224 protein-coding genes, 2 tRNA genes, 1 pseudogene and 1 riboswitch (1 of these 228 only partly in view) are annotated in these 230,686 nt (G+C 41.9%); of the genes and pseudogenes, 145 read left to right on the top strand and 82 right to left on the bottom strand.

Annotation, left to right across the window (positions count from 1 at the left end):
- A protein-coding gene (locus tag FFF34_010785; GenBank protein ID TSD67844.1) for an SDR family oxidoreductase crosses the window boundary here: on the bottom strand, positions 1 to 188 show its 5' end (the start). The gene continues 529 nt to the left of window position 1, outside the view; 188 of the gene's 717 nt are visible here — the first part of the coding sequence; the start codon lies at positions 186 to 188; the stop codon falls past the left edge of the window.
- Positions 189 to 238: 50 nt separating this feature from the next.
- Here FFF34_010785 and FFF34_010780 point away from each other — a divergent pair, with 50 nt between their 5' ends.
- The 5 genes from FFF34_010780 (at position 239) to odhB (ending at position 7,472) form a co-directional block, all read left to right on the top strand.
- A complete protein-coding gene (locus FFF34_010780) occupies positions 239 to 367 on the top strand; it encodes a DUF2256 domain-containing protein (protein TSD67843.1) in 129 nt (42 codons plus the stop codon).
- A gap of 47 nt (positions 368 to 414) precedes the next feature.
- Positions 415 to 1,713 (top strand): DASH family cryptochrome, encoded by a 1,299-nt coding sequence (locus tag FFF34_010775; protein TSD67842.1) that lies wholly within the window; start codon positions 415 to 417, stop codon positions 1,711 to 1,713.
- A gap of 201 nt (positions 1,714 to 1,914) precedes the next feature.
- Positions 1,915 to 2,871, top strand: a complete 957-nt coding sequence (locus tag FFF34_010770) for a hypothetical protein (protein TSD67841.1) — start codon at positions 1,915 to 1,917, stop codon at positions 2,869 to 2,871.
- Positions 2,872 to 2,962: 91 nt separating this feature from the next.
- The gene (locus tag FFF34_010765; protein TSD67840.1) at positions 2,963 to 5,770 is read left to right on the top strand and encodes a 2-oxoglutarate dehydrogenase E1 component; all 2,808 of its coding nucleotides are present in this window, start codon (positions 2,963 to 2,965) and stop codon (positions 5,768 to 5,770) included.
- 106 nt (positions 5,771 to 5,876) lie between these two features.
- A complete protein-coding gene (odhB, locus tag FFF34_010760) occupies positions 5,877 to 7,472 on the top strand; it encodes a 2-oxoglutarate dehydrogenase complex dihydrolipoyllysine-residue succinyltransferase (protein ID TSD67839.1) in 1,596 nt (531 codons plus the stop codon).
- Positions 7,473 to 7,521: 49 nt separating this feature from the next.
- Here odhB and FFF34_010755 read toward each other — a convergent pair whose 3' ends face one another.
- A complete protein-coding gene (locus tag FFF34_010755; protein TSD68016.1) occupies positions 7,522 to 7,977 on the bottom strand; it encodes a DinB family protein in 456 nt (151 codons plus the stop codon).
- A gap of 45 nt (positions 7,978 to 8,022) precedes the next feature.
- Here FFF34_010755 and FFF34_010750 point away from each other — a divergent pair, with 45 nt between their 5' ends.
- The 6 genes from FFF34_010750 (at position 8,023) to FFF34_010725 (ending at position 15,075) form a co-directional block, all read left to right on the top strand.
- Positions 8,023 to 9,783 (top strand): glycosyltransferase family 39 protein, encoded by a 1,761-nt coding sequence (locus tag FFF34_010750; protein ID TSD67838.1) that lies wholly within the window; start codon positions 8,023 to 8,025, stop codon positions 9,781 to 9,783.
- A 3-nt stretch (positions 9,784 to 9,786) separates the two neighbouring features.
- Positions 9,787 to 10,809: a hypothetical protein gene (locus FFF34_010745; protein ID TSD67837.1), complete on the top strand. Its 1,023-nt coding sequence runs from the start codon at positions 9,787 to 9,789 to the stop codon at positions 10,807 to 10,809.
- Positions 10,810 to 10,949: 140 nt separating this feature from the next.
- Positions 10,950 to 11,663: a DUF2490 domain-containing protein gene (locus tag FFF34_010740; protein ID TSD67836.1), complete on the top strand. Its 714-nt coding sequence runs from the start codon at positions 10,950 to 10,952 to the stop codon at positions 11,661 to 11,663.
- 48 nt (positions 11,664 to 11,711) lie between these two features.
- Positions 11,712 to 12,632 (top strand): DUF58 domain-containing protein, encoded by a 921-nt coding sequence (locus FFF34_010735; GenBank protein TSD67835.1) that lies wholly within the window; start codon positions 11,712 to 11,714, stop codon positions 12,630 to 12,632.
- A gap of 173 nt (positions 12,633 to 12,805) precedes the next feature.
- Complete coding sequence (locus tag FFF34_010730) at positions 12,806 to 14,275, top strand: glycosidase (GenBank protein ID TSD67834.1); 1,470 nt, start codon at positions 12,806 to 12,808, stop codon at positions 14,273 to 14,275.
- A gap of 377 nt (positions 14,276 to 14,652) precedes the next feature.
- On the top strand, positions 14,653 to 15,075 hold the full coding sequence (locus FFF34_010725; GenBank protein TSD67833.1) for a hypothetical protein: 423 nt from the start codon (positions 14,653 to 14,655) through the stop codon (positions 15,073 to 15,075).
- On the opposite strand, the gene FFF34_010720 is transcribed toward FFF34_010725, so the two are convergent.
- From FFF34_010720 to FFF34_010675, 10 genes are all read right to left on the bottom strand, one after another.
- A complete protein-coding gene (locus FFF34_010720) occupies positions 15,068 to 16,075 on the bottom strand; it encodes a glycosyltransferase family 4 protein (GenBank protein ID TSD67832.1) in 1,008 nt (335 codons plus the stop codon). The genes FFF34_010725 and FFF34_010720 overlap by 8 nt on opposite strands.
- Positions 16,075 to 18,351, bottom strand: coding sequence for a glycosyltransferase (locus FFF34_010715; protein TSD67831.1), 2,277 nt, complete (start codon positions 18,349 to 18,351; stop codon positions 16,075 to 16,077). The genes FFF34_010720 and FFF34_010715 overlap by 1 nt, the downstream gene beginning before the upstream one ends.
- 221 nt (positions 18,352 to 18,572) lie before the next feature.
- A complete protein-coding gene (locus FFF34_010710; GenBank protein ID TSD67830.1) occupies positions 18,573 to 19,766 on the bottom strand; it encodes an aspartate aminotransferase family protein in 1,194 nt (397 codons plus the stop codon).
- 137 nt (positions 19,767 to 19,903) lie between these two features.
- Positions 19,904 to 20,401 (bottom strand): hypothetical protein, encoded by a 498-nt coding sequence (locus tag FFF34_010705; protein TSD67829.1) that lies wholly within the window; start codon positions 20,399 to 20,401, stop codon positions 19,904 to 19,906.
- A gap of 2 nt (positions 20,402 to 20,403) precedes the next feature.
- On the bottom strand, positions 20,404 to 21,222 hold the full coding sequence (locus FFF34_010700) for a hypothetical protein (protein TSD67828.1): 819 nt from the start codon (positions 21,220 to 21,222) through the stop codon (positions 20,404 to 20,406).
- A gap of 51 nt (positions 21,223 to 21,273) precedes the next feature.
- Positions 21,274 to 21,828 (bottom strand): sigma-70 family RNA polymerase sigma factor, encoded by a 555-nt coding sequence (locus FFF34_010695; GenBank protein ID TSD67827.1) that lies wholly within the window; start codon positions 21,826 to 21,828, stop codon positions 21,274 to 21,276.
- Positions 21,829 to 21,897: 69 nt separating this feature from the next.
- Entirely contained in the window at positions 21,898 to 22,359 is a 462-nt protein-coding gene (locus FFF34_010690) for a thioredoxin-dependent thiol peroxidase (GenBank protein ID TSD67826.1), read from the bottom strand.
- Between the two features lie 8 nt (positions 22,360 to 22,367).
- Complete coding sequence (locus tag FFF34_010685) at positions 22,368 to 24,125, bottom strand: M23 family metallopeptidase (protein ID TSD67825.1); 1,758 nt, start codon at positions 24,123 to 24,125, stop codon at positions 22,368 to 22,370.
- A gap of 64 nt (positions 24,126 to 24,189) precedes the next feature.
- Positions 24,190 to 24,801: a fumarylacetoacetate hydrolase family protein gene (locus FFF34_010680; protein TSD67824.1), complete on the bottom strand. Its 612-nt coding sequence runs from the start codon at positions 24,799 to 24,801 to the stop codon at positions 24,190 to 24,192.
- Positions 24,802 to 24,884: 83 nt separating this feature from the next.
- Entirely contained in the window at positions 24,885 to 25,394 is a 510-nt protein-coding gene (locus FFF34_010675; GenBank protein TSD67823.1) for a T9SS type A sorting domain-containing protein, read from the bottom strand.
- A gap of 190 nt (positions 25,395 to 25,584) precedes the next feature.
- Between FFF34_010675 and FFF34_010670 the strand changes: the two genes are divergently transcribed.
- Complete coding sequence (locus FFF34_010670) at positions 25,585 to 27,552, top strand: KUP/HAK/KT family potassium transporter (protein TSD67822.1); 1,968 nt, start codon at positions 25,585 to 25,587, stop codon at positions 27,550 to 27,552.
- 73 nt (positions 27,553 to 27,625) lie between these two features.
- Here FFF34_010670 and FFF34_010665 read toward each other — a convergent pair whose 3' ends face one another.
- Positions 27,626 to 29,335 carry an amino acid permease gene (locus FFF34_010665; GenBank protein ID TSD67821.1) on the bottom strand — a complete coding sequence of 570 codons (1,710 nt, stop codon included), beginning with the start codon at positions 29,333 to 29,335 and terminating at the stop codon, positions 27,626 to 27,628.
- Between the two features lie 85 nt (positions 29,336 to 29,420).
- Here FFF34_010665 and FFF34_010660 point away from each other — a divergent pair, with 85 nt between their 5' ends.
- Entirely contained in the window at positions 29,421 to 30,077 is a 657-nt protein-coding gene (locus FFF34_010660) for a phosphatase PAP2 family protein (protein ID TSD67820.1), read from the top strand.
- 1 nt (position 30,078) lies between these two features.
- On the opposite strand, the gene FFF34_010655 is transcribed toward FFF34_010660, so the two are convergent.
- The 7 genes from FFF34_010655 to FFF34_010625 all read right to left on the bottom strand — a co-directional run bounded on the left by FFF34_010655 (position 30,079) and on the right by FFF34_010625 (position 36,552).
- Positions 30,079 to 30,726 carry a hypothetical protein gene (locus FFF34_010655; protein ID TSD67819.1) on the bottom strand — a complete coding sequence of 216 codons (648 nt, stop codon included), beginning with the start codon at positions 30,724 to 30,726 and terminating at the stop codon, positions 30,079 to 30,081.
- A gap of 68 nt (positions 30,727 to 30,794) precedes the next feature.
- Positions 30,795 to 31,283 (bottom strand): hypothetical protein, encoded by a 489-nt coding sequence (locus FFF34_010650; GenBank protein TSD67818.1) that lies wholly within the window; start codon positions 31,281 to 31,283, stop codon positions 30,795 to 30,797.
- 174 nt (positions 31,284 to 31,457) lie between these two features.
- The gene (locus FFF34_010645) at positions 31,458 to 33,158 is read right to left on the bottom strand and encodes a M3 family oligoendopeptidase (GenBank protein TSD67817.1); all 1,701 of its coding nucleotides are present in this window, start codon (positions 33,156 to 33,158) and stop codon (positions 31,458 to 31,460) included.
- Positions 33,159 to 33,268: 110 nt separating this feature from the next.
- Positions 33,269 to 34,201: an NAD-dependent epimerase/dehydratase family protein gene (locus FFF34_010640; GenBank protein TSD67816.1), complete on the bottom strand. Its 933-nt coding sequence runs from the start codon at positions 34,199 to 34,201 to the stop codon at positions 33,269 to 33,271.
- A gap of 171 nt (positions 34,202 to 34,372) precedes the next feature.
- Positions 34,373 to 34,978, bottom strand: a complete 606-nt coding sequence (locus tag FFF34_010635; protein TSD67815.1) for a Crp/Fnr family transcriptional regulator — start codon at positions 34,976 to 34,978, stop codon at positions 34,373 to 34,375.
- The gene (locus tag FFF34_010630; GenBank protein TSD67814.1) at positions 34,966 to 35,820 is read right to left on the bottom strand and encodes a 4-hydroxybenzoate octaprenyltransferase; all 855 of its coding nucleotides are present in this window, start codon (positions 35,818 to 35,820) and stop codon (positions 34,966 to 34,968) included. Before FFF34_010630 ends, FFF34_010635 begins: the two co-directional genes overlap by 13 nt.
- Positions 35,821 to 35,922: 102 nt before the next feature.
- Positions 35,923 to 36,552, bottom strand: a complete 630-nt coding sequence (locus FFF34_010625; protein ID TSD67813.1) for a YihA family ribosome biogenesis GTP-binding protein — start codon at positions 36,550 to 36,552, stop codon at positions 35,923 to 35,925.
- Positions 36,553 to 36,737: 185 nt separating this feature from the next.
- Here FFF34_010625 and FFF34_010620 point away from each other — a divergent pair, with 185 nt between their 5' ends.
- Positions 36,738 to 37,226: a glyoxalase gene (locus FFF34_010620; protein TSD67812.1), complete on the top strand. Its 489-nt coding sequence runs from the start codon at positions 36,738 to 36,740 to the stop codon at positions 37,224 to 37,226.
- A gap of 2 nt (positions 37,227 to 37,228) precedes the next feature.
- On the opposite strand, the gene FFF34_010615 is transcribed toward FFF34_010620, so the two are convergent.
- Entirely contained in the window at positions 37,229 to 38,137 is a 909-nt protein-coding gene (locus tag FFF34_010615; GenBank protein ID TSD67811.1) for a serine hydrolase, read from the bottom strand.
- A gap of 39 nt (positions 38,138 to 38,176) precedes the next feature.
- On the opposite strand from FFF34_010615, the gene FFF34_010610 reads away from it, so the two are divergent.
- The 5 genes from FFF34_010610 to FFF34_010590 are packed head-to-tail and all read left to right on the top strand — an operon-like array spanning position 38,177 to position 42,708.
- Positions 38,177 to 38,416, top strand: a complete 240-nt coding sequence (locus tag FFF34_010610) for a DUF433 domain-containing protein (protein ID TSD67810.1) — start codon at positions 38,177 to 38,179, stop codon at positions 38,414 to 38,416.
- Complete coding sequence (locus FFF34_010605) at positions 38,400 to 38,726, top strand: hypothetical protein (GenBank protein ID TSD67809.1); 327 nt, start codon at positions 38,400 to 38,402, stop codon at positions 38,724 to 38,726. The genes FFF34_010610 and FFF34_010605 overlap by 17 nt, the downstream gene beginning before the upstream one ends.
- Before the next feature lie 34 nt (positions 38,727 to 38,760).
- Entirely contained in the window at positions 38,761 to 39,816 is a 1,056-nt protein-coding gene (lpxK, locus tag FFF34_010600; GenBank protein ID TSD67808.1) for a tetraacyldisaccharide 4'-kinase, read from the top strand.
- Positions 39,788 to 40,603, top strand: coding sequence for a purine-nucleoside phosphorylase (locus FFF34_010595; protein TSD67807.1), 816 nt, complete (start codon positions 39,788 to 39,790; stop codon positions 40,601 to 40,603). The genes lpxK and FFF34_010595 overlap by 29 nt, the downstream gene beginning before the upstream one ends.
- Positions 40,603 to 42,708 carry a hypothetical protein gene (locus FFF34_010590; GenBank protein ID TSD67806.1) on the top strand — a complete coding sequence of 702 codons (2,106 nt, stop codon included), beginning with the start codon at positions 40,603 to 40,605 and terminating at the stop codon, positions 42,706 to 42,708. The genes FFF34_010595 and FFF34_010590 overlap by 1 nt, the downstream gene beginning before the upstream one ends.
- A gap of 110 nt (positions 42,709 to 42,818) precedes the next feature.
- Here FFF34_010590 and FFF34_010585 read toward each other — a convergent pair whose 3' ends face one another.
- Positions 42,819 to 44,063, bottom strand: a complete 1,245-nt coding sequence (locus FFF34_010585; protein ID TSD68015.1) for an asparagine synthetase B — start codon at positions 44,061 to 44,063, stop codon at positions 42,819 to 42,821.
- A gap of 495 nt (positions 44,064 to 44,558) precedes the next feature.
- Here FFF34_010585 and FFF34_010580 point away from each other — a divergent pair, with 495 nt between their 5' ends.
- Both FFF34_010580 and FFF34_010575 read left to right on the top strand, forming a co-directional pair.
- Positions 44,559 to 44,996 (top strand): peptidylprolyl isomerase, encoded by a 438-nt coding sequence (locus FFF34_010580; GenBank protein TSD67805.1) that lies wholly within the window; start codon positions 44,559 to 44,561, stop codon positions 44,994 to 44,996.
- A gap of 72 nt (positions 44,997 to 45,068) precedes the next feature.
- Entirely contained in the window at positions 45,069 to 45,581 is a 513-nt protein-coding gene (locus FFF34_010575; protein ID TSD67804.1) for a hypothetical protein, read from the top strand.
- 51 nt (positions 45,582 to 45,632) lie between these two features.
- On the opposite strand, the gene FFF34_010570 is transcribed toward FFF34_010575, so the two are convergent.
- The 3 genes from FFF34_010570 to rlmH all read right to left on the bottom strand — a co-directional run bounded on the left by FFF34_010570 (position 45,633) and on the right by rlmH (position 47,549).
- Positions 45,633 to 46,046, bottom strand: coding sequence for a Dabb family protein (locus FFF34_010570; protein ID TSD67803.1), 414 nt, complete (start codon positions 46,044 to 46,046; stop codon positions 45,633 to 45,635).
- Positions 46,047 to 46,067: 21 nt separating this feature from the next.
- Entirely contained in the window at positions 46,068 to 46,976 is a 909-nt protein-coding gene (locus FFF34_010565) for a cation transporter (protein TSD67802.1), read from the bottom strand.
- A gap of 99 nt (positions 46,977 to 47,075) precedes the next feature.
- Complete coding sequence (gene rlmH / locus FFF34_010560; protein ID TSD67801.1) at positions 47,076 to 47,549, bottom strand: 23S rRNA (pseudouridine(1915)-N(3))-methyltransferase RlmH; 474 nt, start codon at positions 47,547 to 47,549, stop codon at positions 47,076 to 47,078.
- A 59-nt stretch (positions 47,550 to 47,608) separates the two neighbouring features.
- Here rlmH and FFF34_010555 point away from each other — a divergent pair, with 59 nt between their 5' ends.
- The gene (locus tag FFF34_010555; GenBank protein ID TSD67800.1) at positions 47,609 to 49,414 is read left to right on the top strand and encodes a DNA mismatch repair protein MutS; all 1,806 of its coding nucleotides are present in this window, start codon (positions 47,609 to 47,611) and stop codon (positions 49,412 to 49,414) included.
- Positions 49,415 to 49,702: 288 nt separating this feature from the next.
- On the opposite strand, the gene FFF34_010550 is transcribed toward FFF34_010555, so the two are convergent.
- Positions 49,703 to 52,195 carry a TonB-dependent receptor gene (locus tag FFF34_010550; protein TSD67799.1) on the bottom strand — a complete coding sequence of 831 codons (2,493 nt, stop codon included), beginning with the start codon at positions 52,193 to 52,195 and terminating at the stop codon, positions 49,703 to 49,705.
- Positions 52,196 to 52,496: 301 nt separating this feature from the next.
- Positions 52,497 to 55,328 (bottom strand): leucine--tRNA ligase, encoded by a 2,832-nt coding sequence (locus FFF34_010545; GenBank protein TSD67798.1) that lies wholly within the window; start codon positions 55,326 to 55,328, stop codon positions 52,497 to 52,499.
- 146 nt (positions 55,329 to 55,474) lie between these two features.
- Here FFF34_010545 and FFF34_010540 point away from each other — a divergent pair, with 146 nt between their 5' ends.
- The 3 genes from FFF34_010540 to FFF34_010530 all read left to right on the top strand — a co-directional run bounded on the left by FFF34_010540 (position 55,475) and on the right by FFF34_010530 (position 56,447).
- Complete coding sequence (locus FFF34_010540) at positions 55,475 to 55,858, top strand: DUF1634 domain-containing protein (protein TSD67797.1); 384 nt, start codon at positions 55,475 to 55,477, stop codon at positions 55,856 to 55,858.
- A 24-nt stretch (positions 55,859 to 55,882) separates the two neighbouring features.
- A complete protein-coding gene (locus tag FFF34_010535) occupies positions 55,883 to 56,116 on the top strand; it encodes a KTSC domain-containing protein (GenBank protein TSD67796.1) in 234 nt (77 codons plus the stop codon).
- Between the two features lie 127 nt (positions 56,117 to 56,243).
- On the top strand, positions 56,244 to 56,447 hold the full coding sequence (locus FFF34_010530; protein TSD67795.1) for a hypothetical protein: 204 nt from the start codon (positions 56,244 to 56,246) through the stop codon (positions 56,445 to 56,447).
- Between the two features lie 48 nt (positions 56,448 to 56,495).
- On the opposite strand, the gene FFF34_010525 is transcribed toward FFF34_010530, so the two are convergent.
- Positions 56,496 to 58,937 carry a TonB-dependent receptor gene (locus FFF34_010525; protein ID TSD67794.1) on the bottom strand — a complete coding sequence of 814 codons (2,442 nt, stop codon included), beginning with the start codon at positions 58,935 to 58,937 and terminating at the stop codon, positions 56,496 to 56,498.
- Between the two features lie 200 nt (positions 58,938 to 59,137).
- Here FFF34_010525 and FFF34_010520 point away from each other — a divergent pair, with 200 nt between their 5' ends.
- Entirely contained in the window at positions 59,138 to 60,424 is a 1,287-nt protein-coding gene (locus tag FFF34_010520) for an alpha/beta fold hydrolase (GenBank protein TSD67793.1), read from the top strand.
- 177 nt (positions 60,425 to 60,601) lie between these two features.
- On the opposite strand, the gene FFF34_010515 is transcribed toward FFF34_010520, so the two are convergent.
- Entirely contained in the window at positions 60,602 to 61,078 is a 477-nt protein-coding gene (locus FFF34_010515) for a DinB family protein (GenBank protein TSD68014.1), read from the bottom strand.
- Positions 61,079 to 61,170: 92 nt separating this feature from the next.
- Here FFF34_010515 and FFF34_010510 point away from each other — a divergent pair, with 92 nt between their 5' ends.
- On the top strand, positions 61,171 to 62,946 hold the full coding sequence (locus FFF34_010510; GenBank protein TSD68013.1) for a DUF885 domain-containing protein: 1,776 nt from the start codon (positions 61,171 to 61,173) through the stop codon (positions 62,944 to 62,946).
- Positions 62,947 to 63,038: 92 nt separating this feature from the next.
- Here the strand turns inward: FFF34_010510 and FFF34_010505 are convergent, their stop codons facing one another.
- The 5 genes from FFF34_010505 to FFF34_010485 form a co-directional block, all read right to left on the bottom strand.
- On the bottom strand, positions 63,039 to 63,335 hold the full coding sequence (locus FFF34_010505; GenBank protein ID TSD67792.1) for a septum formation initiator family protein: 297 nt from the start codon (positions 63,333 to 63,335) through the stop codon (positions 63,039 to 63,041).
- 183 nt (positions 63,336 to 63,518) lie between these two features.
- On the bottom strand, positions 63,519 to 64,862 hold the full coding sequence (locus FFF34_010500) for a DEAD/DEAH box helicase (protein TSD67791.1): 1,344 nt from the start codon (positions 64,860 to 64,862) through the stop codon (positions 63,519 to 63,521).
- A 244-nt stretch (positions 64,863 to 65,106) separates the two neighbouring features.
- Positions 65,107 to 65,619 (bottom strand): signal peptidase II, encoded by a 513-nt coding sequence (gene lspA, locus FFF34_010495; GenBank protein ID TSD67790.1) that lies wholly within the window; start codon positions 65,617 to 65,619, stop codon positions 65,107 to 65,109.
- 141 nt (positions 65,620 to 65,760) lie between these two features.
- Positions 65,761 to 67,059, bottom strand: coding sequence for a phosphopyruvate hydratase (locus FFF34_010490; GenBank protein TSD67789.1), 1,299 nt, complete (start codon positions 67,057 to 67,059; stop codon positions 65,761 to 65,763).
- A gap of 184 nt (positions 67,060 to 67,243) precedes the next feature.
- On the bottom strand, positions 67,244 to 67,981 hold the full coding sequence (locus tag FFF34_010485) for a DUF2490 domain-containing protein (GenBank protein ID TSD67788.1): 738 nt from the start codon (positions 67,979 to 67,981) through the stop codon (positions 67,244 to 67,246).
- A 165-nt stretch (positions 67,982 to 68,146) separates the two neighbouring features.
- On the opposite strand from FFF34_010485, the gene FFF34_010480 reads away from it, so the two are divergent.
- A complete protein-coding gene (locus FFF34_010480) occupies positions 68,147 to 68,887 on the top strand; it encodes a hypothetical protein (protein ID TSD67787.1) in 741 nt (246 codons plus the stop codon).
- Positions 68,888 to 69,221: 334 nt separating this feature from the next.
- Here FFF34_010480 and FFF34_010475 read toward each other — a convergent pair whose 3' ends face one another.
- The 4 genes from FFF34_010475 to FFF34_010460 all read right to left on the bottom strand — a co-directional run bounded on the left by FFF34_010475 (position 69,222) and on the right by FFF34_010460 (position 72,437).
- Entirely contained in the window at positions 69,222 to 69,797 is a 576-nt protein-coding gene (locus FFF34_010475; GenBank protein ID TSD67786.1) for a hypothetical protein, read from the bottom strand.
- A 310-nt stretch (positions 69,798 to 70,107) separates the two neighbouring features.
- Positions 70,108 to 71,226, bottom strand: a complete 1,119-nt coding sequence (locus FFF34_010470) for an ABC transporter permease (GenBank protein TSD67785.1) — start codon at positions 71,224 to 71,226, stop codon at positions 70,108 to 70,110.
- A 73-nt stretch (positions 71,227 to 71,299) separates the two neighbouring features.
- The gene (locus tag FFF34_010465; protein TSD67784.1) at positions 71,300 to 72,064 is read right to left on the bottom strand and encodes an ABC transporter ATP-binding protein; all 765 of its coding nucleotides are present in this window, start codon (positions 72,062 to 72,064) and stop codon (positions 71,300 to 71,302) included.
- 160 nt (positions 72,065 to 72,224) lie between these two features.
- Complete coding sequence (locus tag FFF34_010460) at positions 72,225 to 72,437, bottom strand: DUF2945 domain-containing protein (protein TSD67783.1); 213 nt, start codon at positions 72,435 to 72,437, stop codon at positions 72,225 to 72,227.
- Between the two features lie 312 nt (positions 72,438 to 72,749).
- Here FFF34_010460 and FFF34_010455 point away from each other — a divergent pair, with 312 nt between their 5' ends.
- The gene (locus FFF34_010455; GenBank protein ID TSD67782.1) at positions 72,750 to 73,286 is read left to right on the top strand and encodes a hypothetical protein; all 537 of its coding nucleotides are present in this window, start codon (positions 72,750 to 72,752) and stop codon (positions 73,284 to 73,286) included.
- A gap of 310 nt (positions 73,287 to 73,596) precedes the next feature.
- On the opposite strand, the gene carA is transcribed toward FFF34_010455, so the two are convergent.
- A complete protein-coding gene (gene carA / locus FFF34_010450) occupies positions 73,597 to 74,697 on the bottom strand; it encodes a glutamine-hydrolyzing carbamoyl-phosphate synthase small subunit (protein ID TSD67781.1) in 1,101 nt (366 codons plus the stop codon).
- A 281-nt stretch (positions 74,698 to 74,978) separates the two neighbouring features.
- Here carA and panB point away from each other — a divergent pair, with 281 nt between their 5' ends.
- On the top strand, positions 74,979 to 75,794 hold the full coding sequence (panB, locus tag FFF34_010445) for a 3-methyl-2-oxobutanoate hydroxymethyltransferase (protein ID TSD67780.1): 816 nt from the start codon (positions 74,979 to 74,981) through the stop codon (positions 75,792 to 75,794).
- A gap of 92 nt (positions 75,795 to 75,886) precedes the next feature.
- Positions 75,887 to 76,585, top strand: a complete 699-nt coding sequence (locus FFF34_010440) for an RluA family pseudouridine synthase (GenBank protein ID TSD68012.1) — start codon at positions 75,887 to 75,889, stop codon at positions 76,583 to 76,585.
- 9 nt (positions 76,586 to 76,594) lie between these two features.
- Here FFF34_010440 and FFF34_010435 read toward each other — a convergent pair whose 3' ends face one another.
- Positions 76,595 to 77,581: a 3-dehydro-L-gulonate 2-dehydrogenase gene (locus FFF34_010435; protein ID TSD67779.1), complete on the bottom strand. Its 987-nt coding sequence runs from the start codon at positions 77,579 to 77,581 to the stop codon at positions 76,595 to 76,597.
- Between the two features lie 132 nt (positions 77,582 to 77,713).
- On the opposite strand from FFF34_010435, the gene FFF34_010430 reads away from it, so the two are divergent.
- The 3 genes from FFF34_010430 (at position 77,714) to FFF34_010420 (ending at position 79,284) form a co-directional block, all read left to right on the top strand.
- On the top strand, positions 77,714 to 78,223 hold the full coding sequence (locus FFF34_010430; GenBank protein TSD67778.1) for a hypothetical protein: 510 nt from the start codon (positions 77,714 to 77,716) through the stop codon (positions 78,221 to 78,223).
- A gap of 45 nt (positions 78,224 to 78,268) precedes the next feature.
- On the top strand, positions 78,269 to 78,847 hold the full coding sequence (gene purN, locus FFF34_010425; GenBank protein TSD67777.1) for a phosphoribosylglycinamide formyltransferase: 579 nt from the start codon (positions 78,269 to 78,271) through the stop codon (positions 78,845 to 78,847).
- A 68-nt stretch (positions 78,848 to 78,915) separates the two neighbouring features.
- Positions 78,916 to 79,284 carry a four helix bundle protein gene (locus tag FFF34_010420; GenBank protein ID TSD67776.1) on the top strand — a complete coding sequence of 123 codons (369 nt, stop codon included), beginning with the start codon at positions 78,916 to 78,918 and terminating at the stop codon, positions 79,282 to 79,284.
- Positions 79,285 to 79,358: 74 nt separating this feature from the next.
- Here FFF34_010420 and FFF34_010415 read toward each other — a convergent pair whose 3' ends face one another.
- Positions 79,359 to 79,766 carry a hypothetical protein gene (locus tag FFF34_010415; protein ID TSD67775.1) on the bottom strand — a complete coding sequence of 136 codons (408 nt, stop codon included), beginning with the start codon at positions 79,764 to 79,766 and terminating at the stop codon, positions 79,359 to 79,361.
- A 133-nt stretch (positions 79,767 to 79,899) separates the two neighbouring features.
- Here FFF34_010415 and purH point away from each other — a divergent pair, with 133 nt between their 5' ends.
- The 6 genes from purH (at position 79,900) to rodA (ending at position 87,305) form a co-directional block, all read left to right on the top strand.
- On the top strand, positions 79,900 to 81,426 hold the full coding sequence (purH, locus tag FFF34_010410; GenBank protein ID TSD67774.1) for a bifunctional phosphoribosylaminoimidazolecarboxamide formyltransferase/IMP cyclohydrolase: 1,527 nt from the start codon (positions 79,900 to 79,902) through the stop codon (positions 81,424 to 81,426).
- Between the two features lie 172 nt (positions 81,427 to 81,598).
- Positions 81,599 to 82,621: a rod shape-determining protein gene (locus tag FFF34_010405; protein ID TSD67773.1), complete on the top strand. Its 1,023-nt coding sequence runs from the start codon at positions 81,599 to 81,601 to the stop codon at positions 82,619 to 82,621.
- Between the two features lie 93 nt (positions 82,622 to 82,714).
- Positions 82,715 to 83,548, top strand: coding sequence for a rod shape-determining protein MreC (gene mreC / locus FFF34_010400; GenBank protein ID TSD67772.1), 834 nt, complete (start codon positions 82,715 to 82,717; stop codon positions 83,546 to 83,548).
- Positions 83,541 to 84,059: a rod shape-determining protein MreD gene (locus FFF34_010395; GenBank protein ID TSD67771.1), complete on the top strand. Its 519-nt coding sequence runs from the start codon at positions 83,541 to 83,543 to the stop codon at positions 84,057 to 84,059. The genes mreC and FFF34_010395 overlap by 8 nt, the downstream gene beginning before the upstream one ends.
- Entirely contained in the window at positions 84,056 to 86,044 is a 1,989-nt protein-coding gene (mrdA, locus tag FFF34_010390; GenBank protein ID TSD67770.1) for a penicillin-binding protein 2, read from the top strand. Before FFF34_010395 ends, mrdA begins: the two co-directional genes overlap by 4 nt.
- Positions 86,037 to 87,305, top strand: coding sequence for a rod shape-determining protein RodA (rodA, locus tag FFF34_010385; protein TSD67769.1), 1,269 nt, complete (start codon positions 86,037 to 86,039; stop codon positions 87,303 to 87,305). The genes mrdA and rodA overlap by 8 nt, the downstream gene beginning before the upstream one ends.
- Here the strand turns inward: rodA and FFF34_010380 are convergent.
- Positions 87,296 to 88,366 carry a hypothetical protein gene (locus FFF34_010380; GenBank protein ID TSD67768.1) on the bottom strand — a complete coding sequence of 357 codons (1,071 nt, stop codon included), beginning with the start codon at positions 88,364 to 88,366 and terminating at the stop codon, positions 87,296 to 87,298. The two genes, rodA and FFF34_010380, sit on opposite strands and share 10 nt — an antisense overlap.
- A gap of 77 nt (positions 88,367 to 88,443) precedes the next feature.
- Between FFF34_010380 and FFF34_010375 the strand changes: the two genes are divergently transcribed.
- On the top strand, positions 88,444 to 89,016 hold the full coding sequence (locus FFF34_010375) for a thymidine kinase (protein ID TSD67767.1): 573 nt from the start codon (positions 88,444 to 88,446) through the stop codon (positions 89,014 to 89,016).
- Positions 89,017 to 89,174: 158 nt separating this feature from the next.
- Positions 89,175 to 89,546: a response regulator gene (locus tag FFF34_010370; protein TSD67766.1), complete on the top strand. Its 372-nt coding sequence runs from the start codon at positions 89,175 to 89,177 to the stop codon at positions 89,544 to 89,546.
- A 64-nt stretch (positions 89,547 to 89,610) separates the two neighbouring features.
- Here the strand turns inward: FFF34_010370 and FFF34_010365 are convergent, their stop codons facing one another.
- Both FFF34_010365 and FFF34_010360 read right to left on the bottom strand, forming a co-directional pair.
- Entirely contained in the window at positions 89,611 to 91,794 is a 2,184-nt protein-coding gene (locus FFF34_010365; GenBank protein TSD67765.1) for a TonB-dependent receptor, read from the bottom strand.
- Between the two features lie 98 nt (positions 91,795 to 91,892).
- Positions 91,893 to 92,441, bottom strand: a complete 549-nt coding sequence (locus FFF34_010360; protein ID TSD67764.1) for a hypothetical protein — start codon at positions 92,439 to 92,441, stop codon at positions 91,893 to 91,895.
- Between the two features lie 151 nt (positions 92,442 to 92,592).
- On the opposite strand from FFF34_010360, the gene FFF34_010355 reads away from it, so the two are divergent.
- On the top strand, positions 92,593 to 93,687 hold the full coding sequence (locus FFF34_010355; protein ID TSD67763.1) for a flippase-like domain-containing protein: 1,095 nt from the start codon (positions 92,593 to 92,595) through the stop codon (positions 93,685 to 93,687).
- On the opposite strand, the gene FFF34_010350 is transcribed toward FFF34_010355, so the two are convergent.
- The 4 genes from FFF34_010350 to FFF34_010335 form a co-directional block, all read right to left on the bottom strand.
- Positions 93,684 to 96,047, bottom strand: coding sequence for a response regulator (locus tag FFF34_010350; GenBank protein TSD67762.1), 2,364 nt, complete (start codon positions 96,045 to 96,047; stop codon positions 93,684 to 93,686). The genes FFF34_010355 and FFF34_010350 overlap by 4 nt on opposite strands.
- Before the next feature lie 312 nt (positions 96,048 to 96,359).
- Positions 96,360 to 96,923: a GNAT family N-acetyltransferase gene (locus FFF34_010345; GenBank protein ID TSD67761.1), complete on the bottom strand. Its 564-nt coding sequence runs from the start codon at positions 96,921 to 96,923 to the stop codon at positions 96,360 to 96,362.
- A gap of 17 nt (positions 96,924 to 96,940) precedes the next feature.
- Entirely contained in the window at positions 96,941 to 97,720 is a 780-nt protein-coding gene (locus tag FFF34_010340; protein TSD67760.1) for a toxin, read from the bottom strand.
- Positions 97,720 to 97,932, bottom strand: a complete 213-nt coding sequence (locus FFF34_010335; GenBank protein TSD67759.1) for a hypothetical protein — start codon at positions 97,930 to 97,932, stop codon at positions 97,720 to 97,722. The genes FFF34_010340 and FFF34_010335 overlap by 1 nt, the downstream gene beginning before the upstream one ends.
- Positions 97,933 to 98,071: 139 nt before the next feature.
- Here FFF34_010335 and FFF34_010330 point away from each other — a divergent pair, with 139 nt between their 5' ends.
- From FFF34_010330 to FFF34_010295, 8 genes are all read left to right on the top strand, one after another.
- Positions 98,072 to 99,490, top strand: a complete 1,419-nt coding sequence (locus FFF34_010330) for a glycoside hydrolase family 125 protein (GenBank protein TSD67758.1) — start codon at positions 98,072 to 98,074, stop codon at positions 99,488 to 99,490.
- Positions 99,491 to 99,612: 122 nt separating this feature from the next.
- Complete coding sequence (locus tag FFF34_010325) at positions 99,613 to 100,182, top strand: Crp/Fnr family transcriptional regulator (GenBank protein ID TSD67757.1); 570 nt, start codon at positions 99,613 to 99,615, stop codon at positions 100,180 to 100,182.
- A 77-nt stretch (positions 100,183 to 100,259) separates the two neighbouring features.
- Entirely contained in the window at positions 100,260 to 100,613 is a 354-nt protein-coding gene (locus FFF34_010320) for a hypothetical protein (GenBank protein TSD67756.1), read from the top strand.
- A 7-nt stretch (positions 100,614 to 100,620) separates the two neighbouring features.
- Positions 100,621 to 100,995 carry a hypothetical protein gene (locus tag FFF34_010315; protein TSD67755.1) on the top strand — a complete coding sequence of 125 codons (375 nt, stop codon included), beginning with the start codon at positions 100,621 to 100,623 and terminating at the stop codon, positions 100,993 to 100,995.
- A gap of 272 nt (positions 100,996 to 101,267) precedes the next feature.
- Complete coding sequence (locus FFF34_010310) at positions 101,268 to 102,185, top strand: hypothetical protein (GenBank protein TSD67754.1); 918 nt, start codon at positions 101,268 to 101,270, stop codon at positions 102,183 to 102,185.
- A gap of 28 nt (positions 102,186 to 102,213) precedes the next feature.
- Entirely contained in the window at positions 102,214 to 102,912 is a 699-nt protein-coding gene (locus FFF34_010305) for a hypothetical protein (GenBank protein ID TSD67753.1), read from the top strand.
- 23 nt (positions 102,913 to 102,935) lie between these two features.
- Entirely contained in the window at positions 102,936 to 103,907 is a 972-nt protein-coding gene (locus tag FFF34_010300) for a DUF11 domain-containing protein (protein TSD67752.1), read from the top strand.
- Between the two features lie 103 nt (positions 103,908 to 104,010).
- Complete coding sequence (locus FFF34_010295; protein ID TSD68011.1) at positions 104,011 to 104,952, top strand: type IX secretion system membrane protein PorP/SprF; 942 nt, start codon at positions 104,011 to 104,013, stop codon at positions 104,950 to 104,952.
- Between the two features lie 89 nt (positions 104,953 to 105,041).
- Here FFF34_010295 and FFF34_010290 read toward each other — a convergent pair whose 3' ends face one another.
- Positions 105,042 to 106,283, bottom strand: a complete 1,242-nt coding sequence (locus FFF34_010290; GenBank protein TSD67751.1) for a cystathionine gamma-synthase family protein — start codon at positions 106,281 to 106,283, stop codon at positions 105,042 to 105,044.
- Positions 106,284 to 106,389: 106 nt separating this feature from the next.
- On the opposite strand from FFF34_010290, the gene FFF34_010285 reads away from it, so the two are divergent.
- Positions 106,390 to 107,040, top strand: coding sequence for an NlpC/P60 family protein (locus tag FFF34_010285; GenBank protein ID TSD67750.1), 651 nt, complete (start codon positions 106,390 to 106,392; stop codon positions 107,038 to 107,040).
- A 304-nt stretch (positions 107,041 to 107,344) separates the two neighbouring features.
- Here the strand turns inward: FFF34_010285 and FFF34_010280 are convergent, their stop codons facing one another.
- Positions 107,345 to 107,893 (bottom strand): DUF1543 domain-containing protein, encoded by a 549-nt coding sequence (locus FFF34_010280; protein ID TSD68010.1) that lies wholly within the window; start codon positions 107,891 to 107,893, stop codon positions 107,345 to 107,347.
- 13 nt (positions 107,894 to 107,906) lie between these two features.
- Positions 107,907 to 109,646, bottom strand: a complete 1,740-nt coding sequence (locus tag FFF34_010275) for a hypothetical protein (protein ID TSD67749.1) — start codon at positions 109,644 to 109,646, stop codon at positions 107,907 to 107,909.
- 156 nt (positions 109,647 to 109,802) lie between these two features.
- Between FFF34_010275 and FFF34_010270 the strand changes: the two genes are divergently transcribed.
- Both FFF34_010270 and FFF34_010265 read left to right on the top strand, forming a co-directional pair.
- Positions 109,803 to 110,660 (top strand): helix-turn-helix domain-containing protein, encoded by an 858-nt coding sequence (locus FFF34_010270; protein ID TSD67748.1) that lies wholly within the window; start codon positions 109,803 to 109,805, stop codon positions 110,658 to 110,660.
- A 53-nt stretch (positions 110,661 to 110,713) separates the two neighbouring features.
- Complete coding sequence (locus FFF34_010265) at positions 110,714 to 111,256, top strand: hypothetical protein (GenBank protein TSD67747.1); 543 nt, start codon at positions 110,714 to 110,716, stop codon at positions 111,254 to 111,256.
- A 139-nt stretch (positions 111,257 to 111,395) separates the two neighbouring features.
- Here FFF34_010265 and FFF34_010260 read toward each other — a convergent pair whose 3' ends face one another.
- From FFF34_010260 to FFF34_010250, 3 genes are all read right to left on the bottom strand, one after another.
- Complete coding sequence (locus FFF34_010260; GenBank protein TSD67746.1) at positions 111,396 to 112,997, bottom strand: hypothetical protein; 1,602 nt, start codon at positions 112,995 to 112,997, stop codon at positions 111,396 to 111,398.
- A 182-nt stretch (positions 112,998 to 113,179) separates the two neighbouring features.
- On the bottom strand, positions 113,180 to 113,557 hold the full coding sequence (locus tag FFF34_010255) for a hypothetical protein (protein ID TSD67745.1): 378 nt from the start codon (positions 113,555 to 113,557) through the stop codon (positions 113,180 to 113,182).
- Positions 113,558 to 113,964: 407 nt separating this feature from the next.
- Positions 113,965 to 114,393 (bottom strand): BLUF domain-containing protein, encoded by a 429-nt coding sequence (locus tag FFF34_010250; GenBank protein ID TSD67744.1) that lies wholly within the window; start codon positions 114,391 to 114,393, stop codon positions 113,965 to 113,967.
- 183 nt (positions 114,394 to 114,576) lie between these two features.
- Between FFF34_010250 and FFF34_010245 the strand changes: the two genes are divergently transcribed.
- The 3 genes from FFF34_010245 (at position 114,577) to FFF34_010235 (ending at position 117,813) form a co-directional block, all read left to right on the top strand.
- Complete coding sequence (locus FFF34_010245; protein TSD67743.1) at positions 114,577 to 115,545, top strand: hypothetical protein; 969 nt, start codon at positions 114,577 to 114,579, stop codon at positions 115,543 to 115,545.
- 26 nt (positions 115,546 to 115,571) lie between these two features.
- The gene (locus tag FFF34_010240) at positions 115,572 to 117,152 is read left to right on the top strand and encodes a DNRLRE domain-containing protein (GenBank protein ID TSD67742.1); all 1,581 of its coding nucleotides are present in this window, start codon (positions 115,572 to 115,574) and stop codon (positions 117,150 to 117,152) included.
- A gap of 319 nt (positions 117,153 to 117,471) precedes the next feature.
- A complete protein-coding gene (locus FFF34_010235; protein ID TSD67741.1) occupies positions 117,472 to 117,813 on the top strand; it encodes a helix-turn-helix transcriptional regulator in 342 nt (113 codons plus the stop codon).
- Positions 117,814 to 117,830: 17 nt separating this feature from the next.
- On the opposite strand, the gene FFF34_010230 is transcribed toward FFF34_010235, so the two are convergent.
- Together FFF34_010230 and FFF34_010225 are read right to left on the bottom strand one after the other, a co-directional pair.
- The gene (locus FFF34_010230; protein TSD67740.1) at positions 117,831 to 118,583 is read right to left on the bottom strand and encodes a hypothetical protein; all 753 of its coding nucleotides are present in this window, start codon (positions 118,581 to 118,583) and stop codon (positions 117,831 to 117,833) included.
- A gap of 156 nt (positions 118,584 to 118,739) precedes the next feature.
- On the bottom strand, positions 118,740 to 119,093 hold the full coding sequence (locus tag FFF34_010225) for a helix-turn-helix transcriptional regulator (protein TSD67739.1): 354 nt from the start codon (positions 119,091 to 119,093) through the stop codon (positions 118,740 to 118,742).
- Positions 119,094 to 119,441: 348 nt separating this feature from the next.
- Between FFF34_010225 and FFF34_010220 the strand changes: the two genes are divergently transcribed.
- Both FFF34_010220 and FFF34_010215 read left to right on the top strand, forming a co-directional pair.
- The gene (locus FFF34_010220; GenBank protein ID TSD67738.1) at positions 119,442 to 119,882 is read left to right on the top strand and encodes a hypothetical protein; all 441 of its coding nucleotides are present in this window, start codon (positions 119,442 to 119,444) and stop codon (positions 119,880 to 119,882) included.
- A 420-nt stretch (positions 119,883 to 120,302) separates the two neighbouring features.
- Entirely contained in the window at positions 120,303 to 120,440 is a 138-nt protein-coding gene (locus tag FFF34_010215) for a hypothetical protein (GenBank protein TSD67737.1), read from the top strand.
- Between the two features lie 153 nt (positions 120,441 to 120,593).
- On the opposite strand, the gene FFF34_010210 is transcribed toward FFF34_010215, so the two are convergent.
- Together FFF34_010210 and FFF34_010205 are read right to left on the bottom strand one after the other, a co-directional pair.
- Complete coding sequence (locus tag FFF34_010210; GenBank protein ID TSD67736.1) at positions 120,594 to 120,938, bottom strand: helix-turn-helix domain-containing protein; 345 nt, start codon at positions 120,936 to 120,938, stop codon at positions 120,594 to 120,596.
- Between the two features lie 40 nt (positions 120,939 to 120,978).
- Positions 120,979 to 121,485 (bottom strand): UpxY family transcription antiterminator, encoded by a 507-nt coding sequence (locus FFF34_010205; protein TSD67735.1) that lies wholly within the window; start codon positions 121,483 to 121,485, stop codon positions 120,979 to 120,981.
- Between the two features lie 448 nt (positions 121,486 to 121,933).
- Here FFF34_010205 and FFF34_010200 point away from each other — a divergent pair, with 448 nt between their 5' ends.
- The 17 genes from FFF34_010200 (at position 121,934) to FFF34_010120 (ending at position 146,240) form a co-directional block, all read left to right on the top strand.
- The gene (locus FFF34_010200) at positions 121,934 to 124,750 is read left to right on the top strand and encodes a hypothetical protein (protein ID TSD67734.1); all 2,817 of its coding nucleotides are present in this window, start codon (positions 121,934 to 121,936) and stop codon (positions 124,748 to 124,750) included.
- 40 nt (positions 124,751 to 124,790) lie between these two features.
- Positions 124,791 to 128,606 (top strand): T9SS type A sorting domain-containing protein, encoded by a 3,816-nt coding sequence (locus FFF34_010195; protein TSD67733.1) that lies wholly within the window; start codon positions 124,791 to 124,793, stop codon positions 128,604 to 128,606.
- 297 nt (positions 128,607 to 128,903) lie between these two features.
- Positions 128,904 to 129,707 (top strand): hypothetical protein, encoded by an 804-nt coding sequence (locus FFF34_010190; protein TSD67732.1) that lies wholly within the window; start codon positions 128,904 to 128,906, stop codon positions 129,705 to 129,707.
- A gap of 38 nt (positions 129,708 to 129,745) precedes the next feature.
- On the top strand, positions 129,746 to 132,040 hold the full coding sequence (locus tag FFF34_010185; protein TSD67731.1) for a polysaccharide biosynthesis tyrosine autokinase: 2,295 nt from the start codon (positions 129,746 to 129,748) through the stop codon (positions 132,038 to 132,040).
- Between the two features lie 12 nt (positions 132,041 to 132,052).
- Entirely contained in the window at positions 132,053 to 133,372 is a 1,320-nt protein-coding gene (locus tag FFF34_010180) for a hypothetical protein (GenBank protein TSD67730.1), read from the top strand.
- Positions 133,372 to 134,352 (top strand): hypothetical protein, encoded by a 981-nt coding sequence (locus tag FFF34_010175; protein TSD67729.1) that lies wholly within the window; start codon positions 133,372 to 133,374, stop codon positions 134,350 to 134,352. Before FFF34_010180 ends, FFF34_010175 begins: the two co-directional genes overlap by 1 nt.
- 89 nt (positions 134,353 to 134,441) lie before the next feature.
- On the top strand, positions 134,442 to 135,611 hold the full coding sequence (locus FFF34_010170; GenBank protein TSD67728.1) for a glycosyltransferase family 4 protein: 1,170 nt from the start codon (positions 134,442 to 134,444) through the stop codon (positions 135,609 to 135,611).
- Positions 135,608 to 136,843 (top strand): glycosyltransferase, encoded by a 1,236-nt coding sequence (locus tag FFF34_010165; protein TSD67727.1) that lies wholly within the window; start codon positions 135,608 to 135,610, stop codon positions 136,841 to 136,843. The genes FFF34_010170 and FFF34_010165 overlap by 4 nt, the downstream gene beginning before the upstream one ends.
- A 25-nt stretch (positions 136,844 to 136,868) precedes the next feature.
- On the top strand, positions 136,869 to 138,326 hold the full coding sequence (locus tag FFF34_010160; protein TSD67726.1) for a lipopolysaccharide biosynthesis protein: 1,458 nt from the start codon (positions 136,869 to 136,871) through the stop codon (positions 138,324 to 138,326).
- 15 nt (positions 138,327 to 138,341) lie between these two features.
- On the top strand, positions 138,342 to 139,250 hold the full coding sequence (locus tag FFF34_010155) for a glycosyltransferase family 2 protein (protein TSD67725.1): 909 nt from the start codon (positions 138,342 to 138,344) through the stop codon (positions 139,248 to 139,250).
- 14 nt (positions 139,251 to 139,264) lie between these two features.
- Positions 139,265 to 140,158, top strand: a complete 894-nt coding sequence (locus FFF34_010150) for a glycosyltransferase (protein TSD67724.1) — start codon at positions 139,265 to 139,267, stop codon at positions 140,156 to 140,158.
- A gap of 25 nt (positions 140,159 to 140,183) precedes the next feature.
- The gene (locus FFF34_010145) at positions 140,184 to 141,515 is read left to right on the top strand and encodes a UDP-glucose/GDP-mannose dehydrogenase family protein (GenBank protein ID TSD67723.1); all 1,332 of its coding nucleotides are present in this window, start codon (positions 140,184 to 140,186) and stop codon (positions 141,513 to 141,515) included.
- A 51-nt stretch (positions 141,516 to 141,566) separates the two neighbouring features.
- Positions 141,567 to 142,934, top strand: a complete 1,368-nt coding sequence (locus tag FFF34_010140) for an exopolysaccharide biosynthesis polyprenyl glycosylphosphotransferase (GenBank protein ID TSD67722.1) — start codon at positions 141,567 to 141,569, stop codon at positions 142,932 to 142,934.
- Between the two features lie 45 nt (positions 142,935 to 142,979).
- Positions 142,980 to 143,981, top strand: a complete 1,002-nt coding sequence (rfaE1, locus tag FFF34_010135) for a D-glycero-beta-D-manno-heptose-7-phosphate kinase (protein TSD67721.1) — start codon at positions 142,980 to 142,982, stop codon at positions 143,979 to 143,981.
- Between the two features lie 11 nt (positions 143,982 to 143,992).
- Positions 143,993 to 144,553, top strand: a complete 561-nt coding sequence (locus FFF34_010130; protein TSD67720.1) for a D-sedoheptulose 7-phosphate isomerase — start codon at positions 143,993 to 143,995, stop codon at positions 144,551 to 144,553.
- A 5-nt stretch (positions 144,554 to 144,558) separates the two neighbouring features.
- On the top strand, positions 144,559 to 145,062 hold the full coding sequence (rfaE2, locus tag FFF34_010125; protein ID TSD67719.1) for a D-glycero-beta-D-manno-heptose 1-phosphate adenylyltransferase: 504 nt from the start codon (positions 144,559 to 144,561) through the stop codon (positions 145,060 to 145,062).
- Between the two features lie 35 nt (positions 145,063 to 145,097).
- Positions 145,098 to 146,240, top strand: a complete 1,143-nt coding sequence (locus tag FFF34_010120; GenBank protein ID TSD67718.1) for a glycosyltransferase family 9 protein — start codon at positions 145,098 to 145,100, stop codon at positions 146,238 to 146,240.
- A gap of 93 nt (positions 146,241 to 146,333) precedes the next feature.
- On the opposite strand, the gene FFF34_010115 is transcribed toward FFF34_010120, so the two are convergent.
- Both FFF34_010115 and FFF34_010110 read right to left on the bottom strand, forming a co-directional pair.
- Entirely contained in the window at positions 146,334 to 146,597 is a 264-nt protein-coding gene (locus tag FFF34_010115) for a hypothetical protein (GenBank protein TSD67717.1), read from the bottom strand.
- A gap of 32 nt (positions 146,598 to 146,629) precedes the next feature.
- Positions 146,630 to 146,914, bottom strand: a complete 285-nt coding sequence (locus FFF34_010110) for a hypothetical protein (GenBank protein TSD67716.1) — start codon at positions 146,912 to 146,914, stop codon at positions 146,630 to 146,632.
- A 231-nt stretch (positions 146,915 to 147,145) separates the two neighbouring features.
- Here FFF34_010110 and FFF34_010105 point away from each other — a divergent pair, with 231 nt between their 5' ends.
- A complete protein-coding gene (locus FFF34_010105; protein TSD67715.1) occupies positions 147,146 to 147,325 on the top strand; it encodes a hypothetical protein in 180 nt (59 codons plus the stop codon).
- A 558-nt stretch (positions 147,326 to 147,883) separates the two neighbouring features.
- The gene (locus tag FFF34_010100; GenBank protein TSD67714.1) at positions 147,884 to 148,966 is read left to right on the top strand and encodes a hypothetical protein; all 1,083 of its coding nucleotides are present in this window, start codon (positions 147,884 to 147,886) and stop codon (positions 148,964 to 148,966) included.
- Between the two features lie 74 nt (positions 148,967 to 149,040).
- Here FFF34_010100 and FFF34_010095 read toward each other — a convergent pair whose 3' ends face one another.
- A complete protein-coding gene (locus FFF34_010095; GenBank protein TSD67713.1) occupies positions 149,041 to 150,111 on the bottom strand; it encodes a hypothetical protein in 1,071 nt (356 codons plus the stop codon).
- Positions 150,112 to 150,389: 278 nt separating this feature from the next.
- Here FFF34_010095 and FFF34_010090 point away from each other — a divergent pair, with 278 nt between their 5' ends.
- Both FFF34_010090 and FFF34_010085 read left to right on the top strand, forming a co-directional pair.
- Entirely contained in the window at positions 150,390 to 150,995 is a 606-nt protein-coding gene (locus tag FFF34_010090) for a hypothetical protein (protein TSD67712.1), read from the top strand.
- Between the two features lie 11 nt (positions 150,996 to 151,006).
- Positions 151,007 to 151,486: an adenylate/guanylate cyclase domain-containing protein gene (locus tag FFF34_010085; protein ID TSD67711.1), complete on the top strand. Its 480-nt coding sequence runs from the start codon at positions 151,007 to 151,009 to the stop codon at positions 151,484 to 151,486.
- Between the two features lie 153 nt (positions 151,487 to 151,639).
- Here FFF34_010085 and FFF34_010080 read toward each other — a convergent pair whose 3' ends face one another.
- The gene (locus tag FFF34_010080; protein TSD67710.1) at positions 151,640 to 152,236 is read right to left on the bottom strand and encodes a Crp/Fnr family transcriptional regulator; all 597 of its coding nucleotides are present in this window, start codon (positions 152,234 to 152,236) and stop codon (positions 151,640 to 151,642) included.
- Between the two features lie 327 nt (positions 152,237 to 152,563).
- Here FFF34_010080 and FFF34_010075 point away from each other — a divergent pair, with 327 nt between their 5' ends.
- Positions 152,564 to 153,025, top strand: coding sequence for a hypothetical protein (locus FFF34_010075; protein ID TSD68009.1), 462 nt, complete (start codon positions 152,564 to 152,566; stop codon positions 153,023 to 153,025).
- Positions 153,026 to 153,121: 96 nt separating this feature from the next.
- Here the strand turns inward: FFF34_010075 and FFF34_010070 are convergent.
- Positions 153,122 to 153,197 (bottom strand) — tRNA-Phe (locus FFF34_010070).
- Between the two features lie 221 nt (positions 153,198 to 153,418).
- Between FFF34_010070 and FFF34_010065 the strand changes: the two genes are divergently transcribed.
- Genes FFF34_010065 through FFF34_010055 form a run of 3 tightly spaced genes read left to right on the top strand, consistent with a single transcriptional unit; the run spans position 153,419 to position 155,995 of the window.
- Positions 153,419 to 154,717 (top strand): 4Fe-4S dicluster domain-containing protein, encoded by a 1,299-nt coding sequence (locus tag FFF34_010065; GenBank protein ID TSD67709.1) that lies wholly within the window; start codon positions 153,419 to 153,421, stop codon positions 154,715 to 154,717.
- Positions 154,718 to 154,761: 44 nt separating this feature from the next.
- Positions 154,762 to 155,190, top strand: a complete 429-nt coding sequence (locus FFF34_010060; protein ID TSD67708.1) for a DUF2750 domain-containing protein — start codon at positions 154,762 to 154,764, stop codon at positions 155,188 to 155,190.
- Positions 155,191 to 155,206: 16 nt separating this feature from the next.
- A complete protein-coding gene (locus FFF34_010055) occupies positions 155,207 to 155,995 on the top strand; it encodes a (Fe-S)-binding protein (protein ID TSD67707.1) in 789 nt (262 codons plus the stop codon).
- On the opposite strand, the gene FFF34_010050 is transcribed toward FFF34_010055, so the two are convergent.
- Positions 155,990 to 156,451 (bottom strand): hypothetical protein, encoded by a 462-nt coding sequence (locus tag FFF34_010050; protein ID TSD67706.1) that lies wholly within the window; start codon positions 156,449 to 156,451, stop codon positions 155,990 to 155,992. The two genes, FFF34_010055 and FFF34_010050, sit on opposite strands and share 6 nt — an antisense overlap.
- 70 nt (positions 156,452 to 156,521) lie before the next feature.
- Between FFF34_010050 and FFF34_010045 the strand changes: the two genes are divergently transcribed.
- Genes FFF34_010045 through FFF34_010035 form a run of 3 tightly spaced genes read left to right on the top strand, consistent with a single transcriptional unit; the run spans position 156,522 to position 157,557 of the window.
- Positions 156,522 to 157,007 (top strand): ABC transporter ATPase, encoded by a 486-nt coding sequence (locus FFF34_010045; protein TSD67705.1) that lies wholly within the window; start codon positions 156,522 to 156,524, stop codon positions 157,005 to 157,007.
- A 20-nt stretch (positions 157,008 to 157,027) separates the two neighbouring features.
- Positions 157,028 to 157,219, top strand: coding sequence for a hypothetical protein (locus FFF34_010040; protein ID TSD67704.1), 192 nt, complete (start codon positions 157,028 to 157,030; stop codon positions 157,217 to 157,219).
- The gene (locus FFF34_010035) at positions 157,219 to 157,557 is read left to right on the top strand and encodes a hypothetical protein (protein ID TSD67703.1); all 339 of its coding nucleotides are present in this window, start codon (positions 157,219 to 157,221) and stop codon (positions 157,555 to 157,557) included. The genes FFF34_010040 and FFF34_010035 overlap by 1 nt, the downstream gene beginning before the upstream one ends.
- 37 nt (positions 157,558 to 157,594) lie before the next feature.
- On the opposite strand, the gene FFF34_010030 is transcribed toward FFF34_010035, so the two are convergent.
- Positions 157,595 to 158,047 (bottom strand): hypothetical protein, encoded by a 453-nt coding sequence (locus FFF34_010030; protein ID TSD67702.1) that lies wholly within the window; start codon positions 158,045 to 158,047, stop codon positions 157,595 to 157,597.
- Positions 158,048 to 158,072: 25 nt separating this feature from the next.
- Positions 158,073 to 158,615: a hypothetical protein gene (locus tag FFF34_010025; protein TSD67701.1), complete on the bottom strand. Its 543-nt coding sequence runs from the start codon at positions 158,613 to 158,615 to the stop codon at positions 158,073 to 158,075.
- Between the two features lie 65 nt (positions 158,616 to 158,680).
- Here FFF34_010025 and FFF34_010020 point away from each other — a divergent pair, with 65 nt between their 5' ends.
- Positions 158,681 to 159,301 (top strand): hypothetical protein, encoded by a 621-nt coding sequence (locus FFF34_010020; GenBank protein ID TSD67700.1) that lies wholly within the window; start codon positions 158,681 to 158,683, stop codon positions 159,299 to 159,301.
- 288 nt (positions 159,302 to 159,589) lie between these two features.
- Here FFF34_010020 and mtgA read toward each other — a convergent pair whose 3' ends face one another.
- The 4 genes from mtgA to FFF34_010000 form a co-directional block, all read right to left on the bottom strand.
- Positions 159,590 to 160,336, bottom strand: coding sequence for a monofunctional biosynthetic peptidoglycan transglycosylase (gene mtgA / locus FFF34_010015; protein TSD67699.1), 747 nt, complete (start codon positions 160,334 to 160,336; stop codon positions 159,590 to 159,592).
- Positions 160,337 to 160,420: 84 nt separating this feature from the next.
- Positions 160,421 to 160,864, bottom strand: a complete 444-nt coding sequence (locus FFF34_010010) for a 50S ribosomal protein L9 (GenBank protein ID TSD67698.1) — start codon at positions 160,862 to 160,864, stop codon at positions 160,421 to 160,423.
- Between the two features lie 16 nt (positions 160,865 to 160,880).
- Positions 160,881 to 161,144, bottom strand: coding sequence for a 30S ribosomal protein S18 (gene rpsR / locus FFF34_010005; GenBank protein ID TSD67697.1), 264 nt, complete (start codon positions 161,142 to 161,144; stop codon positions 160,881 to 160,883).
- Positions 161,144 to 161,509, bottom strand: coding sequence for a 30S ribosomal protein S6 (locus FFF34_010000; protein TSD67696.1), 366 nt, complete (start codon positions 161,507 to 161,509; stop codon positions 161,144 to 161,146). Before FFF34_010000 ends, rpsR begins: the two co-directional genes overlap by 1 nt.
- 132 nt (positions 161,510 to 161,641) lie before the next feature.
- Here FFF34_010000 and FFF34_009995 point away from each other — a divergent pair, with 132 nt between their 5' ends.
- The 3 genes from FFF34_009995 to FFF34_009985 all read left to right on the top strand — a co-directional run bounded on the left by FFF34_009995 (position 161,642) and on the right by FFF34_009985 (position 164,425).
- The gene (locus FFF34_009995; GenBank protein ID TSD67695.1) at positions 161,642 to 162,250 is read left to right on the top strand and encodes a hypothetical protein; all 609 of its coding nucleotides are present in this window, start codon (positions 161,642 to 161,644) and stop codon (positions 162,248 to 162,250) included.
- A gap of 102 nt (positions 162,251 to 162,352) precedes the next feature.
- Positions 162,353 to 162,532 (top strand): hypothetical protein, encoded by a 180-nt coding sequence (locus FFF34_009990; protein ID TSD67694.1) that lies wholly within the window; start codon positions 162,353 to 162,355, stop codon positions 162,530 to 162,532.
- Between the two features lie 78 nt (positions 162,533 to 162,610).
- Positions 162,611 to 164,425, top strand: coding sequence for a DNA polymerase III subunit gamma/tau (locus FFF34_009985; GenBank protein TSD67693.1), 1,815 nt, complete (start codon positions 162,611 to 162,613; stop codon positions 164,423 to 164,425).
- Between the two features lie 290 nt (positions 164,426 to 164,715).
- Here FFF34_009985 and FFF34_009980 read toward each other — a convergent pair whose 3' ends face one another.
- The gene (locus FFF34_009980; GenBank protein ID TSD67692.1) at positions 164,716 to 165,123 is read right to left on the bottom strand and encodes a hypothetical protein; all 408 of its coding nucleotides are present in this window, start codon (positions 165,121 to 165,123) and stop codon (positions 164,716 to 164,718) included.
- 70 nt (positions 165,124 to 165,193) lie between these two features.
- A complete protein-coding gene (locus tag FFF34_009975) occupies positions 165,194 to 165,901 on the bottom strand; it encodes a hypothetical protein (protein TSD67691.1) in 708 nt (235 codons plus the stop codon).
- A gap of 221 nt (positions 165,902 to 166,122) precedes the next feature.
- Here FFF34_009975 and FFF34_009970 point away from each other — a divergent pair, with 221 nt between their 5' ends.
- The gene (locus tag FFF34_009970; protein TSD67690.1) at positions 166,123 to 167,352 is read left to right on the top strand and encodes an NADP-dependent isocitrate dehydrogenase; all 1,230 of its coding nucleotides are present in this window, start codon (positions 166,123 to 166,125) and stop codon (positions 167,350 to 167,352) included.
- 62 nt (positions 167,353 to 167,414) lie between these two features.
- Here the strand turns inward: FFF34_009970 and FFF34_009965 are convergent, their stop codons facing one another.
- Both FFF34_009965 and FFF34_009960 read right to left on the bottom strand, forming a co-directional pair.
- Positions 167,415 to 167,945: a DUF3267 domain-containing protein gene (locus FFF34_009965; GenBank protein TSD67689.1), complete on the bottom strand. Its 531-nt coding sequence runs from the start codon at positions 167,943 to 167,945 to the stop codon at positions 167,415 to 167,417.
- A gap of 15 nt (positions 167,946 to 167,960) precedes the next feature.
- Positions 167,961 to 168,989, bottom strand: a complete 1,029-nt coding sequence (locus FFF34_009960; protein ID TSD67688.1) for a hypothetical protein — start codon at positions 168,987 to 168,989, stop codon at positions 167,961 to 167,963.
- A gap of 110 nt (positions 168,990 to 169,099) precedes the next feature.
- Between FFF34_009960 and FFF34_009955 the strand changes: the two genes are divergently transcribed.
- Positions 169,100 to 169,795: a hypothetical protein gene (locus FFF34_009955; GenBank protein ID TSD67687.1), complete on the top strand. Its 696-nt coding sequence runs from the start codon at positions 169,100 to 169,102 to the stop codon at positions 169,793 to 169,795.
- Positions 169,796 to 169,814: 19 nt separating this feature from the next.
- Positions 169,815 to 170,795: a mannose-6-phosphate isomerase gene (locus FFF34_009950; GenBank protein ID TSD67686.1), complete on the top strand. Its 981-nt coding sequence runs from the start codon at positions 169,815 to 169,817 to the stop codon at positions 170,793 to 170,795.
- A gap of 8 nt (positions 170,796 to 170,803) precedes the next feature.
- On the opposite strand, the gene FFF34_009945 is transcribed toward FFF34_009950, so the two are convergent.
- Both FFF34_009945 and FFF34_009940 read right to left on the bottom strand, forming a co-directional pair.
- Entirely contained in the window at positions 170,804 to 171,235 is a 432-nt protein-coding gene (locus FFF34_009945; GenBank protein ID TSD68008.1) for a response regulator, read from the bottom strand.
- A gap of 21 nt (positions 171,236 to 171,256) precedes the next feature.
- Positions 171,257 to 172,735 carry a hypothetical protein gene (locus FFF34_009940; protein TSD67685.1) on the bottom strand — a complete coding sequence of 493 codons (1,479 nt, stop codon included), beginning with the start codon at positions 172,733 to 172,735 and terminating at the stop codon, positions 171,257 to 171,259.
- A gap of 402 nt (positions 172,736 to 173,137) precedes the next feature.
- On the opposite strand from FFF34_009940, the gene FFF34_009935 reads away from it, so the two are divergent.
- The 5 genes from FFF34_009935 to FFF34_009915 all read left to right on the top strand — a co-directional run bounded on the left by FFF34_009935 (position 173,138) and on the right by FFF34_009915 (position 177,497).
- Entirely contained in the window at positions 173,138 to 173,572 is a 435-nt protein-coding gene (locus FFF34_009935; GenBank protein ID TSD67684.1) for a winged helix-turn-helix transcriptional regulator, read from the top strand.
- 15 nt (positions 173,573 to 173,587) lie between these two features.
- Positions 173,588 to 174,892: a serine hydrolase gene (locus FFF34_009930; GenBank protein ID TSD67683.1), complete on the top strand. Its 1,305-nt coding sequence runs from the start codon at positions 173,588 to 173,590 to the stop codon at positions 174,890 to 174,892.
- A gap of 177 nt (positions 174,893 to 175,069) precedes the next feature.
- Positions 175,070 to 176,140, top strand: a complete 1,071-nt coding sequence (locus FFF34_009925; protein ID TSD67682.1) for a cellulase family glycosylhydrolase — start codon at positions 175,070 to 175,072, stop codon at positions 176,138 to 176,140.
- A gap of 237 nt (positions 176,141 to 176,377) precedes the next feature.
- Positions 176,378 to 176,496, top strand: a riboswitch (SAM riboswitch).
- Between the two features lie 153 nt (positions 176,497 to 176,649).
- The gene (locus tag FFF34_009920) at positions 176,650 to 177,285 is read left to right on the top strand and encodes a peroxiredoxin (protein TSD67681.1); all 636 of its coding nucleotides are present in this window, start codon (positions 176,650 to 176,652) and stop codon (positions 177,283 to 177,285) included.
- A gap of 138 nt (positions 177,286 to 177,423) precedes the next feature.
- A tRNA-Cys gene (locus tag FFF34_009915) sits at positions 177,424 to 177,497 on the top strand.
- Positions 177,498 to 177,566: 69 nt separating this feature from the next.
- On the opposite strand, the gene FFF34_009910 is transcribed toward FFF34_009915, so the two are convergent.
- Positions 177,567 to 179,333, bottom strand: a complete 1,767-nt coding sequence (locus tag FFF34_009910; protein TSD67680.1) for a trehalose synthase — start codon at positions 179,331 to 179,333, stop codon at positions 177,567 to 177,569.
- A gap of 178 nt (positions 179,334 to 179,511) precedes the next feature.
- Between FFF34_009910 and FFF34_009905 the strand changes: the two genes are divergently transcribed.
- The 6 genes from FFF34_009905 to FFF34_009880 all read left to right on the top strand — a co-directional run bounded on the left by FFF34_009905 (position 179,512) and on the right by FFF34_009880 (position 190,558).
- The gene (locus tag FFF34_009905) at positions 179,512 to 182,076 is read left to right on the top strand and encodes a tetratricopeptide repeat protein (protein ID TSD67679.1); all 2,565 of its coding nucleotides are present in this window, start codon (positions 179,512 to 179,514) and stop codon (positions 182,074 to 182,076) included.
- A gap of 342 nt (positions 182,077 to 182,418) precedes the next feature.
- Positions 182,419 to 184,893: a hypothetical protein gene (locus tag FFF34_009900; GenBank protein TSD67678.1), complete on the top strand. Its 2,475-nt coding sequence runs from the start codon at positions 182,419 to 182,421 to the stop codon at positions 184,891 to 184,893.
- Between the two features lie 213 nt (positions 184,894 to 185,106).
- On the top strand, positions 185,107 to 185,724 hold the full coding sequence (locus tag FFF34_009895; protein TSD67677.1) for a TetR/AcrR family transcriptional regulator: 618 nt from the start codon (positions 185,107 to 185,109) through the stop codon (positions 185,722 to 185,724).
- 75 nt (positions 185,725 to 185,799) lie between these two features.
- Complete coding sequence (locus FFF34_009890) at positions 185,800 to 186,594, top strand: SDR family oxidoreductase (protein ID TSD67676.1); 795 nt, start codon at positions 185,800 to 185,802, stop codon at positions 186,592 to 186,594.
- Positions 186,591 to 187,352 (top strand): hypothetical protein, encoded by a 762-nt coding sequence (locus tag FFF34_009885; protein TSD67675.1) that lies wholly within the window; start codon positions 186,591 to 186,593, stop codon positions 187,350 to 187,352. Before FFF34_009890 ends, FFF34_009885 begins: the two co-directional genes overlap by 4 nt.
- A gap of 242 nt (positions 187,353 to 187,594) precedes the next feature.
- Complete coding sequence (locus FFF34_009880) at positions 187,595 to 190,558, top strand: PAS domain S-box protein (protein TSD67674.1); 2,964 nt, start codon at positions 187,595 to 187,597, stop codon at positions 190,556 to 190,558.
- A 171-nt stretch (positions 190,559 to 190,729) separates the two neighbouring features.
- Here FFF34_009880 and FFF34_009875 read toward each other — a convergent pair whose 3' ends face one another.
- A complete protein-coding gene (locus tag FFF34_009875; GenBank protein TSD67673.1) occupies positions 190,730 to 192,610 on the bottom strand; it encodes a chloride channel protein in 1,881 nt (626 codons plus the stop codon).
- 67 nt (positions 192,611 to 192,677) lie between these two features.
- On the opposite strand from FFF34_009875, the gene FFF34_009870 reads away from it, so the two are divergent.
- From FFF34_009870 to FFF34_009860, 3 genes are read left to right on the top strand one after another with little or no spacing between them, the layout of a single operon-like run.
- A complete protein-coding gene (locus tag FFF34_009870; protein ID TSD67672.1) occupies positions 192,678 to 192,920 on the top strand; it encodes a hypothetical protein in 243 nt (80 codons plus the stop codon).
- Positions 192,921 to 192,942: 22 nt separating this feature from the next.
- The gene (locus tag FFF34_009865; GenBank protein ID TSD67671.1) at positions 192,943 to 193,398 is read left to right on the top strand and encodes a DoxX family protein; all 456 of its coding nucleotides are present in this window, start codon (positions 192,943 to 192,945) and stop codon (positions 193,396 to 193,398) included.
- A 36-nt stretch (positions 193,399 to 193,434) separates the two neighbouring features.
- The gene (locus tag FFF34_009860) at positions 193,435 to 194,130 is read left to right on the top strand and encodes a Crp/Fnr family transcriptional regulator (protein ID TSD67670.1); all 696 of its coding nucleotides are present in this window, start codon (positions 193,435 to 193,437) and stop codon (positions 194,128 to 194,130) included.
- A gap of 330 nt (positions 194,131 to 194,460) precedes the next feature.
- On the opposite strand, the gene FFF34_009855 is transcribed toward FFF34_009860, so the two are convergent.
- Positions 194,461 to 195,294, bottom strand: coding sequence for a hypothetical protein (locus tag FFF34_009855; protein ID TSD67669.1), 834 nt, complete (start codon positions 195,292 to 195,294; stop codon positions 194,461 to 194,463).
- A gap of 230 nt (positions 195,295 to 195,524) precedes the next feature.
- On the opposite strand from FFF34_009855, the gene FFF34_009850 reads away from it, so the two are divergent.
- The 24 genes from FFF34_009850 (at position 195,525) to FFF34_009735 (ending at position 214,409) form a co-directional block, all read left to right on the top strand.
- Positions 195,525 to 195,842: a helix-turn-helix domain-containing protein gene (locus tag FFF34_009850; protein TSD67668.1), complete on the top strand. Its 318-nt coding sequence runs from the start codon at positions 195,525 to 195,527 to the stop codon at positions 195,840 to 195,842.
- A 3-nt stretch (positions 195,843 to 195,845) separates the two neighbouring features.
- Positions 195,846 to 196,181, top strand: a complete 336-nt coding sequence (locus FFF34_009845; GenBank protein TSD67667.1) for a hypothetical protein — start codon at positions 195,846 to 195,848, stop codon at positions 196,179 to 196,181.
- 193 nt (positions 196,182 to 196,374) lie between these two features.
- Positions 196,375 to 196,980 (top strand): ParA family protein, encoded by a 606-nt coding sequence (locus tag FFF34_009840; protein ID TSD67666.1) that lies wholly within the window; start codon positions 196,375 to 196,377, stop codon positions 196,978 to 196,980.
- 70 nt (positions 196,981 to 197,050) lie between these two features.
- Positions 197,051 to 197,311: a hypothetical protein gene (locus FFF34_009835; GenBank protein ID TSD67665.1), complete on the top strand. Its 261-nt coding sequence runs from the start codon at positions 197,051 to 197,053 to the stop codon at positions 197,309 to 197,311.
- Between the two features lie 176 nt (positions 197,312 to 197,487).
- Entirely contained in the window at positions 197,488 to 197,910 is a 423-nt protein-coding gene (locus FFF34_009830; protein ID TSD67664.1) for a MobC family plasmid mobilization relaxosome protein, read from the top strand.
- Complete coding sequence (locus FFF34_009825) at positions 197,865 to 199,121, top strand: hypothetical protein (protein ID TSD67663.1); 1,257 nt, start codon at positions 197,865 to 197,867, stop codon at positions 199,119 to 199,121. The genes FFF34_009830 and FFF34_009825 overlap by 46 nt, the downstream gene beginning before the upstream one ends.
- A gap of 10 nt (positions 199,122 to 199,131) precedes the next feature.
- Entirely contained in the window at positions 199,132 to 201,069 is a 1,938-nt protein-coding gene (locus tag FFF34_009820; GenBank protein TSD67662.1) for a conjugal transfer protein TraG, read from the top strand.
- A 96-nt stretch (positions 201,070 to 201,165) separates the two neighbouring features.
- Positions 201,166 to 201,399 (top strand): helix-turn-helix transcriptional regulator, encoded by a 234-nt coding sequence (locus tag FFF34_009815; GenBank protein TSD67661.1) that lies wholly within the window; start codon positions 201,166 to 201,168, stop codon positions 201,397 to 201,399.
- A 135-nt stretch (positions 201,400 to 201,534) separates the two neighbouring features.
- Positions 201,535 to 202,404: a tetracycline regulation of excision, RteC gene (locus tag FFF34_009810; protein TSD67660.1), complete on the top strand. Its 870-nt coding sequence runs from the start codon at positions 201,535 to 201,537 to the stop codon at positions 202,402 to 202,404.
- 150 nt (positions 202,405 to 202,554) lie between these two features.
- Complete coding sequence (locus tag FFF34_009805; protein ID TSD67659.1) at positions 202,555 to 203,085, top strand: hypothetical protein; 531 nt, start codon at positions 202,555 to 202,557, stop codon at positions 203,083 to 203,085.
- 32 nt (positions 203,086 to 203,117) lie between these two features.
- Complete coding sequence (locus tag FFF34_009800) at positions 203,118 to 203,456, top strand: DUF4134 domain-containing protein (GenBank protein TSD67658.1); 339 nt, start codon at positions 203,118 to 203,120, stop codon at positions 203,454 to 203,456.
- A gap of 12 nt (positions 203,457 to 203,468) precedes the next feature.
- Complete coding sequence (locus tag FFF34_009795; protein ID TSD67657.1) at positions 203,469 to 203,783, top strand: DUF4133 domain-containing protein; 315 nt, start codon at positions 203,469 to 203,471, stop codon at positions 203,781 to 203,783.
- 3 nt (positions 203,784 to 203,786) lie between these two features.
- The gene (gene traG, locus FFF34_009790; protein TSD67656.1) at positions 203,787 to 206,276 is read left to right on the top strand and encodes a TraG family conjugative transposon ATPase; all 2,490 of its coding nucleotides are present in this window, start codon (positions 203,787 to 203,789) and stop codon (positions 206,274 to 206,276) included.
- Positions 206,277 to 206,292: 16 nt separating this feature from the next.
- Positions 206,293 to 206,667: a hypothetical protein gene (locus tag FFF34_009785; protein ID TSD67655.1), complete on the top strand. Its 375-nt coding sequence runs from the start codon at positions 206,293 to 206,295 to the stop codon at positions 206,665 to 206,667.
- A 59-nt stretch (positions 206,668 to 206,726) separates the two neighbouring features.
- Positions 206,727 to 207,410 carry a conjugal transfer protein TraI gene (locus tag FFF34_009780; protein TSD67654.1) on the top strand — a complete coding sequence of 228 codons (684 nt, stop codon included), beginning with the start codon at positions 206,727 to 206,729 and terminating at the stop codon, positions 207,408 to 207,410.
- Positions 207,397 to 208,089 (top strand): hypothetical protein, encoded by a 693-nt coding sequence (locus FFF34_009775; protein TSD67653.1) that lies wholly within the window; start codon positions 207,397 to 207,399, stop codon positions 208,087 to 208,089. Before FFF34_009780 ends, FFF34_009775 begins: the two co-directional genes overlap by 14 nt.
- Before the next feature lie 10 nt (positions 208,090 to 208,099).
- On the top strand, positions 208,100 to 208,747 hold the full coding sequence (locus FFF34_009770; GenBank protein TSD67652.1) for a TerB family tellurite resistance protein: 648 nt from the start codon (positions 208,100 to 208,102) through the stop codon (positions 208,745 to 208,747).
- Between the two features lie 10 nt (positions 208,748 to 208,757).
- Positions 208,758 to 209,975, top strand: a complete 1,218-nt coding sequence (gene traJ, locus FFF34_009765; protein ID TSD67651.1) for a conjugative transposon protein TraJ — start codon at positions 208,758 to 208,760, stop codon at positions 209,973 to 209,975.
- Between the two features lie 23 nt (positions 209,976 to 209,998).
- A complete protein-coding gene (gene traK / locus FFF34_009760; GenBank protein ID TSD67650.1) occupies positions 209,999 to 210,613 on the top strand; it encodes a conjugative transposon protein TraK in 615 nt (204 codons plus the stop codon).
- Between the two features lie 5 nt (positions 210,614 to 210,618).
- Positions 210,619 to 210,948 (top strand): hypothetical protein, encoded by a 330-nt coding sequence (locus FFF34_009755; protein ID TSD67649.1) that lies wholly within the window; start codon positions 210,619 to 210,621, stop codon positions 210,946 to 210,948.
- 3 nt (positions 210,949 to 210,951) lie between these two features.
- On the top strand, positions 210,952 to 212,235 hold the full coding sequence (gene traM / locus FFF34_009750) for a conjugative transposon protein TraM (GenBank protein ID TSD67648.1): 1,284 nt from the start codon (positions 210,952 to 210,954) through the stop codon (positions 212,233 to 212,235).
- 10 nt (positions 212,236 to 212,245) lie between these two features.
- Positions 212,246 to 213,079, top strand: a complete 834-nt coding sequence (locus FFF34_009745; GenBank protein TSD67647.1) for a DUF4138 domain-containing protein — start codon at positions 212,246 to 212,248, stop codon at positions 213,077 to 213,079.
- Positions 213,080 to 213,112: 33 nt separating this feature from the next.
- The gene (locus tag FFF34_009740; protein TSD67646.1) at positions 213,113 to 213,883 is read left to right on the top strand and encodes a hypothetical protein; all 771 of its coding nucleotides are present in this window, start codon (positions 213,113 to 213,115) and stop codon (positions 213,881 to 213,883) included.
- 55 nt (positions 213,884 to 213,938) lie between these two features.
- The gene (locus FFF34_009735; GenBank protein ID TSD67645.1) at positions 213,939 to 214,409 is read left to right on the top strand and encodes a hypothetical protein; all 471 of its coding nucleotides are present in this window, start codon (positions 213,939 to 213,941) and stop codon (positions 214,407 to 214,409) included.
- A 6-nt stretch (positions 214,410 to 214,415) separates the two neighbouring features.
- Here FFF34_009735 and FFF34_009730 read toward each other — a convergent pair whose 3' ends face one another.
- Genes FFF34_009730 through FFF34_009720 form a run of 3 tightly spaced genes read right to left on the bottom strand, consistent with a single transcriptional unit; the run spans position 214,416 to position 216,017 of the window.
- Positions 214,416 to 214,871: a hypothetical protein gene (locus tag FFF34_009730; protein ID TSD67644.1), complete on the bottom strand. Its 456-nt coding sequence runs from the start codon at positions 214,869 to 214,871 to the stop codon at positions 214,416 to 214,418.
- Positions 214,872 to 214,924: 53 nt separating this feature from the next.
- On the bottom strand, positions 214,925 to 215,764 hold the full coding sequence (locus tag FFF34_009725) for an SOS response-associated peptidase (GenBank protein ID TSD67643.1): 840 nt from the start codon (positions 215,762 to 215,764) through the stop codon (positions 214,925 to 214,927).
- A 4-nt stretch (positions 215,765 to 215,768) separates the two neighbouring features.
- Positions 215,769 to 216,017 carry a hypothetical protein gene (locus FFF34_009720; GenBank protein TSD67642.1) on the bottom strand — a complete coding sequence of 83 codons (249 nt, stop codon included), beginning with the start codon at positions 216,015 to 216,017 and terminating at the stop codon, positions 215,769 to 215,771.
- 246 nt (positions 216,018 to 216,263) lie between these two features.
- Between FFF34_009720 and dinB the strand changes: the two genes are divergently transcribed.
- The 13 genes and pseudogenes from dinB (at position 216,264) to dcm (ending at position 230,610) form a co-directional block, all read left to right on the top strand.
- Positions 216,264 to 217,421 carry a DNA polymerase IV gene (gene dinB, locus FFF34_009715; protein ID TSD67641.1) on the top strand — a complete coding sequence of 386 codons (1,158 nt, stop codon included), beginning with the start codon at positions 216,264 to 216,266 and terminating at the stop codon, positions 217,419 to 217,421.
- Positions 217,422 to 217,424: 3 nt separating this feature from the next.
- A complete protein-coding gene (locus FFF34_009710) occupies positions 217,425 to 220,367 on the top strand; it encodes a DNA polymerase III subunit alpha (protein ID TSD67640.1) in 2,943 nt (980 codons plus the stop codon).
- Positions 220,368 to 220,372: 5 nt separating this feature from the next.
- Positions 220,373 to 220,606: a hypothetical protein gene (locus FFF34_009705; protein ID TSD67639.1), complete on the top strand. Its 234-nt coding sequence runs from the start codon at positions 220,373 to 220,375 to the stop codon at positions 220,604 to 220,606.
- Between the two features lie 74 nt (positions 220,607 to 220,680).
- A complete protein-coding gene (locus tag FFF34_009700; protein ID TSD67638.1) occupies positions 220,681 to 220,854 on the top strand; it encodes a DUF3606 domain-containing protein in 174 nt (57 codons plus the stop codon).
- A 54-nt stretch (positions 220,855 to 220,908) separates the two neighbouring features.
- Positions 220,909 to 223,833, top strand: a complete 2,925-nt coding sequence (ligD, locus tag FFF34_009695) for a DNA ligase D (GenBank protein TSD67637.1) — start codon at positions 220,909 to 220,911, stop codon at positions 223,831 to 223,833.
- Positions 223,834 to 223,877: 44 nt separating this feature from the next.
- Complete coding sequence (locus FFF34_009690; GenBank protein TSD67636.1) at positions 223,878 to 225,065, top strand: hypothetical protein; 1,188 nt, start codon at positions 223,878 to 223,880, stop codon at positions 225,063 to 225,065.
- Between the two features lie 531 nt (positions 225,066 to 225,596).
- On the top strand, positions 225,597 to 226,247 hold the full coding sequence (locus FFF34_009685; protein ID TSD67635.1) for a hypothetical protein: 651 nt from the start codon (positions 225,597 to 225,599) through the stop codon (positions 226,245 to 226,247).
- Between the two features lie 381 nt (positions 226,248 to 226,628).
- Complete coding sequence (locus FFF34_009680) at positions 226,629 to 227,696, top strand: DUF945 domain-containing protein (GenBank protein ID TSD67634.1); 1,068 nt, start codon at positions 226,629 to 226,631, stop codon at positions 227,694 to 227,696.
- A 261-nt stretch (positions 227,697 to 227,957) separates the two neighbouring features.
- Entirely contained in the window at positions 227,958 to 228,233 is a 276-nt protein-coding gene (locus FFF34_009675; protein ID TSD67633.1) for a hypothetical protein, read from the top strand.
- Between the two features lie 12 nt (positions 228,234 to 228,245).
- Positions 228,246 to 228,497 (top strand): hypothetical protein, encoded by a 252-nt coding sequence (locus FFF34_009670; GenBank protein TSD67632.1) that lies wholly within the window; start codon positions 228,246 to 228,248, stop codon positions 228,495 to 228,497.
- 2 nt (positions 228,498 to 228,499) lie between these two features.
- A pseudogene (locus tag FFF34_009665) lies at positions 228,500 to 228,691 on the top strand (hypothetical protein).
- Positions 228,692 to 228,828: 137 nt separating this feature from the next.
- Entirely contained in the window at positions 228,829 to 229,257 is a 429-nt protein-coding gene (gene vsr, locus FFF34_009660) for a DNA mismatch endonuclease Vsr (GenBank protein TSD67631.1), read from the top strand.
- 114 nt (positions 229,258 to 229,371) lie between these two features.
- Complete coding sequence (gene dcm / locus FFF34_009655; protein ID TSD67630.1) at positions 229,372 to 230,610, top strand: DNA (cytosine-5-)-methyltransferase; 1,239 nt, start codon at positions 229,372 to 229,374, stop codon at positions 230,608 to 230,610.
- The last annotated feature ends 76 nt before the right edge of the window (positions 230,611 to 230,686 follow it).

Raw genomic sequence — 230,686 nt, 5'->3', positions numbered from 1 at the left:
GCCGCCAGCGCCGATGTATCGGCTAAAACATCAAAAGTTAAATGCTTTACACTTGGTGGCCAATCGGTCGATGTTTTGCGCGATGCATTGTAAACGTTAGCCCCGTTGGCTATCAATAGTTTAACCAGGGCCAGCCCAATGCCCGAACTGCCGCCAATTACCAGTATGTTTTTACCTGAAATATTCATTTGTTAAATATTGTACTAAATTACTATTTTTGGTACAATTATATACTATTATGTTAAAACAACATTTACCAGTTAAGGTTTGCGCGGTATGTAAACGGCCCTTTACATGGCGCAAAAAATGGGCGAAATGTTGGGACGATGTCAAATATTGTAGCGACAGGTGTCGGGCATCAAAATAATTTTCATCTTTGTAACTAATCTAAATAGGTTTAGATTAGTTGTTCATATGAGCGAAAAAACAATACTGGTTTGGTTTAGAAATGACTTGCGTATTCATGATAATGAGATATTGTCTGAAGCGGTACGTAAGGCTGATAAAGTGTTACCGGTATTTGTGTTTGACCCATATTACTTTAAAACAGGTTCATCGGGCGCATTAAAAACAGGCAGTTTTAGGGCAAGGTTCCTGATAGAGTCTGTTGCCGATCTGCGTAAAAACCTGCAAGATAAGTTTGGTGCAAAGCTCATTGTTCGTACCGGCGACCCGTCCGAAGTACTTACCCAACTGGCAGAAGAATACCAGGTTAATGAAGTGTATCACCACCGTGAAGTAGCCCCTGAAGAAACAGATGCATCTGAACGTGTTGAAACTGCTCTTTGGAAAATAAAGCTTAACCTAAAGCATTTTATAGGCCATACACTGTACCATAAAGAAGACCTGCCTTTTCCAATAAAAGATATACCTGATAGCTTTGTTACCTTTAAAAAGAAGGTGGAGCGCGATAGTACGGTTAGGCCATGTACAGCAATACCCGAACATATTACTACCCCCGAAATTAGCAATGAAGGCGAAATACCCACACTTGCCGACCTGGGCGTTCCGCAGCCTGTTGATGACCATCGCGCCACGCATCATTTTGTCGGTGGTGAAACCGCGGCCTTAAACAGGTTACAACAATACCTGCAAAATTGCCTGGAAAACGATGCCGTAAAAAGCAGCCGCAATGTAGCCTGTGGTTCTTCGGCCTTGTCACCATGGCTGGCAGTTGGTTGTATATCGCCGAGGCAGGTTTATTGGGAAGTGGTAAAATTTCAGCGCGAGCACCATTTGCAAAATACCGACCCATTGATGCTGGAGCTACTTTGGCGCGATTACTTTAGGTTTATGTTTAAAAAGCATGGCCAAAAGTTTTTCAGGGCCGAAGGATTTACCGAAGAAGCACCGGGTATTGCAGACAACCAGGATGAGCTTTTTGAGCAATGGAAAAGCGGAGAGACGGGCGTAGCCTATGTTGACGCTGCCATGCACGAACTTAATGCCACCGGCTATATTACCAATTATAGCAGGCAAGCCGTTGCTACGTTCCTGGCCAAGGATATGCAAGTTGACTGGACGAAAGGGGCGCTGTATTTTGAAGAGAAACTGATAGACTATTCGCCCGCAAGCAACTGGGGTAACTGGGCATTTATTGCCGGCGTAGGCAACGATACCAAAAGCAACCGTTACTTTAACGCGGCCAAGCCAGTGGCGCAGTCAGATTATAACAGCGATTTTATAGCCACCTGGTTACCCCTAGTACAATAGTAAACCAGCTGTAAGCTTTATAAGCCTGCGTAACTTTTCAAATAAACAAATGTCATATATTTGATTATGAACTCATTTGAACAATGTACGGTAATTATTGGCGCGTTGGCCATATTGTTTGAAGGGGTAGGCTATGTGCGGGGCTATCTGCATAAGTTTTTACACTAAATTATAATTGAAAACAATTATAGCTTTGTGTGTATGATTAAATTTAGATACCTGGCAATCGGTTTTTTATTGCAATTAACTTTTGCAAGCGCCTTTGCTCAATCGGGTTTTAGGGTAATTGGTTATATGCGTAACCAAATTGGTTTGGCTAATGCTATCAAAAACGTAAACCTCGATCAAATTACCCATCTTAATATTGCTTTTATCAATCCCGATAGTTTGGGAAATTTGGTTGTTGCGCCGGGCTTAAAAGATGTGGTGAAGCTGGCGCATCAAAAAAAGGTAAAAGTGCTGCTATCAGTAGGCGGGGGAATGCCGCCGCATTGGTTGCCTCAATATATTTATGGCGATAAACAAGATATATTTATCCAATCGCTTGCTAAAATTGCGGTTGATTATAAATTAGACGGCATTGATGTTGATTTGGAAGGCAGCCTTATAGACAAAAACTACGAAGGCTTTGTTGTTAAACTGGCAACGGCACTAAAAGCCGAAAACAAACTCATTACATCGGCCATAGCTACTGTTTATGCAGATAATTATACTAATAAGGCTTTGGCACAGTTTGATTTTATCAACGTAATGTGCTACGATAAAACCGGGCCGTGGAAACCCGAAAAGCCCGGCCAGCATGCGCCATACGATATGGCTGCAACCGATATGGAGTATTGGGCCAACAAGCGCGGTATCGCGAAGCAAAAGCTTAGCCTTGGCCTGCCGTTTTATGGCTACGGTTTTGGCACCAACGCACCCGAAAGCATGACCTATCGTGACATTATTGCCAAATACCCCGGTGCCCAAGATAAAGACGAAGTTGCCGTGCCCGGTGGTGGCATAGTTTATTACAACGGCGTGCCCACTATTAAAAATAAAGTAGCCCTGGCCATGCAAAACGCCGGTGGGATTATGATATGGCAATTATTGCAGGATGCTAAAGGCAAGGAATCTTTACTTAGCCTAATTCACAATGAAATAAAAGCCGCGAAATAATGTTCATTTACTTTACAAACTAATAGCATATATTTTCGGCTTATTGTACTATTATGCTTAATTTTGCACTGTTTACAACAAAGGTTTCTCCATGGATCGCCTAAATTATATAAATAGCGGAAACGCCGACTACATCAACTCCTTATACGAAGCTTATCAGCAAGACCCGGAATCTGTAGATTTTGGATGGCAAAAATTCTTTGAAGGTTTTGATTTTGGTAAAAGTTCTCAACCTGCGGCGGCAGCAGCAGATAACAGCACTTCAGAGCATTTTATTAAAGAGATAAATGTAATGAACATGATAAATGGTTACCGCACACGCGGCCATTTATTCACTAAAACAAACCCTGTACGCGAGCGCCGCAAATACTTTCCGGGTAAAGAACTGGAAACTTTTGGCTTGAGCGATGCTGATCTGGATACGGTATTTAATGCCGGCGTTGAAGTTGGTTTAGGCCGGGCCAAGCTGCGCGATATACGCCAGTTACTTGAAGATACTTACTGCCAGGCTATTGGTGCCGAATACCGTTACATACGTAACCCTATTAAAATAAAATGGTTCGAAGACAGGATGGAGGCCAAGCGTAATACGCCGTCATTCACAGCTGATGAAAAGAAGCTGATGCTGTCTAAACTAAACGAAGCGGTTGTTTTTGAAAACTTTTTAGGCACCAAGTTTTTGGGCCAAAAACGCTTTTCGTTAGAAGGCGCCGAGGCATTAATACCCGCGCTCGATTCGGTTATTAAAAAAGGATCTGAACTGGGTATCGAAGAGTTTATTATTGGTATGGCCCACCGCGGCCGCTTAAATGTGCTTACCAATATTATGGAGAAAACTTACAAAGAGGTTTTCTCGGAATTTGAAGGTAAAAATTTCGATTCAGAATCTCCTTTTGGTGGTGATGTAAAATACCACCTGGGTTTTTCAACTGATATACAAACTAAAAACGGTAAAAACGTTCACCTTAGCCTTTGCCCCAACCCATCGCACTTGGAGGCGGTTGACCCGGTTGTAGAAGGTATAACACGTTCGAAAATTGATTTTAAATACAACGGCGACCATTCTAAAATAGCGCCGATATTGATACATGGTGACGCATCTGTAGCCGGGCAAGGAATTGTTTACGAGGTTTTACAGATGGAAAAACTGGATGGTTACCGTACAGGCGGCACCATACACCTGGTTATAAACAACCAGATTGGTTTTACCACCAACTATAAAGATGCCCGCTCAAGTACCTATTGTACCGATGTGGCCAAAACGGTTTTATCGCCTGTTTTCCACGTTAATGGCGATGATGTTGAGGCTTTGGTTTATGTGGTTAACCTTGCAATGGAATACCGCCAGGTGTTTAACGAGGATGTTTTTATAGATATACTTTGTTACCGCCGCTATGGCCATAACGAAGCTGATGAGCCTAAATTTACTCAGCCGGTGTTATACAAAGCCATAGAGGCACACCCTAATCCTCTACAGATATACAGCAAAAAGTTAATAACTGAGGGTACTATTGACGATAAGTATGTAAAAGGTATCGAGAAGGATTTTCGTGCCGAGTTACAGGTAATGCTGGATGAATCAAAGGCAGAAGACAGGTTTACCGACACCATTGCCATGTTTGAAGGTGCCTGGAGCGGTTTGCACCTGGCTAACCATAAAGAACTTATAAGCGCTATTGACACCTCAGTTAAAGAAGAGGTAATAACCGAAATAGGAAATAAGATAACCGTATTACCGCAGGGTAAAGCTTTCTTCAAAAAAATTGAAAAGTTGTTTGAAGATCGTAACACTATGGTTAATAAAACCAAAGTGTTTGATTGGGCAATGGGCGAGTTATTAGCCTACGGTACTTTATTAAAAGAAGGTTTCCCGGTAAGGTTAAGTGGCGAGGATGTTAAACGCGGTACTTTCTCTCATCGCCACGCAGTATTAACATTGGTAGATTCGGAAGATGAATTTACACCATTGGAAACTATAGATACCGAAGCGAGGTTGAGTATTTTTAACTCATTGCTATCGGAGTACGGTGTTTTAGGCTTTGAATATGGCTATGCCTTAGCTAACCCTAATGCCTTAACTATTTGGGAAGCACAGTTTGGCGATTTCTTTAACGGAGCGCAAATTATTGTTGACCAATATATTGCCAGTGCCGAAACTAAATGGCAGCGTGGTAATGGCTTGGTAATGTTGTTGCCGCATGGTTACGAAGGCCAGGGCCCTGAACATTCATCTGCCCGTGTAGAACGCTTTTTAGAGCTTTGCGCCGATGATAATATACAGGTTGCTAATTGCAGCACACCAGCCAACTTCTTTCATATATTAAGGAGGCAGATGCACCGCGATTTCCGCAAGCCGCTTATTATATTTACCCCTAAGAGTTTATTACGCAGCCCTAAGTGCGTATCGCCGGTTGAAGATTTTACCAATGGTAAATTCCACGAGGTGATAGATGATACCTATGCTGACCCTAAAAAGGTTAAACGTGTACTACTTTGTACAGGTAAGGTATACTACGACCTGCAAGAGAAACAGCAGGTTGATAAGCGCAAGGATGTAGCTATTGTACGTGTTGAGCAATTGTACCCAACACCAATACAGCAGATATTGAAAATGAAGGCCCGCTACGAAAAGGCTACCGAATTTATTTGGGTGCAGGAAGAGCCGGAGAATATGGGTGCATGGCCATATATTTGCCGCAAGTTCCACAACGATAAACATCTGAATTTACAGGTGATATCGCGTTTGGAAGGTGCAAGTACTGCAACCGGTTTTGCTAAACAACATGCTGCCCAACAAGCACACATTGTTGCCAAAGCATTTGAAGCGCCTGCCGGTAAAGTGGTTAAAGAAACCATAAAAAAGACAACTGAAAAAATGGCCAACGCCGGAGCGGACTGATTGGAGTTAAAAGTTTAATGCAGTAAGTGAAAGGTTTTGCCGATCACTTTTTAAATTCAACCTTTAACTTTATACTTTCAACTTAAAATATACAACTACTAACAATATGAGTTTAGCAATAAAAGTTCCGCCGGTAGGCGAATCCATAACCGAAGTAACCTTATCAGCCTGGAAAAAAAAGGATGGTGACCATGTGGAGATGGATGAAGTAATAGCCGAGCTGGAATCTGATAAAGCAACCTTTGAATTAACCGCCGAAAAAGCCGGTACCTTAAAACTTGCCGCAGCCGAAGGCGATACCTTAGCTATTGGGGCTGTTGTTGCAACTATCGAAGATGGCGAAATCGCCCCTTCACCGGTTACCGATAAAGCACCTGCTGCACCCGTTGCCGCTAAAGACGAGCCTGCAAAAGCGGTTAGCCCGGAAGTGCCTGCAAATGGCTATGCACCTGCGCCCGACCAAAGCGGTGGCAGTTCGTTAGAAATTAAAGTACCTACTGTAGGTGAATCCATCACCGAGGTGACCCTGTCACGTTGGATGAAAAAAGACGGCGACCAGGTGGAGATGGATGAGGCCATTGCCGAACTGGAATCAGACAAAGCAACTTTTGAATTAACTGCCGAAAAAGCCGGCACGTTAAAAACCATAGCCAAAGAAGGCGATACACTGCCTATTGGCGCCGTAGTATGTACCATTGAAGGTGCCGGATCATCAGCAGCGCCTGCACCTGTGGCGGTAACACCTGCTGTTGCCGATGCTGTAAACGAATCGCCGCAAGCTGCACCATCAAAAGGAACAACTTATGCATCGGGCACACCATCGCCAGCTGCTGCTAAGATATTAGCCGAAAAAGGCGTGGCTGCATCTGCTGTTAGTGGTACCGGTGTAGATGGCCGCATTACCAAAGGCGATGCATTAAATGCACAGCAAGCTGCTGCTGCACCAAAACCTGCTGCTGCAACTGCCGCTGCTACTTCTTCACCTGCTGCGCCGCAAGGTGCAAGAAGCGACCGTCGCGAAAAAATGTCGTCGTTGCGTAAAACGGTTGCCAAGCGTTTGGTGGCAGTTAAAAATGAGACTGCCATGTTAACCACCTTTAACGAAGTGGATATGGCACCAATAATGGAACTGCGCGGCAAATACAAAGATAAATTTAAAGAGAAACATGGCGTAGGCTTAGGCTTTATGTCGTTTTTTACCAAAGCGGTTACCGAGGCATTAAAAGAATGGCCTGCTGTTGGCGCACGCATAGAAGGCGAAGAAGTAGTATACAGCAACTTCGCTGATATCTCTATTGCTGTATCTGCGCCTAAAGGTTTGGTGGTTCCGGTTATACGCAATGCCGAAAGCATGAGCCTGGCCGAGATTGAAAAAGCCATTGTTGTTTTAGCCGGTAAAGCACGCGAAAGCAAACTTACAATAGAAGAGATGACAGGCGGAACGTTCACGATCACCAATGGTGGTGTGTTTGGTTCAATGATGTCGACACCAATATTAAATTCGCCGCAATCGGCTATCTTGGGAATGCACAATATTATTGAGCGCCCGGTTGCTGTTAACGGACAAGTAGTGATACGCCCAATGATGTACCTGGCGCTATCATACGATCACCGTATAATTGATGGCCGCGAATCGGTAAGCTTCCTGGTACGTGTAAAACAACTACTGGAAGACCCTGCAAGGTTGTTATTAGGCGTTTAGCGCTAACAGAGATATCAAAAAAGCCCGGTTTATGCCGGGCTTTTTTGGTTTACACCAGTTTCCTCATCGCCATAATGTACCCAATATGCAGCCCTTCGTGGAAGGGTAAAAAGGCAATGGCATCGTCAATACTGCTTATCTCTACACCATAGCGGGTGGTCCAGGTAGGATAGTTGGTAAAAATGCCGTTTTTATAGTCATGTTCCAGTTGATCTAAGCTGGTTTGCAAAAGCGTTTTTATTTCATCAAAGCCGGCGGCATCAACGTATCCTTCGGGTTTAGTATCAGGCTTGTACTTCTGAAAAAAGCTGTCGGCCACCCAAGTATCCAGTCCGGCGCGCTTATAGCAAACGCCTTGCTGGGCGGCTACCATGTGGCCAAGGTTCCATATGATGTTGTTATTGAATCCGGCAGGGTTGGTATTTAACTGGTCAAGGCTAAAAGCTTCTAATGCGCTTATTATTTTAAGGCGTGGTTGCCTCATAATTTCAATTTGCTTATCTATCATAAACCAAATATATAGCTTGTATTATAATCGCGTAGCAAGCTTATGGCTTTTATTTTACCTTTGCAGCTTACAAGCTACATAATGCCGCCAACTACTGCACCTAATGCCACCACAAATAATAAAGCCATATGGTATTTTATTTTATGCTGGACGGTTTTAAATGCTGTACAAGCCTACACGCTTGAGCTGCATGGCGACGAAGCCTATTATTGGCTATTTGCCCAAAAGCTGGATTGGGGCTACTTTTATCACCCACCAATGGTAGCGGTATTTATAAAAATAGGCGACACCTTGGTACATAACGAACTTGGCCTGCGGCTAATAACCGTACTCACCAATAGCCTGGCTGTGTACCTGCTATGGCTTATAGTTAAAAACTACCAGGTTAGTGCCAAATGGTTTATACTATTGGTATCGGGCATATTGGTTATTCATGTTTATGGTTTTACCAGTACACCCGATGCGCCCTTGTTCTTTTTTGCGGTGCTGTTTTATTATTACTATCAAAAATATTTAGTTGCCGACAGTTGGCTCACCGCCTTTATTATTGGGGTAATAGTAGCTTGTTTGCTTTACAGCAAATATCATGGCGTGCTGTTAGTTGGCTTTACCGTATTAGCCAGCCTAAGGCTATTTACCCGTAAAACTTTTTACCTGGCTATTTTAACAGGCTTGGTTTTATATGCGCCGCATATTATTTGGCAGGCAAACCATGGTTTTCCGGCGGTTAACTACCAGCTGTTCGAGCGCACGTCTACCAGCGGGTACGACCTGTCCTTTAGTTATGTTTACCTGGCGGGGCAGCTGTTATTAGGTGGTGTATTTATTAGCTGGTTTTTGTTTTATAAAGGCTTTACTACCAAGGTAACGGATGTATTTACCCGCACACTGTTGGTTAATGCCATAGGTACTTTCGCTTTTTTTTTACTGAATACCTTAAAGGTAAACGTGCAGCCGCATTATACGCTTATTGCTTTTATACCGCTTTTGTGTTTGGTGTTAATTAGCTTTAAACGGCAAAACTTTAACGCGGTTTGGTTTTACAGACTGGCTATAATTAATATCATATTTATTCTGTTGCTGAGGCTAAGCCTAATAGCAGGGCTGCCTTTTGTGAAAAACATCGAGGCGTTAAAAAGCTACTTCGGGTTTCACGAATGGGCCAATTTGGTACACCAAAAGGCAGGCAATGCTTTTGTGGTGATGGATGAAGGCTTTCAAAACCCATCAAAGTACAATTACTATAACCGCACGCTAAAAGGCTTCGCATACGATTCGCGGGTGTATGGGCGCACCATGTATGATATATGGCCCATGGAAGATAGCCTGCAGCATAAAAGGGTTTATTTTTTACTAAAATGGCCGGTTAACGGCGTTACTACCGATAGCATAAAATGCGAGGCTGGTACCTGGTATGGTGGTTGGGTTGATGATGCCCGTACCTATCAAAAAATAGCAATTGATAATACACCAGATAAGGTTACCGCCCGTTCCGGCCAAAAATTACAATTTGACCTTGTTATAACTAATCCTTATCCATTTGCTGTTACTTTTACCAACGCCGGCTACAAGCACCCGGTTGTGCTGGAAGGCTGCTTTTTTAAAGGGCTTGATGTGGTTAACGTACAACAAACGGATACTTTGTTTAATGCCATAAGGTTAGCAAAGGGCCAAAGCACAAAGTATAAGGCAACCATAACAGCGCCATTGGAAAAGGGCGATTATAGTTTGTGTTTTTCGATACGTACCGAGCCATTTTCGGGGAGTAAAAACAGCAGGATGATAAAAATTAAAGTAGAATAAAGCATGATCAAAAAAGTTTACCTCATTATATCCATTTATATATTAGCCGCGGGTGCGGTAAAGGCACAGGATGTAGATGTGCATTTTAACGGAATGGGCTTTTTTGATAACCGAGAGTATAAAGATTTTGTAAAGCGTTCACGAACCTACTCGGGTACCAGGCTAACCCTTGATGTTGGTATTAACCTGGATAGCATGAACCACTTTATTGTAGGTGCTAACGCCCTGCACGAATTTGGCGGCAACCCGTTTTTTTTACGGGTAAACCCTGTTGCCTATTATAGCTATACCGGTAAAAAATGGTTGTTTAACGCAGGTGAATTTCCACGCGAGGGCCTGCTGACAGACTATCCACGCGCCATGCTAAATGATACGCTGCGCTATTACCGCCCCAATGTTGAGGGTTTGCTAACACGCTTTAAAAATGAGCACTTTACCGAAACGTTTTGGATTGATTGGGTAAGCCGACAAACCAGCACCGACCGCGAGCAGTTTCTGTTTGGGTTTTCCGGTAAGTACAAGCCGGTTTTAAGCGGGCCTTTTTACTTGTCGCATTACTTTTTTTTATTGCACGATGCAGGCCCGGCTATAGCCATACCTAACGACCATATACAGGACAACGGCGCGGTGCAAATAAAATTAGGCGCCGACCTTAGCCATAAAACCTTCCTGGATTCGTTAAGCATCGAAGCAGGCGGTATGATGTCGTTAGAGCGGGTGCGTGGGGTAGATAATTTTCAAAAACCTACCGGCTTTGTTGCCAATGCTTACCTAAGCTATAAGCGTTTTACCCTGTTTGATGAATTTTATAAAGGCGATGGCCACCACATTAGCTTCGGCGATGCTTTTTACGAAAAAAGCACCTATAACCGTTTAGATATTATTTACACGCCGTTTTTATACAAAGGTTTGCAAGGGCAATTCATATTAAGCCTGCACCAAACGCCGGGTTATAGCAGTAACCAGCAAGCCTTTAGGTTGATATATGATATTGGCCGCAAAAAGCTGGTAAAATTTAAAGATTAAGGCGGTATAATTTTAGCATACTTTTTATATTTGCCACCGTACGATATGTAGTTTAAGATATTCTCTTGGCCCCCAGCTTTCATATCTCGCCGCTTGTTTATGCGGCAGTCTAATTATTAAACGTTGTAAATATTCTTTCTATGAAAAGGGGTCTTAAATTACTTTTGCTTATCGCGCTATTATCTCCGTGTAAATTATTTGCGCAGGAAAACCAGTTTTCGGGTTGGGCGGCTTTGTTTCACACACAACGGTTTTCGCCAAAATGGGGAGCTTCGTTTGATGCACAATTTCGTTCGGCTAACCATTACGATTATCTGCGTAACATATTACTGCGCCCATCGGTTAATTATTACTTTTCTAAAAATAAGATAGGCGCCTTAGGCTATGCATACATCGCCACCAACGGCAGGGCGGGTGAGGTGAAAACCTTCAGGCCCGAAAGCCGCATATGGGAGCAGTTTATCATCAACCATAAAATTGGTGCAAGCAGTACACTACAGCATCGCTTTAGGTTAGAGCAGCGTTTTTTAGGTAACTCGGCCGCCGCTAAAAACGATCATTATTTTTCGCAGCGTTTACGGTATTTTGCACGGGCCGTTTTGCCCTTTAAAAGCGATTCGGTATTTACCAAAGGGCCGTTTATTGGTTTACAGAACGAGGTTTTTGTGAATGTGCAAAATAAGGATAAGGTAAATAAACACTTTTTTGATCAAAACCGGGCCTACGTTGCCTTTGGTTACCGGCTACATAAAAAAGTTGATGTTGAATTTGGCTACCTTAATCAATACATAAAAGGGGCCGAAACCTACACCGTTAACCATATTTTACAAACAGCTATTTATACCCGGTTTTAAAATAAGCAGGGTAGCCCGGTCGTTTAATTAATTTATTAACTTGGCGCTATGCCCGCTTTAAATACCGATCAGCATATACGGCAACTGGCCAACCTTGAATTACTTGCCCGGCAAGTGGTAGAGGGCTTTATAACCGGGCTGCACCAAAGCCCTTTTCACGGCTTTTCGGTTGAGTTTGCCGAACACAGGCTGTATAACAATGGCGAGTCGGTAAAGAATATCGACTGGAAACTAATGGCCCGTACCGAAAAACTGTTTGTAAAGCAGTTTGAAGAGGAAACCAACCTGCGCAGTTACTTATTGCTTGATACCTCATCATCTATGAATTTCCCTGATAAGGGTATCAACAAACTGCAATTTTCGGTATATGCCATAGCAAGCTTAATGTACCTGTTTAAAAAACAGCGCGATGCTTTTGGGCTTTGCTTGTTTTCTGACAAGATGGACTGGATGAGCCCGACCCGGTCAACATCGGCGCATTTATTTTACTTGTATGCACAGTTAGAGAAAGCTTACAACCAACCCCGGCAAAACACAACTACCAATATCGCTCAAACACTACATCACATAGCAGGCGAGATACATCAACGGTCGATGGTGATGATATTTAGCGATATGCTGGAGAATAGCCTTGACGCTGATAAAACTAAGGCACTTTTTGCCGCTATACAGCACCTCAAGTTTAAAAAGCACGAGGTGGTGATATTTAATGTAACCAGCAAACAGCACGAAATAGATTTCGAGTTTGATAACCGCCCGCATCATTTTGTAGATATTGAAACCGGGCAACAGGTGCGTGTACACCCTAATAAAATAAGGGATAGTTATCGCGCAGCTTTAAAAGATTACCGCCACCAGCTTGAACTAAAATGCGCCCAGCACCATATTGATCTGGTAGATGCTGATATAGAACAGGGATATAACGGAATTTTAAAAGAATACCTTATTAAGCGAAACAGTATGGTTTAAACCATAACCTGGTTTATTGGTCTACCAATAAAGGCCCTGTAATTGCTAAAATCAAATTAAATAGGCTTTTTTGTATTTATCTGAATAAATATTTTCACTTTGTGTAAGGTTTGTGAAATTGCGCAAATCAATTTAGCACCGATGGTGTTAACTATAAAACGTTTTTTTTTAATATGAGACTTTCCATAGAACGAAAACCAATAAGAGTAAATCCGGATCCTAAACGTGTAATTGCAAGATTTTTTTTCAATGGGAACGATCGGGCTAAGGAAGTTTTACAAAGGGTAATGAACATTAGCGAAGAAACCGCTTTTGGTATTGTTTCGCCTTTGTTGCAGGAGTACTCAAAACGGCACCGCAATATCACCCGTGTCTTAAATCGCCATTGCAGCAAGCTAAAGCCATTATTTGTAGAGCTGGGTATCGATTTTGATACGCTTACCGTTAACCGTAAGCTGTTAATAGGTTCATACTTTACACATGAGTATTCTATCGAGTCGGCGGCGTTCTTTAATCCATCGGTAGTAGAAGACCCCGACCAAACCGAATTGGAAGAAGGCCAAAGGCGTGTAGTGATCAGTTTTCGTGCGGTAGGCGAGGGCCATATTTCGTCGATTACGTTTCGACGCGCGCTTATAGATAAGGATAATCAAATAACCGTATTGCCGGCGGGTAACTATATTGATGAAGCCGAGATTGTGCGTAACGCGGTTTATAATAAAAAGCTGTTTTTTGAAAAAGCGACCATCACCCAAATCAATATTAATGTATTAAACGAGCTGGAAAGTAAGCTTGATCATCATTTCGAGTATTCTAACCTGCGCCGTATCATCCTCGATTCGCAAAAACTACAGGAGAGCGATATGATGAAGCTGGAATATGATAAGGTATTATGGCTGGCCGATTCGTATTACGAGATCGTATTTTCGTTAGATACCGATATATCTGACAGGGTTATATTCCCTATATCCGAGTATGAGCGTAAAGGGATTGAAGATGCGCGTTTTGTGAAGTTTGTTGACGATGACGGCGTATCGGTTTACTATGCCACTTATACCGCTTATGATGGCTCGCTGATAATGCCTAAACTGTTGCAAACAAACGATTTTTATAATTTTAAAATTATGCCTTTGTATGGGGCAGGAGCGCAAAATAAAAACCTGGCACTGTTCCCGCGTAAAATAAACGGCAAGTATGTAATGATATCGCGTATTGATGGGTGCAACAACTACATCATGTACTCTGATAAGATAAATATCTGGGAAAAACCGCAATTGCTGCAACAACCTAAATTTAGCTGGGAGTTTGTGCAAATTGGTAACTGCGGCTCGCCAATAGAAACCAAAGATGGCTGGATAGTAATAACCCACGGTGTAGGCCCTATGCGCCGCTATGTATTAGGTGCCAGCCTGCTAAAGCTTGATGACCCCGCGGTAGAAATAGGCCGCTTAAAAGAGCCTTTACTAATACCCAACAGCGACGAGCGTGAAGGCTATGTGCCCAACGTATTATATTCATGCGGATCTATAGTGCATAATAATAAGCTTATTATACCTTATGGGATATCCGATTCATCTACCTCTTTTGCCGAGGTTGACCTTGACGAACTATTAGCCAAGTTTAAAGAGGATGGTATAGATTAGTGGAAATTAGGCGTAAAACCTGTAGCTTTTTAGGAACAATTTTTTAACAATTCGGTAAACACTGCTCCACTTATTCACATTTGCGAATAATATATTTTGCTAAAAAAATATCTTAAAACGGGTTGTTTTTTACTTGGATATTATTTATGCAATAAATGGTAAAACTTATTAATAAATAGTTAATAATATGCGCTGTAAATGGCAATTTCTTATTAACCTGCGTTAATGTATAGTTAATCGTTTCGGCCGCAAAACACTGATATGATATATCATTTTTGTTAACTAATATTTGGCAATACAATTGCAATATTGCGGGTAACATATTAACTTAAAGGGCTGCGCTTATAAACCCGTATGCCATATAATTACTAACAAACATGGATCATTTCAGAGAGATTAAAAACAATTTAACCTGGCATGCCGAGGGTAAATTTGAAGTGGAATTAATAAACGCCGTTATAACTAAACTTAATTTTTGTGAGCCCGACAAAGGACCTGAAGATACCGGACAATGCCTTACATCTACCAATTATAAATTCTTAAGATCGGTGCACTCGTGCCTTGGCGAATTGTTTACTTTTATTGACGAAGAGAACAAAAGGCTGGGTTATAGCTTTGCCCGCGAAGAAGAGATAAGCACTTATATAGAAGAAACAACCGAAACGGAATATCCTAACCTAACCGAAACCAAGCTACGCCCTTTAATAAACTACAACGACGAAACTGAGCCTGTTAAAGCACAACAGCCCGAGTTTGGCAGCAGCCTGGCAAAAAACGAACGTTTACGTAATATTATTTAGATAGTATTTGCTGGTAAAGCTTATAATAATCGGCGGCCATTTTCTCGCTCGAAAATTGCGAGCTTGCCCAGGTGTAGCAGGCCTTACGGTCAATATTTTTTAATTGACTTACTGCTTCCACTGCTTCATCAACGGTATTTACTAAAAGGCCAGTCTCTTGGTGCCTTATCAACTCCGGCATCGATCCTTTGTTAAAGGCAATAACAGGTGTTCCGCAAAGCATCGCTTCGGCTACGCTCATGCCAAAAGGCTCGGCGAAATTTATGGGATGCAACAAGGCTGCAGCATTGCCTAAAAGCTCGTTTCTTTTTTCGGGGCCAGCATGGCCAATATATTGTATATCCTCGTTCAGGTAGGGTTCTACCTTTTCTTTCCAGTAATTCTCATCTTGTATAATACCTGCAATCAATAGTTTTCGCTTGCTGTTTTTTGCTATTTGTATAGCTTCGGCAGCGCCTTTATCGTGGTGTATGCGGCCGAAGTACAACAGGTAGTCCTGCGGAGTTTCAGTGAATTTAAAGTCTTTAATATCTAAGCCGTTATACACCGTAGCTAAGTACGACAGTTCCGGGCTCCTGTCGGCATTGCTGATAGATACATAATGGCCCTTAGCATTGTACTTTTTGTAAACCGGTATAATTCGCTGCGACGAAAACCCATGTATAGTAGTTATCACAGGCGTATTAATAAGCCCGGTATAGGTAAGCGGCAAAAAATCAAAGTTGTTATGGATGATGTCAAACTCAGCTGCGCGCTCCATCAGGTTGCTGATGTGCAGGCACTCCAACACTTTTGCATCCTGGCTACGGTCTTCTTCGTAGCCACGCTCACAAATACTTTCCAATTTGCCGGCGGTTATAGAGTCGCCGGTGGCAAATAGGGTAACATCAACACCAAGTTTTATGAGGCCTTCGGCAATATTTGAGGCTACCTGTTCCCACGGGCCGTAGTGCCTGGGCGGTGTGCGCCAGGCAACGGGGGCCAATACAGCTGCTTTCATTAACAAACTTTTACCTGCTGGTCCATTTTGTTGTATTCGTATTCCAGCTCGAACGCTTTTAATACCGTTAAGTGTGATATTAAGTAGGCCAGCGTACTTTCGGCACCCTGGTTACGGTTAATGCCTGTTGGCAGCAAGCCATCGCAGCAGCCTTTGGTTTCGTGGTCGTATAATGGTGCCCTAAGCGTATTTTCGCCCAGGAACCACTTGTAGCTCAGGAACATTTTTTCGATGTACTGCGGTTTACGGAATATTTGGTATGCCTGGAAATGCATCAGTACCATTGCCATTGTTTCGATAGCTTGCTGATCGAACGTAGGGAATTTACCACCACGATAATACCAGCCATCATTACCAACCGGGCTTAAGTAACCGTTTGATAAGGTAAGCTTATCCAGGAAGGCCATGGTTGTTAAGGCTATCTGTTTAGCCTTCTCGTTACCCGTGATCTCGCAGGAGTGCAGCAGTGCCAAAGGTAATATCGCGTTATCATAGGTCATGCTTTCTTCAAACCATTCCCAATCGTCGCTGCGGGTATTTTCGTAAGCATCTATTAGTGGTTGGGTAAGGCGTACCAGTTCGGCAACCATGCCCTCATCTGTAGGGAACACCTGCAGGTATAACGATATACCAATAATGGTATTAGCCTGACCCCTTATGTATTTAAGCGATTTAAAGTGCGGGTACGATTTATGGAATATCTCCATAGCAAACTCGCGGTACGAATTGCTGGCCGCGCAGCTTATTAAATGGCCCAATGCCCAAATGGTACGGCCAAATGAATCTTCGGAACCTACTTCATCCAGGTATTGCCTGCTAAAGCTTAAAAAGTTACGGAAGTTGCCATCATCTGTTTGCATATAGTGTATATAGCTCAAATAGATGGGCAGCAATTTAAACGCCTCCTGGCTTTTATTGCGCTGGTAGGCCATCAACGCCATTATTAAGGCGCGGGCATTATCATCAAGGCAGTAACCTTCTTTTAGGTTGGGTATGCCATATTTGGCATGCTGTACTATACCGGTATCGTCAGTTAAGCGCAATACGTGCGTAAGGCTGAATTTTGGCAGTACCTCAGGGTCTAATATGCTGTTTTTAAGTATTTTATCGCTAAAGTTGTGTTTAGCCGATGCCTCTTGCGCTATTTTAATGTATTCGGCGCCAATAGCCGGCCAGCGTAAGTGCAGGCCGTATTCGTAAGCATTATCTTTAAGCTCGCGTAATACATTTTTATCGTCTAAAAGTTCGTTAACGGTTTTGGCCAGCGCTTCTGAGTTTTTAAACTCGAATAAGCGGCCCCGGTTGTTATCCAACAACTCGGTAGCGTGCCAGTATGGTGTTGATACCACAGCAGCACCTGCGCCAACCGCGTATGATAATGTACCACTGGTTATCTGTGCCTCGTTAAGGTATGGGGTTACATAAACCTCGGCAGCGGTAAGGTAGTTGATCAGTTCGTCTTCGGCCACAAATTTATTGATAAAGGCCAGGTGTTGCGATACCTTTAATTGTGCAGCCAGGGTTTTTAGGTGGTCGCGGTATTCCTCGCCCGAGTTTTTAATAACGCCCGGGTGTGTATTACCTAACACCACGTACATAACATCGGGGTGTTTCTCTACGATTTTTGGCAATGCGCGCACAACGGTTTCTAAACCCTTGTTGCGGCTTAGCAAGCCAAAAGTTAACAGTACACGATGGTTTTTAAATGGTGTAAGTGTTTTTACAGGGTTGTCTGCCGGTTCTTCCAGATCGGGCACGCCGTGCTCAATTATCTGTATCTTTTCGGCAGGGATATCGTAAATGGTGGTTAAAAACTCAACGGCACGTTTGCTCATCACCACTATTTTTGCCGATTGTTCGGCAATTTCGCGAATGATGATACGCTGTACGTAGCTTGGGTCTTTTAATATAGTGTGTAAAATTGATATCAGCGGTTTTTCCAGCCTGTTTATCAATGGCAGGATGTATATACCGCTTTCGCCGCCATAAATACCAAATTCATGTTCTAATATTACGGCATCAACAGTGCTGGTGTTAATATAGTTAGCAGCACGTATATAATCTTTTTGATGGTTTTGACGTATGATGTATTTTACATCAGACGGGTACTCGTATTCTTGTACATTTTCTGAATCGTTTAGCGCCACAACAAATCCCCCATCAAGCAAATTTTTCCTTTCGGGGAAATTAGCGTTAATGGCATGCATCAAATTTTGGTTAAATGTAGCGATACCGCATTCGCGCGGTGGATAGGTTGATATGTAAGCTATTTTCATATTTGTATAACAGGCAATAATTTATTAGAGATGTATGCCCCGAAAACTATGCACCACTGACCTAATAAAGAGCATTTACAAGGCTTTTTGGCATATTTTATGGGATATGCCATACAATGCATAAACTATACCAATTAACTACTAATTTAATTTGGTCATGCGTCTTTTACACAAGTATTATACTTATAATTAATAAAGGTAGGGAGGGTTAAGCCTGTTTATTACTTATGTGTGTGAAAATCAATAGCCTCGGTGATAACTTGGCAGGCGTTAACAATTTCCTGATGAGAAATGATGAGCGGGGGGGCCAGGCGCATAGAATTGCTGCAATGTAAAAACCAATCGGTAATTACACCATTTTCTATACACCGGTCGATTATTTTTTTGTTCAGTTCAAAACTTTCAAACTCCAGCGCCAGCATCAGGCCTTTGCCGCGTATTTGTTTTATGGCAGGGTGGGTAAGGTGCTGCCTAAGTAAAGCCTCTTTTTGTGCCACACCGCCTACCAGGTTTTGGCTAAGCAAAACATCTAAAGCGGCAAGCCCAGCGGCGCAGCATACAGGGTGGCCGCCAAAGGTGGTAATGTGCCCTAGGATAGGGTTTTCTTTAAAAGCCGACATCACCTGTGCCGAAGCTATAAAAGCGCCTACAGGCATGCCACCGCCCAGTGCCTTGGCCAGCAATAAAATATCGGGGACTATATTATAATGTTCAAATGCAAACAGCTTACCGGTACGGCCGAATGCGGCCTGTATCTCGTCTAATATCAGCAAGGTGCCGGTTTGGTTACACCGGTTACGCAGTGCCGTCATAAATTCGGCATCGGGTACGCGTATGCCGGCTTCGCCTTGTATGGTCTCAATAATAACACAAGCGGTTTGTTCGGTTATTTGTGCTAAGCCGGGCAGGTGGTTTAATTCCAAAAAGGTAATGCCGGGTAATAGCGGGCGGTAAGCTTGCTTAAAATCTTCGTTACCCATTACACTAAGGGCACCATGTGTGCTGCCGTGATAGGAGTTTTTAAAGGCTACTATCTGCTGCCTGCCGGTAAAGCGTTTTGCCAGTTTTAAAGCACCTTCTACCGCTTCGCCGCCAGAGTTGGTAAAGTATACCGAATTTAAAGAAGGAGGTAGTATGGATACCAGCTTTTCGGCAAAGCGCACCTGCGGGGTTTGCACATACTCGCCGTAAACCATCAGGTGCATATATTTATCAACCTGTTCTTTTACAGCGGCCACAACTGTTGGGTTGCTGTGGCCCAGGTTGCTTACCCCAATGCCCGATATCATATCTATATAGGCCTTTCCCTCCGCATCGTACATGTACACACCTTCGGCACGTTCAAACTCCAGTAACAGGGGGAAGTGCGTGGTTTGTGCGTTGTTGTTAAGAAAAAGCTGGCGCAGGGTTAGCATTGATAATTATTGAATTAATGATGTCTTTTTATAATTATTGAATTATTGAAGGATTGAATTAATGAGTAAAATGTCTTGGCAGCGTATCATTCAATAATTCACTAAATCAATAATTCAATAACTCACTAAATCAATAATTAATTCCCCGCTCTTACGCTGCGCTCGCTGAGTTGTTTGATCAGCTCGTCTTTAAATTCGCTTTCGCTTTTGTAAAGCTCGCTAACCTTTTCGGGGGGCAGTATTTTGTAGAATTCATCGCGGTACCTTTTTTTAATGGCCAGTGTTTGGCTGTCATATTCAAGGTCCTTATTCACCTGGTCGGCACCGTTGGCCTGTGCGTTTGAGTTATTTAAGCGTTTTAAAATACGCACGGCGGTAAGCTCCTGCTGGTACTTGTTGTACAGCGGCCAAAACTTACGCGCTTCGTCATCAGTTAACGATAGCTGCTGTGTAATAAATCTGTTGCGCGCTGCAACCAACTTTTTACCCGTACCCTGGTTGGTGCGCACGCTATTAAACTTGTTGGCAGGTGTATTTGACGGCCTTAAGCTGCGCACATCAGTAACCTGCGCAGATACATCAAGTGTAAATAACGCAACCAATATCAAAAACAGGTATCTGAACAGTACTTTCATTATTAGTTTAGATCAATATAATCCTGCAGGTCCGCATCAAGGGCCTCGGTATTAATTTGTTTATCATTTTCCATTAGGCTGCGGGTGTCGTTGGCATCCATATGCAGCTCAAGGTAGTCTTTAATTTCATCAACCGGCACACCCGATAGCTGGCTGTGCAGGTAAGTATGGTTGTGTGCAACGGTAGTAGGGGCATCCCGTAAAAATACACCTGCGCCAATCACTAAAGCCAAACAAGCGGCAGTTGCATACTTAAACGTGTTTGATGCAAATAGCTTGCGCACAATGGTTTTACGTATAACCATATCCTGGTTAACAGTTTTATTCAAAATGCTTTTGTTCAGCTTATCAAAATAACCATCAGGTACGGTAAAGGCGCCTGTGTTTGTTTCTAAAGCCTCTTCAACAGCAATGCGGCTGCTTATTTGCGACTGCATGTCCTCAAAATAATTTTCGGGAACGGTAAAACCACTTTCTTCGGCATTAACAAGCGCATCAATATTTATGCGGCTTTGTATACGGCTGCTTAAATCATCAAAATAGCCCTCGGGCACAGTAAATGCAGCATCGGGCCCTGCAATGGCCTCTACGTTTATCCGGCTTTGTATATTGTCACCAAGCTGCGTAAAATAACCTTGCGGTAAATTAAACCCCATGGCCGCGTCGTCACTTTTTAATTCTTCTAATTTAACTAATGATAATATGCGTTTACCGGCGTCTTCAAAATAGCCAACAGGCACTGTAAACGGGTTGTTTTTGGTAAACCGTTTAAGTGACATTTCTTCGTCAGCCCATTCATTATTCTCCATATCGCTTTTCATACTCTGTTATAGATGAATAAATTCTTCAAAGGTTTAACGCTAATTTAAAAATTAATCATTTGATGTTAAAAAAGACTCTATTTTTTTAACGGCCAGGTGGTACGATGCCTTTAAAGCGCCAACGCTGGTACCCAGCACATCGCTCATTTCTTCGTACTTCATGTCGTCAAAGTATTTCATGTTAAATACCAGCCTTTGTTTATCGGGCAGGGTAAGTATGGCTTGCTGCAGCATTAACTGTATTTTATCGCCGCTAAACTGGTCGCTGCCCGATAGGGTATCGGCCAGTTCGTAATCCACGTCATCTAACGATACATTGTTCTTCTGTTTCTTTTTATTTAAAAAGGTGATGCACTCGTTGGTAGCAATACGATACATCCAGGTATATAGCTGCGCATCGTTCCTAAAGCCGGGCAGGTTTTTCCATACCTTTATAAATATGTCCTGCACCAGGTCGTCGGCATCATCGTGGTCTATCACCATACGGCGCACATGCCAGTATATTTTTTGCTGATACTTTTTCAGCAAAAGGTTAAATGCTTCGTTACGGGTTTTTTCGTCCCTAAACTTGCTTAATATCTCTTCGTCTTCTGCCTGTATGGCCATTTATTAAAATTTATACTTCCTTTAAATAAAAATAAAGCGTTTTTGTTTGATTTGTATGCTTAGCTGCAATTAAGCCAGCGCATCTAACACCTGCTGCGATGATGCCTTGGTATCAACCTTATCAATCACCTTATTAATAATACCATCGCCATTTATAATAAATGTGGTGCGGGCGGTACCCATATATTGCTTGCCGTACATGCTTTTTTCAACCCATACGCCGTAGGCCTCAACTATTTTATGGTCGGTATCGGCTATAAGGGTAAATGGCAACTGGTACTTGGTCTCGAATTTTTTGTGCGATTTTTCGTCATCAACGCTCACCCCGATTACCTCGAAGCCTTTGCTTAGCAGCGATTGGTAGTTATCCCTAAAATCGCAAGACTCGGCAGTACAACCCGGTGTGTTATCTTTTGGGTAAAAATATAGTATAATGTTTTTGCCTTTAAAATCGGCCAATGATACGGCTTCGCCGTTTTGGTTATTAGCTGTAAAATTTGGGGCCTTTTCGCCTGCTTTTAAAGTTGCCATTGTTTTATTTACCTGTTAAATTCAGCCGTAAATGTCGACGAATTGTTTTTGTAATCCATCACCGTAAGTTCAAATTTATGCTTTCCGGCTGTAATATCGTTGTTAAAGGTATAACTTAATACTTTTGTTTTATAATTCAGCTCCATTAGCACCCATTTGCCATCTATTTTGCCGGTAAAGCTTTTTACGCCCGACAGGTTATCGCTCATGCGTAAATTAATAGCCTTTGCCACCCGCATGTTGCTGCCATTTGCTATGTTAATGGGCCTTATCACGGGCGGTACCGTATCCAGTTTAATGTAAAAATCGCCAAAGGCGTGGGCGGTTGCTTTTATGTAACCGTCTTCATAATCGCCGCCTATACAACCTGCAGTAGCGCTTACAATAACGGCTTTTTGCGCGTAGGCACCCAGGCTAACATCCGGTTTTATCTGGATAGTATACTCGTCATGTATCGGTGTAAATTTGTTGTGGATACGGTGTGTTACCGATAGCGCGCCGGGTTTTGTTGGTAATTCGCTGTATATAAAATCAAGGTCGTCGTACAGGTTGCCGGGCATTATGGTCACTTTAACCCTGTCATTGGCAAACTCGTTTTTTTGATCGTACTTAAATAAGGTACCCAATGGCTTTAGCGGTGCAACATCATTAGCCGATGTATTCGATCTTACCTTTAGGGCGAGGGTAGAGGTGTTACCCGCCACATCTTTTACAATGTACTCTACATCGTGCAGCTGGTCGTCGTTAAAAACCATAACGCCGCGGTTGATAGACTGTGGGAAAAGCGATATGCGGTTGCCCGGTAGCATAAAACATTTTTGCATCCACCGGTGCGAGGTAAGGAAGGCCGGATAATCTATATAAGCGTTAATAGCGTGGGTTTGGTCGAAAGCAAAACGCTCCACCGCAAAGGTGTAAACTGTTTTACCATCCAGTTTTAATTCAATTGAATAGATGCCGTTACGGTTAAACGAGGTATTGTTCATATCGTTTGCGGTAATACCAAAGCCGGTATTGCCGCTTAGGTTAAGCACCTGCGGATTGGCTAAACGGTAATTACCGCCCGAGCCTGTTACCGCCAGGTACTCGTGCGGGGTTTTTTCGCTAAAAGGGTTGCCGTTTAAATGGTATATGCCAATAGCCGATATAACGGGCGGCTTATCATCGGGTATGGTAAGGCCAAATAGCTGCGGGTTGATGGTTTCCTGGGTTAAGGTATCCCTTATCTCAAAATGCAGGTGCGGCCCTGCCGATGCACCCTCGTTACCTGATATGGCTACCACATCGTTTTTGTGTACGTTAAACATACCCGCCGGTACCGGAATATCCGCCTCAAAGGTTTGATTTTTATACTGGTAATCGCGTATGTATTTGGCCATCTCGGGCGTAAAGCTTTGGATGTGCCCGTAAACCGTTGTATAGCCATTAGGATGGGTAATATATAAGGCATGCCCAAACCCGCCATATTGTATGCGCAGGCGCGACACATAGCCATCGTAAACGGCATGCACCGGGTAGCCGGTACGCTGGTTGGTTTTAAAATCCAGCCCCGAGTGAAAGTGGCTAGCCCTTAATTCGCCAAAGGACCCGGCCGTGCTGGGCGGCAGATCAAGCGGGTACCTGAAATCGGTTTTTGGATAAGTTTTGCTTTGAATAATTTGCTGAGCATGTAAATTATTCGCCGAAAATGATATAGCACCAAATAGCAACAATATTTTAGAAATTTTTACAGCGGAGGCCGTAAAAGAGGAAAATTTTTCACGCATGGAATAGAATACGTTTGAATGGTTTGCGCGGTTTGTAAAAAATTGAACGTTTTGCAGGGCTTGCTTATTTAACATAAAAGTCTAAAAGCTTTTCCCCTTCCAAATATCCCTCCAATCTATCACCAATGTTCACTTTTGCTACGCCTTGTGGGGTACCGGTGTATATCAAGTCGCCCTTTTTAAGCGTAACGTATTGCGATACAAAGGCAATAATGCGCTCAAAACTAAACAGCAGGTCCTTAGTATTACCCACTTGTTTGGCCTGGCCGTTAACATCAAGGTTAAAGTTAATGTTGTAAATATCAGCAAATTGCGTTTTGGGTACAAAGTTGCTCACCGGTGCCGAGCCGTCAAAAGCCTTTGCCAGTTCCCAGGGCAGGCCTTTTTCTTTGTGTTTGCTTTGTATATCGCGGGCAGTAAAATCAATGCCCAAGGCTATTTCGTCAAAATAGTTGGCGGCAAACTTCTCGTTAACATGCTTGCCTTCTTTGCTTATTTTCAATACTATTTCAATCTCGTGGTGTATATCCTGCGAAAATTCGGGGTGGTAAAAGGGCTTGTTATCCTTTAATAAGGCTGTATCGGGCTTCATAAAAATAACGGGTACGGTGGGTACAGGGTTATTCAGCTCTTTGGCATGTTCGGCATAATTACGGCCTATGGCTATTATTTTCATAAGTAGGAATTGCTATAGCCCAAAGCTAAAAATTATATGCCCTAACAAAAGACAAAATTTAAATTGGACGAAAAATAAGGGGTTTACAGTACAGATATGCGCCTGTTAACAGACTCGGTGCCTACTATTATGCGTACAAAGTAAAAACCACGTGATAGCTTGCTGCTAAGGTTATAGCTGATGTTTTGATCGCCAAAATCAACCCTTTGCGATAGCAGCGGAACAACATCATTACCCAGCATATCCATAATTTTTACGTTAACGTAGGCATTGCGCGATATGGTGTATTTGATATTGATGGTTTGATCTACCAGTACAGGGTTTGGGTATACCTGCACATTGGTTAACAGCTTATCATCAGCTTTAGACAGGTTTATCTTGGTGTTGGAAACTGCCGCCGGTTTTAAAGGTGGCAAGGCAAGGTGCAAGCCAGTTTTTAGATACGAAGTTTTTTGTGCCTTTGATTTTAACGAACGCAGGTACGATGTATCAGTTTTTTGGGCGCTAACTCCTTTTGCAAACGCAAAGTTTACAGCTATCGCTAAAACAATTACGGCAATAAAGGAATTTAGTTTAGTATATTTTAGCCCCATGATAAACAATATAATACAAAAGTATAAATAAACATGTTATTAATTCATTTATCGCATGAATTAACGTATATTTTTAACAAATTTTAACAAAAAATAGTTTTGTTAAGTATTGTTTATTATAGACTTATACGTTTACATATAGTTTAAGTTATGTTGATTTTTTTAATAAATTTGTATTTTTTAAAATATAGTGTCGAATCATAAAGATCTGCAAAAACTATCAGCCGCTGGGCTGCTTATTAGTTTAGGAATAATCTACGGTGATATAGGTACATCACCTTTATATGTGTTCAAGGCCATAGTTGGTTCTGAACATTCCAGTTTTTCACAGCAAATATCACAAACATTAGTACTGGGAGGTGTATCGCTCATTTTTTGGACGCTTACCCTGCAAACTACTTTAAAGTATGTGGTGATTACTCTGCGTGCCGATAACAAAGGCGAGGGTGGCATATTTTCGCTTTTCTCGTTAGTTCGCCGTAAAGCAAAATGGCTAATTGTACCCGCTGTAATTGGTGGCTGCGCGCTGCTGGCGGATGGTATTATTACACCGCCTATTACCATATCGTCGGCAATAGAGGGGTTAAAAACATACTATCCGCAATTGCCAACGGTGCAAATTGTTATTGCCATTATAGCCGGCTTATTTATCATACAGCAATTTGGTACATCGCTGGTAGGTAAGGCATTTGGGCCTATCATGTTTATTTGGTTTAGTATGATGGGAGTATTAGGTATATCGTACATTATACAAATGCCATCTATTTTAAAGGCCCTTAACCCATATTATGCCTACCACCTGCTTACGTCTGATTATAACGCCTTTATTATATTAGGTGCTGTTTTCTTATGTACAACAGGGGCCGAAGCGCTATACTCGGATCTTGGCCACTGCGGGCGAAACAATATCCGCATTAGCTGGATTTACGTTAAAAGCTGCCTTATTTTAAACTACCTGGGGCAAGCCGTTTGGCTGTTACAGCGCGAGGGTACATCCATCGACCTTAACATTAATAACCCATTTTACAAAATAATGCCCGAGTGGTTCCTGATATTCGGTATCGGGATAGCTACCATAGCGGCGGTTATTGCATCGCAGGCATTAATATCGGGCTCGTTTACGCTAATTGCCGAGGCTGTTAGGTTAAACCTGTGGCCAAAAGTTAAAATTAATTACCCGTCTGAACAAAAAGGACAGTTATACGTGCCAAGCGTTAACTGGTTGCTTTGCGTAGGTTGTATTGGGGTGGTGCTGTTATTTAAGCATTCGGCTAAAATGGAGGCGGCCTACGGTTTAAGTATCACCGTAGCCATGTTAATGACCACCATACTGGTTTCAAAATTCTTGCAGCGCAAAAAGATACCGGCCTACATCATCGGTTCCTTTTTGGTGGTGTACCTGTTTATTGAGGGTACCTTTTTACTGGGTAACCTGGTTAAATTTATACATGGTGGCTGGTTTACGCTATCAATGGGTTTGGTGCTGTTCATCATTATGTGGACCTGGCACACCGCCCGTAAAATTAAAAACCGCTACGTTAAATTTATCGAGATAGATGATTACTTTAAGATCATCACCGAACTGAGCGAAGACGAAACCGTACCCAAATACGCATCACAATTGGTTTACTTAACCAGTGCCAATTTTAACTCAGAGATAGAATCAAAAATAGTTTACTCGATACTGCAAAAGCAGCCTAAACGCGCCGATGTGTACTGGTTGGTACACGTTGATGTGGTAGACGAGCCTTACAAACGCGAATATGAGGTTGACTTTTTGGTGCCGGGGAAATTGATACGTATCGACTTTAAATTAGGGTTTAGGGTTGAGCAGCAAATAAACCTGTTGTTCAGAAAAGTAGTAGAAGACCTGGTTAAAAACGGCGAGGTTGATATTACAAGCCAATACCAATCGTTAAACAAGCACAAAATTGTAGGCGACTTTAGGTTTGTGGTGATAGAAAAAGTATTGTCGCGGTCGCATAACCTATCGTTTTACGAGCGTTTTATCATGTTTATTTACGTGCAGTTACGTAAGGTAAGTTTATCTGAAGAGCGCAACTTTGGCCTTGACCTAAGCTTTGTTACCGTAGAGAAGGTACCGTTGATGCTTACCTCGCCGGATAGTGTAGATATACAGCGGATAATGCCTAATTAGCATATTCATCTAAACATAAAAAAGGGTGCCTGATTTAAATCAGGCACCCTTTTTATTTATATTATAATAATACTTATTCTGCTTTTTCGGCCTTGCCTATCAGGCTGTGTTTGTAGCCATAGGTAAAGTATATGGCCAGGCCTATTAAAAGCCATGCCAGGAAGCGTATCCAGCTTTGGTAGGTAAGTTCGGTCATTAGGTAAAAGCAGCTTAGCAGGCCTAATACCGGTATCAGCGATAGCTTCTTAATTACCGCTGCTATGGTTAGCGTTGCAGACAGGATGATAAACAAAAAGAAAGGAAATTTTTCGTGTTTGTTATCCTGCCCTAATATCTCCATAAATGGTTTCCAAAAAAAGAATGCCGCTACTACAAAAATGATAGGCGCTATATACCTTGCGCTAATGTACGGCAAATGAAAACGTCCTTTTTGTGCTGCTTCGCGCGGCATTAACAATACTCCACCGCAAACCAGTACAAAGGCAAACAGGGTACCTATACTGGTTAGGTCGGTAACCTCGGTTAGGTTAAGGAACAGCGCCGGTATGGCTACCACAAAGCCCGTAACAATAGTTGCGAACGATGGGGTATGGAATTTGGGGTGTATACGCGAAAATGCCTTTGGCAGCAAACCATCGCGGCTCATGCTCATCCATATACGCGGCTGGCCAAGTTGAAATATCAATAGTACACTCGCCGTAGCAATAACCGCGCTGATAGATATGACATAACTAATGTTTTTTAAACCCACCTTAGCGAATACGAATGCTAATGGGTCGCCTACTTGCAGGTCTTTGTAGTTTACCATTCCGGTAAGTACAAGTGATATCAGTATGTATAAAACTGTACATATCAGCAGGGAATATATCATACCCCGCGGCAGGTCTTTTTGCGGGTTTTGGCACTCTTCGGCAGTAGTAGATATGGCGTCAAAACCAATGTAAGCGAAAAACACGCCCGAAACGCCTTTCATAACGCCTTTAAAGCCATTGGGCATAAACGGATGCCAATTGGCCGGTGTTACATAAAAAAAGCCGATAGCAATAACGGCAATAACAATGGCTACCTTAAGTATCACCATAGCGTTGGTGGCTTTTTTGGTTTCGCGTATGCCTATATAAACCAGGTAGGTAATGACGAATACAATACCCAATGCAGGCAGGTTGGCTATCAGTTTAAAGTTGCCAAAGCCCGGCGCCGAGTTCCATGCAATGGCGGCGCTTTTCATATTATCGGTAATATCGGCTATGTGGCCGCCGGCAGTAAGTTCCTGTATCTTTTCGTGTGCGCGGAACGCCGAAAAGTAATCCATAGTTAAATACTCGGGCATGTGCAGGTGAAAACCTTCCAGCAGGTTCACAAAATAGGTGCTCCATGATATAGCCACCGCAATATTGCCAATGGCATATTCCATCAAAAGGTCCCAGCCAATTATCCAGGCAATTAATTCGCCGAATGAAGCGTAGGCATAGGTATAGGCGCTACCTGCTACCGGTATGCGCGATGCAAATTCGGCATAGCACAAAGCCGAAAAACCGCAGGTAACCGCGGTTATGATAAATAATATGGATACCCCCGGCCCGCCGTAAAATGAGGCTTCGCCAATGGTTGAAAAGATGCCCGCCCCAACTACGGCGGCAATACCCATCAGGGTTAGGTCTTTTACATTTAGTTCTTTTTTAAGCTGCGAGGCACTGCCCGGGTGCTCGCTGTCGCTGAAACCGCATTCAACATCAGCTAATATTTTACCAACGGATTTTTTGCGAAAGATGCTTTTAGACATTTAATTTGGTCAGTTATTTAGTTCTTCAAACCAAACATAACCATTTTTTTGCATTGAAAAAGTATATGTGTTACTTTGTCGGCAAATGAATACAGGCTTAAAGGATGTTTTGTACCGTATAAGGTTTTTTTTTATTCCTTACATGGCGTTGTTATGTGCCTGTTTAATTATTAAGCTTTGCTATACACGGGCTGATATATTTTTTGCTGTAAATAGCCTTTACAGCCACTGGGCCGATGTTGCCGCGCCTTACGTAACCGATATAGGCGATGGTATAACCGTATTAATAATAGCAGCTGTTTTTTGCCTGGTTAACTACCGTGCGGCTTTTTTACTGGTAAGCAGCTACGCCCTAACCGCGCTTGTTGCCCAAATATTAAAGTACAGTTTTGATATGCCACGGCCCAAGGTTTACTTTGCCGACCAGCTAAACCGCATACACTTTGTGCCCGATTTATACATATTAGCAACCCGTAGTTTCCCATCGGGGCATACGGTTACGGCTTTTATGGCAGGGGTGGTGTTTACCTACCTGTTAAAAAATAAAAAATGGGGAGTGTTGTTATTTGTGGTGGCAGTATTGGTAGGCTACTCGCGCATGTACCTTAGCCAGCATTTTTTTGAGGATGTAACCGCGGGATCGGTTATTGGGGTGATAGTTACCTTTTTATGGCTGAGCTATATTGACCGTAAGGTATTTATAAACAGCCCCGGCTGGAACCGGGGGCTGTTAAAACGATAATTTACTCGTGTTTCTTTTTCCGGCGAACCAGTAGTATGATGATCAGCAATACTACTAATGCACCACCACCATATATACCAATTTTGGCAGTAGGCGATAGACCCTTAGCGTTTGACAGGTATTGATCGGTACGTTTTAGTTCGGGTGATACCTTTATAGAGCTGGTAAAGGCTTTGTATTCTGCCTTTGCCACTTCCTGGCGCGACTCTTCGTAATAATACTCGAACGTGTAGGTAACATCCTGTGTGTAAATAACTATAAAGTTACGCAGTTGTACGCCGGCACCCTCATCTGTTGATAGGGTGAAGGTTTTGGCTTTTAAATGGCCCATAACCGTATCGCGAACGTTTAGGGTATTGCCCGATGCCTGGCCTTTTATGCCTTTAATATAATCCTGCAATACCTTATTAAGGTCGCGTTCTTTTTTTAAAGGGGCGTTGTCTTTAGCATTGGGTGCGCGTATTACCACTATAAAACCCAAACTGGCATTAGCCGAATATATTTGCTGGCCAAGCGTATCTTTTTTGGTGTATTCTGTAGGTAACGAAACCGTTATCAGGCTATCTATCTGTACCGGTTTTAACGGGAGTTGTGCAAAGCCTGCTGTTGCTAACAGCACAAGGCTAAATAAAGCAAGTATCTTTTTCATAGATGGTTTAACCTGAAAAAGAGATATTAGTTTTAATATTATGCTTAAAGTATATAAATACGCGCTTATTATTTGCTGATGCGCGCTATGCGGGTGCGGTTATATTGCTGTAAAATGATGGGGTAAAAGTTGTAGATAATGTTGCTGAGTAATGTTAAAACACTCCACATGTATAAGTGAACGGCTATGGCATAAACTGCTGTTAACATAAAAAAGAAAAAGCATAACAGGTGAAAGCGCTCGTACATAATAAGTGTACCCATATAGCCGGCAGCACTGCCCTTGGCTTTAATCAATTTATGATGGGGTTGGCTTTTGCGTATCAGTTTATTTACCCAATCGCCGTTTTGTACAAACTTGCGTATAAATTTTACGCCCAGCCTTTGATAAAATTCAGGGTTGTTGCTTAATTGCATCCTACCCGACGGAAACAGCTGGGTTACTGTACTTATCACCAGGAAAACACATATCCAAAGCACCGAGTAATGAACCGCCCATACCGCAATAACAGGTATAAAGCACAGTATGGTCCAAAAAAAGTTGACTGCCTGGTTCATATGCATACCATTGCAAATGTCATGCTGAGCTTGTCGACGCACGGCGTTCAGGTCTTCGACAGGCTCAGACTGACAAGTATTGCTAAATTTTATTGTTTGCCATTACAAATGTCATGCTGAGCTTGTCGAAGCACGGCGTTCAGTTCTTCGACAGGCTCAGACTGACAAGTATTGCTAAATTTTATCCATTTCGGCTTTTACAAATTCGGCCAGTTCTTTTACGTAGCCTGCGCTAAAATCAAATTTAATGCCTGCGGTTTCGTAAATCTCGGTAATGGTTTTGGTGTAACCCAGCTTTAAGGCGTCCAGGTATTGCTGCAAGCCTTTTTCAGGGTTCTCTTTATAGTTTTTCCAAACGGCAATGGCGCCTAACTGGGCCATACCATATTCAATATAGTAAAACGGCACCTCAAAAATGTGCAATTGCTTTTGCCACAGGTTTTGCTCGGCTTCGGCATGTTCGCTCCAATCGGCAAAGCCCGCGCCAAATGGCTCGTATATTTGTAACCAAGCTTCGGTGCGCTCGGCATCGGTATGGTCGGGGTTGGTATATATCCAGTGCTGAAACTGATCGACCACGGCTACCCATGGCAGTGTTTTAAGCACATCAACAAGCTGGTCGCGCTTGGCGCGTTTAAGGTCTTCCTCGTTGTCAAAATAAACATCCCAGTTATCCATAGATATCAGCTCCATCGACATCGAAGCCAGTTCGGCAACCTCGCTTGGGCAATGTTTAAAATCGTTTAGTTCCAGGTCGGCAGTCAAAAAGGTATGTACCGCGTGGCCGCCTTCGTGCACCATGGTAGTTAAATCGCGGAAGGTATTTGCCGAGTTCATGAAAATGAAAGGCGCGCCTGTTTCTGACAGCGGGTAGTTATAACCGCCCGGTGCCTTGCCCTTACGGCTTTCTACATCAAACAGGTTGTTATCCTTCATTATCTCTAAACGCTCGCCCAGGTAGCTGTTAATGTTCCTAAAACATTGTATAGATTTTTCTACCAGTTCGGCACCGCTGTTAAAGGGCTTTAAGGCCGGCTTGCCCGATATATCTACATCCATATCCCAGGGCTTAAGCGATGCTACACCTAAGGCCTGCTGCCTTTTGTGTGCCTGCTCGCGCAGTATGGGTACTATCTCGGTTTCTATAGCCGCATGAAAATCGTAGCAATCTTTAGGCGTGTAATCAAAACGGCCCAATGCCTGAAACATGTAGTCCCTAAAGTTTTCGAAACCCGCGTTAAGTGCCACCTTATGGCGCAGCGCGCGCAGGTGATTGAACAGCGTATCTAATACCGTTTTGTCCTGCAGGCGGCGGGCGGTTATCTTTTCCCAAACTTCCTGGCGTTTGCTGCGGTCGGTATCTTTTAAAAATACCGATGCCTGCTCAAGCGTGTACTCTTTATCGCCAATATGTACCGACATGGAGCCGGTTATCGATTGGTATTTTTGCTGCTCTACCTGTATCTCGGTTTGCAGCGGTATATTCTCCTCGCGGAATAGCTCCAACGATTTTTTAACACCGCGCAGCATGATGTAGTATTTCTCTTCTTCCAGTTGATCTACATACTCGTTCTCTACCAGCTTTTTATTAAGCTCGTTGTTGTAAGGCGCTGTTTTCGGCTCAATTTCGGTAGCAAAGTACTGAAAGCTTTGCAGCAGCTCTTCGTTGGTGGTATCGCAGGTCATGCGTATGTAGCGCCATGCAAAGTCTTCTTCTAAGGCTGCCTGTAGTTCGCTGCTGTCTTTAAGCCATTGCTCTAAAGCCTCAACCGAAGTAAGCGGTCGGCTTATTAGTTCCTGGTAAATCGGTTCCAGCGTTTCCCATTTAATTTCAAGGTCGGCCGGTATATAAGTTCTTGTTTTTTTGTGGATCATGGTGTGTAGATGTGCAAATATGCAGCTATGCAAATGTGCAGATTATTTGGGATTTGGTAAAGCTCAAAAATCCGCACATAAAAGGTATTTACACAAAACAGACTTAGTGCTTAAACTGAAGGTTTATAATTCGTTTCTGCCATTTCCTTTAAACCGTCCTTGTAACTTGTAGGTGTAAAGTTGAACGCTTTTTCAAACTTAGCCGAGTTAAAATCATAATCGTGGTCGTATTGATAAAACATTTCTATGGTGCCTTTTATCACTTTTACAAAAAGGCCCATCAGCGTTAGCATAAATTTGCTTACACCCATATACCGTGGTTTTACATTATATATCGCAGCGGCCATCTCGATAAACTGTTTACCGGTAAGCGGCGGGGCGGTAGGCACGTGCCATATTTGGTTATCGCTTTGCGGGTTTTGGCCCAGTAAATACATGGCGCGGCCCGCATCGGGTATGTAGGTAAAATTATGCAGCTTACTTGCATCGCCCATCCATTGGGCACGCTCATTTTTGGCAAATTTGCTTAGCACCATCATATCTAAAAAGCTATTGCCCGAGTCTGTTCCGTAAAAATCGGCAGCGCGGGCTATACTGGCGTTTATATGGCCAGCCTTTACTTCGGCCATTAGTTGGTTGGCTATGGCTGCCCTTATCTTGCCTTTTTCGCTAATGGGGTGGTATGGCGTTTCTTCGGTCATTGGCCCGTTAACCAAACCGTACATATATACGTTGTCAAAAAATATCAATCGTGCGCCGGTTGCTTTGGTCACGTTTATAACATTTTGTATGATGATGGGCCACTGCTGTTGCCAAACTTTACTATCATAAACTAAACCCGCGCACAGGTATATTACGGTTGATCCTTTTGCTGCTTCCAGCACTTCGTTATAGTTTAACAGGTCGGCTTTTTGCCAGGTAATGTTGTTGCCGGTAATGTTTACAGGCTTGCGGCTTACCAGGCGTATAGTTTGGTTGTTGTTAGTTAATTCGCGGGTTAGCGCATTTGCTACCGGCCCGCCGGCTCCTAATATTGTATGCATGTTTTTGTTGTTTTAAGTATGATACAAATATGGGCAGCGGCTGAAAGCCAAAACGTTAACAAAAGATAAGAAATTGAGATTGGAGTTTAGAAACCAGAGGTTAGAAATTAGAGTTTTAGAATTTAAAACTTAGCGTTTAGAATTTAGCGTTTAGAGTTTAGGATTTAGAATTTAGTTCACCAATATCCGCTTCCTTATCCTGGATAACGATACAGGTGTAATGCCTAAAAAGTTGGCGATGTAGTGCTGGGGCATGCGCTGTAGCACCTCGCGGCCGTATTGTAATAGCTTAAGGTAACGCTCTTCGGGTGTTTGGGTAATAAACGATGCTATGCGGTCTTCGTAGCATATCAGGTAATGCTCGGCAACCAGGCGGCCAAAGCGTTCCATTTTGTAACCCAGCATGGGGTTGTTCAGCATCAGGTCGAGGTTTTGCTTGCTGATGAGGATGATCTGCGTATGTTCGAGCGCCTGGATATTGGTCAGGCTGGGCTCACCGGTTAAAAAGCTTTTGTACGAGCTTACCAACTCGTGTTCAAAGCTGAAATAGCCGGTAATATCTGCCCCGTCCTTAAGATGATAGTATCTTACCGAGCCGGTGAGAATATAGCCAAAATACTTGCAAACCTTACCATACTCGGCAAAGTGCTGTTTCTTTTTAAAAGTTGTTACGGTGATGTATTGGATAAATACGATCCACTCGGCTTCGTTAAAAACCACGTAAGGCTCAATATCCTTACGAAATGTTGCCAGTTGTGCCGATGTTAACGCATCCATACCCTATCCATCAAAAAGAAGGCTGCGAAAACCACGCTGGCTATACCATTGGTGGTCATGAAGGCGATGTTTACACGGCTAAGATCGTTTGGTTTAACCAGCATGTGCTGATAAATAAGCATAGCGCAAAAGAACGCGATACCGATGTAATAAAGCAAACCTACGTTAGTATAAAAAACCGGCATAAGTATAAACAGCGCCGATAGCACATGCAAAAAGGTTGACAGCCTTAACGCGTTTACCTTACCCAGCCAGGCGGGGATAGAATGCAGCTTTTCTTCGCGGTCAAAATCTTCATCCTGCAGGGCATAAATAATATCAAAACCACTCACCCAGCATAATACCGATAGCGAAAAGAAAATAGGTGTAAGCGCGAAGGCACCCGTTACCACTAAATAAGCGCCGATAGGGGCAAGCGACAGGCCTAAACCCAGCACTATATGGCAAAGTGCTGTAAAGCGTTTGGTAGCGCTATAACCCAATACCACCAATAAGGCAATAGGCGACAGGTAAAAGCAAAGCGGGTTAATAAACCAGGTAGTTAGTATAAACAAACCGCAGTTTATTAATGTAAAAGTTAGGGCAGCGGCGGGACTTATCCGGCCTGCCGGAATGTCGCGTTTTTGGGTGCGGGGGTTTTTAGCATCGATGTTCCTGTCAAGGTAGCGGTTAAAGGCCATGGCCGAGTTACGGGCAAACACCATGCAAAACAGCATCATTACCAGCTTTTGCCATTCAAATTTGTGATCGGTAGTGGTTACCGCCAAAAAAAAGCCGATGAAGGCAAATGGCATGGCAAATATGGTATGCGCAAAGGTTACTAATGATAAATATTTTTTCATTGTTGTATTGAATAACGAATATCGAATTTTGAATGCAGAATGATGAAGTATTTTAAACTTCGATGTTCATTATTCAATATTCGGTGTTCGGCATTATATCTGTTAACTATATCGCTCCTCGTCAAACTCGGGAATCTCGAAACTATTGTTAATGCCACCTATAAAACCCAGCACCTCGTCGCGGCCGGTCATGTTTTCGGCTGATGTTACAAACAGTTGAGGCACTTCTTCAAACATCTCTAAAAGTACCTTTTTAAATTTAGCGATATTCTGGTCGGTTTTTAGGTTCGATTGCTTATCGGCCTTGGTAAACACCAACACAAAGGGCAGGCCTTTTTCGCCCAGCCAGCTGCAAAATTCCACGTCAATTTTTTGGGGCTCCAGGCGGCTGTCAATCAACACCATTACGCACTGCAGGCTTTCGCGCTTATCCAGGTAGGTTTGTATAAAGCGGTTCCAGTCGGCTTTTTTTGATTTAGAAGCACGTGCATAGCCATAGCCGGGTAAATCTACAATGTACCAGTTATCGTTCACCAAAAAATGGTTGATCAGCTGGGTTTTGCCCGGCGTTTGCGATGTTTTTGCCAGCCCCTTTTTTTGGGTAAGCATATTTATCAGCGACGATTTACCCACATTACTGCGGCCAATAAAAGCGTACTCAGGCTTTACCGGTGGCGGCAGCTTGGATATTTGGGTGTTGCTGCAAATAAAGTCGGCAGATTTTATGATCATGCTACAAAGGTAGGGTTTTTTAGTTGTTGTAATGTTTGAACGTTGTAAGGTTGGAATGTTGATACGTGTTTAAACATTTATTTGACGCGTTGCTGATATAATCAAGTTTGCAATAGTGTAACTTTACAATAGCGAAACGTAACATTAAAACGTTTCAACATTACAACGTTTCAACAAACATCATCATGAGCGATTATAAAATACCCGCCCAAACCCGCATAGGGCATGTGCATTTAAAGGTAAGCGATATACAAAAATCAATGGCCTTTTACTGCGATTTGCTGGGCTTTGAGTTAGTAACCATGTACGGCGACCAGGCCGCCTTTATATCGGCAGGCGGTTACCATCACCATATTGGCTTAAACACCTGGCATAGTAAAGGCGCGCCACCTGCGCCGGAGTATGCGCCGGGCTTATACCATACCGCCATTTTATACCCCGAGCGTAAAGATCTGGCAACCATATTACAGCGCTTGGCAGATGCCGGTTACCCGCTTACAGGCGCATCAGACCATGGCGTATCCGAAGCTTTATACATGGATGACCCCGATGGTAATGGTGTAGAATTATACTGGGACCGCCCAAAAGAGCAATGGCCAACCGATGAACATGGCAACCTAACCATGTATACCCGCCGCCTTGATGTTGAAGGCTTATTAGGGCTGTTAAAGTAAACCTACTCGTTAAGCATATATTTATCTATACCCGGGGCGGGCTGCCACTTGCTGCCCGGCTCGTAATAATGCCACAGCAGGGCCGACACCTTTTTAATTAATATATCGGCCTCGTTGGTGGGTGCCCAGCTTTGGTCCTTATTGTTTTTGGTGATCACAGAGAAAACATAATCGCCATGCGGGGCATTCACCAATACCGTCTCCGACCTTGAATCGTCAACCGCGCCTTGTTTGGATATGGCCTGCACATTCGGCGGTATTTGCGATAGGGCTGTATTATCCCAATATATCCTGTTAAGTGTGCGTAGCATCCGCTCGCTGGCGGCAGGGCTCACCACTTTGCCATCATGTATCATAGTAAACAGGCGGGCCATTTCGCGCGGTGTGCTTACTCCCCAGCCATAAATATTGCGCATAGCCTCGCGGCCTGCCGTGCGCGAGTTTACCCGCATCACCTTAAATCCGTTTGCATCCAGCCATTGGTTAATATGTTCGCCTGTTACCAGTTTTTGCAGCCATAGGCTGGCGGTATTATCGCTCATGGTGATCATCAGCATGGCTACCTTGCTTAGCTGTATGGTGTCTTTATCCTTAAACGACCCTAATATATCCTCGCCTGCATACAGCAGCGAATCGCGGTAAGCCAGTTTTTGATTGTAGCGCAGCTCACCTTTCTCTATTTTGTCCATTAAGCCGCTTAGTATGCTCACCTTTATCATACTGGCGGTAGGGAACAGCGTATCAGCATTGATCTCGACCGTTTTACCGCTTTTTAAATTTTGTACATAAATACCAAGCGTACCGTTAAAACCTTTAGTAGCGGTTTGCAATTGCGCGCTTAGCTTCGCATCGGTTTGGGCAAAGGTGCTTAGTGCAGTTAGGAGCAGAATGATGGACAGGCGGTATTTCATGAGTTGGATTATTTTAATTAAAGTTAGTATCTTTATGTTATGGATGTAAATAAAGTCATCAATATAGATAACGATATTTTAAACGGCCAGCCCGTTTTTACCGGCACACGCGTGCCTGTAGAGTCGCTGTTTGACCATTTAGAAGCTGGGGTGTCTTTAGATGAGTTTTTAGAAGATTTTCCATCGGTTAAAAAAGAGCAAGCTATTGCTTTACTGGATATGGCTAACAAGATCGTCACTTCAAAAGATATTGTAAAACTTTATGAAGCTGTTGCTTGACGAGAACTTACCAAAAAAACTAAAACTCGATTTTCCTGACCATGAGATTTATACAGTGGGTGATAAAGGCTGGAACGGTATTAAGAATGGCGAGTTATTAAAGCTACTTATTAAGGAAGAGTTTGATGCGCTATTAACCTTTGATAAGAACTTACAATATCAGCAGAATTTTAAGAAATACACCGTTAACGTGTTTGTGCTTACTGCAACAATCAACACTTATGCTGAACTATCTAAACTTAGTCCAAAAGTTAAAGAATATTTAAAAATGCAGTACATCGCTGATAGCCCTGTCATAATTATCTCCTGATCCCTTCTTCTCTTTTCCTATCTTTACCCCGTATATGAAATACCTGCGCTGGCTATTATTTCCTTTTTCGATGCTGTACGGATTGGTGGTGATCATCCGTAACTGGGGCTATGATACCGGACTGATAAAAAGCCGGCAATTTGAGGTGCCAACCATTTGTGTAGGCAACCTGGAAGTTGGGGGCGCGGGCAAAAGCCCCATGACCGAATACCTGGTGCGCTTATTAAAAAAAGATTACCAACTGGCCACCCTTAGCCGTGGCTATGGCCGCCAAACAAAGGGATTTGTTACGGCCACTACTACTACCACCGCTACAGATATTGGCGACGAACCCGCGCAATTCAAACATAAATTTCCGGATATTACAGTGGCCGTTTGTGAGGATAGGGCAGCGGGGATAGATCAGCTTAAAACCAACCACGACCTTATTTTGCTTGACGATGCCTACCAGCACCGCGCGGTAAGGGCAGGGCTAAATATTTTATTGTTTGATTATAAGCAATTGCAGCAGGTGCGCCTGCTGCTGCCTGCCGGCAACCTGCGCGAGCCTTTTAGCGGTAAATGGCGGGCCGATATTATAGTAGTAACCAAATGCCCGACTGATATTACCTATGAGCAAAAAAACAGGTGTTATTACCGCATAGCGCCCGATAACCGGCAGCCCCTGTTTTTTACCGGCATTGCTTACCAGCCCTTGCAGGATATGCAGGGCAACCCTGTGAGTTACGTTATTGATGCCGATACTACCGTGTTTTTGTTAACCGGTATTGCCAACCCCGCGCCGCTGTTGCAGCATATTAAAACTTTTACCAACCGTATCATACACCACAATTATCCCGATCATCACCCGTTTAGCTTAAAAAATATCAGTAAACTTGCCGATGAATACACTGCCTGTACTTCGCGGAAAAAAATAATCATCACAACAGAAAAGGATGCCCAACGTTTAGGCTTACAGGTTTTGCAAAAAGCCATTGCCGGCCTGCCCGTTTGGGTGCTGCCCATTGGGGTTGATTTTTTGGGCGAGGGGCAGCAAAACTTTAATGAGATAGTGAGTAATTATGTTAGAGAGAATAGAGCACACCACTAATTATATAAAAAGCCGCATAGGCGATTTTGTACCCGAAGCCGGTATTATTTTAGGCACCGGCCTGGGCGGCCTGGTTACCGAAATTGAGGTAGAGAAACAGCTGATGTATAGCAATATTCCCGATTTCCCGATGTCGACATTGGAGTTTCATTCGGGTAAGCTGATATTTGGTACGCTGGCGGGTAAAAAGGTAGTGGCTATGCAGGGCCGTTTGCACTACTACGAAGGTTATAGCATGCAGCAAATTACTTTCCCGGTTAGGGTGATGAAGATGCTGGGTATTAAAACCCTGTTTGTATCAAACGCCAGCGGATCGCTTAACCCCGATTTTAAAAAGGGCGACCTGATGGTGATAGCCGATCATATCAATCTGCAGCCCATGAACCCCCTGATAGGCCGTAACGAGGATGAGCTTGGTCCGCGTTTCCCGGATATGAGCCAGCCCTACCAGCACCACCTGATAGATAAAGCACTTAGCATCGCGGCAGCAAACAATATTACCTGCCATAAAGGAGTTTATGTTGCGGTAACCGGGCCAAACCTTGAAACCCGCGCCGAGTATAAATACCTGCGCATAATAGGCGGCGATGCCGTGGGCATGAGCACCGTGCCCGAGGTGATAGTAGCCAACCATATGGGCCTGCCGGTTTTTGCCGTATCGATATTAACAGACGAGGGTTTCCCCGAGGAATTGAAGCCTGTATCTATCGACGAGATAATTGCGGTTGCCAGTGCTGCCGAACCAAAAATGACATTGATACTTAAAGAGCTAATAGCAGGGCTTTAATGGCTAAAAAACTAAAATATATATTGCTGTTACTGGTATGCACACTGGCACACCAGGCGTTTGCACAGGTAAACGATACCCGCTATCCAGGGCAATCGCGCGAGCCGGTTTACAGCAGGGATACCAGCAACCGGGTAAAGGCGCGCAACAACAGCAGCGATAACCTGGATACCCTGCGTAAACGCGAAGAGGAAAAAAAGGATTCGGTTGTGTTTAATTCTAAGTTTATAAAGGTAACCAACGAGCGTTTACTGGCCGATAGTACACAGCTTTTTCCCTTAGATACCGGCCTGGTGAATTTCGAGAATTATAGTCCGCTATCGCAACCACGAAACCCCAAAATAAGCCTGGGCTACCTGGGCGTATCGCAGCGCGACCTGCTGTTTAATCCCCGCAAAACCATTGGTTTTGACGATGGCATGCATGCGCTGGATGCCTATATGCTAAACCCGCAGGATATTAGTTATTTTAATGCCCGCACCCCTTATACGCTGCTATCGCTATCGAACACGCTGTTTACCACGCGCGAGCAGTTGTTTAAAGCGCTGCATACGCAAAACGTAAAACCCAACTGGAACGTAGGGTTGATGCTTAACTTTAACGGATCAAAGGGGTATTACAGCAGCAATAATGTGCTGGCACAAAACGTAAGCGATTTTAATGCCGCCATATTTAACTGGTACCATTCAAAAAACCAGCGGTATAACATGCTGGCCAATTTGATATTTAATACGCTTAAATCGCCCGAAACGGGTGGGCTGGTTAAGGATACCATTTTTAAAAGCTCGCAATCGTCGTTTGATAAAACTACCGAACAGGTGCGCTTGCCCGGTAGCTACAGCAATTGGAAAAGTACCGGCTTGTACATTAAGCAATTTTACTACATAGGGCATATTGATAGCCTCAAAAAAAATACCGGCAGTACTAACGTGTTGCCCACCCAAAGGGTAGCCTATACCTTTTATTATAACCAGCGTAAATATAACTACCTGCAAAACGGGCAGGATACCTACAACGTGTTCCCCGATTATTACTTTAGCGCGGGCCGCTCGCGCGACTCGTTGAACGTGCTGCACCTGCAAAACGATTTTTCGTACAGCTTTTACCTTAGGGGCAAGTCGGTAACGTTTGTAAAAAACGAGCTAAAACTGGATGTGGGCCTGGTGCAGGATTATTATAAATACACCCAGTTTGTGAGCGATACCACCATTAACGAGTTTGGGCGGAAGCAATTAAAGCCGCAGCGGGTACAAAACGAGAGCTTTCAGAACCTTACCCTTAAGGCGCGCCTGGGCTACCGCTTTAGCGACCGCATTAACCTGGATGGCGACCTGAGACAAATTGTGCAGGGCCGCGATTTTGGCGACCTGCTGTACGATGCCAAACTTACCCTGTCGGGCGGTAAAAAGGCCGGCACAGTTGTGCTTGGCGCTTATTTGCAAAGCAGTTCGCCGGCGTTGGTGTACACCAATTGGATAAGTAACCACTATATTTTTAACAATAGCTTCTCTAATCAAAAAATATCAAACCTGTCTTTTAACTACATTAACGACCTGCTAAAGGTTGACCTAAAGGCGGAGTATTTTTTGGTGACCGATTACCTGTACTTTGCATCGCCCAACCATGGTATTGATGCCGTGCCTACGCAATACGGCGGCAACATTAACCTGTTAAAGGTAAGCCTGGGCAAAAACATCACCTGGCGCAAACTGCACTTTGATAATTTTGTGGTTTACCAAAAAACCGACAGGCAGGATATTTTACGCACGCCCGAGGTTTACACCTACAGTAGCTTATACCTGGATGCCACCTTGTTTAATGTGCTAAAATCGCAATACGGCATTACCGCGCGCTACAATACCGAATATTTGGCGCCATCGTACGCGCCGGGCATAGGCCAGTTTTACAATGGGCCCGATGTTAGGTTTTCGTCGTACCCTATTGCCAGCGTGTTTTTTAAGGCTACGCTGCAACGCACCAATATTTTTGTACAGTACGATTATGCCAACCAGGGCCTGTTTAGCCGCGGCTTTTACACCGTAAACCGTTACCCCCAAATGGATGCCGTTATAAAATTCGGCGTAGCCTGGACGTTTTATAATTAGCCCCCAGCCCCCTGAAGAGGGAGCTTTTGAAACACCTAAAGAAAGTCCGACATTTTATTAGACATCTCTACCTATATAACTTTTGTTCCCCCTTTAGGGGTTAGGGGGCATCAAGTTTTCTGTTTCTTCTTTTTAGCTGCGGGGAACAACACGTTGTTTAGTATCAGCCTGTAGCCCGGCGAGTTGGGGTGCAGCTTTAGGTCGGTTGGCGGGTCGCCTACGGCGTGCTGGTAGTCTTCGGGGTCGTGGCCGCCGTAAAAGGTCCACTGGCCTTTGCCGTACTCGCCGTGTATGTAGCGGGCCTCGTTGGCGGTTTTCATTTCGCCCATAATGGTAACACCCGGTTTTAGTTTGTTTTTGTTAAAGGCAGTGGTAAGGCCCATAAAGCCCTTTATCACTTTGTCATGGTCCTGCGTAAGCATGCTGGGCACCACATCCCACTTAGCCGAAAAATCAAACAGGGTGAAAAAATCCCTTGTGCGCTCTACCTGCCTTACGGGCGTTACATCAATATTGGCAAACTGGTGCGAGCCGGGGTTCATATCCAGCGTAAAATTCTGAAAAGCGAATGTTTGCGTAAAATCCAGTTTCGATTGCGCATCAGGGTCGGCAGGGTCGCCGTCAAACATGCTTTCGCAAATATCGGTTCCGGCGGCGGCAAGGGCAATATCAAAAGTATCTGTGCCGCTGCACATGGCAAACAAAAAGCCACCACCGGCGCAAAAATCGCGTATGTTTTGGGCCACTTTCAGTTTCATTTGCGATACCTTGCTAAAACCCAGTTTGGTGGCCAGCGCACGCTGAGCCTTTACATCATCATTATACCATTGCGCATAGCGGTACACGCCGTAAAACTTGCTGAACTGCCCGGTAAAATCCTCGTGGTGCAGGTGCAGCCAGTCGTATTTGGGCAGGTCGCCACGTATCACTTCCTCGTCGTATAAAACATCGTAGGGTATTTCGGCATATTTTAGTACAAGGGTAACGGCATCGTCCCACGGTAGCTTGCTTTTTGGCGAGTACACGGCCATTTTAGGTGCTTTCTCCAGCTTTACCACATCCATGTTAACAGATGGGTCGCTTACTTCGGCCAGTATCTCGTTCACCTTGGCATCGGGCAATACCTCGTAGCTTACACCGCGTATCTTGCACTCTTCTTCGGTCTTTTGGTCGTACTTCATCATAAAGCTGCCGCCACGATAGTTAAGCAGCCAGTCTACCGTTTCGCCGTTCTTTAAAGTCCAAAAAGCAATGCCGTACGATTTTAGGTGGTCCTTTTGTTCGTCATCCATCGGTATAAGGATAGAAGCCGCGCGGCTAAGCAAAGGCAGCAGGCAGAAAGCCAAAAACAACAGGCTTTTTGGTAAAAGGCTGAATATGCTTTTAGGTAAAAGGTGAAAGGTAAAAGGTGAAAGGTGCTTGTTTAAAGTATTCATGGGTGTTACCAAATGTAACGATTAATTGGGAATGGTATTATAGGATGGGATTAAGGGAAAAGAGGAAAAGGTTGCATCGCTAAATGGACAAACTTGGCAGGCTTAGTTTTTACCAATTTGGTGAGTAGCAAAATAAAACCGGCCTTAATCTTTTTTATATCATTTATTATGTTATATTAATAACCCACCCAAACGAATTAAAACGAAAAATAACGAATTAAAACGAAAAATATGGAATGCGCTAAGTATAGGTGTGGAATTTAAAACAAGGCTAAAACCAATTAACTGCCATCCATTTTTACAAAAATCACTTGATGCCTTAATGCCAAAAAGGTAACCCCTTTGACAGGGGTAAAAACCTTTCGGCTTTCACCTCAAATTATTACCTTTGCCACCTGTTTAAAATTAAAACACATGAGCAAAGCAATAATAAAAACCGAAAAAGGCGACATGACCGTCGAGTTTTTTGATAAAGATGCCCCAAATACAGTAGCTAATTTTTTAGGTTTGGCAAAATCAGGCTTTTACAATGGTGTAACGTTTCACCGTGTAATACCTAACTTTATGGTACAAGGCGGCGACCCAACCGGCACAGGTGCAGGTGGCTCGGGTACCCGTATAGACTGTGAACTAACCGGCGATAACCAATACCACGACCGTGGTGTGCTATCAATGGCGCATGCAGGCCGTAACACCGGTAGCTCTCAGTTCTTTATATGCCACAGCCGCGCAAACACCGCTCATTTAGACCGTCACCACACGGTATTTGGTAAAGTGGTTGAAAACGTTGACGTCGTTGACGATATACGCCAGGGCGACAAGATATTAGGTATTGAGGTAATTGAAGGATAAGTAAAAAAGGTTAAGGCTGTTGTATAACTTATAGCTATTACAACGTTTATAACCACTACAACACAATAAAACATGAATTTACAGGGAATTGTAGCGGTATCGGGTAAGCCGGGTTTATGGCGTGCATTGGCGCAAAACAAAACCGGTTATGTACTGGAAAGCCTCGACGCGCAAAAAATTAAGCTGATAGCTAACCTATCTACCGCTAAACTGGCGGCTTTAAACGAGATAACCATTTTTGGCGTATCAGATGATATTAGGCTGGTAGATGTATTTGAGCGCATGAAAACCGCCAAAAACGTCCCTGCTGTTAAGGATGATGGTAAAAAGCTGCGCGAGTTCTTTTTTGAGGTAGCACCCGATCATGATGATGAAAAGGTATACTCGTCGGATATTAAGAAGATACTGAGCTGGTTTTTGATATTAAAGGATATGCCTTTATTTGAAGAAGCCGACCCAAGTGCCGCATCTGTTGCCGAAACAGCGCCTACCGCTGAACCTGTAAAAGAAGAAAAGCCTGCGGAAGCACCTGCTGCTGAGGCTCCTAAGGCGAAAGCCAAAAAAGCACCCGCTAAAAAAGCATAAGCAATTAGCTGAAAAAAGCCCCGGTAGCATAGCTATCGGGGCTTTTTTGTGTTAAGCGGCGTCTATCGCATCGTAAACGATAACCTTTTCCCACAGGTGGCTGCAGTTTTTAATAAACTCCAGGTGGATGGGGTGGCTTTGATAAGTAGCCTGACCAGCCAGATCGCTAAAAAACATCAGCTCGGATACTGCCCAGCTGTTGTCAACTACATCGCGCTTTTCGGTACTGGCTACAACGCCAATGCGCAATTCTTTGATGGTGTCGATTTTTTTTAGCGTTTTAAGGCCTGCTATAATTTTGTCGCGGTCTTCAACCGAACCAGGGTTTTTAAGCCAAAAAAACACATGGTGAACAATAGGGTATTTACTTTCCATACTTATTAAAGGTAATGCCGAAGCAACTGCTGTACTTGCTGCAAGTGCTGCTGTGGTGGCTATAAATTTTCGTCTGTTAGTGGTGCTCATTGCTATAATAATTCAGGCTGTTTAACACTCCGGCTGCGCGCATTTTTCGTCGGCAAACTCGGGTTCAAAGGTGCTATGGGTGATGGATAGGTGTTCTAAACGGTGGCGCAGATCGTGTTTAATATCATCAAACATGGTCATGTGCTCGGGCTTTACCACCAGGTGCGCGGTAAGGGCGGTTTCGGTAGTGCTTAGCGCCCAAACATGCATGTGGTGCACATCAACTACGCCATTTGCTTTCACCAGTTCGGCTTTTATTTTTTTAAGGTCTATCTCTTTGGGTACGCCATCCATCTCTAACCGCAGGCTGTCTTTAAGCAGGTTCCAGGTACCGGTAAGTATCACAATGGCAATTACTATACTTACTGCACTGTCTATCCAGGCCAGGCCGGTAAAATAGATGATAACCCCTGATATAACCACTCCCAGCGATACGATGGCATCAACCGCCATATGCAGGTAGGCGCCTTTTACATTAAGGTCGGTATCTTTATCTTTTACAAAAAGCCAGGCTGTAAAGGCATTAATGGCTATGCCTATAAATGCTACCCAGGCAACCGTACCGCCGGCAATAGGCTCGGGGTGTATAAAGCGCATAACGGCTTCGTAAATGATAAAACCCACGGCCACAAACAGTATCATAGCGTTAAAAAACGACACAATGATGGTACTGCGCTTATACCCATAAGTGTACTGACTGTTTGATTTGGCCTTAGCCAGCTTAAAGGCAAGCAAGGCCAATGCCAGCGAGGCCACATCGCTTAGGTTGTGCCCTGCATCGGTAAGCAGCGATAGCGAGCCGCTTATTAAACCCATTATAACCTCGACCACCACAAATGCCGAATTAAGCACTATTCCCCATATAAAGGCAGCGTTCAAATGGTCTATTTTTGGCGCGTGGTCGTGGTGATGGTGCGAGTGATCGTGCATGGTATACAAATGTGCAATTTTTAGGGCTTAAAGTAAAGTGTTAATAACGCACATTGTTTGTCTTTTCATCTGAGATCTGCATATCTGGAATCTGCACATTTACTCGTGGTGATAAGGTTCGCCTTTAATAATGGTATAAGCCCGATATAATTGTTCTACAAAAAACAGCCTTACCATTTGGTGCGAAAACGTCATGCGGCTTAAGGATAGCTTATCATTGGCCCGCTGGTAAACCGATTGATCGAACCCATAAGGGCCGCCTACCACAAATACCAGGTTGGCCGATGATGATACCGCCCGTTTATTGATGTAATTGGCAAACTGTACAGAGGTAAACTCTACGCCATTCTCGTCAAGCAGTATCAGGTGATCGGTTCGGTTTACCTTTTTTAATATCAGCTCGGCTTCCTTTGTTTTTTGCTGCTCTTCGGTTAGGGCTTTTGTGTTTTTCAGTTCGGGTATTTCGGCCAGTTCAAGTTTGGTGTAATGCTTCAGGCGCTTTACATATTTTTCGATACCTTCTTTTAAATAAGCATCTTCGGTTTTGCCAACCGTTATAAAAGTGATCTTCATTTTTAGGCCGAAATGTTAGCTATTTGTTGTAAAATTGACAGCTTGTAAAGCTACCTAAAATGGATCAAAATATAGTAAAAGCCTATGAACATGCCGCAGCAGAGGCTAAACAGACGGCCGATAAATATAAAACGCTTGCTAATACCTACTCGCTTTTAAGGCTGGGTATTTTTGGGCTGATGATATTTGCCGTGTACCTTACCATTGTGCAGGACAACTTTACCATTATGGCCACTGGCTTTGTGGTGCTGCTATTGGGCTTTGTGTGGCTGGTAAAACGCCAGAGCCAATACGAGGCGCAACGCGATTACTACCTCGATCTGCAAAAGGTTAACCTGAACGAGATAAGCAGCCTGATTAATAATACCAGCCTTTACAATAACGGACAGCACTATGCAAGCGAGAAGCATTTTTATACATCTGATCTTGACATTTTTGGCCCTGCATCGCTTTTTCAGTTGATCAATAGGGCGGCCACATCCGCAGGGAATAATAAGCTGTTTGCCTGGTTAACCGCACCCGCTCAAAAAAGCGAAATACTATTACGACAGCAGGCCATTGCCGAAATAGCCACCCAAAACGATTGGAAGGTAAATACACAAACAAAACTGCTGTTTGCAACCAAAGAAGATACCGACCAAATGAAACGCCTGTTTATTTATTTAGGCATACCAATGCAACTGGCGGGCGAAAAATGGTTGAGCTTGTATATTAAAATTGCCCCTTACCTTTTGCTGGGACTTATTATAGCCGGTGTTTTTAACCCCGCTTTTTTTATAGCGGCTATCGTTATTGCCTTGCTCAATTTTTCTATAGTGGTTATAAATGGCAGTTACTTGCTTAAAGCAGGGGAAATTGCTGAGAAAATAGGCACGGTACTTTCTAAATACGCGGTGGTATTTAAAGCTATTGAAGGTAATGAATGGCAATCGGCACGCTGTGCCGCGCTCAATCAAAAGCTCCGGGTAAATCAAACTTCTAAAAATATCGAAGAACTATCTAATCTGGTAAATAAGCTTAGTTACAGCCTTATTATGATAGTTGGCTTTATTTTAAATGTGTTTTTTTTATGGGCGATAAAACAGGTTATCCTGATAGAGAAATGGAAGCGCAATAACCACCAGAACCTGGAAGAAGCCTTTGAGGTTATCGCCGAGTTTGAAGCACTCATCAGCATCGCCGGTACGGCTATCAACTACCCCGACTGGTCCGTTCCTGTTATTGCGGATACCGAAGGTTATACCCTTACAGCCCAAAACATAGCCCACCCGCTTATCCGCAGTAACCGGGTTGATAATGATTACGAACTGCACGATACCTTTGCTATCGATATCATTACCGGATCTAACATGGCGGGCAAGAGCACCTTTCTGCGTACTATCGGTATTAACACTGTTTTAGCGCTTGCAGGGGCACGCGTTTGTGCCACGGCTATAGAAGTATCGGTTATTACCATAGTGACCTACATGCGCATAAAAGACTCGTTAAACGAAAGCACATCTACCTTTAAAGCTGAGCTGGACAGGCTGCAAATGCTGTTGGCTGCGGTTGAGCAGGAAAGCCGTGTTTTCTTTTTGATAGACGAGATGTTGCGCGGCACTAACTCAGTTGATAAATACCTGGGCAGTAAAGCGGTAATAGAGCAGCTTATCAGCAAAAAAGGGGTTGGCATGGTAGCCACCCACGATTTGCAGATTGCCCGCCTGGAAGATAAATACCCCGCCTATGTGCGTAATTATTACTTTGATATACAAGTTATCAATGGCGAAATGCTGTTTGATTATAAGCTAAAACATGGCGAATGCAAAACCTTTAACGCATCGCTGCTGCTTAAACAGATAGGGATAGATGTAGGAGAGGAGTGATAGATGTGCAGATTTCAGATTTTAAATGTGCAGATGATTGCTTGCATCATTGATTAGTTTAATTCGTAAAGTCGCGATACTTCGCGCCTCTTTTCTCGATTTAGATAAATCAAGATATCCTCTAATCAAGTGAATCATGGTTCAGACAAAAAAGTCGCGAAGTATCGCGACTCTACACGGGCTTGTGTCGATAAAATCATGGTAGTCCTATAATCAAAGTTCAGCATAACGCAAAAAAGGCTCCCGATCACTCAGGAGCCTTTTGATTTGTATTTAAAAACGGAAAGATTATCTGCCGCCGGCCGGTGCACCACCGCCGCCTGCGCCCTGGTCGCCTTGTTTCATGTCATCATTGTTGATGCCTTTTTTGCTTTGCTGAGGGCTGCTAAAGCTAAGTTTACCAAAGCTGTAGCTAAACGTTAAACCGTATGAGCGGAACGGCAACTGGAAGTTACTGTAAGTACGGAAGCCATTACCCTCGGTACGCGAATTGAAGCTTTTGTACTCGGCAAACGGACTGATAACGTTGATACCAATAGCCAGTTTCTTTTGCATAAACTGCTTTTTAACACCTACACCAAATATACTGAAGGTTGGCTGCGAACCTTGTATGGTACGACGGGCCGAGTTGCCAAACGCAAAGGTTTCGGCCAAAAAGTTATTAGGCAATGTGGCTGTGGCACGTAAAAAACCACCATATTGGAAGTAGGTGCCTGTTGATGAAAAGTTTGCAGCAAACTGCGGCAATACTGTAGCATGGTAAGTATAAGCGTTAAAGTTACCCAATATGGTTAAAAACTTAAACGGTGTTACTGATGCAAATACGCTACCACCTACCGAGTTGTTTTGCCCTACGTTGCTGTAAGTACTTAGGGTACCAAAACCGCTTGTTAAGGTATCGGCAATGCTTTCTATTAAACCATTGGTGTGTTTGTAGTAAACTGATACGTTAAGGATAGATGATTTAATAAAGCTGTTTAAGGCCAGTTCTACCGTTTGCGATACCTCGGGGCTTAAAGTGGGGTTACCTACCTGTTGTGCCTGTATGTTGCTTTGGTTAACAAACGGGTTTAAAAACTGCAAGCTTGGGCGTGTTATGCGTTTGCTGTAGCCCAATTTTAATGTATTTGTTGCCGTAAGCTTCTTTTGTATAGTTAAGCTGGGTACGTAAGTATTGTAATTTTGATCAAACGGTGCAATAGATTGTACAGCGTTAGTAGGTACACCATGTATGTCGGTGTTCTCTAACCTAAAGCCTGCAAGCACTGTCCAGTTTTTTGGCAGAGTGATGGTAAATACCGAGTAACCTGCAAACACGTTTTGATCGTATGCATACTGGTTTGATGTGGTAGGATTAGGGACACCCGAGAAACCACCACCGGCAGTTGGATCAAAGTAATTTGAGGTACTGTTTAACCTTCTGAATATACTTTTACCGCCTGCTTCTAACTTAAATACTTTGTTTATTGGCAAGGTATAATCTAACTGTAAAGTGTACTCGTTGTTTTGACCATCAATGTTGTTTTTGATGTTCTGCCTGAAGGCGTTTTGCACCGAGTACAGGTTGCTATAATCAGATATACCCGAGTTATGGCTCCATTGGGTGCTAAAGTCTATTTCTTCACCCTCTTTTTTAAACTTGTGGGTGTAGTCAATATTCCAGTCAAAACCATCTATCTTGTTTATACCAACGCTATAGTTATTATAAACATTGGTAGGGATAGACGAAATGCTGTTGTTATCACCTTCGGTACCAAAACGTATCTGGTTAAATTTTAAGGTGGTATTAATGCTATTGAAACCGTTAAACTGATAACCTGCACCTACCGAACCGATAACCGCGTGGCGGGTAAGCCTGCTGCTACCACGGGTAATGGTAGAGTCGGCACCTATGTACTGGCCAAACTCCAATTTAGTAGTTTGTGGCCACGATGCGTTACCACCCACGTTGGCGTTAAAGTTAAAACGGTTTTTGTTGTAGCTCAGGTTCATGTTGCCATTGTTTTGGCGTGTACCCACACCACCGCTTATACCACCGCTAAAACCCGATACATTTTTTTGTTTGGTGATGATGTTGATGATACCTGCCGAACCTTCCGCATCATATTTGGCAGATGGCGAAGTGATCACCTCGATAGATTTGATCTGATCTGCAGGGATAGATTTTAATACATCTGATAAACTGGCCGAGGTAGCACCCGACGGTTTACCGTTTATTAGTACCCTTACGTTGGCATCGCCGCGTACTGATACGTTACCATTTAAATCGACAGATACCATGGGTACTTTTGACAAAAGGTCGGTAGCACTACCACCGGCAGCTGTTAAGTCTTTTTCGGCATTATAAACTATCTTGTCAATTCGGTTTTCAACCAGGGCCTGCTGACCAACCACCTGTACTTCTTTTAAGGCGCGCGCACTTAGGGGCAAAATGATGTTACCCATGTTGTTGTCTGGTTTTGAAGCCGTAGTTTCAACAGGGTCGATAGTTTTGGTTTGATAGCCTATAAAGGATATCACAATTTTGTACTTGCCTGCTTTAATATTATCTAATTTAAAACTTCCTTTTTCATCAGTTAATACACCGTTTATTGGAACAGTTCCACCTGTCCTGAATACGCTGATGGTAGCATAGTCAACAGGTTTTTTGGTAATGGAATCTATAACCGTACCGGATATTTTTCCGACGATTGAAGAGCCTCCGCCACCAAATCCGCCGATTTGTGCTTTAGCAGTTATAGAAGCGGTAAAAATTATTAAAAGTAAAATTATTCGTTTCATTTGGGGACATTTTCGTAATTGGAGGCGAAAATGCTTAAAATGTTACACGCTTAAATGGTATTTGTGTAAATTAATTTTCATGTAATGTATATGTTACACTAAGTGGCTTATAACGAGTGGTTTTAATGGTCGTTTTGTAAAAAAAAGCTGCCCTTAAATCCTCATTCCCTTTGCTCGATGAACTACAACCAAGAAGATGTTATTTCGACGAGGTACGAGGAGAAATCTTGTTCATGGGACAATTTGCCGCCTTTATTTGAACAAGATCTCTCGTCGCTGCGCTCACTCGAGATGACAAGGGTTAAATAACGATGTTTACAATACGGCCTTTTACCACAATTACCTTTTTAGGCGCTTTGCCATCCAGGTATTTTTGTACATCGGCACTGGCTAAAACGGCCGCCTCAATATCGGCCACTTCCAAACTAAGCGACAGGCTGATATTGGTTTTCATTTTACCATTGAACGATACCGGGTAGCTAAATTCATCCTCGACCAAATAGGCGGGGTTAAATGTAGGATAGGCCGCGGTAGATATGGTGCCTGCCGGGTTGCCCAGCAATACCCAAAGCTCCTCGCAAATATGCGGGGCATAGGGTGCAAGTACAATAACCAAATTCTCTAATATGGCGCGTTTGTTACATTTAAGGTCCGTCAATTCGTTCACAGCTATCATGAAGCTGGAAACGGAGGTATTGAACGAGAAACGCTCGATATCCTGCTCAACCTTTTGGATGATCTTGTGCAGCGATTTTAACTCCGCCTTAGTAGGCGCATCGTTGCTTACGATGAAGTTCCATTCCGCATCATGGAACAACCTCCAGAATTTACGCAAGAACTTAAACACACCCTCGATACCGTTGGTATTCCATGGTTTGCTCTGCTCCAACGGGCCTAAAAACATCTCGTACATACGCAAGGTATCGGCACCATAGCGTTGGGCCAGATCGTCGGGGTTTACCACGTTATAATAACGCTTCGACATTTTCTCAATCTCAACACCACAGATGTATTTGCCACCTTCAAGGATGAATTCCGCATCTGCAAAATCAGGCCGCCACTCTTTAAATTTAGCCAGATTTAGTACATCATTCTCTACAATATTAACATCTACATGTATAGGTGAAGTGTTGTATTGTTTGATAAGACCATGAGATATAAACGTATTGGTGCCTTTTCCTTCGGCGTCAATAAGCCTATACACAAAATTACTTCTGCCCTGTATCATACCCTGGTTGATCAGCTTTTTAAAAGGCTCTTCCTCGCCAACTTTGCCAATGTCCTTTAAAAACTTGTTCCAAAAACGGCTGTAAAGCAAGTGGCCGGTTGCATGCTCGCTGCCGCCTATATAAAGGTCAACCGCTTTCCAGTAGTCTATAGCATCCTTGCTTGCAAACTCCGCATCGTTATGGGCATCCATATAGCGGTACCAGTACCAGCTACTACCAGCCCAGCCTGGCATGGTGCTTAGCTCGTACTCAAAAGCCTCACCCCGGCCCTCTCCAGAGGAGAGGGGGTTATATTTCCAGTCAGTAGCGCGGCCCAAAGGTGGCTCGCCGCTTTCGGTTGGCAGGTATTTATCTATTTCGGGTAGTATTAAGGGTAATTCTTTTTCGTCTATCAAGTAAGGCAGGCCTTTTTTAAAATACACGGGTACAGGCTCGCCCCAGTAACGCTGGCGGCCAAAAATAGCATCGCGCATCCTGAAGTTTACCTTGGCTTTACCTGCGCCAATGGCTTCCAGTTTGGCAACCACGGTGGCAGTAGCCTCTTTGTAACCCAACCCGTTTATAAAGTCGGAGTTGATGTATTTACCCTCTTTAGTAGGGTCGGCCTCAACCTCAATGTTTTGTACATCTATAATAGGGACGATAGGCAGGTTAAAGTGCTTTGCAAACAGGTAGTCGCGCTGGTCGCCGCTTGGTACCGCCATCACGGCACCTGTACCATAGCCTGCTAAAACATAGTCGGCTATCCATAACTGTATCTTTTCGCCATTTAGCGGGTTTAACACATAGCTACCCGTAAAAGCACCCGATACGGTTTTGGTATCGGCTATACGGTCAAGCTCGCTTTTCTTTTTGGTTTGTGCAATGTAGGCTTCAACCGCAGCTTTTTGCTCAGGCGTGGTTAATTCTGCAACCAGTTCATGCTCGGGTGCCAAAACTACAAAGGTAACCCCAAAAATGGTATCAACACGGGTGGTGAAAACTTCTATAAAGTCTTGAATCTTGAGTCTTGAGTCTTGAGTCTGTTCTATCGGGAATTTCACACTTGCGCCTACGCTTTTGCCTATCCAGTTGCGCTGCATTTCTTTAAGCGGTTCGGGCCAGTCAATAGTGTCTAATCCTTCCAGCAGGCGCTGTGCATAGGCGGTTATGCGCATGCTCCACTGCATCATTTTCTTTTGTTCAACAGGGTAGCCGCCGCGTTCGCTAAAGCCGTCTTTTACCTCGTCGTTGGCCAATACGGTACCTAATGCAGCGCACCAGTTAACGGTGCTTTCGCGCAGATAGGTAAGGCGGTATTTTAATAGTTCGGCTTGTTGCTGCTCTTCGGTAAATGCGTTCCATTCATCGGCGGTAAAGGTAAATATCTCTTCATCGGAAACCGCGTTTATCCCTGCCGAGCCATTGCTCTCAAAATGGGCGATAAGTTTGCTTATCGGTTCGGCTTTATCAGCATCTTTATTGTACCAGCTGTTAAACAACTGCATAAAAATCCACTGCGTCCATTTATAATATCCCGGCGAGCTTGTGCGCACCTCGCGGCTCCAATCAAACGAAAAACCTATCTGGTCTAACTGGCGGCGGTATGTGGCAATATTATCCTCGGTGGTAACAGATGGGTGTTGCCCGGTTTGTATGGCATATTGCTCGGCCGGCAGGCCAAAGCTATCGTAACCCATTGGGTGCAATACGTTAAAACCCTTAAGGCGTTTGTAGCGCGCAAAAATATCTGAAGCTATATACCCCAGCGGGTGGCCAACATGCAGCCCCGCACCACTTGGGTAGGGGAACATATCCAGCACATAGTACTTGGGTTTACTGGTTTTATTTTCGGCTTTAAAGGTGTTATTATCAGCCCAAAACTTTTGCCACTTTTGCTCTATATCCTTAAATTGATAGTCCATTTTATTGTTTACGCCTGTGAGGTTGCGAAAATAGTAAAAACTGCTTACAGATGGGCTGCTTTTGGCTTAGTTTACCAAAAAGTCTATAAAATCTGTAGGTTAACATTAAAGTTGTAGGGATAAACGTTAAGCCGTATTTTGCGCCAATGGCCGGAAAGTTTAAGGATAAAGATATGCAGGTGGTTATTGGATGGGTATTGCGCACCGGCGTTTTTATATCCATGACCATCGTATTTTTTGGCGGCGTGCTTTACCTGTACCGCCATGGCCACACCATTGCCAACTACCATACTTTTAAAGGTATTCCCAATTTTGTGCAAACCATCCCCGGGGTGTTAAACGGCATAATAACCTTTAGGGGCAGGGCCATTATACAGGCCGGTATTATTTTATTAATTGCCACGCCCATTTTAAGGGTTTTGTTTTCGGCAATAGGATTTGTAATGGAGAAAGACTACCTGTATACCGGCATCAGTTTTTTTGTTTTGCTTGTCATCATCATTAGTATGCTTAGCGGCCACGCGGGTTAACATTTTAAAAAACCTTTTTTTGTCATGCTTGCTTTTATGGGTATGCACAGGCAACAGGTACAATCATCGGCTTTACAAAGTGTTGGCTATGATGCCGCCACAAATACGCTCGAACTGGAGTTTAAAGAGCATAGCGGTGTTTGGCAATACCTTAATGTTAAACCACAAACCTTTAGGCGATTTATTAAGAGCGACTCGCTGGGGCGTTTCTTTGTAACTAAAATTAAAGGCAAGTATCCTGAGTTTAAAATTGAGTAAAAGTTAATAAACGACTGATTTACTGATATAAAACTTATAGAAAATAAATTTTATATATTGCGTATTACTTAAGTGTATAGTTATCTTTGTGAGGATTAAATTCCAATAAAAAAAACCACACCAAAAAATGAAAAATTTAGAAACAAAAAAATTAAGCCGCGATCAAATGAAATCTGTTTTAGGCGGATCGATGGTTGGCGGCCACTGTGTAAGTGACATAGCGTGCAGTAAAGACCAATACTGTGCAGATATCGAACCAGTATCAGGTTACGGTTATTGCAAGAAAAAAGTAGTTGACCCTTCTGCTGCAAAAGTTTTGATAACTTTATAATCAAGCGTACAATAAACAAGAAAGGGGACTAACTGTCCCCTTTCTTGTTTAATTACTTGTCGTTTTCATCCGGGCTTGTTCGTCCTCATTCCCTATATCGCGTTTGGGGGCGCTCTTAACAGTAGTTTTACCAAAGTTATAGCTAAAATTTAACCTAAATTGTTGGCTGCGCGATTCGAATTTAATTATTTGAGAAAGGTTATTGTTCTGATAATCGGTATGGTAGCGGTCTCTAACGGTGTTAAAAATATCCCGTACCGAGAAGCTTAATTTCCCCCTTTTATTTAATACAGATTTCCCAATTTCGGTATCAAAGCTGTACGAAGCCTTAAAGTGGTTAATTCCATACCAGGTTGGGGTTTCGTAATGTGTTAAAAACGATGCGGAAATAGATTTGCTGATCTTAAAATCCTGGCGCCCTGTAAAAACCACATCAATAACACCCTGGTTTAAGTTCCCATTTTGTATAAATGCTTTATACTGCTGGTGCGATGCATCAATGGCAAAATTATTACCCCACCACGGCGTAAAGGTAACAGGCAAATCCAGTTTTATACCATAAGTTGTTATGGTGCCCAGGTTACGGGTGGTTAAAATGTTTATGCCTGAGCTATCATTTTGTATGTAAAAAGGTAATTTACTGCCATTATTGTGGCTGCCATAAAGCGATACAGATATAGATTGATTATAAGTATAACCAATAGTAGCAGTTGTTACATATTCGGGTTTTAAGTACGGATTGCCGGATTGGTAAGTATAAAGGTCTAAAAAGTATAAAAATGGGTTTAGCTTTTCGTAATCCGGCCGCTCAAGGCCACGACTTATCAATAAACTAAAATCATTTTTGTCGTTTTTGTGGTAAGTTAGTGTGGCGCTTGGGAAAAGGTTAAAATAATGGTTTTCGATTTTTTCGGAAGTATATAAACCGATCGAGTTACTGGATGTAGTGGTATACTCGCCACGTAAACCTGTTTCAATATCAATTTTGCCTAAGGTTTTATTATAGTTTAAATAGCCGCTGCTTACATTCTCTTTGTAAATAAAATGATTGCTGTAGGTGGGGTCGCTTATATAAGCGTCGCCTATTTTAGGGCCAAATACCAGGTTATTATCGCTGTTTGATACGCTTATTTTTGCACCTGCTTCCAGCTTGGCACCGTTTTGTAATGGGTTGGCATAATCTATTTTGCCAGTCCAGTTATATCGGGACGATGGCGAAAGATTTTGCAAAAGCAACGGGCTTCTGTATTGCACATATATGGCATCGTAAAAGGTATTTTCAATATATTCTTCAGATCGCCGGGGTGTGTTGGTGTAAGTAATATTTGCTGATAGGTTTTCGCCTGCTTTATTAAGCTTGTTATTGTAATTGATGTTATAATTAAAGCTGTTAAGATCGCGCTCGATGTTAGTTATGGCTATTATGGTTGAATCTAACAGCCCGTCTCTTTTTATCTTAAGTGTGTTATTTTTCGCAAAATCGTTTTCGTTAAGATTGCCGCTCACTAAAAAACCAATTGTACTGTTGGTAGATAAGTTAAAGTCGGCCCCTAACCTAAAGTTATGATTGATGTTTTTTTGAATATTATGATACGTAGATTGATAATTGCTTACAGCGCCTGCATCATTAACAAACCTGTCAGTTAAAATATCCGAGTAATTTTTATTGTCGGCTATACTGTAATTGCCAAATATGTTGGTGTTTTTGGTGCGGTTATTAAAGGTTATCCCTGTATTTAGTTTGTAATATCTGCCCATGCCGGCACTTGCAGTATATGTGCCGTTAAAGCCAATATTTTTTCCTTTTTTCATCACTATGTTTACAATGCCACCGGCCGATGCATCGTATTTGGCAGATGCGCCTGTAATTAGCTCTATCCGATCGATCGTATTGGCTTGTGTGCCGGCTAATAAGTCGGCAACCTCAGTACTGCTTAAATTTGTTTGCTTGCCATCAATAAGTACTAACGCATTTTGCCTGCCTATTAAACTAATGCCATTATCAACCCGCACCCCGGGCGATTGGCGCAAAACATCTAAAGCATTTTTACCATCAACGGCTATGCTGGCACTTGGGTTAATGGTTGTTTTACCGGGTTTTACTTCAATAAAGGGTCTTCTGCTAACAACAGATACTTCTTTTAACTCGTTACTTGCGGGGCTAAGCTCAATTGGGTTAACTGTTAGGTTTTGCCCGGCAACAACCTGTAAACTGCCTGTGTAATATTTTTTATAGCCCAACCTGGTTACCAGTAATATGTAGCTGCCCGGTTGCACATTTAAAAACGCGTAAGCACCCTTATTATTTACTAATGCCGATAATGCAACTGATGAATCTGGCTGGTTCAGGAGGATAACTGTGGCTGCTTCTGCAGCTAAATTATGTTGTATAAATACATTACCATGTACCGAAGAACTTGACTGACCGTAACAAAAACTACATAGACCCGTTATGAACGCTATTAATAAGCACCCGATGTAAAACTTCATTAATTTTTATAGTAGAATTTTTTCTATAGTGTTTTTCCTTTAACGAAAGTTAAATATAACAACATTATTACATACACAAATATATAAAAGTGCTTTTACGCATAATAAGAATAATAGTTGCTTGTGGTAAATATTTTAAAAAATAATTTACCTGCGTATTTTAGTATTTTCGCCTGATTAACTACTCGCTGAGGCAAAGCATGAAGAAGATATTTTTTTTACTAACCATTATTTGCGTTGCTGTTAGGCTGCACGCGCAAGACCAGCCCGCTAACTTTAAACTGGCCGTTGATAAGTTTAAGCAATACTATAACAATAACCATATTGATAGTATACACGCCATGTTTAGCCCCGAGATGAAAGAATCGCTGCCATTAGATAAGTTTAAGCTAACAACAGCGCAGTTAAAAACCCAATTAGGCAACCTGTCTAAAACCGAAGTGGTTAAGTTTAGCGCACCGGTAGCAATTTATAAAGCCACTTTTGCCAGCGCGGTTTATCAGTTAAACTTGTCGTTAAACAGCCAGGATAAAATAACCGGATTATTTATCAGTCCTTACCAGGAACCGGCTGCCACCGCCTTGCCTACTGATGCCTCGTTAACCGAATCGCCAATTTTTTTGAAAACATTTGCCGGTTCAATTTCGGGTACGCTTGCCGTGCCTAAAAACGCGTCGGGTAAAGTACCGGTTGTTATTATCATAGCAGGTTCGGGCCCAACAGACCGTGACGGTAACAGCCCTAAGCTTGGTGTAAACGGTAATACCTATAAAATGATAGCTAACGAATTAGGCAAAAATGGTATAGCATCCTTAAGGTACGACAAGCGTATGGTTGGCCAAAGCGCTACCAATACCAAAGAAAAAGACCTGCGTTTTGAAGATTATGTTGACGATGCCGTGGGCATGATAAATTTATTGAAAGAGGACGAGCGTTTTTCGAAAGTGATAGTTTTGGGCCATAGCGAGGGTGCGCTGGTAGGTTTGCTGGCCATAAGGGGGCAACCGGCAAATGGCTATATATCTGTAGCTGGCGCCGGCCGCCCGGCCGATGTAATTGTTACCGAGCAATTAAAATCGCAGCCGCAATATATAACCGATGGTTTTAAAACCATGATAGATAGCATGAAAAAGGGTAAATATACTGATGATATAGACCCGCGCCTTTACTTTATAGCCAGGCCAAGCGTGCAGCCTTACCTGATGAGCTGGTTTAGGTACGACCCTGTTAGAGAAATGAAAAAGGTAAAGATACCTACACTGATACTACAGGGCACAACCGATATACAGGTGCCGGTTACGGATGCCGAAAAATTGAAGAAAGCCAAATCTGATGCTACACTGGTAATTGTGCCCGGTATGAACCATGTGCTTAAAGAGGCCCCGGCAGATAAAGCCGCGAATTCCGCCACCTACTCCAAGCCCGATTTACCGCTAAAACCCGAACTGGTTACCGCCATTGTAAATTTTGTAAAGGGAGTTAAGTGATAGATGTGCAGATGAACTTCATAGATGTGCAGATGTGCAAATTTCAGATGTGCAGATGAGCTTCGTAGAAGTGCAGACGTGCGAATTCAGATGTGCAAATGACCGAATAGATTAACCGCGCTTAGCATCTGCATATCTGCACATCTATAATCTGCACATCGTTCATCTGCACATCTATCAAGGCTTCCACGCGTTTAGTAATCGTCTTAAAAGCACAATTTCGGCAATGTGATAGGCGTTATGGTCGGCTATTTGTAAGGCCTCCAGCAGTATACTTTGGCCTGTGCCATGGGGTATGGCCTTATAAATATCTTCGCTTTTAAGCAGTGCTATAAACTCATTCCTGTCATCATCAATTTGCTTTATGGCTTTGTGCCAGGCTTCGTCATTAGCCGGGCTAGGTTCTTTTGGCCAATAGTCGTCGGGCCATTTTGGCGATTGGTGGCTGCCATCCTTACTAAACTGCAGCATATCCCATTGCGCAATACGTATGTGCTCTACCAATTGCCAAATGCTGTAGGGCAAGCCATAAGGCTTTACACCCCTTATATAAGCGGGTACATCGCTTAGGGCATCCTTTAGGTTAGCATGGGCATTGCCGCCTTCCAGTAATTTTATTAGCTCGTTTATTAAAATTTTGTGCTCGCTATCCATCTTGCATTTTTCTAATTCAACAAAATAAGCGGCAGTTTGATTTATATGAATCAAATGTTTTAAGTTTATACTCTAAAAACTGCTTAACGGTGATCAGAAAAATTCTACTGCTTGCGCTATATGTTGGCGCCTTTACCGCCTGTAAAAAAGACGGACAATCAAACCAAAACTTATCTGCTAAAGACGATGCGGCATTTACAGCATACGAGGACCACTTTTTAGAAGAGCTTTGGAAAAACAACCCCGACTGGGCCACCAGCGCCGGCTATCATAAGTATGACAGTGTTTTACTGGTACCAAGCGACAAAACGCGTAAAGCGCTGATCAGCTTTACCAAGGTGCAAATGGACTCGTTGAGCCGCTTTGATGTAAACACACTTTCGGATGCCAATAAAATGGACCACCGCTTGATGCAAAACCAGTTGGAGAGCATGCAATGGAACATTGAGCAATTAAAAGATTATAAATGGAACCCGGCATCATATAATGTAATAGGCACGTTTGCTTATATATTAAACGAGCATTATGCCCCGCTTGATAAACGCCTGCGCCACTTTTATCAAAAAATGCAAAATATACCGGCTTACTATAAAGAGGCCGAAAAGCAAATTAGTAACCCCGTGCCCGAACTAACCTCGCTGGCTATTGACCAGCACCTGGGCGGCGTTAGTGTGATAGAGAATGATTTTGGCGACTCGTTAAAGAAAAGCGGCATACCTGCTGCCGAGCAAAAATTAATGCTGGATAGGGCCCGCACATCTGCCGCGGCAATAAAGGAATATGCCGGATGGCTTAAAAACTTAAAAAGTAGCAAGCCGCGTAGTTTCAGATTGGGCAAAGAATTTTACGAGGCCAAGTTTAAATACGATATTATGGCCGAGGGTACCGCCCAGCAGGTATTTAACGCTGCCGTAGAACGTAAGAAATATGTGCACCGCGAAATGACCAAGCTAAGCAAGCAGCTATGGCCAAAATATTTTGAAGGCAAACCTATGCCGACCGATTCGTTAGAGTTAATAGGGCAAATGATAGATGCGCTATCGGTAAAGCACGTAGCGCCTGATGAATTCCAGTCGGCTATTGAGAAAGAGCTACCAAAGCTTACCGCGTTCATCAAATCAAAAGACCTGCTAACCCTCGACCCGTCAAAACCATTGGTGGTGCGTAAAGAACCCGGCTACATGGCGGGCGTGGCAGGTGCATCTGTTAGTTCGCCCGGCCCGTACGATAAAACAGGGAATACTTATTATAATGTAGGCAGTTTAGCTGGTTGGTCGCCTGAGCGGGCCGAAAGCTACCTGCGCGAGTATAATAACTACATACTGCAAATATTATGTATACACGAGGCCATACCGGGGCATTATACCCAGTTGGTATACGCTAATAAATCGCCAAGTATAATTAAATCGGTATTTGGCAATGGTGCCATGGTTGAGGGCTGGGCGGTGTATACCGAGCAAATGATGCTGGATGCCGGCTTTGGCGATAACGCCCCCGAAATGCGCCTGATGTGGTATAAATGGAACCTGCGATCGGTTTGTAACACCATATTAGATTACAGTGTACATGCCGGTAACATGACCAAAGAACAAGCGGTTACTATGCTTACCAAAGAGGCTTTTCAGCAGCAGGCCGAAGCTGATAATAAATGGAAGCGGGTAAGCGTAACCAGTGTGCAGCTAACCAGCTACTATACCGGCTTTAAAGAAATTGTTGAACTTCAAAACCAATGGAAGAAAAAACAGGGTGACAAATACAAGCTAAAAGAGTTTAACGAAAAATTCCTGAGCTATGGCAGCGCGCCGGTTAAATATATAAAAGAAGCGATGTTTGCCGTGCCTAAAATAGATACCAAGACAGGGGAGTAAGCAGTTTACAGTAAGCAGTGGCAGTGGCAGTTTGCAGTGGGCAGAACCGGGTATTAATTACTCATCTGCACATCTGAAATTTGCACATCTGCCTATTTCTTTTTCTCGTGAACGATAACAAAAATATCTTCGTTGTCTTTTTTCATGAGGTACTTTTCGCGAGCGAATTTTTCGAGCTTGGCTTTGTCTGATGTTAATTCGTCAAGGTCTTTGTTCACCTTGGCGGTTTCGGTTTGGTAAAAAACCTGCTCGGCCTTTAGCTTAGCCAACTGCTGGTGATACTCGTATTGCGAGAAAAGGTCGTTCTTATCAAAAAATATCATCCAAATAACAAAAGCCAGCGTTACCAAAAAAAATTTGTTCTTGATAAGGTCTAAAAGGCGTCTCATTTTGTCGGGCTGAATTTTCACTTTAAAGCTATTTAATTAATTTAAACAGTGCAAATATGGTTATTAACATGTTAACATTGGTTAATTAGAGCTTAAAGATTGGTGATTAGTTTTAAAAAATAAAGGTTGGCAATTACAGGCAAGCCAAACTTACCTCTAATTAACAACCTCTATTCACCAAAATTACAATCTCTTTTTACCGCCTGCACCGCTCATGCCGCTGCTACCGCCTGCGCGGCCGGTATTGTTGGCACCACGGTGACCAGCCGGCCTGCCGCCTGCACCGGGGCGTTTATTGCGGTTGTTGCCGCCACCACCGTGCGATGCACCGCCACTCTTTTTAACCGGTTTAGCCTTGCTCATCAGCTTTTCGGCCATGGCAAGGTGGTTAAGCGGGTAGGGGTGGCCTTCCTCAATCGGGATTTCTTTTGCTATCAGTTTATGAATATCTCTTAGGTATTCTATTTCTTCCTCGCCATCGCAAAACGTAAAGGCTATACCGCTGGCACCCGCGCGGCCGGTACGGCCAATACGGTGTACATAGGTTTCGGGGATATTGGGTATTTCGTAGTTTATAACGTGGGTAAGGTCGTCAATATCAATACCACGCGCGGCAATATCGGTAGCAATTAAAACACGTGTAGTACGGTTTTTAAAATTGGTTAATGCCCGCTGGCGCGCGTTTTGCGATTTGTTGCCATGTATGGCCTCGGCAGTAATGCCTGCGCGTATCAAATCCTTCACCACTTTATCGGCACCGTGTTTGGTGCGGGTAAATACCAGCGCGGTTTTAATATTCTTATCTTTTAATATATGCTGTAACAAGGCGCGTTTATCACCCTTATCTACATAATATAACGATTGCTGTATAGTATCGGCAGTTGATGATACCGGGGCAACCTCAACCTTGGCGGGTTTCTGTAAGATGGAATCGGCCAGGCTTTGTATCTCGGTTGGCATGGTAGCGCTAAAAAACAGCGTTTGCCTGTTGGCCGGCACTTTGGCAATTATCTTTTTAACATCGTGCACAAAACCCATGTCCAGCATACGGTCGGCCTCGTCTAATACCAGCATTTTAATATGCTCTAAATGCACAAAACGCTGGTTCATCAGGTCCAATAAACGGCCGGGGGTAGCTATCAAAATATCAACGCCACGGCGCAGGGCATCTGTTTGCGGGCCTTGTGATACGCCGCCAAATATAACCAGGTTTTTAAGGCCGGTATTTTTACCATAGGCAGTAAAGCTTTCGGCAATTTGTATGGCCAGCTCGCGGGTTGGGGTTAAAATTAGGGCCTTTATGGATTTCTGTTCACGGTGTTTTTGCCTGTCTTCAAATAAAAGCTGAAGGATAGGTATTGCAAAAGCGGCTGTTTTGCCGGTACCGGTTTGTGCGCAGCCTAAAAGGTCGCGGTGTTGTAGTATAAAGGGTATTGCTTGTTCTTGTATGGGAGTTGGGGTTGTATAGCCCTCTGTTTTTAAAGCCTTTAAAATAGGCTCAATTAAATTTAAATTTTCGAATGACATGTAATGTTTGTAATGTATATGTGCTAACGCGAAGCATTAAGCGGATCTGAAGAGTTGTCTATTGATCAAAGCCGTAAACCAACGGGTAATTATTTGCAAAGATACGGTTTTTATTGGTATGTATGTTTTTGGCAGGTAATTGATGCAATGCCGAGGTAGAGACGCAATACTTTGCGTCTGTTTTTAATAAGATGAATTGTTACGTTCATATAATAGAAAGACGCAAGTATCGCGTCTATACATATTATAACTCCAGTACTTTTGGCTGATTTTTTTGCTTAATAAAGGCATCCAGCAGCATTAAGCCTATACCCACCATAATAGACACATCGGCCACGTTGAATATACCGGTTTGGAAGATGCCGAATTTAAGGTGCAAAAAATCGGTGACGGAGCCCTTGGTAATACGATCGTACAGATTACCCATGCCGCCGCCAATTAAAAATATGATACCCAGGAGCGCGGTTTTTGAGATATTGGTTTTAATAAGGATATACGCCAGGCCGCCTAAAAGCGCCAGTACCGGCAACAACGTTAGCAGTATAAAATGAAAGGGGTTAGGCAGACTATCGCCCAGGCTTAAAAACGCGCCTTTATTCTCGACATTTAAAAGGGTTACATGGCCTTTAAAAAAGCTGTACTGGTCGTAAAAACGGATATGATCGCGCATCATGGCTTTGGTAGCCTGGTCGCAACCCACATTTAGTGCAAGTATAAAAATTATTGCTGCCGTGCGTAATATGCGTTTTAAGTTCATTAAGCGTAAAAGTATAAAAATCTTTGTAGTACGATGCTGCCATTTAAACGGAGGGCAAACAAAATCGTACGTGGTATAAAAAAAGCCCCGGAAAGATCCGGGGCTTTAGTAGTTCGTAAAATTCGATTGAATTAGTGTTGCTTACTTCTTATTGTAGTATTTAAAATCCTTACCAATAAAGCGCGCGGCAGCGCCTAATTCTTCTTCGATACGTAATAGCTGGTTGTATTTTGCTATCCTGTCGCTGCGCGATGCCGAACCGGTTTTTATCTGGCCGCAGTTAAGGGCAACAGCTAAATCGGCAATGGTAACATCTTCGGTTTCGCCGCTACGGTGGCTCATTACCGATGTGTAGCCATTGGTTTGTGCCAGGCTTACCGCGTTAATGGTTTCGGTTAGCGACCCAATTTGGTTTACTTTAACCAGTATAGAGTTGCCAATACCTTCGGTTATACCTTTTTGCAGGCGGGTAACATTGGTTACAAATAAATCGTCGCCAACTAATTGTACTTTATCGCCAATTTTTTCGGTCAATAATTTCCAGCCATCCCAGTCGTTCTCGTCCATACCATCTTCAATAGATATGATAGGGTATTTTGCAACTAACGATGCCAGGTATTCGGCTTGCTCTGCGCTGGTACGTGTAGCACCTTTTTCGCCTTCAAATTTCTTGTAGTCGTATTTGCCATCTTTATAAAACTCAGACGATGCACAGTCAAAAGCGATGAAAATGTCTTCGCCGGCTTTGTAGCCTGCTTTATCAATGGCTTTTAAAATGGTTTCTATACCATCTTCGGTGCTATCAAAGGTTGGTGCAAAACCACCTTCGTCGCCAACAGCGGTTGATAAACCGCGGTCGTGTAATATCTTTTTCAGGTTGTGGAATACTTCAGTACCCCAACGCAAAGCTTCAGAGAATGAAGAAGCGCCAACCGGCATGATCATAAACTCCTGGAAAGCGATAGGCGCATCAGAGTGCGAACCACCGTTTACAATGTTCATCATGGGTATAGGCAAAGTGTTGGCGTTAACACCACCAATGTAGCGGTATAATGGTTGGCGGCTCTCTTGCGCGGCTGCTTTAGCTACCGCTAATGATACACCCAAAATGGCGTTGGCGCCCAGGTTACCTTTATTTTCGGTACCATCAAGCTTAATCATAATATCGTCGATAGCATTTTGTTCAAATACATCAACGCCTTTAAGTTCAGCAGCAATTTTATCGTTTACATTGGCAACGGCTTTTAAAACACCTTTACCCATGTATACTTTTTTATCATCGTCGCGCAGTTCAACGGCTTCGTGCATACCGGTTGAAGCACCTGATGGTACTGCAGCGCGGCCAAGTACGCCGTTCTCTGTAATTACATCTACCTCGATGGTAGGGTTACCGCGCGAATCTAAAATCTGGCGCGCATGAACATCAATTATTAAGCTCATAGTTTATTGTCGGATTGTTTGTGTGTGTACTATACTAATTTGGTGGGCTAATTTAGTGCAAATTCAGTAAAACGCAATCAGAAATTAGTATTTGTTATGATTATTAATGAGTTGGAAGGTAAACGCGTAAAAAAAGAGACGCGATAGGCACCGCGTCTCTTTATAATGTTGTGCTTTATTAAAATTAGTCGGCAGTTGTAGGTACCTGCTCCCTTTCGGCACTGTTTTTACGGTTTATACGGTACATCAGCATCAGCATAATGTTGTTTTTGCCGCTGCTTGTTTCGGCTGTAAAGTTGCGCTGGTTAATCCAACCGGCCTGTACTATCCATTTTTTATCAAACTGGTAACCCAAAGCTGCAGATACCCGGTTACGCTCGAAGTTTGGCGCTTTATTGTTAAGGAATATCTCGTCGAACACGGACAGGAAATAGGTTTTAGCGGCAATTTTTTTATTGTTTAAAGGGATAAACATATTTAAACGATACCTAAAGCGATTGCGGTAGTTGCCGTTTACCCAGCGCTGCTCTACCCGGTAACGGTGCTCAAACTTTAAACGCGACAGGTACTGGTTAATGGTCATTTGTTCCCAAAAGCGGTACTCGTTTGTAATGGGGCCCTTTGATACATCAAAGTAATCGTAGGTATGGTAAGTGCCTGTACCCAACAGGGCGATGAAGTTTTTGTCGATATCGTAGCTTACGCCCACCTTAGCCTCGTAGTATTGAAACTGGCTGAACAGTGCGCCATTGGTGCGGGTTTGGAATTCGGAATAGCCGCCCCATTTGTGCACGCTATCGCCGGGCATTACTACGGTGGCAATGCCCCATGTACCTAATTTAGAATCTTGCGCGTTAACTGTAAATGAACATACTGTTAACAGTATAAAAGCTATAATAGCTATTTTTGGGGCTTTTAACATTGCTTGCTGTTTTAATGGCAGCAAATGTATTACCCTAATATTACCTAAGTGTTAACTGTGTACTTGTTAATGTTAACAAATTGTTAAGTTTAATATTAAGTTGATGTGGGGTTAATTTGGAGATGTGCAGATTTTAGATTTTAGATCTGCAGATTGAGAAGGCGTATGCCTCAGGGTAATCTGCGAGAGACCCTGAGGGGACAGGAATTATTTTTACTAATTAATACCACCTCACACACGGTTTTAGTTTATTTTAGCTTGATGAAACTATATTTTACGATTGTAGCCTTTGTATTGTTTACTGGGCTTGTTTTTGCTCAAGAACCTCCTATTAGTTCTCAAGCTAAAAAGGATAGTGCGGGTATTGTGCCCGAAGCTGCCAGCCCTGTTACCTTTGTCGCTATCGAACAATCAGCATCTTATCCTGGTGGTGATGTTAACTTTATGCGATATGTAACCAATAGTACGAGTATGCCCGAACTTGTTGGTTTATTTGGATTTAAAGGTCGGATAGTAATTGGCTTTACGGTGGATGTAACAGGTAAACCAAAAAATATTAAAGCGTTCAGCGAAAGTGGAACCGGCTTTGAAGAAAGCTTATCCGTTGCGATTCAAAATTCGCCACGATGGAAACCCGCTATACAGAATAGCCGTGTAATAGAGCAAAGTTTCACGATACCATTTAAGTTTGACATTTCCCGTCCGGAAATATCTATTAAAGAACTTAAGAAATCATCTTACAAGTTTACTTTTCAAATAAAAGATAAAACATATAGCATTGAAGAAGCCGAACCGATATTAGGTAATGTGTTTAGTGCTGACAGGATTGATTACGCTAAATCGTTTGCAGAGCAACCCGAAGAGAATAGGAAAAGCAAAAAGTATCTGATTCAGATCAAAGATTAGGGTAAATCGTTTGATGATTTTTTTTTGATGCCAAGAAGGGTGTCCTTCGGTCTCACAATTTGCATGTAGGATGCCGCGCCGCCAGCCGGCATGATGGCGCGACGGCTTGTTTTATGTTCTTGCGGGGCCCTGCGAGAGATGCTGAGAGAACGGAAATGTATCGCAAGAAACCTAAACCGTGCGTTATTGCGAGGTACGAAGCAATCTCTACATATGCAAGGTGGTTATGCCTTGTTCGGAGATTGCTTTGTCGCTATCGCTCCGCGCAATGACGACCTGTTTATTTTTGATGTCTCCGCAGGGTCTCTCGCAGAGGACCCTGCGGTCGCCGATATCAATTCCAATATTCTCTATAGTCACTAATAATTATATTGGGATGCGATTTCTCATCAATATAAAATGCAGCACTACTATGGGGATAATCGGTAAACTCATTACATAAATGCCACTTGCCGCTAACTGGATTATGATGAATATAATCCAGCTTTTGATTTAGAAAATCTAAACTGTACACAGGCTTGGCATCGAATGATGGCTCAAAGGCTTTGTGCCTTTGTCCTTTATCAATTTCATTTTGACTACACGCTAAAGTTAATATCCCTATTAATTTGTTTTCATTTTTTACTGTTAATCGCCGAATTAATTCATACGCCATAAATCTTTTGCCATTACTTATAATGGTATTTAGTTTCAGGTTATCAGATACAGGCAAGTGTAAAAGTAAGTGAACATGATTTGGCATTATTACAAACGCCAATGTTTTGATGTGGTATTTTTCATCAATTAGTCTCAGCCAGTCGTAAATTAAATCATACGATTGTGTTGTTTCAAACAATGGTAGCCAGCAATAACAGGTAAAAGTTATAAACCACGTATGGTCAGGTGTATTATGAATTGTACGAATAGCCATTAGGCTAATATAACTTTTGTGATGATATTATTAGGGATGAGATCGTATGCCTCAGGGTCCTCTGCGAGAGACCCTGAGGGAACTGGAAAATTTAACATTGAGTTGATGTGGGGTTAATGTGCAGATATGCAGTTGTGCAGATTTTAGATGTGCTCCCAGCGGACGGGGAGGGGTGCGTTAGGTTGTGTAGTGGCAGGGAGGGGTTTATACGCATGGCAGACTTATCTGTTATCAAACCCCTTCCTCCTCCTTCCCCAAGGAAGGAATCGCACATAGCCACCGCTTGTATGTTTTCTACCTCTAAACTAACCTACTCCCACTTAAACGTCTTCACCGCTACGGCATACACTCCAATGCCCCAAAGCAGCAGGATGAACAGTTGGTGGGTAACATCGCCCAGGCCGGCGCCTTCAAACGCTACCTTGCGCATGGCGTTGTTAAGGTGGGTTAATGGCAGGGCATTACTTACATATTGCAGCCATTTTGGAAAAGCGGTTACCGAAAAGAAGGTGCCAGACAGTAAAAACTGCGGCAGGGTAATGATGTTAGACAGCGGCGGTACGGTGCTTTCGTTTTTGGCTATGCCCGATATGGTAAAGCCAAAGCCCATAAATATAATAAGCCCTATGGCGCAAAGCACCAGCATATTAAGCACCGTTATTATACCGTGTATCAGCGTAAAGCCAAAAGCAAAATGACCAACCATAATAATAAACAGTGCACCTAAAAGCGAGAATACGATACGGGCAATAGCCTCGCCCAGTACAATGCTGTATTTTTTAACAGGAGTAGCAAAAAAGCGTTTAATAACCAGTGTTAAACGCAGTCCAATAAACACGAACGCGGTACCAAAAACCCCGCTGCTTAACAGCGAAAAGCCCAGCTGGCCCGGTAGTATAAAATCGATATACTTATACTCGCGGCCGGTAACGGTAGTTTCTTTTAAGTCGACCACGTTAGGTATTTGAATACCCGACAAACCCTGCATTTTACTTAACTGCGCCGACTGCATACGGTAAAAGATGTTGTTAAGCGTAGATTTTAAAATGCTGCCCTTATCGCCCGATGCCGCGCTGTATTGCACGCTCATGGCTATAGGTTTCATGGGTACAAAAGGTTTCAGATCAATAATGGCATCTAAACTGCCCTTTGCCAGGTTCTTGCTCATCTCGTCGGGCGTTTGGTCGCTAACCAGGTGCATCACCTTTACGCTTTTTAGGGCCACGTAAACCGGGTTAAGGGTATCGCAGCCTTTGGCAACGCCCACATCAACTGATAGCCCGCCACCGCCAATATTGGCAAACACCAAAATAAATATAAGCGGAAAAGCCAAACTAAACACCACCGCCGAAGGGCTGCGTAATATTGACCGGAAACTTGCTTTGGCAATAGCCAGCGTAGCGCGTGTGTTACTATATTTTTGGTTCATTGGTTCAATAGTTCATTTGTTTATTGGTACTTCAATTCAAGCAAGTTGCTCCCCCTTCAGGGGGCTGGGGGGCTTACCTTTCACGCCATTCTTTACCGGTAAGGTTAATAAAAACATCCTCCAGGTTGGCGCCTTTGGTTTGCTTTTCGCGCTCAAAACCGGTAGCCACCAGTTGGTCAATAAAATGGTCGGGGGTATCAATACCTATAATATGGCCGCCATCAACAAAGGCCACCCTGTCGCACAGCACTTCGGCCTCATCCATATAATGGGTGGTTATCACCACGGTGGTGCCGGCATCGCGTATCTCGCGTATCAGGTCCCACAGGTTGCGGCGGGCTTGTGGGTCCAGTCCCGTGGTGGGTTCATCTAAAAATATGATGCGGGGGTTGTTTATAAGTGTAGTAGCTATTGAAAAGCGCTGCTTTTGCCCGCCCGATAGCTCTTTGTATTTAGCCTTGGCCTTATCGGTTAGTGCCACCTTCTCCAGCATTTCGGTAGGGGTTTTGTTTATACCATAAAGGCCCGAAAACAAAACGATCAATTCTGAAAGGTTAAGGTTGGGGTAGTAGCCGGCAGCCTGTAGCTGTACACCTATGCGTTGCTTTATTTTATCGGCATCAGTCTCTATATTAAAACCATCAACGGTTATCTGGCCCGATGTTTTTTCGCGCAGGGTTTCAATTACCTCCAGGGTGGTAGTTTTGCCGGCGCCGTTGGGGCCAAGCAGGCCAAATATCTCGCCTTCGTACACCTCAAAGCTAATGCCCTTTACCGCCTCAAAATCACCATAGTTTTTAACCAGGTTTTTTACCGTAATTATAGGTTGGTTTGCCATATTGTAAATATGCAATGTATTTGTTTAATAACGGTGCGCGGTATCACAAAATCGTATTAAAATTCAATTAGATTTTTTAATACCCTGCTTTCCATAAAAAAAGCGGTTATAATTAAAAAATACTTAATTATAACCGCTTTACAAAAGGTACAGGCTAATATTACTTAGGCCCCTTTTTTAATTCGCTTTCAGATTTTACCACCTTTTTGCCTTTGTCCATTTTTATTTCGTAGGCCGGCTCGTCCTTACTGGCGTTGCGTTTAACTTTCGATCCCTTAATGGTTTTATTAACGGGTTCGGTATGCTTCTTTTCAATTTTGCCCTCACCTTCACCTTTACCAAAGTTCCAGTGAACTGTTTCTCCCTTTTTCATAGCAGTTTTTACTATGGCAAAGCAATATACAGGCCAATTAAAAAATGAATTTACCCACTAAATGTATGTAAACAATGGCGACATGCGCGGCTGCAACAACCGCGTGTATAATAAGGGGGATTGATAGGAGTGTGGTCATGGTTTCGTGTGTTTTAGTAGTACAAAATTGTAGCGAAAACAGCCAAACCGTTAGCCTTATTAGGCGAAATGAGGGAAATTGTCGGTGAAAGTATTCCGGTTAGCTATAAGCAGGGCTGTTTTACAGGTGGCATTTTAAACTTATATTAGCTAAACACTTAACCCTATTAACAAATGAAGAACCTATTACTTGCTGCCTGCTTTGTGCTGGCAATATCGGCCTGCCATACCAGCGGCGAAAAACCAACCGTAGCAACCGCTACCACTTACACCGTACCCGACGATGCCGCGATAAAAAAGGCGGTTGACGATGCTTATTATGCGATCAGTTTTAAAAAGGGCGAGCAGCCCAGGTACGATTCGATAAAGTACTACTTTACGCCCCAGGCGCAACTCATTAATTTTAGAACAGACACTGCCGAAACAGGCAGCATAACCGAATTTGTTGGATTGTTTAGAAAAATGGTAGAAGGCGGGCATATCAGCATGTTTTACGAGGAAGAGGAATTTGGCCGTACCGAGCAGTTTGGCCGCATAGCCAGCCGCATAAGTACCTACAATACTTACCTGAACACCCGCGACAGCATTGCCGAGCGTGGTGTAAATAGTTTCCAGTTAATTAAAACCCCCACCGGCTGGAAGGTGAGCAGCATTATTTGGGACGTAGAGAAGAAGACCCTGCCTGTGCCTGATTATTATTTGAAAAAATAGGGGAGTAGATGTGCAAATTTCAGATGTGCGGATTTTAGATTTTATGCTGTTGTTGGAGTTGTCTTTAACAGCATTTAGGACAAGTGGTAAATGGAGGACAATCATAAAATATTAGCATTTACCAAAATGATTGCTTGTTTATATGCCGGATTATTTTATATTAGTAAACCTGCCCGAACGAATTAAAACGAAAAAAAGAGAAAATTTTACGCATGACAGCGAAAAAAGTAAAATGCTTTAACTAAGGGTGTGGAATGTAAAAACGCTGATTAAAACAAAAGAGGCTATCTTTTTGGGATAGCCTCTTTTGTTATTTCATCAGATTTATAAAATCATCAAACAGGTACCTGCTATCGTGCGGGCCCGGCGATGATTCGGGGTGGTACTGCACCGAAAATGCCTTTTTATCCTTCACGCGTATACCCTCTATCGATTGATCGTTAAGGTTTACGTGGGTTACCTCTACCTTGTCTGATGCGCGCACAGCTTCCTGCACTACACCAAAGCCATGGTTTTGCGATGTTACCTCGCAATGGTTAATAATAACGTTTTTAACCGGGTGGTTTAGCCCGCGGTGGCCGTTAAACATCTTTTTAGTGGGTATATCGTTAGCCAGTGCCAATAGCTGGTGGCCCAGGCAAATGCCAAATAAAGGCTTATCAGCATTCAGTATATCTTTCACTGTATCAATGGCATAAGGCATGGCCGATGGGTCGCCGGGGCCGTTACTTATGAAGTATCCCGATGGGGCAAAATCCTGCTCCATTTCCTTGAAAGAGGTTTTTGCCGGGTATACCTTAGCATATACATCGCGGTCGTCAAAGTTGCGCAGGATGTTCTTTTTAACACCCAGGTCAAGCACAGCTACACGGTATTTAGCGGCCTCGTTACCAAAGGTATAGGTTTCTTTAGTAGATACTTGTGATGATAGCTCCAACCCGTCCATATCAGGTGCTTCGGCAAGTTTAGCCTTTAACTCGTCCAGATCCAGTATCTCAGATGATATAATAGCGTTCATGGCACCCTTATCGCGTATATGGCGAACCAACTGGCGGGTATCGATATCTGATATACCTACTATGTTCTGCTCCTGAAAATAATCCTGTATCGACTCGTTTGCCTGTTTGCGGCTGTAGGCTATATTGTAGTTTTTACAAACCAAACCGGCAATTTGTATCTCGCCCGACTCAACTTCGTCTGTATTAATACCATAGTTACCAATGTGCGCGTTAGTAGCAACCATTATTTGCCCAAAGTACGATGGATCGGTAAAAATTTCCTGGTAGCCGGTCATGCCGGTATTAAAGCAAATTTCGCCTGTGGTAGTTCCTATTTTGCCGGCGGCCTTACCATAAAATACGGTACCATCGGCTAACAATAAAACAGCAGGTAATTTGGTGAAATGATTCATTTAGTAAAAAAATTGAAAGGGTGATTGATTCGGATTTTCTGGCACGAAGCTCCGTGAAAACAAACCGGAAGGTTGAAGTAAAATACCTCTTTATTCACAGCGCAAAGGTAAGTAAAAATTTAAGATTTTAGATTTACGATTGTAGATTTTTTCAACATTACCCGGCGCTGACATGCAGCTATCCAAAGGGGGGCACTCATCAAAACGGCATAAATCCGAAATCGTAAATCTAAAAATCCGAAATACAAACTATACCTTTGCATCACAAAACCAAACATACCATGTCGGTAAACAAGGAAGTTAAACGCATTACCACGCATATTTTGCAGGAAATGAAGAACCGTGGCGAGAAGATAGCCATGCTTACAGCATACGATTTTTCGATGGCTGCCATAGTGGATAACGCGGGGATGGATATCATACTGGTGGGCGATTCGGCCAGTAATGTGATGGCCGGGCACGAAACCACGCTGCCAATCACGCTCGATCAGATGATATACCATGCGTCATCGGTAGTTCGTGCCGCAAAGCGCGCGCTGGTGGTGGTCGATCTGCCTTTCGGCTCGTACCAGGGTAACTCTAAAGAAGCCCTTGCATCGGCCATCCGCATTATGAAAGAGGCAGGGGCGCATGCGGTAAAGATGGAGGGAGGCGTTGAAATTGCCGAATCTATCAGCCGCATATTAACCGCTGGTATACCCGTAATGGGGCATTTGGGTTTAACACCACAATCTATATATAAATTTGGCACCTACACCGTAAGGGCAAAAGAGCAAGCCGAAGCTGCAAAGCTTAAGGAGGATGCCTTGAAACTGCAAGAACTGGGTTGCTTTGGTATAGTGTTAGAAAAAATACCCGCCAAACTGGCTACGGAGGTAAGTAAAAGCTTAAGCATACCTACTATCGGCATAGGTGCAGGCCAGCATTGCGATGGGCAAGTATTGGTGATACACGATATGCTGGGCATTAATAAAGGCTTTAAACCCCGCTTTTTACGCCAATACGCCAACTTGTTTGATGTGATGAACGATGCCATCAAAAACTATGTGGGCGATGTAAAGGCCAAAAGCTTCCCTAACGAAAAAGAGGAGTATTAGTTGGCAGTTGCCTGTTAGCAGTTTGCACGAAAATCCGAAATTGAAAATCCGAAATCCGAAATTAAAAAGTGTCGCGACCAGAATTTAACTACATCAGCAAAGATATTACCGACGCGGATATACTGTATGAGGATAACCACCTTATTGCGGTAAACAAGCGCGCGGGCGATATTGTACAGGTAGATGATACTGGCGATGAATCGTTAGACGAGAAGGTTAAAAAATACATTGCCAAAAAGTATAATAAGCCAAACGGCGCTTTTTTGGGTGTTGTACACCGGCTGGACAGGCCTGTTAGCGGGGTAATACTTTTTGCCAAAACCAGCAAAGCGCTGGATAGGATAAACAAGATGTTCCAAAGCCGCGATATGCATAAAACGTATTATGCTATTGTGCGTAAGCGACCGCAGCCCGAGGCCGGTAACCTGGTTCACTGGCTGCTAAAAAATCCGCAAAAAAACCTAACCAAGGCACATGATAAAGAAGTGCAGGGCGCGCTAAGATCAGAACTGAACTACAAAATGACTGGTGAGCGCGAAGGATACTATGTAATAGAGGTAGACCCCATTACCGGCAGACCGCACCAAATACGGGTACAGCTATCTACCTTAGGCTGCCCTATAGTAGGCGATAATAAATATGGCTACCCCCGCGGCAGCCTGCGAAAAAGCATTTGCCTGCACGCCCGCCGCCTGCAATTTATCCATCCCGTAAAAAACGAGCCTGTATTAATTGTAGCACCATTACCTAAAGATGGTTTTTGGGAAAAATTTGAGGGGTTGATAGAATAAATAGGTAAGTTACATCCCTAAAACCTTTTCCCACACCACATCATCAACCAATACACCTTCTTTTAAATTACGCTTGCGTGTGCGTAACATGTTTTCGCCGGGGTAAAGTATCTCGTTGTCGCCTTCCGCAGCGCTGTTTTTAGCATATTTGATCACTTCTTCGATTAAGGCGGCGTTTTGCTCGTTGTCGCTTTTTATACAGATGAACACCTGCGATACACCCGTTTCTTTTTTGCCCGATTGGGTAATGGCCGAGGTGGAATTACCGCCGCTTAAAAGGGTTGCCAGCATATCCAGCACTAATGCCAGTCCCGAGCCTTTCCAAAAGCCGATAGGTAACGCACGTTTACTTTCAATAATATCGGCTGCGTTTGTTGTTAAATTGCCATGGTTATTGTATCCACCGGGTACGGGTAATTCCTTGTTTTGATCGTTGTATTGCCATAGTTTGCCAAAAGAGTATTGCGTCATGGCCATATCTAATACTACATGTCCGCCTTCGCGGGGTATGGCTATTACCAACGGGTTGTTACCCAAACGCGGCTCAGTACCGCCCCAAGGGGGTAGGTTGGCAATGGTATTGGTAAAGCAAATGCTTGCAAAACCTGCTTCGGCGGATTGCAGGCCGTAGGTGCCGCCGCGCATCCAGTGGTTAGTATTTTTAATAGCTACACAGCCTATGCCATTGGTTTTTGCCAGCTCAATAGCCCTATCCATACAAAAAACGGCGTTTAGCATACCCGGACCAAGGTTGCCATCCCATTGCTCAATGGCGCTAAATGCGTTTGTTAATGTGGGTACAGCCGCCATATCAACCAGCCCCTCTTTAATATACTGTACAAACACCGGGAAACGGTTTAATCCGTGGGTATAAACACCATCGCGGCTGTTATCAGCAAAAATACCCGCGCAGGCGTCGGCGGTTTCATCGCTAATGTTTAAGCCGGTTAGCACGCGTTTAAGTTCGGCCTTTAGTACATGGTAAGGTATTCGCATAAAGCAAATATAACAGCTATAGCTAAGCTTTGCTTTGTTTAAAATACATCGGGGTAAAAAATATCTGTATAAATAAACAGTTATTATAAAGCAGCGTATGAATTAAATAAGTAAACTATCTTTGCAGCTTAAATGAAGAATAAACGGATACTTTTTTCACTGGCAGGCCTGGTGGTCGCAAGCTTTGTTATCAATTCGTGTAAAAAAGAGGACCAGAGCAATATACCCAATTTGTTTAGTACAGGGGCATGGCAGCTGGCATCAGTAAACGTATATCATTATATAGGCGATGCGCAGGAGTCGGTGGATACTTTGAATACTGATTGCGATACTACACAATTATTTATCTTTAATAAAGATATGACCTGCACTTACACCAATTTTGATTGCAAAGCGCAGCCAACCGCTACTGGTACATGGTCGTTAGCTAAAAACAAGCTTACCTTGTATGCCGATATGGTATGCAAAGATACTACCGCAGTGGGTAGTTCCAAGCCGTTTGCTAACGCGCAGATATTTAACATTGGGCAGTTTTCGCTGGTATTACAAACAGGCGATACTAATCCATATTATACATCAACACAGGTGCGAACGGTAACCCGATATGGCTTTATAAGGCAAAAAACAACAAGTACTAATTAAATTGTTAAAAATTACTATTTTGCATAGCAAAAGCTACCAGCCATTTTGAAAAAAAGAATAGCCATTTTTGCTTCAGGTTCCGGATCAAATGCCCAAAAAATAATGGAGCATTTTAAGCGCAATGCCGATGCCGAGGTTGTATTGATACTTACTAATAACCCGCAGGCTTATGTTTTACAGCGTGCCGATAATTTTGAGATACCTTCGCACATATTTACCCGCCACGAATTTTACGATACCGATGATGTAATAAGCTTGCTTAAAAACCTGCAGGTAGATATTATTGTATTGGCCGGTTTTTTATGGCTGGTGCCACCAAGTTTATTAAATGCTTTCCCTAATAAAATTATTAACCTGCACCCTGCCTTGCTACCCAAATTTGGCGGCAAAGGCATGTATGGCGACAATGTACACAAAGCCGTGTTAGCCGCAGGAGAAGAGGAGTCGGGCATTACCATACACTTTGTTAATACCCAGTTTGACGAAGGCGAGATCATACACCAGTCGCGTTTTAAGATAGAGCCCGGCGATAACCTGGAGATGGTAAAATTTAAAGGCCAGCAACTGGAACACCAACACTTCCCCAAGGTGATTGAGAATTTATTGAAGAAGATGCGGAGCTAAGTTTAGAGGGTAGAGGCTGGAGGTTTGAGATTAGGGTAAAGCCTTATTTATGTTTAGGAGGTTAGTTTATGGCAGGGTTTATGGACCTGGAAGTTTGGAAGAAATCAAGAATATTAAGAAATAGTATAACTGAACTCGTCAAATCATTTCCCAGCGAAGAAAAATATCGGTTAACAGACCAAATCATTCGATCTTCGCGCTCTATCGGAAACAATATCGCAGAAGGTCATGGTCGTTTCCATTATCTGGACACTTCAAAGTTTTTAATAAATGCACGAGGTTCCGCCGCAGAGACTATAGACCATTTGATTATTGCGCTTGATAATGATATTATTGATAATGATATATTTCAAAGATTCAAATACGATTGTGAAGAATGTATGAAAATGATAAACGGCTATATCAATTACCTAAAAAAACAAGCTAATGAAAAATAATAATAGCTTGTAAATAATCTACCTCTACGCCGCGGCTTCTAACCTCTAATCTCCAGCCTCTAAACTCTAAACTTTCATTTCACCTTCACAAAATGTGTCGAGCAGCCTTCAATACAAATTGCCGGGCTAAACGGACTGATACTTAACGAATCGCCCTTTATTTTGTATATAAAAGTTTCGTGCCTAGCGGTATCTGCGCTGTTGCTCATGGTTAGTTTAAGGCTGTCATTCACAACATACTTGTTGTAATCGTTAACGCCTGTCCACGTTAAGGTGCCGTTGCTTTTTAATTCTAAAAAAGTAGTGTTATTATTTGCCTTTACCCAATACTGCGGCCCGCCCGAGCTTTGCATGCTGCCCGTAAAAAGCCATTTGCCGGTAAGGGTAGTATTACCGACTTGCTTAATACCATCTTTTGTGCAGGCACTAATAACCATGGTGGCAATTAAGGCAAGTGCTAATAGTTTACTTAAACTTTTCATGTATTTTAGGTTTATATCTATTACGCTGGCAAAGCTGTAAACGATACAATAATAATTATAAAAAAACTAAGCTTAACCCGCTAATCTCTAATAGGTAATGTGTACCTTTGCGGCTCAAAAATTTCCCGTCGCAATGAGTCATTCTGTTCAAATTAGAAACGCATTAATTTCTGTTTATTACAAAGATAACCTGGAGCCTATAATTCACGAGTTAAACCGATTAGGAGTAAATATTTACTCTACCGGTGGTACCGAAACATTTATACGCGACCTTGGTGTTGATGTAATTGCTGTTGAAGACCTTACATCGTACCCGTCAATATTGGGCGGCCGTGTAAAAACCCTGCACCCAAAGGTGTTTGGAGGTATTTTGGCACGCAGAAGCTTAACCAGCGACCAGGAGCAATTGACCCAATATGAGATACCCGAAATTGACCTGGTTATAGTAGACCTTTACCCGTTTGAAGAAACAGTAAACTCGGGCGCTGGCCAGGAAGATATCATCGAAAAGATAGATATTGGTGGTATATCATTAATACGCGCCGCTGCTAAAAACTATAAGGATGTAGTTATTGTGGCATCAAAAAACGATTACACAGTACTGGAAGAGTTATTAAAAACTCAGGAAGGCAGCACCACTATCGATCAGCGCCGCACTTTTGCGCAAAAAGCCTTTAACATATCATCAAATTACGATACACACATTTTTCAGTACTTTGACCAGGCCGAGCCAATGCCGGTGTTTAAACAAAGCATACAAACCAGCCAGGTTTTAAGGTATGGCGAAAACCCTCACCAAAAAGGTACTTTTTACGGTAACCTTGATGCCATGTTTACCAAGCTAAACGGTAAAGAGCTATCGTACAATAACCTGGTAGATGTTGACGCTGCCGTTGCCCTGATAGATGAGTTTACAGACCCTACCATTGCTATATTAAAGCATACCAATGCCTGCGGCATTGCATCGCGCACATTTATTAAAGAGGCCTGGATAGATGCCCTGGCCTGCGACCCGGTATCGGCCTTTGGTGGTGTTATTATTGCCAACGACGAGATTGACGCGGCCACAGCTACCGAAATAGATAAAATATTTTACGAAGTATTAATTGCCCCGGCTTATACCGACGAAGCTGTACAGATATTGCAAGGTAAAAAGAACCGCATCATATTAATTCGCCAGCGGGTTGAGTTGCCGCTTAAGCAATTTAAAACCTTATTGAATGGCGTTATTGAGCAGGATAAGGACCTGGTTATTGAAGGCCCGGCACAAATGACCGCCGTAACTGACAAGAAACCTACCGAGCAGGAGTTAAGAGACCTTTTCTTTGCCAATAAAGTGGTTAAGCATACCAAATCAAACACTATTGTTTTTGCTAAAAATAACCAGTTAATGTCAAGTGGTGTAGGCCAAACTTCAAGGGTCGATTCGTTAAAGCAGGCTATTATTAAGGCGCACAGCTTTGGGTTCGATCTGCATGGCGCGGTTATGGCGTCTGACGCATTTTTCCCATTCCCTGATTGCGTAGAAATAGCTGCAGACGCAGGAATAACCGCCGTTTTACAACCCGGCGGATCAATAAAAGATAAAGACTCGGTTGATATGTGTAACCAAAAAAATATTGCCATGGTTACCACAGGTGTGCGCCACTTTAAACACTAAAAACCGGCACTTATTTACCCTTATTAATACGAATTAAGTAAAATAACAGTTACTATTACTAATTTAACATAATTACATCATATAGTAATAATTAGTATAGTAGTTATATTATATTCGTGAAATAAGAGTGCCATAAATATTAACTTTGCAAATAATTTGAAATATACACCACATGGGTTTATTTAATTTTTTCACACAAGAGATTGCCATCGATCTGGGTACTGCAAATACCCTAATTATACATAATGATAAAGTAGTTGTTGACGAACCATCGATAGTTGCTTTTGACCGTACTACCAATAAAGTTATTGCCATTGGCCGCCAGGCTATGCAAATGGAGGGTAAAACCCACGATAACATCCGTACCGTTCGCCCGCTTAAAGATGGTGTTATTGCCGACTTTAACGCTGCCGAGTTAATGATACGCGGGATGATAAAAATGATTAACCAGGGTAAAGGATGGTTTTTCCCATCGCTGCGTATGGTTATCTGCATCCCATCGGGTATTACCGAGGTGGAGAAACGTGCCGTACGCGATAGTGCCGAAATTGCAGGGGCTAAAGAGGTGTACCTGATATACGAACCAATGGCAGCAGCCGTAGGTATAGGTATTGATGTTGAGGAGCCTATGGGTAACATGATTATCGATATTGGTGGTGGTACTACCGAGATTGCGGTTATTGCGCTATCGGGTATTGTTTGCGACCAGTCTATCCGCGTAGCGGGCGATAACTTTGATTCTGACATTGTACAATACATTCGCCGCCAGCATAATATTATGATAGGCGACCGTACTGCCGAGAAAATTAAGATAGAAGTAGGTGCCGCTCTTCCGGAGCTGTCTGAACCACCTGCTGATTATGCTGTACAAGGCCGCGATTTAATGACAGGCGTTCCAAAACAGATCACCGTATCGTACACCGAGATAGCACATTGCCTTGATAAATCTATTTCGAAAATAGAAGAAGCGATATTAAAAGCATTGGAGATAACCCCTCCCGAGCTTTCGGCAGATATTTACCAAACAGGTATTTACCTAACCGGCGGCGGTGCATTACTGCGCGGACTGGACAAACGTGTGGCTGCAAAAACCAAGCTGCCTGTACACGTTGCCGAAGACCCGCTGCGTGCTGTTGTACGTGGTACCGGTACGGCACTTAAAAATATAGGTAACTTTAAATTCTTAATGCAATAGTATTAATGATTGAATTACTGAATTATTGAGTTAGCGATTTTAAGAAATGCAATTCAATAATTCAGTAATTCATTAATTCACTCCTTCAAAAGCATGCGTAACCTCCTGATATTTATCACTAAGTACAACGCATTTTTCTTGTTCCTTATCTTCGAGATAAGCTCCCTGCTTATCTACATCAAATACAATTCTTTTCAAAGGGCATCATTTATAAATAGTACAAACCAGGTTACCGGTGCTATGTATGCCAAAACAGATGAATTTAAAGATTACCTGTCCTTAAAGGAAGTGAATGATAACCTGGCACGCGAAAACGCGCAACTGCGCAACCAGCTAAAATCATCAAAGTATGCTGATACCGTTAGTAAACACCGCGTAAACGACACCATTTACAAGCAACAGTACGAATACATACAAGCCGAGGTGATCAATAACTCTATTAATAAGCGTAACAATTACCTTACCATAAACAGGGGTAGCAGTAATGGTATTGCCAAGGGTATGGGTGTTATTAATAATGCCGGCGTAGTGGGTAAGGTTGTTTTTGTAGATGCGCATATGGCGGTTATACAATCGCTGCTGCACAAAGATTCGCGCTTTAGCGCAATGCTGGCCAACAACAAAGAGATTGGCTACCTGGAGTGGGGCGATAACATGGACCCGCACAAGGCCCTGTTGGTTGACGTATCAAATAACGCCCAGCCAAAAATAGGCGAAGCAGTAGTTACATCAGATCTTTCCCTTTTCCCGGCGGGTATACCCCTGGGTAAAGTAAGCGCGTTAAAAACAAAGGGCGGCGGTTTCTTTTTAAATATGGAAGTGACGCTGGCGGTTGATTTTAGCAAGCTGCAATATGTATATGTAGTAAACAACAGGTTTGCCAAAGAGCAGGCGGGACTGGAGGCCCAGGAGAAAAAAGATGAGTAGGACCCTATTAATTAACCTGGTGCGCTTTTTGGTTTTGGTGTTTTTGCAAGTGTTTTTGTTAAAGAACATATCGCTGTACAACCTTTCTACCCCATACCTGTACATCCTGTTTATATTATTGCTGCCGTTTGAAACGCCAAACCTGCTGTTGTTTGCCCTTGCCTTTATTTTGGGCCTTACTATAGATGCTTTTTACGATACCCCCGGCTTGCACGCGGCATCGTGCGTGTTGTTGGCATTTGTAAGGGTGCTTTTTATCAGCATTACCGTACAAAAAGAGGGTTTTGATAACGAACCCGAACCTACGCTAAGCATAATGGGTTTTAGGTGGTTTTTTACCTACGCCTTAATACTTACCCTTTGCCATCATTTCTTCCTTTTTAATGTCGAAGTTTTTCGGTTATCAGAGATCGAATACACACTAACCCGCTTTTTATTGAGTTCAATATTTACAGTATTTTTGATGCTGATTTCGGGCTTGTTATTTTTCAGAAGGAAAGAGCGTAAATGAATAGTTTTTTTGAACGCCGGTACGTGGTTTCCGGTATCTTCATCACATTTTTACTCATATTGTTAGGCAGGCTGTATTATATACAAGTGGTCGACGATCGTTACTTCCTGTACGCCAGCCAAAACGTTATCCGCAAATTTATTCAGTACCCTGCCCGCGGCCCAATATTAGACCGCAATGGCAAAATAATGGTGCAGAACGAGCCTGTTTACGATATTATGGTGATACCCAAGCAGGTAAAATCATTTGATACGGTTGAGTTTTGTAAACTATTGGGGATTGATAGGGATGGCTTTGATAAACGCTTATTAAAAGCCACTAAATATTCACCTTATCGGGCCTCCGTTTTCGAAAAGCAATTATCGGCACAATTATATGCCTCTTTTCAGGAACGGCTATCGGAGTTCCCGGGGTTTTACCCGCAGCAAAGGCCGGTGCGCACCTATCCCGATTCGTCGGCAGCGCAATTTTTGGGTTATATAGGCGAGGTAACCGACCCTATCATCAAACGCTCGGGAGGTTATTATAGTCCCGGTGATTATGTGGGGATAACCGGAGTCGAAAAATCGTACGAAACCGTTTTACGCGGCCAGCGCGGTGTACAAAACTGGATGGTAGATTCGCGCAACGTACGTAAGGGCCCTTATGCAAATGGCGCTTATGATACTGCTGCCGTAGCCGGCGAAAGGCTCATATCATCATTAGATATGCGTATACAAAAGCTTGGCGAAAAGCTTATGCAAAATAAGGTAGGCAGTATTGTGGCTATTGAACCATCAAGCGGCGAGATACTATGCTTTGTAAGCAGCCCCACCTACGACCCTAACCTGCTGGTAGGCCGCGAACGCGGTAACAATGCCGCCAAATTATATAAAGACCCCTATAAGCCATTTTTTACCAGGCCGGTACAGGCTTATTATCCGCCGGGCTCGTCGTTTAAACCGCTAAGCGCTTTAATTGGTTTGCAGGAAGGGCTTATTAAACCCACCGATACTTACAACTGTTTAGGCTATTATATGGCCGGTAACCACAAGGTAAAATGTACCCACGTGCATGGTGTAGTTAATTTGGCAGGGGCCATAGCAGGGTCGTGCAATGGCTACTTTAACATGGTGTTTGCAAAAGTACTTAACCAGCAAGGCAGCCGCAACACCGACCAAAGCTACGATGCCTGGAAAGAGAATGTAAACAAATTTGGTTTTGGGGTGCGTTTAGGCGTTGATATCCCCAGCGAAGGAAAGGGCCTGGTGCCCAGTGCCAAGTACTACGATAGAATATACCATAAAGGCGGCTGGCGTTCAACCACGGTAGCCTCATTGGCCATTGGCCAGGGCGAATTGCTGGCCACGCCTTTACAACTGGCCAACATCGAGGCTACCATTGCCAATCATGGGTTTTATTATAAACCACACTTGATAAAAGCAATAGGCGATAAACAGGTTATTAAACGCGAATACACCATAAAAAACTATGTAGGTATTGATGCGCAATATTTTGAACCGGTTATAAACGGCATGCAAAGCGTGGTTGATTATGGTACGGCACAAGGCTCAAAAATACCGGGCATTGTAATGTGTGGCAAAACGGGTACGGCGCAAAACCCGCATGGTAAAAACCACTCGTTGTTTGTGGCGTTTGCCCCACGAGATAACCCTAAAATTGCTATTGCCGTAGTGGTAGAAAACTCGGGCGATGGTGGCACCTGGGCAGCACCAATTGCCAGCTTTATTGTAGAGAAATACCTGCGCGATAGTATAACCCGTCGCCCATCGGGTATTTACCCCGAGTATTATGAAAACGCTTACCTAATGCCCGAAATAAGGGAATCTGTTAAAAAGCAGATGAGGGCCGATAGCATTAAGCAGGCCGTAGCCGATTCGATAAGAGCAGCAAAGAAGTTAAAAACCGCGCAGGGCCAGCCCAAAAGTAATAATAAGGCAGCTAACGTTACCGCCATGCTACCAAAACGAAAGGACGATGAATAATCAACGCAGCTTCTTTTTTAATGTGGATTGGGTAACCGTGCTTATCTATTTGGCACTATGCACCATAGGCTGGTTTAATATACATGCGGCTGTATTTGACGAGAACCACCCTAGTATTATAGATGTTGATACCAACTACGGCAAGCAGTTTATTTTTATACTAACTGCTATAGTTATCGGTATTGTTATTTTATTGCTCGAGAGCCGCTTTTTATCCGCTTTAGCGCCGGTGTTTTACACCATTACGGTACTATTACTTATAGTAGTGCTGGTGGCCGGGCACAGGGTAGGCGGTAACCAGGCCTGGATAAGCCTTGGAGGGGGCTTTAGGCTGCAGCCATCAGAGTTTGCTAAGTTTGCCACCTGTTTGTTACTGGCGCGGTACCTTAGCGCCACAAACGTAAAAATCACCGATTTTAAATCGTTTTTGATAGCGGCGGGTATTATACTGCTGCCTATGCTGCTTATTAAGCTACAGCCCGATGATGGCTCGACACTGGTATTTTGTTCGTTGATTTTTGTGTTGTACCGCGAGGGCCTGCCGTCATATTTCCTTATCATTATAGGCTTGTTTATTACGCTGTTTATAATGGCATTGCTGGTTAATGTGTGGTATATAGTTATTGGCCTTTCGGCTATAGTGGTAGTGCTTATATTGCTCTTTAATAAACACCGAAAATTTTCGTTGATCGTTCTGGTAGGGCTGGTGTTATCCATTGCCTTTTCTTTTAGCGTGAAACCACTTTATACACACGCCTTAAAACCGCATCAGCGTGTACGTATTGATGAAGTGCTGGGCTTAACAAAAGACCTGCGCGGGGTGGGTTACAATCAAAACCAATCAAAAATTGCCATAGGTTCTGGCAGGGTGTGGGGTAAGGGATATTTGCAGGGTACACAAACCAAATACGCGTTTGTACCCGAGCAAAGCACCGACTTTATTTTTTGTACCATAGGCGAGGAGTGGGGCTTTGCCGGCTCAATAGTGGTAATGGGCCTTTACCTGTTTATGCTGCTCAGGATAGTATATATAGCCGAGCGCCAGCGTGCACCATTCTCGCGCATTTACGGCTACGGTGTGGCATCAATACTCTTCTTCCACGTCATCATTAACATAGCCATGACCATTGGCTACATGCCCGTTATTGGCATACCATTGCCGTTTATCAGCTACGGCGGGTCATCCTTGTGGAGTTTTACCATCCTGCTGTTCATCCTGCTCAAGCTCGATTCGAACAGGATGGGGATCATTTACGCGTAGCGGCGTTTTAGCAAAGCATAAAATTTATCGGCAGTGGCTTTTTTATCGGCCCAGTTGTTTTTGGTAACGTAGTTGGTTTTTAAAAAGCGGTCGGCTTCTTCAAAGCGGGTAAAGCGGTTAACAATTTCGATAGCTTCGCTGTAGGCCAGGCTATAACCATTAAAAAGATCCTTTACAAACAGGAGCTTGTCGTTAAGGCTTATAGCCGCCTTAATATCAGTAATAGGCGGTTCGCTTGTTTCGGCTGCGCTGCTTTTCTCTTTTAATTGAGCCGACATCTTCTCGTTAAGCGTTAGCACCTTTTCTTCTGCTTTAGCTTGTACCGGCTCAGGCTTTTTAATAGGTTCGTCTTTTATTACAACCGGCTCCTCATTCTTTTCTGCCCCGGCTTTCGGTTCATCGGCATAAATACTTAAAAGCGGTACACGCCCGGTAGGGAATATTTTTGATAGCCTGCTTTTAGGCTTTTCCTCTTCAGCGGGTTTCACTTCTTCTGCCGGTTTATCGGCTAACGGCTTTTCTACTACTGTAGCCTTATCTTCAATAACAGGTGCCGTTTCAGGTTCAGGTTTTATTAAAGATACTTCTTCCTCTTCTGCTAAATCGGCCTCATCAATTATTAATTCATGGCGTATGGTTTCCGGCTCGGTTCTTTCAAACGAATAGCTGTCCTTGTCAGTTGTTGTGCTCAGGTCAATTTGCGGGGCTGGTTGCTCTTCAACAGGGCTTATTTCAAAGGTTATAGGTTCGGCCTTTTCGGGTTCAGGTTCGGGCTTTGCCGGTGCTTTGGAAGTTACCTTAGGCTGTTGCACCAGTGGTTCAAAATATTTTGGCTCAGCTTTCTTTCCGGTATGCTCCGGCAGGGTAAGCTGAGTTTGGCTTTTAATTAAGTTTAGTTTGCGCAGTATTTCGGCATGGTCTTTTAAAAAGTGAGTATTAGCAACAAACAGCTCCACTTCTAAGTCGTTAAGACTATCTGGTGTGGTTTGCATGTACTCATATTGTTCGTTCAATTCTAGTATTATCGCGCCTATCTTTCTGAATATTTCCGGCTGCTTCATGGCTTTTAATGTTAACAAATTGCTTATCAAAAATAGCATAAAATTCTGATATTAGCCCCTCACAAAAGATTAGCGCGTTGTATACCGAGGAAGTTTTTAAAAGGAATAATGAAGTTGGGGGAAGTATAGAGGTGATCTGCGGGTCGATGTTTTCGGGTAAAACCGAAGAATTGATAAGGCGGGTTAACCGCGCCCGTATAGCAAAAGTTAATGTAGAGATATTTAGCCCTGTAGCCGATACCCGTTATGATAAAAGCGCGCTGGTGTCTCATAATTTAAATTCAATCCCTTCAAAAGCGATAGCTAACCCTGCCGAAATACTATCCCTTGCCGACGACATACAGGTAGTTGGTATTGATGAGGCGCAATTTTTTGATGATACCCTGCCCGAAGTATGCTTAACGCTTGCCGACAAATGCATACGCGTAATTGTAGCCGGCCTGGATATGGATTTTAAAGGCCGCCCCTTTGGCCCCATTCCTGTGCTGATGGCCATTGCCGACTCGGTTACAAAGCTGCATGCTGTGTGTGTAAAATGTGGTAAGCCTGCCCTTCATTCGTACCGCCTTGTGCCCAACGAGAGCCGTATACTATTGGGCGAAAAAGAAAGCTACGAAGCGCGTTGCCGCACCTGCTTTAAGGCCGGATAAGTATAGTAATGCCTCTCTCCCGGTATCGTAAAGTCTCATCAAGCTGTTATAAGGCAGTTTTGGATGTGTTTCGTAAACAATAATAAGGGATGTGTGTTATTGTTATGTACATAACATACACACAACGATACAAGCTAAGCGATTATAATAGTTGAATTATGGCCTCGAAAAAGATTTTGGTTATTGAAGATGATAAAGATATAAGGGACACTTTAGAAATGGCCCTTGAAGCCGAGGGTTATGAAGTGATATCATCTGATAATGCCAGAATACTAAAGTCGTTGGATGTGCACCAACCCGACTTGATATTGCTTGACAACTGGCTTACCGATTGGAAAAGTGACGCTAACGGACAGCAAATAAGTAAAGAGCTAAAAACCGACCCTAAAACCAGCCATATACCCGTTATACTGGTATCGGCAGTAAGCAATATAGCCGAAATTGCTGAAGCAGGGTTAGCCGATGGTTACTTAAAAAAGCCATTTGACCTGGATGAACTGGCAGCGGTAGTAAAGAAAAATATTAAGTAAGGTAAAAGGGTAGCACTACATAAAAAAGGCGAAAGGTTATTATAACCTTTCGCCTTTTGCCTTATTACAATTTTAAGCCTAAGCCTATGTTAAACGATATGCCATCGCCTGGCAATATGCCAGGGCCTGGGTACATGTTTATACGGCGGGTAAAGTATTTTTGGTTGGTTAAATTATTAATGTTAAAGCTAACATGGTAATTGCCGAGGAAACGATAATTAAATGCCATATCAACTAAATTGTAGGCGGGCACAATGCCGGTTGCGCCTGTTGGGTTAAATGTAGTGTTGTTGGCATCGCTAAAGTTTTTCCCTACGTAGCTAAACATTACAGTGCTGGTAACAGGGCCGCTTAAATAGGTTAAACCGGTGCGGTTGGTCCAATCGGGTGTGCCTTCCAGGTGATGGCCAGCCAAGCTTTGATTAACACCATTTACGTTTATAGCGCCGCTGGTATACCTGCCATGCGTATAAGCAAGCGTATTAAATAAACGCAGGTCGCTGCCCGATTGTGGGTTAAACGAGCGCAACAGCGACAGTTCTGTATACGCTTCTACCCCCTTTGCGATACCGTTGCCAACATTGGTTAAATATAAATGGTTAACGTTTGCATTATCCTGCACGGTTAAAGTACCTGCACGGTTGCCGTAGTAAACATAAAAGCCGTTTACATCAAATGTAAATATGTTTTTAATGTGCCCGCGGTAGCCCAAATCGGCATCATAACCTTTACTGTCCTTCATGTTAGGGTCAACCAATGTTAACTGGTCCGCAGGGGTAACAGCTGCATATAGGTAGGGGCGGTAGGCTTGCGATATATTGCCATATAACTGCCCGCTATTGTTTACCTGGTACTGCAAACCGGTGCCAAATAAGGCAAAATGCCTATTGCCGGTGTAATTTACATTTACGGTGCGGTTAACAATTACGCCGCTCATATCAGTATTTATCACTTCGTATCTTACACCCGGCGTAGCCGAGAATTTTGAACTAATGCGGAACAAGTTTTCGGCGAAGGCGGCATAGTTATGTGTTTTTAATTGTAGGTCTATCCCATAAGGTACGGTAAGGTCCAGGTCAAAATTGGTAGCGGTAGTTCCCAAGCCTTTCTGGCGGCGTTTGGTTAACTGGCTAAAGTAGCGTACACCTGTGGTTAAGGTGCTGGTTTGGCTGCCCAGCTTGTAATTAGTTAGCAAACGGGCCTCGGTTGTAAAACCATTGTAGTAATCGCGGTCAACCTGGCGTGGGTTATAGCTTTTAAGGCTGGTGTTCACCGTATCGTTTACGCTTGAGGGTGCTATGAATTGTACGCTGTTACGCTGGCCTATCAGCATATGCGAAGTAACTTCCAGCTTGGTTTTATTGCTTAAATTATAGTTGAACAATATGGCCGGTATATTAATTTCCGGGTTAAAAAAGTTGCGGAACCGGTTGCTTTGCCTGCTGGTAGCACTGTACTGCGCATCTGTTAAACCACCCGCAATTTGCTGTACATAGTCCGACCGTGAAAACTGGAAGGCAATGCTGCCTTTATTGTTAAACTGGTATTTAATGTTGGCATAGTAGGCATGGTAATTAAACGCCGCATCGGGCCGCCAGCCATCGCCGCTGCGCGTGCTCAAATAGGCATAATAGCTTATTTTGCCCACCTTGCCGCCAATGGCGTTGTACGAGTTGAAGAACTTGTTGGACCCTGTGGTTTGCTCGCTTTCTATCCCGAAGTTTTTGGTGCTGTCGGGTTCTTTAATTTTAAAGTTTACCATGCCGCCAAACTGGCTGCCAAACTGCAAAGCCGATGCGCCGCGCAGATACTGTACCTCGCCAATAGCCTGAAAAGGCAGCGTGTAATGGTTTTCGGGATACCCAAACATATCCGAATTGGTATTATAGCCATTTTGGCGTATGTTGGTTTCTATCGACCGGTGCATATCGGTACCACGTGTGCCAATATTTATTTGCAGGCCGGCGCCGTCCATTTCCCACACGTTGATGCCCGGCACTTGCGAGAAAAGCGTACGGGCCGTATTCCCCGCTAAATTTGCCTTGCCGGGGTCGGCATAAATAATATTAGTTTTTTTTCCTGCGAATATGTTAGTGCCCGATATATCCGGCAAGCTTTTGCTTCGGCCTTCTTTTATCATAACGCTATCAAGCCTTATGGTATCCCTGGTGGTTTTTTGTTGCGCCTGCACGCCGAAGGTGCCCAACAGCAGTAAAACCGCCATGGGTATTTTATATAGATGTTTCATCCTGTGTTATAGTAATAAGTTAATGGAATAATAAAATAGCGCAACACCCGCACACCCGTGTACAGGTAAAATTTAAAAGGCGCTAAAAATTTTAAGTATTAACCTACTAACTCCGGAGGTTGCCCGTGTATAGCAATGAATGGCAGATTGATATTAATAAACAAGGGTTTCATGGTGTTGAGTACCACATCATTAAACGATAGGAATTGAAATGCTATTTCGGGATGGCTATATTTATTATCTGCGCCCGCCTTTTTTACTGACGACTCCTGTCCCTTTTCAAGCGGTATATCATTTATCTCTTTGGCGTAGATAACGTTATTGTCTATTAGCTTGGTTTTTTCGTAATTGGGCACACACATAATGTACAGCGTGTCTTTAGTTATTTTAAGCTTTACATAATTGTAGCAGGCATTTTTTAACTGTACATGGCCGCTAACATTCTCAAAATCGGCCCACTCGCGTATACCGGGCAGGTTTTGTTTTATTTTAAGTTCTATCAGTTTATTGGGGTCGTAAAGGTTTTGGCTTATAAGTTTGTTCATACGCCTGTCAGACCGATCTACCAAATACTGGTGCCATAGCATATACCCACCCAGGTTAAACAGGTGTACAGCAAGTAATACTATGGCAAAAAGCTTTTTCAATATTAATATTTATGACTGCCAATTTTAAACAAAATTTGCGGTTAATATATAAATAAAGCCACATTTATAACAAAAGCCTAATAAGCGCGAAACAATTTATAGGCAATAAATATTTACTTTACATTTGCGCTTAAATACCTGCAACTATTAAATGACACCAGTAAATACGCAAGAGAACACCACCGTAGAGAAACAGGAAGTACAAAAAGTATTTGATAAAGATGTTATTATAAAAGGCAGTATCTGGTTTGCCTTAATATCTGTTATTACTATAGCCGCGGTTTTCTTTTACAACAATACAGGCACTACATTTAAGGCCATGTCGCATATATCTATCAAGTATATTTTAATATGCTTTGTAATGATATTTGCCGATTTGATGATGGGCAGTTGGCGCAACCACATTTATGTGCGTAAACTGGCGCCGGCGGTATCGCACTGGGTAAGCTTTAGGGCCAATGTGGCCAATATGTTTATGGGCGCGGTAACACCAGCACATGGCGGTGCCGGCCCTGCACAAATATATGTTTACACCAGCAACGGCGTAAGCTTTATTGATGCCTTTACCATAAGCTTAATAAACATGGGTGCTACGCTTATATTTATGCCGCTGGCGGGCTTTGTAGCTATTATGCTGATGGATACCAGCGTGGTAAGCGGTATAGTACCTACTATGCTTAAATATGGCTTTACCTTTTTTCTACTGTTTCTGATGGCGTTTTTACTGGCTTTTTGGAAACCCGTTTGGATGGGCGTCATCATCAAAAAACTGGCGAATGGCTTGTCGAAAATATTTCCGAAAAAGCGCGATAAACTTAATCTCTGGGCCGAAAAATCGTACCAGGGTATCAGCAAGTATCAGCAAACCTGTAGTATAATAGTAAGCAAACACCCTTTCCTGTTTCCGCTTAGTTTGGTTATCACTACCTTTTTATATATGAATAAGTATTGTATGCAGTATGTTATCCTTTTAGGGTTAGGTGTTAACGCGAGTCTAATACAGGTGATATCCATACAGATCCTCATTCAGTTTTTAATATACTTTGCACCCAGCCCGGGCGGCAGCGGCTTTGCCGAATTAAGCATATCTACCTTATTTGGCCGAATTGTGCCTGCTGCTATTTTGCCTATATTTACATTGTTACAACGTTCGTTCCTGCTGTTCTTTCCGGCTATTATTGGGGCATATGTAGTAATAAGTTTGCTAAGAAAGCACAGTTTGGCTAAAAAGCCGCTTCAAGCTTAATCTAGGTATAACAACACCTTGCGATAAAGCTCATCGGGCAGGAAAGGTTTTACCACCACATCGTTAATTCCCGTTTGCTTTATTTGTTCCTCTATCTCTTTTGGCAGGTTGGCTGTAAGCGCTATAATGGGGATGGTTACACCATTGGCACGCATTGTTTTTGATGCCTCGTAGCCATCCATTATGGGCATATGCAGGTCCATTAATACCAGGCTGTGTTTAGCGGTATCCAGTTTGTTAAGGGCCTCAACGCCATTTACAGCAACATCAATACTTGCGCCCCAACGCTGTAAAAAGGTTTGTGCCACCATTACGTTAATAGGGTTATCCTCTACCAGTAATATATTTACGCCGGTTAGCGGCTTTTCATTTTTTATAGGCAGGTCGCTTTGTGGTTTTGGCCTGTCGAGTGTCTTGGTGCTTTTTTCAAAGGTTTGGATAAAATAAAAGGTCGATCCTTTACCCTCGTCGCTTACCACCTGCAGGTTTGAGTTTTGCAGATCAAGTATACGTTTGCTAATGGCAAGGCCCAGGCCGGTTCCGCCAAAGCCCCTTGATGTTGATGAATCGGCCTGTGTAAAGCGTTCAAAAATAAGTTCCTGTTTAGCTTTTGATATGCCTATCCCTGTATCTTTTACCTGTATGCTTAGGGTAATTGTTTTTTCGGTTTGGCCAATTACATCAATAGCCACATGCACGTAACCTTTCTCAGTAAATTTTATAGCATTGTGCACCAGGTTGGTTATTACCTGTGTAGTCCTTATCGGGTCGCCGTATAGTTTGTTTTTAAGGGCGTCATCAACCATTAGTTTAAGGCCAATACCCTTATCCTGCGCGGTGGTATTCATGCTGCCAACCACATTGCGGGTTAATGATACGATATCCATTTCGATATGCTCAAAAGCTATTTTACCGGCCTCTATTTTATTATAATCTAAAATATCGTTAACAATGCCCAACAGGTTATTGGCCGAAAATACCATAGCATCCAATTGCTCCAACTGATCGGGCCTGGGGTTGTTTTTAAGCAACAAATGGCTCATGCCTATTACCGAGTTAAGCGGGGTGCGTATCTCGTGGCTCATGGTGCTTAAAAACTCGCTTTTAGCTATCAGTCCCTGCTCGGCCTGGGCACGTGCTTTTTTCAGTTCGAACGATACGCGGTGCGACAGCACAAGCGATTGCAGGAAGAAGAAGCTTACATAGCCTAAAAAGCTAAATATTTGCCATTGGCCTATAAAGCCCCAGTAATGAAACAAGGATATAGCGAACACAGACATTAATGCTATTGAACTGGTTAACGCGTATACCGAACCCGGCCTGCCATGTTTATAGGCTCGTATATAAACCCAGGGGATGTATACGAGGCAAAACACCATAAGTAATAAAAAAGGGTTTATCAGGTCGGTAAAGTAAATGGGCGGCAAGAAAACCGATATAAACGCAAACGAAAAACACACCACACTAATAACGTTGGTTACCATGTTCTTCGAATCTTCGGGGTATAAATACCGGGTATATAGGCCAAAAAGACCTATACCTAAAAAAAGCGAAATATACTCTACACGTACAAAAATATACCAGCTTACATCTGGTAATAAGGTATGCAATACATAATTGTCGGTACCTATCATGCGGTAACAGTACACAATTGAGTATAACGAGAATAGCAGTACGGCTTTATCGCGGTTACCAAAAATGTACAAGCCTAAAAAGAACAGGCCGCCCATAAACAAGCAACCTGTAAGCAACAGGTCTATAGCTTCGGCACGCTGCCGTGTTAGCTTTACATCATTGTTAAGACCTATAGATAATGGTTTTTTTATACCGCCTTTGCTATGTACAAAATTGGCTATTTGAAGCACAATATGCAGTGTGTCGGTTTTGGGCGCTACGTATACCGAGTTATATTCCCAGTAGGGTTCAAACCCTTTTGGCGATGTACTTACCTTACCGTTTGAAGCCGCTAACACACCGTTAACAAATAGTTTGTACGAGCAGTATACATCGGGCATAGCCATGCGCAATGCCGGCTTTTTGTGGGGTAATAATACCGTTAAGGTATAGGATGCATAACCAAAGGCAGGCAGGTCTTTACCGTTTACTTTATAGTTGGTCCATAATTTAGGGAAAGTGACGAGTGTGCCGCTTTTATTTATGGGTTTTAATGGGTCTATCAGTTGTTTCCAGTAAAAAGCCCATTGGCCGTTAAGTTCTATCGGCTCGGCAAAGTTTTGATCGCGCAGATCGATGAGTCCGTTTTTAACAACAGGCAACGCTTTTGGCGGTGTATAGCCATAGGTTGTAAGGCTACAAATGATCAGCGTTAGCACTGTACAAAAAAAGGCTTTGGTCCTCATCAATAAATCAGGGTAATTAAGTAGGTAAATATAATATAAACCCTTTTAAAAAACAGGCTAAAAAACAGCTTTAAAGTGTTTAAATAGCTATTATATGCGATTATTTAAAATTAAAATGATGATTACCAAAAGTTAGGATACAAAGCCAATTTAGCAAGTAAATTAACTACATCATATTTTTGTGATACTCAACGTAAACCAAGCCCTATCGGTTAGTTGTTGATAGTTTGGATAAGCATGCGTATTAAATAAGTAAGTTTATCTAATACCATTCTTTTACTTTACACGGCTAAATTGCGGGTAACGATGAGCTTATTTAATTCGGTACTGCAAATGGTAATGAAAACCGCCCAATAAACTCTTTTCGCCCGCTATTTTAAAGCCTAAGTCGGTATATAGCTTTTTTGCTTTATCGTTACCCTTGCTTACCAGCAAGCCTACAGTAGGGTGGCCATGTTCTTTGGCCCGTTCAAATAAAGCTTGTATCAGTTTTTTGGCAATACCCTTACCCTGTTGCTGCGGGTTTACAGCAAGGCAGTCAATATAAAATTCTCCTGGCTGGGTTTCGTCTTCGGGTGTGCCGCTAAAGCCTAATACGGTGCGGGTGTAATTTAAAAAGGGCTGGCGCAGGGCATCCAGTTGGCCGCCATTGTAACCTATTATTATGCCGCAAACGCCATCCTCGTTATCATCCCAAACCAAAATATTATGATAGCTATACTGGTTGCCGGTTTGGGCTGCAAAGCGTTCAAATAAGTTCAATTGTAAAGTGGTATCGGTAGTATTGGCAAACTTAGCTGCAAGTGCATTCCCCATTGCCAGCAGTATAAGCTGTGCAATTGCTGGGGCATCGTGGGCTTGGGCGGGGCGTATCATAAAGACGGCCTAAATGTTTACTTTGTTATTTTATCCGAATAGTAAATTTTAAACCAGTTAGGCACATCATCATCATTAATATCATCCCAGGCTTTTTTACCACTAATAATTTTAAAGTGTGCAAACATTTTGAAATCTACGCCTTCTTCAGAGTTGTCAAAAAAGAAAGCTTGATGGGCCAATTGTGAAGCATCATGTAAAAGGTTTAAAGCCTTGTAATATCTTTTTTCAATTTTATCTATTGGCACACTATGCCCACCCTTTTTCATACGTGCCTCAACACGAAACTTATTAATTTCTGCTGATTCTGTACAAACAAAGTATAAATACACTTTATATCCGGCATTTACAGCATCTTGCATAATATCCAGTTTAGAACTGTGGGAGAAAACAGTTTCAAAAGAGAACCTTTTTTGTTCTTTAAGTAATTTTCTACGTAAATAATCAGCTACTATTTGTGCTAATCGTTCAATTTCATCAAACTGTGTGCAATGGATGGAATTATTGGTAATACTATAGGCTTTTATTAGTCGGTTAAGTGTGAATTGATCATTAATTAACCCTGATGCTGAAACAATTTTATTGAACTCTGCGGATTGAACTTTGAAATTATATTGATTAAAAGAGAAACCCGATTTGGTTTTTAACTCTTTGGCTATGTCATCAGCATTTATATAATAGCCAAATTCGACATTTTTTTCGTTGACTTTATAATTTCGGATGAAATCAATAACTGTACTTTTCCCTGAACCATTTGGCCCTGCAAATACCCTTAGTTTGGGTTGGACGGAATCCATTAATCTAATATAACAGGGCCTGTATGATCGGATGTTTTAATTTCTTCAATAAATTCTATAGTCCCGTCCCGGTACTTTTTAACTATCCAACCGTTTTGGGCTATTACATTGTATCCCATGGTATCCATAGTTTCCTGTGAAGCCTTTTTCATCCCTTTTTTCGTGGCGCGAATAACAACCCGTTTGGTTAAATACTCTTCTTGTGTATTCATATTTAAAGTTACGAATTTTTAAATAATGTTTCAAAAAAACAAGATATCCGTCAATTATATCATAAAACTTCTCGTTTGATTAATAAATAAAAAAACAGAAATTGCCCCTGCTAATTATTACCTCAAAAAACAACATTTGATGCAACGAAGAACATTTATAAAAAGCTCGGGTATATTGGGCTCGGCGGTATTATTAAACCAGGTTCCGGCTTTTGCTAAAGCTGCGGCTTTCCCGGTAGTGCGTATCCCGGCATCGGCCCGTAAGTTTACCAGCAAATCGGTAGAGAAAGCGATAATAGAATTTAAATCGAAAGTGAAGAACCCCGAACTGGGCTGGCTTTTCGAAAACTGTTTCCCTAACACCCTTGATACCACCGTTACCTATAAGCTTACTAATAATAAGCCCGATACTTATGTAATAACCGGCGACATTGATGCCATGTGGCTTCGCGACAGCAGCGCGCAGGTTTGGCCCTACATTGCCTTTATTAATAAAGATGCCGACTTAAAGCAACTGGTGGCCGGTGTAATAAACCGCCAGGTTACCTGTATACTGCGCGACCCTTACGCAAACGCTTTTTATGACGATGCCAACAAGGTAGGTGAGTGGAAAAGCGATGTTACCGATATGAAACCCGGCCTGCACGAGCGTAAATGGGAAATAGACTCGTTGTGTTACCCGATACGCCTGGCTTATAAATACTGGAAACTAACCGGCGATACCTCGCCCTTTGATGCTAACTGGAAACTGGCCATACAAAGCATATTAAAAACATTTAAAGAACAGCAGCGCAAGGATAACGACGGGCCATACTCGTTTCAGCGAAATACCTCGTTTGCAACCGACAGTGTACCTATGAGCGGCTTTGGCTATCCGGTTAAGCCAGTTGGGCTTATTTGCTCGGCTTTTCGCCCAAGCGATGATGCTACTATTTACTCGTTTTTGATACCATCAAACTTTTTTGCCGTAACCAGCCTAAACCAGGCTGCCGAAATGGTGAAGGCCATTGCCAAGGATGATGCCCTGTCTGCACAATTATTGGCCCTCTCGGCTGAGGTAAGTGCCGCCCTGCAAAAACACGCGGTGATAGACCACCCCGAGTATGGTAAAGTGTACGCCTACGAAGTGAATGGTTTTGGTAGTTTTAACCTGATGGATGATGCCAATGTGCCAAGCTTGCTGGGCATGCCTTACCTTGATGCTATAAAAAACACCGACCCGGTTTATATTAACACCCGTAAAATGTTGCTATCGTTAAACAACCCTTTCTTTTTTAAGGGCACAGCAGGCGAGGGTATTGGTGGCCCGCACGTAGGCAAGGATATGATATGGCCTATAAGTATTACGGTGCGCGCACTTACCAGTACCGATGATAACGAGATAAAAGAGTGTATTGAAATGCTGCGCAAAACGCATGGCAACACCGGCTTTATGCACGAGTCGTTCCATAAAAACGATGCTACTAAGTTTACCCGTAAATGGTTTGCCTGGGCCAATACCCTGTTTGGCGAATTGCTTTGGGAAACCTACACCCAAAAGCCGCATTTGCTAACGTAATAAAAAGCTGCCACTGCAGCAACAACCTGATGATAAGCTTACCTGCCCGGTAATAATTTGTTAATACGCGTATAACGCTAAAAAGCAATATATTAGCTTATGTAAGCTTATCATCAGTTAAAATGATCAACACTCTTCAACAACATATTGTTAACCGGCTTGGCGATGATACAGACGGTTTAGATGAGGTGCTAAGCAGCTTTAAGCATCTGCAAGTAAAACGTAATCAGCTTTTATTAAAACAAGGCGAGCAGTGCCATTATGTATATTATATAGCTAGCGGCTGTTTACAGGTTTTTAGTACCGATGATGATTTGAACGAAACCACCCGTGATATAGTAACAGAGGATTATTGGTGTGCCGATTTAATGAGCTTTGGAAGCGGGCAGCCGGCAAACGAAAATATTAGGGCGGTTGAACCATCGGAGCTGTTTGCCATTGACCGAGCTGACTTTGGCCGGCTAATGCAAACCGTACCGCAGTTTGATAAAGTATATAAGCAAATACTCGAGGCATCGTATGCCAACGCGGTTTATCGTATCAACACTTTTGTATCCCTATCGGCTTTAGATCGTATAAAATGGCTGATGAGTTACCGGCCAAAACTAATGGCAAGGCTATCAAGCAAACTTATCGCTTCATACCTCGGTATATCGCAGGAAACATTTAGCCGCCTAAAGGCACATATTTAAAACGTTGACATTTGTCAACGCCTGGTTTGCTCCCGGTTAATGATTTTTACAGTATTAAAAAACTAAAATCATTGATCATGAAAGAGTATTTATTATTATTCAGAAACAGTACCGGTGACGAGGGCTACTTAACCACGACACAAGACATGGCTACCGATATGCCGCTATGGCAGGCATGGATTGGTAACATAGCCATGCAGGGTAAACTGGTATCAACCGCCCCGATGGAATTTGCGGGTGCAAGCGTTACTACTAATAGTGTGGTAAGCCATGCGCACAAAGAGGCTGCCAATGTAATGGTTACCGGATATTTAATATGCCGGGCAGACAGCCCCGAAGAAGTGCAGGAATGGAGTAAAAGCTGCCCTATATTAAAATACCCTAACAGTAGTATAGAGGCGCGCGCATTAATTCCATTCCCCACAAATTAACCCTGCCATGATAGATAATATCACTAAAGCCGGCAGATGGATCTTCCCGCTTTCATTCCTGCTGTATGTAGGGCTGCACTTTGCAATGGCCGACATGGGCGCTTCGTTTTTACCATCATGGTTCCTGTTTCCGTTGTTTTGGAATTACTTTACAGGGGTATGTATACTGCTGTTTATTGTAAGTTGTTTAATTGGTAAATATGATAAGCTGGCCGCTTTGCTAATGGCTTTTTATGTTTTACTGACGATATTTTTAATACACATACCAAGGGCCGCTGATTCAAAAAATGATATGTTAAACATTTTTAGAAATATAATGGTGATAGGCGGGTTGTTATTATATGCTAACTATGCGGCTAAAGACAAGCGGATAGTTAACTAACCTGGTAAATATTTTTGCAATAATAAAGCCCGGCATGCCGGGCTTTATTATTTTATATGCAGTGTTGGAAAAAATCTTCTTGTTAATATTAATAGTATCTGTAAAACTACTTTGACTTTATTAATTTAAAAATTAATAAATAATAACTAAAAAGAAAATATTAATTTATGATTATGTATTTACTTGTTAACAAGTAATGTTAGTAAATAAAATAAACTATTAAGCGATAGTGTCCGTAAAAGGAGGTTATAAATTAACTGCGGACACAAAAAATGACTAAGAAGAATTATAGTATTATAAACTATTATGATTTTTTACGCTGTAAAGGCCTGTTAGGTTGCATTTTTATTTTACCGTTGGTATTTATTTTAATTACCAGTTTTGTTGCCGATAAGCCAAAGCACCGCATAAGCCGCACTATAAAACCTATCCCAAGTGTATGCGGCTCGGTTACCCGTTTATCGGCTTGCGCTACCAGCATGTTATTAAGTGCCGAGCCCAATCAGCCCAACTACACCTGGAGCACCGGGGCAACATCATCATCAATCACGGTTACAACATCCGGCACCTATTGGTGGGAAACCATTGACATGGCCAATAACGAAGTTGCAAATGGCGACTTTAGCAGCGGCCGCACCGGCTTTACCAGTAGCTATACCTATATAGCTCCAACAGGGCGCACCGGGGCCAATGGAGCGCTTACCGCCGAAGGTTACTATACTATCACAACCAACCCGTCTATCTCGCACACCAACTTCGCCTCGTTTCCTGATCATACAGGCAACACAAGCGGTACTCGTAACATGATGGTAGTTAATGGTGCGCCAACAGCAAACGTTACCATCTGGACACAGTCTATCACTGTTACCCCTAATACCGACTACATATTTTCGGTTTGGTTTACTTCTGTAAATCCGGGCAACCCCGGCAAACTCAATTTTTCTATTAACGGCACTGCCCTGGGTAGCCCGATACTTTTAACCAGCGGCACGCCCGACTGGAAAAACTTCACCGTAAGGTGGACGTCGGGCAATAGCACATCGGCAACCATCGGTATCGTAAACCAAAACACCGCCAGCAGCGGGAATGATTTTGCGCTCGACGATATCGTTTTTGCCCCCGTTTGCCGCAATTACTTTGATGTTAACTTATATACAAACCCACCAAAGCCATCTATTACACCCTTATAAAAACTCCTAACCTTTAATTTTTAACACCATGAAGAGACACATTACTTTACTAAAAACATCAGTTGTTATCCTTCTTACGGCATTTACCTTTGTGGCTAAGGCACAAACCGCCGCACCGTTTAACGGGCCAAGCGATGCTACAACAGCCCCGCCAACTACGGCGGCATCGGTAGGGCAGGTATTGTGTTCGGGCAGCCAAATTACACTCAAGGGCCCTGTAGATGCCACAGGCACCATTAAGTACGAGTGGTATAAAGTAAACAGCGCCGGGGTTAAAACTTTAGTGAAAGGCCCTGCTACCGATAATACTTATACCGAAACATCGGCTGCGGCGGGTTACTACACCTATTACCTGGTGCAAATAAACGCCAACGATTGTACGTCAGACATGTCTGACCCTTTCCAGATATATGTGCTGCCGGCACTGGCACCGGTTATTGCAGGCGCAGGCAACGTTTGCGAAAAGGGCCAAACTACCACCAACCTAACCATAACCGGGCTTGATACACGCTTTACCTATACCTACCAATGGACCCGCGAAGGCGTTGACATTGCCACAGGCGGTACACTTGATCACTATCCGGTAACCGAGCAAACAGTGGGTACTTATAAATATGCTGTTAAGGTAGCTTATACACTTAACGCGGCCTGTACCCAAACATCGGCAGATAAGAGCATTGTGGTAGTTGGTGTGCCAACCAAACCGGTAATACAGTTTAACAACTAAGGTAGCGGTATAGCGGCAGGTAAATGAGAATAGGCAGCACAGGGCAAACGTATGCTAAGTGTTATTTAAGCATGTTATTGTTTTTTACAATAACATGCTTAATGCTGCTGCCTTGCGGGGTTATGGGCCAAACAAAAGTACTGTCTATGAAACCCGGCGAAAGCATTACCATACGCACCGGCATAGCCACTGCAGCGGCAGGTTTTCAGTGGTATAAAAATGGCCAGCCCATAAATGGGGCCGTGCACCAGGCATACACTATTACACAACCGGGCAAATATGCGGTGCGTGCCTTTAACTCCGAAGCCTGCCCGTCGGATATATCGGACGAGATAGATGTGCATGTGATAGATAACGTTACCGATATGATGGTGCTAAAAAGGTCGGAGAGCAGGGATGTTGAAGTGGGGCAGCCATTTGAGTACACCTTAACGGTAACCAATAACGGGCCGGTAAAAGCAACCGGGGTACAGCTAAAGGATGCTTTGCCCGATGGGTTGGAGTATATATCTATTAGCAGTGTATCGGCGGGTAGTGCCAATTATGATATGGCATCGCGCGTGCTTACCTGGGATATAGGCAATGTTGAATTGTATGCCAACACCCGGCTAACGCTGCTGGTTAAAGCGCTGGGCAGCGGGCCGGTAACCAACACGGCTACCGTTAACGCGGTAGAAGTTGACCCCGTGCCGGGCAATAACTCATCGTCGGATACGAAGGTGATACAGGGGCTGCATATACCCAATGTGTTTACACCAAACGGCGATGGTAAGAACGATACGTTTGAGATACCCGGCCTGGTAAATTATACCGACAACGATATGATGATTGTGAACCGCTGGGGCAACAGCGTATACCAAAAGAAAGGGTACCATGGAGAGTGGACAGGAGAAGGACTTAACGAGGGAACCTATTTCTACATACTAAAGGTAAAAAACAATAAAGGCGCGTGGGAAAATTATAAAGGCTACATCACCCTGCTGCGTAACAAGTAAATAATATTAAAACATAGAATACGTGAAAGATCTTAAACACTACACAAAGGCACAAAACCAAATTGGCAAAAAAGCGGGCTGGCTAACCGCTGTTTTGCTGTTGATGGCCTTTATTGCAAACGCGCAGCAGGATGCGCAGTTTAGCCAGTATGTTTTTAATGGTTTATATGTAAATCCGGCCTACGCGGGTTACAAGCAAGACACGTACATGAACGCCTTTTACCGGTCGCAGTGGACAGGGCTAGAGGGTGCGCCGCGTACCTTCTCGTTAGCGGTAGATGGTGCCACTGCCGAAAATAAGGTGGGCCTTGGCTTGCTTGTAGCGCAGGATAAGCTGGGTGCGCAAAGTAACTTAGCGGTATATGGCAACTATGCCTATCGCCTGCAAATGGGCGATAACGAAAACAACCGCCTGGCATTTGGCCTGGGCGCGGGCTTTATACAAAACGGTATTGATGGTACCAAGCTAAACCCTTTGCAAAGCGGCGACGAGTATATCCCCACTAATTTTCAGAGCAGCATACTGCCCGATGCGCGGGCCGGGGTGCTGTATACCAACGAGCACTTTTTTGCGGGGTTTTCGGCAGATAACCTGGTGGCGCACTTGCTGGCAGCCAAAAGGGATAAGTCAGTAGCCGTACCTGTGCCGGTACCGCACTTTTACCTAACCGGCGGTGCTATATACACCCTTAACGACCAGGTAAAGCTGCGCCCCTCGTTCCTGATAAAAGACGACAGGGGAGGCCCAACTAGTTTAGACCTTAACCTGTTTATGCTGCTTAACGAAAAAATATGGATAGGCGGTACTTACCGTACAGCTATCCCCTTATACAACAAACCGTACTTGCAAAACAACCTGCAAAAATCAAACGCCTTTGTAGGCCTAGTAGAAATTTTTGCTACCGACAGGTTAAGAATTGGCTATGCCTTCGATTACTCGTTAACGCCGTTGGCCAACTACAGCTATGGCTCGCACGAGCTTTCTATAGGTATATACCTGCGCAAAAGTTACGAGAACACTTCATCTAACAGATGTTACTTTTAATACACCCCTATTAACTTAATATACCCCTATTGACGCAAAAAAGGCCTCAGCGTAATGCTGAGGCCTTCTGCGTTTGTATGTTTTTTTTATTAAACCTTATCAAAGGCCTGGGTAAAATCTTCCAGCAGGTCTTCGTAATCTTCAATACCAACCGATAGGCGTATCATTCCTTCGGGGATGCCCATTTCGGCGCGTTTTTCGGGTCCTAATTCAAAAAATATGGTTTGTGCCACGGGGATGGCCAGTGTGCGGGTATCGCCCAGGTTACTGCTTTTTATTACCACTTGTAAATGGTTTAAAAAAGCAAAAACATCTACGCCATCCTTTAGGGCAAAACTCATCAGTCCGCCATTGTACCTAAACAGTGCTTTGGCCCTGTCGTGCTGGGGGTGGTCTTTTAAGCCGGGGTAGTATACCTTGTTTACTTTAGGGTGCTGGTTAAGGTAGTTGGCCAGGTCGGTGGCGTTTTTGCAGCAGCGTTGCAGGCGCAAAGCAATAGTTTCGGCACCTACCGATAGGTTGTGCGCTGCTTCGGGGGCCAATGTGCCACCGCCATCGCGCAGTCCGCGTTTGCGTATTTGGGTAATGCCCAGCATAGCGGGTTGTATCTGTGCCTTTAAAACGGGGGCAATGCCTGCGTAGGCATCCCAATTGAACAGGCCGGTATCGGTAATGCTACCACCAAGCGCGTTGCCATGGCCGCCAATATATTTGGTAAGTGAATTAACCACCAGCGATGCCTTAACCGTAACCGGCTGAAAAAGGTAAGGCGATGTCATGGTATTATCTACCATATATATCAGGCCTTTTTCTTCGCAAAAATCGCCAATGGCCTGTAAGTCGGCAATTTGGGTGGCGGGGTTGGCAATAGTTTCCACTATTACCATACAAGTGTTGGGCTGGGTGGCCGCTATAATATTATTTACATCGGTAGCATCAACAAACGATATATCAAGGCCCATTTCGGTAAAAGTTTGCAGCACGCTGCGGGTATTACCAAACAGGAATGAACTGGCTATAATGTGGCTGCCCTCTTTAACCAATGCCAAAATAGTAGCGGTAATGGCTGCCATACCGGTAGAGAAGGCTACCGTGGCAAGCCCGTTTTCCATCAAGGTTACTTTGCCCTCTAAGGCGGCAACGGTAGGGTTGCCCTGGCGCGAATAGGCAAAGCCCTTTGCTTTGTTCTGAAACACATTTACCAGGCCCTGCACATCATCATAACCCCAGGTAACCGCGGTGTGTATTGGCTGATGCAAAGCACCAAATTCCGGCTTGCGCAGGCGGTCGGCATGTAGCAGGGTGGTGGTAAATCCTTTTTGCTTACTCATTATTACGGATATTTATAATAAAGCGCAATTGTAAGGTATATGTAGGGAAAAAGCAAAAGCAATTGGCCTTTACTTGATAAATGACGGAGCAAATACAGAAAATATAATGCTAATCTGCTTTGTAAAGCAGTTAATTAGTAAAACTAATAAAAGTTTTATATGTATTAGTAACATGCATTTGTATAGCCGCTGCTTTATTGTTTTAGCTTTTCTGTTTTCGTGTAAAGGGCCCGAGCCCACGTACGTAATTACCGGCAAGGGCGATACCCTGCCCGTAACCCCGCAAAAAGACCTGCCACTGCCGCCAACAGATGCCAACGGGCATTATACCACCATACAAACCGGGCAAACCACCCCCGACGAGTTAATTAGCTTTGCCATATCGCTTACAGGCGTACCTTATAAATATGGCTCTACCGACCCGCAGCAGGGTTTCGACTGCTCGGGCTTTATTACTTATGTGTTTAATCATTTTGGCATACAGGTGCCGCGTACGTCGGTCGATTTTACCTATGTAAACCGAGAAATAAGCCTGCAGGATGCCAAAACCGGCGACCTGGTACTATTTACCGGTACCGATAGTACCATACGCGTAGTGGGCCACATGGGTATTATTATAGCGCGTACCGGCCAGCCGCTTACCTTTATACATTCCACATCGGGCAAAGCCATGGGCGTTACCGAAACGCCGCTAAATACATACTACATGGGCCGTTACGTAAAAACAATAAGGGTTTTTGCAGCGAATGACAGGTAGGTTATTAGTAGCAGCGGCAGTTGCAGGAGCAGTTGCGCAGCATTTGATTACTTACAAATCTCTTCCAACTCTTTATTGTAATCGTTTAACTCGGCTTTAAACTTTTGGTATTTTTGATTTTCGAACATGCCAAACTTGTGCCTTACATCGTCAAGCATTTCTATGGCTTCGGCAAGTAGTTGCTGTAGGTGCTTTATCTCCTTTAAATCTTCCATGGCTGCAAAGTTTACTCAAAAGTATAAAAATACGTTTTAAAATGCTAATATTTTTAGTAAAAATAATAATTTAAATGTTACTCCCGCCCTTACAATTTATCTAATCTAAAGTAGCCCAAATGCAGTTCGTCATCGGGTAGGTTTGGGGCTGGTGTAATTTGCAAATGGTACACGGCCTTTTGGCCGGCCGGCAGCATATCGTTTATTTGGTAAATATCGTCAACATCAATGCCGTACTTATCATCGACATGGGCGTTGGCGCCAGGCATACCGGTAATGGTATTAGTGCGGAAGAATATGTTTTTTTTGGCTTGCTGTATGGCTTTTGCACGGTCGGTTTGTACGGTAAGTACAACGTAGTGCTGCTCTTCCAGTTTGTTGGGGAGGTAGCCACCAAGGTTAATAAAAAACAGCTTTTGGGGGTTGTGGTCAACGTTATCGTCCTTTAAGATCACTTTTACCCGGTAGCCGTCTACACTGTTTACTTCGCGCCAGCCATCAATATGCAGGCTGCTGCCGGTATTACGCCAAAAGGCTTTTATTTGAGGCAACAGATCCTTTAAGTTAGCGGCAATGCCCATAAAATAGTCGTGCTGCTCTACATGCCTGCCCGGCGCGCGCGAACCCAGTAAAAGCATAAAAAGCTTTAAATTATGCGCTGATGGCTGCGGTGTGCTCATTAGGTGTAAATATACATTTAACAATACTGGCCGAAGCAGCTTCGCAAAAATCGAGCCCCGAGTAGTCGGGGTTGTAGCCGCCAATATAGGGCACGGCCATTACATATATACGGTTGTTAAAAGCGCCGTACTCATCAACCACCTGGAAATTATCGTTAATGGTGATGCCCGGCACGTTTAGGTAATAGTTGCCTTTGCCATCGGTATGGGTTTGTTTGCTGCCATTGGTTATGGCCTTAAGCCCTGCGGCGGCAGTATGGTATTTTAAACGTGCCGGGCTAATGGTGCCCTTATTAATAAGGCTTTTGTAAGGGAAATCTTCAAACGACAGGTGGGGCTGGCCCACGCAATCCACAAAGGTTTTAAACCCGGGCGATAGCTCCTTGCCGTCATCATCGGTATAATGGTAAATAATACCACCTGTTTTTACAGGCTCGGTGTAGCTGTCGTCGCCTACCGATACAATATCCAGTACCCCGGCATGGTGCAGGGCCAGCAACTCGGTAACCGAACTTTGGGGTACAAATGCAATAACGATAGAGATAAGCGGCATCAGCGTTTTTTGCAGCCTTTGCATATCCTCGGCCGAAAAATATTTGGCCGGATAATTCATCGCGAAGCTAAGCACCGCCAGCATCTCTTTCCAGTAAACCGACTCTTTGCGTTTAATGGATTTCTCAGCTTCCAGGTATTCGGCTTTAAACAGGTTAAAGGGCTCTACCCGTTCGCGCAGGTCCATTACAAAGGGCACAAAGTCCTCTATTTGCATATCTTTTATCTGCGCGTAAAAATCGGGATCCTTTTGGCTTATCAGCTGTTTAAAGTTTTTTTCGAACACAAAATCTAACGACAGGAAGCCACCATTTTCGGCCTTGTTTTGGCTGATCACTTCGGGGCTAAGTACTGCATCTTTTAGTAAGTGCGAATCCTCTAAATGAAACCGGATGGCCGGCAACAAACCATTGCGCGAGTGCATTATCAGTTTAAATTGGGGGCTGTCATCAGCTAAATGGTAGCTAATGCGTCCATCGGTATTTTTGGTAAAGCTGCCGTTGTGCCTTGCAAGCGTGCGTATAGCATCAATAGCCGTAAGCGACGAACCCTTGATAGCGACAGTATGGTTAGCCTTAAAGCCCAGCTTGGCCGGCGGGTAAGGCGAATCGAAATAGCCGGGTACCGTACCCTCGTGTTTGGCGGGCCAGTTGTGGCCGGTGCAAATGATCACCTGGTCGTACTCAAACCGGCTACCATCGGCAATGATTACCGTTACTGTTTCCTGCTGCGGGTAATCGCTTATATCGGTTACCAGGCTTTCGTAATGTATATGGGTAGCTATGCCTGCCGCTTTGGCCTGTAGCATTAATAGGTGAAACTGCGCCGAAAGGTATTGCCCAAAAAGCAGGCGGGGAAACACCTTATAATCGTTAAAGGCAGCGGCATCAATATTAAAACGGTTCAGCGTATCGCGGGGTACTGTTTTTAGCCATTCGGCCACGGGGGTAACCAGCTCGGGTATCTCGTTGCCCGATACATTGGTAATATGCTCGGTATTGGCGCCATCGGTGCTGTAGGGCATCCCGGCACCAAGCTGGCTCTTTTTTTCAAAGATATCTATGGACACATTTGCGTAGTTGGCATCTACCAGGCGTTTAAACATAAACAGCCCGCTTGGCCCGCCACCTAAAATGGCGATGCGTTTATTGATTTTCAAATATAATATATGGTTAAAGTAACGGCACGATATAAGAATTATTAAAACGCTAAATTGTTTTGAATGAAGGGTTTTTGTCTTATCTACGGGGTGTTTTGTTGAGGCTAAGGTGGCGTACTTAATTTATTTTGTAGCCGCTAATATTATATTTGGGCTATGAAATGGATAACCCGCGAGCGCCCAAAAATTGACCGTATTGCCTGCCCCTGGCTAATTAAGCGGTTTATTGATAAGGATGCCGAAATTATTTATGTGCCCTTTGAACAGGTTTTGCTAAAGGCCGAAGAGCTGGATGCTATTCCGTTTGATTTGCCCGGGGTTGAATACAGCCATTATGATGACCAATGTACCTTTGATTATTTTTTGAAAAAACATAAGCTTAAAGATGTTGCTTTACACCGTATGGCGGCCATTATACGTGGGGCCGATACCGACAGGCTCGACTTTGCACCGCAGGCGGCGGGGCTATCGGCTATATTTTTGGGGCTTTCGCAAAATATTAAAAACGACCACGAGCTGCTGGAACTGGGTATGCAAGTATACGATGGACTATACACCTGGGCCAAGCACCTGCACCAGCAAAAACACACGCAAACCCCCACCGAGCAGTTATTGCTGCAGGTGTATCATAAATATTTAAAGCAAGGCGACGTTAAAAAAGCCCCCCGGTGGACAAAGGAGCTCAAAGAAATGATACAAGACCAGTTAGATACCAATATGTCGTTAAGTTTACAGCAGGTATCAACCGAGCTTGATATTAACCCTTCGTACCTTTCGAGAGAGTTTTCTAAATACTTCGAAAATTTATCCTTTGGCGATTATATACGCAAGTTGCGCATTCAAAAAGCGATGCACCTGATGGATAACACCCCATATAGCTTAACGGAGATTGCCTACCTAACCGGTTTTTCGGATCAGAGCCACTTTACCCGCATATTTAAAAAGCAAACCGGCACCAACCCCTCGGCTTATAAAAAAAATGGCCTTAAAGGTAAAAAGGATACAAATAGTTAAATGCATACAATTTTGGCGTTATATAATTAAGTATTATTGTGCTTATGTATAATATGATGCTTTTTAACCCCGCCAATATTAATATTAAAGGAATTTTGATACGCCTTATATTAATTATAGCCGCCTTAATTGTTTTAATAGAATCGGGCAGTGCCCAAACACCCGCCTACCCACGTGTAATGGGCTATTTTAGTGTGGTGCAACCCATAGGCGCCTGGAACAAGGATGGCTTTACAGGCAACTTTAACAACGTTTATACGATAGGCTTTCCGTTTGGGATGAATATTTTAAAGAGCGATAAGTTTGGGGTAAGCTTTGAGGTAGCCCCCAGCATACGCACCGAAAACCATATAGCTAAGGTAAACAGCGTGCTTTTTCACCCCGGGGCCATGTTCCGTTTTAAAAAGGGCTTTACTTTTATTGGCCGTATGGCGTTTGAAACCAGCGGTCGTTTTGGCTTTACACCGGTATTTAACCAGGTAATAAAACGCGGCAAAGATGCCAACCTGTTTTTATCGGTACCGGTACCCTTTAGGTTTGGCAACAACGTGCCTTCATCAGTAGGTACGGGTTTGCAAATAGGGGTGAGCTTTTAGGATACCTATGATACCTATTGAGGGCCAATATCGAACATCGAATGTCCAATATCGAATAATGAAGTTAAGAAGTTGGATATTCGACATTCAAAATTCATCATTCGATATTACTTATACACTACGCAATTAAGAACAAAAATTACCGCGTTACCAGCGTAACCTGCAATACAGTAGGGTTGGCGCCAAAGCTTGGGCCGCCCCAGTCGGTTTCATCGCCGTTTAGTATGCGCGTTTGTTTAAACTCGCCGTTTTGGTAATACCCTTCGTTTACTTTAAGATATTGCCAGGCTTTGCCCTCGCTTTTGCCTGTAGGCTTAAATGTAGCATGGCTGCCGGTACCTGTCAATAAAAATGAGTTTTCGCCAAGCTTTACTATCATCAGTTTGCCTTTACCGGCGGCATCAGCTGGCAACTCGTTCCCTCGCATTGAGCCAAATGATATAGTAGCCTGCCATGCGCCAAGATCAATAGTTTGCGCGGCATGGTCCTCGTGTTCAATAACGGCTTGTATCTTGCCCTCAAAGCTCCATTTAGCCAGCTCGTTCATCATGCTACCGGCCATTTTATAGTCCAGCGCGTATGGCGCAAGTTTTTTGGTAAAGTCCTCGCGGCTAACCGGGCGGCCATTATCATCAATACCAAATGGCGAAAAGCCTATGCCGCCATGTGCCAGCACATTATACAGGTATTTGGCGTTATCGGCCACTAAGCCTGCTTCGGGCACAAACAGCGCGTTATCGGGCCGGCTGTACAATTCAGTAACCTTTAATACCTTGTCGCTGCCGGTTAGGTAAATATCTGGTGCCAGCAGGTCGATGGCCGGTGCGGCCGCTTTCCATATCGGTATCACGTTATCAGTAGGGCCCCCGCTTTCGTAGGTGTTGGCCATAGGGTTGCCAAAGGGCTCGCGCAGGGCAGCGTTTACATACAGGGGCAGTGAATATTGCGCTTTGCCTGCTGCGGCCACCTGCCCAATAAAACGGGCTATAGACCATGCCTGAAAATACTCGTCGGCGCGGTTGCCAAACACCTGCTGCCAGGTGCCGCCGTTTACAACCGGCACATTTAACTCGTTTAAAATGCCCGGTTTAAGCAGTTCGGCAGGTACGGCACCCTCAAATAATTTTTGAGCGGTTGCCGAGTAGTCGCGCATGCTATCCCATGATCCCGGCTCGTTCTCTACCTGTACCATAATTACAGTGTGGCGGGTATCGGTATTTTTTAAATGGCGCATTATAGCCGTAAATGCCTTTATGTCGGCATCCAGCGTAGCCTGTATATGCGGCGAAGGCGAATCGATAGGGTTGCCTTTTTTACCTGTAATGTTGGGGTATTTGGCGGCATCCTGCTTCATCCATTCGGGCATGTAGTGGTTACTGCCGTTTTTCCAGGTGCCAAACCAAAGCAAAACCAAACGCACATTATGCTGCCGCGATTGGTTGATAAGTGTATCGATGATCGAAAAATTGAACCTGCCGGCCTGCGGCTCTATCTGCTCCCAGTAAATGGGTACCTCCAGGGTGTTGGCATGCATCTCTTTAACAGCGGCCCATACACCGGGCATCAGTGCCGGCCATCCGCTTGAGTTATGCGCCTGCCCGCCTAAAATAAAATAAGGTTTGCCATCTACCAGCAAAGCGTGGCGGCCATCTTTTTGTATAAGTTGGGGTAGTTGGGTACTTGTTTGCGCAAATGATACGGCACCCGCAAACAGTAGCAGGGTTGATAATACTTTTTTCATATTGAAGTAAAGTGGTAATACGTTTTATAACTGGTGGCTATAAAATTATAAGCTTATTAAATACCCCAATGCTAAAAATGATTATATAAATAATATAAATGTTAATGGGCTTAATAGCTATGCCACAGATTTAGAAGCATAACGTAATACCTACGCGTGGAAACAGAAGAATTATGCAGCATTTATACTCCTTTAAGCCGTTTGTCGTCGGTTACAATGCGTTCAATAACCTGGCTGTACAGGCCGGCGCCTTCGTTATTGGCATTTACGTTTATGGCGCCGTAGTTGTTTAACACGTCAACAGCTTCCTGCGCCTCGCGTGCCGATAGGGCATGCACCGTAATTACCGAGCCCTGGCGGGCCAATGTGGCGTAGTGGTCGGCCTTTATCTCATCTTCAAACAGGTGGCTAAAAAATTCGCCTACGCGGTCGGGTTCGTTGGTGTTATCGGCATGGGTATGCATGTCTACACGCTCTTGTGTAAACTGGTTGGCCAGTAAATACGATCCGGCCTCTTCGGCCAGTTTGCTGTCGTCAAAAATACCTATTACTGTTATCATACCTATTGCAATAAACTACGGGCCAAATTGTTTTAGCGCGATGCGGATTTATCCGGGAGTTGCATCATGCCGGTTGTTAATTGATTGGAGCGGGAACGGTTAAGCTATTTGTAAAACCTATCCATTGGATCATTCCAAATATCGGCATAAACAATCAAACTTTTTGTGACACTCTTTTGTCACTGGTAATTTTTGGGATGATGGATGGGTAGGGAGAGCCACCATCCCAAATTTTACTTTTTTATATGGAATTAATTTATATATTAGTGGGAGGGAGGGGAACAAAAAAATGGAAAAAATCCCTGTGTGAGCTGTAATTTTTTGAAAAAAAATGCAAAAGTTTAGCTTAAGTGTGTAATAAACTGTAACCGCAACTAAAAGCTAACCAAAAAAACATCAGCGGCGTTTTAAAATGATTTTAAAAAGTTCAATGCAAACTCGCCCTCCTCAAATTCCTGGCTTGTTATCACCGATTTATCAAGGTGAAAAAATTCTATAAGTTCCGGATGTGCCTCTAAATCAAAGGTTTCAAATTTTAAAGACCAGTCGCTAAAATTGCGTTGGCTGCGCGGGCCTTCGGTAAGTACGGTTACATCGTAATGCCGTGGGTCGGCTGCTATGTTCTCAAATATGCGTTTTACCTCATATTCCGAACCTTCGAGCACTTGCATAAACCTGGCATCAAAATCCTCTCTGAATTCGCCCGCTACATACACTAATTTGCCGGTTATCCCATGGTTGTTATTCCATGCCCGCGATACGGTAAGTAGCTCGTTTAGTTGGTTTTCATTTAAAGCATTTGTAGCTTTGCTCATGTAAATTAAGTAGTAATCCATTGGTTTAAAGTGTGTTATAAATAGTAACAATATTTTGAGACTAGTGTTGCGACAACATGCAGGTAAAATAAATAATTGTTTTTTCTTATATCACAGTCATTTGTAACAAAACTATTGCATTTACAAAATAAGCCTGTAGGGGGCCTTTTTTAAAGGCCCAGTATACAAAATGCACCCTAAGTTGTGCATGCTTTACGCTTTGGTATACAGGCGTTAGGCAGGTGTTTATTGGCAATGGGAGCAATGTATTTTTGCAACATTATAAACCAAAATTGCCCCAGTGGCATACATCTGCATATGATAAATAAAATTACAAGTTACCTCCGCAATAGCGGGGAGTTTCCAAAGCGCATTAAACACAGGCACGATACTTTTTGGAAAGACCCTAACGCTGAGGTAGTTAGGAATACCAAAATGTTTGAACACGACAGGTTAGAAAACTGGAAGGATGCGCCTTACTGGCAACGCAAATTGAGCAATAAGTCTAATGCGCGCGAGTTTGCCCTGATGCACGGCTGCCGGTTGCCCGATCTTTACTGGCGTGGAAGGGATATCGATTCGGTAGATATGCATGCTTTGCCGCCAAACTATGTAATACGGCCTACGGTGGGGCATTGTTCGAGCCTTGTGTTTTTGATGAAAGAGGGTTTTAACTTATTTGACCGCGAGGTATATACACCCGAACAGATCAAAAATATTTTAAAAAAGGAGTTAACTGAAAATCCGAAACTTGAGTTTTTGTTTGAGGAGTTTCTTGAACACGAAGAAGGCGAGCACAATATACTTGATGATTACAAATTCTTTTGTTTTAACGGTGAGATTGCTTGTATATGGGTAATTAACAGACTTGGGCCACGTAAGGGTTTCAGTTCGTTTTACGATGAAAACTGGCAACGCCTTGAAGAGATAAACTATATATATACACCAACAGGCGACCAACCTGCTCCGGCTTGCCTTAACGATATGATTAAATCTGCCAAAAAGCTAAGTAAGGCTTACGGTATATTTGTACGCATTGATTTTTATGCTACCTATAAAGGCTGCGTTTTTGGTGAGTTTACCCCAACTCCCTCAATGGGCCGCGATTATAGCAAATTTGGCCAAAAGCTACTGTTAAGCTATTGGGATACTTATTGTAAAGGGCTTATATAGCCTACAAAACCTTCACATCAGTTTGTATGACTAATAAAACTTTAATACTCGCTTTAGCGGTTTATATCCTGGTTTATATGCCGGGATGTAAGAAAAACGAACCAGCCGACAATCAAATTACAGGCGAGGTTACCCATTTGGCTCAAAAAGCCACTTTTTCGGAATCTGAGGCTATAGAGCCTACAGCTATAAGCTGGAGCAATGCGCAGGGACAACCAGTGGCTACACATGAGGTACATGGCGAAGCAGTAAACAATAAGCTTTATATTTTTGGAGGATTTGATGTAAACAAAAGGCCGGACACGTGGACGCCTACAAAACGTGCTTATGTGTACGACCCGGTAACAAATAAGTGGTCGGCAATTAAAAGCTTGCCTTATACACCTAACGGCGATGGGTTTGGAGGGGCCACCCATATGGGTGTAACAACTGATGGCAGTGCCATTTACTTTGCCGGTGGGTACACATCAAATAGCACTGGTAAAGGGCAGGTGTTTGGCACCAATCAGGTATATAAATATGATGTATCAACAGACTCTTATACTAAGCTGCCCAATTTGCCTCAACCATTAGCGGCCGGGCAGTTAAGGTATTTAAACGGAAAGTTGCATTATATGGGTGGTGCTAATTTATCCCGGCAGGATGTTAACGTACATTATGTACTTGATGTAAATCAGGTGGCACAAGGCTGGCAAACCGCGGCACCGCTTTTAGATGCGGTCAACCACCCGGGCTCGGCCGTATTGAATGGCAAAATTTACTTTATAGGCGGTGCCCATCACCAGGATAACGAAACTGAAACCCAAAAAATGTTGCAGGTTTACACTCCCGAAACTGACAGTTGGCAGCGGCTGGCAGATATGCCTGTATCGGTAGACCATGTTTCATCGTCGGTTATTACCCTGGGTAAGCGTATACTTGTTTTAGGTGGTGAAACTTCGCATAATGTACTAAGCAAGGCTGTGCAGGTGTACTCGCCCGAAAGTAATACATGGTCGCAGCTTACGCCTTTGCCCTCGGCCCGGTCTGCAGGAGTTGCAGCTGTGTTAAACGGAACGATTTATTACACCGGCGGCAATTTTTCTACAATAAACCGTATGGGTGTGCCATACATTGAATTATTACCTACCGACGACGCTTTTGTACGCGCAGGAGCCTTTGCGGCTTTAAACTACGGACTGGATAGTAACCTTACAGTAAAGGGCGCTGCAAATAAAGATTACGACCGTAAAGCATACCTTAAATTCGACTTAACAGGGGTAAACAATGTTGTATCGGCTAAGCTTGTTTTAAACGGGTATAATGCAGACAATAATACAACAATAGCACTATCATGCTACGCTGTACCCGATGAAAATTGGACAGAAAAGACGATCAATTTTAATACGGCACCTGCGGCTGTTACACCTTCTTTAAGCTCGGCAATGGTAAGTAACCAACCCGCGAATATCGAACTGGATGTTACGAAATATGTAAGTGCAAATATCCAGTCAAAAAAGGTTATGTCTTTTTTGGTGAAAGATGCGCTTGGCAAAAATGTTACTCTGCAATTTAAAAGTAAGGAAGGTAAATTAAACCGGCCGAGGCTGGTTATTAAGTATAATTGATGTGTACAATTTTGGGATGTTCCCGTATTAAATAGCGGCTTGTGTTTTACCTATAGTTAAATGCTCTGCACGAGCTCGTATTCTTTTGTATACAGGTGTATATAAAAGCAGAAACGCCGTATGTGTTAGTATTGGTGATAAAGACAAAAAATTTTTGTTTAATACATCTGCCGATATTGGAATAAGTGGTGAAAAACAACCTTTGTTAACAAATTTGTTACATATCCCTTTATATGTTACAAAAATTTTATTCGCATCAAATATTCTATAATAAGTTTCGTGGCTAAAAATTTGCAAAGATTGAATATCAATTTGCAAAATGGAAAACCATCGAGGAAAAAAAGTTGAGTATATTATAAAAAAAAGGGGCCTTAACATCAAAGATCTGGCGGCAGAAATTGAGGTGAACCGCCGGTCGATGTATAATTGGTTTAATCAGCAAGAGCTAAGTCCCGCTATCATTATAAAAATTGGCCGGGTTATTAAGCACGATTTTTCTAAAGAGTTCCCTGAGCTTTTTTCAGGGACAGAATTTCACAAAGAAGGTAGTTCGTCTACATATCATCACAATTCTCAGGGCCAACAAGTTAATTGGAAGCAAAAGTATATCGTTTTGTTAGAGCGTTATAATAGCGAGTTGCTTAAAAGAACAAGCGTATAGAAAACATCAACATCATTTTAAACAGTGCTGTTTTGCCAGTTTTTTTTAGCAGTTACTATTTTTGCTGTCAGCTCCTCAAAAGTTACGGTTACTTGTTTTGATTGACCAAGAAAAGGTTCAATATAGCTCATACTTATTAGAGCAATGTTTAACACCGTAAGTAACTTTAACTTATTAGTATTGCTGTTTTCGTTAGCTGTAGGTTCTGTAAAAACATCAAATGATGTGGTAAGGCCATTAAAGGCCCGGCCGGTTGTCCGTATTTGTGCGTTGTTTTTTAAATAGGTTAAAATCTCCTGGTTATCTGGTAAATAAGGTATATACTTTAATAAGCCATTTTGATTAAAGTAGCCACTATTATCTTGCTTTAAAATCGATATCTCATCCTCTATAACCGCCTTATCTTTGCCAAATTGCAAGCCATATTTATCAATATTTTCTAAATTTGACTGTAAATAATACGTGTTAACGCCGTTAATACGCAAAATAAGGTCTTCCAAATTATTTGATCGCTCAATCAAAAAAATACTTAAAGCGGCGTCAAATACTGTTTGGTTTAAAGGCATCAAATCACGGTACGAAACGTCTTTTTGTGCGGCAATTGCATTACCTATTGTGCAAAGGCTGTCCCCCATCTTTTTAAAAACGTTGTACAGGTAAAGTAACGGCTCGTTTTTAACTGTTGCCTTTAACGCGGCAAGATAGTTTTGGATTATAAAATTATTGAAGTGGGCAAGTTCTAAGCGCAAATCATCTGCAGCATGGCTCATTTAATATGGAATTGTTGTGCAAATATAATTGCTATATATTATTTTGCAGCCATTTATTGCAGTAAATGGATGCAAATAATAACTCACTGGGTGTGAGCTGTTATGCAGCTTGCTTCTTCGAGCTAAAAAGTATCAATTTAATTGATACTTTGCCATTTAAATAGCGCTTACTAAAAGTGTGTTGTATCGTTCTAACAAGTCTACGTATTTGTTCTTGTAAACTTCGTTTTCGATTTTAGCCGCATAAGTGTCATCTTGCGCGGGCATGTGGTGAGGGGACCTGTGAATAGTTTTAAAATCCTCACTTACAAATAGTTCTGGAAATTCCTGAGAGAAATCGTGCCGTAAGACGCGGCCGATTTGGAAAATGATGTCTTTTTTCAGATAAGGCTGATTAAACCAGTTGTAGATGGAGCGCCGGTTGACGTTAATACTTTTTGCCAGATCGCTAATGCTGTATCCATTCTTTCTTATCCTGTACTCTACAATTTGCCCGTAATGCTTGACCATGATAAATTATAGTTAAATGTTACTCCTTAGTTAAATGTATTGTAAAAATAGCTGATTGTATTTTATACACTTCCGTATTAATATCAATATATAGGCCAAATAATACTATTTTTTCACTCTTTATTGCTATAGAAACATTTTTTTCGGGTTAATGACCTTGTGCAAACAATTAAAGTGCGTATTATTTGCAGTTTTCGTAACTGCAGGGGTTCTGATAAATGGGTTGGGTAATTAATTTTCACATTTTCCCTTATAGATATACAACACTTTCACAACCTGCTATACAGTATAAATACTTGTGCATATCATGTGAAATACATGGTCTATTTTTATGAAAATTTATTTATCATGAAAGAGAAAAACAAAAAAAATGGCTTACAAGTTTTAGCCCCTACAGTAGTTAAAAGAAGTTATAAGACCTTTAGAGGGATTGCTTTTTTAACAGTATTATGTTTCTTAGGCCTGGGTTGTAAAAAAGATCCGCCTAACACCAATACTAACAAAGACAGAGATTACGGCTACGCAAAAGTTGTTGTAGACTGTGCAAAAAAGTGCCATGTATCGTTTGGTGAACCCGGTAAACTTAATGAATTTGACGTGCAGGCGGATACGGCTAATTACTATATAAGGTATCAACGCAATTATAATTTAGATATGAACATTACGCCGATTGATGCGGACCAATATGTAACCTTAAGTGTATATAGCCGCGAAGAGAAGCAAATATTTAGAAACAGAGCAATAAGGAAGGCTAATGTAGTTTGGAATACAAAGGTTGTGATTCCTTAATGGATAGAGTGAGTAGTTTTTACTATAAAAGAGGCTGTCTCAAAAGGGCAGCCTCTTTTTTTTGAGGATGTTTTTCATGTTTTAAGACCTAGGGGGTAAGGTAGGCTTTAAGGAATATGACCATGGCCAGTCGATTTTCTTACGCTATAAACTGCAGGAATTGGTAACGAAGCGTAGACTGCCTGGTGTTTGCGATTGGGCAGCGGATGGCGCATATCCATGATGGTTAGCGGATCATGTCATCCGTTTTTGTGTAGCTGATAATCCGTTCCCGGGCGAAGAACTGAAGGCTGCCCAATGCGGAGTATATATCACAGCGAACTGATCGTTGAGATCAACCACAGTCTGAGAAAGTATAGATAGGAAGCGAAAGAAGGGTTCAATATAGAGCAATACATCAAATATTGAAAACGAAGGCGGGTGGACGCGGAAACGGTATTCGCCGAACTGAATCATAAACATAGTTTCAGACGTTTTCTGTTAAAAGGAACATCCAAAACCGAGGTGGAAATAGGCTTATTATCGATTGCACATAAACTTAGAAAAATGAAAGCCTAAGAAAAGGGCTTTCTTCCAGCTTCACCCACTCCAATTCATCAAAACATCGATATTAAACGAGCTGATGACATCATTAAACACCATCACAACCATCAAATTGTATCCAAATGCAAACCCGCCTAATAATTGACTTAAGAGGCGGGTTTGTATTTATTAATGCCCAAGTTGATTTAAAAGCAATATATTATATCGTTCCAATAGTTCTATATACTTATCCTTCCAAAGTGTTCTGTTCCGATCATCTTGTAGGCTTGCATTTGAAACGGTGTTATCGGTTTTAACAAAATCCTCTTTTACAAAAAGTTCAGGAAACTCAACAGAAAAATCGTGGTTAATAAAACAACCTATCTTATGAATTATATCTGGTTTAAGGTATTTTTGATTAAACCAGTTATAAATACATTTCCTGTTAATGTTTGCTAAGCGAGCAAGCTCGCTTATGCTAAAACCATTTTTCCTGATAACTAATTCTACGATCTGGCCGTAATGCTTATCCATAATAATTAACTTATATATGTTATATATGTGGGGCCTGCGGTTACGCCGGTAGCAGGTCTTCCTTGTTTACTTTTACCGTTAAGGCACAATTCAAATTTTTAATGATCATGACAACCACTTTACCTTGTATATACTGCACCTGGCCTGCAGTATCAACCAGAGGGCCTTCTTTTATCTTTACTTCGTCGCCAATGTTTAAATTGTTTAGCGAAATGGTTTCTATGTCAGTGTAGGTGTTTGCTATGCTGCGAATGCGATTTATTTCGGTTTCATCTACATGAGCCGGCCTTCCACAATAACTTACATAAGTAACTACGCCAGTTGTTTGCAATATTTTAATAAGGTCATATTGATCAGCGTAAACAAAAACGTAAGAGTTAAACAAAGGGATTTCAACTGTTTTTCTACGGTCGGCCCAAAGCCTGTTGGTTCTTACAATAGGACAATACGATTTAAAGTTCTGCTCAGTTAACAGCGTGCTCACGCGTTTTTCCCAGCGCGAGCGGGTGTACAACACTATCCAGTTTTTGCTTTCAATCTTTTTCATATTAGTTATTGTTCTATAGTTAATTATGTGTACTATTTGTTACAAAGTGTAACCATAGTCACATATTCTGTCCAACTAAATTAAGTTAAAAGCAATTCTAATGCATGGTAGTAAACAGGCTTGTATACAATTTTGTGAAGTAGAGAAAGAGCCCAGATGGAGATCAATAAAATTGTTTTTCCTCCAAACATACCCCTGAAGCACATTTTTTTATTGTGGGAGTACCAGTGCGTTATATTTTGTGTGGAAATAAATTTCACACGTTTTCACAACAGTTCTCAAATTATACATAAAGTGTACAACTGATCGCCTGGACATTAAAAAACAAACAACAAGTGGTAAAATTGTACCACTTGTAATTCACATCTAACGCAGCAAGGTTATTACCACTTATGTAAGCCAAATGGCGAAGCTGTAGGTTGTCTGCAAAAACAAAATAAAATATTTAATGGTATCACGTGGCTTTATCAGGCAGGCACTAATAGCCTTCGCTTGTTTTATAATGGTTGGCTTTGTTTTTTTTACGGTTAAGTTATCTGTAGATAAAACGGCCCTTCCAAAGTTTCAGGCGGTGTACGAACCCTTTAAGCTTGCATCGGCGCCCATTATCGCGCCAATAAAGATCAATTTTCAGGATAGCACCACACAGGCGCCTCCGGGTTGGCTGCAAGATGTTGGGGAGCCGTTTGGCAGCAGATCGAGCACTTTTCAGGGAAGTGAAGTAATGTACGGTTGGAAAAGTACCGAAACCAGGCAGCCCATTAGTTTAAAAGGAAACGGCAGGGCGAGGATAGAGCCCGAGGATGTATTGTTATCAACCTTTATACACATGCAGGCAAATAATATAAATACCATTCGCTATGGCAAATTTAGCGGTGTGCGTGCACAAGGTTACTGGGAGCTAAAGGTTTTAAATGGTGTTTACAAGGTATCAGTTGCCGTAGGCGATGGGGCGGTTACCCAGGCACCCGAGATGGATTGCATCAATATTGAAGGAGTTAGTGCCGTATCTAATTTTACACCTATTGGTAAAACCCGCAGTATGGGGCGTTTTAAAACAACCAATGTAACAGTTACGGTTAGCGATGGATACCTTACTATAGATGCTAACGGTGGTACCAATACCAAAATTTGTTATGCAGAGGTAGTACCTGTTGCCATAAGCCCATATGTATATATGTTAACAGAAAACCAGAATTTGCTGGTCACTAAAAACGAAGAGGGGCCGGCTGCATGTAATATCAGGCTTCATAATTCAACGGGGTCTGTTATTAAATACGACATATCTGTAAACCTGGATAGCCATTCACCAGCATGGTTAAAAATTCCGGCTAAGGTTGCGCCGGGCGATAGCATTTTAACTGTCGATTATTCTGCCGCTGCAAAATTGCCTGTAGGGACTTATAGCGCTAAAATAAAGGCTACGGCTGCAGGTTTTACCAGTACTGAAATGGATTTGCAGGTACGTGTGGTTGATGGTTCTAAACCTTACATTATAGCCTCTACACCAGTTAATGGCTCATGTATACTTAATAGCGTAACTATTGCTGCAAATAACCTGTTTATTCCTGCTGTTAAAGGCTACAAGGGTGGTACAAACAATGCTACAATTAGCAATAAAACGGTTAAGCTTTTAAAAATTCACGAAGGTCGCGAAATCGCAGTTCCGGGTGCTGTGCAGGGTACCGGTGGCGGCGATGCAATCAGCTTTTCGCCTTCGCAACCGCTGGAACCTAATACTCATTACAAATTTGTGATAACGAGCGGAGTAAAATCATATGCGGGTGTTCCGTTTATTCCGTTCCAAACATCGTTCTCTACCGCTGCAAAGGCGATAGATTCCAGCAATTTTATCGACGCAAGGTTTACCAAGATATCGATACCCGGTACGCAAAATAAAAAATATACATCACTTACGTTTGGGCCTGATGGCCGTTTTTATGCCTTAAAAATAGATGGTGGGATAGAAAGGTATAACGTAGACCATGTAAGCGGTATGTTAAGCGGTATGTACCCAATTAATACCCTGATAAAAAAACGAGGCGAGTCTACAGCTATAGGCTTAACTTTCGATCCCTCATCAACCAAGCAAAATCTTGTTGCGTGGGTATCTTATTCCTCTGCTGGCTTATCAGAAGCGCCGATGTTTGATGGTAAAGTTTCAAAGCTTTTTGGGCCCAATTTAGAGCAGGAACAACAAGCTATTATTAACCTCCCCCGGTCCACGCGCGACCACATGGTTAACAGCATGGCATTTGGGCCGGATAAGGCCTTATATATATCTGTTGGCAGCAACAGTTCGGCAGGTACCTATGATAAGGGCTGGCAGCGCGAAGAAACATTGCTTGCAGGCTCCATACTACGCCTCGATTTGAATAAGCTGGCAAAATGTAAGCTGCCGCTAAATGTTAAAACAACTGCCGATCAGGCCCTTATTAACAAAGCATCACGTTCATCTATGTGGATGCGTGATGGTACGTATAATCCATATAGCCTTAGTTCACCTTTAACCATATATGCTTCGGGTATCAGAAATGGGTACGATATGGTTTGGCATAGCAACGGGCAACTCTATGTGCCTGCTAACGGATCTGGAGGTGGCGGCAACTCACCCCAATCAATAAAAGGAACCAGACGCGCAAATGGCAGCTATTATAACGGCCCCGAAGTGATGGCATCAGAAAGTGTGCCTGTACAGCGCGACTGGCTGTTTCGCATTAATCCCGAAAGGAGTATTGGCTACTATGGCCACCCTAACCCTTTAAGGGGTGAGTATGTAATTAACAGAGGGTATACCGATAATCCGTCGTACCAGGCCAATGTAAAACCCGATGCTAATTACAGGGGCGCAGCGTTTGATTTTGGCTTTAATAAATCGCCGAACGGTGTAATTGAGTACAAAAGCAATGCATTTAATGGCGTTTTAAAAGGCAAACTTTTAGTGTGCAGGTTTAGCGGCGGCGGGGATATTATGGTGCTTGAGCCGGGTACATTAACAAAAGTAAAATTGAAAGACGTTAATGATGATCATGTTTATGACATTGTACGCTCGGCCGCCGGTGCAAGTAACTATGGCCTTGAAGGTATGGTTGGGTTTGCAAATCCGTTGGATATTACCGAAGATGTATTGAACGGTAATTTATATGTAAGCGAATTTAACTGGAATGAGAACCCCAATTTAATATCGCAGATAACCCTGCTTAAAGTAATACCAGAGACACCAAAACAGCAATTGGCCAAAATAAGGTCTGTACGGGTAAAATAGTACTAATAGTTACAATCAAAAAAAATTAAAACCTTTAACAATGAAAAGAGACTTTTACAAAAAAGTTATAGTGGGAATTTTGGTAATTGTTTTTGCCGTACATAATCTTAAAGCAATGCCAATGGGTAGTAAAGGTTTTACCGGCTACTCTCCGATGCCCGATACCTGTAGCCCAATAAGCACATTGCCATGCAGTAATATTAATGTGGCGCTGCCATACACTTTATCGTTTGATACTGTAGTGGATGGCACAATTGCCGATAAAAGCGGGCAGGGCACAGGTTTTACTACGGTTAATACCTACTCGGGTACCCGTTTGGCTGCCGATGACCAGCCCGTTTATAGTCAAGTGCCCGGCTACCTGCCATCAAAAATCACGTTAACAGGTGGGCGATTGCAAATAGTGTCTAATAAAGGTATAGACTACCTTACTAACAACAATCAGATAAATGTATTGGGCGTGCAGCTAACACCTGTAAAAAAGTTACAGTTGGATGTTAAGCTTATAAACCCTTATAACGGCACCCAGTCGCAGCAGGCGGGCCTGTGGTTTGGTTTGAATGATAAGACTTTTGTTAAGCTAACTATAGCAGGTAATAAAGTGGAACTAAGGCGAGAGATAAACGATGTATCGTCAACCACTGCCGGGACCAGCAACCCCGACCAGCGTATAACCTCAGTAATTAGTGGCTTAAATAACCAAACAGTTAGCTTACGCCTTGTTATTGATTCGGTAGCAGGCAATGTTGAGGGCTTTTACTCGGCAGACGGCGTAACTTTCAAAAATGTTGGCGAAGCCTACCCTTCAACACAGCTTAGCATAGCCGGTACAGGCCTTGTTAATAACAATGCTTATGCCGGCATATATACCACCTATCGTAATGGCACATCGGCCATTACCTATACTTTTGACGATTTCGCCGCCACATCAATTAATGTACCTGCAAGCAGCGAAGTAAAGGTGAATTTTCAGCCATCGGGCGTTACTCCGCCTTCCGGGTATATAGCAGATACAGGTTTGCCCTTTGATGCCACGCGTAAATATGGTTGGGTAAACCCATCTACAATGCAGCCGGTAAGCCTTGTTAATAACATGCGCCAAAGAAGCGGGTCGGGCGATATACGGCAGCTTACCATTGTACAAATGCAGGCAACAACCAGCAACCAGGTGCCCGGTACCTGGGAATATGCGGTAAGTAACGGCACGTATCGTGTAACTGTTGGCGCGGGCGATAACGGATACTACGATAGTAACCATCAATTAAATATAGAGGGTTTACCCACTATTTCTGATTTTATACCAACATCTGCAGTAAAGTACCGAACGGCAACCGCAACCGTACAGGTAACGGACGGAAAGTTAACTATTGACGCCAGCGGCGGTATCAATACAAAAATGGCTTATGTAACCTTTGCGCCGGCCGATTCTATAGTCGATAGCATACCACCTACGGCCAGTTTAAGGCTATCGGGTACATTAAAATCAGCAGGCGTTTATGACAGCGACGTACAGATTTTCCTAACAGGAAACGACTCAGGATCGGGTTTAGCAACATTGCAGTATGCCATAAACGGCGGCGCATTTATAAATTATAAAGTGCCGTTTACTGTAACAGCCAGTGGTAACTATAGTATTGCGGTAAAAGCTACAGATGGCAATGGCAACCAATACGTAAGCAACGCTTATACTTTTAACATAGCTGCACAAACAAACTCAGGCGCTTATATGGTGCTGAAAAACATGGACAACTTCCCATCTAATGATAGGTTGGTGTTTTCGCTTATACAGCAACCATGGCGCCGTACCAGCCCGGATACCACACCTTATAATGCTAATCACGATAAGGCGCGTTTGCGGGTAAATAACAAAGGCACGGCCAAATTAACCATTAGTAGTTTAAAACTATCAAATCCAAGCGCCTGGAAAATTGTATCGGTTAATACCGATACAACCGCTGCTACACCGGTATCAGTTGCTAAAGGCACTTATACAGATATCACTATCCAGTTTAGGGCAAAAGATGCCGCTACGAGGTTAAAAGTATTTACTGATACGCTTACCATAACCAGTAACGATAGTATTAGTCCTATTAAAAAAGTAATACTGAGCGGCATTTGGCAAAAGGAAGGAGAGGGTTTAAGTGAACCGTATGCCCAGCAAATAATTAACGCATTTGGCTACGCGACGGTAGTGGGTTATGCCCATGATGATGGCAATGTAGACGGTAAAACTACTGTGCCCGGCTCCAGCGAAGTAAAGGCAAATTATTTTGTACAGGCGGATGCAAGCAAGCCGATTACCGTTGTTCAGGTAGCTGCGTATCATGGTTGCTGCTCGGCAGTCGAATCCATTAAGTATTTTAAAAAGGGCAGCACTTCAAACCTAAATATATTCACGCATAATAACCTCGACGGGCAATCTGTATTACCCCGATTAACCGGATCGAGCACCAATTTAGCGCAAGGGACTTTTACGCCTACGGGCACATTTGGTTTTAAGGTTGGTACGGCATCTTCAGACAGGACACAAAATTATAACGGGCTGATAGGGATTCGTTTTTTAAAGGTATATGATGGTAAAGGCAATGTTGTGCCTAACGCTTACTTTTTAGATTGCGACTACCTGGGTACCTCGTATACTAATTACGATTACCAGGATAACATTTATTATGTAGAGAATATACGGCCTGATTCAGGTTCAAGGCATTACTCAGAACTCGTATCGCTGCCTAATACAGCATTTAATTTCCAGCCTACCTTAACCGGTGCCAATAAAACTATAGCTATTACCTTAAAAAACAATGGTAATACCTATCCAGACACTACAAGCGACCCATCTATACAAGTTAAAAGCGTGCAAATAGTTGGGCCTAACGCATCAGAGTTCAGCGTAAGCGGCTTTACCGCTTCAACAATTGCGGTGCAGGGTACCAAGGTGATAAATGTGCAATTTACGCCATCTAGTGTAGGTATAAAAAACGCGGCTCTACTGGTAATTTATAACAGTTCACTATCCCCATTGCGCATTCCGTTATATGGTATAGGTAACTCAAGCACAGCAACGGTAGAGGCTGTTAAACGCATAAAGGGCGGGGCAGATGTCAGTGTAACCATCGGTAATGTATTGTATGAGGCAGATAAAGCCTATCGTAAAGGGTCTATTAAGCTAGACAAGCAGGTTATATTAAGCCCTGTAGCAGCTACCGATGTCGATTCGCTATATCAAACTTATCTTTCTGCCGCTGCCGACCTGGCCGAAACAAGCTATGAGATACCTGTGGCCAACGGCGACTACCTGGTACGGATGCATTTTGTAGAAAACTATTGGACCGGCCCAGGATCAAGGGTGTTTGGGATAAGTATGGAAAACCAGCTGCGACTGTCAAACTTCGACATTTATAGCGAAGTGGGGTACCGCAGCGCATTGGTAAAAGATTTTACATGCACAGTAGCAGACGGTGGGCTTACTATCAAATTTAACCCCACCGCCAACCGGGTTGCTTTAGCAGCGTTAGAGTTGTTTAAAGTAAACCAAACTGACGCGTTAAGAATGGCCCTGGCCCCGCAAACATTGGCGGCGCCTATTGTTAACGAAAGGAAACTGGTGGTATACCCAAATCCTAATGCGGGTAGCACTTTCAACCTTACGCTGGCTAATTTTGGTAAAAACGAAACAGGCCAGCTATCCATTACCAATATAAGTGGCCGCCCTATACAAACACAAAAATTTGTTACTGATGCAACCGGCGCTGCTAATGTGCGGGTTAGTTTTGGTAACGTGCTTAGCCGTGGCGTTTACATGATAAATGTGCAATCTGCTTCGGGTAAAATGTACGCTAAACTTTTGGTACAGTAGCAAATTTTCTCACTTTACACAGTAATATCACACCACTTCACATAAAAGTGTCAACTGCTTAAATCGCTAATTTTTTAAGCTGTTTTTTGCAATCTTTGATAATAATAAGGCCATAGTTATTGATTATTAGCAATAGCCGGCAGTTATTAAAAAATGTTTTTTTATGATAAGGTCGCTTATGTAAGCGAGATGGCGAAGCTCTTGCTTTAAGCCAAAATATTAATACAATTAGCCCATGTATTACCAAATGCCACACGGGTTTATATGCAGTTTACATCTTAACCAATACATACTATAATGAAAAATTTATTATTTGCTAAGCCGAATTTGTTGTTGCTATTCTTTTTCGTGATCCTATTTAGCTCATGCGCAAACACCAAAAAACTAAGATACTTTCAAGATCTGTCCGAATCAAATACAGGTACCGATGTAAACATTGCTGCCTATACCGAACCTGCAATTCAGCCGGATGATATTTTAGCCATCAATGTAAATACTATAGACCCGCAGGCCACCTATGCCATCAATAGCCGTAACGGCGGGTTCTCTAACGTAGGTATCAATCCACAATCGGGCATGGTAACACCGGTGAGCGGTTACCTGGTAGATAAAGCAGGCTTTGTTGATGTGCCTATTTTAGGCCAAATAAAAGTGGCTGGTTTAACAACACTGAAAGCCAGGGAGGTAGTAAGGGCAAAAGCACTGGAGTCTTTTAAAAACCCGGTGGTTGATATCAGGTTCTCCAACTTTAAAATAACTGTAATAGGCGAGGTGAACAGGCCCGCATCATACGTTATCCCTAACGAGCAGGTAACCCTGTTAGATGCAATTGGTTACGCCGGCGACCTTACCATATACGGCAAGCGCGAAAACGTACTGCTTATTCGTAAAGATGCTAATGGTGCTAACAAAACAGTAAAACTTAACCTTACCAGCAAGTCGGTATTAAACTCTCCCTACTTCTACCTTAAACAAAACGATGTAATATATGTGGAGCCCAACAAAACGAAAGTGCTTAATAACGATAATAATATTATTAAATACATCACTGCCGGGGCAACCATATTTACCGCAATTGTACTTGGCATAAGGTATTTATAATTACTAACTGTACATCTTATTTATTAAAACTACCCCATATGAAAAACCGTTTAGTAAAAGAAAACAGTAATAAACTACACACCTTTCTTTTACAGATCAAATCGCACTGGTACTTGTTTTTATTAAGCTTTATCGTATTTATTGGTTTGGCTTTTGCATATGTAAAGCTTGCTACCAAGCAATACCTTGTAAGCAGTACCATGCTGCTGCAACAACATCCCAACAATCCTGATGGTGCGTCGCAGTATGCTAATGCGGGCGTATCTACAGTGTTAAATATTGCAGACAATATCAAAAACGAGGGCGATGTGCTGCGATCGCGAAACCTGATGAAAGAGGTAGTGCAATCTATGCACCTTAACATCCAGTATTTTACCCAAAGCGGCTTGCTGGCTACCGAAATATATGACGAGGCCCCCTTTATTATACGAATTGCTAAAACTAAGGTAGATTCGTTAAAGGCGCGGCAATATGTTATCAATGTTTTGGATAACAATACCTTAAGTGTTGTTAATACAGATGAAGACGCTGATTATAAGGTTAAGTTTGGCCATCGCGTTAGTTTACCACAGTACAACCTCGAAATAATACGGCGGCCAAATGTGCCGGTATACAAAGGTGAGTATTCGGTTAAAATATTGTCAGAAGATGATGCTACATCTGCAATGCTGGCAAACTATGACGCGGAGTTTACCGACAAGGCAACCACTAATGTCGAGTTTACCTTATACTACCCTAACTCTAAAAAGGGTGAGGCGATACTGCAGAATTTAATGAAAAGATATCTTGCAGATAATATAGCCACCAAAAAACTAAGTATTGATAGTACCATTGATTTTATAAACGGGCGTATTGCTGTTGTGGCCAATGAGCTAAACACCATCGAGAAGAATTATCAGGCTTTTAGAAGCGAGAATAATATCACTGATATTGACGAGCAATCTAAAGTGCTGGTGGGTAACGCCAGCGAATATGCCGATAGATATCAGCAACAGCGCATTCAGCTATCTATTATCAATAATTTAAAAAGCCGCCTTGCAGATCCTTCTAACTCCGAAGTTATCCCTAGTTCGTTAAGTATTCAAAATGCTTCATTTGCTACCGGCCTGGCGCAGTACAATAACTTAATTTACGAGCGCGAAAAAAATAAGCTTTCATATGCCGAAGGTAACCCGGTATTGCAAAATTTAAACCAGCAAATACAAATTGCAAGGCGCAATTTAATACAAAGTGTAGATGCTTACCGACGCGAAATAGAGTTGAGCACCGCAGGCTTAAGCAGCCAAAATAATGTGGTTAACAACAGTATTAAAAGTGTACCAGGTAAACAGCGCGCCATAGTTGATTATGCACGGCAGCAGGAGCTTAAACAACAACTTTATGTATACCTGTTACAAAAGCGCGAAGAAACCGCGATGGCAAAGGCTGCCGATATGCCATACTCGCGCATTGTTGATAGCGCTAAAAGTACCAAAGATCCGGTGAAGCCTATCAGCGCTATTATTTATACCATGTCTCTTTTCCTGGGCTTTGTAGTGCCAATGGGTTTTATTAATACCAAAGGCTTGTTAGCATCAAAAATAACCTCAGAAAATGATATAGAAAGACAAACTGATGTAACTATTATTGGTAAAATAGGGCACAACACACTTCCCGGCAAGCAAATAGTTGATATTGATTCCCGTTCGCCGGTTACCGAAAGCTTCCGTACGCTTAGAACAAAGCTCCGGAATATCTTAGACGTTAACCAAAGCAACGTTATCATGATCACATCAAGCATTAAAGGTGAAGGTAAAACTTTCTTAACCTGCAACCTGGGCAGCACGCTTGCCATGTCTGGCAAAAAAGTAGTGATGTTGGAGCTTGACCTGCGTAAACCTAAGCTTTCGGGCTTATTAGGTATGGACCACAATAAATCAGGCTTCTCTAATTATATAATGGATGGCCTGCCTGTTGATTACTTAATAAAACCCAGTCACTTTAACGAAAACTGCTTTGTTATATCATCAGGGCCGATAGTATCTAACGCAAGTGAATTACTGCTTAGCCAAAAACTTGGTCATTTGATTGAAGATTTGCGCACAAAATTCGATTATGTTTTGATAGATAGCTCGCCGGTTGGCTTAGTATCTGATGCGCTGGTAATACAAAAACATGCCGACATGACCATATATGTTTGCCGCCACAATTATACAGACAAAACGCAGATAGAAATTATCAACGATATAAAAACAAAGGATAACGTAGATAACCTGTACCTGGTTATTAACGACGTCGATTTTTCTAAGGCCGGGTATTTTGGCTATGGCTACGGTTTAGGCTATGGCGACTAATGTTATAAAAAAATGATAAATAACTATTCGTTATACCAAACAAGGGCCGATGGTACGGCAAGCTTTGTAAGCCGGTACCTCAATATTATGATGCTCTTTTTCCCGGTAACTGCATTTTTGCTGGTACCGGTTATACCGGGCACCACTATTATTACCGTGTTGGCGGGTATATTGTTTTTTACCATACCCCTGGCAACACTTGATAATAAGTACTGGTTTTTCACCGAGTTAAGTTACTTTTTAGCTGTTATACTGGCACTAAGTTTTTGCACGCAGTTTATTAATTTGATAACCAACTTAAAGCTGCCAAAGCCTCTTATATTAATTAACCATAACGATTTTACAAAAACTTTTTATCGCAAGTCGCATTTAACACAGTCATTGCCTTTAATAGTAGGCTTTATAATTTATGGCTATGTTAAATACTTTTCTAACGGGTCGGTTGTAAAGTACATTTACTGGGGCCTGCGTTTATTGTGCTTTTACGCCTTATACGAGTTTGCATTTTACATGCTTACCGGCCAAAACGGCGATTTTGTAGCCAACCGTACCTTTGGCGAGTATGAAAAATCGGCCTCGTTGTTTCAAACAGTTGATCTGGGGGGTATAAGCATGATGCGTATAAAGGGGTACACCGGCGAGCCATCGATGTTTGTATTCACAGTGTTCCCTTTTTGGGTACTTAGCTTCGCCTTAAAGCGCGAGTTTGATAAATATTTATTACTTACCTGCCTGGTGCTTACTTTCTCTACAACCGCATACGCCTGTATGATGTTGTTCTTTGGGTTTTGGGTAATTTATAAAAGGCAGTTCCAGTTGTTTTACTACATGTGTATAGCAGTTGTAGTAGCCTGTTTTGTGCTGCAATTAGATAGGTTTCAACATTTACTTGATAGCATTTACAATTTCGTTTTCGCAGGTAAGCTGGACGGCCAAACAGCATCATCAAGAGACAGGAGCAATGCATTTATTACGCATGTATCCTATTGGTCGGGCCTTAACGTGTTCAGCCAGGTATTTGGCATAGGCTTCGGTTATGTAAGATCTACAGATTTTTTCTCGACACTGATTGTAAACAACGGCCTGGTAGGTATTGGCATATTTACGTGGTTTTTGCTAAAAAACCTTTGGATAAAGTTTGCAGAACCGGTTATAGCAGTTTGCTATAAAGCCGGAATATTGCTGGTATATATTATTATGATGGCAACTGTGCCCGAATTTGCCTACCCATCTTTATGGATATACATTGCCCTTGGCTTTGTTATAAAAGATGTTAAACTGGATGAGGAGGAGGAACAGAATACACCGCTAACCACTGCTTTAATTAAGTAATGATAAAAGCTTTAAACTTTTTGTTACTGTTTGCCATTGCCGTTTGCAGTAACACGCAATTACCAGCCGATAAGTTTATTTGGGGCATTAACGGCCATCCGCTTACACAGGTGGCTTACACCGATAACCTTGATGAGCAAGTTGATCTGCTTACGGATTTAAATGTAAAAAGCTACCGTTTTGATGTGTTGCTTGATGCCGATGGTTATGCCAAAAAAAACGATGTGCTGATCAATATTTTCAGCACGCTGCAAAGCAAGGGAATAAATAGTTTCCCGGTTTTGATGCTAAGCGGTCTTAAGGGTTTGGATAATGCGGCTATCTATCAAAAAACACTTGTACAAGGTGCCAATTTTGCAAACAGGTACGGAAAGTATCTATCCGTAATTGAGGTAAATAACGAGGCCGACAATAAGATGATGTTACCCGGCGACCTTAGTGGCACCAAAGCCAGTGATTATGATACAGAAAAATCTGCAAGGATAATAGCATCCATAAAAGGCTTTATAGATGGCGCTAAACGTGTAAAACCCAATTTAAAGGTAAGCCTGTCGGTAAGTTATACCCACTATTATTACTTACAGCTTTTACAGGATAATAATGTTAACTATGATATTATTGGCTGCCATTGGTATTCAAATATGGGGCAAATAACAAGGGCCAATCCACATAACGATAATGCGCTCGAAATTATCACTCGTTTTCAAAAACCCATATGGATAACCGAATTTAATTTTTCAAAAGGGACAGCAAAGGCAACATTTGCCCGCCAGCGCGATTATATAGATACAGCCATACCGGCAATGCTATCCTCGGGGCGTATCAAGGCGTTGTTTATTTACGAGCTGTTAGACCAGCCCGAACTAAAAAGCCGCTACCCATTTGAAGCTGATTACGGCTTGGTTAAACAGGATTTTAACGGAGCATATATAAAAAAAGACGCTTACCAAACTTTTAAGCGCATAACACATCAATACTAATCGCATCAGACAGCAAAACATCGTGCTGCTAACAGTTGGTTAATAACTTCTATAGATACATCTACTTTTAAAAAACAAATACTTTAATTATGAAAATTGCAATTGTACATGATAACCTGGTATGCAAAGGGGGCGCAGAACAAGTTGCGCTTAGCTTTCATAACGCCTTCCCCGAGGCGCCTGTATACACACTTAGTTACGATGCTTCAAACACGTACCCCGAGTTTAAAAATTGTAACATAAAAACGACATGGTTTGGTAAGATCATAAAAAGTGAAAAAAATGTAAAACGCTTTTACTTCCCGTTTGGGATTATGGCAATGCAACAATTAGATGTAAGTGACTACGATGTTGTTTTACAATCAACCACACATTGCGCCAAGTATGTTAAAACGGGACCTAACACAATAGTGATAACCTATTGCCATAACCCATTCAGGCTGGTTTTTAGTACCGAATCGTATGAGCGGGTACTTAAGGCAAACCCACTAAAAAGGGTGTTGTATAATAAAGTAATAGGATACTTAAGAGGCTTTGACCAAAGCTTTGCTAATCGTACAGATTGGTTTATAACCAATTCGCGCGAGGTGTTGCCACGCATACAAATGGCGTATCAGCCAAAAAACGAAGTAACCATAATTAATCCCTCTGTTAAGTGCGATAATTTTTACCTGGCGCAACGGCCCGGTGAGTACTATCTTGTAGTATCACGGTTCGAGTCATATAAAAAGGTAGATATGGTTTTGGAGGCATTTAGCGAAATGCCAGAGAAAAAATTAGTGATTGTTGGGAAAGGATCTCGCGAAAGCCAGATCAGAAAGCAATCAGGGCCAAATGTTACCATATTGAGCGGCCTAACCAGCGATGAACTTTCTACAGTTTATGCCAACTGTAAGGCTTTTATCTTCCCGCAATTAGAGGATTACGGCATCACACCATTAGAGGCAAATGCTTCGGGTAGGCCGGTAATTGCCTATGGTAAAGGCGGCGTGCTTGAAACCATGATACCCTATACCGGCGACTCGTTAAAGGCAACCGCATTGTTTTTTAATGAACAGACAAAAGACGGGCTTAAGCAGGCTGTATACAAGTTTGAAACACTTGAATTTTCACCTGAATTTATACGCAGCCATGCCGAAACTTTTGACGAAAGTGCTTTTGTTGAAAAGATAAGGAACTTTGTAAACGAAAAGTATTTCGCCGCAAAACCGCTGCCTGCAGATATTATAACCGACGTAAAACATACGGTGGTAGCATGAAGGTTTTATTAAGCAACAGCTATTATTATCCTGCGTTTGTTGGCGGTGCAGAATTATCTGTAAAGCTACTGGCGGAGGGATTGGTAAATGCTGGGCACCAGGTATACGTGCTTACCACCGGCTTGCAAGACGAATTGTACCGGGTAAATGGTGTAACCGTAATCAGCATAAAGCAACAAAATATATATAATGGGTACAATGCCGCCCGTAAGTCGCCGGTTGCCAAAATTTTCTGGCATCTTTTTGATTCGTTTAACTTGCTATATCATTTTAAGATATCAGCTATTTTAAAACGGATACAACCGGACATTGCCCACACCAACAGTATACAGGGCTTTTCGCCAATGTTATGGTTTACCATAAAGGCGGCAAAAATACCACTGGTACATTCCATGCGCGACTACTACATACTTTGCCATAAGTGCAATATGTATAATGGCAAAAACTGTGAGCGCATATGTGCTGCCTGCGAAACCACAAGTGTTGTTAAAAGAAACTTTCTTTCCCTGCCAGACAGGTTAATAGCCATAAGCGAATTTATCCTTGATAAATACACGGCCTTTGTACCCGAGGTTGGCAAAAAGGCACAAGTTATTTATAACGCAGTAGCCGCTGTTAACTATAAGCCGACAGTATATAACCGCGATGAGGCCGTGATAACATTTGGATACATAGGCCGCCTTGAGATGGACAAAGGCGTTGATTACATGGCAGACGAACTTGCAGCGTTATCGCCCGAGCAAAAAAAGCGGGTAAAACTGCTTTTGGCCGGTAAAGGCTCCGAGCCATTTATTCAACAGCTTAAACAAAAACTTACCGGTATAAACTACGAGTTTTTAGGAGTTGTAAAGCCCGAAAACTTTTACCAGCAGGTAGATGTACTATTGGTGCCGGCTTTATGGAACGAACCCTTTGGCCGTATAGTGATAGAGGCTTTATCGTACTCGGTACCGGTTTGCCAATCGGATAGGGGCGGGCTTAAAGAACTCTACGATCCGTCTTCCTCATGGCTGTTCTCACCGGAAAGCGGGCATCTTACTTCAATGGTTAAGCACATAATTGATAACCGGTCCGAGATTGTTACAAAGCGGCAAAATTGTGCCGGCCAGTTAAACAAGTTTTCGGTAGAAAACTACATAGATAAACATACACAACTTTACAACGCTGTAATTACAAAGCTGCCATCGTCGGCGACAAGCCATGTTGCAGATGGCTTGTCTGTAAACAGGTAAAAACTTACACAACCCCCACAAATTAATGGATACGACCCTTAAGAGCGTTTCAAAATCCGATAAACAACAAGTTTTATCGGGTATAATCTGGACTTTTCTGCAAATGATAGTTAACCAATCATTTGCATTCGGCCTAAAACTGGTGTTAGCCAAGCTGTTGTTTCCAAACCAGTTTGGTTTGGTAGGTATGGCAGCCGTATTTACCGGTTTTGTACAAGTAATTAACGACCTGGGCGTAGGCTCGGCGCTGGTACAACGCAAAAAAGAAGAGCTGCGTACGGCACATTTCCACACCGCTTTTTGGACTGGTGTAATATGGTCCGTATTTCTGTACGCCTTAATGAGCTTGCTTATAGCGCCTTTAGCCGCATGGTTTTATCACCAGCCGCTGCTGCGCTTAATTGTACCTATATTAAGTTTAGGTATACTTATAAGCCCGGTAAACCTGGTACATAAGGCGCAGCTATCAAAGCAAATGAACTTTAAAAAGCTTGCCTTTATAGATAATACTTCTAATATCGCAGCCGGTATACTCTCTTTGGTAATGGCTTTAATGGGTGCCGGCGTTTGGGCATTGGTGTTTAACACGGTTGCAACCGTGGTTTTTGCAATGCCATTGTTTTTTAACGCTACCCGTTGGAAACCTGCCTTTATAATGGAAAAGGATGCCTTTAAAGATATTTTTGGCTTCGGCGTTTTTACAACGGGGTCTAATATCCTTAACTACCTGTACAATAACCTCGATTATCTTTTGATAGGTAAGCTGCTGGGCGTATCGGCATTAGGTACCTACACCCTTGCATTTGTGCTTACCGATACCTTTAGGGGCCGGTTAATGACTGTAATAAACAGTGTGATGTACCCCATTTATGGCAAGCGACAAAACGACATCCATTCGCTTAAAAGGTATTATTTAAAAGTAATTCTATTTAACTGCCTGTTCATTTTCCCGATCATGATATACTTCGCGGTTGAAGGAGAGGCCTTTATTGTACATGTTTTTGGTGCCAAATGGTTTGATACGGTGGCCCCTTTAAAAATATTGTCTGTATCGGTTATGCTGCATATTTTGGTTAGCGGTAATACTGCCCTGCTGCGCGGCCTGGGTCGCCCGGGCTTAGAAATGAAACAGCAAATTTGGAAAGCGCTTATATTTTTACCCAGCCTTGCAATAGGCATTTATTACTATGGCGTAGTAGGTGCTGCATGGGCAATATTATTAAACAAATTCATCATCGTGCTTTTTGCACAATACACATTCAACTATCTTATTCCGGTAAAAATAAGTTTAACCGAGTTTATCGGTGCTATAATGGCACCCCTGGTAGCTGCAGTTACAGCATTAATTGTAACTCTTGCGGCAAAGGCATTGGGTGTACACTATTTAATTACAGGCGTGCTAACAGTTATAAGTTACTTCGCCATTATATGGTTAATGATGAAGGCCGAACTACTGCAGTTACTAAAGGCATTTAAAAAATAAATAAACATAAATCTTATGGTATCGGTAATTATTCCCTGTCACAACTGTGCCGGCTTTATACACCGCGCAATTAACAGTGTTTTTCAGCAAGATTATATCGTAGCTGAGATAATACTGGTAAATAATAACTCTACAGACGAAACCTTAAACGTTATCAGAGATTTGCAAGCCAGGCATCCCGATCTGATTACGGTATACAACGAAACCAAAAAGGGAGCACCCGCAGCGCGTAACCATGGATTATACAAAGCCAAAGGCGAGTGGATCCAATTTTTGGATGCCGATGATGAATTGCTGCCCCAAAAAATATCGCGGCAAATACACCTGGCCAACAAAACCAATGCAGATGTAGTTGCGGGTGAGTGCCGGTTAAAATATACCTTGCCTAAATCCAGCTTTGAGGTGATACGCCATAATAAAAAGGATGTTTGGAAAGGTTTGATAACCTCAAACCTGGGTATCACAAGTTCAAACTTATGGCGCAGGTCGTCGTTGCTAAAAGTTAGCGGATGGGACGAGGAGTTAAGCTCTTCGCAGGAGTATGACTTGATGTTCAGGATGTTGAAAAGCAATTGCCATGTAGTTGCCGACAACCTACAAAACACTATAGTGCACTTCTCAGGCGATTCGGTATCAAAAAGCACCAGCAGTAGCAAGCTAAAAACAATTCTGAATAACCGTATTGCACTAAGATTGAAAATAAGGAACGAGCTAAGGTATCGCAACATGCTTACCGATGATCTTGCGCGGGCGGTAGATGCATACATCTATACCGAGATAATGAGAAGTAACCACATGTTTCCGGATTATGCCAACAGCTTATTGCAGCAATACCATTTGCGCGTAGGCCTGATGACGGTTATGCGCCTTAAACTAAAGCGTTTTTTACAATCTATTAACCAACCACTGCTCAAATCAACTTAAACTACACTACCTATATGACCCATAAATCTGTCTCAATCATCATCCCTGCTTTTAAAGACTGGGCGCGGTTGTCGCTTTGTTTACAATCGCTGGCTACGCAGGAATATCCCGCGGAATTTTTTGAAATAATTATAGTAAATAATAACGTGGGAGATAAAATCCCCGAAGGATTCTTTATTCCGAAAAATTGTAGTGTTATAACCGAGGAGAAGCCCGGTTCGTACAGTGCGCGTAATGCCGGCATCCGAATATCAAAAGGCGAAATACTTGGCTTTACAGATTCGGATTGTATACCCGATAAAGATTGGATAGCCAACGCTGTACGCATCTTTGAGAGCGACCAGGCAATTTACCGAATAGCAGGTAAAATAAGGCTCTACTATAAATCTAATAAATTAACCAACGCCGAACTTTACGAAAAAGTTTACGCGTTTAACCAGGAGGTATATGTTGAACAGGATGGCACCGGCGTTACGGCGAACATGTTTAGCTACCGTTCCGTTTTTGACGCAGTAGGGCTGTTTAAAGAAGACCTGCTTTCGGGCGGCGACTACGAATGGTCGGTAAGGGCCCGAGATGCCAATTACCCTATTTTATACGCCGATAATGTAATAGTTAGCCATCCGGCCAGGCATCGCTTAAGCGAGCTGGTTAAAAAGGCCAAGCGTGTAGGGGGCGGGCAGGCAGGTTTTGATATGCCCCCCGGGCCTAATTTTTTCAAATCCCTTTTTCAGCTGGTTTATGACCTGCGCCCGCCTATTAAAAGTATCAAGCTTATTATCAAAAAGGGGAAGGATATGCACATAAATCAAAAACTATTGGTTTTTTATTTGAGGTACTATCTTTCTGTTATCACCGCTCACGAAAAATTTAAAGTAAGCATGGGCAAATCAGCTCATCGCGATTAATTAACAATATAAAACAAAAACCACTATGAAAATTGCTGTTATTGGAACTGGCTATGTAGGCCTTGTAACAGGTACTTGCCTTGCAGAAACCGGAAACACCGTTACTTGTGTTGACATTGATGAAAAGAAGGTAAAAATGATGAAAAGCGGCTTATTGCCAATTTACGAACCGGGAATAAACGCTCTTTTTCATCGTAACATTAGCGAAGATCGCTTGCATTTTACATCCGACCTTGCCGCAGCGGTAGCTGATGCCGAGATCATATTCCTGGCGTTACCAACCCCTCCGGGCGAAGATGGGGCAGCCGATTTGAGTTATGTGCTTAACGCATCGCGCGATATTGCTTTGCTTATAACGTCATTCAAAGTTATCGTTACCAAATCAACTGTGCCGGTAGGTACGGCAGATAAAGTTAAAGCTGTTTTTGAGCGATATACCGATGTGGAAGTAGCCGTGGTATCTAACCCGGAGTTTTTACGCGAAGGTGTAGCGGTTGAAGATTTTATGAAACCTGATAGAATAGTAGTAGGCACCAGGGATGAGCGTGCAAAAGCAATGCTTACTGAGCTTTATGCTCCTTATGTGCGCCAGGGTAACCCCATCATTTTTATGGATGAGCGCTCTTCAGAGTTAACCAAATATGCAGCCAACTCGTTTTTGGCTACCAAAATATCCTTCATGAACGAGATAGCCAACTTTTGCGAATTGATTGGCGCCGATGTAAACATGGTAAGGTTGGGTATAGGTGCAGATGAACGTATAGGTAAACGCTTCTTGTTCCCGGGCATTGGTTACGGGGGTAGCTGTTTCCCTAAGGATGTGCAAGCGTTGGCCCATTCGGCAAATACAAATGCTTACGACTTTAAGATACTTAACGCAGTAATGGAAGTAAACATATTGCAGCGTAAAACTATGGTTGATAAGCTTAAAAAATACTACAATGGCGAACTCGAAGGCAAAACATTTGCGTTGTGGGGCCTTGCATTTAAACCGGAGACGGATGACATCCGCGAAGCACCGTCATTATATATTATCAACGAGCTTTTAAACGCCGGGGCGCAAGTTGTAGTTTATGACCCTGAGGCGATGGGTAATGTGAAAACAATTTTAGGCGATAAAATTACCTATGCTGATGACCAGTATGCAGCGCTTGATGGTGCAGACGCATTGTTGGTAATAACAGAGTGGGGTGTTTTTAAAAATCCTGATTTTGATATGATAGCCAGCAAGCTTACAAGCAAAGTAATATTTGATGGCCGCAACCTATATAGCACCGATAAAATGGAAGCGCTTGGCTTTTACTACAATAGTGTTGGCCGCAAGAGTGTGGTTCAGTTACAACCCGCTAAGGCATAGTAGATTACCAGTACCCCACCTATTTTATCATCACCTTAATCATTCAATACTATGAAAACACGCTACCTCTACATAGTATACCTTGTTTTGTCATTTACTGATATAGTTATCACTAATCTGGCATTTGTAAACGCTTTTGGATACACCGGCATCAGCTTTAAAAACGCGATAAGCCAGTTGATAATAGTGAATTACCTATGGGTATTTTCGGCTATTTATTTTGGTTTATATGGGCGCAGGTACCAAAGCACCCTTAAGCATATATACAGCTTAACTTTTAAAAGCTTCCTGCTGTTTACGCTGCTGTTTTTCCCTTATATATTGATAGTAAAGGGGAATGGTACCTTTGTTCTGGCAAACGTATTTTACCTTACCATGCTTGCCGGGCTGTTTTTAAACAGGCTGATATATTTCTTGTTAGAGAATCTGCTTAAAAAGTATTTTAAGTTAACAAGGTCGGTGGCGGTATTGGGTGCAAGCGTTAACGCCCTGCGCCTGGCCGGGTTTTTTAAAGATAGCGATAGCCACTTTGCATTTGAAGGATTCCTTACCAGGGACGATACATCTTACCTGGATAGCAATGGCAATATCTTGCCATCCATAGTTGCGCAAATAAAAGAGGCGGCCGATTCTGGTATCAGGGATGTCTATCTGTCCTTGTCGCCCGAACGGATGAATGAGTATCCGCTGTTGCAGCGCGAGGCAGAAAGGAATTGCTTGAGGTTAAAACTGGTGCCAGATATGTCGTCATCAATGCTAAACCACTTGCAGGTGAGCTACTTGGGCGATTTTGCAGTGCTAAGCCACCGCCACGAGCCATTAGAAGATATAGAGAACAGGGTAAAGAAACGGGTATTTGATATTGTATTTAGCTTGCTGGTAATAGTATTTATTTTAAGCTGGTTGTATCCTATAATCGGGTTGATCATTAAGATGCAAAGCCCGGGGCCTATACTGTTTAAGCAGTTACGCAGCGGTAAGGATAACAAAACCTTTGTGTGCTACAAATTTAGAAGCATGCGCATGAATGCCGGCGAAAGGCAGGCTACAAAAGACGATGCGCGTGTTACCAAAATTGGCCGTTTTTTGCGGAAGACAAGTTTAGACGAGCTGCCGCAATTTATAAACGTGCTATTAGGCGACATGAGCGTTATTGGCCCGCGCCCACACATCCTTACCATGACCAAAGAATACAGCCAGATCATTAATCAATACATGGTTAGGCACTTTCTAAAATCGGGTATAACCGGTTGGGCTCAGGTGAAAGGCTATAGGGGCGAGACTACCGACCCTTCGCTGATGCAAAAAAGGATAGAGCACGATATCTGGTACCTCGAAAACTGGTCAATGGGTTTAGACCTGAAGATAGTTTTGATGACGATAGTACAGGTATTTAAAGGAGATGATAATGCTTATTAGCATATAAATCATAATTGTTAAACGTTAGACATAAATCGAATTATTATGCGCACAGAAATACTTGGTCACTTAAAAGAATTAAATAAACAACCATCGGTTTTGGTTATAGGCGACTTAATGCTTGACCATTACCTTATTGGCAAAGCCACAAGGTTATCGCCCGAAGCACCCGTACCTGTAGTAAGGCTTAAGAATGAGCATTACACCCTTGGCGGTGCAGGCAATGTGGCGCAAAACCTTATTGCTTTAGGGGCGGTTGTAAGCATTGGAAGTGTAGTAGGTAACGATTCTTCGGGCTATCAGCTTAGGAATATGTTAAATGATGCGGGAGTAAATACTGATAACATTGTTATCGATAACGCCCGTAATACCACGGTTAAAACCCGTATTATGGCCGATAGCTACCAAATAGCCCGGGTTGATAGTGAAACAACCAATGCTTTAAGCACAGATAAGGAGCATGAACTAATAGATACTTTAATAAATGATATTGAAGCGGCTGATATTGTTGTTTTATCTGATTACAACAAAGGGCTGCTTTCTTTACCGGTAACACGTCGTGTTATCGAATTAGCCAACCTTGCCGGTAAAGCGGTAATAATAGACCCCAAAGGAACCAATTATAAAAAATACCGGGGTGCTTTTATTATTAAGCCTAACCGGCATGAGCTGGCGCTTGCCACAAAAATGGACCAGCTGGAAACCATCGACGAAGTATTGGTTGCTGCAAGGGTAGTTTTAGAACAAACCGACGCTACTTACCTGGTGGTAACCCTATCAGAAGAAGGCATGATCATAGTAGACAATACATCGTATGTGCTGCTGCCTGTAAAAGCTACCGAAGTATTTGATGTTACCGGGGCAGGTGATACTGTACTGGCTACTATAGCCTACTTTTTAGCATCGGGTTTTGATTTAACCGAGGCTTGCGAGCTGGCCAACCATGCCGCAGCAATAGTGATAAGGCAAGTAGGCAGTGTAACCACCACACTTGATGAAATTGCTGCCGATATTATAGACGATCAGCAGCGCTTAACCTTAAAATAATTAAAGTTACAATGATAACCACAGAACTTACCGACCACCTTAACACCACCAATAAATTTATAGCCACATCAGTAAACGATATTGAGGCTGCATGCCAGCTGGTAACCGAAGCTATAAATAGTGGTAATAAAATTTACCTTGCCGGAAACGGCGGCAGTGCGGCAGATGCGCAGCACATTGCCGCCGAACTTACCGGCCGCTTTGTTAAAGAACGCCGGCCATTGCCTGGTTTAGCCCTTACAACAGATACCTCGGCATTAACCGCCATAGCCAACGATTATGGCTATGAGCATGTTTTTTCAAGGCAATTAGAAGCTTTTGCTATGGAGGGAGATGTGTTTATTGGCATATCAACAAGTGGCAATAGCTCCAGTATTTTAAATGCATTAAATAGTGCTGCCCTCATAGGCTGTAAAACCATAGGGCTTACAGGTAAGGATGGCGGTAAGATGAAAGATATATGCGACGCTACGATAATTGTTCCGTCGGATGTTACAGCGCGCATCCAGGAGATGCACATACTGGTGGGCCATATTTTATGTAAGAGCATTGATGACCTGTTTGTTCAATGATAACCATGGTAGATGATATACCAAGCCTTATAGCTAAAAAAATAGTGTCTCGTTCGGGCTTGCCGGTGTTAATAAACGAATGGAAGGCCGCCGGCCAAAAGCTGGTGTTTACCAATGGTGTTTTCGACCTGGTGCACATTGGGCATTTAAGTTACTTAAGTAAAGCCGCCATGATGGGCAATAAGCTAATCATCGGCCTTAACTCCGACGAGTCTGTACAGCTTTTAAAGGGCCCCGACAGGCCGGTTAATAAGGTAGATACCCGCGCTATGCTGCTGGCATCCCTGTTTTATGTAGATGCCGTGGTGGTTTTTAATGAGCCAACCCCGGCTGACTTAATTGAACAGATACTGCCCAATGTTTTAGTAAAGGGAGCCGACTACGATGGCAAAAAAATTGCCGGTGCTGATGCTGTTTTAGCAGCCGGCGGCAAGGTTACCACCATCGAGTTTGTTAACGGGCAATCGTCTACTGCTATTATTAATAAAATAAGGCAGCAGGCAATCTAAATATTACTAATTCAACTATCTGTATTAATATATCTATGAAACCGATAATGTATCGTTTTTATCCGGGCGTAAGCCAAAATAAAATACGGTTAATAAAGGCTGCCGACAGGGTGTTAAATTTGTTTAACGCGCCTGTAAAAGCGGTGGCTATAAAAAGCGTTACAATTGTGCAGTTAGCCCACATAGGCGACCTGCTGCTGATACTGCCGGCTGTTAAAAAGCTAAAGCTTATTTCAAACCTAAAGGTTAACCTGGTGGTAAACCGGCAAAATTATCATATAGCCAGTAAGCTCAATTTTGTTGACGAGGTTATTGTTGCAGATGCCCCGTGGTTTGCACGTGGCACCAAAGCGGGCTATTATAATTTTATAAAACAGTTGGGCGGTATAAAAACTGACCTGATATTTGACGTAAGGGGCGATTTTAGGAACAATATTTTTATTAAGCTTTTTACTAAAAGCAAAGTTTTTGCCGGCTATAACGTAGGTGGCGGGGGCGGGCTTTTAAATAAAGTTTTACCTTATCAGTTTGGCGGGCACGCCTCGGGTTTTTTAGACCCGCTTTTTGATTATTTAGAACTGCCCGACATTGGTTTTGAAACCTGCTGGAATATAGATGATGTGCCCTTTGAACCGGTAACTAATATAAGCTTCCCTGCAAAGTTTGTGGTAGTACATTTAGGTGCTGGTGCCCAATCGCGGAGGTGGCCTGTAGAAAACTTTATTGAGGTTATAAAGGCTGTTGCTAACAGCACGCCGGTACTTGTATTAGGTACCGATAGCGATGCCACTCCGGAGCAACTGGCGCTTATATCCGCCATCCCAAATGTAGTGAACTGCGTAGGTAAATATTCGTTATTACAAGCTATTTACATTGTTAAGCGCTGCAGCCTTTTTGTGGGCCTCGAGTCGGGTTTTTCACACATAGCGGCTATGTTGAAACGCAAGATAATTTGTTTGTTTAGCGGTACATCTAACATTAATGTTTGGCAGCCACACAGCTTTTTTAAGGGCCAGGTGGTTACCATTAGCCAACAGGTACCATGCAACATGATAACAGGCTGCGGCAAATCGGTTTGCGATGACAATATTTGTATGAAACAAATAAGTCCGTTAAAGGTAGCCAACCTCATCAATCAGCGTTTGAACGACGAACGCCCGGTAGATGTAGACTGGTAAAAAACACAGATATAACTTATAGCATTAATAAAAAAGAGGCCCCAAATGGGGCCTCTTTTTTATTGCTTAAGTTTTTGGTGAGTGTATAAATTGTTAAGCATGTAATAGTTGATCTGCTTTACTGGTAGACTTACACGAATCTATCTGCCGACCAATTGCAACTACCTCGTTTGGGCAAATAGGTGCTCTGTACGATAATTGCTCGTAGGTGGCCGTTGACGAATCTTTACGCAATGTAGCTATCCATTTATTATTTAAATAAAGGTAATAATAGCCAAATGATGATATTTTTTCGCGTACGCTTAGCTGCCGTAAGCCATTATTTGATTTGTACTGTATAGTAAATTTTGCTGCCATAGTAGATGGTTTAATGTTTTATTGTAAGTAATTTATTTAACTAATCTCAAGGGAAAAAAAAATACCGGTTCATTATTAATAGGTACGGGGCGTTTAAACTTTAATGCCGATATAATGGCGTTCAACAAGCTTTCGCAGGGTTTGAGGTTAGCTATCAAGCCCCAGTCGCCCATATCATCAACCAAAATAAACCTGGTCCTCTTCAGTTTTAATTCGTATATGTAATAGGCTGTAGTCCTTTTATATTCGTCAACTGCTACCTTATAGGTTTCTGAATTATGCTCAACTAATAGTGTATAATGTTGGTGATGCTTCATGTCACTAAAATAAGCAGTAGCGTTTTGTAAACTGTGAAATAATGGCGCAGTTTTTATCACAAAAGCGGGTACAAAACAGGTGTTTATCTTTTTTTTTATAAATGTTTTAACTTTTTTAAAATTGTATACTTAATTGTGAAAAAACATTATCTTTAGCGTATAAAGCCACATACAAATGGCCCCCTAATTAAAATGACGCGATTAAGTTTAGCCTTTAAAATTTTTTATTTGATGTTGTTACGCAAGGATGTTGCAGTTACACTTAGGTACGACGACAGGGAAATTGATTTTGCAACCGGCCGTTATGCCAAAACACGCGCGTTTTTAACATCTTTAGAAACCAGAGGTGATATCCCAAAAACAGTGCTGGATCAATACCAGGAGCTACTTAACGAACGGGTGAGCAGATAATAGCCGACAAAGCCGTCTCAAAATTTAATTTGCTAACTTTTAAACTTTATTGTAATAAACGAGTTTAATAATCGATGAAGGACTTGCAAGGTTTTTTGTCGATAGTTAACCTTTAGGGCTTGCATGGCCCTAAGGGTTTTTTTTGTGCAAAAATCTGTATACAACATTTAAGAGTGCATTGCGTTAAAAGCCTAACTATTGACAAACCCTGAAATCCCGGACCTTTATGGCCGGGGTTTTATTTAAGGGGACGTCATTCGTTATTATATCTTACTACTTTGGATAAATGGCACATTAGCCATTTTATTTTCGTATTTTTCCAAAAGAAAAGCAACTAATTTACCGTAACCTCAATAGGCATAATCAAAAAATGTCCGGGACAAATTATTGCTCATACAATCAACTTTAAAAAATGTTTGCTATTTTAGCCAGTTACGGAAGATTTAGCAATTTTTATGTTTAAAAGAACAATTTTTACAAATTCATTAATTTTTTTAATATCAAGGCAACAATATTGTTACTGTTACCGTTAGTAGGGGTAACTATTGACAATGAACCATGCAAAAAAAAACAATTAAACACCTAGTCACGTGCATACTAGCCGTCGGATTTTTCATGACATCATGCACCAAAGAGATCATTCCACAACCCGAACCAAGTTCATCACTTACATCACTGGCCACTTTAAAAGATCAATCGCTAATGAGCACAAGTGCCCCGGTTTCTAACCTAACCGGCTCAACACTTCGATTAGGGGTAAACGGCCACATGGGCGATGCGCCCTACCTCACCGTATCACCTGAAAAGCAAATCCAGATGTTAAAAGAACGAGGCATGTCGTGGTACCGTTTAAACGTACAAACCCAGTCTGATGGCACGGCTTCATCTGTAACCAGGCTAATGGAGTTGCAAACCGCCGCTACTAATGCCGGGGTAAAAATTTTGCCAATGCTTTACCTGCGCACCCTCAGCTATTCAAAATCTGAATCAGAATCTTACAAGTTAGGGAAAACACTGGGTGGTAATTTTGCCGCTAAGTATGGCAGGTACTTTGATTACTATAACCTGGGTAACGATCTGGAACTTGAGTTGTTGTATTCAAACAAAACCGGTCAAAGTCAGTTTCACTACGATCGTGCCAAGTTTAATGTAATGGCTGCCTACCTAAAAGGGATGGATGACGGTATTAAAGCCAACGATGCCGGCGCCAAAACCATGATAAGCGCCGGATGGTTGCACTATGGCTTTTTACGCATGTGCGATTGGTATGGCGTTAAATTTGATATTGTTGCTTACAACTGGTATTCAGATATGGAAGGTGCCGCAGCCGGATCGCCAGGCATACCGGATATTACGGTAAAACTTGCTTCTTTATTTCCAAACAAGCCAATATGGTTTACCGAATTTAATTATCGCTACAAAGCTACCAGTACCACTAACGAAACTGACCAGAATGCTTTTGTAACCAAGTTTATAGCTAAATGTAAAGCCAACCCCCAAGTAAAGGTTGCTATGATATACGAGTTGTTTGACGAGCCTTACAAACACGCAAACGAAGGCAACTACGGCATTATTAAATGGGTAACCCAGTATATCTCTTGGGCCGATAAACACTTGTCGAAAACATTTTTAGCAAATTAACCATCGTATCTTTTATATAGCAAAAGGCTTGCCAAATTTGGCAAGCCTTTTTAATTTAGTACCTTTTTAGGGTGTTATCTTAAAAATAGCTGCCTTAAACTGGTATTGTCCGAAAAATAAAGTGTGCTTTCGTCTTTTGATAATGCCAGTCGCTCGGCATAAACATCGGCGCTGCTGCCAATACCATCGCCACGATCAAATGGGGGTTGCGGGCCCACCAAATAAGTTAACTTATTGTTTGATATGCTCTTAATTCTTCCTAAATCGGCTATATATATGGTGCGGCTATCTTTAGTTGCCACCAGGTCTGATATCCTTTTAAAAGTTAGGTCGCGATAAATTTGGCTAAACTGCCCCGACGGTGTTTTTTTGTAAATATGCTGGCTATTTATAACCACATATTTAACCTTGTTATATGCGCAAAAAAAGCTGGTTATCTCGCGTGAGTTTTTGTCTTCCGCGTTCAGCGAATCTGAGGGTACGTAGTATGAATTTGTGCCTATCCTGCCATTCTTTATTTCGTAATCCTCAATAACGCCAAAAGCGTTGCTGTAACCTTTGTAAATACCTGCTACCAAAACCTTATCGGTGTAGGGGTCTTTCTCCAGGTCGTTATAAGTATAAGGATTATAAGTTGTTCTGTGGTCGCCGGGGAACACATCTTTTTTGGGCGGTGTAAATACCTGGCCGTTTGGTTTTACTATCCAAATTTTATCGTTTATTACAAAATCCACATCGTAGGTAAGTATGTTAATGGTGCCGTCTTTTTGTACCCGCACATGCTCCGGCCCAAATAACTTGCGCCCTTCGCTATTAGGTGGTATGTTCACTGTTGATACGATATCATTCTTTATTTTGCGGATAAGGCTGTTGCCCCTATCGGCCAGGTAAATGGTACCATCATCGGTAATATCAATTCCCAATATATAGTTAAATCGTGCTTCTTTAACCGGCCCATCCTTATAACCCGACCCCGGGTAGCCGGCATACGTAACAACAGTAAGCGGCCGGTGCCCCGTAGTAGCCAACAGAGTTTGGTTGGCATTGGGCGAAACTTCTAAACGCGGTTCATCTAAACCGGTTTTTTTGCACGCAGCCACAAAAAGGCAGCTGCCAAAGCATAATGCATAATAAAGCTTTTTCATAAAATTGGTTTTATATAAAAATCCGCAATTTCAAGAGCCTATTATATGCCCTAAGCTGGTTGTATACCTAAATGTGAAATGTTGGGGCTACGGGTGGTGAGTAGTTATATTGCATGCCAAAATTGTGCAGATACAGGGGCTGAAAAACAAGTTCTGTTGTATTATATACGGGCCACAGAAACAAAATTAAAAGGCTTGGGTCGCTAACTAGATTTCACTTGGTTTATGGCTCATATACTCCGTTATTTGATATGTACTAAAATCCTCAAAATATAATTATGCTGCTACATAAAACCATACGAAACGTTAAACGTGTTATCCCTTTTGGCGTTTTATGGTTTATTTTTAGCCTCATATATACTATGCTGGAAAGAGGGATTTTGGGGCATTTGGACCATTACCCATCTACAGGCGTTAAATATGATTTTTACGCGCACATTATTACCTTTCCGATAGCCGGGCTTATCATGGGGCTATTTACCGGTATGCTGGAAATTGGATTATTTGGTAAATGGTTCATCAAAATGAGCTTCAGCAAAAAGGTACTGGTCAAATCCCTTATTTATCTGATCATTGTTGTTGTTTTCCTGATTACGCTCACGCTGATAAACGCTATCTATTATTATCAGGATAATTCTTTAAGATCAATCATAACTCCCGGTTTAGCGTTTTTCTCTGACTTTGGCGTTATCAGTATCATATTATACGTAGCCTCAATAATTGTTGTCACACAGGTTTATGCTGAATTTAGTCAAAGTATAGGTACAGGCACATTAAGTAATTTTTTCCTGGGGAAATACCATTATCCGATAGAGGAGGAGAGGATATTCATGTTTTTGGATATGAAGTCATCTACTACAATTGCCGAAACCTGGGGCATGTAAGGTATTTCGAAATGTTAAAAGAATATTTCTTCGATTTATCTGCCGCGGTTATTGATTATACCGGAACGATATACCAATACGCCGGCGATGAGATGATCATCACCTGGAAGTTAAAAGACGGCGTAAAAAATAATAACTGTATAGCCTGTTTTTTCGCGATGAAACGCGCTTTAGCAAAAAAGTCGGAAAGCTATCACCGCCTGTTTGGCGTTTTGCCGGGGTTTAAAGCGGGGCTTCACTTTGGTATGGTTACCGCCGGCGAGATAGGGTCGCTGAAAAAAGAAATCGTCTTTACAGGCGACGTGCTTAATACTTCGGCAAGGATACAGGGACTCTGCAATCAATATGGTGCCGACTTGCTGGTGTCAAAAGATGTAGTTGATAAATTTCAGCTCCCGGCCAGTTACGAAGTACGGTCGGTTGGAGAAAATGTGCTGAAAGGCCGCGGTAAAACAATGGAGTTATTTGCCATTTCAACGGGTGGTGTTTGATTACGCAGCTACCGCAAGCGTCTTGCTTGTGGGGTTAAGTTAAGTACAAGCCGGGCAGTAAAGCAAATTTGGTTATTTTGCATGTGGGCCACAAGCGGGATGCTTGCGGCAGCGGGAGATGTGACTGGTCGCTTGGTGATTAGTATAGTTACACTATTTCTTTTTATTCTCTATGCGTTTCCTGATTCGGCTCAGCGATGGATTGGTAATACCCAGATACGACGAGATATGATATGCCGGGATTCGTTCAGCAATAGTTGGTTGTGTCTTTATCAACCTGGTGTAGCGTTCCTCCGGCGAGAAAAAGAGCAAATCTTCAGTCCGCGTTTGCGCAATAGAAAAAAACAATTCGGCCAACAGCCTGCCAAACTTCCCCCAGTTTGGATGGGTTTCATATAACCCGTGGAGATCTTTATGAGAGATAAAAAAGAGCTCCGAATCCTCCATGGCTTCAATAAAGTACCAGCAAGGGTTGCGGGTGACAAAACTTCGGAAAGAAACAACGAATTGATCCTCGGAAAAAAAGAAAATGTTCTTTTCTTCGGTGGTATCCGGGTGACGAAAATAGATGCGGAAGATGCCTTTAGTAATCAGGCCAAGATCATTGCATACCATTTGCTGCATATTAAAAAAATCCCCTCTATGCATTTTTCGCGCTTTCCAAAAAGGCTGGCTATCCGTAATATCTTTGTCGTTCAGTTGGGCAAAAGTCCTTAGCTGTTCAGATAATTTATCGTTTTTATCGGTCATTTAAAAAATTCTTGTAATCGGCATCACCAATGCTGTATTAGGGCGGGTTTTCCGCAATTGTTTCATCGCCAACGGCTTTGCCGACCAAATATAAGCGAAAAATTAGCCCTCATTTAACATAAGTCAAATTCGGCATTGTAATAACATCGTCAGATTTAAATGCATTTTAACTTAAGTTAAAAACAGCCTGTATGCTACAACACACCTTTGTGGCATTAAATATTAATCAACAAACTCATGACAACAGTCCCTTCAACCGCTCACTCCTTGCGCAGGCTTTATTTTGTCCGTGCCGGCTTTTCAATTATTTGGGTGATCCTGGTCGCTATTTTTGCGAAAACATCACCAACATTCGCTGCCTTTTTACTAATCATTTACCCAGCCTGGGATATCGTAGGTACTATCCTGGATATACGCGCTAATCAGGCTGCTTCAAATAAAAAATCACAATACGCCAATTTGGTGATTAGTGGTATAACCACTATAGCGGTTGGCATCACTATTCAAAAAGGCGTCCCTGAAACGTTAATGGTATTCGGCGCTTGGGCTATCAGCACCGGATTAATTCAACTGATCTTAGGCCTGCGCCGCCGGAAATTTCTGAGTGGTCAATGGCCTATGATCATCAGCGGCGGCCAATCCATGATCGGCGGCACCTCATTTATCCTACTGGCGCACGATCCGTCCAAAGGAATCAGTAGCTTGGCAGGCTATGCCGCATTTGGTGCTTTTTATTATCTGCTTGCGGCTTATCGCCTGTTAAAGAACGCCGACTCTGATCCAAACTAAATTCGACGGGTGATACCATCAAGTATATAATCGCTAAACAAAAAAAGCCTCCAGAAATATCTGAAGGCTTTTTTACTTTTTAATTTTTACTTTTTGTTGTGGTATCAGCTGGGATCGAACCAGCGACACAAGGATTTTCAGTCCTTTGCTCTACCGACTGAGCTATGATACCGCTCCGTTTAAGGTTTGCAAATGTAGCGTTTTTTTTATTCTCAGAAAGTTTTTTTTCATTTTTAGTTAAGCAACAAAGCCAATGACGCCACGCCCTAAGCCTGCAATGTTGATTTACAGCAGGTTATGCCGGCAAATATTTTTTATAAAACATTTCAACTTTTAAACGTTTCAACTATAAAACAATTGCATACTTTAGCTTAAAATTACTATGCACGCATAATGATAGCACAGGTTATATTTATCATCATTTTACTTGGCGCGGCTTTCCTTTTTGGCAAAAACGTGGCTAAGGTAAGGCGCAATATACTACTGGGTAAACCTGCCGACCGCAGCGACCAGCCCGCCCTGCGCTGGAAGATAATGGCAAAGGTGGCCCTTGGTCAAACCAAAATGGTAAAACGCCCTGTGGCGGCTGTAATGCACTTTTTTATCTATATCGGGTTCATCATTATTAACCTGGAAGTGCTGGAGATAATGATTGATGGCATATTTGGGTCGCACCGCATATTTGCCAGGCCGCTGGGCAGCCTGTATGGCTTGCTGATAGGCGGGTTTGAGGGCCTGGCGCTATTGGTACTGGTGGCCTGCGTGGTATTTTTGGCAAGGCGCAACATCATCCGCCTAAAGCGCTTCAGCGGCGTAGAGATGACCACGTGGCCAAAGTCTGACGCTAACTACATCCTTACGATAGAGATACTACTGATGATGGCCTTTTTAACCATGAACGCCGCCGATTATAAATTACAGCTATTGCATTTTGGCCATTACGTGCAGGCGGGAAGTTTCCCGGTAAGCTCTTTGGTAGCGCCGCTGTTGCCTGCGGGTGCCAACGCGCTGCAAAATATAGAGAGGGGCTGCTGGTGGTTCCATATTATAGGTATACTGGCCTTTTTAAACTACCTGCCTTATTCAAAGCATTTTCATATCCTATTGGCTTTCCCTAATGTGTATTATTCTAAGTTGGAGCCCAAGGGCGAGTTTAGTAACATGCCATCAGTTACCACCGAGGTTAAGGCCATGCTCGACCCTTCGTTTGTACCCGAAGCCACCGAGGTAAGCCGTTTTGGTGCCAAGGATGTAACCGACCTCACCTGGAAAAACCTGATGGAAGCCTATACCTGCACCGAATGCGGCAGGTGCACATCGGTATGCCCGGCTAATATTACGGGTAAGCTGCTATCGCCCCGCAAAATAATGATGGATACCCGCGACAGGCTAACCGAAGTAGGCAACAATATAGACAAGCATGGCAAAGATCATAACGACGGTAAAACTTTACTGGACGACTACATCACCCGGGAAGAATTGTGGGCCTGTACCACCTGTAATGCCTGCGTAGAGGCCTGTCCGGTAAACATTAACCCGCTGGAGATAATTGTTGATATGCGCCGGTATATAGTGATGGAAGAATCGCAGGCGCCGGCCAGCCTTAATAATATGTTCGGCAATATGGAAAATAACGGCGCCCCCTGGAAATACAGTCAGGCCGATAGATTTAACTGGGCGGAGAAAGAGTAGTGATGTGCAGATGTGCAATATGCAGATGATAAGAATTAATAAAGATGGAAGAGCAAGATTTAAAGTATAGGCAGTTTATAGAAAAAGTGGCGGCATCAAAGCTGGTTTGGGGCCTAAAAAGCAAAACAGGCTGGGCCAATACCGAATCTGCCGAGGATGAAGAGGTGGCGTTGATCCCGTTTTGGTCTGACCGCACCCTGGCAAAGCTAAGCGCCCGCGAGGACTGGAAAAACTACACGCCAACCGAGGTGCCACTGGCCATTTTTTTAGAGGATTGGTGCATGGAAATGGCCGAAAATGAAACACTGGCCGGTATTAATCTAAACCCACGGATGGATGGGATAGAGGTTGATGCCATAAGCCTGGCGCTTGATATACTTAATCAGCTAAAGGCCATTAACTCGGCCATTACTTTTGAAAATTACAGCAGCATAAACGAATTTATAACAGAGATAAGCGAATCTGTTGAGTAAGCTAAAGCTTAAATAAATGAACCAAACCATACCAACCATGGCCCAAATGGCTGCCGAAGGCAAAGAGCCCGAAATACTTTTTTGGGTAGGCTGTGCAGGCAGTTTTGACGAGCGCGCGCAAAAAATCACCCGCGATATTTGTAAAATATTACAGCACGTAGGTATCAGCTATGCCGTATTAGGTACCGAAGAAAGCTGCACCGGCGACCCTGCAAAACGCGCCGGTAACGAGTTTTTGTTCCAGATGCAGGCCATGACCAATATTGAGGTGCTTAACGGCTATAACATAAAAAAGATAGTAACCGGCTGCCCGCATTGCTTTAACACCATCCGCAACGAATACCCGGGCCTTGGCGGAACGTATGACGTAATACACCACACCCAACTAATACAACAACTGATAGACGAAGGCAAACTAAAGGCTGAGGGCGGAGAGAGCTTTAAGGGCCGCAGGATAACTTTTCACGACCCATGCTACCTTGGCCGTGGCAATAACGTTTACGAGGCCCCACGCGCCGCTTTAGAGATACTGGACACCGAACTGGTTGAGATGAAACGCTGTAAAAGCAACGGCCTGTGCTGCGGCGCGGGCGGCGCCCAAATGTTTAAAGAACCTGAGCCGGGCAAAAAGGATATCAATATTGAGCGGATGGAGGATGTACTGGAAGCTAAAGCGCAAATTGTAGCATCGGGTTGCCCGTTTTGTATGACCATGCTAAGCGACGGCATTAAGCACATCGAAAAAGAACAGGATATAAAGGTGCTGGATATTGCCGAAATAACAGTTAGGGCAAACGGTTTATAAGCTTTTTGCTTTTAAAAATTGCAGTGCCTGTTTTAAACTGTCCAATCTTTCAGGAGCTAATTTTTTGACCGGGATATCAAGTATGGTGCCCATCGAGTCGATGTCGCCTTTGGGGTCGTCAAAGGTTTGGATGATGATATCGTCGGCCTGTGTTTTCATTTCGAGGGTATCGGTAGCGGCTTGCCCGGGCACATATTCCAGGCCGTTAAAACGTTGTAAATTGAAGGAATAATACTCGCGTTTGCCCTGTTGATAAGTTTTTTGCAGGCGTATAAAATGGTCGGGTGTGAGGCTTATTTCCCATTTCTTTATCTTAGCTTCAGTTGATGGGTCGTAGCTCTCGGTAAGGAAACGGTTGCCCCAGGTTATCCATTCCTGCTCGTCCATAAAAGCCTTAAAGCTGTATAAAAACGGCCCTATGAGCAATAATATCCAAATAATTGATGCTTTTTTCACTTTGGTAGAATTGATTTTAGCATGACAACAAATAATACTTCCAAGTTAATTAATTGAATAAATTTGTAGTATGGAATTTTCTTCACATTCACGAGTTTGGGTATACCAATCGGACCGTAAATTAACGGCCGACGAAGTGCTTAAATTGCAGGTACAACTGGATAATTTTACCACCGGCTGGACAGCGCACAACCACCAGTTAAAAGCCAGGGCCGAGATACGCTACAACCGGTTTTTGATACTTATTGTAGACGAAAGCCAGGCCGGCGCAAGCGGTTGCTCTATCGATAAATCGGTAAACTTTATGAAACAGCTGGAGCAGCAGTTTGGCATTAACCTGTTTGACAGGTTTAACCTGGCCTACCGCGATGGAGAGGAAGTGCTATCGGTACCGCGCCAGCAGTTTGAAGACCTGCTTAAACAAGGCAAAATAAACACCGAAACCATTGTATTTAACAACCTTGCCCAAAACGTAGCCGAACTGCAAACCAAATGGGAGGTGCCTTTTAAAGATAGCTGGCATATACAGCTTTTTAGAGATTTAGTTAGTGCATAAAAATTTGTTAAATTTGTTTTATGACAACCTTCACAGTACAAGTAAAAGATAGCGATGCAGAGGTGGTATTAACTATTTTGAAGAAGTTTAAGGCGAAAATTATTGATACCCCGCAGGTAAGTTCATTAACTGAAGAAATTGCTACCGCGTTAAAAGAAGTTAAGAATATACAATCCGGTGAAGCGAAGTCTCCATCGCTAAAGGATATATAATGCCTAATAAAATCATTTATTCTTCTGTTTTTATCAGAAAGGCTAAGGATTTAAAAAAGCGGCATTTATCACTTGTAAGTGACTTGGAAGAACTTGAGAAAAGCTTATTAGATAATCCAAAACAAGGTGCTGATCTGGGCGCCGGATTACATAAAATAAGGCTTGCCATAAAAAGTAAAGGGAAAGGGAAAAGCGGAGGTTACAGGATCATTACTTTTCTTGTTATACAATCTGATGCATATATCACCATAAATATGCTTACTATTTACGATAAATCTGACGAAAGTAGCATTGATAAAAAGTATCTTACGGCACTAATTAACGAGTTGTTTTCTTAATAAACTATCGTCTTCAAACTTAATTATTACAAGTTGATCAGATAAGGCTAAACTGCTTTAAATGATGCGTAAAATGTTTGCCGTGCCATATTACCCATTCCTTATGGTTCATGGGGCCAAAGCCCCCGTGTATGGCGGTAGTGCCGGGCGGTTTTAAATAAGCGTCAAAATCGTCCAGTTCAATAAATACCTGTTCAATGGCCCGGCTAAGTGTTGGATAGCGATACACTTCATCTAATGCCTTTACAAACACATTTCTTGGAATTTCGGCATCGGTATATATCCACAGTTGTTTGCTTTTGGCAGCATCCCCGGGCGATACATCCAGCGTAGGTATCTTTTTGCCATTGGTATATTCAACCTGGTCTATCATATGCTCTACCATTTGCTGTGGCTTCATTTTGCCCCAAACAGGTTGGGTATCTGCACTAAGCCCGGTAAAGGCTTTTCGCATAGCCGGGCGATCCGTAATATCAATAAACTTGTTCATCGTTATCTCAATTAAGCCGTTAAGTTTATTGCTGTATATTAAATGAGCCGATAACGGTGTGCATGGTATTATCCCTTTCGTCTTTGGCTACCACTTTAAAATAACCCCTTATATGGTACGATTCTCCTATCTTTTTAAAGGTGGTTACCTTAATGGTGCCACCACTATCATCGGTAAGGTTAAAATCTTTATATAAAATGGCCAGCAGGTCGTTCACCTTAATGCCGGCTGTGATGTCTCTAAAATTTAGCCTGAAAGTAGCATCGGGATTTGTAAGATCTACCGATATGCCGGTATAGCCATTAGGCGTTGTAGCATCGGGCTGGGTAACTATAGCGGTTGCCGATGCTAAGGTATTAATATCGCCGCCATCTACCTGGAAAGCGATGGTATTAATAGCACCAATAGGGATGGTATAAGTTGCGTCAGTGGGCGCGTCGGTGCCGTCGTCAACCTCGGGCACTGTGGTGGCGGGGGTATCGGGGTACACAGGCGGGTCAAGCTTGCAGCCGGTGATGGTTGCTGTAAACAAAAAGCAAACTAATAATGCGCGCAAAACAGGCCTCATAAAGTTGTGTAATTGGTAACACTAAGTTATAATAATTTATATTTTTACTAATAATTAAATACATTATGGAACAATATGATAGCCGGGTAGATGCCTACATAGATAAGGCTGCCGATTTTGCTAAACCCATTTTAACCCACCTGCGGCAACTGGTGCACCGCGCATCGCCGGAGATAACGGAAACCATAAAATGGAGCGCGCCATTTTTTGAGTATAATGGTGTGCTTTGCTTTATGATGGCCTTTAAGCAGCACGCGGGCTTTGGTTTTTGGAAAGCCGGCGACTTACCCGACCCGCACGGCATATTATATACTGATGGGGGCGAAGCTGCCGGTAATATTGGGAAATTAACCACCGTGGCCGATATACCCGATGATGACGTGCTGATATGGTATATACGCCAGGCAATGGCGCAAAAGGAGGCGCCAAAGTCTACAAAAGGCACAGCGAAAAAGGCAGCGCCTAAACCCGCAGCTACGGTTTTAGATACGCCAAACTATCTAACGGAATTGTTAAACCAAACACCCGCCGCTAAAGCATACTTTGATAAGTTTAGCCCATCGCAAAAAAAGGAATACATTACCTGGTTTGAGGAAGCCAAAAGCGAAGCCACCCGCGAGAAGCGTTTAAAAGAGGGACTGGAATGGATAAGCGAGGGCAAAATCAGGAATTGGAAGTACAAGTAGTCAGTAAGTTAGCGGGCTATTTTTTTCAATTTGTCATCCCGAGCGAGCGCAGCGACGAGGGATCTTATACAAGCGTAATCGCAACATGCATATTGTTAAAGTATGGCGTATAAGATTTCTCCCTACGGTCGAAATGACATTTTTTTAGAAGCTGTCATCCCGAGCGAGCGCAGCGACGAGGGATCTTATACAAGCGGTAAGCGCAACGTGCATAATGTTAAAGTATGGTGTATAAGATTTCTCCCTACGGTCGAAATGACATGGGTTTTAGGAATGGTGTTAAGTAACCTAAAACTCCAGCGGACCCAGGCGGCGCATGTTTTTTAGTATCAGGTACTGCCTGTGCCTTAGATAGCGGGTTGGCTTGGTGGCCGACCACCGTAACGGACTTGGGAATATAACCGCTATGGCTGCTGCCTGCCGCCTGTTTAGCTGCGATGCAGGTATATGAAAGTAAGCCTGCGATGCCGCCTCGACGCCGTAAATACCGTCGCCCATTTCAATAACATTAAGGTACACTTCCATAATGCGCTTTTTGCTCCAAAAAGCTTCTATCAGTATAGTAAACCAAGCCTCGAACCCTTTGCGCACAAACGAACGGCCGGGGTAAAGGAATACATTTTTAGCGGTTTGTTGGGTAATGGTACTGCCGCCTATCAGCTTTTTGCTTTTGGCGTTTTTTTGGATGGCCTTTTCAATGGCGGTAAAATCAAAGCCGTGGTTCTCTAAAAAGGTTTGGTCTTCGGCTGCTACAGCAGCGCGTTTCATAGCGTCGGCAATTTGGTCAAAATCCACCCACTTTTTGTCTATCTTCCAATCTTTGCCATTGCTTTTGCGCTCAAAGCCGCGTTGCACCATTAGCCAGGTAAAGGGCGGGTTAACAAAACGGAAAAGGATAACGCCAAACAAACTGGCGGCTACAAAGGTGATAAAGGCAATTTTAACAATACGCCAGATCAGCTTAAATATGCCGCCGAACTTTGATTTTGGATTTCGATATTTCGATCCCGATTTTTTTGCTGCCGCCTTTGCCATTGTTATACAAGCTTTCTAATTAAAACAAAAAAGGTGTTTGGACCAAGCCAAACACCTTTTTAAATTCTGTATAATTTACAAGAATTACTCAGCTACTACTTCAAAAGGTACCTGAACTTTTACTTCTTTGTGCAAGTTTACATTTGCAACGTACTCGCCAATAAATTTTGGCTCCTGGTCAAATGTAATTCTACGACGGTCAACTTCAAAACCTTCTTTCTTTAATGCATCAGCTACCTGTATGGTATTAATAGCACCGAAGATTTTACCGGTTTCGCCGGCTTTTGCGCCAATGGTAAGTTTTACACCTTCCAAACGGGCAGCAATAGCGTCTGCATCCTTGCGAATTTTATCTTGTTTAAATTGAGCCTGTTTCAGGTTTTCTGCTAATACTTTACGTGCAGATTCTGTGGCTAATATGGCATAACCCTTAGGGATAAGGAAATTACGGCCATAACCTGGTTTAACGCTTACTACATCGTCTTTGTCGCCCAGGTTTTTTACATCTTGTTTTAAAATAACTTCCATTTTGTAAACCTCCTGATTATTTTAATGAGTCTGTAACGTAAGGTAATAAACCAATGTGGCGGGCACGTTTAACGGCCTGGGCCACTTTACGCTGAAATTTTAATGAAGTACCGGTTAAACGGCGAGGTAAAACTTTACCCTGATCATTAATAAATTTTAACAAAAAGTTAGCGTCTTTGTAATCGATATACTTAATACCGTTCTTTTTAAAACGGCAGTATTTTTTACGGTTATCCTCCACTTTGGGGGCGGTAACGTATTTAATTTGGTCGTTTGCCATTAGTTAGTTTCCTCCACTTTAGCTGGTTTCTTTTGATTGAAAGCACCACTGCGTTTTTTCTCATTGTAAGCAATGGCATGTTTATCCAAAGCAATGGTCAGGAAACGCAAAACACGCTCATCGCGTCTTAATTCAACTTCCAGTTTGTTAATTAAATCACCCGGAGCCCTGAATTCAGTTAAGTGATAGTACCCTGTAGTTTTCTTTTGAATAGGGTACGCTAATTTTCTCAAACCCCAATTATCCTCCTGGACAATTTCGGCTCCGTTATCGGTTAAGGTTTTGCTGTATTTGGCTATGGCCTCGGCAGCAACCTCAGTTGATAACAACGGGGTTAGAACGATCACGATTTCGTACTGTTGCATTATTATACTTTGATTTTTAATTATTTATCCCGCTATTACGGGGCTGCAAATGTAGCAAGTTTATTGTATTAATGCAAGCATTTTATTATTGTAATTTATAGCAACATGAGGTATATTCAACAAATTTAAAATATGAAAAAAATTATACTCGTTTTAATATTAGGTAGCTTTTACTTTAAAGCCAATGCACAGACAGTTGTAGGACCTGTAGAAAAGAAAATAACAGACAATTTATGTGATTGTATAAACAAACTGGATTTATCGAAAATTACCAACAGCGAAGAAGCAAATAAGGCTTTTATGGATTGTTTTATGGCGCAGGCAGATCTGGCAGTAGATTTAGCTGCAGAACGAGGAGTGGAATTAAGCGATAACGTTGCAATGAATAAAATGGGAACAGATATTGGCCGGAACTTACTGAAACAAAAATGCGAGGGCTTTTTAAAATTGGCTGTTAAAATGGCAAATAAAAAAGATCAGATAGCAGTGCAGGCAACTACCGGTACTTTTAAACGTGTTGATGTAAAGGGCTTTAATTATATAGTTATTACTGATAATGCAGGCAGTGAAAAATCGTTTTTATGGTTAAGACAGTTTCCGGGTTCGGAGCAGTTTACAGGATCAACAATAAAATTTGCAGGTAAAAAGCTTAAAATATCATGGCAGGATATTGAAGTTTACCTGCCCACTGCTAAAGGGTATTATCAAGTGAAAGAAATAACCGCAATTGATCTGTTATAAAACAGATCATCTAAATAAACGTCATATAAGTATATATACAGTCTTATGTTCATTACTAATCAAACAGCAAATAATACCAATGCAGATATAAACACCTTAATCATGCAATCCCCGCGCGAATATGACGTTGATGTTGAAGGTGATTGGGACGATGAAGAGGACGAGGATTTTGACGACGAGATGGAATTTGAGACGGATAAACACGAAATACAAATAGAGGACGACATGGGCGAGCCGGAGGAAGAGGACGACGACCACCTGCCCGATGATGAGCTGAACTAAAAGGGCCAGGTTGCCTATTTATGCACAATACTTTTTTTGAGGTTTTAACTTAAAACAAATGTTGCTAACTTAGTAGCTGTGGATAATTTTATTGTTTCGGCACGCAAATACCGCCCGGCTACTTTTGAAACTGTTGTTGGTCAGCAACATATAACCAACACGCTTAAAAACGCTATTAAGAATAATCAGCTGGCGCAGGCATTTTTATTCTGCGGACCGCGTGGCGTGGGTAAAACTACCTGCGCGCGCATACTGGCTAAAACCATTAACTGCACCAATTTGCAGCCCAATGGCGAAGCCTGCGGAACATGCGACAGCTGCCGCGCTTTTCAAAACGGAAACTCGTTTAACGTACACGAACTGGATGCCGCATCAAACAACTCGGTTGATGATATACGCAGCCTGATAGAGCAGGTGCGCATACCGCCGCAAGCTGCCCGCTACAAGGTTTATATAATTGATGAGGTGCACATGTTATCACAGGCGGCTTTTAACGCTTTTTTAAAAACGCTTGAAGAACCACCTAACTACGCCATATTTATACTGGCCACTACCGAGAAGCATAAAATACTGCCTACCATACTATCGCGCTGCCAGATATTTGATTTTAACCGCATAAGGGTTGAGGATATGGCCGGCCACCTGGCAGGCATAGCCCAAAAGGAAAGCATCACTTACGAGAACGACGGCTTGCACATCATCGCCCAAAAGGCAGATGGGGGGCTAAGGGATGCACTATCCATGTTCGACCAGATCGTTAGCTTCTCAGGGGGTAATGTTACCTACCGCTCGGTAATTGATAACCTTAACATACTTGATTACGACTATTACTTTAACGTTACCGATAAACTGTTAGGCCAGGATAGCGCCGCTACCTTGCTTTTGTTTGATGAAATATTAGCCAAGGGCTTTGATGGGGCACATTTTATATCGGGCCTGTCCGAGCATTTTCGCAACCTGCTGGTTGGGAAGGATAGCAGCACTATAAAACTGTTAGAGGTGAGCGAAACCATAAAAGCACGCTATCTGCAGCAATCGCAGGCGGCGTCGGTATCGTTCCTGCTATCGGCCATGAATATTGCCAACCAGTGCGATATCAGCTATAAACAAAGCAAAAACCAACGCTTGCAGGTTGAGCTGGCTTTGTTAAAAATGGCGCATTTGCAAGCCGTATTTAACCTATCGGCACTGCCCGCAACCGAAGCTGCCTCAAACGGGGAGCTAAAAAAAAAACCTGATACAGTAGCAAGTCCGCCGCCCGTAGCACCTGTTGTACAGGACGAAGTGCCTATAGTAAGGGATAACCCCATTACCTATAACCGAACAGAGCCAACACCAGTTGTAAAACTCCCGGCACCCGAAATAAAGGACGCGCCTACGGCAGATAAGCCTAAGCCCGCGTTCATACCTAATTTGCATGTTTCGACAACATCGGTGCGTATACCATCCTTAAAAGATATGGGCAAGCAGGCCGAAGAGGCAGCGGCCGAAGAGGACGACCCATATTTAAAAGGCGATGATAAAGAGCCCTTTACACATGATGAGTTTTTGCAGATGTGGAGCAACTACGCGGCTAAGATAAAGGCCGATGGCAAGCCCATGACACTGTTTACCATTTTTACGCTAAACGCCCCGGTGCAGCTAAAACCCGAGCTGTACGAAATTGTGGTATCTAACAAAGTGCAGGAGATGTCGTTTAGGGACGAGCGGCCTTACCTGCTTAACTTTTTACGCAGCAGCCTTAAAAATTTCAATATTGATGTTAACGCCCGGGTTGATGAGCAATCGGCCGTGCGCAAACCCTATACCGCCGCCGAAAAATTCCAGGCAATGGCCGCCAAAAATCCGCAACTTTTAGAATTGAAGAATAGGTTTAATTTGGAGTTTGATTAAGGACCAGAAAGCCTCGCGAAAGTTTTAAAAACGACACCGGCAACTTTCCACCAAAAATCACCCGCATCCAAATTACATTATTAATGCTTGTTTATATGCCGGATAATGTTATATTAGTGAACCATAGGAAGCGAATTAAAACGAAAAAAAACGAAAAAAAACCGCAAGACAACGAAAAGAGTGGAATGCTTTAACTAAGGGTATGGAATAGAAAAAGCCGCATACAAATAAAAGGGGCCATCTTTTTGAGACGGCCCCTTTTATTATTTGGGTACTTAAGATTAAAATTATTATGGTGTATCATTTTTAGGATAACCCTCCTCGTCCAGGTCATCGCGGTCGTCCTCGGGGGTGTGTGCCAAAGCGGCATCCCGGGGGTTAGTTTCTACAATTTTACCGCTATCTATATGCATACCCAGCGTATCAACATCTGTTTCTAATGACCGGTCGGCTTCATACTCACCATTGGTATCATAAGGGTTGGCTTCGTCGTAGGTAGAGTTCATATCCTCGCCGTTTTTAACGGTAGTATCGTATGGGTCGGGGTGGTCGTAATCGGGGTTATCTCCCTTTATATCATACTCATAGCTATTGATAGTTTCATCGTAGTTAAGGTCTTCACTATCTTCTGCATCGTTTAGCGGGTTGTTCCTGTCTTCGGGATCAGTTACAAAATCGGAGTTTTTATCAGGTGTCATAGGTAATTTAATTTATATATAAATATACATTAAAAACCCTGCCAAAAATCAAACAAAACGCCCGTTATAGCTAATTATGCAGCGATTTACGATAGGAGGTAACCCCGCCCAAAGCCACTTTAAAACCAATGCTTATTTGCGAGAACCTGTCGTTGTCTTTACCTGTGTTAAAGCCGTCAAGGTTGTCGGTAAGGTCAAAATTATGTTGGTAGGCAATATCAATTTTGAATGAGGGCTGGTCGTATTTGTTGTAAACCTTTATCTCATAGCCTATACGGGCAGGTATGAAAAGCTCGTTGCTTTTATCTTCGCCGGGGGTGGTGTAGTTTTGCAGTATTTTAGATTTACGGTTTATCGAGGTCATATCGTTTACCACATAGCCAAAACCCGATGACAGGTAAACGTTTTTTAATACATTCATAACCCCACTACGTGAGTAGTTTAAAAACTCGCCAAACTGTAGCTGGCCCCTAAAAACCAGTGCTGTATAGCTATTTTTGAAGTATCTGCCCGATTGCGATTCCAGGCTACCGCCCTCCAGGGTGCCTTTTTGCACCTCGGCTATATAGTTAACAAAAGGTGTTTGGTTAAAATTAAAGTTAACATATACCGATGGGGTAGTTTTAACAGTTTCGGCATCACCATATACCTTGTTGGCATTTGCTCCAAAGCCAATATCATATTGGGCGTAATCGTAACCAATTTGTGCCTTTGATATTAATGCAAATGAGGTTAACAGCAGGGTGAAAAATGTTGTTTTAAACAGCAATTTTATCATAATGGTTAATACGGTGCTTCAGGTTAGCAGCAGATGGTTAAATTTTTATAAAAATAGCATCAAAGTTTTAAAAAGCAACCATACAGTAAAATTAATTGTTAATTGAATTTAAACCGGAGGTGTTATTTTTTAATAATGTTATATTGAGCCGAACTTTTAAACATAAAATTTTATAAGTTTGAAACCACTAAAACAGAAAATTAAACAAGTAAAAATCAGGTATGTCAAAAATTAAAGTAGAAAACCCGGTAGTTGAACTTGACGGTGATGAAATGACCCGCATCATCTGGAAGTTTATAAAAGATAAATTAATAACCCCATATCTGGAACTGGATATAAAATATTATGACCTGGGTATAGAGTATCGTGACGAAACAGACGACCAGGTTACCGTTGATGCCGCAAATGCTATTTTAAAATATGGCGTAGGTATAAAATGCGCCACTATTACACCTGATGAGCAGCGTGTTGAAGAGTTTGGTTTAAAGCAAATGTGGCGCTCGCCTAACGGCACCATTCGTAATATATTGGATGGTACGGTATTTCGCGAGCCTATTGTAATGGCAAACGTGCCCCGTTTGGTACCAAACTGGACGGCCCCGATATGCATCGGTCGCCATGCCTTTGGCGATCAGTACCGTGCTACTGATTTTTTAACTAAAGGGAAAGGTAAGCTAACCGTTAAGTTTACCCCGGAGGATGGCGGCCCCGAGCAGTCATACGAAGTATATAACTTTAAAGGCGATGGCGTAGCTTTAACTATGTACAATACCGACGAGTCTATCCGCGGGTTTGCACATGCTTGTTTTAACCAGGCGTTAATGAAAGGCTGGCCTTTATACCTGTCAACCAAGAATACCATTCTTAAAAAGTACGATGGTCGCTTTAAGGACATCTTTGAAGAAATATACCAGGCAGACTATAAAGCCAAGTTTACCGAAGCCGGTATTACATATGAGCACCGCCTGATTGACGACATGGTTGCATCGGCGCTGAAATGGAACGGTAACTTTGTTTGGGCTTGTAAAAACTACGATGGCGACGTTCAGAGCGATACTGTAGCACAGGGCTTTGGCTCGTTAGGGTTGATGACCTCTACTTTGGTTACGCCTGATGGTACAGTTATGGAAGCTGAGGCAGCGCATGGTACGGTTACACGCCACTACCGCGAGCACCAGGCCGGTCGCCCTACATCTACCAACCCAATCGCGTCTATATTTGCATGGACACGTGGGTTAGAATTCCGTGGCTTGTTAGATAACAATCAGGAACTCATTAACTTCTGCAAAACCTTAGAGCAGGTTTGTATAGAGACCGTTGAAAGCGGGAAAATGACCAAGGACCTGGCTATCACCATAAAACCAAAAGTAGCCCACGGTACCGATTATCTGTATACCGAAGAATTTTTGGAAGCTATAAACGAAAACCTGAAAGCAAAATTAGGTAAGTAGATTTATAGATAACCCATCATCCTTTAATTTGTATAAGGCCCGCTTGGTAAAACCAGCGGGCTTTATGTTAAAAATGCAATAAGCAGGTTTGGAAATCCCACCGCTAAAGCTATACCATAAGCTAAATCAAGCCAGAAGAAACTGCCCAAAGAACCTATATATATTAGTCCCACAATAGGGTATCCAACAATTTTCACCCAAAAAGGAGTTTCTTTATTTTTCACATCCTGCCAAATATTATTAGCGTCGCCGGTACTAGGAAAAGCATGCATTGCTATAGAAACCCCTAAATAAATAAGTATGTAGTCTAAGAAACTGCCATTATCAAATTTAAAAACTGGTAATGCAGCTGGAAAGGCAATAATTGTACCCAATACCGAATTTATAATAAACGGGCCAATGCTTATCATCATCGATTTCCATTTATTTTGAACTATTTCATGTTGAACATAACCTGCCGGGTTTCCGGTCTTAAAATATACTACACGATACACTGGGACTTTAAACCATCGGCAAAATAACTGATGAGCAAGTTCGTGTACAATAATGCCAGGAAAAGTGGCAAGTGTGATTAAAAAACCTGGAATAAACATATTTATCTATTGAAATTATGGGTGACTTGCAATTTGGTCCTTGGCGTATTTCATATAAACCTGTAAAGTAGTATCTTTTATTGCTGTTTGCAGGAGTTTGTCACGTTTTTGATATTCTTTATTGTAGTGATATGCAAGTGCAAGTGTTGCAATATTATACGGATCGTTATTGGCTAAGTTTTCGCATTGTTGGGCAAGTATTAATCCTTGTTTAAACTTACCCGCTTTTAAGAATGTCCGCGCCTTTGATGAGGTGCCATAAACCGACTCATGGTTAATAGCCAGTATTTTGTCGCAATAAAATATAGAAGAATCGGTTTGCATGATTTCCCGTTTTACTGCCGACTTTAAGTTTATTGCAGGCATATATTCATTGTCAATCGACAAGATTTTAGAAGCAAGTGTGTCAGCAGTTAAATATTGCTTTTTGTCGTAGTATGAATTTGCTAATACGTATAAACTATAAATGTCACTTGGTTTTTTTTTCAGATATTTAATATAAACCGTATCCGGAATGGTCTTGTTGCCGTAACGCTGTGTTATATTATATAAACTATCAGACGGTATATATAATTTAGACTCGTCTATGATATAACTTAACTGATTGTAAAGGGCTGTATCTTCTATAGGCTTTTTTGATAGGTCATTTGATGCAGAAAAGACGGTTTCGATATCCATATTATTAAAACTGGCTATCATAAGGTGTCCTAACACATCAACTGAATTTGGTGCAACTTTTCGTGCACTTTCCAGCTCACGTTGTTCTGTTACGTAATTAAGATGATTCTCTGCTTTTATTGCTCTTGATATTGCTAATGCCGCACCAAAATTACCAGGTAGAGATATAAGGGAAATAATCATTAAAACAAGCGTTGCTGCACCAAAGAGCTTTACCCATAGCGGAATTGGATAATTAATTAATTTGCGGCGGCAGTCAGCACATAAACGGGTAGGGTGCCCTTCAATGACTGAAGGGATATTACAGATAACGCAATTGTTTTCTTCTATTGGTCCTTCTGTTTCAAGTGGGGCATTATCTTCCAATGTTCAATTAAGTTTAGGTTCTTAAAAGTATAACATCTATCTCAAAAAAGCGAAAATTTGTACTACTCTTTTTTTGTAACCAATTTTGTTACAATCACGTCATACCGCCCATGAAAATTAAACTTAGCTGGCGGTATTGCCTGGCCTTTATGGCCTTCGTTTTTGTATTTGGGCAATTGCACGAGTTGACTCACCTTTCCGCTGCCCGCGTGGTGTGCGGTGACCCGGGCAGGCAGGTAGATTTTAACCTGTGGACATTGAGCGAGAATTGTACAATTAGCTCATATGCCTATGTACCCACTATATTTGGCCCTGTGTTTAGTTATGTAATGATGTGGACAGGCTTTTTTATGCTGCTATCAAACAACAAACAGCTTTGGCCGGCCGCGTTTGTTTTAATATTAGGAAATTTGGCTTTTGCCCGCATATTTACAGCGGGTATGGGTGGGGGCGATGAAACAACGGTATTAAAAGTGCTTTTATCCGGGCAGCCTGTTTGGCTTATAAGGTTAACAGGCTTTGCGCTGGTTTTTGCATTGGCTTCTCCATCATTGTTTATGGTTTATAAAAGGCTAAATAATAAGCACAAGCTTTGGCTGCTGGCCGGCTTTTGTGTACTGCCGTTATTAATAATGATGCCCTATGAATTTATGCTGCTGGGTAAACTCATCAAAACAGGATTTATGGCCCGGCCCGGTATTTTAGGCGTGGTCGATTTTATTTACCTGCACACAAGCGTAATGGCTGTTGTTGTATTGCTTTTTACAAAAACCTTGTTTCAGGCTAATGCAAAATCCCTAACTTAGCCTCGTAAAACATACTACCATGTCAGCATTATACCCGCTAAAATTCAAAACCATCTATAAAGACAAAATTTGGGGTGGCCACAAAATAGAAACCTATTTACATAAAAACATTGGCGACCTGCCAAACTGCGGCGAAACCTGGGAAATATCCGGGGTAAAGTCTGATGTATCGGTGGTTGATAGCGGCGAATTGCAGGGGCAATCATTAGATAGTTTGCTTGAACAATACAAGGCCGATTTGGTAGGCGAAAAGGTATACGCCCATTTTGGTAACATATTCCCTTTATTGGTAAAGTTTATAGATGCTAACGACGACCTGAGTGTGCAGGTACACCCGGATGATGCCCTGGCAAAAAAACGCCATAACTCGTTTGGTAAAACCGAAATGTGGTATGTGATTGAGGCTGACCCCGGGTCGACACTGATAGCCGGCTTTAACCGCGAAATGACCGAAGAGGAATACGTGGATGCTTTAAACAGCGGCCACATTATGGATATATTGAACCGCGAGGATGTAAAGGCGGGCGATGTATTCTTTTTACCTGCAGGCAGGGTGCATACCATTGGTAAAGGTTTGCTGATTGCCGAAATACAGCAAACATCAGACATTACCTACCGCATTTATGATTTTGACCGTGTAGACGATAAGGGCCAAAAACGCGAATTGCATACCCAGGAAGCACTTGATGCTATAGATTATAAACATTACCCTGAATACAAAACCAAATACCAGCCCGCAAAAGATGAGACTGTAAAGCTGGTGGAGTGCCCGTACTTTACTACCAACGTTTTAGATGCATCGCACGGTTTAGAAAAGGACTACTCAAATCTCGATTCGTTTGTTATACATGTTTGTATTGAAGGCGAATATACGCTGCAACATAATAATGTGGCATACCCCGTAAAAATGGGCGAGTGCATATTGTTGCCTAAAACTATTGATAAAGTAACATTAAGCACCGCAAGCGGGTTTAAAATATTAGAGAGTTATATAGCTTAGCGCAGGCTCTAACTTAATTGTGCTTTAGATACATACTCATCCCCATGTAAATTAAATATCTGTTTTAGGTGGGTATCGTTAATGGGTTTTAAGATATAGTCTTTTATTAAAGTATTATTTTTTGCACGCTCAATATCATTAACATCAACTGATGAAGTGATGGCGTATATCGAGATTTTTTTACCCAGTTGAGATTGGATTTCCTCAAACTCTTTTAAAAATTCCCAGCCATTCATTACAGGCATGTTAATATCTAAAAAGATAATATCGGGTAAAAATTGGCTATTAATTGGGTTCGTTAAAAAATCAATAGCTTCTTTACCATTATTAAAAGCCTGTATTTGAGCATCTAAATGCCTTAATTGTAATAATTTGTTAAAGCCGTAAACAAATATTTTGTCGTCATCGATAATGAATGCCGAAATGGGTTGGTGTACTATTTTGGTCAATTGGTGTGTTTTTTACACTAACCTTACTGTAAATTTTGTGCCAACATTTACAGTACTCTCCACCTTAATAGATCCGCCCAGTGCTTCAACCTGGTTACGGGTAATAAATAAACCAATGCCCTGAGAGTCGGGATTTTGATGAAATGTTTTATACATGCCAAAAACATCGTTGCCATAGCGCTGCATATCAATACCTACGCCGTTATCTTCAAATATCAAATATATATGGTTACCCGATTGCTTTGTATAACAGTTAATTACCGGGGCCCTATCCGGGTGTTTATACTTTAAAGCGTTAGTAAGCAGGTTTTGAAATATGCTTTCAAGATAAGCAGGGATATAGTTTATTTGTTTGCAACTGCTAAAATCTGCATTGATAGTGGCATTAGCAGCGGCAATATTTGTTGTTAAGGCCGATAGTACGTTATTAAAGGTTTTTTCGAAGTTAACGGGTTTGCGCTCGCGTCCAATTTCTGATTGTATCTTAACTATCTCATCAAGGTGGCCCATTGTAGCATTAAAGCTGTTGCTGATGGTTTTTATATGCGAAAATATTTCATCCCTGTCGCTTTTATGATCTGTTTCTTCGTACAGGTTAACCATAAACTTTAAGTTGCCCGCATGCGAGCGCAGGTTATGAGATACGATGTAAGCGAAATTTTGCAGTCGTTTATTTTGATCGTCGAGCAAGTTTATAGATGATTGTAGATTTATGCCCCGCCGTTTAATGCTGTCAATATCCTGAAATATGCCTCTTAGCACTACACATTTGCCATATTTATCAAGTACAGGCACACCTTTTGCCTTTACCCATTTTAAATTGTTTTTTGCCGACCGGAACAGCAATTCCATATCATAAGGTTTACAATATTTAACAGCATTGTCAATAGCATCTATTATTAAAGGCCGGTACGCAGGTTCAAAAAAGCTGATCGCCTCTTCTACAGATAACGGTACCTGTGCATCCAGTTCATAAATATCATATATCTCTTTAGATAACCTTAAACTCATGGATTCGGTTTGTATTTCCCAACCACCCATCTTAGCGATACGGTTAGTTTCTGCGCATAAAAAACTGTTTTCTGCCGCCTGATACTCCAATAATTTGTACTCGTTTATATTGCTGATGATGCCATATAACACCGTACCGGCTTCGGTTTCTGTTTTATAGGCTTTACTCTCAAACCAGTGGTAACCGCATTTTTTGGTGAGTAACCTTATCTGCGTTGTGGCGGGCTCTTCGCTGGCATGCCGGATTGTGTTAATAAAGGTATCCCTGTCTTTGTAATAAAGCAGTTCGTCAAAAAAATAGCGTTGCGAGCAATCAATTTCGCAGGGGGCATAACCCAAATTTTTATAAAAACCGGCAGACCATATCACTTTTTTAGTAGTGATATTATACTCCCATATGCCCACATCTATAGTGTTTAATACATGCGCTGAATGAGCCATTGTTCCTCCGGTATATTTTTGCCCCTCTTGAAAACTCATTTTTTAACGCCTGTTCACTAATTTTTATTTGAATACTACATGCCATGTATAAAATACATGCCAAAGATTACATGTTGTGAAAAAAATAACTTGTTATGCGATATATAGTTTTATAATATTTAATTTTTGCGACAAATATAAACTCTTAAACAACTACTTTTAATACTTTAATGCTTAATAATAAGCCAGATGCGTGCTCAAATTGTGTGGTTTTTATTAGATAGGGCTTGTATACGTTTATTTACGCAAAGGGTTATCTATATTATTAGGTATATAATAAACCGTGTTAGTCGATCCTGTTTGATCATTTAATTTTTTCGGTAAACAGCATAAAATTATCGGTGAAAAGTTATAATTATATTGATATATCAATCATATTTGTATCAATAAATAAAAAAAGCTTTGGAAAATTTGAACGAGATAGTTTTTTACAGCCTGGATAAGGCCATACGTACTTACAGGCAATACGCACATCAGCAGCTCAGCGCGCATGGGTTTGATGTTACTATTGATCAATGGCTTATTCTTAAATCAATTAACAAGAACCCCGACTTGCCGCAACAGCAAATAGCCGAAATTACCTTTAAAGATTACGCATCATTAACCCGCATTATCGAGCTGCTGGTTAAAAAGGGATATTTACAAAGGGCCATGCATATGCACGATAGGCGCAGGTTTACCTTAACCCTTGCCGATAAGGCGCATAATGTACTTAAAGCTATGCAAACGGTTATTGTAAGTAACCGCAAACAAGCCTTAAGCGGTATAGGTAAAAGTGATATTGATAATCTGCAAAAAACGCTTAACCGTATTATCCAAAACTGCAATGAATCATAAAATTATCACAACAAAATGAAAAAGTTAACACTACTGTTATTACTGGTAGTACCATTATTAACAAATGCGCAGGGCATAGCAAAGAATGCCTATAGCCTGCTAAGCACTTATGTAAACAACAAACAATTTAGCGGCAATGTACTTATAGCCCAAAAAGGGAAAATAGTTTTTCAAAAAGCATATGGCTATGCCGATAAAGAGCATAATAAACTAAATACCTTGCAAACACAATTTAGAGCCGGGTCGCTTACCAAAATGTTTACCTCGACGCTTATTATGCAACTGGTAGAGCAAGGTAAAATAGCTTTAAATGACCCAGTTAGTAAGTATGCAGCCAATTTTAAGTATGGCGATAAAGTAACCATTAAAAACCTGCTGAGCCATACCTCGGGCATAAGAGGCAACACATCTCCGGGTGCATCAACACCGGTTGATATGGTTAATACCTTTAAAAGTGAACCCCTTGGCTTTACACCCGGCGAACAGTTTGAGTATAATAACTTTAACTACATAATGCTGGCCTATATAGCCCAAAAAGTTACCGGCGTGCCATACCCTCAGCTGGTTAAAAAGCACGTATTTGACAAAGCCGGTATGGTTAATAGCGGTATTGATTATAAGGGCCGTACTGCCCCGGATGTTGCCTTGGGCTATATGGTTGACGAAAAAACCAATGAGCTGGCCCGTATGGAAACCGGCAACATTGATGCGGCATCAGGCGCCGGGGCGCTGTACACCACCCTGGGCGATCTGCTTAAATGGTCGCAGGCTATTGATGAGCATAAGGTGCTAAAGGCAAGCAGTTTTGATTTAGCCTTTACGCCGGTGCAGCCCGGCTACGGCCTGGGCTGGACCATCCGTACTGAAGGTAATCATGTAAAAACAGGGCATACAGGCTCAATTGAGGGTTTTATGGCCGAGTTTATGAAATTCAGGAACGAAGATGTAACCATTATATTTTTGGCTAACCTGCTGCCGCCTGCCGATAACCATCTGAGTCGCGCCCTTACCCAGGTTGCCTTTAACGAGCCTTTTGAGATAGAGACAGCTAAAAAAGAGGTTTTATTACCGGCTGATGTATTAAACAGGTACATAGGTACTTACGATATGGACGGGCAAAAAATGGTGGTATCCGTTACCGATGGTAAGCTGATGGTACTGGCACCCGGCGGCGATACGGTTGAATTAGGCGCATCGGCACCTAACAAATTCTTTGTAAAGGGCCCGCAAATAGGCATCGAGTTTTTAGAGACCAATGGCAAGGTAACTGCTATGTATGTAGATATGCGCGGTGGCCAAAAGTTTGTAAAAACGCAATAATATCAGTTTAGTTTATAATGTTTATTAAAGGGGCAGCCGGCGGGTTTGCCCCTTCTTTATTTTGCACGTTGCTGTGTAATCCATTCCATTTTTTTGCACCGCCCGGTGTGGAATTTTGCATTTTTTTGTGGTTGTTGGCCTAACTAATATATATTTACTTTCAACAATTATAAACTTATGAGAAACTATTTTTACAAGCTGCTTGCCGCGGTTGTTGTTACATCGTCGTTATACATCCAAATAGCAACGGCCCAAACCAAGGGGCAGGTATGGCCGGCAGATAAGGCCAACGCCTGGTACGCCCAACACAAGTGGATGACCGGTGCCGACTTTATCCCCAGCACGGCCATTAACCAGTTAGAGATGTGGCAGGCCGACACCTTCGACCCGGCTACGATAGACCGGGAACTGGGCTACGCCGAGGGTATAGGTTTTAATACCATGCGCGTGTTTTTATACAGCCTGGCCTGGCAGCAGGATAAGGCCGGATTTAAGAAACGCATAGACGATTACTTAACTATTGCCGATAAGCACCATATACAAACCATGTTTGTGTTTTTTGACGACTGCTGGAACGCCGGCGCCAAAATAGGATTGCAACCGTCGCCTAAACCAGGCATACACAACTCGGGCTGGCTGCAAGACCCGGGCAACCGGCTAACCAACCCCGGCGAAGTGGCTATGCTGGAGGCTTATGTAAAGGATGTAATGGGCACCTTTAAAAACGATAAGCGCATTTTACTGTGGGATCTGTACAACGAGCCGGGCAATTCTAACAAGCGCGATGCATCTTTAGACCTGCTGAGCAAGATATTTAGCTGGGCGCGCGATGTTAACCCTACGCAGCCTGTATCGGCAGGTTTGTGGGATTGGAGTTTTGAGCAGTTGAATGCCTACCAGGCCCTAAACTCTGATGTGATCACCTACCATGACTATACCGACGAAAATTCGCACCTGAAGACCATACAGCTGCTTAAATCGCATGGCAAACCGTTGATATGTACCGAATACATGGCCCGTGTGCGCGGCAGCCGCTTTAGTAATGTAATGCCCATGCTGAAGAAGGAAAACGTAGGCGCCCTTAACTGGGGATTTGTAATGGGCAAAACCAATACCATTTACGCCTGGGATGCACCCATGCCCGATGGCAGCGAACCCAAAGAATGGTTCCATGATATTTTCAGGAAGGATGGTACGCCCTACAAAACCGAAGAGGTGGAGTTAATAAAACAACTGAACGGTAAATAAATCTAAAGTCTTAAGATAAAAGTCTTAAGTAATTGCCTTAAATGTTAGTCCGGATTTGAAGTTCCGGACTAACATAAGGTGATCGCTATGCACCCAATTCGTCCCAAGGACGGGGGCTTAATCAAATTTTTATTCCTCATTTTCAATAAATTACGTCTCTTATTAAAAAATAATTACATAGTCTATAGGAATTATAGAATTTATATCTACTTTTGTGATGTAATCGTTCTTTAAACATACTTATCCAGAAAGACAGAGGGAAAGGCCCTATGATGTCTTAGCAACCTGTACCGGCGTAATTGCTTGTAAAAGGTGCTAATTCCTGCTTCGCCAATATGGCCGGAGACAGATAAGCTGATTTAAAAGAAATGGAGTGTTTGTAAAAACACATCTTTGCTTTTTGTAGCCAAAATCTCCCCCGCCTCAAATCTTCCCGGATAAATATTTTACAACGTTTAGTTGTAGCTTTATGCTATTGAACAAAATTTACATTAAAAAACAAAAAAACTATGAGCTTACGTATTGGCGACGACGCCCCAAACTTTAAAGCAAAAACATCAAAAGGAGAAATTGATTTTTACGAATACCTGGGCGATAGCTGGGGAGTACTGTTTTCGCACCCGGCAGATTATACCCCTGTATGTACCACCGAGCTGGGCAAAACAGCATCGCTCAAAGATGAATTTGAAAAACGCAACGTAAAGGTGATTGCCCTGAGCACCGATACCGTAGAAAGCCATAAAGGCTGGATAAGCGACATTAACGAAACCCAGGGGGTAGAAGTTACCTTCCCGATAATTGGCGACGAGAGCCGCGAGATATCGCAGGCCTATGACATGATACATCCTAACGCATCGTTAGTAGCCACCGTAAGGTCGTTGTTTGTTATCGGGCCAGATAAAAAGATAAAGCTGATCATTAGCTACCCGGCATCAACCGGCCGTAACTTTCAGGAGATATTAAGGGTGATAGACTCGTTACAGCTTACAGCTTACCACAGCGTGGCTACCCCGGCCGATTGGAAAGATGGGGAGGATGTGGTGGTGCTGCCATCTATTAAAACAGAAGATATACCGGCTAAGTTCCCTAAAGGGTTTACCGAAGTGAAACCTTATTTGCGCACTACGCCGCAGCCTAATAAATAAGGGCATAGATAAGATAAAGTCGTGTGGCCGAGAGGATAGGTATGGGTCTGCAAAACCTTTAACGGTAGTTCGAATCTACCCACGACGTCTAAAGTGATTAAATAGTAACAAAGGCCCCTTAACCGGGGCCAAAACCAAAGTCGCGTGGCCGAGAGGATAGGCGAGGGTCTGCAAAACCCTTCACGGCGGTTCGAATCCGCCCGCAACGTCAAACTAAACTACTGACTGACTGCAACGCGCCCTTAACTTATAAAAGTTGGGGCGTTGTTGTTTATCGTAGCCTACTTTACCTGGTACCATTGGTAGCCGTAACCCTGCAGGCCTATGGTTAGTTTTTCGTTTTTAAGCGTTTGTGTAATCTTGTTGGTAAACATATCTACTAAACTGGCCCTCGGGCTTAAATTGGCTTTGATAGTTGCTTGCAGGGCTTGGTTGTTAAAATTGTGTACCATAAGTAGTGTTTTACCATTATAGTTATACCTAATGGCAAAAACACTTTGGTTATCGGTATCTAACACATCCCATGCGCCTGCGCCAATTTCGGGGTGCTGTTTCCTGAGGGTGGCCAGCGTTTTTATAAAATTGAGCAGAGAGGCGCCAGAGTCCTTCTCGGCCATTACATTCACTTTTCGGTAACCATATTCACCTTTATTAATTACCGGGCGAAGCGTGTGCGATGCGGTTGAAAACCCGGCGTTGGCAGTACCGGCCCACTGCATAGGCGTGCGCAGGGCCAGGCGTTCTTTAAGGTGCTGGTCATCGCCCATGGCTATCTCTTCGCCGTACCTTATAACGGGTGTGCCCGGTAACGAAAAAAGCAGGCTATAGGGCATTTTAAGCTGTTGCAGGTTGTTTGAAAACATAGGGGCAAGCCTTCGCCGTACGCCCCTGTCGTATAGTATCATGCTGCTATCTGGCGCAAATTTGCTGTATACCTGTTTAAGTTTGTTTTTAGGCAGGCGCCCCAGGTCTATCTCATCGTGGTTGCGCAAAAAGTAGGCCCACTGGGCCGAAACCGGTTTTTCCCTGGTGTCCTTAAGCGATTTTGCAAAATCTTTGATATTGCCGGTTGCAAAGCCATAAAACAAATACTGGTTGCCATAAAAGTTAAACATCATTTGTAAATGCTCGCCGTTTTTACCAAAGTAGTTGATGTTTTCTTTGGGTTCTACATTGGCTTCGCCAAGCAGTAAGGCATCGGGTTTTACGGCTTTAACCGTATTTTTTATATCGGTTAAAACGTCAAATTTGTGCTCGGGTTCTTCGGCGCCGGTTTTAGGCAGGTCGATAATAAAGGGCACGGCATCAAGCCGGTAGCCATCTAAGCCTTGCTTTAGCCAGTATTGCAGTATGTTTTTTATTTCGTGCCTAACGTCGGCACTTTCGATGTTAAGATCGGGCTGAAAGTTGTAAAAACGATGGAAATAGTAATGACGGGCAAGCGGGTCAAAGGTCCAGCTTTCAGTTTCAACAGTAGGGAAACCCATCCCTTTGTCCCAATCCTTTGGTCGTTTTTTTGACCATACGTAGTAATTGAAATATTTGGATGTAGTATCGGTACGCGCCTGCTTAAACCACGGGTGATCTGTTGAGGTATGGTTAAGCACAAGATCCATTATTACCCGAATGTTTCTTTTTTTTGCTTCGCTTATAAAACGGTCAAAATCGGCTTTTGTACCTAAGCGCTTATCAATACCATAATAGTCGGCTACATCATAACCATCATCCTTATCGGGCGTGGGCTGAAAAGGCGAAAGCCATATCACATTAACACCAAGCCATTTTAAATAATCGAGCCGGCTGGTAAGCCCGTTAAAATCGCCGACGCCGTTGCCATCGCTATCCTGGTAGGTATCCACATCTAAATTATATACTATAGCAGTTTTATACCAGGGTACGCTGCCGGTTACCACTTGCGTGGGTTTTGGCCGTGTGCAGCCAAAGCACAGTGCTAAAAGTAGTATTAAAGCAAAAATGGGTTTTCGTGTTGATGTATTATCCATTAGTAAATTAACTATCGCCAATCGTAAAATGTTTAATATATACATCGTAATGCTTTCAAAAAAATAAAATAATGCCTTATTCCTGCTTTTATATACTGGTTTGCTACAGGGGCTAAGTGCCACATTTACAGGATATAATTGTTTGTCTGCCCATTTTTTTTTACCTTAATGCCGTTAAATACTATTATTTAACACCTACAACCTCCTTATCAATTTAAATTAGATGCAAACCCAATTAAAAAAAGCATTGGTATTGGTGCTATTGTGCCTCCCCGGCTTTGTAATGGCACAAAACAATATCCAGCACATGGCCGACTCCCTGCTGGAAAAACTGGCTAAAACAACTGTAGATACCACCAGGGTAAATCTGCTTAACGAGTTAGGTAGTGTTTATGTAAACCAAAACAATAACGACAATTATGCTGAAGCTAAAAGTTACGCGCAAAAAACACTTGCACTGGCCGAAAAAATAAAGTGGGACAAGGGGCGGATGAAGGCGGAAATTTTGTTTGCGCGTATATCAATTACAACCAACGATTATAATAGTGCTATTGATCATTGCAACAGCGGGTTACTTTTGGCCACCCGCATTAATGATAGAGCTAGTATAGGACTTTTGAATTTCGGCTTTGGCTTAGCCTACCAGGGGTTGCGCGAGCCACAAAAGGCCCTTGCAGCTTATACAGAAAGCCTCAAGTATTTAACAGAGAAAAATGATTCGCCTTTTATGTTAAATATTTTGAATCGTATAGCAGGCATATATGCTCGCCAAAATAATTTTGAAAGCGCAATTGATTACTACCTGAAAGCAAAAAAATTAGCCGATAAAAGTAATAACCCTGAAACAAAGGCTCAAGGGAATTATTTTTTAAGCGGCATGTATAGTAGATTACAGGAATACAAAAAAGCACTTTATTATACATTAGAGGCGTGGAAATATTTTGGGAAGGGCGACTCAAAGTCTTTCATTTTAACCATGCAAACACAAATTGGGATATTATATGACAATTTAAAGGATTTTAAGAATGCCATGCTGTATTTCGAAGGCTCGTTGGCAACTGCAAATGAGTTAAAGATACCCGCAAATATAGCACTTGCAAAAAACAACATAGCCTGGTCTAGTTTTGAACAAGGTAATTACGCCAAGGCCTATCCCCTTATTAAAGAGTGCCTTGAAATACCCGGGGACGAAGCAAACAGGCAAAGCTATTATAATACCATGGGCTGTGTGCTTAGGGACGCCCCTGATACCTTATTGCAAAGGTTTGGCGTAAAACCAGCTGATAAATACCAGCAGGCTATTAACTATTTTTTACTATCGGCCAAGAGCAAAGACTTGAGTTTAAAAAGTGATAATTACCGGGATATGAGTATTGCCTATGAGCGTATGAATAAACCCGCCGAAGCTTATAATAGCTATAAACAATATATAGCTGCGCGCGATAGTTTAAAAATAGATGAATTTCAACAGACGGCATCCCGAAAAGAATCGCAATATGATTTTGGTAAAAAGGAAGACTCATTAAAATATGCCCAAACCCTTACCAACGAAAAATTAAAACAGCAAAGCTTACTGGCCACCCAAAGGCGGCAGGCCCTAATGTTGAATGCCCAGCAATTAACCCTTGCTAATAAACAAAAGGATATTGAGCGGTTAAATTATTTAAAATCGCAGGTGAGTTTGCAAGCCGAGCAAAACAGGCGCAAGGCAAACATGCAGCAATTAAAGGTTTCGCAAAAAGACCAGGCGCTGGCACAAACAACAGTACAACTGCAAAAGGCCGAAATACGATCAAAGCAGTATCAAAGCTATTATTTTATGGCAGGGCTTGTTATACTGTTGCTTTTAGCGGGCTTTATAGGGCTTAACTATTACAATCAGCGAAAATCTAACAGGCTGCTGTCTGATGCCAACCTGATAATCACCACGGCTAATAAAGAACTTGGCGAGCAAAGGGAAGAGATAACCACACAGCGTGACCGCCTTGCCGAAACGGTAGACGAGCTAAGGGCAACCCAAAGCCAATTGATACAGTCGGAGAAGATGGCCTCATTAGGCGAGCTTACTGCCGGTATAGCCCACGAGATACAAAACCCGCTTAATTTTGTAAATAATTTTTCGGAGGTGAGTACCGAACTTACGGCCGAGTTGAAAGATATGCTGCAAAGCGGCAATACTGCCGAGGCCATTGAGCTTGCCATTAGCCTGGAACAAAACCTCGAAAAAATCACACATCACGGCAAGCGTGCCGACTTTATTGTAAAAGGCATGCTGCAACACAGCCGCAAAAGTACCGGCGAAAAGCAGCCAACCAACATTAATATTTTAGCCGATGAATTTTTAAAGCTTTCGTACCATGGCCTGCGGGCTAAAGACAAAAACTTTAATGCCGAAATGGTGACCAATTTTGAAACCGAGCTGCCCAAGCCAAGTATTGCACAGCAGGATATTGGGCGGGTATTGCTAAACCTTTATAATAACGCTTTTTATGCGGTAGAGCAAAAGCAAAAAACAGCCGGACCCGGTTACAAGCCAACGGTAGAAGTAAGCACCCATGCCAAAAACGGATGGGTTGAAGTTTGTGTAAAGGATAATGGCGTTGGCATACCCGATGTTATAAAGGAGAAAATATTACAGCCATTTTTTACAACAAAACCTACCGGCGAAGGCACGGGCCTGGGGCTATCTATAAGTTACGACATCGTAGTAAAAGCACATAATGGCCAGATAACAATTGTTAGCCAGGAGGGAGAGTATACTGAGTTTAAGATATTGCTACCAGCATAATATTAATGACGCTTTAATGCGTTGTTCTATGAACTTAAATCTTCTAAAAAGCCTCTTTTTTTAAGGGGCTTTTTTTATTAATCGATTACACAACATGGCTACAGTTATCAGCCCGAATTTGGATTGATATATAAAGCATATTATTTGGTTATTACTGTTGCATCAAAGATATATATCCCCAAAAAAAATATTTTTTTATTCCGAAAGACATGTGAATCAGCAGGTCAACGCTCTTTTCGTGTGTAAAAGTGTGAAGTATTTTTACATAATAGGGGCAACTGCACATAAGCAGTCCAACAGTTAATTGCTTGTAGTTATGTTTACTTCATAATATTATCAATTATGAAAACATTAATAACTAAAGCTGTTAAGTATGTGGTTTGTATTGTAGTAGCAATTGCCGGCTGCGTTTTTACAAATGTTAGCAACGCGCAAACCTCGCCGGCTTATAAAGCGCCCCAGGATACAGTGATAAAAAAGCGTTCGGCCAACGAGTCGCTCACCACGTATCAAAAAGCGACTCAAACCTTAAATGTTGATTCGCGCTTAAAGGGCGCCGCCGTAAAAGCCGCCGAGATACTGAAAGATACCAGTAAATACGACACCAAAGCAGGCATAGCATTAGACCAGCTGTTTGAAAAAAGCGACCTGGAGTATGTGGCAGATAAAGGTATCAGCGATGTGATCGTGCTTTTCGGGCTTATTAATGAATCTCTCCCTAAAGGGCAATTTATAGGCTTTAAAACCGAGTCTCAGCAAAATTTAACGACCAGCGAGAACCCGCTGGAATTGAAAAACCTAAGAGCTATAATAGCAGCCAAACCTGCAACCATTACTGGCGATAAGCAACAATGGCAAGAAAATGTATACCAGGCCTACCTTGCCAGGGACTATGGTACAAAGCTGGAAAATACCATTACCATTACATCCGCCACGCGCGAAATGCGCGAATCGCCTAAACTTGCATTTATTGATTTTAATGGTGAGCCGATAACACTTGAGACTATGCTGCGGTTAGAAACTGCAAAAACAAATAACCCGCGTTTGGCAGAAAAAGCGGCGGTTGCAGGTTTCCGTAACCGCACCTTCCCTAATGATAGAATTTCAAAAGAGAATGCAAATGAAAATTACAAACGCGCGCTTTACGAATTAATGAGCCTGCAGGAAGGTGATATTAACCGCCACCCGCAAAGCAAACAACTGATGGCCGATTTAACCGCCGACCTGAAAAAAGGCAACAAAAGCATTTTTATGAATGCCTTAAAAAACAGTACTTTTTTTGACGCCAACGTACCCGGAAATTTAGGCCCTGCTTTAGTTACCGAAAGTGGGGTTATAAGCCCTAACGATGTAATGAATAATGCAGGTGCAAAAGCCATGGAACTATTTATGCTGGCAGCATTACATTACGGCGAACGCGATGCGGTAAAGTTAACCAGGCGGGTATTAAGCGGAACAGGTTTTGTACCTGCAAGGCAACAAAATGATTTTACGCCCAAACGTTTAGGTGAATTAACCTATCACGGTGCAGAAAAATTTAAATCGCTGGGATTTGGAGCGGATAAAACTCAAAATATGAGCGGTGCCGATCTGTTACTTGTAGCTGTAGCATCACCTGTTGCCCCGGTAAAAGACAGTACATCGGCCTTTATAACGCTTCAACAGGTTGGTTCAAGCATTATTAATAAATATGAAACGCTGGACGTACAGGAAACTAAAAACACTGTGCTGTTTAATCCACGAATTAAATTAAGCAAACGCCATACCGAATACAGGGCTGCCAATGACGCGCTTGATTTCGTTCCCGATTTTATCGGCGGCGAACCGATAGGCCAAAAAGGTTCACGCGTAACTCAAAATGGTATTGAATTCAGGCTGGAATCGGACCTATACTTTTCCAACATAAAAAAGATCGTTGAAAAAGGTGTTAAGCCAACAATTTTCCCCGAATTTGGAATAATAGCAGGAACGGGAACACGTAGTGTAGGTTATGATAATAGTACTACGCCGGGTAAATTTGGCCCGGTACCGCAGTTCAAAAACAATTATATCACATGGGGCTCGCACATTGGGTTAAATATAGGGCCAATATTATTGAGTGAGGATGCTACTATTATGTCAACACGCAGTAATGACGACCCCTACACCAGGTATTTTGATCTTTCGGAGGCCATGACCTATTACCGCTATTCGTTACTGGCCCATGTTATAAACTTTGGCTTTGGCAATTTTGAACAGGGCAGGGGCATCAATGTTACTTTAGATGCAGAGTTTGCAGGCGAAACAAACAACGAGTGGTATCATGATATTACCCATACGCAAAATACAGGAATGCAAATTGGCAGTAAAGAATGGAACCGCGATCATGCCCGCTCTCACCCCAATGGTGTATTTGATAAAGATATAGCAACACAAATGATCCTTAATGGTGATGCAAAAGCCTCTTATGCATCAAGCAATTTTGCGGCACTGCATTTTGGTGTTCAAAAATCTGCCTTTCAGTTAAAAGCAACTTTAGGTTTGTATAATTTATACAGTATCCCTAATGACAACAGCATAGGTAAAATTATATCTAATACAGCAAAGGGAAACTTGTTTGCCGCCGTAGGACTTACTTATAACTTCGGTTCGGCAAGTACGTACGAGAGGAAAAAGAAAAGTGAATCTTACGAGTCGGTAAATGGTGTAGAGTCACCTCATAAGATCGAAGAATCATCAAGTGCTTCTAAATCTCAATTCGGCCCAAGGGATCATGCTATCTTCACTAATAAAAAATCACGTACTGCACCGGCTGTAATTGTTACGAAGCGGCAGTAGCAACGCATTAAACAAAAAAGCCTCTTGAAAAAGGGGCTTTTTTGTTTAAACTTCCGGTGAGTAGTGTTTATAAAAAGCTAATTCAGATGATAAAATGTGCTACGATTCAATCTGCACTCTCATATAGGTTGTGGCTTAGTCAAATGATAAAAATAAACTTTGACAAGTTGTTTTATTATTGAACATAGTTCATTAAGTTTGCAAGTATTAAACATGACCATAGCAGAACGTAAAGCAAAAGACAAAGAGAACCTTAAAGCGCTGATCCTTGACAGCGCAAAGAAACTCTTTTTGGAAAAAGGAATCGAACAGACCACGATACGTAATATTGCCGATGCGGTGAGTTATAGTGTAGGTACAGTGTATGTTTACTATAAGGATAAAAACGCCATTCTGCATGACCTGCATACCCAAGGCTTTATACAATTAGGAGGCGAAATGCGGGTATTGGCCGCTGTTGCCGAACCCATGGAGCGTTTGAAAGCAATGGGGAGGATATATATAGATTTCGCGCTTAAAAACCCGGATATGTATGACCTTATGTTTACAGTAAAAGCCCCAATGGCCTATTTACAAGCGGAAAAGGATGATGAATGGAATGAGGGTAAGGGTACTTTTGGACTTTTATATAATACAGTTGAACAGTGCCTGGACGCAGGTTATTTCAAAGGCCATAAGGCCGAACCGCTAACATTTGCCATTTGGAGTGCAGTACACGGGATGTGCGCTTTGCATTTAAGCAATCGTGTGAAAGCGGTTAACCTCATGAATCCTGAGCATGCTGTGATGGATGCTTACCAAGAGTTTATATTAATGCTAAATCCAAAATAAAAAATTTGCTTAAGATATGAACATTGTTCATTAATAAAACATAATTCAATAATTTAATAAAACTTATAACCAAAAATGAAAACTTACACTTTAATTACCGGCGCATCCACAGGGATAGGTTACGAAATAGCCTGGCAACTGGCAGGTAAAAATCAAAACCTTATCCTGGTAGCCAGAAGTACCGAAAAATTGCTGCAAATACAACAAGAACTTACTTCAAAACATGGTATTTCCGTAGAGATATTAACAAGAGATCTCAGCGAAGTAAGTGAGGCAGTTTCACTTTATGAAGAGGTAAAAGACAGGGGCATGCTGGTAAACGGTCTGATCAATAATGCGGGTTCGGGTATATACGGTGACTTTACAGAGACGTCGCTTTACGAGGAATTAAAAATGATCAATCTTAACGTTAGCGCGTTAGTTGTGCTGACTAAGCTATATGGCGCTGATATGGCTGCCCGGGGCGAAGGGCGGATAATGAATGTGGCTTCTCTTTTGTCTTTTTTTCATTTTCCTTATTATGCTGTATACTCCGCAACTAAAGCTTTTGTGCTTGCCTTTTCACAGACGATAGCTTCCGAACTGGAAGAAAAAGGGGTTATAGTAACAGCGCTTTGCCCGGGCCCTGTGGATACACCATTCAATACATCCGAAATGTTGTCGACAAAGGCGTACAAAACTAATAAGCCAGCAAGCCCCGAAATAGTAGCGAAAGCAGGTGTCGAGCTATTTATGAATGGCAAAGGAACCAAACTGGTAGGGTGGAAAAACTGGCTTATCGCCCAATTACCGCGCATTACACCAAGCTTTATACTGATGAAGATCAAAATGAATTTAGCAGGCCCTCAACCTTTAAAATCAAGTTTATGAGTTATTTTATTGAGCAGCTCAAATTCAGGAACGATGCCTTGTTCTATTTTGGCTCCGCATGCCTGCTATCAGGCGTTATTTTCCTGGTCTTATCGCAAACAACCAATATCCGGGTAATGGGTAACGATGCTTGGTTTAAACCAGTCAAATTTGCCCTGTCAATATCGTTATATTCTTTTACAATGGCCTGGTTTACCGCTTATCTGCCAAATTTTAACGTTGGGTTATACAACTATACGGTGATTATCTTACTTGGCTTCGAGCTTATTTATATAGCTCTACAGGCCGGTCGCGGGCAACTGTCGCATTATAATGTAAGCACACCGCTGTATTCTTTTTTATTCCGGTTGATGGGACTGGCAGCTGCCTATGTTACATTTTATACGGCATACATAACCATCTTATTTTTTAACAATGATTTTCCAGGGCTGCCAAATTATTATCTATGGAGCATCAGGATAGGTTTGATGCTGTTTGTGATCTTCTCGCTTGAGGGAGCAGTTATGGGCGCAAGAATGAGCCATACTATTGGCGGCCCTGATGGTGGGCCGGGCTTGCCATTCTTAAACTGGAGTAAAAAGTTTGGCGACCCGCGTATCGCGCATTTTGTTGGCATGCACGCTTTACAAGTATTGCCTTTACTCTCTTACTATTTTTTCAGAAATACAAAAATAACCTTATTAGTAGGGGGCATTTATGGTTTATTGGCACTTAGTTTATTGATACAGGCATTGAATGCAAGGCCAGCCTTCAAGTGATTTAGATAAAATATGACCAAATATCACAGCTAAATATAAAGCTTAGTATAGCTTGTAAAAAGTTGATTTTAAAGTCTGTGCCTGGAAAAGGTGCAAACTGATTATCTGTATATTTTTGTCTAAATAGCTCGTCGACGCGCACTATTGAAGTTATAAATGTGATGCCGAAAGATGTAATGATACTGAATAACTCGAATTTTAAATCGTAATTTAGTTGACAATGTACTCTTTTTAGCTCTTCCATGAAGATAATTAGCCCTTACAAACACCCAAAATTACTGTTTCCGACGCTTGTATTTTTAATGGTTTTGTTGCTGATGGGTATATTAACGTGGCAGCGGTACCTGTATCTTAAGGAGTTTAGGATCAAGGAGCTACAAAATAAGGTTGTAGAAGTAAGAGATCATTTCAGGCAAATATTGAATGCTAATATTTCATTGGCCACGGCACTGTCGCTGTTATACAAAGAAGACCCGGCTTTTACCCGTTTTAATGATGCGGCTAAGGATTTATTTTTGGTTAATAAATATGCAGATATTACATATGTTACCCAGGGCTTCACCATAAAAAAGATATATCCCTTAGAGGGAAATCAAATGGTGATGAACAAAAGCCTACTGACTGACAGCTTTATAAAAAAGGAAGCGCTTCTCGCAATTGCCAATAAAAATATACTTTTTACAGGCCCTTATGCATTGTATAATGGCACCGGGATGGCGATTGCCGGTAGACTTCCGGTTTGGAACGGTGGGCATTTTCAGGGCTTTGTTATCGTAATTACCCGTATAACTACTATTCAGCGTTTTTTAAACGAACTTAAGGATGTACGCTATAACTTTCAATTATCTAAGGTTAATCCTGTTACCAAAAAAACAGAGTTGTTTTTCAGTGATCGAAATATAAACTCTTCCGAAACGGTATCTACGGCCATTCCCGAAGGTAATTGGCAATTATCAATTAGTTATAGGGAAGGAAAGGAACCTAAAACCGCATTGCAGTTACTGATGGGTATGGGTTTACTGATAAGTTTATCTGCTGGTGTTATAGCGTATCTTAAGGTTAGTGAAAAGACCAAACTGGAAGCATTGGTAGGTACAAGAACACATGAGCTGGGTGAGCGGGTTAAAGAATTATCATGTATTTACCGGTTGAACAATATATTGCAGGATGATAAGCTGTCGATGGAGGAGGCACTGCAAAAAATTGTTGAGATACTCCCAATTAGCTGGCAATATCCTGAGGATTGCGGCGCAAGAATCTGTTTCAACGAGCGGGTGTATTTAACAAGTAATTATCAAAAGAGCCCATTTAGCCAACAGGTTAAATTTAAATTGTTAGATGGCCGCGAAGGTGTGGTAGAAGTAGTTTATATTAAAGAAAAGCCGATTCACGATGAAGGGCCGTTTTTAAAAGAAGAAAGAAACCTTATAGATGTAGTTGCAGATACCATCAGTATATATTTTAACAAGCGTATTCAGCAACAATTGCTTTCAGATTCTGAGCAAAAGTTTAGGGCGACTTTTGAATTTGCCGCGATTGGTATGGCTACAATAGCCAGCGATGGCGCCTTTTTACTGATTAATCCGGCATTAAAGAGAATGTTGAGCTACAGTGATAACGAGCTTTTTGAACTCAATGCTTTTAATATCTCCTATCCGGAGGATAACGAAAAGGAGCGGGAATTATTAAATGATGTACTTTCTAATAAAATCAATTCGTACCAGCTGGAAAAGCGCTTTTATACAAAAAGTGGTGCCTTACTATGGACAAGTGTAAATATGGCACTGGTCAGAAGTAATGAGGATGCTTCGTATTACTTCATTGCAGAAATAGAAGATATCAATAACAAGATCGAGGCAGAAAAAAAATACCAAAATATTGTAGAGCAATCCCTTGTGGGCGTGTACATTTTTCAAGGTGGGCAATTTGTGTATGTTAACCCGGCATTGGTACAGGAGTCTGGTTACACCGAAGAAGAACTGCTTTTATTGCCACAAGATAAGTATGTATATAAAGATGATCTGGCGATGGTTCGTTCAAACGTAGCCCGCCGCGAAAAAGGTGAGAAAGATACCATACGTTACACTTTTAGGGCAGTTAAAAAGGGCGGAGAAATATTGTGGTATGAGATTTTTGGTGCTACTATCGATTTTAATGGAAAACGGGCCGTAATAGGCACGATGGTAAACATCACAGAGCGACAACAGATTTTAGACAAGCTGCGACAGTCTGAGGCTAACTTACGGTCTATATTTAATTCAACGCAAGTTGGTTATTTAGTTTTAGATTACAATTATAAGGTACTCGATTTTAATCATCAGCAGTATGAGTACTATCAAGAAGCGACCGGTGTAAAATTAGAGTTGGGATTATTGTTTACAGAAACTATTCCTATTGAAAAACGAAAAAGGGCTGTTACTGTATTTGATGAAGTTAAAAAAACAGGCCACCCTGCAAAGTATTTCACCAGTTATGACTTTGGTAGCACACACCGCCATTTTCAAATAGATGTTACCGCAATAATCACGGACGGCGAAGTGATTGGTATTTGTACCGCAACAATAGACATCACGGTGTTAAAAGTGATGGAACTGGAGAGGGAGAGGGTTATACGCCGACTGTTGAAACAAAATCAGGATCTTCAGGACTTCTCATATATCATATCTCACAATGTTCGTGGCCCTCTCTCCTCCCTGATGGGTGTGATCTCACTTTTAAACGATACCGAGAATACAGAAGCCGAAAAACAATTTTTAGTGTCAGCTATAAACGAGTCTGCGCAAAAGCTTGACGTTATAATACATGATATCAACGATATTTTAAACTTAAAAGAAGAGTTGTTAGAGGAGAAGCAGGAACTTTTATTGCAGGACATGGTCAATGATATAATAATGGAGCATGCTGTTCTGATGACAAGTTCTGGTGTGAAAATCAATACTGACTTTTCTAATGCTCCATCTATAAATACTATCCCCTCGGCGTTAAAAAACATTTTTCGTCAACTGATGATCAACGGTATACAGCATCGCCACCCACAACGGGTGCCGTTAATAAGTGTGACGTCGGCAGCAACAATCGATGAAGTGACTATTACTTTCGAAGATCATGGCTGCGGCATAGATTTAAAAAGACATGGAGGGAAGTTATTTAAATTATATGAACCTATAAATATTGATACAGCCGGACGAGGTATGGGGCTTTTTTAACTAAAATTAGTGTGGATTTACTTAACGGACATGTAGAGGTGGAAAGTGAAGTAGGTACAGGCACTAAGTTTATGGTTACAATCCCGCGATAGCATATTGGATAATCTGTAAGTAAGCTTGCACCAATAAGTTGCTCATAGCTTGTTATGCCTAGGGGGCTAAGCACTTGTATTATGCCTTGTGCTTAGCCTTACTGCGCATGGCGCGTCTTTTAACTGCCAGTTTCATTTGCTGGCGCTTTAAAGATATATGTGTGGTTGCCACTTCATTTTCTTCTGCATGCTGCTTGTATGCCGTTAAAACATCTGCGTAGCTGATAATACCTATAGCCCGGCCATTATCTATTACCGGCAAAGTATCTGTTTTGTGCCAGGCCATAATTTCAACCACGTTTCTTAACATGTCGCCATCTTTGGCAAAGGCGGTATCGGCGTTTATAATTTTCTTTATCTCAGCATCGTCGGTATAGTCAGCGGAGTATACATCAGCTAACTTCGCAATGCCCTTGTATTCATTTTTATGGTTCACAAAAACCAGGTTAGCGTTATGGCTTTGATGTACAGCTAACCATTCCCTAACCTGGCCAAAGCTCATGTCGTCATTCAAGAGCGTGCCGCCTTTGCGCATCACCTGTGCTACTGCAACCCTTTGCAGTATGTCGGGTTCATAAGAATCGGGAGTAATAACGCCCCTGCGGGCAATTTTCTCGGTCATGATGGTGTTTTCCATCAAAAAGAAAGAAACAAGATAAGAGGCCGTACAAGCGCCTAACAAAGGCAATAAAGCGTGCGATTGCATAGTAGCCTCAAGCGCAAAGGTGATACTTGTTAAATAAGCGCGCGATGCACCTGCAAACATTGCCGACATGCCTATCAACGCACCCATGGTAACGCTAATGCCGCAATTTGGAAATGCATTTAGTATTAAAATGCTGATGATACTCCCCGAAGCGCCGCCTATTGTTAACAAAGGGGCCAAAGTACCACCCGATGTACCGCTACCCAAAGCAATGGCCCACGACAAAAATTTAAAAAAGCATAAGGCCAATATAATAGCAAGCGGTAACTTACCCGATAGCAGGCCAGTAATGTTGTCATACCCAACACCTAAGGTATGCGGGTAAAAAAAGCCTATAAGCCCAACGGCCAGGCCGCCTATGGCGGGCCACATCGTCCAATGCACAGGTATCTTTTCAAACCAATCTTCAATAAAATAAACCGCTTTAGTTAAAGCCAGGGATAAAAAACCTATAAGCAAACCTATAAAGCTATAAATGGCCAAAGCCAGGTTTGTTGGGGTTGATAGGTTGGACATGGCAAATACCGGCCCTGTTTCAAATAAAAGATGGTGACCTGCTGCCCCTGTTATACAGGCAAGCGCTACAGGTAAAATGGCCTTTGGCGAAAACTCAAACAACAAAAGCTCAATTGCTAAAAATACCGCTGCTATAGGCGTGCCAAATATAGCCGACATACCCGCCGTTGCCCCCGCAGCCAGTATGATCTTACGCTCGCTTGAGGTTATCTTTAATAATTGGCCCAATGTAGAACCTAAAGCGCCACCAGTAGCTATAATTGGTCCTTCGGCGCCAAATGGCCCGCCGGTACCAATTGCAATAGCCGACGATACCGGCTTTAAAAACGTAATAGAAGGCTTTATTTTACTTTGATTAACAAGTATTTGCTCCATAGCTTCAGGGATGCCGTGGCCTCGTATAGCCTTTGATCCATACAATGCCATCAGCCCTACAATTATACCCCCTGCTGCCGGTATAACAATTACCCATAAGCCCAAATGATTACCCGCCGGGCTGTGAAAGGCCAGGCTAAATTGCCCGTAAAACGCCAGGTTGGTTACCGCATTTATAAGTAATACCAAAAACTTGGCAATAAACGATATAGCGATTGCCACAAGTACCGCGTAAAACGAAATTTTTAACAAACGGCCTTTAAGATACCTGCTTTTTTTGTTGCCTTCGCGGGCCTCAAATGAATTTAACAACGGCGATATAGGTATGGCATCGGTATTTGTAAAACCAAATTTATTTTTCATTGTTTAAACAATATAAATTACTTAATTTTATACAAAAATATAATAATTTAATTGCTAAAACAACATTATGAGAAAAAGTAGTTATTGGATGATGGTGCTGGGAGTAGTTACCATCATTGCCGGTTGTTTAATATTTCGCAACCTCGATCATATTAATGCGGTTGATTCGCATAACTGGACGATAAATATAAATGGCATACTATCGTTCCCCTGGTTAACCTACAGCGGCTTTATTGTTTTTATGGTAGGTGTGTGCTTTTATATCGGCACCATGGGTCAACGTAACATGTACAGCGGTAAGCCATATTAGGCAAACTTAAAATTTAATCGCTATGAACGTGGCAAATAAAGTTAAGCACTGGGGTGATAGTCACCATCCGGGCATTTTAGATATCCTGCGGATATTTTTAGGTTTTTTTCTGTTACTAAAAGGATGCGCTTTTTTAGCAAACGTAAACTACCTGGAAAGGATACTTGCCAACCAGCAGTTAACTACACTTTCTGAGGCTGCTATCGCTTTTATTATGTTTGTTGTAGTGATGTTGCATATAGTTGGTGGGGTGCTTATAATGTTGGGTATTTATACGCGCGCGGCTGCCATAGCACAGTTGCCTGTAGTGATAGCTGCCATGTTTGTAATCAATATTTTCAAATCGCCGTTTAACACCGATTTTTACGCCTTGGTTATAACCTTAATACTGCTGTTGGTTTTTATAGTTATAGGTTCGGGTACTTTTTCATTAGACCGCTGGTTAGAAGATATAAAAGCAGAGAAAGCCAAACATTAACCGTTTTGTTGGCTATTTTTTTGCAATTTCGTTAGCATGAAAGAAACCCGAAACGGTTGTGATTTAAAGAGCTGTTATCTGTGTACCCATTGTGTTGACGACTGGAGGCCGGCTATAGCTGCCAGCCGGAAGAACTTTTTTATCAAAAAAAGCCAGCGGATATTTAACGAAGGCGATGCGGTTACCGGTATTTATTTTATTTTTTCGGGTAAGGTAAAGGTACACAAGCGTTGGGATAGCGATAAAGAAATTATTTTAAGGTTTGCCCAGGCCGGTGATATTTTGGGCCATTTAGGTTTAGGTAACGAGCCTGTTTACCCGGTATCTACCACTGCTATCGAGCCTACCGTGGTGTGTTTTATCGACCTTTCTTTTTTTGAATCATCATTAAAGGTAAATCCGCAACTTACCTATTCGTTGATGAAATTTTTTGCTAACGAACTTCAAGAATCTGAAAAGCGGATGCGTAACCTGGTACATATGCCGGTAAAAGAGCGCATAGCCCTGGCTTTGCTTACACTTAAAAAGCAGTTTGGCCTAAACAAACAAGGCGCCTTAAATATCGAACTTACACGGCAAGACCTTTCGTCTTTTGCCGCGGTATCATACGAAACGCTTTTTAAGGTAACTAATGATTTTATCCAAAATAACCTGATCGTGGTGAGCGGTAAAAGTATTTCTATTTTAAACGAGCCTGTTTTAAGTAAAGTAGCAATGGAAAATGCAGGCTAATGTTGAGTTGCCGAAATTCAAATTGTATATTCTAATTAGACGGTGTTGCTGTCAAAAATTGTCTAAATAAAAAAAGCCTCTTGAAAAAGAGGCTTTTTTTATAAACTTGCGACCTGTTGGGTGGTCTTTTGTGATCCCGCTGGGATTCTAATTTGAAGGGTTAATACCTCTGAATATTAATGAGTTACATCGATCTCAAAATAATAGGTTACCGAAAAGGTTACCGATTTACTTTGTACTTAATTGTACTTATTTGATGTAGTTTAAAGAACAAAAATTAATGTACTCAAAGATACAATTTAAGATTAATGCTATATAATAAATTTATAATTAGCAGGTGTATATTAATCTCTCGTTAAATTCTTTAGTTGGGTTATAGACCTTAAAAAAATGCAATTTGATAAAATCCTTAATTTTCATTGCGGTAAATACGTCATCAGGAAGCTTTTCTCGACCTGATGCAGGTGACCATGCTTTGGTATAGTTACTACAACCAATTATAAAAAAATCATTATTTATATTCAAATCTTCAAAGATTGCAGCAAGTTTCAAGGACTCAAGTATGCAGCTTGTTAAGTATTTAGACTTAGGAAGATTTCCAATTTCGGTCTCATCCCAAAAAGAATTATCCTTTCCTACTCTTCGCAAGTCATTGGAATAAAAGCTTATTTCCAAATTATTTATCAAATCAATGAGCTTATATTCATCAAGCATTTTAAAATTAATTCTTTGAGCAAAGACCAGATCGTTCAAATGCTGAACTGCATTCCCTTCCGCCACATAAATATTAATTGCATTGATATAATTGTTTATGCTCATAAAATCGCCCTCTCTATGTGTGAATATCGCAACATTAAGGTTTACATATGATTTATAATCTTTGGAAAATACCATCAAATTAGCTAACAATTTCGTGGAATCGTTATCTATGCTATGCAACGAATTAATTTGGACAAATACTGCTGATAAAGGGCAAGCTATAAAATGGCGGTCATACGTAAGGTAACCGGGTATAAATTTTAATTTTTTGTTCAGTTCAACGTCCAATTTTAAGCAAGTTCTTAAACAAGCCTTATTGGGATGGTCATTAATTCCACCATAATGAACGTAAAATTTACCTAAGACCTCACAGTCGTTAATATAAAAATAATCGCCAGTAACCATCCCACTAATATAGCAAAATGCCAAAACTACGTTGGTTCAATATTTTTCGATACCAAGCCAACGCAAATCTTAAAAGAAGTAGTGTTACTGACTTTCCCAAATTAAGTTAAAGACTCTCGATTGCATTAGTTCCAACAGGTAGGCTACAACAAAAAAACACCTAAGTTATGTACGAGTGGTGAAAAACTTAAAATCTTCCTGTTCAATTTTGTCCAATTAAAATATTGATTATGGAAAAAGCTATTTCACATTTCGATAAACATGCAAAAGTGTTCCGCGACCAATTGATTACAGTTGGTGACCTTTTAGAATTTAAAGACCTTTTGCTATCCGATATTAAATCTATGCTTAAAGACCAGGTGAGTGGGAAAACCAAAAAATGGTTGAAAGCTATGGAGGTTCGCAAGATGCTCAATATATCGCACGGCAAGCTACAGGCTTTGCGGGATAACGGTAAAATCCCTTTTACAAAATTAGGCAAGGTAACTTATTATGATGCCGACAAAATAGAAGGACTGATGGAAACAGCGACGGTTGTTAAGTTTTAAAACATGATAAAGCGCAGGGCTAAACGGCGGATAATTCAGCAACAGGAGTTAAACACTGTTTTTGATGACATTTTGGCTGATGTTACTAATCAGGGAATGGGCCACCAATTGCCGCCGCTTATAAGCCATGTGGCAATTTATTTCAATCAGCAATGCATGGCTTTGCCGGATGCCCAAAATTTTTTTCAGCATTATGAAAAAATGGAATGGAAGACCATAACCGGCAGGCCTCAGAAAAATTGGAAAGTTTTAGCAAAGGACTGGATTTACAATACTGTTCAGCAAGCAAAATTATTGGATCGTCAGGAAGCAAAACGAATAGCCTTCCCTGATACATAATTATAGATTTCTGTATTTACAGTTATATGCAATTATAGAATTATGTAGGTATAGAAACCTATAAATGTTGAAATACAGGTTTACAGCAATATGTATTTATAGACTTCTGCAAATGAAGAAATATGTATTTAAAGATTTACAGCCTTGTGCATTTACAGCATTATGTATTTATAACAATTTAGAATTACATAACATGGGAAAGATCATCACGGTAGCCCACCAAAAAGGGGGCGTAGGAAAAAGCACATTGGCAATGAATTTAGCAGTGTGTTTTCAGGATCAATTAAACGTTGCTTTGGTTGATACGGATTTACAGGGCAGCCTTTTTCAAATCAAAGAGGAGTTGCCAAGCCTGGCAGTTGTAGGTAATGACCAATTGCAGGAAATTAAACGTTTGGATTACGACCTGGTTATAGTTGATACCCCACCTTACCTGTCAAACAAATTACCGGAATTATTCAGCATTTCGGATTTTATATTGATACCCACTAAAGCAGGCTTTTTTGACGTAATGGCTATCCGCTCAACTATCGCTTTATTGAAGGATGCGCAGGTGAAAAAGCCGGACATACAGGCCGGCATTGTAATGAATATGATTAAACCCCGCTCAGGTATAACCAAAGAAGTTAGCAGTCTTTTGCAAAGCATGGAAACTCCTGTTTTGGCAACCATCATACATGACCGGGTGAGCATTGCACGGTCGTCAATTACCGCAGGGGTGCTGCAAGGAAGCGATAACAAAGCTATAGAGGAAATAACATCGTTAGCGGAAGAAATAGTTAACCGCATCAGTGCATAATTACATAATTACATATTTATGTAATTGTCAAATTCTCTAATGAAATAAGGTAATTAAATAAAGGTTTACAATGACAGATTATAAAGACAAGCTGGGCGGGTTAGCGGACAAACTTAAAAAGCACACTCCCAAAACGCCTATACAGGAAGTCCACCCGATCAGGCAAAGCGCGGCAGTGAAAGAGGACGAGGCGCAGTTAAATGTGTGGATTCCAAAGACGCTTTTAAAGCGCATGAAATCTTACGGAATAGAGTATGATGCGTCTTTAAAGGACATTAGCATAGATGCCTTAAAGTTCTTCTTAGAAGCTAAATTAAAGAAGTCAACATGAGGCAGGTCTTAACAGAATGCTGGCAGATTGAAAAAGTCTTGAAGGAAGAGATTGCCTCTTAACAGCAATCAGCAAGATAAACGTTTGTATTACAAACGAAATCTTGCCCTCCCTTCCGAAGTCAGTCCGGGACCATTTGAAAATCTTCCAAAGTCAGATTTTATAAGATAAGAGATATGGAAAATCAGGATGAAAACAGATCAAAAACTTTGCTTACAAGGCTCAAACCTGCCGAGTACAAGTGTATATATTCATCATTTAAAAAGACACGCTTTAATAAATTAAGTGAGTATTGCAGAAGCGTATTATTAAGCAAACCAGTAGTTGTTACTTACCGCGATAAGTCAATGGATGAGATGCTTGAAGAACTGGCATTGCTACGAAAAGAGTTAAATGCAATAGGCAATAATCTTAACCAAGCAGTTCGACAAATTAATAGTGCACACGGAAATGCGGATAACCGCCTATGGCTAAATCTCCTTTCCATTATAGGAAGTAAGGTTGATCCTGCAATAGGTCAGATCAAAGAACATGTGCAAAGTTTTTCAGAATTATGGTCGCTAAAATTAAAACCGGAAGAAGTCTCAGCGGTGCAATAAATTACAATGAACATAAAGTTAAGCTGGGTAAAGCGGAGCTGATTTCAGCCCAAGGCTACCTGAAAGATCCGGTCAATTTAACGTTCATTGATAAGATGCAAAGGTTGACTGATTTAACCAGTCGGAATGAGCGAACGCTCGTAAATGCGCTGCATGTTTCGTTAAATTTTGCAGTAAACGAAAACCTGGAGAAAGATATACTACAGCAAATTGCCGATGACTACATGGAGGGATTAGGTTTTGGTAAACAACCTTATTTGGTTTACCAGCATCATGATGCCGGACACCCCCACCTGCACATTGTAACCACTAATATTGAACCTGACGGTAAACGTATCAGCTTTCATTTACTCGCAAACAGGGCTTCTGAAAGTGCGAGAAAACAGGTCGAGTTGACTTACAACTTGGTTAAGGCAGAAGACCAGGGAAAACAGCAAAACGTAAATAACAAGCCATTGGAACAGGTGGATTATGGCAAGTCTGAAATTAAAAGATCAATCACAAATGTTGTGAATCAAGTAGTAAAAGCGTACAAGTTTACCAGTATTCCTGAACTGAATGCAGTACTAAATCAATACAATATCACCGCTGATCGTGGGTCTAAGGATTCAAGAATGTATGAAAAAAACGGGTTGGTTTATTGGGTACTTGATGCAAATGGAAACAAACTTGGGGTGCCAATCAAGGCAAGCAGCATCTACGGAAAGCCAACTTTGAAGGCGCTCGAAGACCGGTTTCGGTTGAATGAGGTATTGCGTAAACCGCTGAAAGACCAGGTAAAATCGAAGGTGGACAAAGCATTCTTAACACCGGTTTCAAAAACTGATTTTCAAAAAATGTTGAAAGCAGACGGCATTCAAGTCATTTTCAGGCAGAACGAAGAAGGCCGTTTATACGGTATCACTTTTATAGATCACGGGTCGAAAGCGGTGTTTAACGGTAGCGATTTAGGCAAGGCTTACAGTGCAGCAGCATTGATAAATTGGTTTAAAAATGACGGAATAAGTCACAATCAACCAATATTCAAGAAAGAAAATAGCGATACCAGCGCACCAAAATTCACTGACAATATTTCAGGCTCAAACGCGATCGGTAGCGAAGGTGATTCATTACTAAACATATTATTCAAGGAAGAACAACAAGATATGGCCGCTATAGGCAGGCTGCAACAAAATAAACGTAAGAAGAAAAGAAAAGGCCACTCACTTTAAATATACCATTATGCAAACAGGTGAAAACGAACAAGCCCTAAGAAAGATAATTGACTTCACCAGGCTTTTAAGTATTGCTATTTTGATAGTACATTTTTATTTAAGCTGTTATCCGGCTTTTCAGATTTTAGGTTTGACCAAGCCTTTTGTAAATCATATTTTATTGCCCCTATCAAAAATGATAGTATTCACTAAAGTGCTGTATGCGAAGTTGGCGGCACTTATCCTTTTAATGATTTCACTCGTGGGAAGTAAGGGGAAAAAGGATGAATCCATAAAAGCAAGCAGGATATTCATCTATTGTTTTACAGGCGTGTTATTGTACTTTATCAGTACGCTGTTTCTTACGATACATTATCCTGCAACAACGATAGCTGTTCTATATATTGGTTTAACTGTCATTGGTTATATGCTATTACTATCTGGGGTAAGCCTGCTGTTCAGGATGCTGAAACTTAACTTAGGTAAGGATATTTTTAATAAAGAAAATGAATCTTTCCCACAGGAAGAGCGGCTTTTGGAAAATGAGTATTCCATCAATTTACCGGCAGTTTATAATCTCAAAGGGAAAAGCCGCAAAAGCTGGATCAATATCATTAACCCGTTCAGAGGTACGCTAATTGGTGGCAGTCCGGGTTCGGGAAAATCCTATTTCGTAATCCGTCACATTATCACTCAGCATATTCAAAAGGGCTTTACCATGCTGGTCTATGATTTCAAATATGATGATCTAACCAAGATTGTTTATAATGCTCTACTGAAGTACGGACATTTATACAAAGTAAAGCCAACTCAATATATCATCAATCTTGAAAATATTATCCATAGGGCTAATCCTTTAGAGCCGCACACCATGATGGATATTACTGATGCAATGGATTCAAGTCGTACCATCATGATGGGCCTAAACCGCGAGTGGATTAAAAAACAGGGTGATTTCTTTGTTGAATCGCCAATCAACTTTATCACAGCGATTATGTGGTTTTTAAAGAAATATGAAAATGGGCGTTATTGTACGTTGCCCCATGTTATAGAATTAGCGCAGGTAGAGTACAAAGACCTTTTTGAAGTATTGCTACAAGAACCCGAAATAGAAGTGTTGATCAATCCTTTTGTTTCTGCCTGGCAAAATGAAGCTTACGAACAATTAGAAGGGCAAATTGCAAGTGCCAAAATTAGTTTGGCGCGGTTGTCATCTCCACAATTGTACTATGTACTAAGTGGCAACGATTTTTCACTTGACATAAATAACCCAGATGAACCAAAAATAGTATGCCTCGCCAATAATCCCCAAAAATCGCAAATTTATGGTGCGGTGTTATCGCTCTACATCAATAGGATCAATAAGCTCGTAAACCGTAAAAATCAGCAAAAGTGCAGCATGATTTACGATGAGTTTCCTACTATATATTTTAACGGTATAGATAACCTGATAGCGACCGCCCGATCTAACAAGGTCGCCGTTACCTTAGCCGTACAGGATTATAGCCAGCTTAAAAAAGATTATGGGCGGGAACAGGCGGAAGTGATTTTAAATATTGTAGGCAACGTTGTATTCGGCCAGGTAACGGGAGATACAGCAAAGCAGTTATCAGAAAGATTTGGAAAGATCAATCAGGAAAAAGAAAGTGTTTCCATTAATAGTCAAGACACTTCAATTAGCAAATCAACACAATTGGACTATGCGATACCCGCAGCAAAAATATCCGGATTATCTTCCGGTGAATTTGTAGGCATGGTTGCCGATGATCCCGACAATAAGATTGATTTAAAGACCTTTCATAACTTGATACAAAACGATCACGAAGCGATACAAGCCGAGGAAGCGGCTTATCAGCCTATTCCGGTAGTGCGAAACGTTGAGCAGGTAGAAGTGTTAATGAGCTATCATCAGATTAAGGAAGATATCAAATTGTTGGTAGATAGCGTTTTAAGTAACCTGTGTTGAATGAGGAAATATTATTGCTTAATACTTATAAGTAAGAATAATACAACGTATCCGTTGTACTGATTTCAATTGCTTTACTTTTCTTTTATACTTCCGATGAATAAGGAAGTATTATTAAAAGACCTGGGCGAAAAAATCCGTACTGTCCGCAAGGACAAGGGGATTACGCAGGTCCAACTTGCCCACTCCATCGGAAAAGACCAGCAATCAATTCAACGTTTAGAAACAGGTAATATTAACCCCTCATATATTTACCTACAGGAAATAGCCGAAGGTTTAGAAACCACCCTTTTGGATATGCTGAACACTGAATTGCCTGCCAAAACCTGATTTAAAAACTTTTTCCTGTTTTTTTGAAATGCTACCGTGTTGTAGTAAAGCTTTGCTGTATAACAGGATTCTAAACTTGTTGCCTATAAAAATCTATACATATTATATTACAGTACTAACCTACCTAACCTTATTATGAGAACTTATACCGAACGTTTCTACAGCGCTTTAGAAAACCAATTGAATGAAGTTGCCATTAACGGCGAATCCTTAACTGAACAGTATAAAATGTCCATCCAGCTTTGCAAAAAGGCAATGGCCAAACTGAAAAGTTATATTTCAACCTATTCCTTTGAAAACAAAGAAGATGAGATCTATTTCTTTAAAGTGCTCAAACCTCAATTCTATAGTAAGTACATCTACTTTATAAACGTTTATAAATTTATCATGCAAGCCCCTCCCGGCGGCGAGGGAATATTAAAAGATTATATCAAATACGAGTTGGCTGATATCAAACGATTTTTCGACCATAATCAGAGTTTCTACCAATACTATCGTTCCGGCTCGACACAAATGGATGAGCTTTATTTTACACGCGGAGGCTTCGATGTTCACGTAGACCTTGAAGAATTTGAAGAGGACGAGCAATACTCTACAAGTCATGACTACAAGCTTTCTAAAATAATAGCAAATGAGAAGTACCAGGACTTCCTTAATCTCGAACTACAGAAGACCATGGAGCATGACGACACTCCGCCGGAAATGGGGCTTGAATTACCACTCACCTGGACTTTCAACAAAACAGACCTTGTAGAATTGATCTACGCTTTGGTCGCATTAGGTGTTTTTAACAATGGCAATACGGAAATTAAAGCCGTAGTCGGTTTTTTTCAAACGGTTTTTCATGTTGATCTCGGTTCCTATTATCATAAATATCTCGATATCGTCAAACGGAAAAAAGAACGCACAGCATTTTTGGATAAACTTAAATTGGCAATGTTAAGGAGAATTGAAGAGAAGCTGGATGAAGAAGCCTCTAATCAACAAAAGTTAAAATTTGGATAAATTTAAAACGCTCGTTATCAATATTTTATAAGATTATAAAAAATAAAAAACACCTAACTTAGGTGTAAGTGGTGAAAAAATATTTTTTTCTACCCCAACCTTTGCTTTCACAATCGCCGCATGGTGCGGTGAGGATTAAAGCAAAGCAATATGTTGTCCTCTATTTCCTGGCAGCACTATCTCGCCACCGTTATCATTATTAGTATTTCATACTACCTATATGTTATACTCAGGTATTATCAAAAAGAGATTGGTAATCTTTTCAATCGCAAGCAGCAAACAACTGATATATTTTCAGCCGTTCAATCTCCTGCCATTTCTGTGATGGGTCAGGCCAAACCGGATAATGGTGTAACCATTGCAGAAACTCAAGACTTACTTTTTACAGCTGTTTTGCCGGATGATCCAAGAGAGGTCGTTACCGAGCAAACACACACGGCCAGCATTCAAAATGATCCTTCATTAGAGTTAATATCTGAAGCCGGTAACTTGATTGAAGCATTTAAGGACGTTGATGATAAGCAAGAGTTTATAACGCTTGTGGGAATTTTAGTCGGCTCTTATAAAAGGTTTCAGGAGCAAATAGATCTTCCGGCTGCACTAAGCCGAGTAGTAGAAATTTCTAAGAACAAATTAAAATTCACGGTTGCCTTGTCAGACTTTCATAGTAACTGGGCTTAGACAACTATCCGTTTACATCAAAATTAAAATTTATGAAATCTCAAAAAACAGACATCCGTTCAAGAGCGGTAAATTTTCTAAGGCATTTTATTGTAACAGTAACCTTATTGATTATCACCCTTAGTCTTTACGCCCAGGATGGTAATTCAGGAATAACAGCAGCCACAAGCCAGGTCAAAAGTTACTTTTCAACAGGCACAAGTTTAATGTATGCCATTGGTGCAATAATGGGCTTGGTTGGCGCGATCAAAGTATTCAAAAAGTGGAATGATGGCGAACATGACACCGGAAAGGTCGCTTCGAGCTGGTTCGGTAGCTGTATTTTTCTCGTTGTAGTTGCAACTGTCTTGAAATCATTTTTCGGGGTTTAACGGAACTTAGTTATGGCACTATATCAAATTAACAAGGGCATTAATAAACCGATTGAATTTAAAGGGCTGAAAGCTCAATACATCGGCTATTTGGCAGGTGGGCTTGTCATCTTATTGGTCGGCTTTGCAATAATTTATTTGCTTGGTGTACCTGTTCATTACTGCATCATGATAATTGCAGCATTAGGAAGTGCATTATTTTATCAGGTTTTCAAATTAAGCCACAAATACGGTGAACATGGACTGATGAAAAAGGCAGCTAAACGTTACCTGCCGAACCATCTAAAATTCACGACCCGGAAGGTCTTTTTAAAATTAAAAAAATAGACAATGGCAACACATAGTAAAGCAGAACAAGTTTTTCCTGTGTATAAGGTAGAACATCAATGTATGATTTCCGTGCAGGGTGATTTGACCATAGGCTTCAAAGTTAACCTGCCTGAAATATTCACCTTATCCAACGATGAATACCTGGCATTTCACGAAGTTTTGATTAAAGCATTAAGACTATTGCCTAAAAACAGCGTATTTCATAAACAGGACTGGTTTATCAATGAGCAGTACGAGGCAGTATTTGCTAAGAATAACGGTGCGAACATTAAAACGTTCTTGTCACATTCCAGCGAACGTTACTTTAATGAACGGGCTTACCTTCATCATCACTGCCATATCTATTTGACTAAGAAGCCGGATAAATTCAAGCAGTATTCAAGTGCGACCAGCGTATTGATGCGTAAACGCATTGTACCCGTGCAAACTACCTGCGATGAATTATTCCGTGATTTTTTGGATAGTGCAGGCCAGTTCGTTCGGGTGTTAGAAGACAGTGGATTAATTTCTTTGAAGCGATTAACCGACGACGAATTAACGGGGACGCTTCAAAATCCCGGCATTTTGGAACAATACTGTTTCTTGTTGAATAAAAACGAAGCCCCCGTTTTAAAAGATATTCATATCGAGGACGAAATCAGAATCGGCGACAGTCATTGCCAGCTTTATACCCTTAGCGATGTGGAAGACCTGCCAGCCCTTTGCGGGCCACGGATCACTTACGATAAGTACAGTACAGATAAAACGAAATTCAGTACCGGCTTTGCCACACCAATAGGAACATTGCTGAAATGTAATCACCTTTATAATCAATACATTTTTATCGGGGACAGTCAGCAGACCATTAAAAAACTGGAAGCTAAGAAATTAAGGCTTCAATCACTTTCAGCTTATTCCCGCGAAAACGCTATTGGGCGTGATGCGACACATGATTTTTTAAATGAAGCGATTAGCCAGCAAAGGTTACCGGTGAAAGCGCACTTTAATATTTTGGCATGGACGGATAATGCCGCCAATTTGAAGGATCTGAAAAACAAGGTTAGTTCATCATTGGCGCAGATGGATGCGCAGCCAAAACAGGAAACCGACGGCGCAGCACAAATATGGTGGTCAGGATTGCCCGGTAATGAAGCCAGTTTCCCAATGAATGACACGTTTGATACATTTGTCGAGCAGGCAACCTGCTTTTTAAACTTGGAAACTAATTATCAGTCAAGCATAAGTCCGTGCGGTATTCGCCTGGGCGACCGCTTATCGGGTAAGCCGGTACACGTTGATATCAGCGATGATCCAATGACGAAGGGGATTACGACCAACAGGAACAAATTTATATTAGGTCCTTCGGGCAGTGGCAAATCTTTCTTCACAAATCACATGCTGCGCAGCTACTTTGAACAAGGTTCCCATGTGGTTATAGTCGATGTAGGCCATAGCTACCAGGGTTTATGTGAATTTGTAGGTGGTTATTATTTTACTTATACAGAGGACAAACCGATCAGCTTTAATCCTTTTTATGTTCCTGAAGGTGATAACCTGGACACAGAAAAAAGAGAGAGTATTAAAGCAATGATACTGGCATTGTGGAAAAAAGAGGATGAAGGTGTGCAACGGTCTGAATACGTCGCTATTTCAGACGCTTTATATCACTATTATGAGAAGTTGAAAGTGCAACCCGAGATATTTCCATGCTTCGATAGCTTTTATGAATTTCTCTCCAATGAATTTTATGAAACAATGAAGCAATCAAAAGTAAAGGATATTCGTTTTGATATAGATAACATGCTGTTTGTATTGAAACCATACTACAAAGGCGGTGAATATTCCTATCTGCTGAATGCAAAAGAAAATCTTGACTTGTTGCAAAAACGCTTTATTGTCTTTGAATTAGATAATATTAAAGATCATCCTATTTTATTTCCGGTCGTTACTTTAATCATCATGGAAACCTTCGTTTCCAAAATGCGCAAACTAAGTAAGGATACCCGCAAAATGATATTGATTGAAGAAGCCTGGAAAGCGATTGCACGGGAAGGGATGGCAGAATATATCAAGTACCTCTTTAAAACCGTCCGTAAATATTTTGGTGAAGCTTTAGTGGTTACGCAGGATATAGAAGATATAATCAGTTCACCAGTGGTTAAACAGGCCATCATTAATAACAGTGACTGCAAAATATTACTTGACCAGCGGAAGTATCAGAACGACTTTCCTAAAATTCAGCAATTGTTAGGGATAACCGATAAAGAAACCGCCCTGATTATGAGCATGAACCGGAATAACGATGAAAATTTAAAATACAAAGAAGTCTTTATTAGTCTTAACGGCCAGCTATCTAAGGTTTATCGTACCGAAGTTAGCCGCGAGGAATATTGGACATATACCACGGAATCAGCGGAAAAAGCCAAAGTCCATGCCTACGCTAAAAAATATGGCAGTATGCAATTAGGCATAGCCGCAATTGTCAGGGAAGAATTAGAAAAAGCAGCATAAACTTAAAACCATAATTATGAAAGCATTATCGTTTATTATAATCCTTGCAATTTTCGCCTTTACAGGATGCACAAATAATTCTCAAAGCAAATCGTTATCAGGTACTTTCACTAATCAATCGAAAAGTGAGTATAGCACGGCTTCTGATACATTGATAATAACGCCATTAACTCAATCGACCAATAGTTACCAAATCGAGCGAAAGACAGGTTTTAATAAAATACGAAACGGTGTAACCCAAACCAAAAAGTATAAAACCGAAAAATGGCAATCAACATGGAACGAAGATAAACAGGTGTTGGCAGAAACTGAATATGGCCGTCAAATAACCCCAAGTAAAGACGGTAACTCCGTAACCTTGAAAAATACGCAGTACCAAAAAATTAAATAATATTTTTCTACATATCAGTAAATAATTCCTGTCTGTAAACAGGGATATGGGAGGCTTTTATGAAAAATTTACCTATAAAAATGGTGTCTTTGATGGTATTTATCGCTTTGGTAATACCCGTGCAAAAGGCAAAAGCACAATTTGTGATTGGCGAAGTAATAAAGCTTACAGTTACCAAAGTAATTAAGGCTATAGACCTTAAAGTACAGCGGATGCAGAATAAAACAATTTGGTTACAGAACGCTCAAAAGGTTATTGAAAATCAAATGTCAAAAACCAGGTTAACTGAAATTTCGGGCTGGACAGAACAGCAGAAGCAGTTGTATAGCAATTACTATACGGAGTTAGGGAACATCAAAGCCACCATATCAAAATATCAGCGCATAAAGGATATTACCTTAAAACAGGCGGCTTTAGTAAGTGAATATAAACAAGCCTGGAGTTTGTTTCGGCAGGATAGTCATTTCAACCCACAGGAGTTAAGCTATATGCAGCAGGTTTATTCAGGGATATTGGATGCAAGCGTTAAGAATTTAGATGAGATCATGCTTGTTGTTAGCCCTGCTAAAACGCAAATGACAGATGAACAACGTCTGGAATTAATTAATAAGGCCAGCGATCATTTGGATGAAAATTATAACGACTTACATCAATTCAATAATCAGGGTATTCAATTAAGCCTGCAACGCAGTAAAGATTTTAGTGATACACAGTCAATTAAAAAGCTTTATGGAATCAATTAATCAAATAAAAATGCGGGCAGACGAGATCAGGCGTAAAAGCAAGAAGTTACTGGCTTTCACAGTAATGACGGTTGCCGCATCTGCATTGGCTACTACAGCAAGAGCACAAACTTTTGCGGAGTGGTTCCAACAGAAAAGCACCCAAAAGAAATACCTTTTACAGCAAATTGCGGCCTTGCAGGTTTATGAAGCTTATTATAAAGCAGGTAACAATATAGCTCACAACGGGCTGGGTTCAATAACCGGCTCCCTTAAATCAGAGAACGGTTTACATACTACCTACTATAGCAACCTGAATAATGTTAGCCCGGTAGTGAAGAATAACAAACAGGTTAGCGATATACTACAATGGCAGAAGGATATTCTTGCACGTATGAATATGCTGGACAAAACCGCCAATCTTAATGACGGCGAAAGGAAATATATCATACAGGTCAAAGCTGCTTTATTCAAAGACTGCGACCAGCAAATTACCGAATTACAAAATGTAGTAACGGACAGCAAACTAAAGATGAGTGATGAAGAACGGCTTAAACATATTGGGGTAATTCATTCTTCAATGCAAAATAATTACCGTTTTGCTTCGGCATTTGCAGACCAGGTTAAAGTATATGCCGTGCAACGCTCACAGGAAAACAACAATGTAATTTCCGAAAAGAAAATTTACGGGATTCAATAACAAATAAATTATGAAAAAGCATTTCAAGTATATCGCAGTGATATTGGTATTTTTCTTTTGCCTTGTTTCGACAAAGGTTGCCTCAGCGCAGGTTCAGGAAATGCAGCAGCTCATTTTGGATATTGAAAAACTTACCCAACTGAAAGGCATTTTGAGTGATATGAAAACCGGCTATCAAATTTATCAGCAGGGCTACGGTAGTATATCCCAATTGTCCAAAGGTAATTTCGATCTGCATAGTGTTTACCTCAATGGTTTGCTGTCAATAAATCCAACTGTAAAAAATTATGGCAGAGTAGCCGAAATCATCACGCAACAAGTTAGCTTGATAAGTGAGTATAAAAGTGCCTACAAGCAATTTCAGCAAAGCGGCTCATTTAGTGTAAGTGAGTTAAATTACATGAGTAGCGTATATACACAGCTTGTCAACCAAAGCCTTCAAAATCTCGACGACTTAACTAATGTACTCACAGCAGGTAAACTGCGCATGTCGGATGATGAGCGAATGAGGGCCATTGACCGGATCTACGCCAGTAGTTCTGATAAGCTGCAATTTCTCCGGCATTTTAATCGGCAAGGGGTTTTACTGAATATTCAGCGCAGCAAGGATGTAGGCGACACCCGAACGATGAAACAGCTTTATGGTATAAACAACTAATCCCAATTTTATGAAAAAGACGATTTATTTAACCGCATTTCTTGCGGTAACGGGGATAGCTTTTCCTTTATTTTCCAAAGCGGACGGACTTGCAACTGATATTCAGGGTTTGCAGGGCACGTTAAACGGGGTATATAATGATATGCTACCGATGTGCAGCCAGTTGATCGGTGTAGGTCGGGCGATAGCTGGGTTTGGCGCACTTTTTTATATAGGAAGCCGTGTTTGGCGACAAATAGCCAGCGCAGAGCCGATTGATTTTTATCCCCTGATGCGCCCCTTTGCACTGGGTTTAGCAATTCTTTTATTTCCTACAGTTATAGCCATTATTAACGGAATTATGTCACCTACAGTAAGTGCCACGGGTGGAATGGTGCAAAATTCGGATGCCGCTATTGCAACCTTGTTAAAAGCAAAAGAAGCGGCGGTAGAAAAAACGGACACCTGGCAAATGTATGTTGGCTCCGACGGCGATGGCGACCGCGATAAATGGTATAAATACACTCATCCCGACGATCCAACAGGTGCAAATGAAGGAATGCTTGCCAGCGTAGGTAACGATATGAAGTTTGCTATGTCTAAGGCTTCTTATAATTTCCGCAATTCAGTTAAGCAATGGATGTCCGAAGTGTTGCAGGTTTTATATGAAGCGGCGGCATTATGTATCAATACCATTCGAACATTCTACCTTATCATTCTTGCCATCTTGGGGCCTATCGTATTTGGGTTGGCTGTTTTCGATGGGTTTCAGCATACCTTAACGGTATGGCTTGCTAAATATATCAATGTGTTTCTATGGTTGCCGGTAGCAAATATCTTCGGTGCTATCATCGGTAAGGTACAGGAAAATATGCTGAAACTTGACATTAACCAGGTTCAAAACGCGGGTGATACATTCTTTAGTTCAACAGATACTGCATACCTCATTTTTTTAATTATCGGCATTATCGGTTACTTCACTGTACCGAGCGTAGCCAATTATATTGTAAACGCAGGCGGCGGCAATGGCTTACTTCAAAAGGTGAATAGTATTGTCAGTAATACCAGCCAATCAGTAATGAGCGCAGGCAGTTCCGGCAGCAGCATATCATCAGATGCTTTCGGCAATCAACGTTCAAATACCAGCGCAAGCATGTCAGACAGCGCAGTCTCCAAACCCTATTTTCAGGATAAACAACAAGGAGCAAACAGCCAGCAGGCTTCCAAAATAAATCCTCAAAAAGCTTAATTATCCACCTTAAAATCTCTTTTATGTTTTCACAACTCAAAAATATCGACACAGCTTTCAAGCATATTAAGCTGTTTAGTTACATGCTCATTGCAGCATGTACGCTTATTTCCTGCTTTGCGCTTTTTAAAAGCTATCAGGCGGCAAACATTGCAAATAATCATGTTTATATTCTGGCGAACGGCAAGGCGCTGGAAGCTTTTGCTGCAGACCGAAAAGACAACATCCCGGTTGAGGCAAGGGATCATATCAGGATGTTCCACCACTATTTTTTCACCCTTGACCCAGACGAAAAAGTAATTGATGCCAATATCGGCAAAGCGCTATACCTGGCAGATGAGAGCGCTAAAAATCAGTATAACGATTTGAAGGAAAAGAGTTACTACAATAATCTAATTTCCGGCAATATCAGCCAGCAGGTTACAGTGGACAGTATTCAACTGGATATAAACCAATATCCCTACTATTTTAAATGTTTCGCTACACAAAAGCTTATCCGTTCAACCTCCACCGCGAACCGCAGCCTGATCACTCAGGGGTATTTGCGTAATGTAGCAAGGTCAGACAATAACCCGCATGGGTTTTTGATCCTGCATTGGGAAACCTTAGCGAACAGGGACACCACCATTCAACATTAAATGCTATGATTTTATCAAACAGTAAAACGTCAGCAAAATTGAGCGACAAGGTTGCGGCTTCGCTGGCAAAACAGATTATATATTTCCAAAAACGTTTTTCGGCCTGGCTTAACAGGTGGTTTAATGCTTATTCTATTCGTCAAAAAAAACAGATTGCTATTGCAATCGGACTGCTAACGTTCATTATACTCATCAGCAGTTCATTTTGCAGCTTTTATACCATTCCCAAATTATCACAAAACTATACGTCTGCACATATTGGGCAGGCATCAGAATTTCCCGCCCCCCGATTTATTAAACGTCAATTTACAGATTCATTAATTAAAAAAAAGTAAATCATGAATGCAGTATTAAACAGCGGCCAATTGCCGCAGCATACTCCTGAATTTCTGAAGGAGCGCAAATTTCTAATCGTTATGCCCCTGCTTATCATCCCATTTTTAACGATGGCATTCTGGGCGTTAGGCGGCGGTAGACAATCCGCATCCGCTTTTGAAAACTCCAATGCACAGGGATTAAATGCTACACTGCCGCAGGCGCAGTTTAAAGATCAAAAGGCTCAGGACAAAATGGGCGTTTACCAAACCGTTAAAACTGATTCCGTAAGTTCATCCAGCAGCGGGGTTAGCGAAAGTTTCGTTAAATCAATGGGACTGGATGCCGCTAAAGCCGGGCATACTGATTCAGCTACCCAACGTTCGACCGCCAACCTTACAGGTGGCCCTACCGTGGCTGATGTGAACGAAGCTAAAATTCAGGCCAAACTTGCCGCTATTAATCAGCAGATCAACCAGCCCGAGCAATCTAACTACGGCGGCGGGAGCGCCTCATCGCCGCAATCTGCCGCAGATGTAAAACGGCTTGAATTAATGATGAAAGCCATGAATGGCAACGGTGGAGGCAGTGATCCTGAAATGAAGCAGCTCACCCAAATGTTGCAACAAATCAACGACATACAAAACCCAGGCAATGCCAATAACCGTTTACGAAACCAATCTTTAAAAAATCACGGTAGGGTTTACGCTGTAGCAGCCGCTAAAGACGATGATGACGAGGAAAATCCTACTTCAGGAGGAATGCAGGTTAGTTACACTTCTTACGATGGCGGCAGTAAAACAAAAAAACGCCGCTCTGCAAGTACTGCCGAAACAGCAGGCAATACCATTCAGGCAGTTGTGCATGAAGACCAAACGCTTGTTAGTGGTGCAGTTATTAAACTAAGGTTGCTGGATGGCATCTATATAAACGGCAAAATGATACCAAAAGGCAGCTTTGTTTACGGCACTTGTTCGTTGAACAATGAGCGGTTAGAAATCAAAATAGCCAGCATTCGCTATCTCAACAACATACTACCAGTAGCACTCGCAGTTTATGACCTGGACGGTATGGAAGGCTTATATGTTCCCGGTTCAATTGGAAGGGATGCTGCAAAAAATGGTGTTGGCGATGCCGTGCAGTCCATGCAAATCATGTCAATGGATCAGTCTGTTGGTACGCAGGCCGCCAGTGCAGGAGTTGAAGCCGCAAAAGGCTTATTCAACCATAAGGTAAAGCAAATTAAAGTTAAAGTGAAGGCCGGTTACGAAGTTCTTTTAAAGGACAGTAACGACCGTGATAATTAAACAAAAAGCCATGAAAAAATCATTCATTATTTTCATTCTTGGTGCCTGGGGAACAGTTTCTTACGCTCAAGATACCGCCTACGTAAGCCGTGATAAAACCACAGCTTTATTTTTTAAATCGGCGGTTAAGATTATCAGCAAATCAACACCTGGTTTCAATGTAATTCAAAAAGAAGATGCACTGATTACCATTAAAGCACTTGATGCGGATTTTGCGCCCAGGCGCATTAACGTGCAGGATGTTAGTACTGCAAAAATCTATCATATTCCTGTCGAATATTCCTACGGGCGGGCCGGAAGACGGATTGACATTGACGGAGCAGCGCCGATGACAGTTAGGGTCATTAAAACTGGTGATTATAATTACAACGCAGTTGTTACCCAATTAGCCGAAGGTAAACGCAAAGACGTGGTAGACCATGAAAAAACCGGAGGAGTAAAAGCCTGGATTGATAAGCTATCCCTTGCGGGTAACCGGGTTTTCTTTAGGTTGGATATTCGTAATAAATCCAATCTTCCTTATGAAATTGATTTTGTCCGCTTTTATATCAGGGATTTGAAAACAGTAGCAAGAATGGCTACGCACGAGCAGGAGATAGTGCCGTTAATTACGACATTACATAAAAAAACCTCGATCACTCATAAACAAGAGATTGCCAAGGTTTTTGGTTTTCACCGTTTTTCACTTTCTGAAGACCAGGCGCTTAACGTTGAATTATACGAGCGGAATGGCAACCGCCATTTGTACCTGCAAATTAAACAAAAGGATCTCGACGATTTAAAAACAATTGCCCCGGCAAGGCAGCAACCGGGAAATACTTTAGTAGCTGCTAATACACTTTAATTAACCATTTATTTCATTTTTAATCATTAAGTTATGAATACTCAAAATGCTGAATTTCTAAAAAAGAGCCTGCTTAACCTGGGTTTTGGCGATAAGTTAAATGCTGAACTGGATAAGGAAATGGCTGCTAAGACGCCTGAATTTAAGTTAGGCTTACAACATGAGTTCAACCAAAAAACGGTTGATTATACCCTGCATTTCAAAGCAGGTGATAACAAGGATATGTACTTTTTCAATAAGTATGATGCAACCATCAGTCACAAAGATGATCCTGCAAAGGATATTAATCAATCGTTCTTCATCAATAAAGGCAGCGGCATTACTGCCAAAGAAGCCTTCAATCTGATGGAGGGCCGTGCTGTTCACAAACAGCTTTACAATCTGGAAGGGCAAAAATATCAGGCCTGGTTAACGTTGGATGATAAAAATCTGACCGATAACGGTAATAAAAAAATAAAACATTACCATGAAAACTACGGCTACGATCTTGAAAAAGTAATTGCCGGTAAGGGTATTAAGGAACTGGATGACGCAAAAGCTAAAGACGAACTTTTGTATTCTTTAAAAAAGGGTAACGCCCAGCAAATTACCGTAGGTGCCGAGGATGGCGATAAGAAATATTTTATCGCCGCTAACCCGCAGTTTAAGACCGTTGACCTTTACGATCATCAGATGAAGAAAATAAAACGGGAAGAATTACTACACACCGAACAAAAGCCGGTAAGGAACTTAAAACAACGCGAGCAGCAAAAGGAGGATGCTCCCGCAAAAAAGCAGTCGCGTAAAGCCAAAGTACACGTTTAATTTAATTATGCAGAAACAGGTCGGTTAATGACCTGTTTCTTTTAAAAATCAAGTTATGGAAACGATAACCACCACACGCAATCCTTTGATTAATATTAACGATGAACAGTGGATAAAATTAGTAGAACTGTTAACCGACAACGTTTTGGCACTAAATAGCCGGAAATTATTAACAGTTGAGTGTCTATATACAACTGGCGGCCACTATCCAGCACTATATTTTCGATTAACTACCGTGTTAGAAGATCCGTCAGATGCAGACCCCAAAACTGAAGTTTCTGGTTTCGTATTCGGATTCAATAATGAATGGGATGATGATGTTTATATTCATCCGTTATCTTCACAAGGATATTGGGAAGAATGGTTACAGGAAAATGGAATAACCTGTGTTTTTAACTACCACGAAGTTGGATTGCGCAAACTTGTTGATTTTCTTGAAAAAGAATTAAAGTTATGGGCAATATCCGAAGAACAGAAGCCTGTAGCGTTTGCTCCAAATCAATGGAGACTTTTAAAGGCTTATTGATTACATTTATACTTCAACTATCCTAAGCGTTTTTGCATCAGCTGTTAAGTTGTGCATTGGACAAACTAATAGACCATCCTTTTCTAACATTGTAGTGCCAAAATGCGGGCAAATTTTGCCTTCGCATTTCATGCCTACGAATGACTTGTACCAGTTTTTATATTTTTCAACTTTTGGAACCTGCCTTTCATTCGGATGTTCAGGTATGCGCAGGCCTGTGTTTAATCGTTCACATCTAACTTTGGTCTGCGAAATAGATAGAAAGCTATAAGTAGCAGAACTTTCAGGAACAATAACAGCGGCTGTGTGACCGTCCCAACAATTGAATTGCTGTTTCATCCGTGGCTCCATTTCAAACCTGCCATCAATATGATAATGTTCGTCGGGAAAATCAAATTGCTTATCTGAATGAAGGTGATCGAAAACTGGAATATAGTATATCCTGCCGTCCGGAATAGTCATTATTTCCGCACATGGCCGCCAATAGTGTTCGCCGATCTGAAAACATTCTTGCATTAAGCTTTAACAGTTTGCAATTCTTGCCAATGATTAAATTGTAATTCCTCGGTATCTACAAAAGTTGTATCTATCGCGGCCAATTCAGGATATTCTAATGGAGTAGCTTCGAGTGTTGTACGATAGTTACGGTCGACGGTGCAAAATTCAAGCAATCTTGATGGAATCTGCGTGCGGGCTATTTGTGAAAGACGTTCTTCGGTTGGTTTTTCCATGAGCCATTCCCAGGCCAAATCCTCTGTTAAAATTGATGGCATTCTTTTTTTTGAATTGTGTATTTGCGACATTACAGCATTGGAATCAGTTATTCCAAAAGCAACGGTGTTTACAAACTGTCCTGTTTCAGGATTGAGCCACTCATTGTACAGGCCTGGCAAGTAAAAGTACTCCTGGTCCTTCAAGCCAACCTGATAAGGATACTTAATCATTTCTTTTAGTTCCTGACCTTTCTTACCGATCTTCGGAATGTGTCTTGATTCTACTATTCCAGTTGACAACACAAGGCAGCGACGGTTTTTAGCAGCATCTGCCCACATAGATCTTTTACCATCTTCCTTAACAAAAAGGTTTTCAGATTTGAAATTGAGCGTAGTATATTTTGCCCGGAAAATATTCGCTTCGGTTCTTGTTTTTACAAAACCAGGTACATAGCCCCATTCGGCTTGTACAATATCGAAATCTTTATTGTCCTCCGATGGTACTAAAATCGCACATGGCGCATAATTGAATCCATTGTGTACACCGACATTTAAAAATGGGTAATTTCTCACCGGCTTTGCCAGACCTTTTAATTCGATATACTCTGCTCTGGTTACTCGTTGACCGTTGTAATAACACATATGCTTATTTTTTTTGATTTCTGATATATGCGGCAATTAGCTTGCCAACTTCTTCTGCTTCCTCCTGCCGACCTTCTGGTATAGAAGTCCAAAATTTTTCATCTCCAAGTCCTTTGCCGACAGTAATAGTCAATACCTTCCTTTTATCGGGAAATTGAATATAAAATATTCGCCTGCTTTTTATTTCGGCTTCCGTTACTTTAGTAACTGCGCCTTTATATTCAATTTCAAATGGTGGCTCCAATTCCCTCATTTCTTATAAAACTAAAAGTTTTTTTTCAATTATAAAATCTGCTTACCAGTACTGTTGATCAACCCTTTAGCGACCAAAAATATCAGGTTGTAAAATTAATCTAAAAAAGATTTAAAATACTAATATTTTTAGCATTAGTTTTGTAGAGATTCTCATACCGGTTTTGTTGGCGTGATCTAAACGCCGGGAACACACCGACTGAAATATAAAATTTTATCTAAATAAATGTAATAGTAACAGACTAACATGAACGCCGACCGCCAAATAATTCACATGGATCAGGATGCATTTTTTGTATCTGTCGAGGTCAGAAAAGACCCTCGTCTGATAGGCAGGCCGGTAATTATTGGCAGTTTGTCCGACCGCGGCGTAGTGGCATCGTGCAGTTATGAAGCACGGAAATTCGGGGTACACTCCGCAATGCCTGCAAGGTTAGCGCGCAGGCTTTGTCCGCATGGAATTTGGATCAGGGGTAATATGGATGAATATACCAAAGCATCCCATGAAATTACCGAGATCATTCAGGAACAAGTGCCACTATTGGAAAAGGCCAGTATTGATGAACACTACATCGATATGACCGGGATGGATAAACATTACGGAACCCTCAAATGTGCGAAAGAGATCAGGGCTAAAGTCATCAAAGAAACCGGATTACCTATTTCATTTGGTTTGTCTGTCAACAAAACAGTATCTAAAATGGCCACCAATGAGTGTAAACCCAATGGCGAACTCAGCGTTGCTCAGCCTGGAGTACAACCGTTTCTAAATCCTCTGTCCATTAAGAAAATTCCCGGCTTAGGCGAAAAGACATTTATCAAATTAAGTGATATGGGTATAAAGCGTATTCATACGCTGGCACAGGTTCATCCTGAATACATGACGAGTATTTTGGGAAAAAATGGTATTTGGCTGTTGCAAAAAGCCAAGGGAATTGATGATTCACCCGTTATCCCATACCACGAAGCAAAAACGATAGGTACACAATCGACATTCAATCAGGATAGTATAGACGTGGAAACGATTAACCACCTGCTTACCTCTATGGTAATGGATCTGGCTTTTGAATTAAGACAAAGTAAAAAACAAACCGCTTGTATCACTGTCACGGTACGTTATTCGACATTTGAAACGGTTACCAAGCAGGCAAGAATACCTTATACAGCACTTGACGGCGTTTTGATTGCCAAAACGAAAGAATTATTTAAGCAGCTCTATCAAAAGCGCCTGTTAATCAGGTTGGTCGGAGTTCGTCTCTCTAATTTAGTTAGCGGCTTTGAACAAATTGATCTTTATTCCGAATCAGAAGAGCAATACAGCCTATGCCAGGCAATGGATAAGATACGACGACGTTTCGGGCCTGGTTCAATTAAGTTAGCATCCGGCATTGATTTAAACTTATAGGGCATGTATCTGAACGTTCATTCTCAATACAGCCTTCGCTATGGCACAATGTCAATTCCTAATTTGGTTGAGGAAGCGGCAGCGCGCGGCATTACCCAAATGGTATTAACGGATATTAATAATTCCACTGGTATTATGGAGTTTATGCGTGAATGTGATGAGCGTGGCATAAAGCCAATTGCAGGGATGGAGTTTCGCCGGGATAAACACCTGCTATACATTGGAATTGCCCAAAACAAAGAGGGTATGCGTGAACTCAATGAATTCTTGAGTGAACACAACCTGGAAAAGAAGCCATTGCCCGACAACGCCCCTGCTTTTAAAAATGCTTTTGTTATTTATCCTTATCGTTATGCCGAAGACCTGAAGCAAAATGAATATTTGGGCGTTCGGTTTGACGAATTAAATAAGCTGTATGGTAAAGATTTAACCTTGCTGAAAGATAAACTGGTTGCTTTACAACCAGTATTTGTTTTAGACAAAATTGAATACCGCCTTCACGAATATTTGCGGAGCATTGATTTGAATCTGGTATTGACAATGGTTAAACCGGAAGATAAATGCACACCGACTGATATGTTTTTGCCTCCTGGTCAGATGGAAGCAAAATATTCACGCTATGCTTATATACTGGATAATACCCGCAACCTAATGAACCGCTGTATCATGGATTATCCAAAAGGTAGGATAAACCTGAACCGCCGCACATTTACCGGGAATAAGAAGAATGACAAAGAATTGCTGGAAAAATTAGCGATGAGCGGTTTAGAATATCGTTACGGAAAAAGCAATAAAGAAGCACTTAAAAAAGTGAAGCATGAACTGAAGGTAATTTACGAACTGGATTTTTGCGCATATTTTTTAATTACCTACGATATTATCCGTTATTCATCCTCTCGGGGATACTACCATGTTGGAAGAGGATCGGGCGCTAATAGTATAGTCGCTTATTGTCTCAAAATAACTGATGTTGACCCGATTGAACTTAACCTTTATTTTGAACGCTTTCTAAACGCGCAGCGAACATCGCCGCCGGATTTCGATATTGATTATTCCTGGGATGAACGGGAAGATGTACAGGATTACATTTTCAAACGCTATGGCAGTCATCACACCGCTTTACTTGGTACCATGTCAACTTTCAAAGACCGAAGTATTATCAGGGAGATCGGCAAAGTTATGGGTTTACCAAAATCAGAAATCGACAGTTTTACAGATTCACGCAAAGCGGCTGAAAATCGAAATAATCCAACTTTTAAGAAGATTACTGCGATTTATGAGCGCATGTCCAATATGCCGAATCAGCGTTCTATTCACGCGGGCGGGGTGTTAATTACAGAAGAACCTATAACATATTATACTGCGCTTGATATGCCTCCAAAGGGTATGCCCACCGTGCAATGGGATATGTACGAAGCTGAAAAAATCGGCTTTGACAAGTATGATATTCTAAGCCAGCGGGGAATTGGCCACATCAAAATGGCTGTAAAACTGATTGAACAAAACCAACAGCGTAAGATTGATATACACCAGGTCAAGGTGTTTATGAAAGACCCCAAAGTTAATGCACAGCTTAAAACAGGTGATACTATCGGTTGCTTTTATATTGAATCTCCGGCTATGCGCCAGTTGATCCGGAAATTGAATTGTGATAACTATCTCACTTTAGTCGCCGCAAGTTCTATCATACGTCCCGGCGTAGCCAGTTCTGGAATGATGGGTACTTACATTAAATATCATCACGCACCTGATACGGTAAACTACCTGCATCCTGTAATGAAGGAGCAGTTGGAGGAAACTTACGGGGTCATGGTGTACCAGGAGGACGTAATAAAAATATGTATTCATTTTGCCGGAATGGACGGTACCGATGCAGATATATTAAGACGCGGAATGAGCGGAAAATATCGTTCAAAAAAAGAGTTCGAGCGTCTCGTCGAACGTTTTTTTGAAGAAGCAAAAAAACTGGGCCGACCTGATGACGTAGTAGCCGAAGTTTGGAGGCAGGTATCTTCCTTTGCAGGCTACAGCTTCAGCAAGGCACACTCGGCCAGTTTTGCGGTAGAAAGCTATCAGAGTTTGTTTTTAAAAACCTATTATCCCAGGGAATTTATGGTAGCCGTCCTTAATAATTATGGCGGTTTCTATGCCCGATACCTGTATTTACATGAACTGAAAAAATCAGGTGCAACAATCCACCTACCATGTGTCAACCATAGTGACAGTATCGTGAACATAGAAGGAACAGACGTTTATTTAGGCTTTGTCGGCGTACATGGCTTAAATGAAATCTTCATCAACTTTATACCCGAAGAGCGGCGGGAGAACGGCTTATATCAAAGCCTGGAAGATTTGATTAAGAGAACAGGTATTGGCTTAGAGCAGGCAATAATTTTAATTCGCGTTGGTGCATTGCGTTTTACCGGCAAAAGTAAAAAAGCCTTGCTCTGGGAAGTTCATTTACTGATGGGCGCAAAAGTAAAAGTGACTAATGATGTAGAGCTTTTTGCAGTGGAAGCAAAAAATTATACCCTGCCGGTATTGGTAAACACGGCATTGGAAGATACTTATCACGAACTTGAACTTTTAGGTTTTCCGGTTACCATGACCAGTTTTGATTTGTTGCAAACCGATTATCGCGGTGAAATTTACGCTAATGACCTTATCAACCATTTGGGCCAACTGGTAAAAATGGTTGGCTGGTACGTTTGCGAAAAAACGGTGCAAACTAAAACCGGGAAATTAATGTGGTTTGGGTCATTCCTTGATGTGGAAGGTAATTTCTTCGACACCGTACATTTTCCAAATACAACAAAAGAATATCCGTTTACTGGCGCTGGCTGTTACCTGATCTATGGCAAGGTCGTTGAAGAATACGGTTTTGCCAGTATTGAAGTGTTGAAGTTCGCTAAACTCCCTATTCACATTAACCCTGTTATTGATTGATTTTTATGGAAAGATTTACAATTAAATGCGAGATTTCACACAAGCAGGTAGAATTGCAGTTTGACATCAAAAAAATGCCAGGCGAAAGCGGGCCATGTTATATGGTTTCTGTTGATGGTTTATTTAAAGGGTACATTAAAAAGGAAAAATCAGGAGCGTTTGGGCAATTAATGAGCTCTCATTTTGGTGATAATGATATGGTAGTAATCAACGAACAATTAAAAAGGCTTACCATTTAAATGTATTAACATCCATTAAAACAGATTTTTATATACCCTGTTATAGTTAAAATTATCTACTAATAACTAAAACTATGGCAACAAGAGGATCAAAAGTGGAAAGAAGTTCTGTATCTGAACAACCACACGAATTAGCGTACGAAGCTAAAAAAGAAGGTACATCTGCTAAAAAAGTAGAAGCTGCCAAAAAATCAGCCGGTTCAAATCAGCGGAGTGCTGTCGAAAGCAAATTGACCGGAAAGAAATAAGCCGAAGCAAACAGTAAATAGAAGCCCCGTAAGGGGCTTTGTTGTCTTAGGGTTATGAAAATTGCTACATACAACATTAACGGAATTAATGGCCGTTTAGAAATTTTGCTGCGCTGGCTAAAAGAAGCGCAGCCGGATATTGTATGCTTACAAGAATTAAAATCAGAAAATCATAAATTTCCTGAAAAGGCTTTAAATGAAGCAGGTTACAACGCAGTTTGGCACGGCCAAAAAAGTTGGAACGGTGTAGCTATTCTGTCTAAAACAGAAATCAGGGAATTACGAAATGATTTGCCAGGTGAAGACGATGAGTTTACCCACAGCAGGTACATTGAAGCCTTTATAAATGGCATCGTAATAGGCTGCATCTATCTACCGAATGGCAATCCCTATCCAGGGCCGAAATTTGATTATAAGCTGCGCTGGTTCCAACGTTTAGCAGATCATGCGCAGGATTTGGTCGATCGCGATCTGCCAATTATTCTTATTGGCGATTATAATGTAATGCCAACCGAGTTAGATACTTACAAACCCGAAAAATATCTTGAAAATGCTTTATTCAGGCCCGAAACCCGCAAAGCTTACAAAGACCTTGTAGATCAAGGCTGGACAGATGCGATACGTACACTTTACCCGAATGAGCGAATCTATACCTTTTGGGATTATCTGCGGGATGCTTATGGCAGAAATGCAGGTTTGAGGCTTGACCACTTCCTTTTAAATAAGAAAGTAGCCGGAAGGCTGGCGGCTGCTGAAGTTGATAAGGACGTTCGTGGTTGGAAAGGTGCCAGTGATCATGCGCCGGTATGGATAGAAGTGGCCGACAAAGATTTACCAAAACGTAAACCAGCTTCTAAAGAAACTGAAACGCTCGAAACGCAAATTGAAAACGCGGAAATTGGTAAAGCCGATATCAATCAGCCGGTAGCTGATTTAAAGACCTTATTGAAGAAAGCCCCTAAATCAAAAATTCCTTCAGATATTAAACCGATGAAGGCAACCTTAGTGGATGCACCGTTTGACGATCCAGGATGGATATATGAAATTAAATGGGATGGCTATCGCGCAGTTGCGATTGTAGAGAAGGGCAAAGCAGAACTATTTTCCCGAAGTAACTTACCGTTTGATCAGTTCAGCCCGATCAATGATTTGTTAGAAAAATGGAAGATTGATGCGGTATTGGATGGTGAAATTGTAGCGTTAAACGAGCAAGGTAATGCCAACTTTGGAGCCTTGCAAAATTGGCGAAACTCAAAAAATGCGAAACTGGCGTATTTCGTTTTTGACATTTTGTGGTATGATGGCAAAATGCTAACTGGCCTGGCGCTTTATCAGCGCCGTGAAATTTTAAAATCTGTATTGCCCGCTGACAATGAACTCATACGTGTTAGCCAGGCGTTTGAAGTCGATGGCATAGATTTTTTTGAATCTGCTAAAAAAATGAAATTGGAAGGCATCATTGCCAAGCGAGCCGATAGCTTATATACATCGGATGCCCGTTCGCGTGAATGGTTAAAGATTAAGGCTAAACGCAGGCAGGAAGTGGTTATCGCCGGATTTACAAAAAACGAAGGAACTGGTAAGTACTTCAGTGCGCTGGCTATCGGTGTTTACGACGGAAAAGGTGTACTTCGCTATATTGGCAAAGTAGGAACAGGTTTTAATGATACTAAGCAAAAAGAAATGATAGCGCAGTTTAGGCCATTAATAACCCATGAAAGTCCTTTTGATGTAGAACCCGACGTTGATGAGCCGTCACAATTCAGGCCACGGAGATTAGGCGCGAAAGCAACCTGGTTAAAACCTGAACTGGTTTGTGAGGTGGAATTTGCTGAAATTACAAGTGATGGTAAAGTACGTCAGGCATCTTTTAAAGGAATGCGCAGCGACAAAAAACCGAAGGATGTGGTAATGGAAATTGAGGCTGATACCGAGGTGGTAGTTGAGGAAACTAATTTACAATCTGATATTAAGGAAGTAAACGACCAACAGCCACAACTAAAGATAAAAAAAGTCACAAAACCAAAATCAAACAAAGCCCCGGCAAACCTATTAATTACTTCCAAAAAGGAAACAGAAGAGGTGAAAGTAGAGGGGCATCTGCTAAAACTGACCCATCTTAATAAATTTTACTGGCCGGAAGACAAAGTAACCAAAAGGGATATGTTCAATTATTACCATCAGGTCGCCCCGTTGATGGTTCCCTATTTGAAGGATAGGCCAATGTCGCTTAATCGTTTTCCGGGCGGCATACATAGTGAAAGCTTTTACCAAAAGAATGTTAAAGACAAGGCGCCTGAATGGGCTGAAACAATGCCTCACATAAATGGTGAAGGGGTTGATAAAGATTACTTATTAGGGAATAACGAAGCCACCCTGCTTTGGATGGCTTCGTTAGGCTGTATTGAAATGAATCCGTGGTTTAGCCGGGTTCAATCTCCGGATAATCCTGACTATTGTATTATTGACCTTGATCCCGATAAACAGCATTTCGACCAAGTTATACAGGCAGCATTAGAAGTTAAAAAAGTTTTAGACGCGATAGATGTGCCTTGCTATCCGAAAACATCCGGTTCAACAGGAATGCATATTTATATTCCCCTTGGAGCGCAATATACTTACGATCAAAGCCAAATTTTTGCCAATATCATAGTTAAATTGGTACAAAAGCAAATACCAGATTTTACTACACTTGAAAGAATGATCTCTAACCGAAAAGGCAAAATGTATCTCGACTTTTTGCAAAATCGCCCAGGGGCAACTATAGCAGGAGTATATTCTTTAAGGCCTAAGCCGGGAGCAACGGTTTCTATGCCGGTAACATGGGATGAAGTGCGACCAGGACTAACCATGCGGGATTTTACCATTCATAATGCGATTGATCGTTTAAGAGAAACTGGTGATTTGTTCAGTGGAGTTCTTGGTCCTGGAATTGATTTAGCCATAGCTGTTCAGAATGCCCAGCGCATTTTCGGTTAACTTAAATCGTTCGTTTCTTACCATTATTCTTAATTTTAGCCTTGATGGAAATAGAAAACTCACCTATAATTACTTATTCCCCGGCGGCTGTTTTAAATCTTTTTAATAACTCCATTTCCATTAATCAAACTAAGCGTATTGTACAGCTCAAAGGAATCTATATACAGGGTAAAGGCAATCAATACAGTGGGTATTTTTACGATACATTTCGCGATGAGGCATCTGATGCAGCTATCACCATCTTAGTTCCACCATTAATTCGCAACGAATTACAACCAAATAAAACGGTAACAGTAAATGGATTTGTGACACGTCGGGTAATCAATACTTCAGGCAACATTCAAATACAACTAACAGTAACCGATCTTGTCGCGCAAACGCAAAACAAATACAACGACGAGGACCTTAAAAAAATCGAGGTGATGCAACGTAAGGCGGTGATTGGCTACCGTGATGTTTATAGCTGGCTAAAGGAGCAAATTATTTCCGAACAGCCCTTCAAAATCGGAATCATTATTGGCAAAACCGGAATCATCGACAATGACATTAAACATCAGCTTCGGGAATCTATAGGCTTTTATGACATCAGTTTTCACCGGATCAATTTGAGTTCTGAAGAAGAAATTTTAACAACACTTGACAGGCTTAACAACGAAAACTACGGCTTGATCGCTTTGTCGCGTGGTGGCGGAGATAACCTGGATATTTTCAACCGTTTTAGTATCGCCGAAAAAGCCGTCCGTTTGGAGTCTTTATTCATAACTGCTATTGGTCATAAAGATGATATAACCCTGCTTCAAAAAGTAGCTGACAAATCCTTTATTACTCCTTCTGAATTAGGCCAGTTTCTTAACGATACCTTCAACCACACAGTTGAAGAACTGGAAAATTCAAAAGCTAAACTGATTGAATCCGTGAAATTACAGCTTACAGCAAATTATCAGAAGGAGATAGATAACCTGAATGAAAGACTAAAAGCTAATGAAGAACTTCGTTTGCAAACCGCTAAAGACCTTGAAAAAGTTTATAAAGAGAAAACGGAGTTGCTAAATGGTCAGTTAGCCGGGGAACAAAAATTACAAACTGAAAGAATAGGTATTTTAAACGATCAGATAAATAATTATAAAAATCAAATTTCCGAATTGAGTGGAAAGTCATCAGTCAACTGGACAATTGTAATAGTTGCTGTAATTTTCGGATTAATTATAGGGTATCTCCTCAGAGGTCATTAATCTTGTTGCTGTCCCTGCGGCCAGGCTTTCCACTTTATCTTTTCCTCGAAAAGGATGCCATTTCAATCCTTGACAGTGGTTACTTAAAGCTCCACTGCTATGAAGTTCGCTACTGCATTTTTGCTGCGCTGCAAAAGCATTCGCTTATAGCCGCAATTGCCACCATATCCAATTAAGAGCATCTTTCAGGACTTCACTCGTTTACCCGCGATGCTGGGTAAAGCTTCGCTTGCCTTCACTCTGCACTTAATATACTGCTAAAATATCAGATGCTTTTAAGGTGCTATTTTTCAAGAAACGGCCTAAAAGAAACTCAAGCTCGGTCAACTTCCGCGTACGAACGCATAATGTCCTCCGCTGCGCTGCGGCCACCCTTCGGGACTTATAGTTCTCCCGCGAAAGTTCTACGACCGGCTTTTTGAGCTTTCTTTTTTTCCGTTTTTTCTTTTGAAAAATAGCTTTTCAGGGAAAGTCTTCGGGAAAGAGGGAAACGAAAAAACAAATTTTTAACCCTTTTAAATCATTTAAAAAATGAAAACAGCAGAAAAAAATGCAAACGGTGTACAAGGTACAGCAGCAAAAAACAACCAAACCGCAAACAGAGTTGAAAACCGCCCAAGCTTAACAGGAAAGGAAGCCAAAGAAGATGAAAACGCTAAAAATCAAACACCTGCCAAAACTTCGGAGGTTGAGGCAAACAAAACTGCCGAGGTTAAGACCAGTAGCCCCGCTACAGTGGATAACCAACCCGCTAACATTGCGCCTTATACCATAGGACAGGGATTAGACGAAGCACACAAAGCCGAGCCGGCAAAAGCGGAAGAAGCTAAAGCAGAACCTGCCAAAGTTGAAGAAGTAAAGGCAGAGCCTAAAAAATTCGCTTTGAACTTAGAGCAAACTTTAAAATCGGTGGAAGGGTTGCACCGTCTAAGCATTCAGCGCATTACCCTTTTATCCCGCATCAAGCTACTGGAAGATTTTGAGGTGAAACTGATTGAGGAAAACGACGAACTGGAAAATAACCCTTATCAGGGTTGCAAACTGATTATCAAAGACGATAAAGGCCGGGAGTTTGTTACCAACACGCCGAACCTTATCCGCTTGGTTTCCCAATTCATTTTCGATGCCTGCCACGAAAAACTGGCCGAAATTGAAGCAAACATCATTTTTCCAAATGCTTAAACAAATTATGCTCCCATCCCGAAAGCCAACGGGATGGTGAGCATTTTTTATGGTTTCACAAAAAACAGCAATTCCTATGTACGAGCAATTTATAGAACTGACCAACCAAATATTTTGGGAAGGTTACGCCGAAACATTAGCGAAAGAGAACCCCGCACGGTTTCAATTAGAAATAAGCGATTTTATGAACACCTACCAATTTTAAGACAATGGAGGACAGGATTTTTTTACTGGTAAAAGTTACCATCAAAACCACTCATAGCAATATACACGATGCTATACAGGAACTACAATCAAAAACCGAATTATCGGTAAGCAGTACGCCGAATGTGGAAGTATTACAGACAAAAATCATTGAACTAAACACTAAAAAATAACGTCATGGCACATCAAATAAATTTCAATAAAAAAACAGGCAAAGACAGCTTTATGAGTGTGAAAGAAAAAGCCTGGCACGGATTAGGGCAGATTATAGACCGCTATCCAACCAGTAGCGAAGCTATACAGCACGCAGGTTTGGATTATATCGTTGAAAAACGCCCCTTATTTACTTATGATACCGCAAACCATTTAGGCGAGGGAAGCGACGATATTATTATTCCTGAAATTGAAGTGCCTAATTTCTTTGCAACCGTTCGGGCAGATACAGAGCAAGTTTTAGGGATAGTTGGCAACGATTATGAAGTCGTGCAAAACCGTGATGCGTTTTTGTTCTTTGATGCTATCGTAGGCGGTGGCGATGGTATTTTATACGAAACGGCGGGGGCATTGGGTAAAGGTGAGCGGGTTTTTATAACCGCTAAACTACCCGATTATATACGGGTAGGTGTAAAGGACTGGATAGAGCAATATTTGTTTTTAACCACTACGCACGATGGTTTAGGAAGCATTACCGCAGCATTTACGCCTATCAGGATAGTTTGCAACAATACCCTTAATGCAGCTATGAATAATCATTCAGGGGCGATTAAAATCCGTCACACCGCATCCGCAACCGAAAGGCTTAAACAGGCGCATACTTTAATGGGTATCTGCAAATCGTTAGGCGGTGAAATGGAGGGTTTATTTAACCAGTGGGCTAAAGTACGTATTACTGATGCCCAGGTTAAAAAGTTGATACAGATTGCAATGGCACCAAACAAAGAGGTTTTGGAAAATTTAGCCGAGGGTAAATTCGACCTGCTATCTACACATTATACCAATATTGTAGATAATGTTTACGAGTATGCTTTAGGCAGTCAGACCCAGCAAATGGACACCACCGCAGGAACGGTATTTGGCGCATATAACAGCGTAACAGGTTATTTTCAAAATGTGCGAAGTTTCAAAAGTGATGAAGCTAAGTTTAAATCTATCATGGACGGTACAGCCAAGCAAAGGGCGCAAATCGCCTTTAATCTTTGCCGTGATTTTGCAATGTGGGGAAGCGAAGCATTGATTTATAACTAAATGCTGATAAGGGGGAGCAATTCCCCTTATTTCTAAAACTCCCCGGCGGCGGGCTATCGCCCGCCCGAGGAACGCCCCCTGTTTTCTTATGGTTTGATGATCTTTGGTGAAAACAGGGGGCGTATTTTAATTACGAAATGATTAAATATATTTAAAAATTAATGCAAAAATATTTGATAAATGCTAATTTATTTAGTATATTTATATCAATGTAATAACAAAACATCTAAAAATAATACATTCAATTTGATAGATTTGCTTATGGACTTAACGTTAATGCCTACCAAACCTGGACAGATAGTAAAAATTATTTCTGATGTACCAGATCTTGAATTATCTGAGGTCTATATTGTTTCCGAAGATCCTTTAGAAATTGCAGACGATGATGAAGTGACTGTAGTAAGCTTAAAGGAACTTCAACGTAACATCCGTAATCCAGATCATGCGGAAAGAATTTTTGTACGAAAAAATCAGTTAGTGGTAGTTAGTGAAGATTTGACAAGTCATGTTCAATCTTGGAATGCTAAAGGAATATAAACTAATAACAAAATGAGTTTTTGGAAAACAAATAATTATTCCTACGACAAAGTTGTGGAAATTGGTAAAACAGAACTTGTTTTGTTACTTAATGGACTTAGTCGTGAAGACATGATAGAGTGGCTGATGTGGAATGACCCCAACGGTGTTTATGGCGATGATCAATCCATGAAAGAATTTGGAAATGTGATGTCCAAAGACGAGGGAATGGAAATAATACTGCGTCAGGCGGAAGATAACAGGGTTGTTAAAATTAGAAACTAAATATGATTACAAATATTGAGACAATAGAAGATGTTAAAACTTTTGTAAAACAACTGGTTCAGGAAGGTGTAAATTATCATCCTGATGAGGATTTTACTCAATACATCAATATTCATACAGACAACCCAACTTATTCTGTAGAGGAAGCCGCCATAAGGAATGAGTTAAATTACAAATGTTTTGATTTGTGTGAACAAGTTGGAGAGGATATTTATAACTTATCACAGGAAGTATATTTAATTGAGACAGGACTCGATAAATTTATTCCATTGCCATCAAAAGACTATGACCCCACATCATAAACTTTCTGTTTTATAATTGTTGTTGAGGTATGGCCGATGTTCATTCAAAGGAAGTACGAAGTTATAATATGTCTCGTATTCGAAGCAAGAATACCAAACCTGAAATGCTGGTAAGGAAATTTCTTTTTTCGAAAGGATTTCGTTACCGCATACATGTAAAAAATCTTCCCGGAAAACCAGATATTGTTTTACCGAAATATAAAACAGTAATTTTCATACAGGGATGCTTTTGGCATGGTCATCAGGGATGCAAATATTATGTGATCCCTAAAACAAGGTCTGAATGGTGGTTAAATAAAATTCAAACGAATTCCCAAAACGATTTGAAATCATCTTATTTGCTTACTCAGGCGGGTTGGAAAGTTTTGGAGATATGGGAATGTGAGCTAAGAGGAAACAATCTCTTCTCAACCCTTGAAAACCTTTTTTTACAACTCACTAAAATTAATAGTATTTAAAAATAGATTACTAACATAAATTGCCAGATAATTTAGTATGTTGAAAAATAATTTGCTAAAAAGTCTGGTTTTATTACTATCAATTTCTATTTTTGTTAAAACCAACTTATTTATATGGCTTTTGAAGATGTAACGCTGCTTGACGAAATTAACATACAAGAAGCTGAAACTTCGCTTTCTGAAACGCAAAAATTGCTTTCAACAATATTCTCCAAACCAAATTCAACCATCCGTATAGGTACGTTATTTAGTGGTATTGGTGCTATCGAAACTGCTTTTAAAAGGTTAAACCTCAAGCATGAAGTAATATTTGCCGGCGATATTGATCCACATGTAAAAAAGAGTTACCTGGCAAATTACATGCTGGACGAACAGGATTGGCACGATGATGTCACTAAATTTAATGCAGAAAAATATAAAGGCAAAATTGATTTGCTTGTTGGAGGAAGTCCGTGTCAAGCCTTTTCAATGGTTGGTAAGAGGCTTGGTTTAGAGGATATTCGTGGCACCCTTTTCTATGACTTTGCGAGAATTGTATCTCAAACGATGCCTAATGTTTTTATATTTGAAAATGTTAAAGGTTTGGTAAACCATGATGGTGGTAGAACTTGGCAAGTAGTGCAGGATGTTTTCCAGGATCTTGGATACAAAATTCATTCTCAGATTTTAAATAGCAAAGATTTTGGAATACCTCAGCATCGTGAAAGAATTTTTGTTGTGGCCTTTAGGAATAAAAAGGCAAGTTTTAGTTTTCCGGAGAAAATACAGCTTGAGCATACCATGCAGGATTTTTTGGAAGATTGCATTGATTCTAAATATTATTTAAAGGAAAAAGGTGTAAAATTCGTAACAAGTTCGAAAAACAGAAGTAAAAGATATACCCAAATTAATGGTAACATTGCGCTTTGTCAAAAAGCAAATCAACAGTTTAACTGGCATGGTGACTTTGTTTTTGAATCAGTATCCGAATCACTAAATTCAGATGAGTTTATTTTCAATGTTAATGAAGTAGAGGAAAAGTACTACCTATCAGATAAAGTCCGTGACTATGTCCTTGCAGGAGGAACAAAGAATTTCAGAACAAGTACAAAAACAGATTTGGCAATCGCAAGACCTCTTCTACAGTCGATGCATAAAATGCACCGCGCTGGCGTCGATAATTATGTAACACATAATCAGGGTCGAATAAGAAAACTAACTCCGAGGGAATGCTTGAGACTTATGGGGTTTCCTGATGATTTTAAAATAGAAGTAAGCGATACTCAAATGTACCGCCAAGCAGGAAATAGCATCGTTGTTGACGTGCTTATTGCTTTGCTTAAACAAATTGATATTACTAAATACACTCGGTAACTATTTCAGTTACTTATATGCTTGCAAAAACAAAACTTAATTAAATAACCGTTAAATTCCAGTTTGTACGTATTAT

The organism is Inquilinus sp. KBS0705 (assembly GCA_005938025.2).
In the GTDB taxonomy this organism is placed as follows: domain Bacteria; phylum Bacteroidota; class Bacteroidia; order Sphingobacteriales; family Sphingobacteriaceae; genus Mucilaginibacter.
Note: the sequence above shows the minus strand (reverse complement) of the source record. Positions and strands in the feature narration are given on the sequence as shown.

Coding starts and splice junctions, on each gene's coding strand:
- FFF34_010780 (TSD67843.1), top strand. CDS start 239: ATGTTAAAACAACATTTACCAGTTAAGGTTTGCGCGGTATGTAAACGG.
- FFF34_010775 (TSD67842.1), top strand. CDS start 415: ATGAGCGAAAAAACAATACTGGTTTGGTTTAGAAATGACTTGCGTATT.
- FFF34_010770 (TSD67841.1), top strand. CDS start 1,915: ATGATTAAATTTAGATACCTGGCAATCGGTTTTTTATTGCAATTAACT.
- FFF34_010765 (TSD67840.1), top strand. CDS start 2,963: ATGGATCGCCTAAATTATATAAATAGCGGAAACGCCGACTACATCAAC.
- odhB (TSD67839.1), top strand. CDS start 5,877: ATGAGTTTAGCAATAAAAGTTCCGCCGGTAGGCGAATCCATAACCGAA.
- FFF34_010750 (TSD67838.1), top strand. CDS start 8,023: ATGGCTTTTATTTTACCTTTGCAGCTTACAAGCTACATAATGCCGCCA.
- FFF34_010745 (TSD67837.1), top strand. CDS start 9,787: ATGATCAAAAAAGTTTACCTCATTATATCCATTTATATATTAGCCGCG.
- FFF34_010740 (TSD67836.1), top strand. CDS start 10,950: ATGAAAAGGGGTCTTAAATTACTTTTGCTTATCGCGCTATTATCTCCG.
- FFF34_010735 (TSD67835.1), top strand. CDS start 11,712: ATGCCCGCTTTAAATACCGATCAGCATATACGGCAACTGGCCAACCTT.
- FFF34_010730 (TSD67834.1), top strand. CDS start 12,806: ATGAGACTTTCCATAGAACGAAAACCAATAAGAGTAAATCCGGATCCT.
- FFF34_010725 (TSD67833.1), top strand. CDS start 14,653: ATGGATCATTTCAGAGAGATTAAAAACAATTTAACCTGGCATGCCGAG.
- FFF34_010720 (TSD67832.1), bottom strand. CDS start 16,075: ATGAAAGCAGCTGTATTGGCCCCCGTTGCCTGGCGCACACCGCCCAGG.
- FFF34_010715 (TSD67831.1), bottom strand. CDS start 18,351: ATGAAAATAGCTTACATATCAACCTATCCACCGCGCGAATGCGGTATC.
- FFF34_010710 (TSD67830.1), bottom strand. CDS start 19,766: ATGCTAACCCTGCGCCAGCTTTTTCTTAACAACAACGCACAAACCACG.
- FFF34_010705 (TSD67829.1), bottom strand. CDS start 20,401: ATGAAAGTACTGTTCAGATACCTGTTTTTGATATTGGTTGCGTTATTT.
- FFF34_010700 (TSD67828.1), bottom strand. CDS start 21,222: ATGAAAAGCGATATGGAGAATAATGAATGGGCTGACGAAGAAATGTCA.
- FFF34_010695 (TSD67827.1), bottom strand. CDS start 21,828: ATGGCCATACAGGCAGAAGACGAAGAGATATTAAGCAAGTTTAGGGAC.
- FFF34_010690 (TSD67826.1), bottom strand. CDS start 22,359: ATGGCAACTTTAAAAGCAGGCGAAAAGGCCCCAAATTTTACAGCTAAT.
- FFF34_010685 (TSD67825.1), bottom strand. CDS start 24,125: ATGCGTGAAAAATTTTCCTCTTTTACGGCCTCCGCTGTAAAAATTTCT.
- FFF34_010680 (TSD67824.1), bottom strand. CDS start 24,801: ATGAAAATAATAGCCATAGGCCGTAATTATGCCGAACATGCCAAAGAG.
- FFF34_010675 (TSD67823.1), bottom strand. CDS start 25,394: ATGGGGCTAAAATATACTAAACTAAATTCCTTTATTGCCGTAATTGTT.
- FFF34_010665 (TSD67821.1), bottom strand. CDS start 29,335: ATGTCTAAAAGCATCTTTCGCAAAAAATCCGTTGGTAAAATATTAGCT.
- FFF34_010660 (TSD67820.1), top strand. CDS start 29,421: ATGAATACAGGCTTAAAGGATGTTTTGTACCGTATAAGGTTTTTTTTT.
- FFF34_010655 (TSD67819.1), bottom strand. CDS start 30,726: ATGAAAAAGATACTTGCTTTATTTAGCCTTGTGCTGTTAGCAACAGCA.
- FFF34_010650 (TSD67818.1), bottom strand. CDS start 31,283: ATGAACCAGGCAGTCAACTTTTTTTGGACCATACTGTGCTTTATACCT.
- FFF34_010645 (TSD67817.1), bottom strand. CDS start 33,158: ATGATCCACAAAAAAACAAGAACTTATATACCGGCCGACCTTGAAATT.
- FFF34_010640 (TSD67816.1), bottom strand. CDS start 34,201: ATGCATACAATATTAGGAGCCGGCGGGCCGGTAGCAAATGCGCTAACC.
- FFF34_010635 (TSD67815.1), bottom strand. CDS start 34,978: ATGGATGCGTTAACATCGGCACAACTGGCAACATTTCGTAAGGATATT.
- FFF34_010630 (TSD67814.1), bottom strand. CDS start 35,820: ATGAAAAAATATTTATCATTAGTAACCTTTGCGCATACCATATTTGCC.
- FFF34_010625 (TSD67813.1), bottom strand. CDS start 36,552: ATGATCATAAAATCTGCCGACTTTATTTGCAGCAACACCCAAATATCC.
- FFF34_010620 (TSD67812.1), top strand. CDS start 36,738: ATGAGCGATTATAAAATACCCGCCCAAACCCGCATAGGGCATGTGCAT.
- FFF34_010615 (TSD67811.1), bottom strand. CDS start 38,137: ATGAAATACCGCCTGTCCATCATTCTGCTCCTAACTGCACTAAGCACC.
- FFF34_010610 (TSD67810.1), top strand. CDS start 38,177: ATGGATGTAAATAAAGTCATCAATATAGATAACGATATTTTAAACGGC.
- FFF34_010605 (TSD67809.1), top strand. CDS start 38,400: ATGAAGCTGTTGCTTGACGAGAACTTACCAAAAAAACTAAAACTCGAT.
- lpxK (TSD67808.1), top strand. CDS start 38,761: ATGAAATACCTGCGCTGGCTATTATTTCCTTTTTCGATGCTGTACGGA.
- FFF34_010595 (TSD67807.1), top strand. CDS start 39,788: ATGTTAGAGAGAATAGAGCACACCACTAATTATATAAAAAGCCGCATA.
- FFF34_010590 (TSD67806.1), top strand. CDS start 40,603: ATGGCTAAAAAACTAAAATATATATTGCTGTTACTGGTATGCACACTG.
- FFF34_010580 (TSD67805.1), top strand. CDS start 44,559: ATGAGCAAAGCAATAATAAAAACCGAAAAAGGCGACATGACCGTCGAG.
- FFF34_010575 (TSD67804.1), top strand. CDS start 45,069: ATGAATTTACAGGGAATTGTAGCGGTATCGGGTAAGCCGGGTTTATGG.
- FFF34_010570 (TSD67803.1), bottom strand. CDS start 46,046: ATGAGCACCACTAACAGACGAAAATTTATAGCCACCACAGCAGCACTT.
- FFF34_010565 (TSD67802.1), bottom strand. CDS start 46,976: ATGCACGATCACTCGCACCATCACCACGACCACGCGCCAAAAATAGAC.
- rlmH (TSD67801.1), bottom strand. CDS start 47,549: ATGAAGATCACTTTTATAACGGTTGGCAAAACCGAAGATGCTTATTTA.
- FFF34_010555 (TSD67800.1), top strand. CDS start 47,609: ATGGATCAAAATATAGTAAAAGCCTATGAACATGCCGCAGCAGAGGCT.
- FFF34_010550 (TSD67799.1), bottom strand. CDS start 52,195: ATGAAACGAATAATTTTACTTTTAATAATTTTTACCGCTTCTATAACT.
- FFF34_010545 (TSD67798.1), bottom strand. CDS start 55,328: ATGGACTATCAATTTAAGGATATAGAGCAAAAGTGGCAAAAGTTTTGG.
- FFF34_010540 (TSD67797.1), top strand. CDS start 55,475: ATGGCCGGAAAGTTTAAGGATAAAGATATGCAGGTGGTTATTGGATGG.
- FFF34_010535 (TSD67796.1), top strand. CDS start 55,883: ATGCTTGCTTTTATGGGTATGCACAGGCAACAGGTACAATCATCGGCT.
- FFF34_010530 (TSD67795.1), top strand. CDS start 56,244: ATGAAAAATTTAGAAACAAAAAAATTAAGCCGCGATCAAATGAAATCT.
- FFF34_010525 (TSD67794.1), bottom strand. CDS start 58,937: ATGAAGTTTTACATCGGGTGCTTATTAATAGCGTTCATAACGGGTCTA.
- FFF34_010520 (TSD67793.1), top strand. CDS start 59,138: ATGAAGAAGATATTTTTTTTACTAACCATTATTTGCGTTGCTGTTAGG.
- FFF34_010515 (TSD68014.1), bottom strand. CDS start 61,078: ATGGATAGCGAGCACAAAATTTTAATAAACGAGCTAATAAAATTACTG.
- FFF34_010505 (TSD67792.1), bottom strand. CDS start 63,335: ATGAGACGCCTTTTAGACCTTATCAAGAACAAATTTTTTTTGGTAACG.
- FFF34_010500 (TSD67791.1), bottom strand. CDS start 64,862: ATGTCATTCGAAAATTTAAATTTAATTGAGCCTATTTTAAAGGCTTTA.
- lspA (TSD67790.1), bottom strand. CDS start 65,619: ATGAACTTAAAACGCATATTACGCACGGCAGCAATAATTTTTATACTT.
- FFF34_010490 (TSD67789.1), bottom strand. CDS start 67,059: ATGAGCTTAATAATTGATGTTCATGCGCGCCAGATTTTAGATTCGCGC.
- FFF34_010485 (TSD67788.1), bottom strand. CDS start 67,981: ATGTTAAAAGCCCCAAAAATAGCTATTATAGCTTTTATACTGTTAACA.
- FFF34_010480 (TSD67787.1), top strand. CDS start 68,147: ATGCCTCAGGGTAATCTGCGAGAGACCCTGAGGGGACAGGAATTATTT.
- FFF34_010475 (TSD67786.1), bottom strand. CDS start 69,797: ATGGCTATTCGTACAATTCATAATACACCTGACCATACGTGGTTTATA.
- FFF34_010470 (TSD67785.1), bottom strand. CDS start 71,226: ATGAACCAAAAATATAGTAACACACGCGCTACGCTGGCTATTGCCAAA.
- FFF34_010465 (TSD67784.1), bottom strand. CDS start 72,064: ATGGCAAACCAACCTATAATTACGGTAAAAAACCTGGTTAAAAACTAT.
- FFF34_010460 (TSD67783.1), bottom strand. CDS start 72,437: ATGAAAAAGGGAGAAACAGTTCACTGGAACTTTGGTAAAGGTGAAGGT.
- FFF34_010455 (TSD67782.1), top strand. CDS start 72,750: ATGAAGAACCTATTACTTGCTGCCTGCTTTGTGCTGGCAATATCGGCC.
- carA (TSD67781.1), bottom strand. CDS start 74,697: ATGAATCATTTCACCAAATTACCTGCTGTTTTATTGTTAGCCGATGGT.
- panB (TSD67780.1), top strand. CDS start 74,979: ATGTCGGTAAACAAGGAAGTTAAACGCATTACCACGCATATTTTGCAG.
- FFF34_010435 (TSD67779.1), bottom strand. CDS start 77,581: ATGCGAATACCTTACCATGTACTAAAGGCCGAACTTAAACGCGTGCTA.
- FFF34_010430 (TSD67778.1), top strand. CDS start 77,714: ATGAAGAATAAACGGATACTTTTTTCACTGGCAGGCCTGGTGGTCGCA.
- FFF34_010420 (TSD67776.1), top strand. CDS start 78,916: ATGGCAGGGTTTATGGACCTGGAAGTTTGGAAGAAATCAAGAATATTA.
- FFF34_010415 (TSD67775.1), bottom strand. CDS start 79,766: ATGAAAAGTTTAAGTAAACTATTAGCACTTGCCTTAATTGCCACCATG.
- purH (TSD67774.1), top strand. CDS start 79,900: ATGAGTCATTCTGTTCAAATTAGAAACGCATTAATTTCTGTTTATTAC.
- FFF34_010405 (TSD67773.1), top strand. CDS start 81,599: ATGGGTTTATTTAATTTTTTCACACAAGAGATTGCCATCGATCTGGGT.
- mreC (TSD67772.1), top strand. CDS start 82,715: ATGCGTAACCTCCTGATATTTATCACTAAGTACAACGCATTTTTCTTG.
- FFF34_010395 (TSD67771.1), top strand. CDS start 83,541: ATGAGTAGGACCCTATTAATTAACCTGGTGCGCTTTTTGGTTTTGGTG.
- mrdA (TSD67770.1), top strand. CDS start 84,056: ATGAATAGTTTTTTTGAACGCCGGTACGTGGTTTCCGGTATCTTCATC.
- rodA (TSD67769.1), top strand. CDS start 86,037: ATGAATAATCAACGCAGCTTCTTTTTTAATGTGGATTGGGTAACCGTG.
- FFF34_010380 (TSD67768.1), bottom strand. CDS start 88,366: ATGAAGCAGCCGGAAATATTCAGAAAGATAGGCGCGATAATACTAGAA.
- FFF34_010370 (TSD67766.1), top strand. CDS start 89,175: ATGGCCTCGAAAAAGATTTTGGTTATTGAAGATGATAAAGATATAAGG.
- FFF34_010365 (TSD67765.1), bottom strand. CDS start 91,794: ATGAAACATCTATATAAAATACCCATGGCGGTTTTACTGCTGTTGGGC.
- FFF34_010355 (TSD67763.1), top strand. CDS start 92,593: ATGACACCAGTAAATACGCAAGAGAACACCACCGTAGAGAAACAGGAA.
- FFF34_010350 (TSD67762.1), bottom strand. CDS start 96,047: ATGAGGACCAAAGCCTTTTTTTGTACAGTGCTAACGCTGATCATTTGT.
- FFF34_010345 (TSD67761.1), bottom strand. CDS start 96,923: ATGATACGCCCCGCCCAAGCCCACGATGCCCCAGCAATTGCACAGCTT.
- FFF34_010340 (TSD67760.1), bottom strand. CDS start 97,720: ATGGATTCCGTCCAACCCAAACTAAGGGTATTTGCAGGGCCAAATGGT.
- FFF34_010335 (TSD67759.1), bottom strand. CDS start 97,932: ATGAATACACAAGAAGAGTATTTAACCAAACGGGTTGTTATTCGCGCC.
- FFF34_010330 (TSD67758.1), top strand. CDS start 98,072: ATGCAACGAAGAACATTTATAAAAAGCTCGGGTATATTGGGCTCGGCG.
- FFF34_010325 (TSD67757.1), top strand. CDS start 99,613: ATGATCAACACTCTTCAACAACATATTGTTAACCGGCTTGGCGATGAT.
- FFF34_010320 (TSD67756.1), top strand. CDS start 100,260: ATGAAAGAGTATTTATTATTATTCAGAAACAGTACCGGTGACGAGGGC.
- FFF34_010315 (TSD67755.1), top strand. CDS start 100,621: ATGATAGATAATATCACTAAAGCCGGCAGATGGATCTTCCCGCTTTCA.
- FFF34_010310 (TSD67754.1), top strand. CDS start 101,268: ATGACTAAGAAGAATTATAGTATTATAAACTATTATGATTTTTTACGC.
- FFF34_010305 (TSD67753.1), top strand. CDS start 102,214: ATGAAGAGACACATTACTTTACTAAAAACATCAGTTGTTATCCTTCTT.
- FFF34_010300 (TSD67752.1), top strand. CDS start 102,936: ATGAGAATAGGCAGCACAGGGCAAACGTATGCTAAGTGTTATTTAAGC.
- FFF34_010295 (TSD68011.1), top strand. CDS start 104,011: ATGGCCTTTATTGCAAACGCGCAGCAGGATGCGCAGTTTAGCCAGTAT.
- FFF34_010290 (TSD67751.1), bottom strand. CDS start 106,283: ATGAGTAAGCAAAAAGGATTTACCACCACCCTGCTACATGCCGACCGC.
- FFF34_010285 (TSD67750.1), top strand. CDS start 106,390: ATGCTAATCTGCTTTGTAAAGCAGTTAATTAGTAAAACTAATAAAAGT.
- FFF34_010280 (TSD68010.1), bottom strand. CDS start 107,893: ATGCTTTTACTGGGTTCGCGCGCGCCGGGCAGGCATGTAGAGCAGCAC.
- FFF34_010270 (TSD67748.1), top strand. CDS start 109,803: ATGAAATGGATAACCCGCGAGCGCCCAAAAATTGACCGTATTGCCTGC.
- FFF34_010265 (TSD67747.1), top strand. CDS start 110,714: ATGATGCTTTTTAACCCCGCCAATATTAATATTAAAGGAATTTTGATA.
- FFF34_010260 (TSD67746.1), bottom strand. CDS start 112,997: ATGAAAAAAGTATTATCAACCCTGCTACTGTTTGCGGGTGCCGTATCA.
- FFF34_010255 (TSD67745.1), bottom strand. CDS start 113,557: ATGATAACAGTAATAGGTATTTTTGACGACAGCAAACTGGCCGAAGAG.
- FFF34_010250 (TSD67744.1), bottom strand. CDS start 114,393: ATGGATTACTACTTAATTTACATGAGCAAAGCTACAAATGCTTTAAAT.
- FFF34_010240 (TSD67742.1), top strand. CDS start 115,572: ATGACTAATAAAACTTTAATACTCGCTTTAGCGGTTTATATCCTGGTT.
- FFF34_010235 (TSD67741.1), top strand. CDS start 117,472: ATGGAAAACCATCGAGGAAAAAAAGTTGAGTATATTATAAAAAAAAGG.
- FFF34_010230 (TSD67740.1), bottom strand. CDS start 118,583: ATGAGCCATGCTGCAGATGATTTGCGCTTAGAACTTGCCCACTTCAAT.
- FFF34_010225 (TSD67739.1), bottom strand. CDS start 119,093: ATGGTCAAGCATTACGGGCAAATTGTAGAGTACAGGATAAGAAAGAAT.
- FFF34_010220 (TSD67738.1), top strand. CDS start 119,442: ATGAAAGAGAAAAACAAAAAAAATGGCTTACAAGTTTTAGCCCCTACA.
- FFF34_010210 (TSD67736.1), bottom strand. CDS start 120,938: ATGGATAAGCATTACGGCCAGATCGTAGAATTAGTTATCAGGAAAAAT.
- FFF34_010205 (TSD67735.1), bottom strand. CDS start 121,485: ATGAAAAAGATTGAAAGCAAAAACTGGATAGTGTTGTACACCCGCTCG.
- FFF34_010200 (TSD67734.1), top strand. CDS start 121,934: ATGGTATCACGTGGCTTTATCAGGCAGGCACTAATAGCCTTCGCTTGT.
- FFF34_010195 (TSD67733.1), top strand. CDS start 124,791: ATGAAAAGAGACTTTTACAAAAAAGTTATAGTGGGAATTTTGGTAATT.
- FFF34_010190 (TSD67732.1), top strand. CDS start 128,904: ATGAAAAATTTATTATTTGCTAAGCCGAATTTGTTGTTGCTATTCTTT.
- FFF34_010185 (TSD67731.1), top strand. CDS start 129,746: ATGAAAAACCGTTTAGTAAAAGAAAACAGTAATAAACTACACACCTTT.
- FFF34_010180 (TSD67730.1), top strand. CDS start 132,053: ATGATAAATAACTATTCGTTATACCAAACAAGGGCCGATGGTACGGCA.
- FFF34_010175 (TSD67729.1), top strand. CDS start 133,372: ATGATAAAAGCTTTAAACTTTTTGTTACTGTTTGCCATTGCCGTTTGC.
- FFF34_010170 (TSD67728.1), top strand. CDS start 134,442: ATGAAAATTGCAATTGTACATGATAACCTGGTATGCAAAGGGGGCGCA.
- FFF34_010165 (TSD67727.1), top strand. CDS start 135,608: ATGAAGGTTTTATTAAGCAACAGCTATTATTATCCTGCGTTTGTTGGC.
- FFF34_010160 (TSD67726.1), top strand. CDS start 136,869: ATGGATACGACCCTTAAGAGCGTTTCAAAATCCGATAAACAACAAGTT.
- FFF34_010155 (TSD67725.1), top strand. CDS start 138,342: ATGGTATCGGTAATTATTCCCTGTCACAACTGTGCCGGCTTTATACAC.
- FFF34_010150 (TSD67724.1), top strand. CDS start 139,265: ATGACCCATAAATCTGTCTCAATCATCATCCCTGCTTTTAAAGACTGG.
- FFF34_010145 (TSD67723.1), top strand. CDS start 140,184: ATGAAAATTGCTGTTATTGGAACTGGCTATGTAGGCCTTGTAACAGGT.
- FFF34_010140 (TSD67722.1), top strand. CDS start 141,567: ATGAAAACACGCTACCTCTACATAGTATACCTTGTTTTGTCATTTACT.
- rfaE1 (TSD67721.1), top strand. CDS start 142,980: ATGCGCACAGAAATACTTGGTCACTTAAAAGAATTAAATAAACAACCA.
- FFF34_010130 (TSD67720.1), top strand. CDS start 143,993: ATGATAACCACAGAACTTACCGACCACCTTAACACCACCAATAAATTT.
- rfaE2 (TSD67719.1), top strand. CDS start 144,559: ATGGTAGATGATATACCAAGCCTTATAGCTAAAAAAATAGTGTCTCGT.
- FFF34_010120 (TSD67718.1), top strand. CDS start 145,098: ATGAAACCGATAATGTATCGTTTTTATCCGGGCGTAAGCCAAAATAAA.
- FFF34_010115 (TSD67717.1), bottom strand. CDS start 146,597: ATGGCAGCAAAATTTACTATACAGTACAAATCAAATAATGGCTTACGG.
- FFF34_010110 (TSD67716.1), bottom strand. CDS start 146,914: ATGAAGCATCACCAACATTATACACTATTAGTTGAGCATAATTCAGAA.
- FFF34_010105 (TSD67715.1), top strand. CDS start 147,146: ATGTTGTTACGCAAGGATGTTGCAGTTACACTTAGGTACGACGACAGG.
- FFF34_010100 (TSD67714.1), top strand. CDS start 147,884: ATGCAAAAAAAAACAATTAAACACCTAGTCACGTGCATACTAGCCGTC.
- FFF34_010095 (TSD67713.1), bottom strand. CDS start 150,111: ATGAAAAAGCTTTATTATGCATTATGCTTTGGCAGCTGCCTTTTTGTG.
- FFF34_010090 (TSD67712.1), top strand. CDS start 150,390: ATGCTGCTACATAAAACCATACGAAACGTTAAACGTGTTATCCCTTTT.
- FFF34_010085 (TSD67711.1), top strand. CDS start 151,007: ATGTTAAAAGAATATTTCTTCGATTTATCTGCCGCGGTTATTGATTAT.
- FFF34_010080 (TSD67710.1), bottom strand. CDS start 152,236: ATGACCGATAAAAACGATAAATTATCTGAACAGCTAAGGACTTTTGCC.
- FFF34_010065 (TSD67709.1), top strand. CDS start 153,419: ATGATAGCACAGGTTATATTTATCATCATTTTACTTGGCGCGGCTTTC.
- FFF34_010060 (TSD67708.1), top strand. CDS start 154,762: ATGGAAGAGCAAGATTTAAAGTATAGGCAGTTTATAGAAAAAGTGGCG.
- FFF34_010055 (TSD67707.1), top strand. CDS start 155,207: ATGAACCAAACCATACCAACCATGGCCCAAATGGCTGCCGAAGGCAAA.
- FFF34_010045 (TSD67705.1), top strand. CDS start 156,522: ATGGAATTTTCTTCACATTCACGAGTTTGGGTATACCAATCGGACCGT.
- FFF34_010040 (TSD67704.1), top strand. CDS start 157,028: ATGACAACCTTCACAGTACAAGTAAAAGATAGCGATGCAGAGGTGGTA.
- FFF34_010035 (TSD67703.1), top strand. CDS start 157,219: ATGCCTAATAAAATCATTTATTCTTCTGTTTTTATCAGAAAGGCTAAG.
- FFF34_010030 (TSD67702.1), bottom strand. CDS start 158,047: ATGAACAAGTTTATTGATATTACGGATCGCCCGGCTATGCGAAAAGCC.
- FFF34_010025 (TSD67701.1), bottom strand. CDS start 158,615: ATGAGGCCTGTTTTGCGCGCATTATTAGTTTGCTTTTTGTTTACAGCA.
- FFF34_010020 (TSD67700.1), top strand. CDS start 158,681: ATGGAACAATATGATAGCCGGGTAGATGCCTACATAGATAAGGCTGCC.
- mtgA (TSD67699.1), bottom strand. CDS start 160,336: ATGGCAAAGGCGGCAGCAAAAAAATCGGGATCGAAATATCGAAATCCA.
- FFF34_010010 (TSD67698.1), bottom strand. CDS start 160,864: ATGGAAGTTATTTTAAAACAAGATGTAAAAAACCTGGGCGACAAAGAC.
- rpsR (TSD67697.1), bottom strand. CDS start 161,144: ATGGCAAACGACCAAATTAAATACGTTACCGCCCCCAAAGTGGAGGAT.
- FFF34_010000 (TSD67696.1), bottom strand. CDS start 161,509: ATGCAACAGTACGAAATCGTGATCGTTCTAACCCCGTTGTTATCAACT.
- FFF34_009995 (TSD67695.1), top strand. CDS start 161,642: ATGAAAAAAATTATACTCGTTTTAATATTAGGTAGCTTTTACTTTAAA.
- FFF34_009990 (TSD67694.1), top strand. CDS start 162,353: ATGCAATCCCCGCGCGAATATGACGTTGATGTTGAAGGTGATTGGGAC.
- FFF34_009980 (TSD67692.1), bottom strand. CDS start 165,123: ATGACACCTGATAAAAACTCCGATTTTGTAACTGATCCCGAAGACAGG.
- FFF34_009975 (TSD67691.1), bottom strand. CDS start 165,901: ATGATAAAATTGCTGTTTAAAACAACATTTTTCACCCTGCTGTTAACC.
- FFF34_009970 (TSD67690.1), top strand. CDS start 166,123: ATGTCAAAAATTAAAGTAGAAAACCCGGTAGTTGAACTTGACGGTGAT.
- FFF34_009965 (TSD67689.1), bottom strand. CDS start 167,945: ATGTTTATTCCAGGTTTTTTAATCACACTTGCCACTTTTCCTGGCATT.
- FFF34_009955 (TSD67687.1), top strand. CDS start 169,100: ATGAAAATTAAACTTAGCTGGCGGTATTGCCTGGCCTTTATGGCCTTC.
- FFF34_009950 (TSD67686.1), top strand. CDS start 169,815: ATGTCAGCATTATACCCGCTAAAATTCAAAACCATCTATAAAGACAAA.
- FFF34_009940 (TSD67685.1), bottom strand. CDS start 172,735: ATGAGTTTTCAAGAGGGGCAAAAATATACCGGAGGAACAATGGCTCAT.
- FFF34_009930 (TSD67683.1), top strand. CDS start 173,588: ATGAAAAAGTTAACACTACTGTTATTACTGGTAGTACCATTATTAACA.
- FFF34_009925 (TSD67682.1), top strand. CDS start 175,070: ATGAGAAACTATTTTTACAAGCTGCTTGCCGCGGTTGTTGTTACATCG.
- FFF34_009920 (TSD67681.1), top strand. CDS start 176,650: ATGAGCTTACGTATTGGCGACGACGCCCCAAACTTTAAAGCAAAAACA.
- FFF34_009910 (TSD67680.1), bottom strand. CDS start 179,333: ATGTATATATTAAACATTTTACGATTGGCGATAGTTAATTTACTAATG.
- FFF34_009905 (TSD67679.1), top strand. CDS start 179,512: ATGCAAACCCAATTAAAAAAAGCATTGGTATTGGTGCTATTGTGCCTC.
- FFF34_009900 (TSD67678.1), top strand. CDS start 182,419: ATGAAAACATTAATAACTAAAGCTGTTAAGTATGTGGTTTGTATTGTA.
- FFF34_009895 (TSD67677.1), top strand. CDS start 185,107: ATGACCATAGCAGAACGTAAAGCAAAAGACAAAGAGAACCTTAAAGCG.
- FFF34_009890 (TSD67676.1), top strand. CDS start 185,800: ATGAAAACTTACACTTTAATTACCGGCGCATCCACAGGGATAGGTTAC.
- FFF34_009885 (TSD67675.1), top strand. CDS start 186,591: ATGAGTTATTTTATTGAGCAGCTCAAATTCAGGAACGATGCCTTGTTC.
- FFF34_009880 (TSD67674.1), top strand. CDS start 187,595: ATGAAGATAATTAGCCCTTACAAACACCCAAAATTACTGTTTCCGACG.
- FFF34_009875 (TSD67673.1), bottom strand. CDS start 192,610: ATGAAAAATAAATTTGGTTTTACAAATACCGATGCCATACCTATATCG.
- FFF34_009870 (TSD67672.1), top strand. CDS start 192,678: ATGAGAAAAAGTAGTTATTGGATGATGGTGCTGGGAGTAGTTACCATC.
- FFF34_009865 (TSD67671.1), top strand. CDS start 192,943: ATGAACGTGGCAAATAAAGTTAAGCACTGGGGTGATAGTCACCATCCG.
- FFF34_009860 (TSD67670.1), top strand. CDS start 193,435: ATGAAAGAAACCCGAAACGGTTGTGATTTAAAGAGCTGTTATCTGTGT.
- FFF34_009855 (TSD67669.1), bottom strand. CDS start 195,294: ATGGTTACTGGCGATTATTTTTATATTAACGACTGTGAGGTCTTAGGT.
- FFF34_009850 (TSD67668.1), top strand. CDS start 195,525: ATGGAAAAAGCTATTTCACATTTCGATAAACATGCAAAAGTGTTCCGC.
- FFF34_009845 (TSD67667.1), top strand. CDS start 195,846: ATGATAAAGCGCAGGGCTAAACGGCGGATAATTCAGCAACAGGAGTTA.
- FFF34_009840 (TSD67666.1), top strand. CDS start 196,375: ATGGGAAAGATCATCACGGTAGCCCACCAAAAAGGGGGCGTAGGAAAA.
- FFF34_009835 (TSD67665.1), top strand. CDS start 197,051: ATGACAGATTATAAAGACAAGCTGGGCGGGTTAGCGGACAAACTTAAA.
- FFF34_009830 (TSD67664.1), top strand. CDS start 197,488: ATGGAAAATCAGGATGAAAACAGATCAAAAACTTTGCTTACAAGGCTC.
- FFF34_009825 (TSD67663.1), top strand. CDS start 197,865: ATGGTCGCTAAAATTAAAACCGGAAGAAGTCTCAGCGGTGCAATAAAT.
- FFF34_009820 (TSD67662.1), top strand. CDS start 199,132: ATGCAAACAGGTGAAAACGAACAAGCCCTAAGAAAGATAATTGACTTC.
- FFF34_009815 (TSD67661.1), top strand. CDS start 201,166: ATGAATAAGGAAGTATTATTAAAAGACCTGGGCGAAAAAATCCGTACT.
- FFF34_009810 (TSD67660.1), top strand. CDS start 201,535: ATGAGAACTTATACCGAACGTTTCTACAGCGCTTTAGAAAACCAATTG.
- FFF34_009805 (TSD67659.1), top strand. CDS start 202,555: ATGTTGTCCTCTATTTCCTGGCAGCACTATCTCGCCACCGTTATCATT.
- FFF34_009800 (TSD67658.1), top strand. CDS start 203,118: ATGAAATCTCAAAAAACAGACATCCGTTCAAGAGCGGTAAATTTTCTA.
- FFF34_009795 (TSD67657.1), top strand. CDS start 203,469: ATGGCACTATATCAAATTAACAAGGGCATTAATAAACCGATTGAATTT.
- traG (TSD67656.1), top strand. CDS start 203,787: ATGGCAACACATAGTAAAGCAGAACAAGTTTTTCCTGTGTATAAGGTA.
- FFF34_009785 (TSD67655.1), top strand. CDS start 206,293: ATGAAAGCATTATCGTTTATTATAATCCTTGCAATTTTCGCCTTTACA.
- FFF34_009780 (TSD67654.1), top strand. CDS start 206,727: ATGAAAAATTTACCTATAAAAATGGTGTCTTTGATGGTATTTATCGCT.
- FFF34_009775 (TSD67653.1), top strand. CDS start 207,397: ATGGAATCAATTAATCAAATAAAAATGCGGGCAGACGAGATCAGGCGT.
- FFF34_009770 (TSD67652.1), top strand. CDS start 208,100: ATGAAAAAGCATTTCAAGTATATCGCAGTGATATTGGTATTTTTCTTT.
- traJ (TSD67651.1), top strand. CDS start 208,758: ATGAAAAAGACGATTTATTTAACCGCATTTCTTGCGGTAACGGGGATA.
- traK (TSD67650.1), top strand. CDS start 209,999: ATGTTTTCACAACTCAAAAATATCGACACAGCTTTCAAGCATATTAAG.
- FFF34_009755 (TSD67649.1), top strand. CDS start 210,619: ATGATTTTATCAAACAGTAAAACGTCAGCAAAATTGAGCGACAAGGTT.
- traM (TSD67648.1), top strand. CDS start 210,952: ATGAATGCAGTATTAAACAGCGGCCAATTGCCGCAGCATACTCCTGAA.
- FFF34_009745 (TSD67647.1), top strand. CDS start 212,246: ATGAAAAAATCATTCATTATTTTCATTCTTGGTGCCTGGGGAACAGTT.
- FFF34_009740 (TSD67646.1), top strand. CDS start 213,113: ATGAATACTCAAAATGCTGAATTTCTAAAAAAGAGCCTGCTTAACCTG.
- FFF34_009735 (TSD67645.1), top strand. CDS start 213,939: ATGGAAACGATAACCACCACACGCAATCCTTTGATTAATATTAACGAT.
- FFF34_009730 (TSD67644.1), bottom strand. CDS start 214,871: ATGACTATTCCGGACGGCAGGATATACTATATTCCAGTTTTCGATCAC.
- FFF34_009725 (TSD67643.1), bottom strand. CDS start 215,764: ATGTGTTATTACAACGGTCAACGAGTAACCAGAGCAGAGTATATCGAA.
- FFF34_009720 (TSD67642.1), bottom strand. CDS start 216,017: ATGAGGGAATTGGAGCCACCATTTGAAATTGAATATAAAGGCGCAGTT.
- dinB (TSD67641.1), top strand. CDS start 216,264: ATGAACGCCGACCGCCAAATAATTCACATGGATCAGGATGCATTTTTT.
- FFF34_009710 (TSD67640.1), top strand. CDS start 217,425: ATGTATCTGAACGTTCATTCTCAATACAGCCTTCGCTATGGCACAATG.
- FFF34_009705 (TSD67639.1), top strand. CDS start 220,373: ATGGAAAGATTTACAATTAAATGCGAGATTTCACACAAGCAGGTAGAA.
- FFF34_009700 (TSD67638.1), top strand. CDS start 220,681: ATGGCAACAAGAGGATCAAAAGTGGAAAGAAGTTCTGTATCTGAACAA.
- ligD (TSD67637.1), top strand. CDS start 220,909: ATGAAAATTGCTACATACAACATTAACGGAATTAATGGCCGTTTAGAA.
- FFF34_009690 (TSD67636.1), top strand. CDS start 223,878: ATGGAAATAGAAAACTCACCTATAATTACTTATTCCCCGGCGGCTGTT.
- FFF34_009685 (TSD67635.1), top strand. CDS start 225,597: ATGAAAACAGCAGAAAAAAATGCAAACGGTGTACAAGGTACAGCAGCA.
- FFF34_009680 (TSD67634.1), top strand. CDS start 226,629: ATGGCACATCAAATAAATTTCAATAAAAAAACAGGCAAAGACAGCTTT.
- FFF34_009675 (TSD67633.1), top strand. CDS start 227,958: ATGGACTTAACGTTAATGCCTACCAAACCTGGACAGATAGTAAAAATT.
- FFF34_009670 (TSD67632.1), top strand. CDS start 228,246: ATGAGTTTTTGGAAAACAAATAATTATTCCTACGACAAAGTTGTGGAA.
- vsr (TSD67631.1), top strand. CDS start 228,829: ATGGCCGATGTTCATTCAAAGGAAGTACGAAGTTATAATATGTCTCGT.
- dcm (TSD67630.1), top strand. CDS start 229,372: ATGGCTTTTGAAGATGTAACGCTGCTTGACGAAATTAACATACAAGAA.